209 protein-coding genes, 17 pseudogenes and 4 riboswitches (1 of these 230 running past the window's edge) are annotated in these 230,686 nt (G+C 37.4%); of the genes and pseudogenes, 177 read left to right on the forward strand and 49 right to left on the reverse strand.

Going from position 1 to position 230,686, the window contains the following annotated elements:
* Positions 1-5: 5 nt before the first annotated feature.
* Positions 6-260 (reverse strand): hypothetical protein, encoded by a 255-nt coding sequence (locus QNH29_RS14005; RefSeq protein ID WP_283865358.1) that lies wholly within the window; start codon positions 258-260, stop codon positions 6-8.
* A 257-nt stretch (positions 261-517) separates the two neighbouring features.
* Positions 518-1,522, reverse strand: a complete 1,005-nt coding sequence (locus QNH29_RS14010) for a DUF3231 family protein (protein WP_283865359.1) — start codon at positions 1,520-1,522, stop codon at positions 518-520.
* A gap of 377 nt (positions 1,523-1,899) precedes the next feature.
* On the opposite strand from QNH29_RS14010, the gene QNH29_RS14015 reads away from it, so the two are divergent.
* The 5 genes from QNH29_RS14015 (at position 1,900) to QNH29_RS14035 (ending at position 6,749) form a co-directional block, all read left to right on the forward strand.
* Positions 1,900-2,259, forward strand: a complete 360-nt coding sequence (locus QNH29_RS14015; protein ID WP_283865360.1) for a P-II family nitrogen regulator — start codon at positions 1,900-1,902, stop codon at positions 2,257-2,259.
* A gap of 5 nt (positions 2,260-2,264) precedes the next feature.
* On the forward strand, positions 2,265-3,575 hold the full coding sequence (locus QNH29_RS14020) for an ammonium transporter (protein ID WP_283865361.1): 1,311 nt from the start codon (positions 2,265-2,267) through the stop codon (positions 3,573-3,575).
* Positions 3,576-3,752: 177 nt separating this feature from the next.
* Positions 3,753-4,220: a hypothetical protein gene (locus QNH29_RS14025; RefSeq protein WP_283865362.1), complete on the forward strand. Its 468-nt coding sequence runs from the start codon at positions 3,753-3,755 to the stop codon at positions 4,218-4,220.
* Positions 4,221-4,431: 211 nt separating this feature from the next.
* Entirely contained in the window at positions 4,432-5,373 is a 942-nt protein-coding gene (locus tag QNH29_RS14030) for an SMI1/KNR4 family protein (RefSeq protein WP_283865363.1), read from the forward strand.
* A 506-nt stretch (positions 5,374-5,879) separates the two neighbouring features.
* Positions 5,880-6,749, forward strand: coding sequence for a 50S ribosomal protein L11 methyltransferase (locus tag QNH29_RS14035; protein WP_283865364.1), 870 nt, complete (start codon positions 5,880-5,882; stop codon positions 6,747-6,749).
* Positions 6,750-6,818: 69 nt separating this feature from the next.
* Here QNH29_RS14035 and QNH29_RS14040 read toward each other — a convergent pair whose 3' ends face one another.
* Both QNH29_RS14040 and QNH29_RS14045 read right to left on the reverse strand, forming a co-directional pair.
* On the reverse strand, positions 6,819-7,202 hold the full coding sequence (locus tag QNH29_RS14040; RefSeq protein ID WP_283865365.1) for a GtrA family protein: 384 nt from the start codon (positions 7,200-7,202) through the stop codon (positions 6,819-6,821).
* A 249-nt stretch (positions 7,203-7,451) separates the two neighbouring features.
* Positions 7,452-8,072, reverse strand: coding sequence for an NAD(P)-dependent oxidoreductase (locus QNH29_RS14045; protein ID WP_283865366.1), 621 nt, complete (start codon positions 8,070-8,072; stop codon positions 7,452-7,454).
* Between the two features lie 477 nt (positions 8,073-8,549).
* On the opposite strand from QNH29_RS14045, the gene QNH29_RS14050 reads away from it, so the two are divergent.
* Positions 8,550-9,476 carry a DMT family transporter gene (locus QNH29_RS14050; protein ID WP_283865367.1) on the forward strand — a complete coding sequence of 309 codons (927 nt, stop codon included), beginning with the start codon at positions 8,550-8,552 and terminating at the stop codon, positions 9,474-9,476.
* A gap of 67 nt (positions 9,477-9,543) precedes the next feature.
* Here QNH29_RS14050 and QNH29_RS14055 read toward each other — a convergent pair whose 3' ends face one another.
* A complete protein-coding gene (locus tag QNH29_RS14055; RefSeq protein ID WP_283865368.1) occupies positions 9,544-10,473 on the reverse strand; it encodes a DUF2628 domain-containing protein in 930 nt (309 codons plus the stop codon).
* A gap of 346 nt (positions 10,474-10,819) precedes the next feature.
* On the reverse strand, positions 10,820-12,229 hold the full coding sequence (locus tag QNH29_RS14060) for a phospholipase D-like domain-containing protein (RefSeq protein WP_283865369.1): 1,410 nt from the start codon (positions 12,227-12,229) through the stop codon (positions 10,820-10,822).
* Positions 12,230-12,519: 290 nt separating this feature from the next.
* On the opposite strand from QNH29_RS14060, the gene QNH29_RS14065 reads away from it, so the two are divergent.
* Entirely contained in the window at positions 12,520-12,987 is a 468-nt protein-coding gene (locus tag QNH29_RS14065; RefSeq protein ID WP_283865370.1) for a DUF3291 domain-containing protein, read from the forward strand.
* A 458-nt stretch (positions 12,988-13,445) separates the two neighbouring features.
* Here the strand turns inward: QNH29_RS14065 and QNH29_RS14070 are convergent, their stop codons facing one another.
* The 3 genes from QNH29_RS14070 to QNH29_RS14080 form a co-directional block, all read right to left on the reverse strand.
* Complete coding sequence (locus QNH29_RS14070) at positions 13,446-14,318, reverse strand: LysM peptidoglycan-binding domain-containing protein (protein WP_283865371.1); 873 nt, start codon at positions 14,316-14,318, stop codon at positions 13,446-13,448.
* A gap of 690 nt (positions 14,319-15,008) precedes the next feature.
* The gene (locus QNH29_RS14075) at positions 15,009-16,235 is read right to left on the reverse strand and encodes an NAD(P)/FAD-dependent oxidoreductase (RefSeq protein WP_283865372.1); all 1,227 of its coding nucleotides are present in this window, start codon (positions 16,233-16,235) and stop codon (positions 15,009-15,011) included.
* A 336-nt stretch (positions 16,236-16,571) separates the two neighbouring features.
* Positions 16,572-17,234 (reverse strand): DUF6944 family repetitive protein, encoded by a 663-nt coding sequence (locus tag QNH29_RS14080; protein ID WP_283865373.1) that lies wholly within the window; start codon positions 17,232-17,234, stop codon positions 16,572-16,574.
* A 285-nt stretch (positions 17,235-17,519) separates the two neighbouring features.
* On the opposite strand from QNH29_RS14080, the gene QNH29_RS14085 reads away from it, so the two are divergent.
* The 3 genes from QNH29_RS14085 (at position 17,520) to QNH29_RS14095 (ending at position 21,665) form a co-directional block, all read left to right on the forward strand.
* A complete protein-coding gene (locus tag QNH29_RS14085; RefSeq protein ID WP_283865374.1) occupies positions 17,520-18,815 on the forward strand; it encodes a hypothetical protein in 1,296 nt (431 codons plus the stop codon).
* Between the two features lie 119 nt (positions 18,816-18,934).
* Positions 18,935-20,116 (forward strand): amidohydrolase, encoded by a 1,182-nt coding sequence (locus QNH29_RS14090; RefSeq protein ID WP_283865375.1) that lies wholly within the window; start codon positions 18,935-18,937, stop codon positions 20,114-20,116.
* 22 nt (positions 20,117-20,138) lie between these two features.
* Entirely contained in the window at positions 20,139-21,665 is a 1,527-nt protein-coding gene (locus QNH29_RS14095) for an AbgT family transporter (protein WP_283865376.1), read from the forward strand.
* Positions 21,666-22,090: 425 nt separating this feature from the next.
* Here QNH29_RS14095 and purF read toward each other — a convergent pair whose 3' ends face one another.
* Entirely contained in the window at positions 22,091-23,470 is a 1,380-nt protein-coding gene (gene purF / locus QNH29_RS14100) for an amidophosphoribosyltransferase (RefSeq protein ID WP_283865377.1), read from the reverse strand.
* A gap of 191 nt (positions 23,471-23,661) precedes the next feature.
* On the opposite strand from purF, the gene purK reads away from it, so the two are divergent.
* The 8 genes from purK to purD are packed head-to-tail and all read left to right on the forward strand — an operon-like array spanning position 23,662 to position 31,665.
* Positions 23,662-24,789 (forward strand): 5-(carboxyamino)imidazole ribonucleotide synthase, encoded by a 1,128-nt coding sequence (gene purK, locus QNH29_RS14105; RefSeq protein ID WP_283865378.1) that lies wholly within the window; start codon positions 23,662-23,664, stop codon positions 24,787-24,789.
* A 47-nt stretch (positions 24,790-24,836) separates the two neighbouring features.
* Positions 24,837-25,556, forward strand: a complete 720-nt coding sequence (gene purC, locus QNH29_RS14110; RefSeq protein ID WP_283865379.1) for a phosphoribosylaminoimidazolesuccinocarboxamide synthase — start codon at positions 24,837-24,839, stop codon at positions 25,554-25,556.
* Complete coding sequence (purS, locus tag QNH29_RS14115) at positions 25,549-25,815, forward strand: phosphoribosylformylglycinamidine synthase subunit PurS (protein WP_283865380.1); 267 nt, start codon at positions 25,549-25,551, stop codon at positions 25,813-25,815. Before purC ends, purS begins: the two co-directional genes overlap by 8 nt.
* A 1-nt stretch (position 25,816) precedes the next feature.
* Positions 25,817-26,500, forward strand: a complete 684-nt coding sequence (purQ, locus tag QNH29_RS14120; protein WP_283865381.1) for a phosphoribosylformylglycinamidine synthase subunit PurQ — start codon at positions 25,817-25,819, stop codon at positions 26,498-26,500.
* Positions 26,487-28,775: a phosphoribosylformylglycinamidine synthase subunit PurL gene (gene purL, locus QNH29_RS14125; protein WP_283865382.1), complete on the forward strand. Its 2,289-nt coding sequence runs from the start codon at positions 26,487-26,489 to the stop codon at positions 28,773-28,775. The genes purQ and purL overlap by 14 nt, the downstream gene beginning before the upstream one ends.
* Positions 28,776-28,788: 13 nt before the next feature.
* A complete protein-coding gene (gene purM, locus QNH29_RS14130; RefSeq protein ID WP_283865383.1) occupies positions 28,789-29,823 on the forward strand; it encodes a phosphoribosylformylglycinamidine cyclo-ligase in 1,035 nt (344 codons plus the stop codon).
* Positions 29,824-29,825: 2 nt separating this feature from the next.
* Positions 29,826-30,437, forward strand: a complete 612-nt coding sequence (gene purN, locus QNH29_RS14135; protein ID WP_283865384.1) for a phosphoribosylglycinamide formyltransferase — start codon at positions 29,826-29,828, stop codon at positions 30,435-30,437.
* The gene (purD, locus tag QNH29_RS14140) at positions 30,403-31,665 is read left to right on the forward strand and encodes a phosphoribosylamine--glycine ligase (protein ID WP_283865385.1); all 1,263 of its coding nucleotides are present in this window, start codon (positions 30,403-30,405) and stop codon (positions 31,663-31,665) included. Before purN ends, purD begins: the two co-directional genes overlap by 35 nt.
* Positions 31,666-32,127: 462 nt before the next feature.
* Here the strand turns inward: purD and QNH29_RS14145 are convergent, their stop codons facing one another.
* A complete protein-coding gene (locus QNH29_RS14145) occupies positions 32,128-32,454 on the reverse strand; it encodes a winged helix-turn-helix transcriptional regulator (protein WP_283865386.1) in 327 nt (108 codons plus the stop codon).
* Between the two features lie 158 nt (positions 32,455-32,612).
* Between QNH29_RS14145 and QNH29_RS14150 the strand changes: the two genes are divergently transcribed.
* The 3 genes from QNH29_RS14150 to QNH29_RS14160 are packed head-to-tail and all read left to right on the forward strand — an operon-like array spanning position 32,613 to position 35,282.
* Positions 32,613-33,539: an aldo/keto reductase gene (locus QNH29_RS14150; protein ID WP_283865387.1), complete on the forward strand. Its 927-nt coding sequence runs from the start codon at positions 32,613-32,615 to the stop codon at positions 33,537-33,539.
* 14 nt (positions 33,540-33,553) lie between these two features.
* Entirely contained in the window at positions 33,554-34,402 is an 849-nt protein-coding gene (locus QNH29_RS14155) for an NAD-dependent epimerase/dehydratase family protein (RefSeq protein WP_283865388.1), read from the forward strand.
* Between the two features lie 37 nt (positions 34,403-34,439).
* A complete protein-coding gene (locus QNH29_RS14160) occupies positions 34,440-35,282 on the forward strand; it encodes an aldo/keto reductase (protein WP_481858833.1) in 843 nt (280 codons plus the stop codon).
* Between the two features lie 120 nt (positions 35,283-35,402).
* Here QNH29_RS14160 and QNH29_RS14165 read toward each other — a convergent pair whose 3' ends face one another.
* Entirely contained in the window at positions 35,403-35,546 is a 144-nt protein-coding gene (locus QNH29_RS14165) for a hypothetical protein (RefSeq protein ID WP_283865390.1), read from the reverse strand.
* A 174-nt stretch (positions 35,547-35,720) separates the two neighbouring features.
* Between QNH29_RS14165 and QNH29_RS14170 the strand changes: the two genes are divergently transcribed.
* Positions 35,721-35,906, forward strand: coding sequence for a hypothetical protein (locus QNH29_RS14170; RefSeq protein WP_283865391.1), 186 nt, complete (start codon positions 35,721-35,723; stop codon positions 35,904-35,906).
* Positions 35,907-36,303: 397 nt separating this feature from the next.
* On the opposite strand, the gene QNH29_RS14175 is transcribed toward QNH29_RS14170, so the two are convergent.
* On the reverse strand, positions 36,304-36,738 hold the full coding sequence (locus tag QNH29_RS14175; protein WP_283865392.1) for an Rrf2 family transcriptional regulator: 435 nt from the start codon (positions 36,736-36,738) through the stop codon (positions 36,304-36,306).
* Positions 36,739-36,945: 207 nt separating this feature from the next.
* Between QNH29_RS14175 and QNH29_RS14180 the strand changes: the two genes are divergently transcribed.
* The 3 genes from QNH29_RS14180 (at position 36,946) to QNH29_RS14190 (ending at position 39,946) form a co-directional block, all read left to right on the forward strand.
* Positions 36,946-37,818, forward strand: a complete 873-nt coding sequence (locus tag QNH29_RS14180; protein ID WP_283865393.1) for an SDR family oxidoreductase — start codon at positions 36,946-36,948, stop codon at positions 37,816-37,818.
* Positions 37,819-38,229: 411 nt separating this feature from the next.
* Positions 38,230-39,210, forward strand: a complete 981-nt coding sequence (locus tag QNH29_RS14185; protein ID WP_283865394.1) for a macro domain-containing protein — start codon at positions 38,230-38,232, stop codon at positions 39,208-39,210.
* Positions 39,211-39,292: 82 nt separating this feature from the next.
* On the forward strand, positions 39,293-39,946 hold the full coding sequence (locus tag QNH29_RS14190) for a vWA domain-containing protein (protein ID WP_283865395.1): 654 nt from the start codon (positions 39,293-39,295) through the stop codon (positions 39,944-39,946).
* 338 nt (positions 39,947-40,284) lie between these two features.
* Here QNH29_RS14190 and QNH29_RS14195 read toward each other — a convergent pair whose 3' ends face one another.
* Positions 40,285-40,782 carry a P-loop nucleotide/nucleoside kinase family protein gene (locus QNH29_RS14195; RefSeq protein WP_283865396.1) on the reverse strand — a complete coding sequence of 166 codons (498 nt, stop codon included), beginning with the start codon at positions 40,780-40,782 and terminating at the stop codon, positions 40,285-40,287.
* A 227-nt stretch (positions 40,783-41,009) separates the two neighbouring features.
* On the reverse strand, positions 41,010-42,317 hold the full coding sequence (locus QNH29_RS14200) for a M20/M25/M40 family metallo-hydrolase (RefSeq protein WP_283865397.1): 1,308 nt from the start codon (positions 42,315-42,317) through the stop codon (positions 41,010-41,012).
* 125 nt (positions 42,318-42,442) lie between these two features.
* Between QNH29_RS14200 and QNH29_RS14205 the strand changes: the two genes are divergently transcribed.
* The 12 genes from QNH29_RS14205 (at position 42,443) to QNH29_RS14260 (ending at position 50,940) form a co-directional block, all read left to right on the forward strand.
* Positions 42,443-43,396: a hypothetical protein gene (locus QNH29_RS14205; RefSeq protein WP_283865398.1), complete on the forward strand. Its 954-nt coding sequence runs from the start codon at positions 42,443-42,445 to the stop codon at positions 43,394-43,396.
* A 339-nt stretch (positions 43,397-43,735) separates the two neighbouring features.
* Complete coding sequence (locus QNH29_RS14210) at positions 43,736-44,668, forward strand: DnaD domain-containing protein (RefSeq protein WP_283865399.1); 933 nt, start codon at positions 43,736-43,738, stop codon at positions 44,666-44,668.
* The gene (locus QNH29_RS14215) at positions 44,668-44,907 is read left to right on the forward strand and encodes a DnaB-like helicase N-terminal domain-containing protein (protein WP_283865400.1); all 240 of its coding nucleotides are present in this window, start codon (positions 44,668-44,670) and stop codon (positions 44,905-44,907) included. The genes QNH29_RS14210 and QNH29_RS14215 overlap by 1 nt, the downstream gene beginning before the upstream one ends.
* Before the next feature lie 14 nt (positions 44,908-44,921).
* Entirely contained in the window at positions 44,922-45,905 is a 984-nt protein-coding gene (locus QNH29_RS14220) for a DnaB helicase C-terminal domain-containing protein (RefSeq protein ID WP_283865401.1), read from the forward strand.
* Between the two features lie 84 nt (positions 45,906-45,989).
* The gene (locus QNH29_RS14225; RefSeq protein WP_283865402.1) at positions 45,990-46,415 is read left to right on the forward strand and encodes a hypothetical protein; all 426 of its coding nucleotides are present in this window, start codon (positions 45,990-45,992) and stop codon (positions 46,413-46,415) included.
* Between the two features lie 19 nt (positions 46,416-46,434).
* Entirely contained in the window at positions 46,435-47,004 is a 570-nt protein-coding gene (locus tag QNH29_RS14230; protein WP_283865403.1) for a thermonuclease family protein, read from the forward strand.
* On the forward strand, positions 46,995-47,147 hold the full coding sequence (locus QNH29_RS14235; protein WP_283865404.1) for a hypothetical protein: 153 nt from the start codon (positions 46,995-46,997) through the stop codon (positions 47,145-47,147). The genes QNH29_RS14230 and QNH29_RS14235 overlap by 10 nt, the downstream gene beginning before the upstream one ends.
* A gap of 11 nt (positions 47,148-47,158) precedes the next feature.
* On the forward strand, positions 47,159-47,506 hold the full coding sequence (locus QNH29_RS14240) for a hydrolase (protein ID WP_283865405.1): 348 nt from the start codon (positions 47,159-47,161) through the stop codon (positions 47,504-47,506).
* A 226-nt stretch (positions 47,507-47,732) separates the two neighbouring features.
* Complete coding sequence (locus QNH29_RS14245; RefSeq protein ID WP_283865406.1) at positions 47,733-48,101, forward strand: hypothetical protein; 369 nt, start codon at positions 47,733-47,735, stop codon at positions 48,099-48,101.
* 289 nt (positions 48,102-48,390) lie between these two features.
* A complete protein-coding gene (locus QNH29_RS14250; protein ID WP_283865407.1) occupies positions 48,391-48,720 on the forward strand; it encodes a hydrolase in 330 nt (109 codons plus the stop codon).
* 240 nt (positions 48,721-48,960) lie between these two features.
* A complete protein-coding gene (locus QNH29_RS14255) occupies positions 48,961-50,334 on the forward strand; it encodes a dipeptidase (protein WP_283865408.1) in 1,374 nt (457 codons plus the stop codon).
* 405 nt (positions 50,335-50,739) lie between these two features.
* Positions 50,740-50,940 (forward strand): cold-shock protein, encoded by a 201-nt coding sequence (locus tag QNH29_RS14260; protein WP_027322891.1) that lies wholly within the window; start codon positions 50,740-50,742, stop codon positions 50,938-50,940.
* A 325-nt stretch (positions 50,941-51,265) separates the two neighbouring features.
* On the opposite strand, the gene QNH29_RS14265 is transcribed toward QNH29_RS14260, so the two are convergent.
* Positions 51,266-51,478 carry a hypothetical protein gene (locus tag QNH29_RS14265; protein WP_283865409.1) on the reverse strand — a complete coding sequence of 71 codons (213 nt, stop codon included), beginning with the start codon at positions 51,476-51,478 and terminating at the stop codon, positions 51,266-51,268.
* Between the two features lie 306 nt (positions 51,479-51,784).
* Here QNH29_RS14265 and QNH29_RS14270 point away from each other — a divergent pair.
* From QNH29_RS14270 to QNH29_RS14300, 7 genes and pseudogenes are all read left to right on the forward strand, one after another.
* Positions 51,785-52,066: pseudogene (locus tag QNH29_RS14270) on the forward strand (contact-dependent growth inhibition system immunity protein); the annotation flags it as partial.
* 214 nt (positions 52,067-52,280) lie between these two features.
* Entirely contained in the window at positions 52,281-53,354 is a 1,074-nt protein-coding gene (locus QNH29_RS14275) for a PrsW family intramembrane metalloprotease (protein ID WP_283865410.1), read from the forward strand.
* Between the two features lie 642 nt (positions 53,355-53,996).
* On the forward strand, positions 53,997-55,289 hold the full coding sequence (gene ltrA, locus QNH29_RS14280) for a group II intron reverse transcriptase/maturase (RefSeq protein ID WP_283865585.1): 1,293 nt from the start codon (positions 53,997-53,999) through the stop codon (positions 55,287-55,289).
* Positions 55,290-55,527: 238 nt separating this feature from the next.
* Positions 55,528-56,055, forward strand: coding sequence for an RNA polymerase sigma factor (locus QNH29_RS14285; RefSeq protein ID WP_283865411.1), 528 nt, complete (start codon positions 55,528-55,530; stop codon positions 56,053-56,055).
* Positions 56,039-56,731: a YhfM domain-containing protein gene (locus QNH29_RS14290; protein ID WP_283865412.1), complete on the forward strand. Its 693-nt coding sequence runs from the start codon at positions 56,039-56,041 to the stop codon at positions 56,729-56,731. Before QNH29_RS14285 ends, QNH29_RS14290 begins: the two co-directional genes overlap by 17 nt.
* Before the next feature lie 148 nt (positions 56,732-56,879).
* A complete protein-coding gene (locus tag QNH29_RS14295; protein WP_283865413.1) occupies positions 56,880-57,908 on the forward strand; it encodes an IS1595 family transposase in 1,029 nt (342 codons plus the stop codon).
* A gap of 47 nt (positions 57,909-57,955) precedes the next feature.
* Complete coding sequence (locus tag QNH29_RS14300; protein WP_283865414.1) at positions 57,956-58,651, forward strand: hypothetical protein; 696 nt, start codon at positions 57,956-57,958, stop codon at positions 58,649-58,651.
* Positions 58,652-58,848: 197 nt separating this feature from the next.
* Here QNH29_RS14300 and QNH29_RS14305 read toward each other — a convergent pair whose 3' ends face one another.
* Both QNH29_RS14305 and QNH29_RS14310 read right to left on the reverse strand, forming a co-directional pair.
* On the reverse strand, positions 58,849-59,247 hold the full coding sequence (locus tag QNH29_RS14305) for a YkvA family protein (protein ID WP_283865415.1): 399 nt from the start codon (positions 59,245-59,247) through the stop codon (positions 58,849-58,851).
* A gap of 122 nt (positions 59,248-59,369) precedes the next feature.
* Positions 59,370-60,012 (reverse strand): annotated as a pseudogene (locus tag QNH29_RS14310) (YczE/YyaS/YitT family protein).
* A gap of 132 nt (positions 60,013-60,144) precedes the next feature.
* On the opposite strand from QNH29_RS14310, the gene QNH29_RS14315 reads away from it, so the two are divergent.
* On the forward strand, positions 60,145-60,768 hold the full coding sequence (locus QNH29_RS14315) for an FMN-binding negative transcriptional regulator (RefSeq protein WP_283865416.1): 624 nt from the start codon (positions 60,145-60,147) through the stop codon (positions 60,766-60,768).
* 190 nt (positions 60,769-60,958) lie between these two features.
* Here QNH29_RS14315 and QNH29_RS14320 read toward each other — a convergent pair whose 3' ends face one another.
* Complete coding sequence (locus tag QNH29_RS14320) at positions 60,959-61,261, reverse strand: hypothetical protein (protein WP_283865417.1); 303 nt, start codon at positions 61,259-61,261, stop codon at positions 60,959-60,961.
* A gap of 580 nt (positions 61,262-61,841) precedes the next feature.
* On the opposite strand from QNH29_RS14320, the gene QNH29_RS14325 reads away from it, so the two are divergent.
* Together QNH29_RS14325 and QNH29_RS14330 are read left to right on the forward strand one after the other, a co-directional pair.
* Entirely contained in the window at positions 61,842-62,360 is a 519-nt protein-coding gene (locus QNH29_RS14325) for a hypothetical protein (RefSeq protein WP_283865418.1), read from the forward strand.
* Positions 62,361-62,490: 130 nt separating this feature from the next.
* The gene (locus QNH29_RS14330; RefSeq protein WP_283865419.1) at positions 62,491-62,619 is read left to right on the forward strand and encodes a hypothetical protein; all 129 of its coding nucleotides are present in this window, start codon (positions 62,491-62,493) and stop codon (positions 62,617-62,619) included.
* A 363-nt stretch (positions 62,620-62,982) separates the two neighbouring features.
* Here the strand turns inward: QNH29_RS14330 and QNH29_RS14335 are convergent, their stop codons facing one another.
* Complete coding sequence (locus tag QNH29_RS14335; protein ID WP_283865420.1) at positions 62,983-63,453, reverse strand: DinB family protein; 471 nt, start codon at positions 63,451-63,453, stop codon at positions 62,983-62,985.
* Between the two features lie 300 nt (positions 63,454-63,753).
* Here QNH29_RS14335 and QNH29_RS14340 point away from each other — a divergent pair, with 300 nt between their 5' ends.
* Positions 63,754-63,993, forward strand: a complete 240-nt coding sequence (locus QNH29_RS14340) for a hypothetical protein (protein ID WP_283865421.1) — start codon at positions 63,754-63,756, stop codon at positions 63,991-63,993.
* The gene (locus tag QNH29_RS14345) at positions 63,969-64,829 is read left to right on the forward strand and encodes a PrsW family glutamic-type intramembrane protease (RefSeq protein ID WP_283865422.1); all 861 of its coding nucleotides are present in this window, start codon (positions 63,969-63,971) and stop codon (positions 64,827-64,829) included. Before QNH29_RS14340 ends, QNH29_RS14345 begins: the two co-directional genes overlap by 25 nt.
* A 110-nt stretch (positions 64,830-64,939) precedes the next feature.
* On the opposite strand, the gene QNH29_RS14350 is transcribed toward QNH29_RS14345, so the two are convergent.
* Entirely contained in the window at positions 64,940-65,077 is a 138-nt protein-coding gene (locus tag QNH29_RS14350; protein ID WP_283865423.1) for a hypothetical protein, read from the reverse strand.
* Between the two features lie 86 nt (positions 65,078-65,163).
* Between QNH29_RS14350 and QNH29_RS14355 the strand changes: the two genes are divergently transcribed.
* Together QNH29_RS14355 and QNH29_RS14360 are read left to right on the forward strand one after the other, a co-directional pair.
* Positions 65,164-65,523, forward strand: coding sequence for a hypothetical protein (locus tag QNH29_RS14355; RefSeq protein WP_283865424.1), 360 nt, complete (start codon positions 65,164-65,166; stop codon positions 65,521-65,523).
* A 109-nt stretch (positions 65,524-65,632) separates the two neighbouring features.
* Positions 65,633-66,151, forward strand: coding sequence for a GNAT family N-acetyltransferase (locus QNH29_RS14360; RefSeq protein ID WP_283865425.1), 519 nt, complete (start codon positions 65,633-65,635; stop codon positions 66,149-66,151).
* Positions 66,152-66,574: 423 nt separating this feature from the next.
* Here QNH29_RS14360 and speB read toward each other — a convergent pair whose 3' ends face one another.
* The 4 genes from speB to QNH29_RS14380 form a co-directional block, all read right to left on the reverse strand.
* Entirely contained in the window at positions 66,575-67,573 is a 999-nt protein-coding gene (gene speB / locus QNH29_RS14365) for an agmatinase (RefSeq protein ID WP_283865426.1), read from the reverse strand.
* Between the two features lie 114 nt (positions 67,574-67,687).
* Positions 67,688-68,872: an iron-containing alcohol dehydrogenase gene (locus QNH29_RS14370; RefSeq protein ID WP_283865427.1), complete on the reverse strand. Its 1,185-nt coding sequence runs from the start codon at positions 68,870-68,872 to the stop codon at positions 67,688-67,690.
* A 55-nt stretch (positions 68,873-68,927) separates the two neighbouring features.
* On the reverse strand, positions 68,928-70,400 hold the full coding sequence (locus tag QNH29_RS14375) for an aldehyde dehydrogenase family protein (RefSeq protein WP_283865428.1): 1,473 nt from the start codon (positions 70,398-70,400) through the stop codon (positions 68,928-68,930).
* A gap of 26 nt (positions 70,401-70,426) precedes the next feature.
* Positions 70,427-71,815 (reverse strand): APC family permease, encoded by a 1,389-nt coding sequence (locus QNH29_RS14380; RefSeq protein WP_283865429.1) that lies wholly within the window; start codon positions 71,813-71,815, stop codon positions 70,427-70,429.
* Between the two features lie 121 nt (positions 71,816-71,936).
* Between QNH29_RS14380 and QNH29_RS14385 the strand changes: the two genes are divergently transcribed.
* The 12 genes and pseudogenes from QNH29_RS14385 (at position 71,937) to QNH29_RS14435 (ending at position 81,561) form a co-directional block, all read left to right on the forward strand.
* The gene (locus tag QNH29_RS14385) at positions 71,937-72,779 is read left to right on the forward strand and encodes a MerR family transcriptional regulator (protein ID WP_283865430.1); all 843 of its coding nucleotides are present in this window, start codon (positions 71,937-71,939) and stop codon (positions 72,777-72,779) included.
* A 576-nt stretch (positions 72,780-73,355) separates the two neighbouring features.
* Entirely contained in the window at positions 73,356-73,889 is a 534-nt protein-coding gene (locus QNH29_RS14390) for a hypothetical protein (protein WP_283865431.1), read from the forward strand.
* Positions 73,890-74,055: 166 nt separating this feature from the next.
* Positions 74,056-74,202, forward strand: a pseudogene (locus QNH29_RS30425) (contact-dependent growth inhibition system immunity protein); the annotation flags it as partial.
* Between the two features lie 201 nt (positions 74,203-74,403).
* A complete protein-coding gene (locus QNH29_RS14395) occupies positions 74,404-75,228 on the forward strand; it encodes a nucleotidyltransferase domain-containing protein (protein ID WP_283865432.1) in 825 nt (274 codons plus the stop codon).
* A gap of 312 nt (positions 75,229-75,540) precedes the next feature.
* Complete coding sequence (locus QNH29_RS14400) at positions 75,541-75,936, forward strand: hypothetical protein (RefSeq protein ID WP_283865433.1); 396 nt, start codon at positions 75,541-75,543, stop codon at positions 75,934-75,936.
* A gap of 129 nt (positions 75,937-76,065) precedes the next feature.
* Positions 76,066-76,386 carry a ribonuclease E inhibitor RraB gene (locus QNH29_RS14405; protein ID WP_283865434.1) on the forward strand — a complete coding sequence of 107 codons (321 nt, stop codon included), beginning with the start codon at positions 76,066-76,068 and terminating at the stop codon, positions 76,384-76,386.
* 207 nt (positions 76,387-76,593) lie between these two features.
* A pseudogene (locus QNH29_RS14410) lies at positions 76,594-77,331 on the forward strand (AAC(3) family N-acetyltransferase).
* Positions 77,332-77,579: 248 nt separating this feature from the next.
* A riboswitch (TPP riboswitch) is annotated at positions 77,580-77,688 on the forward strand.
* A gap of 108 nt (positions 77,689-77,796) precedes the next feature.
* Positions 77,797-78,429 (forward strand): thiazole tautomerase TenI, encoded by a 633-nt coding sequence (gene tenI / locus QNH29_RS14415; protein ID WP_349654903.1) that lies wholly within the window; start codon positions 77,797-77,799, stop codon positions 78,427-78,429.
* A gap of 1 nt (position 78,430) precedes the next feature.
* Positions 78,431-79,561, forward strand: a complete 1,131-nt coding sequence (gene thiO, locus QNH29_RS14420) for a glycine oxidase ThiO (protein WP_283865435.1) — start codon at positions 78,431-78,433, stop codon at positions 79,559-79,561.
* Positions 79,562-79,572: 11 nt separating this feature from the next.
* Complete coding sequence (gene thiS, locus QNH29_RS14425) at positions 79,573-79,776, forward strand: sulfur carrier protein ThiS (protein ID WP_283865436.1); 204 nt, start codon at positions 79,573-79,575, stop codon at positions 79,774-79,776.
* 1 nt (position 79,777) lies between these two features.
* Positions 79,778-80,545, forward strand: coding sequence for a thiazole synthase (locus tag QNH29_RS14430; protein ID WP_283865437.1), 768 nt, complete (start codon positions 79,778-79,780; stop codon positions 80,543-80,545).
* Complete coding sequence (locus QNH29_RS14435) at positions 80,542-81,561, forward strand: thiazole biosynthesis adenylyltransferase ThiF (RefSeq protein WP_283865438.1); 1,020 nt, start codon at positions 80,542-80,544, stop codon at positions 81,559-81,561. Before QNH29_RS14430 ends, QNH29_RS14435 begins: the two co-directional genes overlap by 4 nt.
* 228 nt (positions 81,562-81,789) lie before the next feature.
* Here the strand turns inward: QNH29_RS14435 and QNH29_RS14440 are convergent.
* Positions 81,790-82,521: pseudogene (locus tag QNH29_RS14440) on the reverse strand (IS3 family transposase); the annotation flags it as partial.
* Positions 82,522-82,800: 279 nt separating this feature from the next.
* A pseudogene (locus tag QNH29_RS30430) lies at positions 82,801-82,938 on the reverse strand (transposase); the annotation flags it as partial.
* Between the two features lie 969 nt (positions 82,939-83,907).
* Between QNH29_RS30430 and QNH29_RS14445 the strand changes: the two are divergent.
* The 5 genes and pseudogenes from QNH29_RS14445 to QNH29_RS14465 all read left to right on the forward strand — a co-directional run bounded on the left by QNH29_RS14445 (position 83,908) and on the right by QNH29_RS14465 (position 90,252).
* The gene (locus tag QNH29_RS14445; protein WP_283865439.1) at positions 83,908-86,622 is read left to right on the forward strand and encodes a DUF3289 family protein; all 2,715 of its coding nucleotides are present in this window, start codon (positions 83,908-83,910) and stop codon (positions 86,620-86,622) included.
* A gap of 1 nt (position 86,623) precedes the next feature.
* Positions 86,624-87,136, forward strand: a complete 513-nt coding sequence (locus QNH29_RS14450) for a hypothetical protein (RefSeq protein ID WP_283865440.1) — start codon at positions 86,624-86,626, stop codon at positions 87,134-87,136.
* A 448-nt stretch (positions 87,137-87,584) separates the two neighbouring features.
* Positions 87,585-87,914, forward strand: a pseudogene (locus QNH29_RS14455) (GNAT family N-acetyltransferase); the annotation flags it as partial.
* Between the two features lie 126 nt (positions 87,915-88,040).
* Positions 88,041-89,768, forward strand: coding sequence for a beta-N-acetylhexosaminidase (gene nagZ, locus QNH29_RS14460; RefSeq protein ID WP_283865441.1), 1,728 nt, complete (start codon positions 88,041-88,043; stop codon positions 89,766-89,768).
* Between the two features lie 187 nt (positions 89,769-89,955).
* Positions 89,956-90,252, forward strand: coding sequence for a hypothetical protein (locus QNH29_RS14465; protein ID WP_283865442.1), 297 nt, complete (start codon positions 89,956-89,958; stop codon positions 90,250-90,252).
* Positions 90,253-90,476: 224 nt separating this feature from the next.
* Here the strand turns inward: QNH29_RS14465 and QNH29_RS14470 are convergent, their stop codons facing one another.
* Entirely contained in the window at positions 90,477-91,049 is a 573-nt protein-coding gene (locus tag QNH29_RS14470; protein WP_283865443.1) for a nucleotidyltransferase family protein, read from the reverse strand.
* Between the two features lie 666 nt (positions 91,050-91,715).
* Positions 91,716-91,909: riboswitch (cobalamin riboswitch) on the forward strand.
* A 159-nt stretch (positions 91,910-92,068) separates the two neighbouring features.
* Between QNH29_RS14470 and QNH29_RS14475 the strand changes: the two genes are divergently transcribed.
* The 24 genes from QNH29_RS14475 to QNH29_RS14590 all read left to right on the forward strand — a co-directional run bounded on the left by QNH29_RS14475 (position 92,069) and on the right by QNH29_RS14590 (position 113,971).
* Positions 92,069-92,827 carry an energy-coupling factor ABC transporter permease gene (locus QNH29_RS14475; RefSeq protein WP_481858802.1) on the forward strand — a complete coding sequence of 253 codons (759 nt, stop codon included), beginning with the start codon at positions 92,069-92,071 and terminating at the stop codon, positions 92,825-92,827.
* A 1-nt stretch (position 92,828) separates the two neighbouring features.
* A complete protein-coding gene (locus tag QNH29_RS14480) occupies positions 92,829-93,110 on the forward strand; it encodes an energy-coupling factor ABC transporter substrate-binding protein (RefSeq protein ID WP_283865444.1) in 282 nt (93 codons plus the stop codon).
* An 18-nt stretch (positions 93,111-93,128) separates the two neighbouring features.
* A complete protein-coding gene (gene cbiQ, locus QNH29_RS14485) occupies positions 93,129-93,911 on the forward strand; it encodes a cobalt ECF transporter T component CbiQ (RefSeq protein WP_283865445.1) in 783 nt (260 codons plus the stop codon).
* A 27-nt stretch (positions 93,912-93,938) separates the two neighbouring features.
* Positions 93,939-94,763, forward strand: coding sequence for an energy-coupling factor ABC transporter ATP-binding protein (locus tag QNH29_RS14490; protein ID WP_283865446.1), 825 nt, complete (start codon positions 93,939-93,941; stop codon positions 94,761-94,763).
* Between the two features lie 95 nt (positions 94,764-94,858).
* Positions 94,859-95,036, forward strand: a riboswitch (cobalamin riboswitch).
* A 141-nt stretch (positions 95,037-95,177) separates the two neighbouring features.
* Positions 95,178-96,800 carry a precorrin-3B C(17)-methyltransferase gene (gene cobJ / locus QNH29_RS14495; protein WP_283865447.1) on the forward strand — a complete coding sequence of 541 codons (1,623 nt, stop codon included), beginning with the start codon at positions 95,178-95,180 and terminating at the stop codon, positions 96,798-96,800.
* Positions 96,801-96,809: 9 nt separating this feature from the next.
* On the forward strand, positions 96,810-97,586 hold the full coding sequence (cobK, locus tag QNH29_RS14500) for a precorrin-6A reductase (protein ID WP_283865448.1): 777 nt from the start codon (positions 96,810-96,812) through the stop codon (positions 97,584-97,586).
* Positions 97,567-98,241 (forward strand): precorrin-8X methylmutase, encoded by a 675-nt coding sequence (locus tag QNH29_RS14505; RefSeq protein WP_283865449.1) that lies wholly within the window; start codon positions 97,567-97,569, stop codon positions 98,239-98,241. The genes cobK and QNH29_RS14505 overlap by 20 nt, the downstream gene beginning before the upstream one ends.
* Complete coding sequence (locus QNH29_RS14510) at positions 98,216-99,352, forward strand: cobalt-precorrin-5B (C(1))-methyltransferase (protein WP_283865638.1); 1,137 nt, start codon at positions 98,216-98,218, stop codon at positions 99,350-99,352. The genes QNH29_RS14505 and QNH29_RS14510 overlap by 26 nt, the downstream gene beginning before the upstream one ends.
* Positions 99,327-100,520: a precorrin-6y C5,15-methyltransferase (decarboxylating) subunit CbiE gene (cbiE, locus tag QNH29_RS14515; protein WP_283865450.1), complete on the forward strand. Its 1,194-nt coding sequence runs from the start codon at positions 99,327-99,329 to the stop codon at positions 100,518-100,520. The genes QNH29_RS14510 and cbiE overlap by 26 nt, the downstream gene beginning before the upstream one ends.
* Complete coding sequence (gene cobI, locus QNH29_RS14520; RefSeq protein ID WP_283865451.1) at positions 100,520-101,224, forward strand: precorrin-2 C(20)-methyltransferase; 705 nt, start codon at positions 100,520-100,522, stop codon at positions 101,222-101,224. The genes cbiE and cobI overlap by 1 nt, the downstream gene beginning before the upstream one ends.
* Complete coding sequence (gene cobM, locus QNH29_RS14525; protein WP_283865452.1) at positions 101,224-102,006, forward strand: precorrin-4 C(11)-methyltransferase; 783 nt, start codon at positions 101,224-101,226, stop codon at positions 102,004-102,006. The genes cobI and cobM overlap by 1 nt, the downstream gene beginning before the upstream one ends.
* A complete protein-coding gene (locus QNH29_RS14530) occupies positions 101,999-103,135 on the forward strand; it encodes a cobalt-precorrin 5A hydrolase (protein ID WP_283865453.1) in 1,137 nt (378 codons plus the stop codon). The genes cobM and QNH29_RS14530 overlap by 8 nt, the downstream gene beginning before the upstream one ends.
* Complete coding sequence (locus QNH29_RS14535) at positions 103,132-104,490, forward strand: cobyrinic acid a,c-diamide synthase CobB (RefSeq protein ID WP_283865454.1); 1,359 nt, start codon at positions 103,132-103,134, stop codon at positions 104,488-104,490. Before QNH29_RS14530 ends, QNH29_RS14535 begins: the two co-directional genes overlap by 4 nt.
* Positions 104,487-105,116, forward strand: coding sequence for a precorrin-2 dehydrogenase/sirohydrochlorin ferrochelatase family protein (locus QNH29_RS14540; protein ID WP_283865455.1), 630 nt, complete (start codon positions 104,487-104,489; stop codon positions 105,114-105,116). Before QNH29_RS14535 ends, QNH29_RS14540 begins: the two co-directional genes overlap by 4 nt.
* A complete protein-coding gene (gene cobA / locus QNH29_RS14545) occupies positions 105,113-105,874 on the forward strand; it encodes a uroporphyrinogen-III C-methyltransferase (RefSeq protein WP_283865456.1) in 762 nt (253 codons plus the stop codon). Before QNH29_RS14540 ends, cobA begins: the two co-directional genes overlap by 4 nt.
* Complete coding sequence (locus QNH29_RS14550) at positions 105,868-106,422, forward strand: nitroreductase family protein (RefSeq protein WP_283865457.1); 555 nt, start codon at positions 105,868-105,870, stop codon at positions 106,420-106,422. The genes cobA and QNH29_RS14550 overlap by 7 nt, the downstream gene beginning before the upstream one ends.
* A gap of 12 nt (positions 106,423-106,434) precedes the next feature.
* Positions 106,435-106,974: a cob(I)yrinic acid a,c-diamide adenosyltransferase gene (locus tag QNH29_RS14555; protein ID WP_283865458.1), complete on the forward strand. Its 540-nt coding sequence runs from the start codon at positions 106,435-106,437 to the stop codon at positions 106,972-106,974.
* Between the two features lie 122 nt (positions 106,975-107,096).
* Positions 107,097-107,936, forward strand: a complete 840-nt coding sequence (locus QNH29_RS14560) for a methyltransferase domain-containing protein (protein WP_283865459.1) — start codon at positions 107,097-107,099, stop codon at positions 107,934-107,936.
* Positions 107,937-108,039: 103 nt separating this feature from the next.
* The gene (locus tag QNH29_RS14565; protein WP_283865460.1) at positions 108,040-109,239 is read left to right on the forward strand and encodes a CbiX/SirB N-terminal domain-containing protein; all 1,200 of its coding nucleotides are present in this window, start codon (positions 108,040-108,042) and stop codon (positions 109,237-109,239) included.
* A 97-nt stretch (positions 109,240-109,336) separates the two neighbouring features.
* Entirely contained in the window at positions 109,337-110,854 is a 1,518-nt protein-coding gene (locus QNH29_RS14570) for a cobyric acid synthase (protein WP_283865461.1), read from the forward strand.
* A gap of 64 nt (positions 110,855-110,918) precedes the next feature.
* On the forward strand, positions 110,919-111,806 hold the full coding sequence (locus QNH29_RS14575) for a GHMP family kinase ATP-binding protein (RefSeq protein WP_283865462.1): 888 nt from the start codon (positions 110,919-110,921) through the stop codon (positions 111,804-111,806).
* A gap of 442 nt (positions 111,807-112,248) precedes the next feature.
* Positions 112,249-112,467, forward strand: coding sequence for a glycoside hydrolase family protein (locus tag QNH29_RS14580; protein ID WP_283865639.1), 219 nt, complete (start codon positions 112,249-112,251; stop codon positions 112,465-112,467).
* A 441-nt stretch (positions 112,468-112,908) separates the two neighbouring features.
* Positions 112,909-113,286 carry a CidA/LrgA family protein gene (locus tag QNH29_RS14585; protein ID WP_283865463.1) on the forward strand — a complete coding sequence of 126 codons (378 nt, stop codon included), beginning with the start codon at positions 112,909-112,911 and terminating at the stop codon, positions 113,284-113,286.
* Complete coding sequence (locus QNH29_RS14590) at positions 113,267-113,971, forward strand: LrgB family protein (protein ID WP_283865464.1); 705 nt, start codon at positions 113,267-113,269, stop codon at positions 113,969-113,971. Before QNH29_RS14585 ends, QNH29_RS14590 begins: the two co-directional genes overlap by 20 nt.
* A gap of 133 nt (positions 113,972-114,104) precedes the next feature.
* Here the strand turns inward: QNH29_RS14590 and QNH29_RS14595 are convergent.
* A pseudogene (locus QNH29_RS14595) lies at positions 114,105-114,281 on the reverse strand (transposase); the annotation flags it as partial.
* A 586-nt stretch (positions 114,282-114,867) separates the two neighbouring features.
* On the opposite strand from QNH29_RS14595, the gene ltrA (QNH29_RS14600) reads away from it, so the two are divergent.
* Together ltrA (QNH29_RS14600) and QNH29_RS14605 are read left to right on the forward strand one after the other, a co-directional pair.
* Positions 114,868-116,160 carry a group II intron reverse transcriptase/maturase gene (gene ltrA, locus QNH29_RS14600; protein ID WP_283865585.1) on the forward strand — a complete coding sequence of 431 codons (1,293 nt, stop codon included), beginning with the start codon at positions 114,868-114,870 and terminating at the stop codon, positions 116,158-116,160.
* A gap of 387 nt (positions 116,161-116,547) precedes the next feature.
* Entirely contained in the window at positions 116,548-118,671 is a 2,124-nt protein-coding gene (locus QNH29_RS14605; protein WP_283865465.1) for an ATP-dependent Clp protease ATP-binding subunit, read from the forward strand.
* A 289-nt stretch (positions 118,672-118,960) separates the two neighbouring features.
* Here QNH29_RS14605 and QNH29_RS14610 read toward each other — a convergent pair.
* Positions 118,961-119,577, reverse strand: a pseudogene (locus QNH29_RS14610) (YczE/YyaS/YitT family protein).
* A gap of 616 nt (positions 119,578-120,193) precedes the next feature.
* Here QNH29_RS14610 and QNH29_RS14615 point away from each other — a divergent pair.
* From QNH29_RS14615 to QNH29_RS14630, 5 genes are all read left to right on the forward strand, one after another.
* Positions 120,194-120,688 (forward strand): GNAT family N-acetyltransferase, encoded by a 495-nt coding sequence (locus QNH29_RS14615; RefSeq protein ID WP_283865466.1) that lies wholly within the window; start codon positions 120,194-120,196, stop codon positions 120,686-120,688.
* A 191-nt stretch (positions 120,689-120,879) separates the two neighbouring features.
* On the forward strand, positions 120,880-121,809 hold the full coding sequence (locus QNH29_RS14620) for a plasmid pRiA4b ORF-3 family protein (RefSeq protein WP_481858834.1): 930 nt from the start codon (positions 120,880-120,882) through the stop codon (positions 121,807-121,809).
* 113 nt (positions 121,810-121,922) lie between these two features.
* The gene (locus QNH29_RS14625; RefSeq protein WP_283865468.1) at positions 121,923-122,855 is read left to right on the forward strand and encodes a DUF7916 family protein; all 933 of its coding nucleotides are present in this window, start codon (positions 121,923-121,925) and stop codon (positions 122,853-122,855) included.
* 93 nt (positions 122,856-122,948) lie between these two features.
* A complete protein-coding gene (locus QNH29_RS30435; RefSeq protein WP_481858835.1) occupies positions 122,949-123,029 on the forward strand; it encodes a hypothetical protein in 81 nt (26 codons plus the stop codon).
* A 762-nt stretch (positions 123,030-123,791) separates the two neighbouring features.
* Entirely contained in the window at positions 123,792-124,082 is a 291-nt protein-coding gene (locus tag QNH29_RS14630) for a hypothetical protein (protein ID WP_283865469.1), read from the forward strand.
* A gap of 196 nt (positions 124,083-124,278) precedes the next feature.
* Here the strand turns inward: QNH29_RS14630 and QNH29_RS14635 are convergent, their stop codons facing one another.
* Complete coding sequence (locus QNH29_RS14635) at positions 124,279-124,992, reverse strand: glycosyl hydrolase family 18 protein (RefSeq protein ID WP_283865640.1); 714 nt, start codon at positions 124,990-124,992, stop codon at positions 124,279-124,281.
* A gap of 125 nt (positions 124,993-125,117) precedes the next feature.
* Between QNH29_RS14635 and QNH29_RS14640 the strand changes: the two genes are divergently transcribed.
* The 22 genes and pseudogenes from QNH29_RS14640 to QNH29_RS14745 all read left to right on the forward strand — a co-directional run bounded on the left by QNH29_RS14640 (position 125,118) and on the right by QNH29_RS14745 (position 146,766).
* Positions 125,118-126,062 carry an aldo/keto reductase family protein gene (locus QNH29_RS14640; protein WP_283865470.1) on the forward strand — a complete coding sequence of 315 codons (945 nt, stop codon included), beginning with the start codon at positions 125,118-125,120 and terminating at the stop codon, positions 126,060-126,062.
* Between the two features lie 513 nt (positions 126,063-126,575).
* Positions 126,576-128,006 (forward strand): sensor histidine kinase, encoded by a 1,431-nt coding sequence (locus tag QNH29_RS14645; protein ID WP_283865471.1) that lies wholly within the window; start codon positions 126,576-126,578, stop codon positions 128,004-128,006.
* Positions 128,003-128,575, forward strand: a complete 573-nt coding sequence (locus QNH29_RS14650; RefSeq protein ID WP_283865472.1) for an ANTAR domain-containing response regulator — start codon at positions 128,003-128,005, stop codon at positions 128,573-128,575. Before QNH29_RS14645 ends, QNH29_RS14650 begins: the two co-directional genes overlap by 4 nt.
* Before the next feature lie 171 nt (positions 128,576-128,746).
* Positions 128,747-130,006, forward strand: a complete 1,260-nt coding sequence (gene eutH, locus QNH29_RS14655; RefSeq protein ID WP_283865473.1) for an ethanolamine utilization protein EutH — start codon at positions 128,747-128,749, stop codon at positions 130,004-130,006.
* A gap of 5 nt (positions 130,007-130,011) precedes the next feature.
* Complete coding sequence (eutS, locus tag QNH29_RS14660; protein WP_283865641.1) at positions 130,012-130,353, forward strand: ethanolamine utilization microcompartment protein EutS; 342 nt, start codon at positions 130,012-130,014, stop codon at positions 130,351-130,353.
* 14 nt (positions 130,354-130,367) lie between these two features.
* Positions 130,368-130,868, forward strand: a complete 501-nt coding sequence (locus tag QNH29_RS14665; RefSeq protein ID WP_283865474.1) for a EutP/PduV family microcompartment system protein — start codon at positions 130,368-130,370, stop codon at positions 130,866-130,868.
* A gap of 144 nt (positions 130,869-131,012) precedes the next feature.
* The gene (locus QNH29_RS14670; protein ID WP_283865642.1) at positions 131,013-132,458 is read left to right on the forward strand and encodes an ethanolamine ammonia-lyase reactivating factor EutA; all 1,446 of its coding nucleotides are present in this window, start codon (positions 131,013-131,015) and stop codon (positions 132,456-132,458) included.
* Between the two features lie 17 nt (positions 132,459-132,475).
* Positions 132,476-133,840 (forward strand): ethanolamine ammonia-lyase subunit EutB, encoded by a 1,365-nt coding sequence (locus QNH29_RS14675; RefSeq protein ID WP_283865475.1) that lies wholly within the window; start codon positions 132,476-132,478, stop codon positions 133,838-133,840.
* 12 nt (positions 133,841-133,852) lie between these two features.
* Positions 133,853-134,857, forward strand: coding sequence for an ethanolamine ammonia-lyase subunit EutC (eutC, locus tag QNH29_RS14680; protein WP_283865476.1), 1,005 nt, complete (start codon positions 133,853-133,855; stop codon positions 134,855-134,857).
* Positions 134,858-134,869: 12 nt separating this feature from the next.
* A complete protein-coding gene (gene eutL, locus QNH29_RS14685; protein WP_283865477.1) occupies positions 134,870-135,523 on the forward strand; it encodes an ethanolamine utilization microcompartment protein EutL in 654 nt (217 codons plus the stop codon).
* Between the two features lie 23 nt (positions 135,524-135,546).
* Positions 135,547-137,067, forward strand: a complete 1,521-nt coding sequence (locus QNH29_RS14690; protein ID WP_283865478.1) for an acetaldehyde dehydrogenase (acetylating) — start codon at positions 135,547-135,549, stop codon at positions 137,065-137,067.
* Between the two features lie 16 nt (positions 137,068-137,083).
* Entirely contained in the window at positions 137,084-137,377 is a 294-nt protein-coding gene (locus QNH29_RS14695) for a BMC domain-containing protein (protein WP_063255493.1), read from the forward strand.
* Between the two features lie 220 nt (positions 137,378-137,597).
* The gene (locus QNH29_RS14700; RefSeq protein ID WP_283865479.1) at positions 137,598-138,254 is read left to right on the forward strand and encodes a phosphate propanoyltransferase; all 657 of its coding nucleotides are present in this window, start codon (positions 137,598-137,600) and stop codon (positions 138,252-138,254) included.
* A complete protein-coding gene (locus QNH29_RS14705) occupies positions 138,251-138,907 on the forward strand; it encodes a hypothetical protein (protein WP_283865480.1) in 657 nt (218 codons plus the stop codon). Before QNH29_RS14700 ends, QNH29_RS14705 begins: the two co-directional genes overlap by 4 nt.
* Entirely contained in the window at positions 138,907-139,188 is a 282-nt protein-coding gene (locus QNH29_RS14710) for a EutN/CcmL family microcompartment protein (protein ID WP_283865481.1), read from the forward strand. The genes QNH29_RS14705 and QNH29_RS14710 overlap by 1 nt, the downstream gene beginning before the upstream one ends.
* A gap of 2 nt (positions 139,189-139,190) precedes the next feature.
* Positions 139,191-139,553: a BMC domain-containing protein gene (locus QNH29_RS14715; RefSeq protein ID WP_283865482.1), complete on the forward strand. Its 363-nt coding sequence runs from the start codon at positions 139,191-139,193 to the stop codon at positions 139,551-139,553.
* A gap of 28 nt (positions 139,554-139,581) precedes the next feature.
* Entirely contained in the window at positions 139,582-140,532 is a 951-nt protein-coding gene (gene mdh / locus QNH29_RS14720; RefSeq protein WP_283865483.1) for a malate dehydrogenase, read from the forward strand.
* A gap of 369 nt (positions 140,533-140,901) precedes the next feature.
* Positions 140,902-141,744, forward strand: coding sequence for an RNA polymerase sigma factor (locus tag QNH29_RS14725; RefSeq protein ID WP_283865484.1), 843 nt, complete (start codon positions 140,902-140,904; stop codon positions 141,742-141,744).
* Between the two features lie 909 nt (positions 141,745-142,653).
* Positions 142,654-143,984 (forward strand): annotated as a pseudogene (locus tag QNH29_RS14730) (CoA-disulfide reductase).
* A gap of 255 nt (positions 143,985-144,239) precedes the next feature.
* Positions 144,240-144,614 (forward strand): GNAT family N-acetyltransferase, encoded by a 375-nt coding sequence (locus QNH29_RS14735; protein ID WP_283865485.1) that lies wholly within the window; start codon positions 144,240-144,242, stop codon positions 144,612-144,614.
* A gap of 455 nt (positions 144,615-145,069) precedes the next feature.
* Positions 145,070-145,713: pseudogene (locus QNH29_RS14740) on the forward strand (DNA alkylation repair protein).
* 132 nt (positions 145,714-145,845) lie between these two features.
* The gene (locus QNH29_RS14745; RefSeq protein ID WP_283865486.1) at positions 145,846-146,766 is read left to right on the forward strand and encodes a 3'-5' exonuclease; all 921 of its coding nucleotides are present in this window, start codon (positions 145,846-145,848) and stop codon (positions 146,764-146,766) included.
* A gap of 65 nt (positions 146,767-146,831) precedes the next feature.
* On the opposite strand, the gene QNH29_RS14750 is transcribed toward QNH29_RS14745, so the two are convergent.
* Positions 146,832-147,668 (reverse strand): ATP-dependent DNA ligase, encoded by an 837-nt coding sequence (locus tag QNH29_RS14750; RefSeq protein ID WP_283865487.1) that lies wholly within the window; start codon positions 147,666-147,668, stop codon positions 146,832-146,834.
* 172 nt (positions 147,669-147,840) lie between these two features.
* On the opposite strand from QNH29_RS14750, the gene QNH29_RS14755 reads away from it, so the two are divergent.
* From QNH29_RS14755 to QNH29_RS14795, 9 genes are all read left to right on the forward strand, one after another.
* Positions 147,841-148,143, forward strand: coding sequence for a hypothetical protein (locus QNH29_RS14755; RefSeq protein ID WP_283865488.1), 303 nt, complete (start codon positions 147,841-147,843; stop codon positions 148,141-148,143).
* A 462-nt stretch (positions 148,144-148,605) separates the two neighbouring features.
* On the forward strand, positions 148,606-149,409 hold the full coding sequence (locus tag QNH29_RS14760) for a toll/interleukin-1 receptor domain-containing protein (protein WP_283865489.1): 804 nt from the start codon (positions 148,606-148,608) through the stop codon (positions 149,407-149,409).
* A gap of 9 nt (positions 149,410-149,418) precedes the next feature.
* A complete protein-coding gene (locus QNH29_RS14765) occupies positions 149,419-149,865 on the forward strand; it encodes a hypothetical protein (protein ID WP_283865490.1) in 447 nt (148 codons plus the stop codon).
* Positions 149,866-150,723: 858 nt separating this feature from the next.
* Positions 150,724-151,512: a TIR domain-containing protein gene (locus QNH29_RS14770; protein ID WP_283865491.1), complete on the forward strand. Its 789-nt coding sequence runs from the start codon at positions 150,724-150,726 to the stop codon at positions 151,510-151,512.
* 937 nt (positions 151,513-152,449) lie between these two features.
* Positions 152,450-155,236 carry a hypothetical protein gene (locus QNH29_RS14775; protein ID WP_283865492.1) on the forward strand — a complete coding sequence of 929 codons (2,787 nt, stop codon included), beginning with the start codon at positions 152,450-152,452 and terminating at the stop codon, positions 155,234-155,236.
* A 12-nt stretch (positions 155,237-155,248) separates the two neighbouring features.
* Positions 155,249-160,885, forward strand: a complete 5,637-nt coding sequence (locus tag QNH29_RS14780) for a DEAD/DEAH box helicase (RefSeq protein WP_283865493.1) — start codon at positions 155,249-155,251, stop codon at positions 160,883-160,885.
* A 228-nt stretch (positions 160,886-161,113) separates the two neighbouring features.
* Positions 161,114-162,250 (forward strand): DNA cytosine methyltransferase, encoded by a 1,137-nt coding sequence (locus QNH29_RS14785; RefSeq protein WP_283860167.1) that lies wholly within the window; start codon positions 161,114-161,116, stop codon positions 162,248-162,250.
* A gap of 263 nt (positions 162,251-162,513) precedes the next feature.
* The gene (locus tag QNH29_RS14790; RefSeq protein ID WP_283860168.1) at positions 162,514-163,263 is read left to right on the forward strand and encodes a PmeII family type II restriction endonuclease; all 750 of its coding nucleotides are present in this window, start codon (positions 162,514-162,516) and stop codon (positions 163,261-163,263) included.
* A gap of 473 nt (positions 163,264-163,736) precedes the next feature.
* Positions 163,737-163,895 carry a hypothetical protein gene (locus tag QNH29_RS14795; protein ID WP_283860169.1) on the forward strand — a complete coding sequence of 53 codons (159 nt, stop codon included), beginning with the start codon at positions 163,737-163,739 and terminating at the stop codon, positions 163,893-163,895.
* Between the two features lie 294 nt (positions 163,896-164,189).
* Here the strand turns inward: QNH29_RS14795 and QNH29_RS14800 are convergent, their stop codons facing one another.
* Positions 164,190-164,969 (reverse strand): DUF3427 domain-containing protein, encoded by a 780-nt coding sequence (locus QNH29_RS14800; protein ID WP_283860170.1) that lies wholly within the window; start codon positions 164,967-164,969, stop codon positions 164,190-164,192.
* Between the two features lie 617 nt (positions 164,970-165,586).
* On the opposite strand from QNH29_RS14800, the gene QNH29_RS14805 reads away from it, so the two are divergent.
* From QNH29_RS14805 to QNH29_RS30445, 7 genes and pseudogenes are all read left to right on the forward strand, one after another.
* On the forward strand, positions 165,587-166,288 hold the full coding sequence (locus QNH29_RS14805) for an RNA polymerase sigma factor (protein ID WP_283860171.1): 702 nt from the start codon (positions 165,587-165,589) through the stop codon (positions 166,286-166,288).
* The gene (locus QNH29_RS14810; RefSeq protein ID WP_283860172.1) at positions 166,289-167,845 is read left to right on the forward strand and encodes a ParB N-terminal domain-containing protein; all 1,557 of its coding nucleotides are present in this window, start codon (positions 166,289-166,291) and stop codon (positions 167,843-167,845) included. It abuts the gene before it with no gap.
* Positions 167,817-169,616 carry a DEAD/DEAH box helicase gene (locus QNH29_RS14815; RefSeq protein ID WP_283860173.1) on the forward strand — a complete coding sequence of 600 codons (1,800 nt, stop codon included), beginning with the start codon at positions 167,817-167,819 and terminating at the stop codon, positions 169,614-169,616. Before QNH29_RS14810 ends, QNH29_RS14815 begins: the two co-directional genes overlap by 29 nt.
* A gap of 102 nt (positions 169,617-169,718) precedes the next feature.
* Positions 169,719-169,970 (forward strand): annotated as a pseudogene (locus QNH29_RS14820) (DUF6884 domain-containing protein); the annotation flags it as partial.
* 49 nt (positions 169,971-170,019) lie between these two features.
* Complete coding sequence (locus QNH29_RS14825; protein ID WP_283860175.1) at positions 170,020-170,166, forward strand: hypothetical protein; 147 nt, start codon at positions 170,020-170,022, stop codon at positions 170,164-170,166.
* A 407-nt stretch (positions 170,167-170,573) separates the two neighbouring features.
* On the forward strand, positions 170,574-170,741 hold the full coding sequence (locus QNH29_RS30440; RefSeq protein WP_283860176.1) for a ribonuclease E inhibitor RraB: 168 nt from the start codon (positions 170,574-170,576) through the stop codon (positions 170,739-170,741).
* Complete coding sequence (locus QNH29_RS30445) at positions 170,732-170,893, forward strand: ribonuclease E inhibitor RraB (RefSeq protein ID WP_283860177.1); 162 nt, start codon at positions 170,732-170,734, stop codon at positions 170,891-170,893. Before QNH29_RS30440 ends, QNH29_RS30445 begins: the two co-directional genes overlap by 10 nt.
* Positions 170,894-171,081: 188 nt before the next feature.
* Here the strand turns inward: QNH29_RS30445 and QNH29_RS14840 are convergent, their stop codons facing one another.
* Entirely contained in the window at positions 171,082-171,465 is a 384-nt protein-coding gene (locus QNH29_RS14840; protein WP_283860178.1) for an ABC transporter ATP-binding protein, read from the reverse strand.
* Positions 171,466-171,700: 235 nt separating this feature from the next.
* Between QNH29_RS14840 and QNH29_RS14845 the strand changes: the two are divergent.
* Positions 171,701-173,607, forward strand: a pseudogene (locus QNH29_RS14845) (3'-5' exonuclease).
* 188 nt (positions 173,608-173,795) lie between these two features.
* Here QNH29_RS14845 and QNH29_RS14850 read toward each other — a convergent pair.
* Positions 173,796-173,999: a hypothetical protein gene (locus QNH29_RS14850; RefSeq protein WP_283860179.1), complete on the reverse strand. Its 204-nt coding sequence runs from the start codon at positions 173,997-173,999 to the stop codon at positions 173,796-173,798.
* 421 nt (positions 174,000-174,420) lie between these two features.
* Positions 174,421-174,945, reverse strand: coding sequence for a M23 family metallopeptidase (locus QNH29_RS14855; protein WP_283860180.1), 525 nt, complete (start codon positions 174,943-174,945; stop codon positions 174,421-174,423).
* Between the two features lie 804 nt (positions 174,946-175,749).
* Here QNH29_RS14855 and QNH29_RS14860 point away from each other — a divergent pair.
* The 3 genes and pseudogenes from QNH29_RS14860 to QNH29_RS14870 all read left to right on the forward strand — a co-directional run.
* Positions 175,750-176,248: pseudogene (locus QNH29_RS14860) on the forward strand (transposase); the annotation flags it as partial.
* 783 nt (positions 176,249-177,031) lie between these two features.
* Positions 177,032-177,280: a hypothetical protein gene (locus QNH29_RS14865; protein ID WP_283860181.1), complete on the forward strand. Its 249-nt coding sequence runs from the start codon at positions 177,032-177,034 to the stop codon at positions 177,278-177,280.
* A 776-nt stretch (positions 177,281-178,056) separates the two neighbouring features.
* On the forward strand, positions 178,057-178,692 hold the full coding sequence (locus tag QNH29_RS14870; RefSeq protein ID WP_283860182.1) for an NAD(P)H-binding protein: 636 nt from the start codon (positions 178,057-178,059) through the stop codon (positions 178,690-178,692).
* A 326-nt stretch (positions 178,693-179,018) separates the two neighbouring features.
* On the opposite strand, the gene QNH29_RS14875 is transcribed toward QNH29_RS14870, so the two are convergent.
* From QNH29_RS14875 to QNH29_RS14895, 5 genes are read right to left on the reverse strand one after another with little or no spacing between them, the layout of a single operon-like run.
* Complete coding sequence (locus QNH29_RS14875) at positions 179,019-180,095, reverse strand: YkvI family membrane protein (protein ID WP_283860183.1); 1,077 nt, start codon at positions 180,093-180,095, stop codon at positions 179,019-179,021.
* A gap of 14 nt (positions 180,096-180,109) precedes the next feature.
* Positions 180,110-181,216, reverse strand: a complete 1,107-nt coding sequence (gene menC, locus QNH29_RS14880) for an o-succinylbenzoate synthase (protein WP_283860184.1) — start codon at positions 181,214-181,216, stop codon at positions 180,110-180,112.
* Entirely contained in the window at positions 181,213-182,028 is an 816-nt protein-coding gene (locus tag QNH29_RS14885; protein WP_283860185.1) for a GNAT family N-acetyltransferase, read from the reverse strand. Before QNH29_RS14885 ends, menC begins: the two co-directional genes overlap by 4 nt.
* The gene (locus tag QNH29_RS14890) at positions 182,025-183,161 is read right to left on the reverse strand and encodes a M20 peptidase aminoacylase family protein (protein WP_283860186.1); all 1,137 of its coding nucleotides are present in this window, start codon (positions 183,159-183,161) and stop codon (positions 182,025-182,027) included. The genes QNH29_RS14885 and QNH29_RS14890 overlap by 4 nt, the downstream gene beginning before the upstream one ends.
* Before the next feature lie 5 nt (positions 183,162-183,166).
* Complete coding sequence (locus QNH29_RS14895; protein WP_283860187.1) at positions 183,167-184,036, reverse strand: MurR/RpiR family transcriptional regulator; 870 nt, start codon at positions 184,034-184,036, stop codon at positions 183,167-183,169.
* A 281-nt stretch (positions 184,037-184,317) separates the two neighbouring features.
* Here QNH29_RS14895 and QNH29_RS14900 point away from each other — a divergent pair, with 281 nt between their 5' ends.
* From QNH29_RS14900 to fdhD, 13 genes are all read left to right on the forward strand, one after another.
* Positions 184,318-184,893, forward strand: coding sequence for a hypothetical protein (locus tag QNH29_RS14900; RefSeq protein WP_283860188.1), 576 nt, complete (start codon positions 184,318-184,320; stop codon positions 184,891-184,893).
* Positions 184,894-185,286: 393 nt separating this feature from the next.
* Positions 185,287-186,501 (forward strand): metallophosphoesterase family protein, encoded by a 1,215-nt coding sequence (locus tag QNH29_RS14905; protein WP_283860189.1) that lies wholly within the window; start codon positions 185,287-185,289, stop codon positions 186,499-186,501.
* A 329-nt stretch (positions 186,502-186,830) separates the two neighbouring features.
* Complete coding sequence (locus QNH29_RS14910; RefSeq protein ID WP_283860190.1) at positions 186,831-187,892, forward strand: DUF1835 domain-containing protein; 1,062 nt, start codon at positions 186,831-186,833, stop codon at positions 187,890-187,892.
* A 633-nt stretch (positions 187,893-188,525) separates the two neighbouring features.
* Positions 188,526-188,666, forward strand: a complete 141-nt coding sequence (locus tag QNH29_RS14915; RefSeq protein ID WP_283860191.1) for a hypothetical protein — start codon at positions 188,526-188,528, stop codon at positions 188,664-188,666.
* 25 nt (positions 188,667-188,691) lie between these two features.
* Entirely contained in the window at positions 188,692-188,823 is a 132-nt protein-coding gene (locus QNH29_RS14920) for a hypothetical protein (RefSeq protein ID WP_283860192.1), read from the forward strand.
* 570 nt (positions 188,824-189,393) lie between these two features.
* Entirely contained in the window at positions 189,394-190,764 is a 1,371-nt protein-coding gene (locus QNH29_RS14925; RefSeq protein WP_283860193.1) for an exo-alpha-sialidase, read from the forward strand.
* A 41-nt stretch (positions 190,765-190,805) separates the two neighbouring features.
* The gene (locus tag QNH29_RS14930) at positions 190,806-190,940 is read left to right on the forward strand and encodes a hypothetical protein (protein ID WP_283860194.1); all 135 of its coding nucleotides are present in this window, start codon (positions 190,806-190,808) and stop codon (positions 190,938-190,940) included.
* Positions 190,941-191,302: 362 nt separating this feature from the next.
* Positions 191,303-192,268 (forward strand): FtsH protease activity modulator HflK, encoded by a 966-nt coding sequence (hflK, locus tag QNH29_RS14935; protein ID WP_283860195.1) that lies wholly within the window; start codon positions 191,303-191,305, stop codon positions 192,266-192,268.
* Positions 192,261-193,196 carry a protease modulator HflC gene (gene hflC, locus QNH29_RS14940; RefSeq protein ID WP_283860196.1) on the forward strand — a complete coding sequence of 312 codons (936 nt, stop codon included), beginning with the start codon at positions 192,261-192,263 and terminating at the stop codon, positions 193,194-193,196. Before hflK ends, hflC begins: the two co-directional genes overlap by 8 nt.
* A 90-nt stretch (positions 193,197-193,286) precedes the next feature.
* Positions 193,287-194,624: an NfeD family protein gene (locus QNH29_RS14945; protein ID WP_283860197.1), complete on the forward strand. Its 1,338-nt coding sequence runs from the start codon at positions 193,287-193,289 to the stop codon at positions 194,622-194,624.
* 400 nt (positions 194,625-195,024) lie between these two features.
* Positions 195,025-195,387, forward strand: coding sequence for a Na-translocating system protein MpsC family protein (locus QNH29_RS14950; RefSeq protein ID WP_283860198.1), 363 nt, complete (start codon positions 195,025-195,027; stop codon positions 195,385-195,387).
* Positions 195,388-195,537: 150 nt separating this feature from the next.
* Positions 195,538-197,895, forward strand: coding sequence for an FdhF/YdeP family oxidoreductase (locus QNH29_RS14955; protein WP_283860199.1), 2,358 nt, complete (start codon positions 195,538-195,540; stop codon positions 197,893-197,895).
* A gap of 30 nt (positions 197,896-197,925) precedes the next feature.
* Positions 197,926-198,744, forward strand: a complete 819-nt coding sequence (gene fdhD / locus QNH29_RS14960) for a formate dehydrogenase accessory sulfurtransferase FdhD (protein ID WP_283860200.1) — start codon at positions 197,926-197,928, stop codon at positions 198,742-198,744.
* Positions 198,745-198,956: 212 nt separating this feature from the next.
* Here fdhD and QNH29_RS14965 read toward each other — a convergent pair whose 3' ends face one another.
* The 3 genes from QNH29_RS14965 to QNH29_RS14975 are packed head-to-tail and all read right to left on the reverse strand — an operon-like array spanning position 198,957 to position 202,853.
* The gene (locus tag QNH29_RS14965; RefSeq protein WP_283860201.1) at positions 198,957-200,165 is read right to left on the reverse strand and encodes a Ger(x)C family spore germination protein; all 1,209 of its coding nucleotides are present in this window, start codon (positions 200,163-200,165) and stop codon (positions 198,957-198,959) included.
* Entirely contained in the window at positions 200,149-201,252 is a 1,104-nt protein-coding gene (locus tag QNH29_RS14970) for a spore germination protein (RefSeq protein WP_283865643.1), read from the reverse strand. Before QNH29_RS14970 ends, QNH29_RS14965 begins: the two co-directional genes overlap by 17 nt.
* 29 nt (positions 201,253-201,281) lie before the next feature.
* Positions 201,282-202,853 carry a spore germination protein gene (locus QNH29_RS14975; RefSeq protein ID WP_283860202.1) on the reverse strand — a complete coding sequence of 524 codons (1,572 nt, stop codon included), beginning with the start codon at positions 202,851-202,853 and terminating at the stop codon, positions 201,282-201,284.
* Between the two features lie 477 nt (positions 202,854-203,330).
* Between QNH29_RS14975 and QNH29_RS14980 the strand changes: the two genes are divergently transcribed.
* A complete protein-coding gene (locus tag QNH29_RS14980) occupies positions 203,331-203,474 on the forward strand; it encodes a hypothetical protein (protein ID WP_283860203.1) in 144 nt (47 codons plus the stop codon).
* A gap of 468 nt (positions 203,475-203,942) precedes the next feature.
* On the opposite strand, the gene QNH29_RS14985 is transcribed toward QNH29_RS14980, so the two are convergent.
* Positions 203,943-204,581, reverse strand: coding sequence for an adenine nucleotide alpha hydrolase family protein (locus QNH29_RS14985; protein WP_283860204.1), 639 nt, complete (start codon positions 204,579-204,581; stop codon positions 203,943-203,945).
* A gap of 267 nt (positions 204,582-204,848) precedes the next feature.
* Here QNH29_RS14985 and QNH29_RS14990 point away from each other — a divergent pair, with 267 nt between their 5' ends.
* The 4 genes and pseudogenes from QNH29_RS14990 (at position 204,849) to QNH29_RS15005 (ending at position 207,900) form a co-directional block, all read left to right on the forward strand.
* Positions 204,849-205,292: a cell wall hydrolase gene (locus tag QNH29_RS14990; RefSeq protein WP_283860205.1), complete on the forward strand. Its 444-nt coding sequence runs from the start codon at positions 204,849-204,851 to the stop codon at positions 205,290-205,292.
* Positions 205,293-205,447: 155 nt separating this feature from the next.
* Complete coding sequence (locus QNH29_RS14995; RefSeq protein WP_283860206.1) at positions 205,448-206,011, forward strand: hypothetical protein; 564 nt, start codon at positions 205,448-205,450, stop codon at positions 206,009-206,011.
* Positions 206,012-206,539: 528 nt separating this feature from the next.
* Complete coding sequence (locus tag QNH29_RS15000; RefSeq protein WP_283860207.1) at positions 206,540-206,932, forward strand: hypothetical protein; 393 nt, start codon at positions 206,540-206,542, stop codon at positions 206,930-206,932.
* A gap of 295 nt (positions 206,933-207,227) precedes the next feature.
* Positions 207,228-207,900, forward strand: a pseudogene (locus QNH29_RS15005) (DUF421 domain-containing protein).
* Between the two features lie 153 nt (positions 207,901-208,053).
* On the opposite strand, the pseudogene QNH29_RS15010 reads toward QNH29_RS15005, so the two are convergent.
* Positions 208,054-208,892, reverse strand: a pseudogene (locus tag QNH29_RS15010) (tyrosine-type recombinase/integrase).
* 206 nt (positions 208,893-209,098) lie between these two features.
* On the opposite strand from QNH29_RS15010, the pseudogene QNH29_RS15015 reads away from it, so the two are divergent.
* From QNH29_RS15015 to QNH29_RS15045, 7 genes and pseudogenes are all read left to right on the forward strand, one after another.
* Positions 209,099-210,389, forward strand: a pseudogene (locus QNH29_RS15015) (IS110 family RNA-guided transposase).
* A gap of 486 nt (positions 210,390-210,875) precedes the next feature.
* Positions 210,876-211,379, forward strand: coding sequence for a DUF2716 domain-containing protein (locus tag QNH29_RS15020; RefSeq protein ID WP_283865644.1), 504 nt, complete (start codon positions 210,876-210,878; stop codon positions 211,377-211,379).
* Positions 211,380-211,854: 475 nt separating this feature from the next.
* A complete protein-coding gene (locus QNH29_RS15025; protein WP_283860208.1) occupies positions 211,855-212,142 on the forward strand; it encodes a hypothetical protein in 288 nt (95 codons plus the stop codon).
* Positions 212,143-212,411: 269 nt separating this feature from the next.
* Positions 212,412-212,804: an RDD family protein gene (locus QNH29_RS15030; protein WP_283860209.1), complete on the forward strand. Its 393-nt coding sequence runs from the start codon at positions 212,412-212,414 to the stop codon at positions 212,802-212,804.
* A 274-nt stretch (positions 212,805-213,078) separates the two neighbouring features.
* The gene (locus QNH29_RS15035) at positions 213,079-213,747 is read left to right on the forward strand and encodes a DNA alkylation repair protein (protein ID WP_283860210.1); all 669 of its coding nucleotides are present in this window, start codon (positions 213,079-213,081) and stop codon (positions 213,745-213,747) included.
* 166 nt (positions 213,748-213,913) lie between these two features.
* Positions 213,914-214,111: a hypothetical protein gene (locus QNH29_RS15040; protein ID WP_283860211.1), complete on the forward strand. Its 198-nt coding sequence runs from the start codon at positions 213,914-213,916 to the stop codon at positions 214,109-214,111.
* Between the two features lie 66 nt (positions 214,112-214,177).
* Positions 214,178-214,366: a hypothetical protein gene (locus QNH29_RS15045; protein ID WP_349654910.1), complete on the forward strand. Its 189-nt coding sequence runs from the start codon at positions 214,178-214,180 to the stop codon at positions 214,364-214,366.
* A gap of 283 nt (positions 214,367-214,649) precedes the next feature.
* Here QNH29_RS15045 and QNH29_RS15050 read toward each other — a convergent pair whose 3' ends face one another.
* Positions 214,650-216,011: an MATE family efflux transporter gene (locus tag QNH29_RS15050; RefSeq protein WP_283860213.1), complete on the reverse strand. Its 1,362-nt coding sequence runs from the start codon at positions 216,009-216,011 to the stop codon at positions 214,650-214,652.
* A gap of 479 nt (positions 216,012-216,490) precedes the next feature.
* Between QNH29_RS15050 and hutP the strand changes: the two genes are divergently transcribed.
* From hutP to QNH29_RS15080, 6 genes are all read left to right on the forward strand, one after another.
* Positions 216,491-216,940 (forward strand): histidine utilization transcription antiterminator HutP, encoded by a 450-nt coding sequence (gene hutP, locus QNH29_RS15055; protein WP_283860214.1) that lies wholly within the window; start codon positions 216,491-216,493, stop codon positions 216,938-216,940.
* 109 nt (positions 216,941-217,049) lie between these two features.
* Positions 217,050-218,564, forward strand: coding sequence for a histidine ammonia-lyase (hutH, locus tag QNH29_RS15060; RefSeq protein ID WP_283860215.1), 1,515 nt, complete (start codon positions 217,050-217,052; stop codon positions 218,562-218,564).
* A gap of 159 nt (positions 218,565-218,723) precedes the next feature.
* Positions 218,724-220,199 (forward strand): alanine/glycine:cation symporter family protein, encoded by a 1,476-nt coding sequence (locus QNH29_RS15065; protein ID WP_283860216.1) that lies wholly within the window; start codon positions 218,724-218,726, stop codon positions 220,197-220,199.
* 171 nt (positions 220,200-220,370) lie between these two features.
* Positions 220,371-220,928: a PepSY-associated TM helix domain-containing protein gene (locus QNH29_RS15070; protein ID WP_283860217.1), complete on the forward strand. Its 558-nt coding sequence runs from the start codon at positions 220,371-220,373 to the stop codon at positions 220,926-220,928.
* 235 nt (positions 220,929-221,163) lie between these two features.
* Complete coding sequence (locus QNH29_RS15075; protein ID WP_283860218.1) at positions 221,164-221,610, forward strand: DinB family protein; 447 nt, start codon at positions 221,164-221,166, stop codon at positions 221,608-221,610.
* Between the two features lie 450 nt (positions 221,611-222,060).
* Positions 222,061-222,291, forward strand: coding sequence for a hypothetical protein (locus QNH29_RS15080; RefSeq protein WP_283860219.1), 231 nt, complete (start codon positions 222,061-222,063; stop codon positions 222,289-222,291).
* 87 nt (positions 222,292-222,378) lie between these two features.
* Here the strand turns inward: QNH29_RS15080 and ppsA are convergent, their stop codons facing one another.
* The gene (gene ppsA, locus QNH29_RS15085) at positions 222,379-224,979 is read right to left on the reverse strand and encodes a phosphoenolpyruvate synthase (protein WP_283860220.1); all 2,601 of its coding nucleotides are present in this window, start codon (positions 224,977-224,979) and stop codon (positions 222,379-222,381) included.
* Between the two features lie 352 nt (positions 224,980-225,331).
* Here ppsA and QNH29_RS15090 point away from each other — a divergent pair, with 352 nt between their 5' ends.
* On the forward strand, positions 225,332-226,138 hold the full coding sequence (locus tag QNH29_RS15090) for a CBS domain-containing protein (RefSeq protein ID WP_283860221.1): 807 nt from the start codon (positions 225,332-225,334) through the stop codon (positions 226,136-226,138).
* Positions 226,139-226,180: 42 nt separating this feature from the next.
* Here QNH29_RS15090 and QNH29_RS15095 read toward each other — a convergent pair whose 3' ends face one another.
* The gene (locus QNH29_RS15095) at positions 226,181-226,648 is read right to left on the reverse strand and encodes a low molecular weight protein-tyrosine-phosphatase (protein ID WP_283860222.1); all 468 of its coding nucleotides are present in this window, start codon (positions 226,646-226,648) and stop codon (positions 226,181-226,183) included.
* Positions 226,649-226,954: 306 nt separating this feature from the next.
* Between QNH29_RS15095 and QNH29_RS15100 the strand changes: the two genes are divergently transcribed.
* The 4 genes from QNH29_RS15100 to QNH29_RS15115 form a co-directional block, all read left to right on the forward strand.
* Complete coding sequence (locus tag QNH29_RS15100; protein WP_283860223.1) at positions 226,955-227,737, forward strand: alpha/beta fold hydrolase; 783 nt, start codon at positions 226,955-226,957, stop codon at positions 227,735-227,737.
* A 100-nt stretch (positions 227,738-227,837) separates the two neighbouring features.
* Positions 227,838-227,936: riboswitch (purine riboswitch) on the forward strand.
* A gap of 62 nt (positions 227,937-227,998) precedes the next feature.
* Positions 227,999-228,991 (forward strand): adenosine deaminase, encoded by a 993-nt coding sequence (gene add, locus QNH29_RS15105; protein WP_283860224.1) that lies wholly within the window; start codon positions 227,999-228,001, stop codon positions 228,989-228,991.
* 390 nt (positions 228,992-229,381) lie between these two features.
* Positions 229,382-229,747, forward strand: a complete 366-nt coding sequence (locus QNH29_RS15110; RefSeq protein WP_283860225.1) for a CDI toxin immunity protein — start codon at positions 229,382-229,384, stop codon at positions 229,745-229,747.
* 192 nt (positions 229,748-229,939) lie between these two features.
* Positions 229,940-230,686: the 5' portion of an IS110 family RNA-guided transposase gene (locus tag QNH29_RS15115; RefSeq protein WP_283860226.1), read on the forward strand. The gene runs 549 nt beyond the window's last position; only the first 747 of its 1,296 coding nucleotides appear in the window; its start codon is at positions 229,940-229,942; its stop codon lies beyond the right edge, outside the window.

Consider the following 230,686-nt stretch of genomic DNA (forward strand, 5'->3'; position numbering starts at 1 on the left):
TATTCTTAGATAGGAAAGAAGTAACTGTAAATAGAAACTTTAGCATTTTCCCATTCAATATCATTTATTATATCTTTGACTTGATTAACTCGCTCATTATGATTAATTTCTTTGAAGTCTTCATAATTATTTTCATTCCCCATATACTTTTGGGCTTCAATAGTTTGTTCCCCGTTTTCTATATCATTTGAACAACTTACAATAAACATAAAAATAATTCCAATGGGTACGGCCACCTGATTACAAATTTGGATATTCATATAAAAATTCTAATATTGAAGCGAAAGCAGTGTAGTATGAGCTTTGGATAAGCCCACATAAGGACAAAGTAGAACTGGTTATTGATGCTGAACGTAAATATGCTCAACTAGACAAAAAGAAATCGGCAATCCTATACGAACTTATTACGGAAGAAAAATTATCTGACTTAAAATAATGGATAAGACCAATTTCTTCCGTGGAAGTAGGATTTTCTGAAAAAATAGTAAGCCCGACCGATATGGAAGGGCAATTTTTGTTATTTTTGCTTTGCAATTTCTGTTCTATTAGGTGCAAGTGGAGGTTGTTCTAACCAGTTATTTTTTACCATAACATTAAACCAATTTTTTGTAACCAATAGATTTTGTATAATTGTAGCCTCATAAGTGGCCACTAGGTCTGTGCGCATAGCTGTTGCAAGACCTGCCCCGTGGTAGGTTTGTGCTGCTTGAAACATAAATCCCATGTGATACATTAATAACTTATCTGAAAATGGAGAGTCGGTTGAAATTGACACTTCCGTTTCCAATGATTTCGGCACTGGCAGGTTATCAGCCTGGAGTATTTTTGCTAATGCTTTTATTTGATCATCTGCAGTTTTTTCAGATTCACTTAAAAATTTTCTTACTTCTTTGGATTCCGCCACTTGGCTGAAGGCAATAGATAGTGTTTTAGCCATGATACTTTTTTTTAGGTTAAAAGAAATACTAATGATTTCAGTAGCAGCAAGAGTTCTCCCTTTCCCAAAGAAACCATCCTTAAAATCAGTACTTGAAATAAATTGAGGATGTTCATATGCATAAAATAATGGGTCTCTCTGAAAAAGTCCTTTATCAAGTAATAAGTCAATCGTTTGGTTATACATCTTTTTCGCATCATTATTACATGAGTCATAAAAATCTCTTAAGTCTTTTCTAACAGAAATGCTAAACGCAGTGGTATGTCCTAATAATCCATGTAAAGTCATGATGTGTAAATAATTTAGGCAGAATGCATCTGAAAATAATCTCTGTTTTCCTAAGAACAAGTCGGATTCATTAAATCCTATGGGGACAGGAAACCCTTCACTCTCAAAAAATGTGATAATTTTCTTCTTTTGATCTTCGAATGTCTTAATAGCTTCATTAAAAATCGTTTTTATTGCTTCATCTTCAATAATTGAATACATATATCTATTAACTACATCTACCGCTGTTCCGTTTACATACTCACCCCATAAAGAACCTATTTCAGAAGATGTGAGTTTTAACTTATGCTCATCCACACTATCACCTCGTGAATATTATTTCCAATTCAGTAAGTGTTAAACACCTAGCTCAATAATTCGCAGCCATTTTTTATTCCGCTAATTGGGAGGTTAGTGGAATAAGAGAATACAAATTAGGATGAGCTTTTCGATTGCTGTGCTCATTTTTCAAAATGCCGACCAGAACCAACTAATACATATATAAAATATGAAGGGCGGGAAAAAGACATCCATCCATTCGATGTCTTTTTAATTTTCATAGTCCTTTTTAGATTTTAATTCATAATATTACTATTTATAATTTTCGCAATAGTTATTGCGTGTTTTTAATACATGTAATATTATTAACCATAATGATGTTAGGAAATATAACATGAGTATGAGGTGGAGAAAAATTGAAAAAAATAGAAGCAATTATAAGACCTGAGAAGCTCACGGAGACGATTAAAGGGTTAAAGAATATAGGAGTTACAGGCTTTACTGTGTCACAGGTAGTCGGTAGAGGGAAACAGAAGGATACTCAAGGAGTTTATCGTGGTAAGAATTATAACGTGACTCTACATCCAAAAGTAAAATTGGAGATTGTCCTTTCAGACTACATGGTTGAACCTACAATTAAAATTATTATAGACTCTTCTCAAACTGGAGAAGAAGGGGATGGGAAAATTTACATCTATCCGATTCTAGAGGCTTTTAACATTCGAACAGGTACCACAGACTTTGATATTGATGATTTAGCAGATAAGGAGGACTAATCAACATGGAATTAATGTATTTAAATACTGTATGGATTGTGTTGGCAGCCGCAATGGTTCTATTTATGGAAGGTGGGTTTAGTTTGCTAGAAGCTGGCCTTGTTCGAACTAAAAATGCTGTCAACGTAACAATGAAGATATTTGTGGATTTAACTATAGGAGCCTTGGTTTTTTGGGTTATAGGTTTTGGAGTTATGTTTGGAAAAGATGTCTACGGATTTATTGGTACAAATTTATTTGGAAGTCCAGAAAAGATTGCACTTTCAATCGAATTACCAAGTGCAGCTTTTGTATTGTTTCAAATGGGTTTTGCAGTAGCTTGTATCTCAATTGTTTCTGGTGCAGTGGCTGAGCGGATGAATTTTAAAGCGTATATTTTAACAGCGGCTCTTATCTGTACGGTTATTTATCCCCTTTCAGGTCACTGGATTTGGAACAGTGCGGGTTGGTTAGCAAAATTAGGAATGAAGGATTTTGCTGGTTCGGCTGCTATTCATGGGGTTGGTGGTTTTGCGGCTTTTGCCATGGCAAAAGTATTGGGAGCAAGAAAAGGAAGATTTAATTCAGATGGAAGTGCGAATGTTTTTGCTCCAAGTAATATTCCTTTAGCATCAGCTGGTGCGTTTATTTTATGGTTTGGTTGGTTTGCTTTTAATGCAGGAAGCACATTAGACGCTTCAAATATAGCCCTTGCATCTATAGCCATTAATACAATGCTAGCTGCAGCGAGCGGTGGAACTTCTGCCCTTCTTATTACAATGAAAAAATTTGGAAAGGCAGATCCAAGTATGACAATTAACGGAGTATTATCTGGTCTTGTAGCTGTAACAGCTGGATGTGCTTTTGTTTCTCAATGGAGTGCGATTATTATTGGGGCACTCAGCGGATTAATTGTGATATATGCAACACTTTTAGTTGACCATTTAAAAGTTGATGATCCAGTGGGAGCAGTAGCTGTTCATGGCTTCAATGGTGTTTTTGGAACGATTGCAGTAGGGTTGTTTGATACCTCTCAAGGTCTTCTAACAACAGGGAATTTCTCACTTTTAAAAGTACAATTACTTGGTGCAGCAGTAGTTGCTGTATGGGGACTTCTTGGTGGTGCCTTTATGGCCAAGGTATGTGAGAAGACTGTCGGACTACGAGCCAGCGAACGTGAAGAAGAAGAAGGTTTAGATATGTCATACCACGGTATTCCAGCTTATAATGAATTAGAACGATTCACAGATTTACCTACGAGTTTATATAATTTTGAAGAAACGACAGGAATTTCGGTTGCTCCTACAAGAAAAGAGAAAATTAGAGAAGTAATTTAAATATATAAAGTAGCTGTCCTTAAGTTACATCCTTCTTAAGTAAGAACAAAATTTCTTACATTTTCCGTGGTGAATCTCTGATTCATGGTTGGCTAACGGGTGATTGTGAAAATGCATTTACCTTAGCAATAGAGGACATGTTATATATATATAGTTAATACGGAGAGGACTTATAATATGGTTAAATTGGTTATTTGGTCTTTATTTATTATTCCTTGGATTACTTTAATCTTTTTAGACCGATCAGCAATTCGGAGATATATGCCAGTCGCTTTACTAGCCACAGTGTTCAACACAATATTGGCACAAATGGCTTGGTCATATAACTGGTGGAAATTTAAAGAGACTCTTTTTAGCTGGGACAAAATAGCACCATTATTTACTGTATACAGCATATTCTTGGTCGGAACAATCTGGATATTTTATTTTACATTTCGAAAATTTTGGGTGTATATAATGGTTAATTTAATAATCGATCTTTTCTACGGGATGGGTCTTATTAAAATTTTAAACAAACTCGAGATAAGAGAATCTGGTAGTTTTACACCACTTAAAAATCTTTTGGCAATGACCATACTAGCTGTCATTTTATATCTTTATCAGTTATGGCAGGAAGATATCTTTGATAAGGAAAAAGTTAAGTAAAATTCATTCGATACCTAATAATAAAGAAGGACTTCTTCTTCAATTAACCACTGCGATGCTTCATTAACGAAGGATCGCTTTTTCCTATTCAAATAACGGGGAAGTTTATTTACTAAGAAATGATTAAATTTATTGAATAAATAGAGGGATTTTAATAATAATTATCGAAAACACTCATAGTTATTTATCCGAAAGTATCATGGAGGAAGAAATGAAGAAAGTAATATACATGATTAATCCGAGTTCAAAAGTGGCTGGTGTTTCGTTATTAGAATTGAAAAAAACAGAAAAAGCACTTGGTGCTATTTTTCCGGAGGAATATAAAGAACTTTTTTTATCAACGAATGGAGCAAAATTTGGTGATTGGACTTTGTTCCCTATTCGAACTAATGAACAATCAGCATCAACAGTTGATATTGTAAAACATAATTGGGAGAAAAGTGCGGTAAATATACCGACTGATATAATTTTTATTGGTGAAAATATCAATGGTGATAAACTTTGCTACCGTATTAGAAAAAGATTTATGCAGGAACTAATCTTTATTTGGAATAATAAAACAGGCATAAGCGATTGTAAAGCATCAACTCTAAGCCAATTTATTGATTGGTATGTGCCGAAAATGAATACTAAAACGCCTAAAACAATTGGTACTTTTACAGTAGAAAGTGGAAAGTTAATTGTTACGGATCCATGTTATCCGTCCGATGAAGAAGACCTGCAAATCATACTTTTAAATGTGAAAAATGGGAAATGGACAGCAGTCATTACCTACACAGATGAAGAAGTGGTTGAAAGTTTACTTGTATTTTATGGACAAAAGATACCAAGTGGAAAATGGCATGATTGTGATAAACCGATTGGAGTTGACTCGGCCCAAGCTGGAATCTTTGATCTTGCATTATTCGGGAGAGATGACGCTATCCAATATGAACTGAAAAATGTTCATGACATAGAGATAGATGAAGTTGGATTAAAATATTATGTTGCATGTTGTGATATGGTTGATACTAATGCACAGGGGGGTGTTGTTCCAGGTGGTGCGGTTGCCATGTCTGGTTATGGTGACGGAATGTACGAGGTGAAAATAAAATATAACATTTCTAAAGAGGTTGTTGGAGTAAGGATCGAATTTGGAGATGATGAGGATTAATATTTTAGAGACGTATAGTGAAGATAGACTTGTTCTTTTTTAACTGTCGGGGGCTTAAGTTCACATTTGGCTGCTTCGGCAGTTTTTTTGTTTGTTCCTCTAACGGTGCAGTGTCAGTTTTTTTAGTTATATCACATTGATTGAAATATGCCAATCAACTCTTCCACTAACAGAAAAAGGCATGGTCTTTAGCCTTTTTTCCTTAAAATAATTTACCAGTAATGGCTCCGCCTACTCCAATTACCATGATAGACACACATGCAATCCCACTAATAATAGAATAATTAATCATTGTTAAGAACTTGCTTTTTTGATGTTAAGGTTCTGTTAATGATTTCCCAAAAAAACGCGGTAAAGGTGGCAGTCTACGTGGATTAATCCCATTCAAATATGCTCACATTTTTGTAAAATATTCGTTTTCTTTCCGTTTGACTGGACATAATGGTAAAAAAGGTCGATGTTGGCTCTAGCGGATGTCTGGAGTCCAATAATGAGGAGAAAAAACGATGTATGAAATAACCGTAAAACTTCCAGCCAAAAAGATTGAAAGAATCATTCCCCACTTATATCAAATGGGATATCATCAAACCTTTTATGAGGTTCCATTAGATGTTGTTACAGATGCCAATGGTTATGCCTTTGTAGAGAGAAAGAATGAAAACACAGACCTTAATATCTATATCAACGATTTTATCGAAGCAAGGGAACGGCATAAGTTAGTAGAATTATTAAATATTGATGAGTCCAGTTTGGTCGTGAGGAAAGTCAATGAGTTGAATTACCAGCAATCATTTGATGATATTTTTCTTGAGAATGGCTGGGTGATCACTACACCATCTAGAATCAGCCATTACGATAGAGGAAAGCAGATTGTCCTCGACTCTCAAGGGAATTTTGGTACAGGCTATCATGAAACCACGAGGGATTGTTTACACTTTATTTTAAATCATGATTTCCAAGGATGTAGTGTTGCAGACATTGGAGCAGGATCAGGGGTATTAAGTATAGCTGCGGCAATCAAAGGAGCCACCACTATCGATACGTATGATATTCAGCCGGTTGAGCGGGAAATTCTCTATCAGTGTGAGCTGAATAATGTAAAGCCGGTGAATGTGGTTCAAAGTGATTTAATCAAAAATAAAAACAGAATCCATAAAGTATATGACTGGGTCTTTCTTAATATTGGAACACAAGAAAATATGGAAATCCTTCACGCCCAAAGACTATTAAATTGCAAGAAGACTGCCTTTATATGTTCAGGTATGCTTGAATGGAATTTTCAAATGGTAGAGTCTTTGTTTAAAGCAGAAGGGTTCAGGTTGGAGGATAAGAAACATAGTAACGAATGGGTCACATGCCTTTTTAAAGCGAATTAATTTTGTGTAAAACTTTTTCATAAGGCATAGAATAGCAGGGCCGCGTTAGATCCCTGCTTTCAATCCGTTCTATTTAAAAGTCCAATAATTATTCAAGATAAAATTGATGATAGGAATAATCAATGTAGTGACGACTTCTCCTACTGCATAATGAAGAGTAAAAACATTTACAACTAAAAACATAATGACCGTATTCAATGTGAAACCAATCGCTGATACAGCGAGAAAGCGTATCAATTTATTGTAAGAAAAGTCACTCCCAAAGGTAAACCTTCTGTTTAGTAGAAACGAAAAATAAGTCATGATGACAAAGGAAACAGCTGATCCGAGTATGGGATTTCTACCAAACAGCTCTACTAATACGAATACGGATATATAATAAATGAGTACGCTTATGCAGCCTACAGCACTGTATTTAATGAATTTATCCAATAGTTCTTTACTTACTTGCATTCTTACAGCCTCTCATTGCTAGATTGTTTACTGAAATCGGTGTGTTAACGTTTAGATTATATCTTTTCGGGTTTAGTTAATCAACTACAGGATTATTTGAACCTCTGAAAATAAGGAGAGGTCGATTCATTTTACATGAGTGCATACCGCGCTATTAAGGTTATACTCTGTTATCACTGAATATTGATTTCAAATTATAAAAATGCAAGGGTTAAACCGTGCGATTTCTATTGTTTTTAGTCTCTATTATTAGTAGGCGATACCTACACGTGATTTTATATAATCGCTTGCTTTTATCTGTTTAAAAGTAAAATCTGCTGTATCCTGTACGGATATTTTAACACCACCCTCTGGCAAAAAATTTCGTTCAATTCGATAGTTGCTTAGCCTTTCTCCATCCGGCAAGTACGTAGGACAGACAATCGTCCATTCGAGGGTTGATTGTTTGAGCATATCGTAAACTTTATGATGTTCTTTCGCTGCACGGGTTGACTTCTGCTTTGATTCACTTGATTGATAACGCAGAGAATTTGGTGTCGTTCTACTCTGCAGAATACCCGCCGTTCCAACAGTTATGATTCGTTTTATACCTTTGTTTTCCATTGCTTCTAGAATAAGTGGCATACTTTCCGATAGAGTGGTTGTGCCATCAGTATTTAGTGCACTTATAACTACATCACACCCATGCATTGCACGTACGAGATCATCTTTATTTAAAACATTTCCTTGCATAATGGTTAAATGATCATTATTTAATTGAATCTTCTCTGGAGTACGAACTAATACAGTAACATGATGTCTATCATGAAGAGCATATGTAACTATTTGACTTCCCACTCGTCCCGTTGCACCTAAAATTAAAATATTCATAAGAAATGAGGCTCCTTTTGCAAATACTTATATTTTACTATAAATGTTTTTTATTGTCCTTTTCATTAACGTCCAGCGTTTCGGTAATAACTGGTTACTTTCATTCGGGCTTTTCTAATTGTCCAATAGTTGTTAAACCTCTTCTAAACATAAGAAGGGGGTAGATTCGTTTTTGAAGAGTAGTAGTAAACTAAATAATCATTTCATATGTTAGAAGTGGAATGGTTACTGCCGTAGGGGACAGCTTGATGATATTGCTAACATAGCAGCAGAAATCGAAGAAATGGCAGTGGGGAAAGCATAGGGGCCTGAAGCCCAAGTAAGGAGCAGCACAATTTGATGTTAGGCTAGTAAAAGCAACCTAGAGGAGCTTTAGTTATAAAAAATAACTATATTATGTTAACTAGAGTAGATTATACTCACTGACTATAGAGATGGTGTACACGGCGGGAGTACCTATAACTGAAAGGAGATAACATGGCGTCAAAATCTTATTATTATTTAGGCTTGATTTTTGTAGCTATTGTTTGGGGAATCAATTTTGGGGTTTCGCGCTGGGCGATGGAAGTCTTTCCTGCAGAGGTGTTTGTATTTCTTAGATTTGGACTGGCATTGCCTGTATTATTTCTTCTGTTAAAGGTGACAGAAGGCAGCGTAAAAGTGGAAAGACGAGATTTACTAAGACTAGCCTTTATTGGGTTAATTGGCATCACTGCAATGGAAATTATGGTCATGTATTCTATCAAGTATACAACACTTACGAATGCGTCTCTGTTGAACGTAGCTCCATGGCCAATCTTTGCGGCTCTTTTTGCACCGTTATTTACGCGCGAGAAAATAACATCCAGAGTAGCAGCGGGGGGATTAATCGCATTAGTAGGAGTAACGATGATCATTCTTGGCGGGAAGGATGGTTTTGATTTAGGTTCTGAGTATATGATTGGAAACTATATTGCACTAGCCATTAGTTTAATCGGTGCCTTGTTTAATTTAGCCACCATGCCGTTGATGGAAAAATACTCTCCTCTACGGGTGACGACTTGGTTCATTCTCTTTGGTTCACTCTTTATATTTCCGATTACATTGGGTAAATGGAGTACGATCCAGTGGGAAAATCTATCGACCGCCACGTGGGGAGCCGTTGCTTACAATGTGCTAATGTGTACTGTCGTTGCCATTGTTATTTGGAATGTATCAATGAAACATGTTGGGGCAGCAAAAGCGAACTTTTTCCGTTATTTCGTTCCAGCAGCAGCTACCGTGGCGGGTGCTTTGTTCTTTAATGAACCGATTTGGGCTGCACAGGTCGTTGGGGGAGTCGTCATTATTTTTGGTTTAGTATGGATTGGAATGGAGAGAAAGCAGCATCCGCCCATGATAAATATCACTAAAACATATAGATAGATTAAAGGGATGCCAATTGTCAGTTATCTGACATTTTGGGCAGCCCTTCTTCGTTTTTCTACTTTTACTAAAGGGTCAGATCGTTATCGGCACTTGCAAATATAGCATCTATTAAACTATTGAATTCCTCGTCTGACATTTCCTCATTATTCATTTTTGCAGAATGGATTTCGAAAGAATCTTCCGTTAAGATAAAATCTACGGTTATATTCACATCATAGCCATCATACTCCGCCACACCCGTAAACCGAATAATTTCAGCTGGACTATCTGAACTCACATATTCCCATTCTGGTTCATCGAAAAAATTGTTAAATTGCTCCCCAATCGTCGTAGTGGGATATTCATAAAAATAACCATCTTTGATAGACAAGATTTTGTCTACATTGGTAGGGAATAAAAAAGCGGAAAGAAAGCCATATCCAAAGAATATGAAAAAAGTAAGCAGGACACCTAGCCAACTCGTTCCACCTTTCTTTTTGAACCATAACTTTTTTTGCTCTGCATTGATCGGAAGTAAATGAGATTTATCTATATACTTGTTTGTATGTTTTAAATAAATATAATTGCCTAATAAACTGAGGATAATCGAAAAAGGCCACACAATAGCTTGATCAATTGGACTAAAGATATACGTCTCTTCGGTGTATTCGTATTTCAACAAAAAAAGGGAAAGGTCGACGGCGAGATAGAAAGCCGCAAAAAGGAGTACTGGAATATACATTTTCCGATATCCAAACCAAAAGGGACCTAAAAAAAATGCCGCCCAATTCCAGCTGGTTTTTATTTTCTTTTCCTCAATATTGTCCCACTTACCGTTGTAGTAATCGAAATTTTTTCCTACAAATGATTCTTTTAAATCACCCTCGCTATCAGAATTGGTATTTTGATTATATATTGCCAGCTCCGTTTCACCGGTAATATCGATTGCTTTCCCGCAACTTGAACAGAAGCGGTCCTCATCATTTAGCTGATGCCCACAGTATCGACAGAACATACCCTCCCACCTTTCTTATTTTTCTAATACTATTGTATGGAAAAATAATCGTTGCTAACTATATAAATCTTATTGTTTTTATGAAAATTATATTAATAGTTTTCTTTTGAACCGTAAATCCCTAGTTTAAAAAATACATCCACCTTTTTAAAAAAACAAAAGCCACCTATCTAGTGATAGGTGACGCTTCTACAGACATTCTTTATTTGATAGGAACTTGTCATTGACATGGAAAAGTCCACCTCAATCATCAATCAATCCTTTTTTATTTCAGGCTGTATTCGAAAAGTTTGTTGTTTTTTTAGTGCAATTTAACTATACCTATCTGAGTTTATTGAGTGGAGCCTTATAATAAATGCTGGAAAAAACCCGTTATATAGGATAGTCCTTTTATACTGAATGATTTAACCCAACTTACTTTACCTGGTTTTAAGTTAGGGTCCTCTATATACGATTTATCCTTTGATACCTTTAAGCTCTTTTTAAAATACTGGTTCATTTCCTTTTCGAGACTTTCTGTAAATTCTACGCTATCGATGACGACCATAGACTCTGTATTTAAAAACGTCGATCTGGGATCCATATTAAATGCTCCAATGGCACTCAATCGATCATCAAAGATAAATGTTTTGGCATGTATGGAGTCCGCCCCTTGATATTCCCATATATTCACACCCTTTTTTACCAACCCGTTTATATATTTAATATGTCCTGAATAGGCAACAACATTGGCTGAGGATGCTAACGAGTTCGTTAAAATTGTTATCTTTTCAGGAGGTACTTGTAACGTATCCATATAAGGAATCATCGGTTTCGTTGGAATAACATAAGGGCTTTGGATGACAAAGGACTTTTTCGAATTCTTCATGAGATTTGTTAAATCATACCAAGCCCACGGTTCTTTATTAAATCTTTGTATAGGATTATGAATAAAGGTGATTTTTTTAGTAGGAAGGGACATTTTCACCCAATCATAATAATTATTGAATATTTTTTCATCTGTTTTTCTCAAATTCTCTAGTTTATGTTTTAATTGTTGATTGGCTTCTTTTGCTTTCTTTTGTTGGCGGGAGGATAGCTTATTAATAGAAACCTTTGTAATGGGATGGTCCCAGACTTGATTAAAGTAGCCTTCCATTTGATTCAAAACACTGCTTTCCTTTGTCTTGGGATCCGTATTAATGATCAGAACATCTCGGTCATTCGTAGCGGATTTTTGACCTTCTTCAATAAAATAACGATCACCGATATTTCTTCCGCCGATAACGGCATACTTATTATCGATAATAAGTAATTTATCATGTAGTCGATTATTCCATGTCCAAGGCAGTAAAGGATTTAATGGTTCATAAAATTTAATTTCGATATTTGGATGATTGATTAAGGCGTAATGTACATCTTTTAGACTAAATCTAAGACCATGGAATATTCCATCCAAAAGGATCCTTACCTTTACGCCGTGTTCGGCCGCATCCAGAATCATTCCAAATAATAGATCGGTAATATAACCTTTTTTAATCGCATAATAGGCGACATCAATGGACTCCTGTGCGTTTTGCATTAAGTTAACACGGGCATAACCGGAAAACTTTTTTTCTTCCAGTAGAATCACGCGATCCTGTGACGTCTCATTGCCATACAATCTTCCCACTTTATGTTGTTCCTTAAAGGTGCTGCTGACCTGCGGATGTTTATCTTTAAAAATTACTATGCCGAATATAGCGATATACAGTAAATAAAAAATGAGAATAATCATAGCTGCTCTCCTAACCTGTTTATCGGATTTACCTCCATACCAACACCTGTAAATCCATACTAATTGTTAATAGTTTGTTCAACATTTTATACAATATGAAATAACAAAGAAATACTATCAAAAATCGTTCCATAGTAGGAAACAAGGTCATCGATTGGGAAATCAGTACAAATGGACTTACAGGAGAAAGTACGAGCTTAAGAATAGCGATTTTACTTGGTATTAGAAGGTCATAAGATTCCTCCTTAATTGAATATACCTAGGTATAGACAATTAATGGAGGGATACATATGGCATTCGTTTCGATTTATACGGTGGGTAGACTGCATCACCATTATAATCACCCAGCCTCGCGCGAGTTTTTTGAAGCAGGTTACGAAGTTATGCGACAGGCTTCAAGAACAGGCCAGTTAATAGAAGAGTTTTCCCCTTTTGGAGTCACGATCCCGGATGAAGCAGCCAAAGGGGATGGTTTTCCTGTTCTTACACTAACAGTATGGAAAAGCCTTGAAGGTCTATATCGTTTTACCTACTCAGGTCAGCATAGACAAGCATTGAGAGACAGAAACAAATGGATGGAGTCATATCAAGAGAAACACCTTCCATATGTAGTCTGGTGGACAGAAAAGGTGAAGGATGTCTCTTGGCAGGAGGCTTTTAAAAGATATAACTATTATTTACACCATGGATCCACTTCTGTTGCGTTTGATTTCAAGCATGCATTTGATGAAAAAGGGGAGAGGTGTATAGTAAAGTAGTTGTGGTTCACAAAAACTATTTTTGAAGGAATCCAACTAAGTTGTGAAATGAACCTGATAATAGGAAAAGGGGCAGGGCTTTTTTAGCCCTACTTATTTAATTCATAGAGAGGCATTAATCTTCTGGAAGTTTATAACGATCCACATTATGAGGCGGGTATTCCATCCATCCGTTTTTAATTAATAAATTGGTACCATCTTCGGCATAATTTCCTGTTTCCCACTATGAGCCTCATAATTTTGAAGGGATTGTCTTCTTAACTAATTTTGTCCCATTAAAGTAAACAATATTATGAAGGTACCATACAAAAGGATATTTTTAGAAGCAGAGCAATACCTTAAGTATGTCGCCTGGTGGATAGAAAAACTGAACCTCTTTTGGCGGATGGAATTATTTAGTGAAAGAATCATTACAACGAATAAATATCCCTGCCTTAAAAGAAAGGCAGGGACTATTATCATTTCGTTTTTCGTAAATCTAAATACTGAACGGTTTTTCCATCTCGGTCAATCTGAACGATTAATTCGTTTTTATTAAATTTATAAACAATTTGTTCGCAAGTGGCACTTTCATAACAGCTTACAATATTAACTTCATTCGGGTTTCCATACTGATTAAGAATTTTATTTTTTTCAGTTGGGATGAAAGTGGTTTTCAGAAATTCTGGATATACTTGAAGCTGTTCAATGGAACCATTAGCAGTATTGATTACCACACGAACCCCGGCACCTTCATTATTATAATAAAGCGACTTGGTATTTTTATCGTCCTCTGTTTTGAGTGGCTGCCCGAAATTTTGAAGTAGCTGATTGTAAGAAGTCCCTACGGTGACTCCATTAATTTGAAGAGGTGTCTCCGTTAGAAAGAAAGCATCTTTTATCCCGTTATTCTTTAACTTCTTAACCATTTTCTCAGCTTTGGATTTACTTGAAAAGGCACCAGCCTGAACGCGATAATACGTTTTACCATTTATTACTTTTTTAACAACAATCGCTTCAATCTCTTTCTTTTTCAAAAAAGATACCCGCTTATCCGCATTACTCTTCTTGCTAAAAGAACCAGCAACAGCAACATACAATGGTTTGGCTCGTTCAAGATCTGGAATGATTAGCGTTTGACCAGCAATAATTTTGTTGCTTTTTAATTGGTTGTATTCCTTTAAATCTTCGATGGAAACATGGTATTTCTTTGAAAGGCTATATAATGTATCTCCTTTCTTTATCGTAATATATTGATCATCGGCAAATGCCTTCCCATTACCGAAATAAAATACAGCTCCCATCAAAACTGTACACAGAACAACTTGCATGAAACGTTTAAATTTTTTCATGTTATTTCATCACCTCATTTACTTTGACGAGGTAATATCGGTTTGGATTCGTATAAATAAGCCCAATTTTGGTTTTAAAACAAAAAAGGGCGGATTCTACTAACGGCAATATAGACTTAATGGTATATATCCTCAATTTTTCCTCTAAATAATAATTTTTTGTATCTCATGACAGACTAATAACAATTCTTATATTTAAAAGCGAACGTAAAAAGATTGGATGGGGTAATATGGATAAACCAAGACGTTCAAGAGCCTTTTTGGGTATCATGGATACTCCTATCTTACATTTGAGGAATCCTTATATTGTCGCCTTTTGGTCTGCTACGTTCCCTGGGTTCGGACACTTGCTGCTTGGCAAATATTATAGAGGGTTCTTATTATGATTAATTGGAAATACTACTATTCTATCCCAGGTTATGTGCTAAAGGCAGTTGTGGTTAAATATATACTGGAAATGATCTTATCTAGGAAATCGGAAAGCAGTTCTTACAAGAAGTATTAAAGTAACAAGAGCATCCTAAAAGATGCTCCTTTTTGTGTTCTTATTTAAAAAAACTGGACCGATAGAAAACGAAATTGGTGTTGGCCGAAATGATTGTTTTTGAATATTTATAATGGAAATTATCAATAAGGTTGGAGAAGAAGTTTATGAAATAAGAAAAAAGGGGACAAAACGATCCCCATTTTTTAACCCTTGTTTAGTAAAGGGCGTTTTTGCAAGTATAAAGCTAAATCTGGACTGTTCCCATCAACTATCTCCTTTACAATAATCTTCGACAGCACCTGGCTGTAAACCATGCCATTATCACCAAAGGCAAATAAGAAATAGCAATTAGGATATTCTTCATATTGACCGATAATCGGAAGGCCATCCGATGTACCTCCGTAAAATGCAGATAAATAATATTCTGGCTGCACTTTAATAGTAGGAAACATTTTATTGAACTCTTCAATTAGTTTATTCTTTTTGTTAATCAATTTACTATCACGATCTTCAGGGTATGTAGTATTATCGTCAAGTCCGCCTATGATAATCCGGTTATCTCTTGTTGTTCGCATAAATAAATAGGGTCGAGCGGTTTCCCAAATGAGCGTTCGGTTATACCATTTGGAGAAGTCTTCAACTGGATTGGTGGTTACTGTATAGGTACTCACAAAGGAGGCTTTTTTCTCTTTTTTGATTTCCATTCCTTCATAGCCTGCTGCAAAAATTATATGGCGTGCTTGGATAGAGACACCATTCTTTGTAGAAACAATCATTTTCCCTCGTTCTTCATCATAATGGTGACCGTTCATTTCCGTATTTTCATATATACGGATCCCTTTTCTTGAGGCATTCTCCAACAGTGCATGTGTAAATCTGAAAGGATTGATTTCTGCATCGTTGTATGAATAAATGGCGGCGTCCCGGCTAAAAGGATATTTTTCTTCAATCTGTTCCTTTGTGAAAAAAGCAACTTCACAGCCGTGTTTCCTTAAAAATTCATATTCCTTTCTCAGACTTTCAACATCTTCTGCACAGCTCGCAGAATAAAGAGTATCTCTTCTATTAAATTCACATTCAATTGTGACATTCATTGAGGCTTTTTCCATTTCATTAATGGCTTCCGTTAGTAATTGCAAATGCCTGTTAATGTAATCTTCTCCAAATGTGTTAATGAGGTCTGTAAACATTTTTTCTCCGGAATATTGAATAAGGGCAGTATTAGAACTAGTACTGCCGCTGCCAACGGTTGATTTTTCAATTAAGGCGACATCTAAATTCGTATCAGCAAGATAATAGGTGCATTGGGCCCCTGAGCTCCCGCCACCAATAATTAATACATCACAAGAAATGTCTTCTTTTAATGCAGGGTATGATGGAGCATCAGGAAAAGTTGTTGGCCAATAATAGGTTCCAGATTGTACATTCATTGATATCCCCCAGTTTTAAAATAAGTATAATGTTACTATTTCCAATTCCATTTTGGGTATGCCAACCTGTGATCTGGATATACAGAATCATTACTACAATTGTTCTAACCATTAGCTCTGTTGAAAAAAGATCTTCGAATGAAATTTGTTACCACAGGACGTTTCTCATGGTTTAAAGAAATTACACTCACAAATGTTGAATGGTCAATGTTTGTGAGTGTTTTTGTTTTGGATAATGATTAGATTAATGGAAACATAGGTATCAGGAATCAATACCTAGTATGACCTAGAAGCAAAAAACGACATCTTCTTTAGGTAACGACAGGATTTAGGAATTTAGTGAAAGGAATAATGATCATGAGAATAGAGATATACATCGCTATTTTCATTTTTTGGATTTTCCTCGTGTTTCATGTGTTCAACCTCAAGGGAAATGGCATTAATTAATATAAAGGCACCAATTACTTGAATCCAGCTTCCAACTAATAGAATCTGTTCTCCAATGACATCTTTTTCGTTTATAACATAAATGTTACCGATCGCTTCTATAAAAGCACCTAAAGAAACAAAGCTATTTCCAGTAATAGCAAGAGTCCTATAGGATGAATCCTCTTCAAGGAATGCACCTACTGCTTCAAACGCTGCACCTAAACCTTGGACTCCACTGCCAAGGGTATCTATTTTTATTCCTTCATCCTCAGCGCCATTCATGTCAAGACTTACTCCAACTGAATTTGTAGTATTACCAGACGCCTCAAGCCAATTACCGAAGATGGTATATAGTTGAGATAGCTCCATTTCTGATGTCAACAGCTTAGATCTCCCAATGGCTTGTAACGAATTTCCGAGAGCTTCAATCCCATTTCCTTTTATGATTAATTCTTTCCCCAGATTGCTTTTGGTGAAGGTTTGCTGGGTCTGCCCGATTGTATCTATAAGTGAACCAACAAATAGTATCCATGTTCCTGAAATAAGAATATCTTCTCCACGAATAGTCATTTTCCGAAACGCTCCTTAAAGGGGATGTATTTATACTATTCATAACCCAGCGTAAATTTACAGAGAGCTTAGATTGCACGTTTTTATATTGAACGAGAGCCCATCGTTTCAAATTATTAGGCATTTTTAAACAATCACGATGTCATGAATCGATGCGTAGCCAATTATAATACATGACTTCTCCCCAGATTTGTTCTTCTCACATGTAAACATTACTTGAAAAGTCTGAGAGTTTTTATGCTATGATTTGATAAAGCTTATTAAATCAGAGGCAAGGTGATCTAGGTGTATAAGGTCGGAGTAGTAGGACCAGAACTTTCGATTGAGCGTATTTTGGAAGTTGCCAGAGAGTTTGAGAAAAATATAAAATTTTTGCCATTTCCTTATAAACAGGCCATTGAAACGAAAGAGATTGTGTTACAGCATAAATTAGATGTGGATGTCTGGCTGTTTTCCGGACCCATTCCATATGCGATTGCCAAGGGTGTCCTCGGTAATGACGATAGCCTTCATGGCATCTTATCTTGGGAGACTGGATTATATAATTCGCTCATTAGTCTACTTTTACAAAAGAATGAGGGTTTTAAACAGATTAGCATTGACCTTCCTGATGCGATTAATGCCGCTGAAGTGAGACAGCTGGATGTACCGATCAAAAACCTGCTGGTTCAACAATTTCCGGCGGATGTGAATGAACAGGATATCTATATGTTTCATAACCAGCTGTGGGAAAAAGGAAAAATTGATGGTGTGCTCACTTGTTATCCAAACGTAAAGGAACAGTTAGAGCAAAAAGGAATACCGGTCTCATGGATCACCACCACAAGACTTGGAACCAAACAAACCTTAGTATCGCTTTCTGAAAAAGCAAAAGCACACTATTATCAAAATACGCAGGTTGCTATTTGTTTTATTGAAGCAGAGAAACCAGATTTAGAGCGGATAAAGGAAGAATTACTCTATGATATCCAATCCGCAGAATTGAAAATGGAAGAGGCTCTTCTTCGTGTCAGCCGCCAACTGAATGGTTCGTTTCAAAGAGCAGGAAAAGGCGATTACATGATATTTAGTTCCAGGGGAGATGTAACACATCATATCCATATCCTTCAGGAAACCATACAAAAAATGCATGATCAATGGAAACTGCCTATTGCTGCAGGAGTGGGGTTTGGAGATTCGGTTCTTAAGGCTGAATATAATGCCAGAAAGGCCGTTCAACGTTCAAGGGGTGCACATCAAAACATGATTGTGATTGTCGATGAACAGGGGATCGTGGAAGAATACAGAAGCAATCAGGAAATCGTGTCTTATACAAGTAAAAGTGATGAGCCAGAAATTGTCCAAAAGCTCAGTGAGGTTCAAATAAGCGTCCAGCTATACAATAAAATGAGAAGTTATGTGGAGCAAAAGCAGTGGGATACGTTTACTTCAAGAGATATTGCAATCGAGCTTGGCATGAGCTTTCGCAATTCCCAGCGGATTCTCCTTGGTCTCAGGAAGACAGGGCTAGTCGAGGAAGTAGGAGAAACCAAAAGCAGTGATAAGGGAAGACCTATGAAACTATATCGTTTTCATTCTTAAAAATAGCTAATTAATGGCTATTTTTTTTATTTTATTGAAAATTTTCTATAAATTTATTATAGTATAATAAAGCATTAACGCAATGACGTTAATTATTCGTTAAATAGGAGTGGGGATAAATGGAAAATAGTAATGTTTTGGACCGTATAGACGAGGTTTTTGAAGAGGTAATCGAATGGCGACGATACTTGCATAAACATCCAGAATTATCCTTTCAAGAGTATAATACAGCCCAATATGTCTATGATGTACTTGAGAGTTTTGGAAGTTTAGAATTATCAAGACCCACAAAAACGAGTGTGGCAGCTAGGTTAAAGGGATCTAAACCAGGAAAGGTTATTGCCATTCGTGCAGATATGGATGCACTGCCCATACAGGAAGCGACTGAATTGTCATTTGCGTCTGTAAATAATGGTGTCATGCATGCATGCGGACATGATGGCCATACTTCCATGCTATTGGGCGCAGCGAAAATACTAATCGAACAGAAAGAATCCTTATGCGGTGAGATCGTTTTTATTTTTCAACATGCTGAAGAATTGCCTCCTGGTGGAGCAAAAGAAATGGTAGCCGCAGGAGTTCTTGACGGTGTGGATGAGGTTGTAGGCATTCATTTGATGACGACCATTCCATACGGTACGATTGGTATCAGGAAAGGGGCCATCACATCAAATAGTGATATATTTGAAATCATTGTCCAGGGTAAAGGTGGACATTCCTCTACACCTGAATTAACCATTGATCCGCTAGCAACAGGTGCTCAAATGGTGAATGGACTCAATCATATTGTTTCACGCTCTGTCGCTCCACTCGATTCAGCGGTCGTTTCGGTTACGAAATTTCATGCTGGGGGACAAGCGCTTAATGTTATACCGGATTGTGTTGAAATCGGTGGTTCAGTAAGGGTCTTTTCTCAGACTACACGTGAATTAATCAAGAACCGAATTACTGACATCGCTGAAGGAATTGCTAAATCGAACGGTGCTGTTGCTACTGTTAATTACACCTATGGTTATAATTCTGTCGTTAATGACATCGAAGTTACTGAAAAGATAGCCAGTATGATTGAGGACCATTTTTCTGAACGTCGTCTTGATTGGGTGGACCCTATGCTTGGTGGAGAGGATTTCTCCGCTTTCAGTGACGAAAAGCCAGGCTGTTATGTCATGATCGGAGCTGGAAATATAGAAAAGGGCATCACCTATCCACATCATCATCCAAAATTTGATATTGATGAAAATGCGTTAAAGGATGGGTTAAAATTTCACGTTCTTACTGCCTTAACACTAACAAAAGACTAGTCAACTACGAGGAGGGAGTAACATGACACCACAGACAGAGAAAAGAAAAAAATCATTTTTTGACAGAATGCTAGATTCTATCGAGTACGCAGGTAATAAATTGCCTGATCCAATCGTATTGTTTTTTATTCTGTGCGGAATTACGTTACTGTCATCATTCATCGCATCATTATTTCATGTATCGGCGATTCACCCAGTTACAGGAGAAAAGGTGGTTGTTAATAATCTTCTTGACAGTGAAGGATTAGTAGAAATCCTGACAAAAATGGTTACCAATTTCAGTGCGTTCCCACCGCTTGGGATGGTGCTTGTGATGATGATTGGAATTGGCCTTGCTGAACAAAGCGGGTTCTTTGCAACCTTAATGAAGCGAGCTGTTATGACAACTCCTAAGAAGGTCATCATACCAAGTATTATCTTAATTGCTATCATCGGGAATGCTGCTGGTGATGCTGGACCTGTTGTCTTACCGCCACTTGCAGCATCGGTATTGATGGCTTTTGGATATCATCCATTAGTTGGTTTAGTAGTCGCTTACGCTTCCACCTTAGGGGCATTTGCAGCCAACCTTATTATTGGAATGTCAGATACGCTTGTAGCGGGATTCACAGGACCTGCGGCCCAAACCGTGAATCCTGAATATACAGCGAATCCTGCGATGAACTATTATTTTATCGCAGTTTCAGCTATTGTGTTATTATTTGTTTCATTATGGGTTACTCATAAGTTTACAATCCCGCGCTTCGGCACTTATTCGGGTGATATCGAGAAGATGGAATCGATCACACCTGAAGAAAACCGTGGGTTAAAATGGGCGGGGATTTCTGCACTCGTGTTCTTAATCGCCATTTTAGCATTGATTATTCCCGAGAACGGGATTCTACGAAACCCCGAAACGGGTTCCATCATTGATGGTTCACCATTAATCACGGGAATCGTACCACTGTTAACGATCTTTTTCTTCATTCCTGGTCTTTTCTATGGAATTGGCTCTAAGTCGATTAAAACATCGAAAGATTTCGGAGAAATGGTCGGTAAGGCGATGAGTACAATGGGTCCTTACATTGTGTTGGTGTTCGCTGCAGCTCAATTGCTCGCTTTCTTTGCAACGAGTAATCTAGGACCCATCATTGCAATAAAAGGAGCTAATTTCCTTAACAATATTGGATTTACAGGTGTTCCTTTAATTGTCCTGTTTATTATTTTTGTTGCTTTTGTCAATCTATTAATCGGCAGTGCTTCAGCAAAATGGGCCATCCTTGCGCCGATATTCGTACCAATGTTTATGTATTTGGATTATCACCCTGCGTTTACACAAGCCATCTATCGTGTGGGTGATTCCATTACAAATCCAATTACACCAATGCTTCCATACCTTGTATTGTTATTATCCTTCGCCAAAAAATTTGATAATAAGATTGGTTTAGGAACATTAATTTCAGCACTATTCCCATACACATTATTCTTTGGAATCTTTTGGATCATACTTGTTGTCATCTGGTACCTATTAGGAATCCCAGTTGGACCTGAGGGGCCAATCCATTTATAAGCCTTAAAAGATGTAGGTTTTTGATTCTTTTTAAGAAGACAAATAAACGATTCGAACTGTTAAATGAAACTGAAAACTGCCTTCATTATCACTTTTAACGTAATAGAAAAATCCCCAAATCCAAAGAGTGGATAAGGGGATTTTTTTTGCTCGTGCTGTTGCGCATTTGAACAGTTCATTATTAGTCACTTGCTTTCTACTCCGCGTTCCTTGGGTCGTTGTTTGGAATTTTGATTGCAGACTACTACTTTGTTCACAAACAAAATCATGACATTGCTTCACTATAAAAATACAACCCACTTCATTTGCGTTTGATTTTAAGCAAGCATTTGATGAAAAGGGAGTGATATGAGTGCGTATGGTCTTAAAATGAAAAGGAGTCCAAATGAACAGCAGTTTGGTCAAAGACCACTTCATTGCATCTTTCACTTCAAATACAAGTTAGTTGGATATGCCCCACTAAAACAGGCGATACAGCGGCTGCTGGTGTCTGCTAAATCTACATCAACCGCCTCTAATAACCCTTCCGTACTTAAAAAAGCTAAAGAATCTGCTCCGATCACTTTCCCCATTGCTTGTTCTTGTTCATGTTTATTTGCAAATAGTTCTTCTTTTGTAGGCATATCCACTCCATAAAAACAAGGGTTTTTTACCATAGGGGAGCTGATTCGTACGTGGACCTCTTTGGCACCTGCTTGACGAATCAATTGAACAATGCGTTTGCTTGTCGTTCCCCGAACAATTGAATCATCAACCAGCACAACTCTCTTATCCTCGAGAATTTCTCGTACTGCACTTAATTTTAGACGAACTGCCAGGTCGCGCAATTCCTGGGTTGGTTCAATAAAGGAACGGCCCGCATAAGGGTTTTTGATGATCCCCATTTCATACGGAATTCCTGATTGTTGTGCATACCCCATCGCTGCAGGAACACTTGATTCTGGCACGGCAACCACAACATCTGCTGGTGCCGGATGTTCTTTTGCTAGAATTTGGCCTAACTCTTTCCGGATGGTTAATACACTTCTTCCATGAATCACGCTATCCGGACGAGCAAAATAAACAAATTCAAAAGAACAAAGGGAAACCTCGCCTTTTTCAGCAAATTTTCCTGTTTGAAACCCCTTTTCATCAATGAGAAGCCATTCACCCGGTTCAACGTCTCTCCAGAACTTAGCATCTACCGCATTTAACGCACATGTTTCGGAAGCCGCGACAATAGATTCGCCAATTTTTCCGAGGCTAAGGGGGCGTAATCCATGACGATCCAGGGCAACGAGCATTTGTTTTTCCGTCATAATTAGTAAAGCGAATGATCCGTCAATCCGCTTAAGAACTTCAGGTCCAGCTTGATTAAAATATTTTTTACTTGAACGGGCTATAAGGTGGGCGATAATTTCTGTATCAGTTGTTGTCTGAAAGATGGCCCCTTGTTGCTGGAGCACTTTCCGTTCGATATTGGCATTCACAAGATTCCCGTTATGGGCAACGGCCAAATCACCCTCACTGTATTTAAAGACGAGGGGCTGAGCGTTTTGTAATAAACTTGCACCAGATGTCGAATAACGGACATGGCCAATGGCCATATTTCCGGTTAATCCATCAAGGGTCTCACGGGAAAATACCTGCGTAACTAATCCCATTCCTCTGTGATGCCTGAATGATTTCCCATCAGTAGCCACAATTCCTGCACTCTCCTGTCCGCGGTGTTGAAGTGCATGAAGTCCATAATAGGTTAAATGGGCAGCTTTGGGGTGATTAAAAACACCAAATACCCCGCATTTCTCCTGCATTTCTGAATCCATTTTGTCTGCCTCCCGTGATTTCATTTCCTTATTTTTGGCGAAAGGAGAATTTCTATCCTCTTATATTCATTTCCTAGTAATCAGTGTGCAGCGATAAAATTTTTGTTGGTTATTAAAGTAAAGAAATGTCATTCAGGATAATTTAAAAGCATTAGTAAAAAAAGTTTGTCTGAATTTAGGAGGAAAAAGCTGTGAAAGTACTCAAACCCGGCTCAACCATTGGTATTTTAGGAGGAGGACAGCTAGGAAGAATGATTGCAATTGCGGGGAGAAATATGGGATACCGCTTCAACACGTTAGACCCGACACCGGATTCTCCCTGCGGACAAGTTGCTGATCGTCAACTGAAAGCTCTGTTTTCCGACTTAAACGCCGCAAAGGAATTAGCACAATTCTCAGATGTTATTACATACGAATTTGAGAATGTTGATTCTCATGTAGCCTCAATTTTAGAAACGACATCCTACGTACCACAAGGAAGCAGGCTCCTTAAAATAACACAAAATAGAATTCGGGAAAAAACAACGTTACAGTCCTTTGATGTGCCTGTTGCTCCTTTCAAGGTCATTGAAGCAGAAAACGACATTTACTCCGCTGCTGAAAGTCTAGGACTTCCTTGTGTAATGAAAACCGCAACAGGGGGCTACGATGGGAAAGGGCAGTGGGTTATTAGAAGTAAAGATGATATAAAAATGGCGATTGAGGCTTGGAATAAAGCCGGAATTGACATGGTCATTGAACAATTTATCCCGCTGAGCAAAGAATTATCGGTGATTGTTGCCCGTAATGTACAAGGTCAAACGAAGACTTTCCCTGTAGCGGAAAATGTACATATTAATAATATCCTGCATCAGTCCATCGTTCCTGCCAGAATTACGAATGAGCAAACGAATCAAGCAGAAACGATCGCTTTGAGAATAGCTGACTCCTTACACGTAGTAGGATTAATTGCAATAGAAATGTTCCTAACGAATGATGGTAAAATCATCGTCAATGAGTTAGCACCAAGACCACATAATTCAGGACATTATTCAATGGATGCCTGTATAACGTCTCAATTTGAACAACATATTCGGGCAATATGTGGACTGCCTTTAGGAGATACTACTCTTTTGACTCCGATTATTATGGTGAATATTTTAGGTCAGCATCTAAGTAACGTGCTAGCTAAAATCGACCAACTTCCTCCAACAGCTAAAATACATTTATACGGCAAAAAGGAAAGCGTGGAAAATAGGAAAATGGGCCATATCAATTTTTTGGGTCCAACTCTCGAATACGTGAACCAGCAAATCAAAGACCTCCATATCTGGACATAAAAGAAGTCGTCTATTTGTTCGGTAAGACTGAGTAAAGGAGAAAAATAATGGAAAAATTAGAAATGCTTTATGAAGGTAAAGCGAAAAAGGTATATAAAACATCTGAGTCAGGAACGTATTGGATTGAATATAAAGATGACGCCACTGCCTTCAATGGCGAGAAAAAAGGGCAAATTGCCGGAAAAGGAACGTTAAATAACGAGATTAGTGCCATTTTTCTTAGTTTGTTGAAAGAAAAAGGGTTGGACAATCATTTTATAAAAAAATTCTCATCAACCGAACAGATTGTTCAGCAGGTAGAAATTATTCTCATTGAGGTGGTAGTTCGAAACATAGCTGCAGGATCACTGGCAAAGAGGCTGGGATGGGAGGAAGGGAAGGAACTTCCTCAAACGATAGTGGAATTCTACTATAAAAATGATGAACTAGGGGACCCTTTGATTAACCAAGATCACATCGCCATTCTTGGCTTAGCAACAGAGAAAGAATTAGCAGACATTCGAAACCAAGCTTTGAAAATCAACGAAATCTTAAACGAATATCTCTTAAACAAAGATCTAATCTTAGTTGATTTTAAATTGGAGTTTGGCAAAACTCCAGCTGGAGATATCATCTTAGCGGATGAAATCTCCCCGGATACGTGTCGTTTTTGGGATGCCCATACAAAGAAAAAATTAGATAAAGATCGGTTTAGACGGGATTTAGGAAATGTAGAGGAAGCCTATCAGGAAATCCTACGAAGAATTGGGGGTAGTGTTAATGTTTAAAGCAACGGTGTATGTAACATTAAGAGAAAGCGTGTTAGACCCACAAGGGAATGCCGTCCACGAGTCGCTGCATTCGCTTGGGTACGACGAGGTTGGGGATGTACGAATCGGGAAATACATGGAGCTTGAAATACAAAGCGATGATCAAAAGGCAGCAGAAGAACGGGTCAGGGATATGTGTGAAAAGCTGTTAGCCAATACCGTGATTGAAGACTTTAGGTTTGATCTTACCAAGCTCCGAAGGATAGGAGGGGAGTAAGTTGAACTTTGCTGTACTGGTTTTTCCTGGTTCAAACTGTGATGTAGATATGTATAAAGCTATTTTAGATACGATTGAACAGCCTGTCGAATATGTATGGCATCTAGATACGGACCTATCAAAATATGATGCGATTCTCGTTCCGGGAGGATTCTCTTATGGCGATTATTTGCGGCCGGGGGCTGTAGCGAGTCTGTCTCCTGTCATGGAGCAGGTGAAAATCGCAGCGGAGGAGGGTAAATTGATTCTAGGTGTCTGCAATGGATTTCAAATCCTGACCGAAGCAAATCTTCTACCAGGTGCTTTAAGAAGAAATCAACGGTTGAAATTTCATTGTGACACCATTGATCTAATAGTCGAAAACAACCAAACTCCGTTCACATCAGACTATCAGGAAGGCGAAACGATCCGTATCCCCATTGCCCATGGTGACGGAAATTATTATTGCGACCTAGAAACGCTGAAGTATTTGGAAAAGAACAAACAAATTGTATTCAGGTATCAGGGGACGAATCCAAATGGCTCGATCTCTGAGATTGCCGGGGTCATCAATGAGAGAGGCAATGTGTTAGGATTAATGCCCCACCCGGAACGTGCCGTTCATAAATGGCTGGGAACAGATGACGGAAAACGGATGTTTTCATCTATTTTAAGTTACTGGAGGAAACAACATGGCACAGCATAAAGAACCAACTCCTGAACAAATTGTGGAACAGAAGGTCTATCGGGAAATGGGTTTGACGGACGAAGAGTTTGAGAAAGTAATCGAGATTCTCGGGCGGAAACCGAATTATACCGAAACGGGCATCTTTAGTGTGATGTGGTCCGAGCATTGCAGCTATAAAAATTCGAAGGTAGTCCTCAAGCGTTTTCCAACTTCCGGCCCTCATGTTCTCCAAGGTCCTGGTGAAGGAGCGGGGATTGTCGATATTGGAGATCAACAAGCAGTTGTGTTTAAAATTGAAAGCCACAATCATCCATCGGCCATTGAACCTTATCAAGGGGCTGCTACAGGTGTTGGAGGGATTATTCGTGATGTTTTTTCCATGGGTGCGCGCCCGATTGCGCTATTGAACTCATTAAGATTTGGCGAACTTGATAATCCAAAAACCAAATATATATTTGAAAATGTGGTCGCCGGTATTGCTGGATATGGGAATTGTATGGGCATCCCTACGGTTGGCGGCGAGATCTACTTTGATTCTTCTTATGAAGGAAATCCCCTTGTTAACGCGATGTGTGTAGGTTTAATAGATCATAATCAAATTCAAAAAGGCGTGGCGAAAGGGATTGGTAACCCAGTTATTTATGTTGGCGCGGCTACCGGGAGAGACGGCATTCATGGAGCGACCTTCGCTTCAGAAGAGTTGAGTGAGAATTCCGAAGCAAAGCGTCCGGCTGTCCAAGTGGGCGATCCTTTTATGGAAAAATTACTTCTGGAAGCGACTTTAGAATTGATTGCTTCTGGTCATGTGGTAGGAATACAAGATATGGGGGCAGCAGGATTAACCAGCTCCAGCTCCGAAATGGCAAGTAAAGCGGGAAATGGCGTTGAATTAAATCTTGATCTCGTTCCACAGCGCGAAAGAGGAATGAGTGCCTATGAAATGATGCTCTCAGAATCACAAGAAAGAATGCTGGTGGTTGCGAAAAAAGGCAAAGAAGAAGATGTAAAAAAGATTTTTGACAAATGGGGACTCCACTCTGCTGTGATCGGACGGGTAACCGACGATAACCAACTCCGTTTACTTCACAAAGGAGAGGTGGTTGCCGAAATCCCAGCAGACAAGCTGGCAGAAGATGCGCCGGTCTATTGTAAGCCCTCTAAAGAGGCTCCTTATTACCAACAATATTCATCATTAGACCCAGCTCAAACAATAGCAGAACCAGATGACTATAATACCGTTTTGAGACAGCTTCTAGCATCCCCTACGATTGCCAGCAAAGAGTGGGTGTATCAACAATATGACTATATGGTGAGAACCAACACCGCCGTCATCCCTGGATCGGATGCTGCGGTCGTTGCTATACGTGGCACAAGGAAAGCCTTAGCGATGACAACGGATTGTAACGGAAGATATGTTTATCTTGATCCATTCGTTGGAGGAGCGATCGCTGTTGCAGAAGCAGCCCGTAATGTCGTTTGTTCCGGTGCGGAACCTTTAGCCATTACCGATAACCTAAACTTTGGCAGTCCGGAAAAACCGGAAATCTTCTGGCAGTTTGAAAAGGCTGCGGATGGCATAAGTGAAGCGTGCCGGCAGCTGAATACGCCAGTTATTGGCGGAAACGTGAGTCTCTATAACGAGACAAAAGGCGAAGCGATCTTTCCAACACCAACGATTGGAATGGTAGGGTTAATTAAAGATATCGTTCATATCACGACTCAGGAATTCAAAAAAGAGGGAGATTTGATCTTTTTAATTGGGGAAACCAAGGCTGAAATAGGCGGTACAGAATATCAAAAAATCGTGACAGGAAAGATTGAAGGACGTCCTCCACAGATCAACCTGGAATTAGAAAAGAAAGTTCAAGCTTTTACTCTAAAGATCATTCAAGAGGGATTGGTGCAATCCGCCCATGATACAGCCGAAGGCGGTATCGCAGTTGCTCTAGCGGAAAGCTGTATAGGTGGGAAGCTTGGAGCAGACATTCAATTAACGGAAGAACTTCGATTAGACTTTAGTCTTTTTAGTGAATCGCAATCTCGTATTATTATTTCGGTCTCACCGGAACATAGTGAAAGGATAAAGGAAATGGCACAACAGCTTGAAGTACCGATAAAAGAAATCGGCATCGTAAAAGGTACGGAATTAACGATTGCACACATGGGTAAGAACGTCATTTCTCAGCCGGTTGCTGAATTGGATACGGTCTGGAGAAGTGCCATTCCAGACATTATGCGTTCGGGATTATTAAAAAAATTCAGCACCCAGGAAATCTCTGCAAGTTTACCGTAAAGGAGGGAAACAGATGAGCGATGCATATCGCCAAGCAGGAGTTAACATAGATGCAGGAAATGAAGCAGTTGAAAGAATGAAAAAACATGTAAAAAAAACCTTCCGTCCCGAGGTGTTAACCGGATTGGGAGGTTTTGGAGCTCTGTTTAAACCAGACTTAACGGGAATGGAAGAGCCTGTTTTTGTTTCTGGTACAGATGGTGTTGGGACCAAGTTGAAAATCGCCTTTGTAATGGACAAACACGATACCATCGGAATTGATGCAGTTGCGATGTGTGTAAATGATGTCATCGTCCAAGGGGCAGAGCCGCTTTTTTTCCTAGACTATCTAGCCTGCGGTAAAATCATCCCAGAAAAAATTGAAGCCATCGTAAAAGGAATTGCAGATGGCTGCCTGCAGGCAGGGTGTTCACTCATTGGCGGCGAAACTGCCGAGATGCCGGGGATGTATCAAGACGAGGAATATGATATTGCTGGCTTTACAGTGGGAATCGTCGATCAAAAACATGTGATTGATGGATCAAAAGTAAAGGAAGGCCAGGTACTCATCGGTTTAGCTTCAAGCGGTGTACATAGCAATGGGTTTTCACTTGTCCGAAAAGTTCTTTTGGAAGACGCTAAGCTATCCTTAGGTGACTATGTGGATGAATTGGGAGCTGAATTGGGAGCGGTGTTACTCGAACCGACGAAAATTTATGTAAAATCGATCCTTTCAACGGTGCGGAAATATCCTGTCTCTGGTCTGGTACATGTGACAGGCGGAGGCTTTTACGATAACATTCCACGCATTTTACCCGAAGGCTTACAGGCTAAGATAAGGAATGGATCTTGGAAGATCCCACCCATTTTTTCCTTTATCCAAGCTACAGGCAAAATATCCGATTATGATATGTTCCGAACGTTTAATATGGGAATCGGGATGATTCTAGTTGTTGATTCTGCAGACTCACGTGAAATTTTGGAGTACCTGCAATCCTTAGGTGAAGATGCCTTTGAAATTGGTACAGTCCAAAAAGGAACCGAAGAAGTCGTATTCAAAAAGGAGTAAGTATGAAGATTGCGGTTTTTGCTTCTGGTACAGGTTCTAATTTTACAGCGATTTTGGAAGCCATCCAGTCTAAAAAAATTACGAACGTTCAAGTGGTTTTACTAGTCAGTGACCGCCCTCAAGCCTTAGCTGTCCAGAAAGCAAAGGATGAATCGATCCCGGTGTTTACTTTCAATGCTAAGGATTATCCGAACAAACAAGCTTATGAAGAAGAGATTCTTGAAAAGCTAACCCAAAGGCATGTGGAGTTTATCGTATTGGCTGGCTATATGCGACTGTTGGGTCATGTTTTACTCAATGCTTATGATAGAAAAATCATTAACGTACACCCATCCTTATTACCCGTTTTCGCAGGAAAAGATGCCATTGGCCAAGCCCTCGATTATCGGGTAAAGGTGACGGGTGTGACGGTCCATTATGTAGATGAAGGAATGGATACCGGTCCTATTATTGCACAGCGTGCCGTTACAATCGATTCGGGTGAGACAAGAGAAACATTAATAAAAAAGATTCAGGAACAGGAGCACAGCTTGTTACCGGAAGTGATCCAGAGTCTTGCAAATAAGGAGGAAGCAAAAAATGAAGGTGTTAGTGGTAGGGGGAGGCGGCCGTGAGCATGCTATTGTTTGGAAACTGTCTCAAAGTCCTAAAATAAAGAAATTGTATTGTGCTCCTGGCAATCCTGGAATTGCAGAATTGGCAGAATGCGTTTCGATTGAGGTTACAGAAATTGAAAAATTGGCGGATTTTGCAAAAAGAGAAAACATTGATCTTACTTTTGTTGGACCAGAAGAGCCACTTTCAAAGGGTATTGTAAATTATTTTAAAGAACAGGGATTAACGGTATATGGTCCTTCAAGGGAAGCAGCACAAATTGAGGCGAGTAAAGAATTCGCCAAAGAATTAATGGTAAAATATCAGATTCCCACTGCGAAATATGCTGCTTTTACAAACTACGGGGAAGCACTTGCCTATGTTCGCAGTGAAGGAGCACCTATTGTGATTAAAGCGGATGGACTAGCTGCAGGAAAAGGTGTGGTTGTGGCATTAAGCTTGGAAGAAGCGGAGGCTGCACTTAAAAGTATGATGCAAGATGTGACGTTTGGTACGGCGGGAGTGAGAGTGGTAATTGAGGAATTTCTCGAGGGGGAGGAGATGACGCTTCTCTCATTTGTGAATGGGTCTACTGTAAAGCCGATGGTTACATCTCAGGACCATAAGCCAGTGTATGACGGTGACAAGGGGCTAAATACCGGCGGGATGGGAACGTACGCTCCTTTGCCGCATATTGATCCCTCCGTGACTGAGCGGATTATTAAGACAATCGTCCAGCCAACCGCCGAAGCGATGGTGGCAGAAGGAGTACCTTATGAGGGTATTCTCTATACCGGTTTGATGCTGACAAAAGAAGGACCAAAAGTCATTGAATATAATGCGCGGTTTGGCGATCCGGAAACCCAGGTTGTTGTTCCTTTATTAGAAACTGATTTACTTGAAATTTTGACTGCAAGTCTCACCGGAAAGCTGGAAAATGTAGAGGTTAAATGGAAAGACAAGTCAGCAATTTGCGTAATAATGTCTTCAGCCGGTTATCCAGGCCCATACGAAAAGGGAAAAGTCATATATGGTTTAGACCAAGTCGTTAATTCAACGATTATTTTCCATGCCGGTACCGACATGAGGGATGGAGAAATTATTACAAATGGCGGTCGGGTTCTAGGAGTTACCGCGATCGCAGAAACGCTTAAAGAAGCACGTGAATTAGCTTACCAGTCAGTAGAAAAGGTATCATTTATGGGAGCACATTACCGAACAGATATTGGATCAAAAGCATTCCATTGATTAGTTTGCCGGGTTAATAAAATAGGGAGTGTTAATGATAAAAACTCGTATTGTCTTTCAAAAAGATGGAATTTAGGTTCTGCTTAAGTTCGGTCTTTTTTCAAAGGCTTTGTTAAAGATTGATGTTGATTTCCTCTTACGAAAATCTTATGAAGGACTAATCTCATTGGGAACTCTCCTGATTTGTCTTTCATCACGCTTATGAAGGACTAATCTCACTGTGGAATCTTCTGATTTGTCTTTCATCACGCTTATGAAGGACTAATCTCACTGTGGAATCTCCTGATTTGTCTTTCATCACGCTTATGAAGGACTAATCTCATTGGAAATTCTCCTGATTTGTCCTTCATCGCCTTTTATACGGCTGTACTAAAATTCAACAATGAATTTAACAAAGCTTTTTCGAAAAGGACCAAGAGAACCTTCCCCTTCGTGTTCATTCAAAATCCTGATAGAGTAATCCTACGCCCAGTAAGAACCCCAATATTTCATTTCTTTTATAATAGTATGTAAGGATTGTCCCTTTTCAGTAAGTGAATATTCAACGGTTACGGGTACTGTAGCGTAAACAGTCCGAATGAGAACACCATTCGATTCTAAATGTCTTAGCGTATCGGTTAAGGCCTTTGGACTAACATTTGAAATCGCCTTTTGTAATTCTCCAAACCGTTTTGTCCCTTCGAATAACTCTCTTAATACGAGAAATGACCATTTTCCTCCAATGACACTAAGTGCTTTTTCAATCGAACATTCAATCTTTAAGGGTTGCTTTTCTATTAATTCGCTCATAGACTACCTCTTTCTAAATTATAGAAACTATAAATTTTATAGTAAATAATATATAGGTTATTATATCAAAAATATTTCAGTGGTTGTTGTTTAAATGGTGAAAACGTATACTTTTTTTGTAAGGTTTTTATCAAGAAATAGAAAGGGAGATCAAACAAATGAAATACCGCAAGCTTGGAAAAACAGATTTAAATGTATCTGTTGTTGGAATCGGTACTTGGCAATATGGCGGCGAATGGGGAAAAGATTTCACACAAAAAGAAGTGGATGAAATCCTAGACAAAGCCAAGGAAATGGGAATTAATTTGATTGATACAGCCGAATGTTACGGTGACCACCTTTCTGAAAAATTTATCGGCAGCTACTTAAACAATCAAAACCGGGAGGATTGGATTGTCGCAACGAAATTCGGCCATCATTTTCATGAGTCCTTTACCCGTACAAATCATTGGTCCGCTGGGGATGTTGTGAAGCAGTTGGACGATTCTTTAAGAGCACTTCAAACAGACTATGTAGACATCTATCAATTTCATTCTGGCAGTGATGACGTCTTTCAAAATGAAGAATTATGGACGGTGTTGGACAAGCAGATAAAGGCAGGGAAAATCCGCCATCTAGGAATATCAATCGGTTCAAACGAAAATATATATCAAACCGACTTAGCAACGGAAGTAAATGCCAGTGTAATTCAGGTTGTCTATAACCGGTTAGACCGTAAACCGGAGGAACAAGTTTTTCCTTCCTGTGAAAGGCAAAATCTTGGAGTCCTGGCTCGGGTTCCTTTAGCAAGCGGTTATTTAAGCGGTAAATATAAGCCTGGTGCAGTATTTGATCAAAACGATGTTCGAAATAACCATTTACAAAGTGAAGTGTTAAAGCAGCTTAAACTAGTGGAAGAAATTCAACGCACTGAAGTCCCGGAAGGAGTTAACATGGCTCAATGGGCACTTGCATGGTGCCTAAAGCATTCAGCCGTTACGAGTGTAATCCCAGGATGTAAAAATATAGAACAAGTTGAATTAAATGCACGGGCTGCAGACTTAGAATTGGTATCAGATAAGCACCCACAAGCTGTGGAAGTTTAATAGGAGGTATGAAAATGCCAAAAGTGGTTGTAACTGGTGGAAGCGGTCTATTAGGTCCAGATGTGATCAAAGAATTTTTACATCATGGGTATGAAGTGGTTAATGCCGATATTAAGCATCCAAAAGAACACCTTTGTAATACAATCATTACAGACTTAACAAATCTTGGTGAAGTTTATGGCGTCTTAGCAGGAGCTGATGCGGTGGTACATCTGGCAGCTATACCCGTTGCATACTCCCATCCAAACGAAGTAACCTTCCAAAATAATGTGATGAGTACTTATAATATTTTAGAAGCAGCAGGGAATTTAGGGATTAAAAAGGCGGTGATCTCTTCGAGTGAATCGTCCTATGGTATTTGTTTTTCTAGGCAAAATTTAGCACCGAAATATGTACCAATCGATGAAGAACATCCACAGCTGCCTGAAGAAAGCTATGGTTTATCGAAAATCGTGAATGAGAAAACCGCTGATATGATCCATCAAAGAACTGGTATGCAGGTTGTATCGATGAGGTTAGGTAATGTCATCTCGCCTGAGATGTATAAAAATTTTCCTAGTTTTATACATAAGCCTGAATTAAGAAAAACGATTCTTTGGAGCTACATTGACACAAGGGATGCTGCAACCGCTTATCGGTTAGCCGTAGAAACAGACGGACTAGGTTCAGTTCCTCTTTGTATTGCTGCGGATGATTCGAGTATGGATATGGAGAGCATGCTGCTTATGGAAACATGTTTTCCAGAAGTGAAGGATTTCAGAAGTGATTTATCAGGATTTCAATCATTGTTAAGTAATGAAAAGGCGAAAAAACTATTAAATTGGACGCCTGTTCATCAATGGAGAAATTATGTAGAGCTATAATAAACCATTTTTTATAAAAAGATAAAGGAGAGAGAATATAATGACAACAGGTTTGCTAAGTACAACTACGTTAAACAATGGTGTTAAAATGCCTTGGCTTGGCTTTGGTGTTTTCAAAGTACAAGAAGGGGAGGAAGTGGTTAACTCCGTAAAGACCGCCATTGAGGCAGGATATAGAAGCATTGATACAGCTGCTATTTATCAAAACGAAGAGGGGGTAGGAAAAGCGATAGCTGAATCCAACGTACCTCGTGAAGAGTTATTTATTACAACGAAAGTCTGGAACAATGATCAAGGCTATGAATCTACCTTGGCGGCTTTTGAAACAAGCTTGAACAAATTAGGTTTAGACTACTTAGACCTATATTTAATTCACTGGCCGGTACCATCTAAAGGATTGTATGTTGAGACATGGAAAGCACTTGAGAAACTTTACAAAGATGGACGTGTCCGGGCCATTGGAGTAAGTAATTTCAATGTGAACCATCTCGAAGACCTTCTTGCAAACTGTGAAATTAAACCGATGGTCAATCAAGTGGAATATCATCCTGTCTTTAATCAACAGGAATTACATGATTTTTGTAAAAAGAATGAAATTCAGCTTGAAGCATGGTCCCCGCTTATGCAAGGCAGTCTGCTAAACGATCCGATCTTAGTTGAAATTGCTAACAAATATAATAAGTCTACAGCCCAGGTGATCCTTCGCTGGGATATTCAAACAGGTGTGGTGACGATTCCAAAATCAATCAAGCCACATCGTATTGCTGAAAATGCGGATATCTTTGATTTTGAACTTACACAAGAAGATATTCAGCAAATCAGCACTTTAAACCAGAATAAGCGTCAATATTCTGACCCTGAAGTGGTTGGTAGAGATTAATAGGAAGGACTCTATTCCTATTAAACTTGAAATAGGTGATATCTGAACGAAAAGGCTTGGAGAGAATCTTCAAGCCTTTTCGTTATGGAGTAAAAGAGTTCTAAAAGGTTGTTATTGAACTTAAGATTCATCCCAATATAAAAAAACATACTCTGGTTCATGCTCTTTTTTCAATTCATCAACACTTGCGATTATATCTGATGTTTTCTGTTTATCCGTCCGGATACTATTACGATCGCGCTGTTTTACATCTTTTTCATCCATGATATACACTCTCCTTTTTAGCATAGTTTGTGTCATGCCCCTGTTCTTATTCCTGTTTAGGTCAAATGGAGAAATTTAAACTCAGAACAAGAAGAAATCAGATGCTATACTTTTTTAACAATTTGGTGTATTATATGAATGTAAGCGCATACATTTATAGCGGGGGGTGTTACCATGAATATTTATGGTAATGATTATATCAAATTTCTAAACGATGACAGGAAAAAACCGTTAACGTATGACCAATGGAAACATAGTAACAGTCAACAAGAATCAGATAAACGTATTACATCTGAAATGGAAACAAACAGATATACAAATGGGCATTTTTCTCCAGGCGTTTTTAATAAAGTAAATTAATGATAGGGAGAACCGGTTTAAATTAGTAAATTGATGTAGGTAACAAAGTAACATGATAAGAATTAGAAGGTAAGCGGTCATGATATTTAAATGATTAAAATAGTAAGGACACTGTGATGGTTGATAGCAGTGTCTTTTTATAGTTGAAACTATTTTGGCGGATTCTACAAGTTCTATTATAACTGAATGGTTGATTTCACTGTGAATGAAAAATAACCGGAGAAATTCCGCCTATTTGGGAAAATACCCATATTTCCTTAATAATAAGTGGATTTTTTTCGGTTATTTGCTTAAAATCTTAGGGTTTTATCATATTTAGAGCAGTTAAGAGGAAAATCTCCGCCTATCATTGATCAGACCTACATTAGGAGTCTGACACCTTAAAGGAAAGCCTCTTTTAACAAATATTTTCTTTAGTAGCAATATCCTTCACGACATCTTCTAAAGTAACATTTCTTAAAACCTTTTCCATTGCCGATTGTGCTGCTGTGAATAAAGGTTCAATGGTATTCTGGATGTTCCTGCCTACGAGACAATCAGGATGTGGACTTTCATGTATATTAAACAATTCTTTCTCCTGTACAACATTCACTGCCTTATAAACATCGAATAGTGTAATCTCAGATAATTCCTTTGCGAGTTTAGCCCCTGCAATACCTGGATGTACCTCTATCAAACCAGCTTTTTTTAACATTCCCATTAGTTTTCTTATCACAGCTGGGTTCGTGTTAACACTCGAAGCTAAAAATTCGGAAGATGTTATTCCTTCTTTATTAAATTCAATAAGAGTCAATATATGAATTCCGACAGCAAATCGGCTGCTAATGGACATGTTCTTCACCACCGCTATTAAATTTTCCGGTATTTATTTTTATTTCTACACCATGTAATTAATTTGATTACAAGTTTATTATACCAAATTACGAAAAAAATAATAAATAGATTTTGTATGCATGTTGACAAATCGATTACATGTAATTAAAATTATTACATGTAATCATTAAAGTTACAGGTAAATCTGAATTTGGAGGAATACAAAATGAAAATATTAGTTACAGGAGCAACAGGGAAATTAGGTTCAAAGGTTGTAGAATCATTATTGAAATCTATACCTGCAAGCGAGTTGGCAGTAAGTGTTAGAAACCCAGAGAAAGCAGAAGGACTTCGTAGTCGTGGGGTGGAAGTTCGTCATGGAGATTTTGATCATCCAGAAACATTAGAAAATGCTTTTAATGGGATTGACCGCTTATTAATTATTTCTGCGGATGGTGACAATGAAACGAGAATTCGTCAACATACTAATGCTGTGCAAGCAGCTGAGCATGCAGGGGTAAAATTTATTGCTTACACAAGTTTAGCAAATGCAACAGAAAGCAAAAATATAATGGCTCCTCCTCATGTTGCGACAGAAGCAGCCATCATTAAGACGGGTATCCCATATTCTTTCTTGCGTAACAATTGGTATTTGGAAAATGAAATTGGAAGCATACAAGGTGTTATGGCAGGAGCTCCGTGGGTAACATCTGCTGGAGACGGTAAAGTAGGCTGGGCACTGCAACAAGATTACGCAGAGGCAGCGGCTGCAGTTCTTGTTGGAAGTGGTCACGAAAATACAGTATATGAACTATCTGGTCCACTTTTAACTCAAGAAGAATTGGCATCTGCTCTTGGTAATGTATTGGGTAAAAAAGTACCTGTACAACAAGTTAACGACGAAAAATATGCAGAGATCATGAAAGGCTTAGGTTTACCTGATTTTGTGATTCCAATCGTAGTAGGAATTCAAGAAAGCATTCGGAACGGTTCACTAGAAGTTAATAGCAATGATTTTGAGAAAGTTCTTGGTCGTCCAATTGCTACAATTAACGAATCACTGACCCAACTTGTTAATGCAATTTCACAAACAAAATAATAATTGATTTTAAGATTACTATTTATCCTTGGGTCACTGTGTTTGAAAAATAACCGGAGAAATTCCGTCTATTTTGGGAAATACCCCTATTTCCTTAATAATAAGCGGAGCTTTTCCGGTTATTTGCTTAAAATCTTATGATTTTATCATATATAGTGAAGTTAAGCGGAATTTCTCCGCTTATTTCTCCTACGTAGGCTTCCTCTATATACATTAGGCAGAAAATCTCCGCCTATTAATTTCTCAAAAAAAGCAGGGGAATAGAATATTTACAGAATACTTCATTACTGGCACCGTAAATGCTCTACAGCGGTGTCATTTAAGTTCTCAAAATTTTGTTCCACTCCTCACTTTCCCAATGTTCATTCATTCGCTATCATGAAAGAAAAGGTAAGGGAAGGGGTATCCATCATGCCACTTGAAATCGTCCGAAATGATATAACCAAAATGAAAGTAGATGCGATCGTTAACGCAGCCAATCCGCAGTTGAAAATGGGTGGAGGAGTGTGTGGCGCTATATTTAAAGCAGCAGGCAGGGATGAGCTTCAACAGGCATGTGATAAAATAGGGCATTGCCCGGTTGGCCAAGCGGTACTCACTAAAGGATTTAATCTTCCTGCCAGCTATATCATCCATACGCCAGGTCCGATTTGGGAGGGCGGGTCTCGACGGGAAGCCGAGTTGTTAAAAGATTCCTATAAAAATTCATTGGAACTTGCGAAGCAGCACGAATGTGAATCGATTGCCTTTCCACTCATTTCTACCGGAATTTATGGCTATCCAAAAGAAGAAGCATTGCAAATTGCGGTTTCCACGATCAGCCAATTTTTAATGAAAGCTGACATGCATGTGTATCTTGTCGTATTTGATAAAAAATCGTTCGGTTTAAGTCAAAAGCTCTTTACTTCCATTAATGAATACATAGATGACCATTATATCGAGGAAGCAGAAATAACCTTCAACCGAAGGATTGAAGAAAATGAAGTATTTAAATATCATTTGGAAGCCGAGCCCATACTAAATCAGTCATTAATGGAAGTAATCAATGATTTAGAAGAATCGTTTTCCGAGCGACTTCTCAGATTTATTGATGAAAAGGGAATGACCGATGTTGAGACATATAAGCGTGCCAATATTGACCGCCGGTTGTTTTCTAAGATTCGGAATGAAGAAGGCTATACTCCCAAAAAGAAAACCGTGATTGCATTTGCGATTTCCTTAAAGCTAAACGTGGATGAAACGAATAACTTGCTTTCTGCAGCTGGCTACACCCTATCCCGGAGCAACAAATTTGATGTCATCATTGAATATTTTATAAATGAAGGTAGCTTTAATATTCACGAAATTAATGAAGCATTGTTTACGTTTGACCAACCATTGTTAGGTGCTTAAAAATGTCGCTTTCCAAGTGACCAAATGAAAACTCGCTCTTGGTATCCTAAGTTTATAAATAAAATAAACGGAGGATTATGAGATGAAAAAAGATTTAACGGAGCTAGTTTTTATATTGGATAAGAGTGGTTCAATGGCAGGTCTTGAAGGAGATACAATTGGCGGTTACAATTCGATTTTGAAGAAACAGCAAGCTGGAGATGGCGAGGCGATCGTCACCACCGTATTATTTAACCACGAATATAAATTATTACATGACCGAATCAATATAAAAGGGATTACTCCGATATCCGATAAGGATTATGAAGTAGGAGGGACTACCGCATTATTGGATGCGATTGGCTTTGCTATCCAAAAAATAGGAAACGTCCAAAAGAAAACAATAGAAGAACAGCGAGCAGAGAAGGTCCTGTTTGTCATTACAACCGACGGAATGGAAAATGCAAGCCGCGAATTTACTGCCAGTAAAGTTAAACAAATGATTCTACATCAAAAAGAGCAGTATGGTTGGGAATTCATGTTTCTAGGTGCGAATATAGATGCGATTTCTACAGCAGCCAAATTTGGTATTGATGAAGATTTTGCCGTAGAATATCATGCTGACAAGGAAGGAACTCAATTAAACTACCAAGTCTTAAATGAGGCAGTCATGAACTTTCGAAAAGAAAAGAAACTCGATCGCACCTGGAAACAGGGAATTGAACAGGATTACAACCGTAGAAAAAGAAATCAGTAGAAAAAAATATGAAAGAAAAATAACTGCACCATCCACTGTCTAATATATACGTGAATAAAGTGTTTTGGGCTTCCACTGGAAGTCCATATTTTTTAAAAGAAGTTTCGACGGTGTTATAATAATTACGAAAACGAGAGGAACCATGAATACGAAGGCTTTGGGGTGTTTCTGGCATTAATTTGGTATTAGGAGCTAAATAAGTAAAGTTTAATGGAGTTAATTTGCACCCTATTTTGCGGTGCATTTCGTTTAGGGAAAATAAAATAGCCCAGCTCCGTTCGGAACTAAGCTATTCCAGAATGAATGAAAGTGTTGGTTAAACGAAAGCCCCGGTTTAGTTATTCATTTCCGCTAAACACTAAAATATTTAAACCCTCAGATTCCTCTGGTGCTTCAAAAAATTTAGTAACATGAATAAACACCGCTTCCGTGTCAAAAGCTGCTCTTTCAGGTTGTTCGTTACGCCTTTGTGCAATTTGACGTAAGCATTGCTCGTTATTTAGATTAAGGAAAATTAGTTGATGGCCTGCGTTGATCTCTGACGCCATATTTAAAAACCACTTTCGCAGTTTTTGAGTGTTCGCTGGAAAATCCATCACTACATCTGTACCGACACTTAATATGTTTTGGACATGCTTTTTCACCAACGGCTTGAGCTGCGCTGAGAATTTTAGATAGTCCTCAAAGGATGCAATCTGATTGGGATAAAGGGATGAAAGCCATTCATCCTCTGACAAAAGTACCGCATGTTTTTCTATCGCCAATTTTTTTGATTTAGTTGATTTTCCAGCTCCCATTTTTCCACAGAAAAAGTATAGCGTTCCCAATTGTTTCATATTTTTTAATCCTCCGCGTTTATTTTAGTTTAAACTTTATACATCGTTAGTTCCCATAGACATTGCCTCAAATTAATAGTAAGACGTTAATGTTTATATACAGTAATGTTTATATACAGTTTACTTATTCTACCAATTTCACTTATAATCCTTCTTTAAAAACTTCCCCGTTAACCGTAATCTCTTATTGTAAAGCAAAAAGCGCAGAAAACTGTGAATAGGAACTGCTATAAATAAGCAGGGGTATTTGGTTTGATTAATTGATGATGCAACACCGATTCTACTAACAAAACCGTTACAAATGTCGACTTGTAATCGACTGTTTCGGTTTCTTTGTGTTCATTTTGGTAACCGGCTGACAGATTGACGGAAGGGATTCCGAACTCCGCAAACACCATGGCATCACTAATCCCGCCTGGAGTGACTTTCCAATCGTCCATTCCAGCCAATTTACCTGCTTTCTCAAATAATCTGCCATATTCTTCTGGACAAAATGGTACGTAGTAACTCCACGACGTAACAATATCTCGATTTCCACGGCGATCAATCACAATGGCAGCATCAACATCTTCAAGAAAATCCTGGTCGATTGCTCGAGATCCTTGGCAACCAATTTCTTCTTCAACGGTAAAAGCTACTTTTAGGGTTCCTCTAAAATTGGTCTTTTTCACTCTAGAAAGGATTTCAAGAATAGCTGCAACTCCAGCTCGGTCATCGGCTCCAAGAATCCCTTCTGAGCTTCTAAGAATAGAGTTATCTTCTATAATTTCTCTTCCTTCCACGATTTCTTTAACGGTATCTAGATGAGCGGAGAGAAGAACAGTAGGACCGTCTCCAAGTTGTACAAACCCGAGAAGATTGCCTTTCCGGTCAATAAACGTGTGATCAAGAAGCGGGGATAATTTGTTTCGCATCCTTGAACGAAATCTACTTTCATCAGTACTTACACCTGGAATAGTCAAGCACTCTATGAGCAAACTTTTAAAATGATTTGCCTGAAGCTCATGTAGAAAACTTGGTTTTTTCCAGACTTGGTAGAGGTTTTCAGCAAAATCAAGTAACTGAGGCTGACTGTTCTTTGGATAGGAAACTCTGATAATTTTGCCTTCCATTCTTAAACGAAGACTTGGAGGTACAGCTGCTTTCAATAATTCCAGCTGTTTGCCATTCGGAAACTTCTTTAGGTAAATCCTTGCTTCTCCTCTGCCATGGCCGTCGCAGCTGCCATACGTATAAATACCCATTTCGTTCATCCAGCGGATAACGCCGCGGATATAAGGATCGAAATCGGTAATAGGCAAATCTCCGAGGACAGGGTCAATCAGCATCCCGCGTCCAGGGGAATCAATGGTTTGGGCAGTTTCTTGCAGGCAGGCAATAAAATCCTCATCCGTTAGCTGGACACCGACTGCATTAAACCATTTTCCTGTACCTATTAGTAGTTTACCAGCATTACATAAATCTCCTTGAATGAACTTCTTCATATCCTCTTTTTCCAATCCGTGTCTTGCCAATAAAATTTCTTTGTTTTTCATACCAATCAGCTCCTTTTATGTTATAAACGAAGTATATCAAGGCAGTTGTGACTGGCTGTCACAGCAAGAAAAAGCAGGAATTTGACAAGTAAAAAGGGAACTTTTCATGAAGAGGTGATAGGAAGATGAGCTATATTGCTGATGATTTCCATCCAAAAAAAGAAGAATCTAGATTAAAAGAATTACTGGACGGGGCTCGGAAAAATAGGGATAAAAGTTTTGAGAAGGAAATAACGAAGAAGTTGGTGAAATTATACGTTTCCCAAGGTGAGTACTTTAAAATGGCTGATAAGCCTGACCCGAATTTAGCCAGAAGATATTTAAGCAAGGCGCTGCAATATCAGCAAGATCATCCTGTTGCTAATTATCGTATGGGCTATCTATATAATCGAAACAAGGAATATACGAGAGCCGTTTCCTTTTTTGAACGGGCATTGGATGGCTCCATAGATGAAGAATTAACGGATACTCAAAGAGTGCTCGCGAACATGTTTCTTGTAAATTGCGGCATTAAGATAGCAAAAGAAGCGATACAGGAGATTAATTTTATCGAGGATAATGTTTATACAGAACTGGAGATTGACAGAATCGAGCGCTATAAAAATGAGATTCTTGTCCTAGAGGAAGGGATCTTTGATCGAATGTTTTACCGAAAAATTGAAAATGGAAGAGAAGAAAAGATTGGAGAATACGAATTTATTAACTTTAAACCTGATAAAAAACAAGTGCTGTTAAAAAGTTCTGATCAAGGAATGGAAATAATTTTTCAAGAATTTAAACCCATCTCGTTAAATCCTAAAGCTTTTTATACCTTATATGGAATCGTAACGGCAAAAGGTTTTAGGACTTATAGTGAGTTACAAGAAATGGCTTCGAATGGAAGTGGGCAAGAGGTAAGCGATGATTATTTCCGTCAAATTATCCGCCGCCTCTCAAGAGACGTTCCTTACTGGGAGCATATTATTGAAACGACAACCATCCTACATCCAGATACACGAAGGCATATAGCAGCGATTAAGTTGGCAGAAGCGTTTTCGACTTGTATTCTATGTCGAGTGGAGGATTATTTACCTTATTAGAAATGGTTCCTCTAAAACCATTTAGGGTTCTCACTGTTAGTGGGAGCTCTTTTTTGTATGCATTCAGGAAGATGAAAGAATTCTAAATACAAAGATAAACGATACGTACACAAATTTTCAACGATACGTGGACAAAAAGAAAAAGAAAATAAAAAAGAAAAACAAAACAACAACAAGTTCTTTCCCCCTATATAGAGTAAAACCCAAAAATAGAACTCCACAGAAATCATGTCATAAATTATTCACATTTTTATAGTAACCACCATGTCCTTTTTGTCCTTACTTCCATATATAAACGGTGAAAGCAATTTTATTAGTAGAAAGGTTTGTGATGGAAGAATGGCAAAATATCGAATGGTTCGTACTGATTTTTGGAGCAATCCGACAGCTCAAGAAGAGATGACCCCCGAGGATAAGTATTTTTACCTCTATCTGCTTACCAATACATATACCACTCAAATTGGAATCTATAAGATTACCAAAAAACAAATGGCGTTTGATTTAGGTTATTCCTTAGAAAGTGTTCACTCCATCATGGAACGCTTTATCGAACATCATGAATTAATTCGCTACAATCCTCAAACAAGAGAAATTGCCATTAGAAACTGGGGAAAGTACAACCTGCATAAAGCAGGAAAACCAGTAATCGATTGTATTCTAGCCGAAATAAAAGAAGTGGAGGACACCACATTGCTTCCCTATATTTCCATCGGCATTCAAAAACAGGAAATTCGTGTTTTGTATGAATCATTTTGTGATCAGGAAAAAGAGATGGGAGATCAAGATGAATCTACGATGGAACTGGTAATAGAAGAACTTGATGATCATACAACCGTTTCGAATTCTGTACAGGAAAAACAACCGCTATCGTTTACCACGGAGCTGGAGAATAACATAAAAAACTTGCCGAATAACCAAAAAACAAAGGACGTACAAGAAATTATTGAGTTTTGGGACGGCAATGGATTTGGCTTTAGCAATGTCAATGGTAAAGAGCAGCTTCTATCCTGGCTGGATGATTCTGACTTTTTACAGCCGAAAGAGATGATTATAAAAGCCATGAACATTGCGTGTGCCAATAACAAGCGAAGGCTAAGCTATGTGGTTGGGATCCTCAAAAACTGGGAAAATGAATCGCTGCTTACCGTAGAAGATATCGATTCGTACCAGGAGAACCATCTAGCAAACAATCGGCATGCAGCGCAAACCCCTTCAATGGGAAGATACATTCCACGTGATTTTGTTCTCGATCTAACGGATGGTGATGAGTAATGAGTATGGTGGAAAAGTCGTTCTTAGGAACGCTAATGAAGGCAGAGTACTTACTAAAGGATACCGTAATTCGGCCTGAACAGCTTGAAAGTACAAGACATAAAGCAATCATGCAAAGAATGCTGGAGTTAACCCAGAAAGGAAAGAATATCGATTTAATCACCTCACAACGCAGCCTGACCTCGAATCATTTGGCGGAATTTCATACCTTTCGGAGCTGTTATCGTATGGAAATCTAGAAAAATTCGATTCCGTGGAAAAGCTGATTCTCGATTTGTGGAAGGAACGGGAAAAAAGAAATATCTTATCATTGGCTGCGATGTATGATTGGGAGATTACGAAAGTCATGACAGAATTGGATAAGATTAACCACATAAAAATGGAGGATCACACATCCCTGCAACAGGCGTTGGCAGATATCTATGAAGCGCCCTGGGAAGATCCATTATCGTTACGTTGTACTCCAACGGGAATTAAAAAGCTTGACGAAGTAACGGGAGGCTTTCGAGGCGGGGAAGTCACGATTATAGCCGCTAGACCATCGATGGGAAAAACGGATGTGATGCTTCATTTTGCAAAAATAGCAGGTTGGGCAGGTTTTTTACCGCTCGTCTTTTCCTTAGAAATGCCCGAAAAGCTGATTACCTCGAGATTAATGGCGTCAACGGGAAACTTTAACCGGGTAAAAATGCGAGATCCGAAAAGAATGCTCAATGAAAATCAAAAGAATGTATGGTCGGATGTGATCGGGAGCCTCGGTGAAACCCATATGCAAATTTTTGATGGAGCGGGACAAACCATTGCCGAAATGAGAGCGAAAACGAGAAAGATGATGAATCAATTTCCAAAAAGAAAACCGATTCTTTTTATTGATTACTTAACCCTTATTCAATCGAGTCAATCCTTCGGGGGAAATTCTCATTCACAAGTAACAGAGATCTCCAAATCTCTTAAAACAATGGCGAAGGAATTTGATTGCCCTGTCATTTGTTTGGCACAGCTCAATCGATCAGTCGAATCAAGAGCCTGTAAACGGCCAATGATGTCTGATATTCGAGAATCTGGAAGTGTGGAACAGGACGCCGATGTCATTTTGTTCTTATACCGGGATAAGTATTATAACAAGCAAACGGACGATAATTCCCTTGAAATTATTGTCTCGAAAAATCGAAACGGTCCAGTTGGAACTGTGATTGTAAATTACACGACTAAAACGGGAAGAATTGAGGACCTATAGGAGGGTAAGTTTCCCTTTAACTAACCAACAGATACGTAAGAAAAACCCTGAGAACTAAAAAAATTTGATGAAGAGGTGTTAAAAATGTTAGTGAAAGATCTTTTCCTAGACACGATACAATATGAATATTCCTTTGTAGCCCATTACCTCTACCATTTACTAGAAGAGAAGAAACTCTCATTAAACGACGACGTTTCCAAAATACAATCAGTAACAGGAGACATTCACAAAGTAAATGAATTGGTTGTGAAAAATTTATTAGGTATTGGTGAAATGAATGTCTACTCAATGAAAATGAACACAGCGGATTTTGTGTTTATCTTTGCACCTAACCTAAAAGATGCCATCCAGTTCTATCACAGAACATTTTTTAAACCTCCATTAAACTGTCATCAATATTCACTAGATTTCGATTTTTACAGAGGGAATGAAGTCATTTCATTTCGGGATATGAGAAAAGAAATAGAGCAATTTCCTGCAATTGCGGGCTATTATACACGGGAAAGATGAATAAGTGGAGGGAGGGGATATGAGAAAACGAATGGGAAGTATAGCCATGATGGCTGCTGCTGCCTGCATAGCATTGTATTCAGTACCATCAGAGAAAGGAGAAAACGGGCAAGAGCTCCGCCTTCCGGTGAGCGAAGATCAAGGTAGTGAAGTACCCGCCACTGTAGTGGAGATTATCGATGGCGATACCATCAAAGTATGGGTTAATGGAAAAATAGAATCCGTGCGCTATTTATTAATTGATACACCAGAGTCAAAAAGTTCAAAAACATGTGTTCAACTGTATGCAAAGGAGGCATTCTTACGGAATAGCGAGCTTGTAAAAAGCGGGAAGGTAACATTGGAGTTCGAAAAAGGTAACATAAGAGATTCCTATGGACGATTATTAGCCTATGTTTATGTTGATGGAGAATCAATTCAAGAAACGCTGCTAAGAGAAGGATATGCACGGGTGGCTTATATCATCCATCCGCCCTATAAATACCTAGAAACATATAGAAAGGAGGAAAATCTAGCAAAAAGGCAAAAAATCAACATCTGGAGCAGTTTGAACTTTGTAACGAACTGGGGATTTAATGGATGTTTGTAGGAATACAAAAGAAAGATGCCAGATACCGTTCAGTGGTGCCTGGCACCTTTTTTAAAATGACGGTTCGTACCATTGTTACGGTACACAAGGAAATGAAAATGTTTAAAACATTGAATGTTGTGGTAAATAATCAACAAGAATAGGAGATGATAGAATGGACGGACAAAAACAAAGCTACTATGTCAATATTCAATCTCATGATATTTTCAGAGATCCTTACGAGGGAGAGTGGAATTTCAAAATTGAAGCGACAGAATCGCAAGTGAATGCCCTTGAACGACTTTTTGAAAACAATGATGAAACAGACTGGGAAAGTTATTTTCGCTCACATATTCCCTATCTTGAATATCATCATCAGCCTCAAAATAGGGAATATGACAAGCGAATGGAATTAATTTATACCATGCTTTTTTACTTAGGTGATGAAAAAACCCGTTCACATATTAGAAAAATGGGAATTCTAAATGAAGATCCTGCATATATAGAGCACAAAAGTTTTTAACTTCGATAAATTTGGCGGAAAAATAGTCAAGGGACTCAAAAGAAGTTCATACGAAATATTCAATCGTCCCTTTGTCATAAAAAAGACAGTATCCCTTTCTATTTAAGAAGGGGATTTTTGTCGAGCTGCATGATCAATGGTTGGAGAATTCATGTTAATCCCTTTATCGACAATCATCAACATAAATCTGCTATAATATTAACATATAAGAAAGAGGTGAGGAAATGTGGAAAAAACGCTAAATATGATTTTAGCCGAACAAAAACGACAGGGTGATTTATTGCATCAATTAATTCATGCTGTTGCAGGATCAAATGTAAAAATTACTGAAATGGACGAAAAGATTAGTAAAATGAACGGGAAAATGACCGAAATGGACGGCAGAATTGCTGAAATGGACGAAAGAATTACTCAAACAAATGAAAAAGTTACCGAATTAAACGGAAAAGTGATCTCTATTGAAAATAAACTAGATTCCGTCTTTGAGGAAGTTAAAGAAATAAAGGTTAAAATGGCATCAAAACATGACCTCGAATATTATGATCAAATGATTTCAGAGCATTCTAGAGAAATTTATAAACTAAAAAATCATTAAACCTCTCCACTGAGATTCCTCAATACTATACTAAATTCTTAACTGCCCCATAGTCTTCCTACAAACAAACACTTACAAATGTTGAATCATTTTTTAAAATGAAACCTTGTCATAAACATCATGACAAGGTTTTACTTTTTTTCTGGTGCTAATATAAATAAGCAACTAATTAGGGAATCGCAGATAAATGATTTAACGATTCTTACCATTTAGGGTAACTTTGAAGTTTGAAAAATGTTTAAACCATTAAGAGTTGTGGTAAACATCCATAAAGATAGGAGATGATCGAATGGATGGACAAAAACAAAGTTACTATATCAATATTCAATCTAATGAAATTTTTACAGGACCTTACGATGGAAAGTGGGATTATAAAATTGAAGCTACAGAATCTGAAGTAAATTTCCTTAAACGACTTATTAATCGAAATGATGAAACAGATTGGGAAAGTTATTTTCGATCGCACATTCCTTATCTTGGTTATCAACATCAAAATAGGGAAGATGACCAGCGAATGCTATGGATCTATACAATGCTTTATGACTTAGGGGATGAAAAAACCCGTTCACATATTAGAAACATGGGAATTTTAAACGAGGATATTCAGCACAAAAGTTAATCTAAAAAAATCAGGCGAAAAATAATAAATGGCTAAATGGTAATTTACAATTTACTTACAAAAAGCAGAAAACGCAGTCAGTTCCACGGCTTGGGAAACTGACTGCGTTTTTTGAATCATATAGCTTTATTTAAATTAACAATTCAAAAAAAACTCTCTCCCTTTTTTTAGGCTGTTTTTCTATTTTCTTCTTCATTTGGTGTAAAATAGAATAGAAACTAAAAAAGAATAGGTGAGAACATGAGTCAATTATCCGAATTTGTATCCAAGCAACATAATCAAAGTGTTGAGGAATTAAAAGAATTACTACGTATTCCAAGTATAAGTTCCTTGTCTGAGCATAAAGAGGACATTCAAAAAACAGCTTCTTGGATCGCCAATAAGTTAGAGAGCATTGGAATGGAACACGTTGAAATCGTACAAACAAAGGGTCATCCGATTATTTATGCAGACTGGCTTCATCAGGAAAATGCGCCGACTGTATTAGTATACGGTCATTATGACGTTCAGCCCGTTGACCCCATTAACTTATGGGAGACCCCTCCGTTTGAACCAGACATTCGCGATGAAAAGATCTACGCCAGAGGGGCTACAGACGACAAAGGGCAGACGTTCTTACATATAAAAGCTGTAGAAAGCCTCATGAATGTAGAAGGTAAATTACCGGTTAACCTTAAATTTTGCATCGAAGGTGAAGAAGAAATCGGAAGTCCTAATCTTCCACAGTTTTTATCTGAAAATAAAGAAAAACTATCTTGCGATGTGGTGATTATTTCCGATTCGGATATGTGGGATCGAGGAGTTCCTGCGATTACATATTCATTAAGAGGTCTGGCAGCTCTCGAGTTTTCACTTAAAACAGCTAATACAGATTTGCATTCCGGCATGTTCGGCGGCGGAGTTCAGAATGCGAACCATTTGTTAGTGCAGCTGCTTTCTACTCTTCATGATGCAAACGGAAAGGTAAATGTTGAAGGATTCTACGATGATGTTATAGAATTGACAGAATTTGAGAAGGAACAAATTAAAGCACTGGGCTTTGATGAAGAAAAACTAAAGAAACAGTTGGGCTTAACGGAACTAACAGGCGGGGAAAATAATTATCCATACCCTGAGAAAATCAACTCGCGGCCGACATTAGAGTTAAACGGCATATGGGGCGGATTTCAGGGGGAAGGTACAAAAACCGTCATTCCCAATGAGGCACATGCCAAAATCACCTGCCGTCTTGTCAATAATCAAAATCCAGAAAAAATCCAAGGATTAATTAAAAAGCATTTAGAAGAAAAAGCACCAAAAGGATGCACAGTAAAAGTGACCCTTCAAGATACAGGTAATCCATTCTTAACACCAATCGATGATCCGATGATTCAAAAAGCGGCTGAAGCCTATGAAAAGGTTTATGGTGCATCACCTGTTTATAAAAGAGAAGGGGGTTCCATTCCGATTGTATCGGATTTCAACCATACTCTAAATACTCCTGTTGTCTTAATGGGATTCGGCTTACCGGATGAAAATCTCCATGCCCCGAATGAACATTTTAATTTAGAAAACTTTGATAAAGGGATCTTAACGATCTGTTCGTTTTTAGAATTAATCTCAATAGATAGGTAAAAGAGGAACGCCATAGCCTAACGGGTTCCATTACCTATCACAAATATTGCAAATTAAATGAGTGACAAATTGAATGCTAATTTGTCACTCATTTTTTATTGATGTAAAGCTATTTGTGCTTAGAATCACCCTAAGATCTATAAAAATATGCACTCAAAATTGTAAGGGTGGCTTTTCTTGGATAAGAACAACATAAGAATCGAAAACCAGATTTAAAAAATCAGTAGTGGCAAAAATGGTTGTGTTTATTTCTTCTTGCAAATACTTATGAAAAATGTTAAACTTTAGAAGAATTATTTTTGTTCGGTGTAAAGGATAGTCTAAGAGTAACTTTTCGTCTTGATGATCACTGAGTGCAAGGATAGTAACACATTGTGTGCAAAGCACACAGCAGGAGGAAACAAAATGGAACAAGGTAAAGTAAAATGGTTTAACGCAGAAAAAGGTTTCGGATTTATCGAGCGTGAAGGCGGAGAAGACGTATTCGTTCATTTCTCAGCTATCCAAGGCGAAGGTTTCAAATCTTTAGACGAAGGTCAAGCAGTTACTTTTGACGTTGAGCAAGGTCAACGTGGAGCTCAAGCAGCTAACGTGCGTAAAGCTTAATAATAAAACCAAACTCAAGCAGGCTCCTTTTGGAGTCTGTTTTTTATTTATAATAAAAGCAAGGAACCCTACTCACGAATGAGTAGGGCACATGTAAACAGTAAATCAAATGGTAAACTAAGTGTATCACATAATAACGAATCCTCCTAATTTCCTTTGAATAAACATCTTAGAGTGGCTAAAATTGTCAATCTTGGGGTAATTCAATTAAGCGTGTCTTGAATTTAAAAGGATTGGCTGCTGCGGCATTCATTTTTTTTAACGAAGTTGATTGGTTTAAGAATTCGGTATCCACTTGGATTTCACCCCAATAAAAAGCACCCGATTATTCGGATGCATACTTAATTATTCCATGTAAATATACTGAGTATTCTCGCTTTACACATTCTCTTAACTTGATTTTTCCTTCACTTTCTAATTCTCCAACCCATTCTTCAATCTTTTTTTCATCTTCTTTTGTAGCCTTAGGAATCTCTGTTGAAAAAAAATTACCTCGACTGGCATTCTTTAGATTTTTTAATAAACCAACTTTATTCATTGGGTCATCCCCTTTATCTATTATTTTCGACATTAAGTAGGTTTTTTCCTTTGAATACCAATAATTTTCTCGAATTTTCTTATTCACCTAACGGTGGCGTTAATCCAAGGAGGATTAACGCTTATTTGTGTTGAACCAATGTATTGCTAGGATGGATTTCTGTTCAATAAGAGATGTTAAAACAACCATAAAAGAGGTGGTTATAAAGGTGAATTTTGATAAAAATAAATCATTAGAAGAATTAGAAGATTCAATATGGAGAGAGTCGGATTTTCAATCTAATTTAATACTTAGTATCAGGAATTAAGGAAAAAGAAATTAAAAGATTTTACGATTGAAGATTTAAGAATAATGATTAGACAAAAAGTCGGTTTAAAATATCTGGTTCCATTAGCACTTGAAACACTTGTAACAAATCCTTTTATCGAAGGGGATTTATTTATGGGAGACTTACTTGAACAGGTCTTCAAAGTCGATAAGGGCTTCTGGAATGAGAATGAAGATTTATTATTTGAACTAAATGAAATAATTTCTTTAGTAAAATCAACAATAAAAATAATTACACCCCTTATCAAAGACTACAAATAAGCAAATTACGTATAACAACATTCTTCTCTTGTTATGATGTATTTGAGAAAAAGATGAGGGAGGGAAAGGCCAAAAAGAAAAGCCCATGCTTAGTGACTCCTGTTATTAAACTAAATAATATACCTATTTTTGAGCATACTCTTTTTGAGGATATTTTTACCTATACAAATGAATGGGCGTCAAAACTTTTGATACCAAGAGGGGGTTAGTTTTTTTGAAATGCCCGCAATGTGTTTATTCCAATCCTGATGAAGTGAAGTTCTGCTTAAGCTGTGGGGAAAAGTTTATAAAAAATAATGGTCCAGAAGATGATAAAAGCTTTTTTTATGAGTTTGCCCATTATGTGGATATGGTTCCAAATGTTGAACGGTCCATTCAGCCTAAATTTCAAAATATATTTTCCCGTGTTTTCCGTAAGCATAGTGAATTGGAAGCGGAACGGCTGTTTATAGTAGGAACAGCGCTGACGACACCGAAGATTTCCGAAGTTAAAGATACATGGCCAAAACCTTGGCTTTTTGCCAGGGTGTTCATCATTGCTTTGCTTATATTTGCAGGCTTTTACATAGGTGTTAACTATTTTGGAAATTGGAACTTTATACCTGGAGTGATTATTGTTGGCGCATTTGCTGTTCCTTTTTCAACGTTAATGTTCTTCTGGGAGATGAATGCACCACAAAATATTGCTTTTTACCGAGTTATCTATTACGTATTGACCGGCGGGATTTTATCCATGTTAGCGGCCATCGTTTTTTTCGATATTCTAAAAAACAATATCAATGCGATCACGATTGGAATTGTGGAGGAGATTGCTAAAGCAATAATGGTCATTGCGTTTGTTCGCTATCGAAAATATAAATATATCCTAAACGGACTTCTTATTGGTGCTGCGGTTGGAGCAGGTTTTGCAGCGTTTGAAACCGCAGGGTATGCTTTAAGGTCATTGCTTACAGGGGATGGCGCAAATCTCTACACTACGATTATGATCCGAGGAATCTTTGCACCTGGCGGACATGTTGCCTGGGCGGCTCTGACTGGTGCAGCATTCTGTCGAGTACAAGGGGACCATCCATTTAATCTAAGCATGCTATTCCGTATTAAATTTTTACGTGTCTTTCTCTTAGTGGTTGTGCTTCATGCTTTATGGGACACTCCTATACCAGGAATGTTTCCCTATGGACATATTTTTTTAATGATAGCTTCATGGATCGTTGTTTTTCTCCTCATCCGTGCCGGTCTTAAGGAGATAGGAAAAATAAATGTTCTAAGAATATCCCAGATAGATTAGCATTTCTCGACTCATGAGAAATGCTCTTTTTGGTTTTTTGTCATATAAAACCCTATGACGAAGCGAATCGTAACAAACCATCACACATTTTTCCATTTTTGACAGAGGCATAAATCAAACAAGGATTAATGCCACTTTTTGTTGGCGTGCCCAGGCAAGCCGTTAATTGCTAACTGGTGGAAGTCCAGTCTAGGTAAGAACCAAGTCGCCTAGTAGCTGACAGGCAGCTGGTGGAGTAATCCTAAGGTTGAAGCCCTGTGCCAGCAACTTTACAGGTTGTAACATAAAGTGAATCCTGCCGCCTCGTCAAGAGCAACCTGGAAACAGGACAAGGAGAAGTCGAGCCTTGCGACAAAGGGCGAAGACCATGGAAGGTGTGTAGAACTTGGAACAACACTCAAGAATCTCTCGGGGTATGGGGAACGACATGTAAAGAAAGTAAGTTTCGGAACTGGGGAGACCCTACTTTACCCTTACGGTTAAGGAAAGAGAAAGCCTATAAGCAATTGCGAAATGGTGGACTGTAAAGAGGGAGTCGGAGGAGGTCATAGTACCAATGATTATCATGACAACACAACATGATGTAGGGAAGGACCTCTACTTTGTTCATGTGTTTAAAGGAGGTAAGAGTAAGTGAATGCTATGAAATTAGCTAACTACACCGATGTAAAAGCTCAAGAACTTTGGAAAACACTATATCTATGTGCCAAGGAGAATCCGAAACGTAAGTTTCATGCTTTATATGATAAAGTTTATCGACCTGATATATTACTAGAAGCCTGGAAGCGTGTAAAAAGAAAGAGAGGTAGTGGAGGAGTAGACGGACAAACGATTGAAGAAATCGTTACTAACTACGGGGAAAGAAAATTCTTAAATGAGCTGTATACTCAGCTAAAAGAGAATAAATATAATCCAAGCCCTGTACTAAGAACGTATATTCCAAAAGAAAATGGAAAGAAGAGACCATTAGGGATTCCGACTATAAAAGATAGAGTGGTACAAATGGCAACAAAGTTGGTTATTGAACCGATATTTGAAGCTGATTTTCAAGAATGTTCTTTTGGTTTTCGCCCAAAAAGAAATGCACACCAAGCAATGGCTAGCATAAGAGAGGCAAGCAAAAGAAGTTCATGGGTAGTGGACGTTGATATTCAAGGGTATTTTGACAACATAAACCAAGAAAAGTTGTTAAAATTAATAGAACAGAAAATCAATGACCGCAGAATCCTAAAGTTAATTCGAAAATGGCTACGTGCTGGGATAATGGAGGAAGGTAATGTTAGAAATCCCCTAACGGGGACACCACAAGGAGGAGTGATTTCTCCTTTACTAGCGAATATTTATCTAAATACATTGGACAAGCTCTGGTTAAAGAAATTCCATCACCTAGGAGAACTAGTTCGTTATGCAGATGATCTTGTAATATTAACAAGAACAAAACAACAAGCGATTGAGAGTATACAAGTATTACAGGCTATTATGAAAAAGCTAGACTTGACTATTAATCGGGACAAATCAAGACTAGTCCACTTGTTTGATAATAAAGAGGGGTTCGATTTCCTAGGTTTCCACAATCGTAAATTCGAAGTACATAATAAAGGGGGAAGACCCTTTTACGCTATGGCTCATATTCCGAAGAAGAATGCCATGAAAAAGATGAGAGCAAAGATAAAGGCATTTACAGAGCCAAGAACCAAGTTATATTTAGACATTAAGGAATTGGTAAAAGGATTAAATAGAATACTGCAAGGGTATAAGAACTATTACAAGATTTCACCAATCGCATTTAAGTGGCTAAATCAGATTGACTGGTATGTGCTTGAAAGGCTCACACTCTTTTACAATAAGAAAAAGAACAACAGAAGAAAACATGGTAACTTAAAGACTATTCAGGATGAAGTAAATTATTTAATCGTAAAGCTAGCACGGAATTAACCGTAAAGCACAAGAAAGAAGAACATCGGAAAGCCGTATGAGGGAAAACTTCACGTACGGTTTGATGAGGGGGAGCTGAAATTAAATGAGGATAGCGTAAGCTATCTCATTGAAATCAGTTCTCTACTCTACAACTGTATAGGAATTCAAAAGAAGAACTAATAAAAACAAATATAAAAGTAAAACTTTTAACTGATTTAAACGTCTAAACATCAAGTTAAATAATGGGGGGAAGAATTTGTCTGATATAAGAGATAAAGAAGTTTTAGAGTGGTACGAACAGTTCCACGAATCAATATTTAAATATATCTATATGATGATTCAAGATTATCAATCAGCTGAGGATTTAAGACACGAAACCTTTTTGAAAGCTTACGTTAATTATGATTCATTTAGGGGAAATTCAAATCCTAAAACTTGGTTGTTCAGTATCGCTCACAATATAACTGTTGACTACATTAGGAAACGAAGGCCATTAACCATTTTACAAGATCTCCTTCTGTTTAAAAAAGACCTTAAGCCATTGCCAGAAGAAATAGTAGAAATTAAAGAAAGTTCTAAGGAACTGTATAATGCAATAGCTAAACTTAAGGGTTCTTACCGAGAAGTAATAATACTTAGAAAGATCAAAGAGTTCTCTATCGAGGAAACCTCAACCATTTTAGGATGGTCTGAAAGTAAAGTAAAGTCAACACTTTTTAGAGCAATCCAAGCTCTAGAAAAAAAGTTATTGAAGGAGGGTGATCTAAGTGAAAAAATTGTCTGAGGATAGCATAATAGATATTGAGTTATATAAATTGGAATCAAATATTATTTGGAAAAAGGCCAATAGCAATGAATTAAAGCAACAACTCATTACTGATTTAAGTAAGCTATCATATAGGGCTAAATTTAAAAGATTTATTGGGCACTCAGTTAGATTTGGGTCATTAGCTGCGGTATTATTTATTGGTTTTATATTTATTAGCCAGAAGGTTAGCATTGAGTCTTTAACTAATGCGGGGAATAATAAAGAAATATATCAACATGAGTTACCTAAACAGAATAAGGATGAAACAATTGTTTATACCGCAGAAGAACAGAATTTAATTGAAAGTTATAATGTAAAATTGGGTGGACGAACCGTTATAAGTGCAACTGTTTCAAGAGTTGGCGAAAGTATGTTAGATGTCAAGAAACCACACATTTCTTATAATCAGGAATACCCAAATGAACTTCAAACTTTAGTGGATGCTATCCAAAGAGCAGAAAAAAGAGTTGGTGTTTTTGATATGATATCTCCTAATTATCTTTTTATATTGACATTTGAAGACAAAGTAACATCAAAATACTTACTATGGGTTGGAAATGATGGTGGGTCTTTTATGAACGAAAATGATACTCATACACTATATAGACTACCAAAAGAATTAATCGATGATATAAACACAATCGTTAAATAAACCAGTAAATAGACATTCGGTAATGATCTTTTACCGATTGTTTTTATTTAGAAAATGGCTCTGTTAAAGGTAAATGTTGATAATTGAAACCTCCCTGATTCCCTTATATAATTAATATAAGAACAAGTATTCGGGGGAGGGTGTTAGGATGGACAAGGCGTTTAGCAATTTATTAAAACACATTGATAAATTAACATCTATAAAAAAAGAACAAGTCTATCAATGGGTAAAACGCTATGTTGAGCCTACCTCCTCCGTTGGCGGTCGTTTAATCAATGAAATGAGGGAGACTCGCTTTAAAGACGGGTTCGAGTGCCCTCACTGTAATTCTGAGCACGTTGTTCGTTTCGGTAAGTACAATGGTCGTCAACGCTATCGTTGTAAGAGTTGCAGTAAGACATTTACAGACACAACTAATACCGTTTTGTTCCGCACTCGCAAAGGAAACGAATGGATTACATTTGTTGACTGTATGTTTAAAGGCTATTCCCTTCGGAAATCGGCTGAAATCGTAGGGGTTACTTGGGTTACGCTTTTTTATTGGAGACACAAGCTGTTGAACGCACTTAAACAAATCGATTTTGAACAGTTTGAAGGTATCGTTGAAGTTGACGAGACCTATTTCCTATACTCTCAAAAAGGTCAACGTGGCATTACGGAACGTAAACCTCGTAAGCGTGGCGGCAGCTCCAAACACAGAGGGATCAGCCACGAACAAGTTTGCGTACTTGTTGCCAGGGATCGTACAAAAGCAACTGTTTCAAAAGTTGCCTGTATGGGGCGTATTGTTAAAATCAAAGTTGAAAAAATGATTGGTTCAAAGTTAACACCTGAAAATGTGCTTGTAACAGATGCTTGGAGAGCCTATAAGACATACGCAAAAGAAAAAAGTATTGAGCATTACAGAATTAAATCAAACGATGGTAAATATGTTATTAAGGGTTTATATCACATTCAAAATGTTAATGGGCTCCATTCTCGTTTGAAACAATGGATAGACCGATTTAAAGGCGTTGCAACGAAGTATCTTGACAACTACCTTGCCTGGTTTTTGTTTGTTGATAGCCGCAGTAATGAAAACACAAAGCACAATATTAAAGATTTCCTTTTATCATCATTTGTTTTTGAAATGACTGATACTTATGAAAGCTTACGTTTATCAAAATTTAACATATAGTAAATTCTTTATGTACGACTAATTTGAAACGAAATGGGAGGTGCAAAATGGAAAATATTATAACCAATGTCTTGAAAAATGATAGATTGGATGAATATCCATTATTCAAAAAGTTTTGTGTCCTCAAAGAAAAAGGATTACGCAAGGATTCCTTTAAAGTATTATCTATATTTATCGATGAAGCAAAGAAATGGAGTAATGATAAACAACAGGATTTTGCTTGTTGGCTATTTGCTTTATTTGAAGTATCAGATAGTATTCACAATTTACTTGTTCATCCTTTAGAAGAAAATTTATTAAAGCCTATACTCGAAGATTGGATGAAGAACAATCCCATAGATCCAAGACCACATAGGTGGTATGGTGTGTTTTTACATACAGAAAAACGTCTCGAATACTTAAACAAGGCACTTGAACTTGGTGGAAGTAGCGAACAATTATCCTTATTAAAACTAATTGATATTAATTTGTACTCTCTTTGGTATTCATTTCATCATATATCTGAAGATTTGTATCTTGGCGATATTGAAGAAGATTCTAGACTTATTACTGAGACTCAGCAGTTAAACAACAAGGTTGAATGTCAACAAACCAGAAAAAATAATGAAGGCGAACTCAACTATTATAGAGAGCTGCTGAATGATTGGAAGATGTTTAAAAACGAACAAACCAAGGACTTTGTTAATTGGTGTAAAAAAAGGGGTAAAGATTACCATTGGACCAATTCTTATTATTACGAATAATAAAGGACTTTTTACAGTCCTTTTAATTTTCGTGTATATCAACATTAAAATTTAACAGAGCCTAGAAAATAAAAAGTCTAAAGCAAAGATAATGGGTTTAACTGCTTTCTACCTTGTTATGGGACTTGGATGATATTTTTAATATAGGCTTCAGATAGCAAATTCTAAATTAATGGATAACTTTTGAAGGACTTTTTTCAATAAAAAATACCGTATAATAATTTACCAACCCAAAACGCCAGTGAAATCCAAATTATGATGAATAGTACAGCAACAAACCAGTTTTTGGGTTTACCACTTTTTCTAATTTCCTCTGCCTTTTCTCTGTTTTCTTCAATAATGTAAGGTGGTATTAATTTTAATGCCAGTGAAATACCCAGGGGAACAATAAGTAGGTCGTCTAGATAACCCAATACAGGAATGAAGTCAGGAATCAAATCGATTGGACTAAAAGCATAAGCAACAACACAAATAGCAACCAATTTAGCGAACCAAGGTACTCTATTATCTTTGTATGATAAATAAAGAACAAATAAATTTTGTTTTAGTTTTCTTGCGTAGCTTTTTAATTTTGTTAAAGTATTTTCTTGTTCCATCTAACTCCCCCTTGGTAGTAATAATTATAAAGTAAAATAAGAGAGAGTTGAAACCATTTATTGGGTTAGTGCTTATTCAACCATCGGAGCAGCATAGTGGAATAAGAACAACAAAAACCATCCTATATTGAATGGTTTTTATCTTTATCATAATGTGGTGATGTACTTGTGTGTTAATACGCGGTCTAATACTTTTTCAGTAACTGGCATAAAGTAATTCAATATTAGCCCCCCTAAACAAACGGTTAATAAAGTGCCAACGCCGATTGGTCCATTTAAAATCAATGCCAGTATCAAGAAAACAACGTAAATCAATGTTCTTGAAAAAAATATATTGGTTCTAGTTAATTCTTGTATGATCAACGTTAAACGGTCAATTGGAATGGGTGCAAAGTTGGTGTGTAAATAGGTTGCCGTTCCTAATCCTATAAAAACTAAGCCGATTCCAAAACAAACAATTTTGCTGTACCATAGTTCAGGTGTTATCAAATCGTTCAAAAGGAACAGCCACATATCAATACCAATACCAGTTATAAAGGCTGTTAACAACCCAAAAACTTCAGGTCTTTGTCTGTTTAACAATGAATTACAACCGATTAATATAAAAGCTAGAATGATTTCCCAACTACCTACCGTTAGCCCCACATTTTTGGACAGTCCTACCAAAACTGCATCAAAAGGTGAAGTTCCAAGGTCTGATTCTATTGTGAGAGAAATACCAAGGGTTAATATTAAAATTCCTACTACATAAAAAACATATTTCACTTTACTCACCCTCTTCGTTATTTTGTTGCAAATGCAATAAAATTAAGTTAAATTTACTATATAGATTTTTTATTGTATTTGCAACAAATTTGTTTTTCCTGCCCCGGTTGGAGCAACGAAAGGAGGCTTATTATGTATATTCCAAAATATTTTAAGGTTAAAAATGTTGATGAAATCTGGGATTTTGTTCAAAAAAACTCTTTTGCCACGATTGTTACAACAGAAAAAGGGAAACCAATTGCCACTCATTTGCCTTTGCGATTAAATAAAAAAGGTGATGAATACTATATTACTGGGCATTTGGCTTATGGAAATCCTCAGTGGAGAACATTTGAAACCTGTGAAGAAGTTCTAGTTATGTTTCAGGGACCGCACGCTTACATTTCTTCATCTTGGTATGGTCATGAAGAAGTCCCAACATGGAATTATCAAGCTGTCCATATATATGGTAAAGCAAGCATTTTGGAGAAAGATGAATTAATAGGAGAATTAACAATAATGCTTGAAAAATATGAAAAAAATCGTGAAAATCCTGTTTTATGGAATAAACTTTCTCCTGATCTCTTAGAAAGTGAACTAAAAGGTATAGTTGGATTTAAGATTAAGGTGGGAGATATACAGGCTGCATATAAATTAAGTCAGAACCGAAATGAAACTGATTATATGAACATAATTGATAAATTAAAAAGTGAAGGAAATCCAAATTCGATACAAATGGCAGAATTGATGAAAAAGAGATTAAAAAATCAAAGATAAGCAACATTTATTCAACTCTCAGATGGAAGAATAAAGAACGGAAGGAAGCTGTCATATCGGGCAGCTCCCTTACAGGATTGTGAAGGAATGTACTTACACTAACGGGTAGCGTGTGTGAAAAAACCGTAATAGATAAACGAATGAGTTTAAACGAATTGATATTTATTTTTTATTGAATGGGGAGGGGGAGTTACTTTACTACTTTTTCATCCTTCTTTTTTTTCGGAAGAAATATCGCTGCGATTAAAGTGATTAAGAGACTAAGAGCTAAAGGAACGGTGATAACCCCAGGACCTTGTTCTGTAACAGTGGTACTTTTCATTTCCCCGCCAATCTCCGTCATTTCTTTATAATGTCCTTTAATATAAAAGACTCCTTCGCCTAATTTTGTTCCTAATTTAAGATCTACCATTGCAAGTGTTACAAGCATAATAATTGTAAAAATAATCGAGCTCACAATAAAAATATTTGCGTCAATCACTCGCTTTTTCATTTTAAAATCGCTCCTCTCATCATTTTTTTATATTATCTCTAATATTTTTACCATCTGTTGAAAAAAGAGTAAAAAGATTAGACATCCATATGATGCCTATAACCTGGATTAATTCATTTTGAGAGAAAGTAAATACTAAATAACCGAATAGAAAGGGAATCAGCGGTCCCATCAATGAAACAAAGATATCTTTCTTCGGGTCTAATCGTTTCCTGAAAACTCCCATATTCGCAATAAAAGAATATTTAAAATATTCATTTACTATCACAAAATGACTATATCAGACTTTGGAAAATAGTAGAAAGGACAAATTTCCTATTTTTTGTAAATAAATGTATTGACGCTTTTTTCTATGGAAGGAGCAGGTGGATGGACATTCTAACAGTCTTTCTAAAGTACGCTGCTGCCCCTTGATAAGCACCGATACCATCAACAATTCATACCCCGTCAGTTTCTTTAACTACCATGCGACCTCTGTTAAATTTTCTGCTTTGTACCTACAACGCCCAAGATTTCATAATTAAATATTTAATCAACTACAGATAGATAATAAAATAAACACCTTAGGAGGCAACCAATCATGAAATTATTTGGATTTGGACTAGTTCTTGTATTAGCACTTACAGGATGTAATGATAGTGGAACAACACAGCAAATCACAGATAACAACGTAGCTATTAACCAAATGAACGTAACTGATGGATCGAAAAAAACAAATAAAGGAAAAGCTATTGGTAGAGAATATGGGGGTAAAGGGACAGGGTATGGACAAGTTAAAAAGAGCCCGCCAGACAATGCGGTTCCAACTTTAATGGACATTAAAGAAGGCCTATCCAACTACTTAGTGAGTAAAGGTGGATATGCTTTAACAGATAGCAATTCACAAATGAAATGGCTGGATGAATATTCCCTAAATATGATATTATGGGATGTTGATGCTGACTTTTATAATCCTGCTAATGTTAACTATTTAATTATCATCAACAATCCTCAAGAAGCGGCAAAAGCAGTATCTGACGTTACTGGGAAAAATTTTATGTTAAGTGCTAACGGTACGGATGTTGGTGGATATTCAGTGGGATTTTATGAATTACATTAATTTGATAATAATGTAAAACTAAACAGGTATGCCAAACATTCTAGCCTGTTTTCCAAACTAATATTGATTCGGGTTTAAAATCTCTCAGGGTTCCGTTACCGGCGGTTACTAGCATACTAGGGGTGAAATCATGAGCAAAATAGAGGAATTAAAAAAGGAATTGCAGATCTTGACCAGCCGGCGTGATCGGATGCAACAGAACCTTTATGAGGTAGAAAAACGCATTAACGAAATTGTTAACGAAATGAAAAAACAATAAAAGAATGGGAGCGCCTCCGATGGTGTCTTGGCTATTTTATTTGTAAATTTTCTAACTAGGTTGCTACGGCAGCCTTTTTTTTAACCCACGAAGCAGGTTTGTTCGAGCATTTTCTTGAAATTGACGGTCTCTTTTTTGCTTTTTGTGCTAACGGGTACCGTTAGTAGAACAAGCGGAATCAAAATCCCTTTCTTTTTACGTCCATTTCAACCAAATTGCGACGATAGTAAAATAGTTATTACTCGAGGGCTTAACCCGATTGGGGATTAAAAACAAAAATGGGGAAAACATGAAAGGTGATTCAGAACTAGTCTGTGAAATAAATAAGGTGCATCACTATTGTGGTAGCACCATTGGAGTGAATTAATCCCAGATACGGACTCTTGGAACACCTGCCGTTCTTAAATAATCCAATAACTGACCCGTATGAATAGATTCATGATAGCCAACACGTAATAACATGTCGCCTAAATCTCTTATGTAACCTGAATCAGAGCGGTCAATCTTTATAATTTCTAAGTCTTCTTCAGAAAATGACTTGATTGTATCTATGAACGCTTTTCTATAAGGTTCAGCATATTTCAATTCGGCATTTACAGAGGTAAATGGACGATTTTCAAAAGGAGAATTGAAAACGGACAAACTCCCTCTATTTTCAATTGCTAAGTGATAGTAATGTTCACTTTCTAGTACGTGTCTAATCATTTCTAGGCAATTCATTGCTTCATCATCTGGCTTCCAATGGAGTTTCTCATCAGGAATAGAGGTCCAGACTTTAATGCTTCTTCTCCTAATTTCATTAAAGTTTAAAATAATTAAATCAATAGAATTCATTAAAATTCCTCCTTTTATTAGAATATCTTAATTATACACGAATGAATGTTCGTGCCAATGAAAAAGGAGAAATATTTAGTTAATTTTTTCACAGATACATTTATGTCGCATTTAGGAAGTATTGTGAAGAATTGTAGTTAAGCTAAAGAGCTGGGTACTTTAATAAAACATTTGGGAAGTACCTCCTTTTATCAAACTAATTAATATACCTATTTATGAGCATACTCTTTTTGAGGATATTTTTACCTGTACGAATGAATGGTCGTCAAAACTTCTGTTATTATGAGGGGGTAAGTTTTTTTGAAATGCCCGCAATGTGTGTATTCCAATCCTGATGAAGTGAAGTTCTGCTTAAGCTGCGGCGAAATATTTTTAAAAAACAATGGGTCACAAAATGATGAAAACATCTTTTTTTATGAATTTGCCCATTATGTGGATATGGTTCCAAATGTTGAACGGTCGATTGAGCCTAAATTTCAAAATATATTTCGCGTGTTTTCCGTAAGCATAGTGAATTGGAAGCGGAAAGGCTGTTTATAGTAGGAACAGCGCTTACGACACCGAAGATTTCGGAAGTTAGAGATACATGGCCAAAACCTTGGCTTTTTGCCAGGGTGTTCATCATTGCTCTGCTTATCTTTGCAGGCTTTTACATAGGTGTTAACTATTTTGGTAATTTGAACTTTATACCTGGAGTGATTATTGTTGGTGCATTTGCTGTTCCTTTTTCAACGTTGATGTTCTTCTGGGAGATGAATGCACCACAAAATATTGCTTTTTACCGGGTTATCTATTACGTGTTGACCGGCGGGATTCTATCCATGCTAGCAGCCATCGTTTTTTTCGATATTCTCAAAAACAATATAAATCCAATTACGATTGGAATCGTTGAGGAGCTTGCTAAAGCAATGATGGTCATTGCATTTGTTCGATACAGAAAATATAAATATATACTAAACGGACTTCTTATCGGTGCTGCGGTTGGAGCAGGTTTTGCAGCGTTTGAAACCGCGGGGTATGCTCTAAGGTCATTGCTTACAGGGGATGGAGCAAATCTCTACACGACGATTATGATCCGAGGTATCTTTGCACCTGGCGGACATGTTGCCTGGGCGGCTCTGACTGGTGCAGCATTCTGCAGAGTACAAGGGGACCATCCATTTAACCTAAGAATGCTATTCCGTATTAAATTTTTACGTGTCTTTATATTAGTGGTTGTGCTACATGCTTTATGGGATACTCCTATACAAGGAATGTTCCCCTATGGACATATTTTTCTAATGATAGCTTCATGGATCGTTGTTTTTCTTCTCATCCGTTCAGGTCTTAAGGAGATAGGAAAAATAAATGATCTAAGAATATCCCATATAGAGTAGCATTTCTTCGCTCCTGAGAAATGCTCTTTTTGTATTTAAATATAAAACCCTATAACGAAGGGAATCGTAACACACCTTCACACATTTTTCCATTTTACCAATGGTATAAATCAAACAAGCATTAATGCCACTTTTTCATGGCTTTCTTGAACTAGCGGGCAGGTTAGCTTAACAATAACTTCATAGGGAGCTTGATAAAGGCTCGCTTCTACTTGACTAGCGGAATAGGGATTTCTCAGAAATTTCACAACCACTTTATAGTTGTTATATATTGTGTGGTATCCTAAACTTATCCATATATTGTACGGGGGAGAAAGAAATAAAAAATATCATAATGTTACTTTTAATTAATTCCTTGTTGTTTGGAACTTCAGCTTGTTCAGGTAAAGACGTTACCTCCCCAAAAACCAATGCATCAAAACCGAAATCTGAAGAAGTAATAAAGAAAGATGTCAGGGAAAGCGTTTGGAATCAACTTAATGGTGCAGATAAGGAAAGTATAAGAGGTTCCTGGAAAGATGCAAGAGTAAGTAAGCTAACCTTAAAACCAGGTATGGGTATAATTGATAAAGGCGAATATATGGGTCGGGAAGTGTATATTGTTGATTTTCCAATTACTGATAGCATTAACAGTATTTTAGTATACGCAAGCATAGAAACCCAGGAGATTATTGGTAGAGGATATTCTGATTAAAACTCAAGCATTAATCCTTTGGGTTAACGCCTATTTATTAAGCTAACAAAGCAGGTTAGTGAAACAAGAGTGTTATAATAATGTCATTGGATTACTTAGAGGTGATTGTGTGAAGATTAAAAAAGCAAGTGAAGAAGATATAAAATCAATAGCTAGAGTTTATGTTGATGGTTGGAAGACTACTTATCCAGGTTTAGTATCAGACGATTATTTAGACAGATTATCGTATGAAGAGGCAGAACAAAAATGGCTTAATTTTTTAAATCACGAAAATGAACCCTTTATTTATATTGCAATGAATGATGTAGGTGAAATTATTGGTTTTGCATCAGGTAAAAGCATTAATGAAGAAAATTTTGATGGAGAATTATACTCACTTTATCTATTACAGGAATGTAGAGGATTAGGTGTAGGAAAACAACTGTTTTCAGCTATTGCCAAGCATTTTAAAGAAAATGGCATTGCTTCTATGTTGGTGTGGGTAATGGAACGAAATAAATCAGGTCTTGGTTTTTATGAACGTATGGGAGGAAAGGAATATCTTCATAGGAAGAGTGAGTTTGGAGGAATGGTAGTAGATGATGTTGCTTATGGATGGAAAGATGTCTCTGTATTATGTACGGAATAAAAATAAAAATATGCCTTGTTGAACTAGAAGGGCTTGAGTTAAAGAATAGTAGGTGATGTGGCACCTCTTTTTTTCTTATTCCATAGTTTGTTTGTGAAGTTCTGTACTTAAAGTAACGGGTGCTTTACTTCAATAAGGAGTAAGGCTTTTTTCTTCTTCAACTAAAGTGCAGTTTACTTCAAGAAGGAAAAATCTCTCATAATGAAAGAAACATAGTAATCTACGGCTGAATAATGGGAGCAGGATGAGCTGAGAGGTTCAAGTCCGGTTCTGAGAGGGGCTACTGGGGAAGTTCCAGTGGTCTAAACTCCTTGCCCAATCTAACTCGGCGAATGCCTAGAGTCTATATAAATAAGGAGAGGAACGCTTTTTGCGTACCTCTCTTTTAATTAACATTTATTCCTCCCGTAGGAACCAATCCCGTTAAAATTGCATTTCTTCTTTTTCTTTCTCGTATTTTTTATTCACTTTTTTCTCTTTTTCTTTTAATACATAGCTTAGTAAGTCTAGTACAATACGGGCTGCTACTTGTCCTGTCATGCCCGTTGGATCATATGGAGGGGCAACTTCTACTAAATCAAACCCGATTACTTCTCCTCTTTTGGAAATCCCTTTAAGCAATTCATTAACCTCATCGTAGAGGAGGCCGCCTGGAGAAGGTGTACCTGTTCCAGGGGCAATTGACGGATCGATTCCATCAATATCAATCGTTACATAATATTTTTCGCCGGCAGGAATTAGCTCCAGCACTTCCTTAAGCCCCATCTTTCTCATCTGACGCGGTGATAGGATCACGCTGCCATATGTTCTTGCTGCCTCGACGTCTTCTTTTTTGCTGCTGCTGATCCCGCGAATGCCAAACTGAAATATTTTCTGAACATGATCCAGCTCAGATAAGCGGCGAATGCAATTTCCGTGACCATACCGCATTCCTGAGCGATGATCCGCCCAGTCTAAATGGGCATCAATTTGAATCACATGAAACGGACCTATGTCTTTAAGACCTTTTCCAACTGCTGCTGTGATGGAATGATCGCCGCCTAATACAACTGGCATAGCACCTTTGGAAATAATTTTTCGGATTGCTTCTTCTGTATTCTCATGGCTCTGCATAATATCCCCGTGTACCATGTCTACATCCCCACAGTCGACAACTTTCCATTCAGGCCCAAGGTACATAATATCGTTTTCAATATCATAAGCCCCATCAAGACCGAAACTATATAATGTAGATCCTTCGCGGATTCCTCTAGGGCCCATTCTTGCTCCTGATTTCCATTGTGTACCCATGTCATTTGGCACCCCAATGACCGCCACATCTGCGTCAAGCTGGTTCAGGTTCGCACATATTGGGTATTTTCCAAAAGTACAAATGCCTGTAAAAGGTAAATTTAAAAACTGTTTTTCATCACGATTAGACATTCATGCTGCCTCCTTCTAGATTATCATCCTCGCTTTTCCTACTGCAAGGTTTTCTGCCGGTGGGCAAGTTCTTAACCAAGGATTTTAAATTTTGCTTCTATACTTTTTAAACTATTAATTTTCAATTAAAGTTGTGGTTTTCACCTCATAAGTCTTTTGAAATAAGTTCAGATAGTCTTCTTTTGTCAGATCTCTTGAATTCGCCTGAGTACACAAATGTTTAAAGGCTCCTTCGGCTAGGAAAGGGAAGTCTTCGGTATTTACATTGCCTAAATCCCGGAAGCTAGGAATGCCGATTTTATTTGCCAGCTCTTTTAACAGCACAACACCTTCGTACGCCGTTTCTTCAATAGTTTTTCCTTCAGGATTTGCCCCAAGCTTGATAGCTACCATGGCGTGCTTTTCTGGATTTGAAGGAATATTAAATTCAAATACATGTGGAAGAAAAATAGAATTCGCCACTCCATGTGGAGTATCATAGAGTCCTCCAAGTGGTTCGGCCATCGCATGTACAGCCCCAAGATCCGTGTTATCAAAGGCGATACCTGCAACTAAACTACCCAAAAGCATATTTTTCCTAGCCTCTAAATCATGACCATTTTCTACTGCTAATGGAAGGTATTTGGCTATTAATTCAATAGCATATAGTCCCAAAGCATCAGAAAGAGGTTGAGCAACTTTGCAGGTATAAGCTTCAATTGCATGTGTGAGTGCATCCATTCCTGTAGCTGCTGTAATCGATTTAGGCAATGTTAACGTCAATTCAGGATCAACAAGTGCCAGTTTAGGAGCGATTTTCAAATCTAGTATCGCCTCCTTCTGTTTCGTCAAGGTATCCGTAATGACAGAACCTCTTGTAACTTCACTACCGGTACCTGAAGTTGTCGGAATACAAATTAGTGGTGGGATATCCCGTTCTAGTAAATTTACGCCGTAACGTTCTCTTAGCTCTCCTCCATGTGTAAAAAGTGTCCCAATTGCTTTGGCTGTATCCATTGAACTTCCGCCGCCAAGACCAATTAAGAGATCGATGTTCTCGTTTTTAAACTGTTGATAAGCACTCTCGCAATCTACATCTTTTGGATTAGGTGATATTTCATCATAAACAATATAATTGACACCTTCTTGATCTAATGACTGTGTGATTTTTTCTAAAATTCCTGTTTGTGCAAGTCCTTTATCTGTAATAATAAGGGCTTTATTTCCACCTAATTCTTTTGCCCTTTTCCCAATATTCTTTACTTTCCCATTCCCAAACTCTATAGAAGTAGGCAGATTAAAATGAAAATCCCATAACATAATAAATTCCTCCTTTATTTTTTTAATATTTTGAATTTAAAAGTTGTATTTTTAATTAATTACTAAACCATTCAGTTGGCTTAACATCTAAATTAATATTGATTTGTTTTACCTCAGTAAACGTATCCAAGCCAAAGGTTCCTAACCCGCGGCCAATCCCGCTCTGCTTGTAACCTCCCCACGGTGCCTCATTATAGGCGAGGTTATAAGCATTAACATAAGTAATTCCGGCTCTTACTTTTTTAATAACCCTCAAAGCTTTGGCGCCATCTTGTGAAAAAACACCTGCTGCAAGCCCGTATGAAGTATCATTTGCCAGCTGGATTGCTTCCGCCTCATCTTTAAACTTTTGAACGACAAGAACTGGACCAAAGATTTCTTCCTGAACAATTCTCATGTCTGGTTTGGTGTCAACAAATATTGTTGGCTCAAAAAAATAACCATTTTCAAGCCCGTTACTTGTAATACGGTTGCCGCCGCAAGCTAACGTAGCCCCTTCGGCTAAGCCAATTTGAATATATTCAAGGATATTCTTCATATGGTCTTCACTTACAAGCGGACCCATCTCTGTAGACGAATCAATCCCAGGGCCAACCTGAATCTTTTTCGCTCTTTCTACCAATCTAGCAATGAACTTATCATGAATGCTCGCTTCTAACAGTAAACGGGATCCCGCATTACATACTTGGCCGGCATTGGTAAAGATCCCATTCAAAGCATAATCGATGGCTGTCTCAAAATCTGCGTCAGCGAAAACAATATTTGGCGACTTGCCGCCTAGTTCGAGTGAAAGGTTTTTAATATTTCCTGTTGCTGAATTCATGATGCTTCTACCCGTTGCTGTACTACCTGTAAAAGAAATCAAGTCCACCTTTTGGCTTTCCGCTATCTCATTTCCTACTGTTGAACCACCTCCTAAAACTAGATTTGCAACACCAGCCGGTATCCCCACTTCTTCCATGATCTCAAATAATTTGTAAGTGGTGACCGGGGTGATTTCAGCAGGTTTAAATACAAGCGTATTTCCCGCAGCAAGCGCAGGGGCTATTTTCCAGGCGCCCGTCAACAATGGAAAATTCCATGGAGCGATAAGTCCACATACACCGACAGGTTCCCGAATAACCATGGCTTGCACAGGATCGGCAACAGAATACGTTTGACCATTTGGCTTTGTCACTAACCCAGCATAGTATCGAAAGCAATTCACGGTATCAGCAATATCAAACTCTGATTCTTTAAGGGGTTTTCCCGTATTCTCAGTTTCAAGTTTGCTAAGCTCGTCTGCCTTTTCTTCAATCTTATCCGCTATTTTAAATAAGTAGGCTGCACGTTCAGATGCCGGTAAGTCTGACCAAATTCCGGAGTCAAAAGCTATTCGTGCAGTATTAATCGCCATTTGGGCTTCTTCTCTACTTCCTTGCTCAGCCTCAGCCATAATTTTACCGTTTGCAGGATTCACAACATGACTCTTATTTCCACTTAATGACTCCATCCATTCACCATTAATAAACATTTTCAACTTCAACATTTTTACAAACCTCCAGTATGTTATTTTTACCTTACCTGTTGAGGGATAACCTCTCGATCAATGTCTTGGACATTTTGTGGAATCATTTCTTTATCAAAATGAAACTCAGGAAGTGGTTTGCGGAACCATTTCGTCAAATAGACAAGATAAATCAAGCCGCATGCCATCCAGATGCCCCCGAGAATCAACGCCTCCATTTCTAAATGTGACCATAACCATATCGTAAACGCTGCGCCAATGAGTGGTAATAATAGGTACCGAATGCAATCCATAAAAGAACGCTTATGATTTCTTATAAAATAATGGGCTATAACAGACAGATTTACAGATGTAAAGGCAATTAACGCTCCAAAATTGATAAACTTGATAACTTGTTCTAGGGTTAAAGGAATAGCGAGTAAAGAAACTACGCCAATCACAATGATGCCAAGTGACGGTGTTTTAAATTTAGGATGAATGTATCCAAATATATTTTTGGGTAATACGGAATCTCGTCCCATCGCATATAACACTCGCGATGCGCTTGTGATTGAAGCGATTCCTGAAGAGAAATTACCAATAATCACTGCTGTAATAAAAATGGACTTAAATAAATTTCCTCCGACAAGCACCGCAATTTCAAGGGCTGCAGAATCAGCATGTTTGAATGAAATGCCCGGATGCACCAATTGTGCTAAGTAAGAAGAGCCAATATACAAAACTCCGATAAACAATAGCATGATAATAATGGCTCTTGGAATTGTTTTTTCGGGATCGATTGTTTCCTCTGATAAAGTGGTGAGTGAGTCAAAACCAAGAAAGCTAAAGCAAAGAATGGTAGCACCTGCCAAGATAACGGACAAGGAAACATCTGCATCAAACAATGGCTTAATTGAGAAAAGACTACCCGTCCCTACTCCTTCTGATAAACTTTTGAAGGTTAATATCCAGAAAAGGCAAACAAAAATGACTTGAGCAATAACAAAAATTTTACTCGTTATTGCTGATATCTCCACACCTAGTATGCTCGGAGATACGATGCTTGCAGTCAAAACAATTACCCACACATAATGCGGGATTCCAGGAAATACAGCATTTAAAAAGACAGTGGACATCAAGCAGGTAACCATAGGCGTTAACATATAATCAAGCATAATCGTCCAACCAACAATGAACCCAACCTCAGAATTAATAGATTTTTGCGTAAAGGAATAGGCTGAACCTGAGATCGGGTAGGCTTTTGCCATCTTGCCATAGCTGAGAGCTGTAAAAAGTATTGCTAGAAAAGCAATAATGTATGCAGTCGTAATAACACCTCTTGAGGTAACGGCAGCAATTCCATAGGTATTAAAAAACACCATGGGGTTATTCCATGCAATCCCTAAAAAAACAACCTGTGACAAAGTAAGTGTTCTTGCAAGCGCTTTCTTATTCATAACTCAACTCCCTCTGTGTTAATAAATTTAATTCTTAGATGATTTAGAAGATTTCGTATTTTTATTGTAAACCTTGTTGTTACACAAAGGTCAATAGGTGTATAATATTTTTTTTAGGGGGGTGATTTCACTGAAAATAAAGGAAAAATTAACCATTGGTGAAATGGCGAGGTTAAGAGGGGTAACAACGGAGGCTTTACGCCACTATGATCGGATTGACCTATTCAAACCTCAATATGTTGATCCCGATTCGGGGTATCGCTACTATTCTATTTTTCAATATGAAGTTTTAGGGACCATTAAAGAGTTGAGGCAACTTGGGATGAGTACGGACGAAATAAAGGATTATTTTAATGAACGTAATTTTAATAAGTCTTTGGATATTCTGAAAACCAAGCATTCGGAACTTGTTTCAAAACTGAACGAGTTACATGACTTGGAGGAAAATATTCGGGGGAAAATTGGATACTTGGAGCATGTAGCGAAAGAAAAAGAACTTCAATCGGTGTTTTTCCGCGAAATAGGAAGAAGGAAATTAATTACCTTAAATGAAAAAATAAATAATAATTTGGAACTCAGTTATGGTGTTATAAGGTTAGAGAATATGCTCACCGAGAAGACACCAATTCTGGCTAGTAATAGACTAGGCATTATCATCCAGGAAGCGGATCTTAGAGAGAAACGATTTGAAGAACCTTCCATTATTTTTGTAGTGGCAAAAAATAAAGAAAAAATACCAAAACAGTGTCAAATGACGGTTCCTGCAGGGTTATTCGCGTGTATTCGTTATAACGGGGAATTATTATGGAATCGAAGTGAAAGTTTGAGTAAGATATTGGAATATATTGATGAAACTGGATATCGCATAACCGGCGATGCGCTGCAAATTATGCACGTCGATATTACAATCACAGATAAACCAAATGAGATTACATTCGAAATTCAAGTTCCAGTTCAAATTTAGGTGCGGGAATATAATGATTGAACGAGAACGGGTTATAGAAAACTATTTTCAGTCTTGGATAAATAAAAACAATTTATTACTAAGAAAAACCTTCGACCCAACGTAGTCTAAACTGAATGTTACGGACCTGAGTATCACGGATTAGACACAATAGAAAGCTGGTTTGACGATTGGAATAAGCGAGGAACAGTTTTCGTTTGGAATATAAAGAAATTTCTTCATCAAGGCAAATTAAATGCTGTTGAATGGTACTTTAAATGTGAATATGAGGCAGAGGGTGGGGGATTTGATGGTGTATCATTAATTTAATAATGATAACTTCATAGTGAATTTAAAAGAGTTTCAATCTAAAATACCACACTATTATCCATACAAGTAAAATCAGGCCATTATGGTTCCTTATCTAAAAGTGGAGACAAGATTGTGAAAAAAATGTACTTAAGTTAACGGGTGCAAGAGTTAAATATTGGGATGGCTGCGGCGATCTCTTTTTTCTTATTGCACTAATGGAGCAGAATACTTCAATAAGAAATATGGGAGTTTATGGTATAATTTGATGCATAAGGGGGGGTGTATGTGTATAGAAAAAAAGCAAAAAACTATTTAACTTTTATACTGCTAATACTATTATTCGCACTAACAGCTTGCACTCAAAGTCCTGACTTTGAGTTGTATGGAGGAAAACCTTTAAAAATAGCGGTGGTTGGAGAAGCTCCAGAAGTAAATGAGGAACAAGTGATATTTACAGAAATCTCATTTGATGGAATGACAAGTGAAGTACTGAAGTCATATGACGCAGTATTTATCAGGGAAAATAATCTTTCAGAGGCTGCTGAAAGCCAATATGCAGACGTATACCTAAATTCATCAATTCCATTCTTTTTTATTTCAGCTAATAATCATATTCCTTTTACCGTAAAAGAAACAGCATATAATGAGTCTTGGAATTGGACTGCTGGTCAAAGCTATGCTGTTGGGATTCTTACTTTAACTGAAGATGATTCGTTAAAAAGTTGGAAATACGGTTTGTATAATGATAAAAAAACAGATGAACACATAAAAGAAGTATATTCAAGAATATTCAAGACGATAGATGAACTTAATCAATAGAATGTAAAGGCTCTTAGATTATCGACAGATACAAAATGGAAAGAGTCGGATATTCAATCTAATTTAATACATAAGTGTCAGGAAATTAGAAAAGAAATTAAAAGATTTTACAGTTGAAGATTTAAGAATAATGATTGGACAAAAAATCGGTTAGAAATATCTTGTTCTATTAGCCCTTGAAACACTTGTAACAAATCCTTTGGTTGAAGGGGATTTAGTTAAGGGAGACTTACTTGAACAAGTCTTAAAAGTCGATAATGGCACCTGGAATGAGCATGAAGGCATCTTTGGAGGAAAACGTAAATATATATAGAATAATATGGATGAAGTAACTCGAAAATTTGAAGGCAATGATACCAAAAAAAAGGTACAACCTAGGACTTAATAAAGGTTGTACCTTTTTTTATTTTTACCATGGGGGATTGGATAAATGCATATATATTAGAAGGAAAAATTGAAGGATGAATAGGGTAAAAAAGAAATAGTAATTAAACTGAAAGAGGGTATGAGGTCAATGTTTAAAGAGAACGCAATATTAAATGCTATTGTAAACGAATTTTCAAAATTACAGGAGGTAGAAGCCATACTGCTTGCAGGTTCTCACACAATAGACACTCAAGATGAAAACTCCGATTATGATTTATATATCTATTCAAATAAGGAAATTACAGTAACAAAAAGAGAAGAAATCATGAATGGTTTTTGTGATTACGTAGAGATAAATAATCAATTTTGGGAGACAGAAGATGATGGTATTATTAGAGACGTAAATACCCCAATCGAAATTATTTATCGGGATCTTGATTGGATCGATGCACAACTTGAGAGAACATTAATTAAATGTCAAGCAGATGTCGGATATACAACTTGTTTTTGGAGTAATTTCATAACGTCAGTAATTCTGTATGATAAACACAATAAGGCTGGAAACCTTCAACAAAAATACAATATTAACTATCCTGAAGCATTAAAGTTAGATATTGTAAGAAAAAATTATCCGTTGTTAAGGGACCAGATGCCTGCCTATTATTTTCAAATAGAAAAAGCCATTAAGAGAAATGATTACGTAAGCATTAACCATAGGGTGGCAGCTTTATTGGCCAGTTACTTTGACATTTTGTTTGCGATTAATGAAATGCCACATCCAGGAGAAAAGAAATTAGTAAAAATATTAAAAGAAAAAGGAGCTAAATTGCCTTTAGATATGGAAGAAAATTTAAATGAATTATTGAGCAGCATTTGCGGTTTTGACGACAGAATTTTAATCCAAGTAAATAAGCTGGCTGATAACTTAGACAATCTTTTAACTGCAGAGGGGCTTTTAACGTCAAAGCCATAATAAAAACAATACCGAGACTGAGGAAGGACGACTAGAATATCTCCGATTGTTACTAGTTATATCTATAATTATAAAAAGAAACCTTGTCAATCTTCACAAGACAAGGTTTCTTCTTTTTTCTTGAGAAAAGGTGTCAGTCCCCTTTAGTAGCCGGGAACCGAACCGTGGGAACGTCAAGTGACATGCTTTTTGGTTATTACTAACAAAGTGATAGAGTTCTATTATTGAAACTTTTTCCAATTTTAATCGTATAAATAAATGGATGATGCAAAGGAATAAACAAAAAAATTATATTGGTTGAGCAGGAAGTTTATGATTAAGGAATTCTTAAGCAGAGAAAAAGTAGAGTGCATTGGCGGTTTTACTGCAGTATATGCTGATCCAATTATGGCCCATATCAATCCAACCGAAATACATAAAAAAGATCTTTTCATTATAATAAAAAACGATTACACCATCTGGGCCACGATTGTGAAACCTGAAGGCACAGAACAACAAAATCATCAGTGGATAGAAATCCATCGGGATGACCTTAAGAGAAGAGTAAGTCCAATTATGCCAAGGACCTATTACTTTGAAATAAAAAAGGGAGATTTATTTGGAACCTATGTAATTTCGGATGATATCATTTCAAATGAGTCCTTTTCCGACAGGAAATCCTATCTTAGTGCTTTAATAGATATCAATTGGCATCATACCAGATGCTGATCCAAGAAAATGAGGTAAATACACATAGATTTATATCTTTTTGAATAAAAAAAATTAATGGTTAGTCGAAAAGATATAAGTGAATTATAATGTAAACAATAAATGTACCAAAATACGGAGGAAAAACGAATGAAATTTCCAAATGACGCGGATGGAGAGGCTTTACATAGTCTATATAAAGATGGAGTAAATTTTAAAAAACAACAATCAGTGGACTTTTTTGTTGCCGTGCCTGATAAAGCAACAGGTGAAAAATTATCGCAAGTACTAAAGAAAGAAGGATTCAATTGTTTCTTGGAGCAAGACGACGAAACGGAAGAGTGGGCATGTTGCTGCTCTAAAAGAATGTTATTAAACTATAATGAATTAATAAAAATACAGAATAAATTAAATGATGTAAGTAAACCACATGGTGGTTACTCTGACGGTTGGGGCGTTTTTGTAGATTAAAATTATTAAGGAATCAAAAAGATGCTTGTACTTGTATAGTCCTTTGATGCTTTATACGCAAGAAAGTGCCAGATATCACCCGAGAAATTGGGCGGTACCTGGCATCTTTTTTGTATGATTAAAGATAGTTGTTAACTCATTAACATAGACAAATATTCCTAATATGGTATTCTTTTGGTGTATTTAATGATTGAAAGGTTGATTGCAATGTACAATAAACAAGATTTGTTAAAGCACCTTAAAGAATTGGGAATCAACGGAAATGGAACATTACTAGTCCATTCATCCATGAAAAGTATTGGGCAAGTAGAGGGTGGGGCGGATACTGTCCTTGATGCCCTTTCAGAATATATGAAAAATGGTCTTTTGGTATTTCCTACTCATACATGATCGTATATTAAGGCGGAGAATCCTCGATTTGATGTCAATGACTCACCATCTTGTGTTGGAATATTAACAGAACTGTTTCGAAAACGTCCGGGTGTTGTTCGCTCATGGCATCCAACACATTCGGTAGCTGCTCTGGGAAAAGGAGCACATGAGTTTATCGCGGGAAATGAACAATTCGACACACCTTGTGCACGTGGATCGAGTTGGGGGAAATTACTCGATCAGAAGGCAACGATTTTGTTAATCGGAGTCGATTTACGAAGATGTACCTATATTCATGGAGTCGAGGAATGGCTTGACATACCAGGTAGATTGACAGATGAGCACGAAATGCTTTACACCATATTACCGGATAAAACGGAAATTTCTATTCCGCAAAGAAGACATATTGGTCATACCTCTGAAAAATATGAGCGAGTTGAAGATATTTTTCTAAAAAATCAAGTTATGTAAAAAGGTCAATTTGGCGATGCAACCGTAAGAGTATGTGATACAGTAAAAATGACAGATTTGCTAATTCACTTACTAAAAGAAAAACCAGATTTGTTTTCTTGATTTATAGGGTCTTTCTCCATCTATTAATCCAGCACTGCAGTATTTCAAATTGTAAAAATGGTTTGTTGTTTTAATAATAGAAAACAAAATTAGCGACGGTTTTACAGGAAAAGGGGAATCCCCTTGATGGTCCCTTGCAGCTTTTTTCTCTTGTTATTCCCGCCAATAAACAAATCAGAAAATTGACATTTCTAATCAACGTGCTAATATTAACCATGTAGGGTAATTTTTCAAATGAATAGATGAATCAAATCCGCTAGAGGTGCCTTTTTAAAAGGCTGAGATTGAAGTGCTACTTCGGGACTCTATGAACCTGATCTGGGTTATACCAGCGTAGGGAAGTGGGAAATTCGATATTTGAAGAGCAAATGCGCAATTTCAGATTTTTCGGCCACTTTCTTACTATAGGAAGTGGTTTTTTGTTGTTTACTTGATTTCATAGATAAGTAGCATTTCCAATAGGAGGTGACTTGTATTTTAACGAGTGTTAAAGAGAAAGAGCTACATATCATATCCAACGGAAAAATGGCAATCGAACAGTTAGCGGAAATTGTAAGTGATATTCATCCATATATAACTGCCATTCATATACGAGAAAAACAAAAAAGTGCTAGGGAACTATTTCAAACAGTCGAATTTTTAACAAAAAATAACATACCACTATCAAAGATCATGATTAATGACAGGGCAGATGTTGCACTAGTATCAGGGGCTAGAGGCGTTCAATTAGCCTATCATAGTTTAGATGTAGACAGTGTAAAAGAAAACTTTCCTCAGCTTAGGATAGGGAGTTCTATCCATTCCTATCATGAGGCTCTAAAAGCAAAAGAGAAGGGTGCAGATTACGTTCTATACGGACATGTTTTCCAGTCTCAATCAAAACCAGGTAAGAGTCCAAAGGGTCTTGAGGAATTAAAAAAGCTATCAAAACTAGATATTGATGTGATTACCATTGGAGGGATCACACCTGATAATACGGAGCAGGTTCTACAGGAAGGGGCAAACGGGATTGCTGTCATGTCAGGTGTTTTAGAAGCGCGTGACCCATTATTGGCAGTAAATGCTTATAATAAGGCATTAAAAAATGGAGGTGGATAAATTGGAAAATTCTTTTGATGTTGCCGTAATCGGAGGAGGAATTAACGGAGCCTCGATTGCCTATCAGCTATCAAAAACAGGAAGAAAAGTAATCATGATTGAGAAGAATCAATTGGCATGCCAAGCTTCAAGTGCTGCTGCGGGAATGCTGGCAGCACAAGCGGAGCTGGAACATGACGGTCCGTTATTCCAGATGGCTTTAAAAAGTCAGAAGATGTTTTCTAATCTCTCTAGTGAGTTATTTGAATACAGCGGAGTGGATATTGAGTATGTGAATAAAGGAATGTTAAAAATTGCAGAATCTGAAGAAATCGCATTAGAAGTAAAAAAACAGGTCACCTTTCAAAGAAAGTGGGATCCAGCAATAAAATGGCTGGATCCAAAGGAATTAAGAGAAATGGAGCCGTCCCTGTCACCTAGTCTACCTGGTGCGATGTATCTCCCGAATGATGGGCATGTGCAGCCAGCAAAGTTAACACAAGCTTTTGCTAAAGCAGCTGTCAATTTTGGTGCAGTAATACGCCAAAATACGGAGGTCCTATCTTTTAAATTTGAAAACAGTCAGGTAAAAGGCGTGATAACCACCAATGGCACCGTAAACTGTGATCAAGTTGTCGTTGCCACTGGCGCTTGGTCTGCAAAATTAATGCGTGAATCAGGAATGGAGATTAGTGTGTATCCCGTGAAAGGCGAATGCTTTTCTGTTAGGTCGGAAAAGCCGATCATTAACACAACGATTTTTTCAGACAAACGATGTTATCTCGTACCAAAACGGAATGGCGAAATTTATATCGGTGCGACCATGATAGAAAAAACATATGATAACTCCGTTTCACCAAAGGGTATCGCAAGATTAATAGAAAGAGCCACTCAACTGGTTCCGCAGATTAAGGATGCTGCATGGGAGCGAGTGTGGTCGGGAATTCGACCTCAGACAGGAGATGGCCTTCCTTATATTGGTGAGCATCCAAGATGGAAGGGGCTATTTGTTGCTGCCGGGCATTTTAGAAATGGGATTTTATTAAGTCCTATTACAGGGAAATTAGTAGCTGATTTAGTAGCAGGCAGTTTGCGAAATGATGATCTACTCTCAGCTTTTCAGTTAGAAAGACACAAAGAAACTGTACGATAGGAGGTAATAACATGACGGTAGTATTAAATGGGGAGTTAATCCAATTACCAGAACATGTAGTATTTATTTCCGATGTTCTGAAACATTATGAAGTCCATGATAGGGTCGTTATTGTGGAAGTAAACGGTGAAATTGTAAATAAGGTAGAACATCAAAGTACTAGGTTATCAGATAAAGATCGAATTGAAATAGTCCATTTTGTAGGAGGCGGTTGATATGTTAAAAATAGGTTCATTATCCTTTCAATCTCGTTTGTTACTTGGAACGGGAAAGTATCCAAGCTTTGACATCCAAAAGGAAGCGGTGGAAGTTTCCGAAGCAGAAATTCTCACATTTGCGGTGCGACGAATGAATATTTTTGAAGCAAGCCAGCCGAATTTTTTAGAACAGCTAGATACTAATAAATATAGTTTGCTGCCAAATACCGCAGGAGCGAAAACAGCAGCAGAGGCTGTCCGGATCGCAAAACTAGCAAAAGCTTCAGGCCTATGCGATATGATTAAAGTGGAAGTGATCGGCTGTGATAAAACCTTGCTTCCTGACCCGATTGAAACCCTAAAGGCAACGGAAGAATTGGTGAAGGAAGGCTTTATTGTCCTTCCCTATACCTCCGACGATGTAGTATTAGCCAGGAAACTTCAAGAAACTGGCTGTCATGCGATCATGCCAGGAGCTTCCCCGATAGGTTCTGGTCAAGGTATTATCAATCCTGTCAACCTTAGCTTTATTATCGAACAAGCGGTTGTTCCCGTTATCGTTGATGCTGGTATTGGCTCACCAGCTGATGCTGCATTGGCTATGGAAATAGGAGCCGATGGTGTGTTATTAAATACGGCTGTATCAGCAGCGAAGGATCCGGTAAAAATGGCAAAAGCAATGAAATTAGCAATTGAAGCTGGACGATTAGGCTATGAAGCCGGTCGAATCGAGAAAAAGAGATATGCTTCAGCAAGCAGTCCAAAGGAAGGAATGAGTATCGGGTGAATAATCGGTACTCACGACAAGAATTATTTTCACCTATTGGAAAAGAGGGACAACAACGAATTTACAATAAGCATGTGCTCATAATAGGAGCGGGGGCACTTGGAACAGCAAGTGCCGAAGCACTCGTCCGTGCTGGAATTGGGAAACTAACGATTGTGGATCGTGATTATGTAGAATGGTCGAATTTACAGCGGCAGCAATTATATACAGAGAATGATGCCCATAATCGAATTCCAAAGGTAATCGCTGCTAAAAATCGTTTAACAGACATTAACTCTACCGTGGACATTGAGGCAATCATTGAGGATGCCTCAGTCTTAGAACTTGAAACCTGGGCTGAAAAAGCGAATCTTATCATTGATGCAACTGATAATTTCGAAACAAGAATGATCATTAACGATGTATCACAAAAGGTTGGAGTCCCATGGATCTACGGTGCTTGCGTTGGAAGCTACGGAATATCCTACACCATTATTCCAGAAAAAACTCCTTGCCTTTCTTGTATACTAGAAACAGTTCCGCTAGGAGGATTAACGTGTGATACAGCAGGAATTATTAATCCAGCGGTTAACATGGTTGTTTCTCATCAAATAAGTGAAGCATTAAAAATTTTGGTCGGTGATTGGGATTCATTAAGGAACAAACTGGTTTCTTTTGATGTATGGAAAAACCAGTATACCAGCATAAATGTAGATAAACTGAAAAATGAGGATTGCCCCACTTGTGGTATAAAACGCTCTTATCCATTTTTATCCTTTGAAAATCAAACAAAGTCAGCTGTACTTTGTGGAAGAGATTCTGTCCAGATACGACCTTCCGTTCCTGTTGTACGTAATTTGGAAGCTTTAGAAAACCTATTAATAAATCAAGGAGGAATCGTACAGCGAAATCCTTACCTATTATCTTATTCAGTGGATACTCACCGATTAGTCATTTTTAAAGACGGAAGGGTTTTAGTGCACGGAACGAAGGATATTACTGAAGCAAAGTCGCTATACCATAAATACTTGGGTTAATTAGAATGAATAACCGTTGCCTTTGGATTCGTAGTCAGTATTCTATAGTTTGATATGTGCAGCAATGATTGAAATTCTACTCTCGGCCAAAATGAAAGAGCAGAATATCATACGAAATCATGAGCTGGAGCCGGTCATTAGGCTATGCGTTGGCAAAGCTTGCTGATTTCCTTAATAAAGGTGCCTGTGGTCAAGCCCCCGAAAAATAGACATTGGAAAATTCGACATTTATGATGCATTTTGGTAATTAAAACAATACATTTTAGGAGAAACGAATCCCATTCTTTTTTGGATTCGTTTTTCATTGTAATAACGAATATATTTCTTTAAATTATGTTGAAAAGAATCAATTGGGCTGTTGGGATAAAAACAAGGGAATTCCGTTTTTAACTGCGAAAAAAAGCTTTCAATAACAGCGATATCCCAACAGTTTGCCTTTCGTGACATTCTTGGTATGAATTGTAGCTCCTTACTTAGATTGCGGTACATGTGGGATCTGTAAACACTTCCTTGGTCGATATGGATCAGAATGCCCTCCAATGTATCCAATTTTCTCTTTTCCTGTGCTGCCTTGATGGTGGTATTTATCAATTCCTTATTAGGGCTTGAACTCATTTCAAAGGCAATCACTTCACGATTAAATAAATCCATTACTGCAGAAATATACATCTTTTCCTGTCCCATCATAACCTCAGTCATATCCGTTACCCATTTTTGATTGGGATGAACGGAGTCAAAATCCCGATCCAACAGATTTTTATAGACATAGCCTGCAGATTGTTCCTTCGTTTCATGAGTAGTTTTTGGTTGCCTCACCTTTACTTTCAAATTGTCCTCATTCATGAGTCGCGCTACTTTTTTATGGTTTATTATGATGCCTTCGGCTTTTAAAGCTCGTGATATTCTTTTGGCTCCATACGTACCCTTGTGAAGGAAATATATCCTTTTTATCTGTTTTAAATCTTGGCGTTCTTCTCCAGATGCTTGGGCTTAGGACGTTTAAGAAATGCAAAATAACCACTTGAGGAAACCCAGAGTATACGGCATAAAAGGTTGACTGGATAATCCTTTCTCAAATAAGTAATAGCTTTGAATTTCTTGCTTATTCGTTCCCTTTGAGAAAGGCCTGGAACTTTTTTAGGATTTCTATCTCCATCTCTTTTTCTTTTAATATCTTCTCCAACCCCCGGATTTGCTTTATGTCTTTTGACTGAGAAGGCTGCAAACTAGAGCGTGCATTCACAAAAGTCCCTTCTCACCTTTATCTTTAAAAGAGATTACCCAGCGATTCACTGTATCTCGGTGTAAATCTAGTTCATTTGCAACTTCAGCCACGGGCCTTTTATTTTCCAGCACTTGACACACTGCTTCCAACTTAGTTTCGACACTATTATGTGATAATTGTTTTTTCCCATGTTAATTGTCCCCCCAAGAAACTCAGATATGACGTATCTTCATCATACTCTATATGTCTATTATAAGGGGGTCCAACCACTGGTACTTGTCGGAGGTGACTAAATTCGACTGGTGACACAGGTGCCTTTTTAAATGGCGGATACTTATTTTTCTATGATAATTTTCATAGAAAAGGGTAATCTGAAGTTCTATATAAAAATATACAATATAGGAAATCTTTACCTTATAATCCTAAAAAAAACAAATTAATATTAAAACAAGTTAATTATTGGCTATGATTAATCCTATGAACGAAAAAAATCAAAGGAGCTAGACGATAATTTACCAATTAAACATGACCGAATAGCTCGTCTTATTAAAGATGGACGATTCAGCTACGCCATCACCCTTTTAAGAAGCAGTAAGACAATAGGATGACACGGAGAAGCTTGCGCTATTTTCACCATCCGAGCTAGAGTTCCTAAAAGAGCAACGCTAACCTTTGCTTTATGACCAGACCGAACTAAGGAATGTAGGCCAAGCGACATGGGAGGGTACATCACCATAAGCTGCACAGAGATCTATTGTGCATCACACACTGATCCACCCACACAAACCAAGTTTATCCGATGGCATTGGCGTAGCGAACATAGCTACTGTAACAGTTTCACAGATTTATAAAATACTGTTGATCATGTGTCGAAAAATATTATTTTAATACCATTCCAACGTGGAAAACCGTTGATAGATTAATATTTATAGAGGGAGGTGATTTAATGTCATAATATCAAGGATTTTAACAGTTTTTTTCGGATGGGAAGCACTATACCGTATGCTTAGATTATTAAACCAATTAAGTTTTATATGTACCCACCATAGTAAATGCATGCAGTTTCTCTCAATATAGTTATTTTTTTTGTGTTAAATGAATATTTTTATAAAGGAGATTACATGTTGAAAAATAAAGGAAAAAGTATGTTGAGTTATTTATTGAGTTCTGCCATTGTTATCGGCGGTATTGGGCAAACAGTGGCGGCCGAGGGTACTAACGATGCTAATCAAGGACAACAAAAGATATCTAGTGAGGAAAATGTAAAACAGTGGTTAAGTGAATATGAATTCTATGAGGATACCAGAGATGGATTAATCTATGACAAGGTTGCAATAAATGAATTAAAGCGTTTCGTAACAGTCATAAAAGAAAAGAATGCTAAGTTAGATGCAAATACACTAGATAATCTGAAGGTGGAATTGGTTAAGAACGGTGACTTAAAGCAAACAGAGATGAATGAACTTGAAATGTTTGAACAATTGATTAATCAATATGAACAAGCCGTTCAAGGAGAGTATATAAAAGAGGTGGCTCTTAAAAGTGACCTGCTCTTGGATATCAAACATAAGTTAACCATCTATCTATGGGGCTATGCAACAAATAACGATTTTAATGAACCAACGGAAGTATTACTAGCTGATATACTCTTTAATTTTTATTTATCGGGTAAAATTGTCAATAAAAATGCGATCGGTATCTTAAAAGATATCTCAGATCAATTGAATCAGAATGGAAATAAAATAAATGCTCATTTGAATAACGCTGTGAAAATGACTGAAAAAGCTAATGAGTTTCTTGATAAAGATCTAGGTATCCCTGCAGCAAAGTCCTATGAAAATGCATACAAACAAGTATTACACGGACTTGAAAAAGCAGGCTATACATTAAACACAGAATTCTTTGAATCTACTACTGACACGGACGGTGACACGATAACAGATGGAATAGAATTCCAAGAGGGAATGAATCCATATAAAAAGGATACAGATGGAGATGGATTAGAGGACAATATTGAATATGAGATAAAATCAACTATTTCCCCAACAAAATCTGATACTGATCAAAATGGCATCAGTGATGCAGATGAAGATAGTGATGGAGACGGTCTGAAAAATATAGATGAGCAGGTTCATAAAACAACTTTGATTAAGAAAGATTCCGACCAAGATGGTTTAACAGACGGGTTTGAAGTACAACAGTTTGATTCAGTACCTATTAAGGATGATTCAGATAGCGATGGATTAAGTGATGGAGATGAATTGGCTTTAAAGACCAATCCGAATGCTGCAGACAGTGATAATGACGGGGTCACGGATTCACAAGAACTCCACAAACAAACGATTCGTCAATCCTTTCATCAGCCGGAAATATCAGAGATTACTAGTGTAGAAGTTAGTTTTAATGCAACGAATAATGTGAATAAAACGACTAGAATTACAACAAACAAAGGCAATATGAAAACAGCTAATTTATACGGTCTCATTGGTGCTCCTGTAAGGATCAATACTCAATCAGAATTTGATAAAGCAAGCATTATCTTTACTTATGATGAAGCACAGCTTGGGGACACATCGGAACAAGATTTAGGCGTCATTTGGTATAATGATGAGAAGGTAATGTTTGAAAGCCTTACCTCTGTGTTAGATACGAGTAAGAATACAATCAGTATAGAAACTACTCAGCTTAGTGAATATATGATTGTTGATAAGAAAAAATGGCTGGAGCTTTGGAATAAGGAAACCGTCTCCTCCAATAAGCTTGATGTTAATAGAGATGATCCAGGTGATGGAGAGCTAGATTCAGATGGGGATGGCTTATCCGATACTTATGAAATAGAAGGAATGAAAACACCATACGGAATCATCTACACGAATCCTGGCATGAAAGATACTGACGGAGATGGTTTATCCGATGGGCAAGAAATGGGTCCACTCAGAACATTCACGTTTGAATTTTTTGGCATTACGATTCATTTTGAAGGATTCTTTCCAACCAGTTTACCTGACCAAAAAGATAGTGATGGAGATGGAATTTTTGATAATGAGGATCCAAGACCATTGACCTCTGATTTATCCAATTTAGTTATATTTCAATCAGATAGACCCGAAGGTTATGATGAAAATGGAAATGTAGCGAATGATATGAAAACAGATGATTTTACAGGAGATGAAATGACGGACATTAGCTGGATGTTCCATCTTCAATTACTTGAATCACATTTCCCAGGTATACTATTTGATGAGTTCGAGATGATGTCAACAGACTTATTTTCTACGGGTGAAATGGAAGATGTGATCTTAGATATGATTGATCATTTTGAGGAGGGAACGGGTTCAGATTATAGTAATCAGACTTTAACAAAAAAAGCTAGTGAGCATGAAACAACAAAAGCCTATGTTGAATTTGTTAAAAATGCTTTAGTTGATGAGCTAAAGAAAAATGGAGGCAATTTGGCAACACTTCGGTTTGATAAAAGTACAAAAGCAACGAATAATTTTTATCAAAATATACAGGATAATGCTTCTTACCCAACGTTTAGCAGCTGGGATGATAGAATAGGCGGACTTACCATTACTGTAAATGATACGTGGGGGAATACGATATCGGTAAAAGATTTTTCAGTAGAGAACAATCACTTTAAAGGTGTCATGCATGTTCGTTTATATGATCACTTTGGGTTAGACAAGCCAGATGTGGAGAAAATGTATGTTAACTTAGCAGGATTTCGTGCTTGGTTTGTCTTACAGCATTATAATGAATATGATGGAGAATATAAACCCTTTGTTAGTTTAATGGAAATGGATATACCATTCGAGGGGGAATTGAGCAATTAAAGTGAAATTAAAAATACTAGTTTTGATGATTGGTACATTCTTCATTTCATTCTACATAATTGGATGTACAAAGAATGAGGAATCAAGCGGGGAAACAAAGATTTTCGAAATTGCCAATACAGAACAGGTCGTTGGTAATAAGGATGAAGAAGTGGTGACTCTTAGAAAGCATTACATGATTCTGAATCCACCAAAAGATTTAAAAGAATTGAAAGAATTAGTTGAAAAATACAATAAGAATCATCCAGTTGAAGGTGATATGAACGTAATAGAAGGAAAAAATAGGATTTTTTATATGTCCTTCTATAGGGAAAGTGACGATTTGCCAAGAGACTGGCAGCCTGATGAAAGTTACATGAATACGGATCGGATGGAACATCATAAACATGATCTCATTGCATCGATCATTTGGTCAGATGTTGAACCACAAAAAGAATACAATGTTTATGATAAAAGTAAGGAAGGTAAGGTCCTGAAGCGGATGCATTTTATTGAGGATAAGCTTGTTGAATGATACACTATCCATAGACTAACATATAAAACAGAGGTGCTAAACACAGACCACCGGTACATTTGTACGTTATATAGGACATACAATAAAATGAGAATATGCCATAATAACAAGTGTTTTCTACTTCGGTAGAAGGCGCTTTTTTTTCATTAATAATTCGTTATCGTACCAGAAGGCGCTGCTGTTTTATATACGTTGTTTGAATACGGGATAACCGTTACCGTTTACATAGCCCCTGAAATAATCGGTAAGTTCTATCGGTTGAATAATAAGAGTGTGTTTCGGTTACACAAATTAGAATGACTTTATCAATTTTAAGATAAATTAATAATTATCATTATACAGGCTTCAGATAAAAAGTAACCCCGAATGCCCTCATTATATTAATGTTGTTATTCGGGGTAAATACATTTTCAGAGTTAAATTAGGAGGCTAAACCAAATGGGGAAAACGTTACGCAAAGTATTGGGTTGCGGTGAATGAACAAGATGAAGTGGTAGGTGGTGTGGGTATTGCACCATTTGGTCAGAAGACTGGGATTTGCGAGTTGCAAAAGCTATATATTACTCCCAAAGCCCAAGGTATGGGGTTGTCAAAGGAATTGATGAAAGCAGCACTCGACTTCGCCAAGGAACACTATACATACTGTTACCTAGAAACAATGAAGAAACTCCAAAAAGCAAATCTCCTGTACAGTAAATTAGGTTTCCAACAACTTGATAAACCGATAGAGGGTTCAGAACATAATGTTATGGATGCCTGGTATTTAAAGAAATTATGATAAAGGCATGCTATCAAGAAATATGACTATTAGTAAAAGGCAGCGGAGTATCAAAATAGGTGATTTTATTTTGGAATAGCAGGGTTATTATGGCGTAATGATAAAGGTAGAAAGGGGAATTGGAATATGAATAGAAAGAGAGCTTCTCGAAATAAGCTACGAATTTTTACGATTCTACTTTTAATGTTAGCCGTAATCATTGGAGTTTATTATGCAATCAAAGAAAATGATAGCGAACAGACGCCAGTTAAAGAAAGCCCAAATATAACAAAGCCATCCGATAGCATAGTGGATTCAAATCTTGAGAAATTAGTAGAAGAAACATTTACCTTATCGAAGGTAGGTAAGGTTCCGAACATTCCCTTTGTTTCCGGTAAAACAGAATGGAAGGAAGTAACCAAAGAATGGGGAAAAGCAGACCATATTTCGGAAACTGCTAAAGGCAGGTATGAGGAATATGAAAGTCATCATTCTACAATCGGCTATGTGGATCAGACTGTAAATGATATACGATCTAATGATTCTGAACTTCAAAATATTTCTTTAAATGATATTCAGAAAACGGGTGGAGAACCCGATGACATTCGATACTATAAAGATTCAACGCATGACCAAATGATACTTGTTTATCATGGAACCACTTCTACTGAATTATTATGGGTTTTACCAGTAAAAACAGAACAAGAGCCCAATCCTAAAGTTGACCATATTTCACTCTATACACCGCTTGAAAAAATACCAAATCAACAAGAAAACCCAACCATTTCAGAAGTACTTTCTAATATGAGCTTAGAAGATAAAATAGGGCAGATGATTCTTGCTGGAATTTCCGGGACCACTTTGGATACAAACGCAAAAAATTTAATAAGCCAATTCCATGTTGGGGGAATTATTTTTTACAAAAATAATTTTGAAACTCCGGAACAAACCGTTCAACTTGTGAATCAACTGAAGGCTGGAAATAGCTCGAACCTACCGCTTTTTTTAAGCGTTGACCAAGAAGGAGGAAAAGTAACAAGATTGCCAGGAGGTCTTGTAAACTTTCCTCCAAATAATCAGATTGGAGAGGTAAATGATTCTGAGTTTTCTTATAAAGTCGGATCACTTTTAGGCTATGAATTAAAAGAATTTGGATTAAATCTCAATTTTGCACCAGTACTTGATATTAACAGCAATCCAAATAACCCTGTTATTGGGGTTCGATCATTTGGGAACCATTCGGAAATTGTAAGTACACTTGGCATTCAAACGATGAAAGGGATTCAGTCGCAAAATATCATCCCTACAATCAAGCATTTTCCTGGACATGGAGATACATCGGTTGATTCTCATCTGGAACTCCCAATTGTAAATAAAAGCCTTAAGGAACTGAAAGAACTAGAGTTAATTCCGTTTAAACGTGCGATTGATGACGGAGCAGATGTTGTGATGGTCGCACATATCTTATTGCCTGAATTAGATAAAATCAATCCAGCGTCCATGTCAAAAGCTGTTATGACGGACATTCTTAGAAAACAACTTAATTTCACAGGAGTAATCATAACGGACGATATGACAATGGGAGCCATAATAGAACATTTTGATATTGGCAAAGCAGCGGTAGAATCAGTAAAGGCAGGAAGCGATATTATTTTAATAGGACATGACTATAATAATGTTGTAAAGATTACTTCCTATTTAAAAACGGCTGTTGAAAATGGTGAAATTTCCGAACAAAGATTAAATGAAAGTGTAGAAAGAATTATTCAACTAAAAAGGAAATATAGCTTGAACGATAATAAAGTAGAAAATCCTAACATCAATGAAATCAATCAATCCATCAATAGTCTTCTGAATCATTATTTACATGAATGATTCAAATATCTTTGTTGTAGGTTAAAAGTTTAAATGTAAAGCCTAGTTTATTTGGACTAGGCTATTTTTTATTATGGAAAAATCAAAACATACAACAATCTATATTAAAAGAAGTAAAAAAAAAGCCATTTCAAAGATGAAACGGCTTAATGGAGTTGATGGACTTTAATCTTATGCTAAATAGACTATGCAATTACATTTAGCAAAGCTGGAAAATGGAAAAAGAGAAAAAGAAAGAAGAAGTTATAGTATAAACGGAATTATTATCTGTAAAGACTATCTTCATAAACTTATGAAGGGGTTTTTGAACATGCTTAAATGGGATTTATTAAACGAAATAATTGAAAGAATACCAACAATGTCTGATGAAGAATTAATTGCGTGGAGTGAAGATTGTTCCAAAGAATTAGAAAGAAGAAAAATGGTAAAGAAGCAAAAACTCATTAAAGCAAAAAAGGAAAACAGAATCAAACGAATTAAATAAAAATACCGAATACCGCAGGTACCAATACCGGAGGGACGGTTCTCATGGTTCAAAAGTAGAACACAAGGACAAAAGGTCGGTTTTTAGGGCTCAAAAGGAAATAATAGCCGAACCGTCCCATCGTCTTCTTACAAAAAACACTCACAAAATGTTGAATGGCAATGTTTGTGAGTGTGAACTTTCAACTAAGTAATAAACAAAGAGTCCGGTAATAAAATATAAAATCAGTGTGTCAAAAGATGGACTTTAATCTTTGGCCAAATAGTTTTCCAATTCTTTTTTATTATTCGCTCGTTGTAAATGGCAGCTAGTTCTTTTGTTTCAGTAAAATAGGGAGTCGGTTTTACCTCTAAATGGATGACATCCTCTAATCCCAAAGGAGCAGTAAGAACTAAATGATTCTCCTTGTCGAGTTTCACTCCTAGAGCTGTCGCAGTTTCTGGAAACCTTGAAATAGCATCCTTAGAAGAAGTATAGGGAGGAAGATTATTAATAATGTGCATTCTCGCTTGATTTTTCACGGACCAAGGGATATTTGGCATCATGCTATCGAGCTTATTCTCTAGTTCTTTTTCAAAATGCTCATCCATGTTATTGGGATCAAAATAGATGACATCGACATCTGGGGTCGCCGTTCTTTCATTAAATCCGTGCAGGGTGTCCCAGATTTTTGAACGCACAAATCCTGCACAAATCCACCAGTCAGGTAAATTCAGTGTGCTTGCAACCTTAATAATCTCCATCATTTTTTCATCGCTTCGGATTAGTTTTATTACATCTTCTGAATTCTTTAACATCTAATTTACCCCCTTGCTCCAGAACGTATATTCCTATCCTAACACGTTCTAGTTTTTAAAAGGGGAATATTCCACTAAAAATTCCTATCATTCTATGAATTACATATCCCAAAAATCATTGCTTTTTACTTCAGGTTTCTAATTCCCTTAATGCCTTTAAAATTTCACTATGCTTCAGGTTGTAGATGCTCTATGGTGAATTTAATAAAATTAAAAAAATTCCTTATGGAAACCAGTTGCTATCATTTTTATTGGCTATAAGGTGCCATGCTCGATGCCCAAATTTTTTAAATAGACTAATTACAAGAAAACACTAGGTAGTAAGAAACCTTGATTTATCAATACTTGAGTGTAAATCAAGATACTAGAAAAACAGGTGACAGCAAACTTCAAAACTGCTTGAGACCTGCGTGCAAGGTCTGATGGGTTCGATTCCCACGCAGTCCCCGCCAGCCTTGATATTTAAGGGTTATTGAGGATTTTTAATGAAATTAGAAAAGGAGAAAATTGTTCGCGAAAAAGTGGAAATTTCTTCTTTGGTCACGCTTTGGTCACATTGATTTTTTGTCACTTCAATCTATTTAACGAGCTGCTTCTTTTTGTGAATTTGGTGACAAGAAAATATGGTAGACAGCAAGAGTCTGTTAATGTAATATAAAGAAAATTATATACATATTTTAAACAGGTGTTATGCATGTAACAATGTATAGCTTAATAGGGAAGTTCGGTGAAAGTCCGACACGGTACCCGCCACTGTAATCCGGAGCGACTTGCACAATGTCACTGCTTTATTTTAAAGCGGGAAGACGCAAGGAGCATCGATGGTAAGTCAGGAGACCTGCCTGTTTAGAAAGTACGACGTGACCTACGGGATATAGGGATGTGTTTACGGAGACGGAAGTATGCTTTTTTATTAATAAAGCAGAACATACCAGTGTTTTTTGTGAGCATTTAAACCCACCAGGTTTAAATGCTCTTTTTAGTTTGGTCACTATTTATACGATGGAGGTAAGTTTAAAGTGAAAAAAAGATCATTATGGTTTTCATTTGTTGTACTGTTAGGTTTAACAAGCTATTTTTGGACGAATTCTTATCGTCCAGCCTATGCGATGCATATTATGGAAGGATTTCTACCATTGGGTTGGGCTGTTTTTTGGTGGGGGATCACCATTCCATTTGTTGCCGTTGGAATACGATCGATAACGAAGAAATTAAAAGAAAATCCTGAATTGAAATCAATGTTAGGTCTGTCTGGTGCATTTGCATTCGTATTATCTGCGTTGAAAATTCCTTCAGTGACAGGTAGTTGTTCCCATCCAACGGGTGTAGGATTGGGGACAATTTTATTTGGTCCAACGGCGATGAGTGTTTTAGGTACAATAGTCCTTTTATTTCAATCACTTTTGTTAGCACATGGTGGAATTACTACGTTAGGAGCAAATGCCTTTTCGATGGCTGTCGTCGGACCTTTACTTTCTTATGGTATATACAAGTTTGGAAGAAAAATGAATTTTTCTCTCGCCGTTTCAGTTTTTTTAGCTGCAATGTTAGGGGATTTAGGGACATATTTAGTGACATCGGTTCAATTAGCTTTAGCTTTCCCTGCTGAAGTAGGTGGATTTGTGGCTTCATTTGTTAAGTTTGCTAGTATCTTTGGTTTTACACAAGTACCTTTAGCGATTAGTGAAGGCTTACTTACGGTTATTGTGATGAACTTACTTCAAAAATATAATATGACAGAAATAAATCAATTACCTGCGATGAAGGAGGCACGTTAACATGAGAAATGGAGTATTATTTTTACTCGTGATTCTATTAGCTATTATCCCTTTAATATTTTTGAAAAATGCTGAATTTGGTGGGGCTGACGGGAAAGCGGAGGAAGCGATTATCGAAGTGGCTCCTGACTATGAGCCTTGGTTTAATGCGATATGGGAACCACCAAGTGGAGAAATTGAAAGTTTACTATTCTCGTTACAAGCGGCTCTTGGTGCCATCATTATTGGCTATGTTATTGGATATGGAAAAGCTAAAAAAAAGTATTCCTCATCCAAACAATAGCAGAATGAAGGGAATGCTATGATAAAAATTGATGATTATGCTTATTCCAGCGGTTTAAAAGATGTTCATCCCGTTGAGAAGGTCAGCTTTGCGCTGATCTTTCTCTTTTTTACCATTCTTTCAAAAAATATTTCGGTGGCTTGTTTTACCTTTACTGTAATGAGTATCGTGGTGATATTCAGGGCGAAAATCCCGTTTATAGTTTATTTGAAACTTCTTTTCGTCCCTTTTGTTTTCTTAATGACAAGCATAGTTGCCATTATATTTTCCATTGCACCAATTTATCAAGAAGATCTAGATGTGCTTTGGAAGGCTGAAATAGGTTTATGGCAAATCTATATTAGTTCACCGGGTATCCAACAATCATACAAACTAGCTACAACGATTTTAGCAAGTGTGAGCTGTTTATATTTTCTTGTTTTATCAACTCCTCTTAATCAAATGATGTGGGTATTAAAAAAAGTAAAACTCCCCACCGTTTTTATAGAATTAATGGGGATTACATATCGATTTATCTTTGTTTTATTGGAAAAGATGAATGAAATTTATATTGCACAAACTAGCAGGCTTGGCTATCAAAATTATAAAAGCGGATTTTCCAGCGTTGCACAGCTTATTGTCAGCCTTTTCGTTAAATCGATGCGCTCAGCAAAAGAACTTCAAATCGCAATTGATAGCCGAGGTGGAGATGAACATTTGTATGATGTGGATCTATCATTGAGCTACAATCGTGGGCATTTTGTCTTTATTTTTATTTCGTTAGTAACACTTTTCATGATAAATGTTATGACAAAATCATGAAAGATCAATGAAAAGGAAGTATGCAGAGTGAGTGAACAAATTTTAACGTTTGAACAAGTTTCTTATCAATATGCAGATGGAACGATGGCATTGAATCAAATAAATCTTTCAATTGAAAAAGGGAAGAAGATAGCCTTATTAGGGAACAATGGAGCTGGGAAATCGACACTATTTCTGCTTATGAACGGTATTTTAAAGCCAACAAGTGGAAGCATTTTTTACAGTGGAAAGAAGTTGACCTATAAACGGAAAGAGATTCAGCAATTAAGGCAAAAAGTCGGTATTGTATTCCAAAATTCTGAAACCCAACTTTTTTCATCGAGTGTCTATGACGATATTAAGTTCGGTCCAAAAAATTTAAATTTACCCACCGAAGAAATAGAGAGGCTTGTTAAGGAAGTCATCACATTAACAGAAACGGAATCTCTTAAAGATAAACCTCCTCACTTTTTAAGTATCGGACAAAAAAAACGGGTAGCAATCGCTGGAATTGTTGCGATTGATCCAGAATTAATGGTTTTAGATGAACCAACAGATGGACTCGATCCTTATTATTCAAATAGAATAATGGAAATTATGGATAAAATGAATCACCGAAATCGGACGATTTTATTGTCAACGCATAATGTAGATTTAGCTTATGAGTGGGCAGATGAGATCATTATCTTAAACAATGGGCACTTATTAGCTCAAGGAACACCCATTGAGGTTTTTAATAAAAAAGAAATTCTCGAAAAAAGTCATTTACAAAAACCTTGGATCATGGAGGTGTTTGAAAAATTTCATAGAACGGATTTTTCCAATAAAAAGTATCCCAGGTCGAAAGCAGAACTGTTTGAAATGATGGAATGATTGTGTTTATGGGGCTGTTCTACAAAGCTTTTATAAATTTACAAAAAAAATAGTTTGTTAAATTTTGAGATTATATGATATATTAGTAAAAAATTTAATAATAAATTTAAATAAGTGCTCACTATTGTGAGGTAAAAGGGAAACTAGTGAAAGTCTAGTACAGCCCCCGCTACTGTAAGAGCTGATGAAATTACAATGCCACTGAGAAATTGGGAAGGTGTAAGAGTAAAAAGAAGCTTAAGTCAGGAAACCTGCTTATTTAAACGACACTTGCTTTTCGGAGGGAGAAGTATAGGCGGGACAATTATACCTATTGTTTTTTGTGTTTCAGTATGCTTTTTTTTATACTGCCATTTCACATGCCTGTATTCCTTTTAAAAGGAGTGCAGGCATTTTTTATTTGGAGGTAAGTTTATGAAAAAGGGAAAAATTTTTGTTGTTGGCTTCGGTCCCGGTGATCGTGAGCATATTACAAATCGAGCTGTAGTTGCCTTGCAGCAAAGTGATTGTATTATTGGCTATAAAACATACGTGGAGCTAATTGAATCTTTCGTATCAGCAAAGTCCATTGTCAGTACGGGTATGACAGAAGAAGTGTCGCGTGCACAGGATGCAGTAAAGAAAGCTGAAGCAGGCCATATTGTCTCAGTCATTTCCAGCGGAGATTCAGGCGTTTACGGTATGGCTGGATTGGTGTATGAAGTGCTGATTGAAAAGGGCTGGACTGAAAAAGATGGAATTGCGGTTGAAATTGTTCCAGGTATTTCAGCCATTAATTCTTGTGCGAGTTTATTGGGTGCACCAGTCATGCATGATTCCTGCACGATCAGCTTAAGTGATCATTTGACGCCTTGGACTGTAATAGAAAAGCGCATTGAAGCAGCTGCGATGGCGGACTTCGTTATAGCTTTATATAATCCGAAAAGCGGTCGACGGACACGCCAAATTGTTGAAGCGCAAAATATTCTATTAAAATATCGATCTCCAGAAACACCGGTGGGACTTGTGAAAAGTGCTTATCGTGAAAATCAAAATGTAGTGCTGACAACACTGGCTGAAATGCTTGAACATGATATCGGAATGCTGACAACGGTTATGATCGGAAATTCTTCTACATTCTTTTATGACAATAAAATCATTACCCCTCGAGGTTATCAGCGTAAATATACGTTAGGTGAAGAAAAGCAAAGCTTAAAACCGCATCAGCGTTTGAAAAAGGAAGCCGAACCATGGGCATTAAATCAAGAAACAGGGGAAGCACAAGCTGGTTATGAGCAAATTGAACGAAAAAAACAAGAAGTTAGCTCATTAGATTTGGCCTTAAAGGCTTTATCCATGGTGACTAAATTGGAAATAGACCATCCGCATTTAGTTCAGCAGCCAATCGAAGATATATTTGAATTTGCTGTTTCACCTGGTGTTGCCAATAAATTTATTACGCCTGAACAAATGCGCGTATTAGCAGAAACCATTGGCGAGACAGGCACCATGGAATATACACCGGATCATCGTTTTTTACTAAAGATTCCAACAGATCAGCCTGAATCGATTGTTGAAAAGCTTGAACAAAATCATTTAATCGTCATGCCTGTGGGAGATGTTTTAAATGTAAAAGCTTGTGATTTTTGCTACGGGGAAAAAGCAGAATCAATTCCATATGCAGAAGAAATAGGAGCAAAATTGGGGGGCTTAAAGCTTCCAAAAGAATTACATATTGGTTTCAACGGCTGCGGTATGGCCTGTTATCGGGCAGTATTCGATGATATTGGGATCGTTTACCGCAAGAAAAAATTTGATTTATTTATTGGCGCAAAGCCGGTTGGCCGTACAGCCCATGCTGCACAGCCAGTAGCAGAAGGAATTGAACCAGATCAACTGCTGCCGTTATTAACGAAAATTATAGAAGAGTACAAACAAAATGCCCATCCAAATGAACGCCTTTTTAAATATTTTAAACGGGTGAAAAGAATTCAGTATTTTAACTATCAGGATATGAGCTCCAAAATTGAAGTCGAGCCGGCACCATGTGGAGATTAGGAGGAACACATGATTTTATTTTTAGCAGGCACAAGTGATGCGAGAGCACTAGCCATTCAATTGCAAAATCAAGGGTATCCTTTATTAGCAACAGTAGTCACAGAATCTGCAGCCGAAAGTTTAAAAGCCCACCATATTCCTTATCAAGTGGGTCGGTTATCAGTGGATGACATGATGGCGATTATTCAGAAGCAAATGATGACCAGTGTCATCGATGCCAGCCATCCATATGCGGAAGAAGCGTCGAAAACTGCAATGGCAGCAGCAAAAGCATGTGATATTCCTTATATTCGTTATGAAAGGCCAGAAGAACAGTTTATTTCTCCATTAATTACAGAGGTTGAAAGCTATGAAGAGGCAGCCAAATTAGCTCAATTTCATAAAGGAACGATCATGTTAACAACAGGCAGCAAAACGTTAGAAATATTTACGAAATATTTAATGCGTGATGAAATTCGGCTTATTTGCAGAATGCTTCCAAATATAGGGAACATGGAAAAGTGCCATAGGTTAGGCATAAAACAAAAGGATATTATTGCGATGCAGGGTCCATTTTCGGAATCATTAAATAAAGCACTATGTGAGCAGTATAATGTGACTTTAATGATTACGAAAGAAAGCGGCAAAGTGGGATCTGTAGATGAAAAAATGACAGCTGCTCTGCAATTAGGGATTCCTGTAATTTTAATAAAGCGGCCAGCGATTGAATATGAAAATTTTTGTACTTCTTTCGAAGAAGTAACTCAGGCTTTGGGAGGTTTTATTCATGGCAAACATGAACTTTAATACAACATTTATTCCTGTAACGGTCGATCCAGACAAGATTTATGATCACAGTTTCGCCATCATCAAAGAAGAGATGGGCGAACATTCATTTACAGATGAGCAATGGTTAGTGGTTCGGCGGGTGATTCACGCTTCAGCAGATTTTGAATTAGGCCGCAGCATGATTTTTACGCCTGATGCCATTGAGGCAGGGATTCAATCCATTTTAGCGGGCCGTCATGTAGTGGCGGATGTACAAATGATTGAAAGTGGGTCTGGTCGCAAGCGATTCCAAAAGCATGGCGGGGACTTGCATTGTTATATTGCAGATGAAGATGTTTCAAAGGAAGCAAAGGCTCAAGGCACAACCCGGGCTATTATTTCCATGCAAAAAGCAACGCGTTTACAAGAAGGAGGAATTTATGCCATTGGCAATGCTCCAACCGCGCTGCTTGAGTTAATTCGATTAATTAAAGAAGGTGAGGCAAAACCGGATTTAATTATTGGTATGCCAGTTGGCTTCGTATCAGCAGCTGAGTCGAAGGCGGAGTTAGCAGTGCTGGAAGGAATTCCATTTATTACGAATGCAGGGAGAAAGGGTGGCAGTACAGTGACAGTCGCTGCACTTAATGCCATTTCGATTATGGCGGATGAACGAGCAAAAGAAACGAAATAAAAAAGACCCTTCACAAATGCGCCACGGCTATACGACAGGAGCCTGTGCAACAGCGATGACAAAGGCAGCATTGCAAGCTCTTGTCGTAGGAAAGGTACCAGATGAAGTCACAATTTATTTACCGGTTGGCCAGTATGCAACATTTAAAGTAGCGGCATTTGAAGTATTAGATGACCGGGTTATGTGTGAAACGATCAAAGATGCCGGGGACGATCCTGATGCTACGCATCAAGCACGAATTCAGAGTACCGTTCGTTATTCAAAAGAAAAAGGCATTCATTTAGATGGCGGGGTTGGTGTAGGGCGAGTGACAAAAGCGGGACTACCTGTACCAGTTGGTCAAGCAGCAATAAACCCCGTACCACGAAAAATGATATTTGGCGTTGTACAAGAAGCGATTGAAAAATATAAATTGGATTGCGGAATTGAAGTAATCATTTCTGTACCAGATGGTGAAGAAATTGCTGAAAAAACGTTGAATGGGCGTTTAGGTATTATTGGCGGAATTTCGATATTAGGTACACGGGGAACAGTGGTTCCATTTTCAAGTTCTGCTTATATGGCAAGTATCGTGCAAGCGATCAATGTAGCGAAAGAATCAGGATGTGAGCATTTAGTCATTACAACGGGTGGACGCAGTGAAAAATATGCTATGCAGCAGTATCCTCATTTACCAGAAGAAGCATTTATCGAAATGGGCGATTTTGTTGGTTTTACGTTAAAAAATATTGCACGGAAGAAGATTCCGAGAGTCTCGCTAGTAGGGATGATGGGGAAGTTCTCAAAAGTTGCCCAAGGCGTGATGATGGTTCACTCAAAAAGTGCACCGATTAGTTTTGAGTTTTTAGCAGGTATTGCCAATAAAGTGGGTGTTGATGGAGAGACGCAGCGAGAAATTTTACAGGCGAATACGGCTTCTCAGGTTGGAGATATGCTTCAGGGAAACGAGTCATTCTTTGCAGCACTGTGCAAAAACTGCTGCTACTATGCACTAAATCATATGAATACTGACATCAAAGTGTCGACAACCTTGTATGCCATGAATGGAAACTGTTTAGGAAAGGCTGAGAATATTGACAAATTGGATGAAGATGATTGGTATAGGGGATAATGGCGCGGAAGGATTGCTCCCCCAATATGCAGAGTGGATCAATGAATGTGATGTACTTGTAGGCGGGGAGCGTCATTTGCAATTTTTCCCGGAATTTAAACAAGAAAAAAAAGTAATCAAAGGCGGTTTGTCAGCATTAACAGCTGAATTACAGCAAGAAACACGAAATGTCGTTATTTTAGTGTCCGGTGATCCACTGTTTTATGGACTTGGCACTGTGCTTGCGAAGAAGCTCCCGTTAGAGATTTATCCTTATACCAGCTCGGTGCAGCTCGCTTTTTCTAAAATGCAGGAAAGCTGGCAGGATGCGTATATTGTTAGCTTGCACGGCCGTTCCATAAAAGGGTTTGCACAAAGAATTGATGGGCGTAAAAAAATTGCTGTTTTAACAGATGAAACGAATTCTCCGCAGGCCATTGCAAAATATTTAAAGCGTTTCGGCATGACAGAATATGATGCCTTTGTTGCTGAAAATCTACAAGGCGAAAAGGAGCGGTGCCGCAACTTCACATTGGACGAAATGGAGCAAACCTCCTTTTTTCCATTGAATGTTGTGATTTTAAAACAGCGTGAAGTAGTGGAACGTTCTTCTCTTGGAATTTCGGATGATGCATTTATTCAGCGAAAGCCAGATAAAGGATTAATTACGAAAAGAGAAATTCGAACTCTATCTCTCCAGGAGTTAGAGCTTAAAGAAAATAGCATTGTTTGGGATATTGGAACCTGCACAGGTTCAGTTGCAATAGAAGCAGCGAAAATTGCCAGGGAAGGTGCCGTGTATGCCATTGAAAAAAATGAGGGTGACCTTGAAAATTGCCTGGAAAATCAATTAAAACATCGAACAGATTTTGTTGCAGTGCTGGGGAAGGCCCCTGATCGTCTGGATGAATTTCCAGATCCGCAAGCGATTTTTATTGGCGGCAACGGTGGAAATATGCTGCATTTATTGCAAACATGTATTTCACGATTACAGCCAAATGGACGCCTTGTTATGAATATTGCAACAATTGAAAATCTGGCAGAAGCGCTGCAGCATCTAAAAGCATTAGGCTGTGAAGTATCGATATTACAGACACAAATTTCAAAGAGTAAACCAATCTTAAATTTAACGCGTTTTGAACCGTTAAATCCAATCTATATTGTGACAGCAAAGAAAGGAAAAGAATAATGAGAATTGGAACGTTATTTGGATTAGGTGTTGGGCCGGGAGATCCAGAATTAATCACTGTAAAAGCATTTCGCAGATTACAGGAAAGCCCGGTCATTGCTTATCCAAAAAAATTAAAGGGCAGTAAATCTTATGCCCATCGTATTGTTGAAGTGTATATTAACCCAGCAGAAAAAGAGATGCTTGGTTTGGTATTCCCGATGACAAAGGATGAAGATACACTAAGAACTGAGTGGACAAAATCAGTGGAAGCGATTTATAGCTTTTTAGTTCAAGGAAAAGATGTAGCTTTTGTGACTGAAGGGGATCCAATGCTGTTCAGCACATTTATTCATTTAATGAACTTAATGAAATCGATGTACCCTGATGTCCCGATTGAAACGGTAGCGGGTATTTCTTCGTTTAATGGTTCTGTTAATCGCTTAGGGATTGCTTTGGCTGATGGTGATGACCATGTCGCCATGATTCCTGCTACGGAGGATATGGAAGAAATGCACCGAGTAATTGAAAACCACGATGCGATCGTCTTTATCAAAGTAGCAAAAGTTATAGACGCAATGCTCGACCTACTGGAGGAAATGAATTTATTAGAAAAAGCACATGTCGTTACAAAAGTGACATCTGAGGAAGAGGTCATTTGGAAGATCAATGAACTTCGAGGTGCAGAATTAAATTACTTGTCATGTATGGTGGTGCGCAAATAATGAAGAAAATTTGGATTATCGGTGCAGGTCCGGGAGATCCGGATTTAATCACGGTGAAAGGTTTAAAGCTATTAAAAGAAGCGGATGTTGTGATGTATACTGATTCACTCGTAAGTGAATCGTTAGTAGCGGAAGCGAAGGAGTCGGCCGAAATTATCCGAACAGCAGGGATGCATCTGCAGGAAATGGTGGATTGTATTGTCGAGCGTGTCAATGCAGGCAAAACGGTTGTACGTTTACATACAGGCGACCCGGCGATGTACGGGGCAACGATGGAGCAGGTGGCACTGTTGAAGCAGCATGAGATTAGCTATGAAGTTGTTCCAGGTGTAAGTTCTGTTTTTGCATCTGCAGCAGCAGTTGGGGCAGAATTGACGATTCCTGATTTAACCCAAACGCTTATCTTAACACGTGCTGAAGGACGAACACCAGTGCCTGAGCGTGAAAAATTACAGGCACTGGCAAGCCATCACTGTACGATTGCCATGTTTTTAAGTGCGACATTAACAAAGAAAATTACCAAAGAATTGCAGGAAGCAGGCTGGGCAGACGATACACCAGTTGCGGTTGTGCAGCGTGCTTCGTGGCCTGACCAAAAAATTGTGCGGACAACACTGGCTGAATTAGATGAAGCAATGCGTGTCAATGGTATTCGCAAGCATGCGATGATTCTTGCAGGCTGGGCATTAGACCCGCATATCCATGAAAAAAATTATCGATCGAAGCTCTATGATAAGACCTTTACTCATGGCTTCCGCAAGGGTGTGAATGCAAATGATTAGTTTACGTGAAGGTGAAATTCCTGTAATCGAAAAACGCAAACCATATGCCCTTGTTGCCATTACAAAACATGGTGTGACACATGCAAGAAGCTACGCGGAAAAATTTCCTTATGCGGATCTATATTATATGAAGAAATTCGAACAGGGCGACGAAGAGGCGCGCCAAATTCAGTTATTTGATGGTACCGTTCGCCTATTATTGCCCGCTTTGTTCCAGCAGTATAAAGGAATCATTTGCATCATTTCCCTTGGTGCTGTTGTTCGCATGATTGCCCCACTTTTGATTGATAAAAAGAAAGATCCTGCAGTGTTAGTAGTGGATGATAAAGGCCAGTATGTCATCAGCGTTTTATCAGGTCATATTGGCGGTGCCAATGCCTTAACCCATGAGTTTGCCAATGCGATTGGTGCTGCACCCGTTGTTACAACCGCGTCTGATGTTCAAAAAACGATTCCCGTGGATTTATTTGGCGCCCAATTTGGGTGGATGTGGGATAGTGAAGAGAAATTAACACCTGTTAGTGCATCGGTTGTCAATGAAGAGCATGTTGCGATCGTGCAGGAAACGGGTGAAAAAAATTGGTGGATGTACGATCGTTCAATGCCTGACAATTTAAAAATTTATCCAACGATAGAGGAAGCAATCATGGCAAAGCCACAAGCAGCACTGCTTATTACAGATCGTTTAATTGAGGCACATGAAGAGGTCCTGCTCGAGAACGGAGTTATGTATCGCCCAAAATCAATTGTACTTGGCATTGGGTGTAATCGTGGTACGTCAATGGCAGAGATCGAAGCAGTCATAGATGAAACATTAGCGGAGCTGTATTTAAGTAAAAAAAGTGTCAAAGCAGTTGCGACCATCGATTTAAAGAAAAACGAAACTGGCTTGCTTGAATTAACTGCTAAATATAACTGGCCTTTTGTAACGTACACACCTGACCAGCTAAATGAAATACCGATGCAAAACCCATCGGAAACAGTCTTTAAATATACAGGTGCATATGGGGTCAGTGAGCCGGCCGCATTGCGTTATGCGAATGCGAAAGAGTTACTGCGGGAGAAAAAGAAAAGCGGAAATGTGACGATATCCATTGCACGTGTCAATTTTGAGGAGGAAGTACGATGAATCGATTTGTTTTAGCCGGCACAGGAAGTGGTGTTGGAAAAACAACATTCACGATCGGCATTATGCGTACGCTAATGAAGCGTGGATTAACAGTCCAGGGATTTAAATGCGGTCCTGACTATATTGACCCAACGTATCATACAGCTGTCACAAAACGCCCTTCTCGTAATATTGATAGTTTCATGATGTCTCATGAAACCGTTCGTGCCATTGTTGCAAGAGCGAGCCAAGATGCAGATGCAGCTATTATTGAAGGGGTGATGGGCTTTTATGATGGCAAGTCGCCATTATCAAATGAAGGATCTGCTGCTCATATTAGTGAGATTACAAAAAGTCCTGTCATTTTAATTGTCAATGCAGCAAGTATGGCAAGGAGTGCGGCTGCGATTGTCAAAGGATTTCAACTGTTAGATGTAAGCTCCAATATTGTTGGTGTAATTGCCAATCAATTAGGAAGTAAAAGCCATTTTGAAATTGTCAAAGCAGCAATTGAACAAGGATGTGGAATTCCTGTCATTGGCTATCTGCCAAAAGGAGCAGTACCTTTGATGCCAAGCCGTCATCTGGGTTTAGTGCCAGCCATTGAACGAGGTGATTTAGATTCCTATTTTGATAGTCTTGCAGGAGCAATCGAAGAAACAGTGGATATTGAACAACTACTGGAAATTACAAAAACACAATCATTGGACGTAACTGAATCTATCTTTGATGTACAGCCGCAAAGACAAGAAGTACATATTGCAGTTGCAAAGGACGCCGCTTTTAACTTCTATTATGAAGAAAATTTAGAATTACTCCGTGCATATGGTGCCACATTGCATTTCTTTTCTCCATTACAAAATGAGGAAGTTCCAGAAAAAGCGCAGGGGCTGTATATCGGCGGCGGTTTCCCGGAAGAATTTGCTGAAGAATTGGCGAAAAATGAAGAAACGAAGCAATCAATAAAAGCCGCACTTGAGCGAGGGATGCCAACATTAGCGGAATGCGGCGGTTTTATGTATTTAACAGAGGAAATTGTGAATCGTCAAGGACAGGTATTCCCAATGCTCGGGATCATTCCAGGACGTGTGCGGATGCAGGATAAATTAGCGGCACTTGGATACCGGGAAATTACAGGTGTTCCAGGCAATTTTCTAATCAATGAAGTGGAGCAGGCAAAAGGGCATGAGTTCCATTACTCAACGTATGAGGGGGAGCATACATCACCAGCTTATTTTAGTAAAGGCCGTTTTCGTGCTCAGCAGGAAGGTTATCTACATAAAAATATTGTTGCTGGTTATACACACTTTCATTTTGCTTCGAATCCACAGCTTGTGAAAAATTGGCTGACAGCATGTTTGGAGGATAAACAATGAATTATTTCCCACTATTAATGAATATTGACTATAAAAAGGTTGTTATTGTTGGCGGCGGACATGTAGCTCGTCAAAAGGTAGAAGCGCTGCTGCCAACAAAGGCACTAGTGACAGTGATAAGCCCAGCTGTAACCGAAAAATTGCAGCACTACATCAATGAAGGGCTTGTGACATGGAAAGAAAAAGCATTTGTACCTGCTGATTTAGATGATGCAGCACTGATTTTCGCCGTTACAAATGACGAAGACGTAAATAATGCAGTGGAAGAAGCGGCACAGCATTGGCAATTACTCAGCCGTGCGGATGCAAACGGACGTGTTGATTTCATCAATCCAGCAGTCGTTCGTCGTGGTGATTTCGTATTGACTGTATCGACGTCTGGAGCAAGTCCAGGTCTGACACGCCAAGTAAAGACGGATTTAGAAGAGCAATTTGGAGTACATTACGCGCAGTATGTTTCATTTTTAAAGGAAGCGCGTCAGCGAATTATACAAGTATTTACGGGCGATGTGAAAAAACAGCTATTAGCAGAGCTCCTGGATCCACAGTTATTAAACTGGATGGAGCAAGGTGAAAAACAAAAATGTGAAGCGTGGCTGCAGCAGCTTATAGGAGAAAAACAGTGAGCGGATTTGTATATATTGTAGGAGCTGGTCCTGGTGACCCCAAACTATTGACGATTCGTGGATTAGAGTGCATTCAGCAAGCAGATGTGATTTTATATGACCGTCTGGTGAATGCTGAATTATTAAAACATGCGAAAGCAGACACCGAGCTGATTTATTGTGGAAAAGAACCAGGCAGGCATGGACTGATTCAGGATGAAATTCATCGTGTCCTAGTGGAACAAGCCAATCTTGGCAAGCAGGTTCTCCGCTTAAAAGGCGGTGACCCATTTGTCTTTGGACGTGGTGCTGAGGAAGCCGTGATTTTACGGCAAGCCGATATTCCATTTGAAATCGTACCTGGTATTACAGCGGGGATTGCTGTGCCTGCTTATGCAGGGATTCCTGTAACACATCGTGATCATGCTGCAAGCTTTGCGATTGTTACAGGTCATGGCCGCCAAGAAAAGGAGCAGGACTTTTTAAATTGGTCCGCGCTTGCTCAAATTGATACGGTGGCCTTTTATATGAGCATAGGCAATATCGCGCATATTACGAAAAGCTTAATAACCTATGGCAAAAGTGAAACAACCCCTGTTGCCGTTATCGAATGGGGCACAACTGAAAACCAACGAACGATTACAGGCAATCTCTTAACCATTGCACAAGATATTCAAATCCATCGTATCTCTAATCCATCCATGATTTTAGTTGGAGAGGTAGTTAGTGTACGGGATCAAATTGCCTGGTTTATAGAAAAGGAGCATGAATTATGTTAGATGCATTAAAAAAACGCCGTGCGATTCGCCAATTTGTAACGCGCGAAGTGGAACGTGACAAAATTGAGACATTATTAGAAGCAGCAACGTATGCACCAAATGACCGTATGCGTGAGCCATGGCATTTCTATGTATTACAGGGAGACAGCTTAAAACGTTATGAGCAGGTGGCGCTTGATTATTTACAAAAACGCTTCCCAACAAAACCACATTTGGTGGAAAGCTCAATGGAAGCCATCACAAAGACACCGCTTATCATTGTGGTGACATCTGCCATTGTCGATGGAGATGAAGGTGCAACCAAAGATAATACCTTTGCAGTCAGCAGTGCGATTATGTCGATGTGGTTAATGGCCGAACAGCTGGGTTTAGGCATGGTATGGCGTACACGCGGTGTAGGCTTAGTACATGATACAGCATTACATGATTTTATTGGCGCATCGGATCGGGAGCAATTAGTAGGGACGTTATGCATTGGTTACCCTGCAGAAGAATTCACTTCCGCGAAAAAGCGTACACCATTTGCAGAAAAAACAACTTGGCTATAAGGAGGTTTGCACATGGCTCGACAGGGGATGCTGTTAGTTTATACAGGTGAAGGCAAAGGAAAAACAACCGCTTCACTTGGTGTCGTATTACGTGCAATTGGCCGCGGCATGAAGGTGAAATACTATCAATTTATTAAATCACCTGAACGTACATATGGTGAACAAATTGCCCTCGGAAAACTTGGTGTTGAAACAGTGCAATTAGGTATTGGTTTTACTTGGACGAAAACACCGGAGGAGCATCGCGAGGCACTTGCGAAAGCCTGGCAGATTGTAAAAGAAGAGCTAAATGATGAAACAACAGACCTATTAGTGCTGGATGAACTGAATAATGCGTTAGCCATCACACGTTTTCCTATCGACGATGTATTGCCACTACCAGAGGTGTTAGAGGCCATACAAAACCGACCCCAAACGATGCATCTGGTCATCACAGGTCGCTCGGCACATCCATCTCTTCTCGCTTTAGCCGATTTAGTGTCAACGATTGATGCAACAAAACATTATTATGCTGATCAGGATGTCAAAGCGATGAAGGGGCTTGAGTTTTAAGCACCAAGTCGCCCTGAAGTACAGACCAAACAGCATAAAAAAGTTATGAATGAAGTAAGGGCAGCTGTTGCTATTCAGCAAGGATTGTCCATTTATGTTGTCGAGATTGAGGAGAAAATTCAATGATAAAATGCCCCCCTTTACAATTTGATTTTGAAAAGCTGTGGAAAGAAGGCATGTTAGACTGGCATGGCAAGATGCCAGAACGAATGGTCGATGATGTGCTGGAAGAAGCATATTGGGCTCAGTCCATGAAGAAAAAAACATACAAGCAAACAGATAACTATGCAAAAAAAATTTACGAAAAAATGAAACAACATATCCCCAAAAATTCAACTTGTATTGAAATGGGGCCGGGATGGGGCAACTATACCTTCCAACTCCGTCAAGATGTCAAAAGTCTAACGTTAGTGGATGGTTCTGAAAGTGTGCTTGCTTATTTATTACAATACTTTGAAAACGATGCAAATCTACAGTTCGTTCATAGTAAATGGGAAGAAGCGCAAATTGAGCAGCATGATGTTGTTATTGGGGTGAACTGCTTTTATCGTATGTATGAAATGAATACGGCGCTGAAAAAAATGAACAGGCTTGCTAAAAAGCGCGCCATCATTGGTTTAACAACAGGACCTATTCAGCCGCATTACGTTATTTTAGATGAGCAGTTTGGCTATGACATTAAACATCCTCGTCGTGATTATATTACCATCGTCAATATGCTGTATCAGTTAGGAATTTATGCAAATTGTGAAATGCTCAAGCTGGAGCGTGAGTATCGTTATGATACATTGCAGCAATTATATGAAGCACAAAGCAAAAAAATCTTATCACCTCAGTTTGATATGGCACATGTGAAAGCATCACTCGAACGCTTTATAGCAATGGAGGATGGCCAGTATGTATACCGTTACCCATTCTATGCTGCGATCATTAGTTGGGAGCCTGTGAAGTTACATGACTAAGTTTCGTTATGACATTACTAATAGGGGCTTTAATCGGGGGCACTGTTGATGTAACAAATAGACATAATGGTTACAAGATGATGGGAGAGGGGGAGGTCACTTTATGACAACATGGAATTTAACGCAAATGCAGCGCCACTTACTCATTTGCAATGGGGCAACCTGTATGGGAGCAGGTGCTGAGGAGGTCACGCAGCAAATTCGAGACGAAATCCGGAAAAACCGTTTAGATGAGCATATTCATACATCGCGTACACGTTGTAACGGCCGCTGTAAAGATAAATGCGTCGTAATTGATTACCCAAAAGGGACATGGTATTCGGTTCAACATAAAGAAACCGCACGTGATATTGTTCACGAAGCAGTTGAACAAGATGCGATCATTTATTCAATGGAGCACGGTGTGCGGAAACGCAGCGAAGATCGCATAAAAGGAATTGAAAAATACAAGAAAGGTAATGGACCGATGAAAAAAGCTGTATTATTTGTTGGACATGGCAGCAGGCTCGAGGCAGGGAATATAGAAGTTCGCAAATTTGTCGGGCAAATGAAAGAATACATTGATCCAGCCCTTTTAGTAGAAACATGTTTTTTAGAATTTGCATCACCAAATATTGAAGATGGGATTCAGCTGTGTGTTGAACAAGGTGCGGATGAAATCCATGTAATTCCTATCATATTATTACATGCAGGACACTCGAAACTGCACATTCCTGCAGAAATTGAACATGCTAAAGAGCATTTCCCAGATGTTCAATTTACCTATGGCCAAACGATAGGTGTTCATGAGGAAGTTTTTGAAATTTTAAAAACAAGACTTACTGAAGCAGGTTTTGATGTGGATCAAAGGCATGAGGATACGGCCATATTATTAATTGGACGAGGCGGCAGCGATCCATATGCTAATGGTGATTTTTATAAAATCAGCAGATTATTGTGGGAGAAATTAAATGTACCTATTGTTGAAAGTGCCTTTATGGGAGTAACGACGCCAACTGTGCAGGATGGGATGGAACGCTGCATTAAATTAGGCGCCAAAAAAATCATCATGCTGCCGTATTTTTTATTTACGGGAATTTTAATGGAAAGAATGAATAAAATGGCCGAACAGTTTAAAGAGTCTTATCCGCACATATCAATTGATATTGCTCAGTATTTTGGCTATCATCCAAAGTTAAGAACGGTACTCTTAGAACGAATGAATCAGGCCATAAACGGTACTTCGACTGGAATGCAAGATTTAGAGAATTTCCGTAAATATGCGGAAGAACATGGGTATGAACATCATCATCACCATAATTAGTGGTTAGACAACCGGTATTGTTATACTCATTTTCATTTTGGCTCGTGGCCTGTGACAGTCGAAAATTAAATCAAGAAATGTTAGGAGTTCAAAGAAAATGGCGAAGGCTCTTAAACTGATGTTTCAAGGTACCAATTCGGATGTCGGCAAAAGTGTCATCGTGACGGCCTTTTGCCGTATATTCGCCCAGGACGGATATAAAACGGTTCCTTTTAAGTCACAAAATATGGCGTTAAACTCTTATATCACAGTGGATGGAAAAGAGATTGGAAGAGCACAGGGGGTCCAGGCCGAAGCGGCAGGGATTCAGGCGACAACTGATATGAATCCGATTCTGCTGAAGCCGAATCGGGATAACCAATCCCAAATTGTGGTCCATGGAAAACCGTATAAAAATATGGAAGCAAGTGCGTATCGCAAGGAATTCTTTCAAACCGGTATTGAGCTTATTAAAGAATCGCTTGCTGTTCTGTCAGAAAAGTATGAACGGATTGTCATTGAAGGGGCGGGCAGTCCTGCCGAGATTAATCTGAATGACAGGGAAATGGTCAATATGCGGGTCGCAAGAATGGCTGACGCGCCTGTGATTTTGATTGGGGATATCGAAAAAGGCGGAGTTTTTGCCAGTTTAGTAGGAACCCTTCAGCTCATGGACCCTAATGACCGTGACCGAGTCATCGGCGTCATCATCAATAAATTCCGCGGTGATATACGGCTTTTGGAATCTGGATTAACATGGTTTGAGGAATATACAGGAAAACAGGTTCTGGGAGTGATTCCTTATTTGGAGAATTTAAACATTGATGCCGAGGATTCCGTGATATTAAATCAATATACATCGGTCCGAAATACCGAAAAAGAACTCGATATTGCGGTGATTCAGTATCCGAAAATCTCCAATTTCACCGATGTCGATCCTTTTTTTGCCGAACCTGATTGCCATGTCCGGTTTATTACAAGAGCAGACCAATTACACAGCCCAGATATAGTGATTCTTCCTGGAAGCAAGAATACGATCGAGGATTTGCTGTTTTTAAGAAAAAGTGGTATCGCCGAGAAAATCGTGGAATTGCAGGAAAAGCACGAAACCCTTCTATTTGGGATCTGCGGTGGCTATCAAATGCTCGGTGAAAAAATCGAGGATCCGTTTGCCATTGAATCACTTCACCAAGAAATCGAAGGTCTGCACTTACTTCCCATCAGGACGACCATTACAAAAGACAAGACGACACTGTCATCAAACGGACTCTTACACCTTAACGACAAATATTTCAATGTGTCAGGTTATGAGATTCATATGGGAGAAACGTGGACGACCCGAGAATCCCGGGGACTAATTAATACACAAGGCCGAACAGATGGCTGTAAAACCGCAGATGAAAGAATCATTGGGACTTACTTTCATGGGATTTTTCATAATGATGGATTTCGTAAGGAGCTGCTGAATCAGATTCGCCAAGGAAAAGGATTGGAGCCGATTCATCAGCGTGTATCCTTCAACCAATTGCGTGAAGAAGCATTTGATCTGTTAGCGGATCATGTAAGGTCGCACGTAAAGCTTGATTTGATTGAACAAAAAATGGAGGAATTCGAAAAAAGGGGGATTACCCAATGAAGGGTGTCCAAACAGTTATCACTTCTTTGTTGGTTGAACTGTGGATGAAATAGGAGCTTTCACAATGAAAATAGGTAAGGGAAGTTGTAATGGAACATTTGGAGAACTTGTGCAAGGGATAATAGACGAACGGCCATTTTTAATAACTTTTCCAATCAAAAGTTTGAGAAGTGAGGCAAGCTTTATCCCAGATCCAACTTCACCAGAATTAACAGGTGTGAATTCAAAGGGGAAGGGAATTAAAGCTGGAAAATTGTTATTAAATCAGTTTGGTTTGAATGGTGGCGGCAAACTTGACATTCGGTCAAATATTCCAATGGGCAAAGGGATGGCGAGTAGTTCTGCAGATATTGTAGCATCTATGAAAGCAATAGCTCATAGTTACTCGCTCCCCCTAACGCAAGAAATAATTTCTGAAATAGCCGCTAAGATTGAGCCAACAGATGGTGTTATGTATGATGAGGTTGTGGCTTATGATTATATACACGGTGATCTTATTGAAAGCTTTGGAGTTTTACCGCCATTCATCCTCGTTGGGATAGACCTCGGAGGAGCCATAAATACAATTGAATTTAATCAATTCACAAAAGCATATGATCGATATGATCAACATCAATTTTCAGAAGCATATCATTGGGTCAGAGAAGGATTCAGTAAAAACGAGTTTTCTCTTATTTGTAAGGCAACAACGATTAGTGCACGAGTGAATCAAAAAATATTAAGAAAACCTTATTATGCTGAATTGGAAAAATTAGCTCATACATTTCAAGGCGGAATTGTTGTTGCTCACAGTGGAACAGTGGTGGGAATTTTAATAGACAAAAATAGACTGAATAGTAACGAGATTGGTTTCCACTTATCAAAGCATTTGTCACTTCTTTTCAAGAACCTAAAACAAAAACCTTTCTATTATTCCTTCGAAGGAAATCTGAATGTCAAAAAAATCAATTAGAGAGATTCAATTCATTTACGCGGTCAGTCCCATTCCTTGGGAAACTGGCTGCGTTTTTTTGATTAGTAAGGTCATTCATGGTTAACTTTGCAGCAAAGAGAAGGGCTCAAGGGTAAATTAACAGAGTGATCAGGCTACTTTATTGTAGAAACATATGAAATGGTTTGAACGGTTTTAACAGAGACATCAATCGTTCATTTCCTGTACTCCCAGGAGCGAGAATTTGTAGTCTGGTACTGCAATAAATGCAAATATAGTAAAGTTGATATAGTTACTTAAAAGACGAAAGTCAATATATATGGAATCGATTGCATTAAAGTGCAACTCGTAAAAAAAAAATCATTTTACTAGCGTCAATTAACTAGCTCTACTTGTACTGTGATCTTGGTCCATTTCCATCACTACTCATAGCAACTCGTTTTATCGTTAATTTTTCGTAAATATTGAATTAGGATATTTTAGTGGCAAGCTTACCGAAACAGGTACTTTTGAACATGGGGATTTTCAAGAACTAGATGCGGGGTTTGATTTCTATACTCCTCAAACAACCTATCACCGGACATGGAACACGAGTCCTTGTTGTCTGGAAGGATTACCCGAAATTGAACCTCCAACTGATTCCAAAGGATGGGCCCATTATCTAACCCTACCAAGAGAGTAATGGATTCATGAGGGAACGATTATACAAAAACCAGTAGTTGAACTTGAATTGCTGCGTGGTGAAAAGGTAGAAGCTACTAAAATATTGAATAATGAATCTACAAGTTCAAAGGCAGCGCGGGAGATATTTACGAACTTTTAGCAGAATTCTCTGCAAGTACTGCTGAGGAATTCGCATCATAATTCGTACGATATTTAACAAGAAAAAAAAGGGTTCCCCAAAAGTATAACTTCTAGGGGAACCCCTTTTTTGTACGGTTCTGTTAAACTTGTCTGTTAATTTCCTCTAAAAAAGCTCGCTTTCCGCAATGAAAATTCTCTGTTAGAAATCCTTCTAAAAGAAAAGAAATTTGATGATCAGTATGACATACTAAAACACATCGAAGAGTTAAATTTAAATAAACAAGATTAAATACTTATTATTATAGTGAGGTGGAATAGGATGGTTCGGTATCTTGCTCAATTTATCACAATCCTTTTGATATATACACTCGGGAATAAAATCGCAACTTTGCTACACATCCCTGTTCCTGGAAGCATGATTGGCATGGGAATATTATTTTTAGGACTGTATAGTGGGGCTATTAAACTATCATGGATTGAAGATATTGCCCAATGGCATATTAAACACATTTCCCTTCTTTTTATTCCTTTTTCGGTGGGAATTATACATTACACCGGTATCTTTCGAATAGAGGGAATAAAACTGGTGATAACTTTAGCCCTCAGCAGTTTAACTGTTTTACTTGTTACAGCCTTTATTGCAGAGGCTTTCGATAAAAACAAAAGGGGGAATAAAAATGGATATCATGATTTATAAGCTTGTCTTCTGTACTGTCACGACTTCATTGAGTTATGCTGTGGGTTTGAGGATATTTAAGAGATTTAAGAAGACGTGGCTGAATCCTTTATATACCTCTACTGTAATAATTATTTGTTTCATTAACGTTTTCCACCTAAATATAAGTTATTATACAGATGGGGACGGGATTTTTTCATTCCTTTTAGGTACCGCAACGGTATCACTTGCTATTCCGTTATACAAGCATTTGGTGATTATAAAAAAACATTTCTTTATTATTTTCTTAGCTGTTTTACCGGGGACGTTAATGGGGGTCATTTCTGTTATACTGTTAACAAAATTACTGCACCTGAATAAGGAAATGATGTTTTCACTGATTCCAAAATCGGTAACAGCGCCAATAGCCATATCGATTTCCCAATCAATGGGGGGGATTCCGTCATTGACCATCTTGTTTGTTGTCGTATCTGCAATTTTTTCGTTAGTCACTGGTCCTTTTTTGCTGAAATTGACTCGAATCCAGAGCAAAATAGCTAGGGGGCTTGCATTAGGGACTTCTGCCCAGGCGATTGGCGCAAGCCGTGCATTTCAATGGGGGGAGCTTGAGGGAACAATGGGAAGCATTGCCATGATTTCATCCGCGCTATTTCTTTCTATTATTACTCCGCTGTTACTTAATCTTTATTTTCTTTATAATTATTAAAATGATAGTTGTTTAACGCAGTTTAAGAATTACTTCAATACTTTTCGGATAGAGTGCCCAAAAATAAAATGACTGAATCCTTATGAACCAACAAATACAAGCAGTCCAATTGATATGCGAATTGGACTGCTAATTTATTGCGGGGTATGATTTCATTAGTTGTTTTCTTTTTACGACAATCACAAATGGCACAACGAACAGCCATATACAAGGCGTGTATAAGTCTACTAGATCCTCTTTTAGTGATAGCGTTTTTGGTGGCAGAAAACTTACCAGATTTAAAGACACTAGGATCTACTCCAGCGAATGATTGAGGTTATTTCTAAAAATAAAGAATACTATTCTTGCTAAGCAAACGGAAGCATTTCTTAAAGAGGGAGAAATGCTCTTTTTTGTTGGCGTGCCCAGGCAAGCCGTTAATTGCTAACTGGTGGAAGTCCAGTCTAGGTAAGAACCAAGTCGCCTAGTAGCTGACAGGCAGCTGGTGGAGTAATCCTAAGGTTGAAGCCCTGTGCCAGCAACTTTACAGGTTGTAACATAAAGTGAATCCTGCCGCCTCGTCAAGAGCAACCTGGAAACAGGACAAGGAGAAGTCGAGCCTTGCGACAAAGGGCGAAGACCATGGAAGGTGTGTAGAACTTGGAACAACACTCAAGAATCTCTCGGGGTATGGGGAACGACATGTAAAGAAAGTAAGTTTCGGAACTGGGGAGACCCTACTTTACCCTTACGGTTAAGGAAAGAGAAAGCCTATAAGCAATTGCGAAATGGTGGACTGTAAAGAGGGAGTCGGAGGAGGTCATAGTACCAATGATTATCATGACAACACAACATGATGTAGGGAAGGACCTCTACTTTGTTCATGTGTTTAAAGGAGGTAAGAGTAAGTGAATGCTATGAAATTAGCTAACTACACCGATGTAAAAGCTCAAGAACTTTGGAAAACACTATATCTATGTGCCAAGGAGAATCCGAAACGTAAGTTTCATGCTTTATATGATAAAGTTTATCGACCTGATATATTACTAGAAGCCTGGAAGCGTGTAAAAAGAAAGAGAGGTAGTGGAGGAGTAGACGGACAAACGATTGAAGAAATCGTTACTAACTACGGGGAAAGAAAATTCTTAAATGAGCTGTATACTCAGCTAAAAGAGAATAAATATAATCCAAGCCCTGTACTAAGAACGTATATTCCAAAAGAAAATGGAAAGAAGAGACCATTAGGGATTCCGACTATAAAAGATAGAGTGGTACAAATGGCAACAAAGTTGGTTATTGAACCGATATTTGAAGCTGATTTTCAAGAATGTTCTTTTGGTTTTCGCCCAAAAAGAAATGCACACCAAGCAATGGCTAGCATAAGAGAGGCAAGCAAAAGAAGTTCATGGGTAGTGGACGTTGATATTCAAGGGTATTTTGACAACATAAACCAAGAAAAGTTGTTAAAATTAATAGAACAGAAAATCAATGACCGCAGAATCCTAAAGTTAATTCGAAAATGGCTACGTGCTGGGATAATGGAGGAAGGTAATGTTAGAAATCCCCTAACGGGGACACCACAAGGAGGAGTGATTTCTCCTTTACTAGCGAATATTTATCTAAATACATTGGACAAGCTCTGGTTAAAGAAATTCCATCACCTAGGAGAACTAGTTCGTTATGCAGATGATCTTGTAATATTAACAAGAACAAAACAACAAGCGATTGAGAGTATACAAGTATTACAGGCTATTATGAAAAAGCTAGACTTGACTATTAATCGGGACAAATCAAGACTAGTCCACTTGTTTGATAATAAAGAGGGGTTCGATTTCCTAGGTTTCCACAATCGTAAATTCGAAGTACATAATAAAGGGGGAAGACCCTTTTACGCTATGGCTCATATTCCGAAGAAGAATGCCATGAAAAAGATGAGAGCAAAGATAAAGGCATTTACAGAGCCAAGAACCAAGTTATATTTAGACATTAAGGAATTGGTAAAAGGATTAAATAGAATACTGCAAGGGTATAAGAACTATTACAAGATTTCACCAATCGCATTTAAGTGGCTAAATCAGATTGACTGGTATGTGCTTGAAAGGCTCACACTCTTTTACAATAAGAAAAAGAACAACAGAAGAAAACATGGTAACTTAAAGACTATTCAGGATGAAGTAAATTATTTAATCGTAAAGCTAGCACGGAATTAACCGTAAAGCACAAGAAAGAAGAACATCGGAAAGCCGTATGAGGGAAAACTTCACGTACGGTTTGATGAGGGGGAGCTGAAATTAAATGAGGATAGCGTAAGCTATCTCATTGAAATCAGTTCTCTACTCTACAATAAAGGCTCAGTAAAAGAGAGACCTGGGCAAAATAGACTGACAATTACATTATTCTTATGGTTACAACAGTATGGTGGAGTAAACGTTTACTAGGTTGGGTATATACCCAACCATTACCTGTAGAAATGTTAAAAGAAGTAAAATATAATAGAAGAAACTTAATAAAAAGTTCACCGGGCCTACAGGTAGAAGTGGCTCCTTTTTCATATATTCATAGTCAAAGATAGTCAAAGTAAAAAGGAGGGTGGAATTATGATTTGTCAAAACTGTCAAACATCGTCAGCGAGTTATCAGTTAAACTTCTCATTTAATCACGGTCAAAGCCAAATAAGTTTGTGTGCGGAATGCTATGATATCGCAAAACAAAAATTGGAAAACGGCTCCATTCAACTTGACAACCAAATGTTCAATCTGTTGGACACAGATGGCAGCCAGCCTGAGCAAAACAAAAATGTCCATTTAACCAAGCCAAAGAAACGAAAAAAAAATAGCTTTCTTGATCAACATGGACGGAACTTGACGAATGAAGCAAAAGAAGGGCGAATTGATGGCGTGATCGGTAGGGATCAAGAAATTGAACGTATCCTTCAAATATTAAACCGTCGTACAAAAAATAATCCGGTCTTAATCGGTGAGGCTGGTGTTGGGAAAACAGCGATCGTTGAAGGCCTTGCCCTTCAAATCGTAAAAGGCAAAGTACCGGCGAAACTAAAAACGAAAGAAGTATATTTGCTAGACATCAGTTCACTTGTAGCAGGTACATCCTACAGAGGACAATTTGAAGAAAAAATGAAAAAACTTATTGCTGAATTACAACAACGTAAAAACGTCATTTTGTTTATTGATGAACTGCACATGATGGTTGGTGCTGGAGGTACGTCTGACGGTTCAATGGATGCAGGGAATATATTAAAACCAGCGTTAGCTCGCGGTGATATTCAAATTGTTGGCGCAACAACGATGAAAGAATATCGCATGATTGAAAAAGATCCTGCACTTGAGCGTCGCTTCCAATCGGTGATGGTTAAAGAGCCGTCTGTGAATGAGGCGTTTGAAATTTTAAAAGGAATTCGGCCAGCATATGAAAAATATCACGATGTAACATATTCAGATGATGTCCTAAAAGCATGTGTGACACTATCAAAACGCTATATTCAAAATAGATTCTTACCAGATAAGGCCATCGATTTAATGGATGAGGCCGGTGCAATAGTAAACCTTGCTCATGGAGAGCTAGATGTTAACTATTTAAAACAGCGCTTAAAAGAAATTGCTGAAGAAAAACAACAAGCCACGAAATTAGAGCACTACGAAAAAGCGGTGATTCTTCGTGATGAAGAGAGAGAAATAAAGCAATTATTATCAGAAAACTCAGATAATGTAACAAGAGATATTACCGTAGAAATGGTCCAAGAGATTATTGAAAAAAGTACTGGAATCCCTGTACAAAAGCTACAAAAAGCAGAGCAACAAAAAATGAAAGACTTGAAAGAGAGACTAGCAAGTAAAATTATTGGTCAGGATGAAGCTATTGAAAAAGTAGCCAATGCAATCTTAAGGGCAAGTGTTGGGTTAAAACCGAAAACACGTCCAACCGCTTCATTTTTATTCTTAGGTCCAACAGGTACAGGTAAAACCGAATTGACGAAAACTCTTGCCGCCGAATTATTCGGCAGTAAAGATGCGATGATTCGCCTAGATATGAGTGAATTTATGGAAAAACATTCTGTCTCTAAGCTCATTGGTTCACCTCCTGGCTATGTCGGACATGAAGACGCAGGTCAGTTAACGGAACAAGTTCGCCGAAACCCTTATTCCATAATTCTGCTGGATGAAATCGAAAAAGCACACCCAGATGTGATGAATGTATTCCTTCAAATCATGGAAGATGGCAGGTTAACAGATAGCCAAGGAAGAGTTGTAAGCTTTACGGAAACGATTATCATCATGACTTCAAACGCAGGTGTTGGAAACAAAACTTTAGGGCCAATTGGTTTTGGCAGCGATGAACAGCAAGGAGCAGAGTCAAATATTGTCGATAAAATCGGAAATCACTTTAAGCTTGAATTCTTAAACCGTATTGATTCGATTATTGAGTTTAACCACCTACAAAAAGAGAACCTTGTGGAAATTATCGAGATTATGATGGCGGAGCTTAAAGAAACATTAGAGGAACAAGGGATTTCCATTGAAATCGATAAGGAAGCAAAAGAAAAGATTGCCGAATTAGGATATAGCAATGTGTTTGGTGCTCGTCCACTTCGACGCGTCATTCAAGAGAAAATTGAAGATAAAATCACTTCTTTTATTATTAATAGCGAAAACGTAACTACGATCACTGTCTCAGTAGAAAATAATAATATTAACGTAGCATAAGGATAGATGATCATCATCTATCCTTTTCAGCTTGTCGAGAAACCCCACTTTTCAAATCAATGGGGTTCCTCTTATAAATAGATCATTCAATGTTGGAACAAAAAACGTTTTCTATAGGCTTCAATATGGTAATTTGAATAAATTAACGAAGTGTTTTGATAAGTTTTGTGAAGGATTACACTTAAAGTAACGGGTGCTTTTGTTAAGGATGATGTGATCGCTGCGGCGGTCATTTTTTCTGGTTAAACTAAACTGGCAGTTAGTGGAATCAGAACAACAAAAAACCATCCTATATTGAATGGTTTTTATCTTTATCATAATGTGGTGATGTACTTGAGTGTGTTAATACCTTATCTAATACTTTTTCAGTAACTGGCATAAAGTAATTCAATATTAGCCCCCTAAACAAACGGTTAATAAAGTGCCAACGCCGATGGGGCCATTTAAAATCAATGCCAGTATCAAGAATACAACGTAAATCAATGTTCTTGAAAAAAATATATTGGTTCTAGTTAATTTTTGTATGATCAACGTTAAGCGGTCAATTGGCATCGGTGCAAAGTTGGTGTGTAAATAGGTTGCTGTTCCTAATCCTATAAAAACAGAACCGATTCCAAAACAAACCATTTTACTGTACCATAGTTCAGGTGTTATCAAATAGTTCAAAAAGAACAGCCACATATCAATACCAATACCAGTTATAAAGGCAGTTAACAACCCCAAAACTTTAGGTCTTTGTCTGTTTAACAATGAATTACAACCGATCAATATAAAAGCTAGAATGATTTCCCAACTACCTACCGTTAGCCCCACATTTTTGGACAGCCCTACCAAAACTGCATCAAAAGGTGACGTTCCAAGGTCTGATAGTATTGTGAAAGAAATACCAAGAGTTAATATTAAAATTCCTAATACATAAAAAACATATCCACAATCTCACTAACAAGATACACCTATGATTATTCAAAATGGACAAAAATGCCATCGATTTAAGATCACTGGATATTCTATGGTCCCTTTAGGTACAATAATTTGTTTACTATCAATGAAGAGAATGGTCTTTGGACAAGTGAGCCACTAGAAAAATCACAAAAAAGATATTGGGGAATACAAAAAGTAGTTTCAAGAGAAATTCCGTTAATGGAAATTACGAATCCTGAAACAATCAGAACAAAGATATTTCAGGGACTAGACCTGTTGCCAATATAAATAACCCATATCTTAAATTCTTGCCGGGTTCGGATTATGAGTACAAAAAGTTAATTAGCGTATCAATTTTAGGTTCAAGTCGCATATGATTTGGACCTTTTACTTTTGTGACATAAAAATTAGTAAACAAATTAGCACATGAATTAGTAGAATGACAATAGCTGATGTCATACTTTCTATAAGTACGCTAAAATTGGTTTCAAAAATATTGCTAAAATAAATGTCAATATTGAGTAAAACAATTATTTTCCGTTAATTTCCTTTGGAATATAGAAAGATATAGTAAAATTTTTAAAGAAAGGGGAAGAGAAAAATGATAATAAGACCTATTGAAGTTAGAGATGCCGAAAAATTTTTGGAACTGAGCAAGAGAATTGATGAGTCTGGATTTATGCTGTTTGAACCTGGAGAACGCCAAACAACTGTTGAACAACAAAGAATATCAATTGAAAGAATTTTGTCCGAACCAAACTCAATCTTCTTTGTTGCAGAAATTGAAAACAACCTTGTCGGATTTATTGCAGTAATAGGAAGCAATTTAACTAGAAATCGACATTCCGCAAATATTGTTTTGGGAGTTCTCGAAGACTATCGAGGACAAGACATTTCGACTAAGATATTCAACAAAGTCTCTGAATGGGCAAAGGAAGTTGGAATTTCAAGATTAGGGCTTACAGTTATTAAAAATAATAATAAGGCATTCAACCTATATAGGAAGATGGGGTTCGTTTTAGAAGGAGAAAGAATCCAATCGTTAAAAATTAATGGGGAATTTGTAAATGAATATTACCTTTATAAATTGTTATAAAGCCAATAAATAAACAAACAAAGCACCTTTCGAAAAGGCGCTCTTTAATAATGTCTAAATTACTGCTTAATTCATTGCAAATTTCACACCAAGTTAGTGATAGAAAAAGATTGTTTTGATGAATAACGAAACAAGGTATTCGATTGTGATTTACAGACCAAGTAAAAGGGATCTTTCCAATATATAAATTAATTCGTGAGGCCATCATTACTGCTTTACGAATGGAAGGTGTTCGTAAAGAAATCATAGAAGTATATATAGAAAAAGCGGGTGAAATTACATTTTCAAAAACGGCTAGTAGAAGCATCGTTGGAAAGATGAATAATGCGTTACGTGAAATTGAAATCATGCAAGAATATTTAGATGAAAAGACAAGAATTCAGCGATATATTAGCGTTATAACCGGTAGATTTAAACAATTATCTGGACACGATCCAGGGTTTTATCCAATTGAAAAAACGCTCAAATGCCTCAGCCTAATTTTTGATCAGGAAGGTCATGAAGTTGTAGAGGATGTTCTCGATATTGACCTGTATCAACTGAAAATAAAAATCAATCTAGAGGGTCATGAAATTGGGCGGCGGGTTCTAGTGCCTTCTACTTTTTCCTTCAGACATCTACATAATATTATTCAAACCGTTTTTGATTGGCATAACGGTCATTTATATGAATTTGTTGTAGAAAGATCGGAAAGGAAGAACCTTAAAATGGTCATGGATGACGACCCCGAGACGATGGAATATTTGGATTTTGATGCATTTGACATTCTTCAGGATCGATTTGTTGCCCTTGAAGAAATTTTTCCAACCAATAGTGAAGTACTATATGAATACGATTTTGGAGATTCCTGGGAACATACGATCACATTGGAAAAAGTGGTAAAATCAAATGAGTTTCGTGCCATATTTGTTGAGGGAATCGGAGAGAGACCTCCTGAAGATGTAGGAGGAGAAGGGGGCTATAAGGAATATCTGCGGATTATGGAAGATGTAAACGATCCAGAACATGAGGACATAAAAGCATTGTCCAATCATCAAAAGGAAAGAAACATAAGCAAGGAAAAGATTAATCATAGACTTAAACAAGTATTAAAAGGCTATCAATATTCATCTTATTTGTGAAAAGGTAGTATCTCACTCACCAAGCCAATACATCTTTAACCGCACAGTAAGTTTTTTTCATAAACTTTTGGAAGACTAGCAGAATGAAGAAATAAATAAAAGAGGTGAATGTGATGAAAAGGATATTAGATTGTAGAGCTTCTGATTTTCGGCAAATGGACAGGAAAGATTTAAAGCAGGCAATTCGCGCTGCAGAAGGAAGAACAATCATGGCTGAAACGGTGGTAACATCACAACCCTTACTTCCAGAGGTATCCAACCCGGAAGTGATGAAGGCGTTCGGAGCGGATATGATTTTACTAAACCTGTTTGATGTTTTTAACCCTGTAGTAAATGGGATTGAGTCATACAGCATATTTCAGCCAAATGTTATAGGCAGTGAAGTGGATGAAAAAATTATTCAAAAAATAAAAGAACTAACGGGCCTGCCGGTAGGCATTAATCTTGAACCTGTTGATCCAAATGCCCATGCTTTAGAAAAATTGCATACAATGCCGGAAGGACGTACAGCTACTGAAAATTCACTAGCGATGGCAAAGCAATTGGGGTGTGATTTTATTTGTTTAACGGGAAACCCAAAATCAGGGGTAACCAATGAGAAGATTGAACATGCTATTACATTGGCGAATAAACATTTTGGAGGGCTCATCATAGCGGGCAAAATGCATAATGCTGGAACGGCAGGAAGCGTATTTGATTTACATGCATTTTCTCGCTTTGCAGAAGCAGGAGCAGATGTCATTCTTTTCCCCGCACCAGGAACAGTCCCTGGTGTCCGTGAGGAAACTCTTGCGAATGCAGTAGAAAACGTTAAAAACAAAGGGGCATTAACCCTTGCAGCTATTGGCACTAGCCAAGAAGGAGCAGATGAAGAAACCATCCGCGCCATCGCTTTAAGCTCCAAAAGAGCAGGAGTAGATATTTTTCATATCGGGGATGCTGGGTATTCTGGTATGGCACTACCTGAAAATATTCAAACCCTTTCGGTTACGGTAAGAGGGAAAAGACATACATATATAAGAATGGCGGCATCTGCCATGAGATGATAACCAGATAGTATCCCTTTCTATTTAAGAAGGGGATTTTTTGTCATTTGAACAATGACCAGTATAACCTCTTTAATGTCAGAATTTAATAAAATGTGGGTTAAATCTGGTGGTTGGGCAATTGATCTTTTTATTGGTAAAGTAACTAGGGAACACAATAAAACAATTATTTAAATGTAGAAAACTAGTAAAAAGGTGCGATGTGGTGATTATTTCCGATTCGGATATGTGGGATTGAGGAGTTCCTACGATTACATATTCTTTAAGAGGTCTGGCTGCTCTCGAGTTTTCCCTAAAAACGGCCAATACCGATTTGCATTCCGGCATGTTCGGCGGCGGCGTTCAGAACGCTAACCATTTGTTAGTGTAGCTGCTTTCTACTCTTCATGATATAAACGGAAAGGTAAATGTTGAAGGGATTTACGATGATGTTTTAGAATTGACAGTTTTGAGAAGGAACAAATTAAAGCACTGGGCTTTGATGAAGAAAAACTAAAAAAACAGTTGGGCTTAACGGAACTAACAGGAGGGGAAAATAATTATCCATATCCTGAAAAAATCAAGCCAACATTAGAATTAAACGGCAATGAGGCGGATTTCAGGGGGAAGGGACAAAAACGTTATCACACCTTATTTTATTTTTTCAATTAAGCCTAATCCTTCCAATAAATCTACTGGTAATAGCATTTTCATACTGAATCCCACCGCCGGTTGAACCAAACCCTGGAGCAATATCACTTTTTTGGATTTTTAGATCATCATAATAAAGGTCATAAGCTTCCATGTAATTGAGTTTTTGTATTTTAAAACCGAACGGCTAAACCAACTTGTGTAGGTCTTTTTTTAAGAGCCTTTTATGTTGGAAAGTCAATTCGTGAATAAGTTACAACATTTCTTATCAACTTAAGAAATATACAATTTAGAAGAAGGTGTAATATGGCGAAAAATGGTTATCGGTCATTCACCATCATTGCTTTAAGCATGGCAATATTACTAATTTCATCTTGTAGTCAGTTACAAAGAAAAGAGGAATACATTAAGAATAAAACTCCTCGAGAAGTTTTAGGTTTCTACACAGAAAAGGAAGGAACGTATCCAGGGTCTCAACCTACAGTTGACTCGCAGTACAACAGTTTAACCATCATTGCACCTTTTTGGTATAAGCTTGATGATAAGAGTCCAGGGAGTCTTATAGATTCCGAATCTGGTTTTTCTTTTAGTAAATAATATAGCAAGTCTGTCATTTTTACTGTGTCACATACTCTTCTTTAGGTTTCTATAAATTCGTATAGAAATCGGTACTCCTGCATTTCTATCTTGTTCTCCAGTGATTATGAATGTCTTTGGGGAATATTCTTAAGACGTTGATTTAAGAAAAGGGGATCGTCGCAGCAATCCCAATAGGATTTAGAAGACCATACCTTCACTTTTTTACTTTTATTTTCTCGGGTATAATCTTCCAGTACTTTGAGTCTTCCAAACCGAGTCGCCAAATACCGATTCCCCGTAAGTTATATTTTTCTACAAGGTTTAGCTTAAACCCCAGACTATGGCTATTCTCAAACCATACTCGGTGGCTATGTTGATTTTTATCTACGTAGCTGAAATGAGGTGTTTGCGAACGGGAGTCCCATACAACTTTAGCTTTATATTTATTTTTTTGATCCATTACCTGTGCATAGGAGCTATATACGGCTTTGTTTGCTGTACTATCCCAGTCCCATCCATAACCTGCGATACCCAGTAAAATTTTTGAAGGTGGTACTTCCTGTTTCAAAGCATACTGAATCGTTGCTTCTGTCCAATCGACTGATGCTGTTGACCCGGGTTTTGTTCTGGGATTGTGTTCATCGTATGTCATAATCATTAACCCATCTGAATATTGACCTAGCTTTTTGTAATCAAACCACGGTGACCAGGGATTAGCACGGGAATCACCTGTGTTTGCCGGGACTGAAACCGTAACTAATTTTCCATCCTGGTGCAAAGCATCAGATAATTTTTTTATCATCAGACTAAAGGAATCCCGGTCAGTCAATTTCAAATTTTCCATGTCAATATTAATACCATCATATTTAAACTGATTTATTTCATTGCGTAAGTTCTGAATGAAAGCAGTGCGGTTACTATCGTTAATGAGTACGTTACTCGCTACCTACGTCAAATCAAATCCTGCAGTAATTTATAATTGTAAAAATAGTCCGAATTTTATATAGTGTTATCTGAAGGTCGTTTTCTAATTTTTCTGGGAGGTTGATGTCGATGAAATACAGACGTTTAGGGAATAGTGGGTTAAAGGTAAGTGAAATAAGTTTAGGAAGCTGGTTAACCTACGGAAAAACGGTTGAAGATAACACGGCTGAGAAAACCATACATAAAGCATATGAGCTGGGGATTAACTTTTTTGATTCTGCCAATGTTTACGAGCGTGGTGAAGGTGAACGCGTTATGGCTGGGGCTTTAAAGGAATATCCACGTGAATCTTATGTCATTACGACAAAAGCGTTCTGGCCAATGGGGGAAGGACCGAATGACCGCGGATTATCGAGGAAGCATGTGATTGAACAAGCCAATGCGAGCTTGAAGCGAATGAACTTAGATTATGTTGATATTTTTTACTGTCACCGCTATGATCAAGAAACGCCAGTAGAAGAAACGTTGAGAGCCATCGATGATTTAATTCGTCAAGGGAAGATTCTTTATGCTGGTGTAAGTGAATGGAGTGCAGCTCAGATTGAAGAGGCAGTCCGTGTGGCGGATAAATTCCTTTTAGATCGAATTGTCGTAAACCAGCCTGTATATAACATGTTAAACCGCTATATTGAAAAGGAAGTTATTCCGGTGAGTTCAAAACATGGGATTGGACAGGTGGTCTTTTCTCCTCTCGCTCAAGGAATTTTAACAGGAAAATATAAAGGAAATACCATTCCAGAGGATAGCCGTGCATCAAATGAAGAAATCAACAACTTCATGAAGGGGATGTTGAACGAGAATACCTTTACGAAGGTAGAGCAGTTAGAGAAGATTGCCAAAGAATTAGAAATCACGCTGCCTAGCCTTGCATTAGCATGGATTTTACGTCAGCCAAATGTTTCAAGCGCACTAATTGGTGCAAGTAGACCAAGCCAAGTAGAAGAAAATGTCAAAGCCGTTGAAATGGAACTTACGAGTGAAGTTATTGAAAAAATTGAGGGGATTTTGGCATAGAAACACTTTTTGACCGGAAAGTTCAATTTTTGAGAATAAAATAATAGTAAAAATAGAGTGCTAAAGCTTCAAAGGCTTTAACGCTCTATTTTTGTTGTTTTATTAATATTAAAAATATATAAACCTTAGCAAAATCCTATATAGACTGTAATCAACAGTGTAATAGTATATGCTGTCACTTTGTTAATTGTTAGGCTTAATTGGGTGGTAATTTTTTGCTACTATATCACTAGTGACATAATAGTGGAATATACCAATGTAACGGAATGCTCTTGTAGTGATCTTGATTGTCTCCATGACGGGAAGTGTTTCATATAAGGTTAATATATAAAAGAACTTACAAATCTGGTTTGGAGGATATTTTATTGAGGAAATTTTAAAGCATAAGGTAAGCGGCGTCAAATTTGTCCAATTAAAGTAAGAGATTGAAAGTTTTCGGAATATTGACAAAAACCTCTTATAAACACTATAATAATGTTATATATTCTTCTCATTTATTAGGAGATTCGACATATGAAAAACAACATGTTGGAAGAATTATGCTACCTACATACAAATCTATCGAAGGAAGACGTTTTACTGTTACAGGAGTTAGTTGGAAATTTATCATTAATCGCTGACTTGAATAAAGCAAATATTTTTGTTGATTGTTTAACAAAAGAAGGAAAGCATGCGATTGTCGTCGCCGAGGCTGCACCGACAACGGCTAAACCCGTTTATAAAAAATCTGTTGTGGGAAAATTTGCTTATGAAGCGTTCGAGCCTTCCGTTCTCTATACATTAAGGACTGGGAAGCCAATGTTTCAAAACCGTGCATTAACCCAAGAGGGAAAAACGGTAGATCAAAGTGTTGTTCCAATTAATGGCGCTAATGACCGGGTAATTGGTGCGCTCATAATGGAAAAGGATGGTAGTGAACAGCTTCAAAATCAACAAAAAATGGAAGCGTTGTCAGAAGCGACTGAAACATTGAGTGAAATTCTTATCGGTATGACTGAAAATCGTCCAATTATACCTGAGATGATTGAAGAATCTCTCTTCTTTATCGATCAAGAGGGGAAAATACTCTATTGTAATCCTTCAGCAATTAATCTAATTCAGGAAATGGGCGAAAATGATAGATCGATAGGACAGCCATTAGTTTCTTTTTTTCCTAGAATTCAAGCGATCCTCAATGAACCTGAAGAACTCATGTTTCAGGAAGTGGAGATGTTAAATAAGATTTTTCAGGTAAAAAAAATAAAGCTTGGTCAGTATGACAGAGCAAAAGGCATGTTTGTTATTTTTAAAAATATTACTGAACTAAGAGAGAAAGAAAAAGAATTGATTGTTAAATCAGTGGCAATACGTGAAATTCATCACCGTGTTAAAAATAATTTGCAAACGGTTGCCAGTCTTTTGCGGCTTCAAATGAGAAGAGGCCTGCCCGAGGAAAGCAAAGTCCATTTTGTGGAAAGCTTAAATCGCATTACAAGTATAGCCTCGGTTTATGAAGTCATATTGTCCAATTCAAGTGTGGATGATGTTGATATTTATAAGTTGCTTGAAAAAATCGGCAACATGCTTGTTTGGGAATCTGAGCATGAAAATAAAAAAATAATAATTTCCTATACGGGCAAGCACCTGCAGATTAAATCAAATAAAGCAGTATCAGTTGCCTTGGTGGTAAATGAATTAATCCAAAATTGTGTAAAACATGCTTTTAAAACGATGGATGAAGGTAAAATTGATGTCCTATTTGAGCAAAAAGGCAATGATATTGAGGTTCAAGTGATCGACAATGGGGAAGGATATTCGCCAAAGTCAAAACCTTCATTTGGATTAGATATTGTCAGAATGATGGTTGAGAATGATTTATCTGGACATTTTTCGATTCAACGAACCGATCTGGGGACGTTGGCAACTGTTACATTCCCCGTAGAATGGGAGATGAGTCTATCGTGAAAAAAAGAATTATCGTGGTGGAGGATGAATCCATTGTCCGCCTTGATGTGACAATAATGCTCGAGGATGCAGGATATGAGGTAATTGCTCAAGCAGGTGATGGTGAAAAAGCAGTAGAACTTGCTTTTGCATTAAAGCCAGATTTAATTATAATGGATATTAAAATGCCAAAATTAAATGGTTTAAAAGCAAGTGAAATCATTTCGAAAAAAATGAATACACCAATCCTTATCTTAACCGCTTATAGCCAAAGAGAGTATATTGATAAGGCGAAGCAGGCGAATATTATGGGTTACCTTGTCAAACCGATCACAGAAGCCAATTTGATTCCAGCAGTAGAAATAGCGCTAAGACAAGCAGAGAATACCCAGGTTTATCGGGAGCAAGTAGAAAACATGAACAAACAGCTGTTGGACAGAAAAATGGTTGAAAAAGCAAAAGGGATCCTCATGGAGAAATATAATCTTCCAGAAGATGACGCCTTTCGAAAAATGCGAAAAATTAGTATGAACAAGCAGGTTCCAATGGAAAATGTGGCGAAGCAAATTATTTTGGTAAACAATGCTTAAAATCTTTTACAAGTGAATAAACATGGGCAAGGGTGCTCTGCGGTTTTGACTTTTGGAACCGTACGGCACCTTTTTGTCTTTTTCTGCAAAATGTGGAAGCGTATTCACTGTGGAGATTGTCTCATTTACCATTTACTATATATTTTTTTTTACAATCAAGGGGGGTTAAACATGGAGATGGTAGGAAAAATAGTCATTTACATCATCATGACTTGTGCAGTAATGGGGGCAGTTGCCGCTATCCGTAATAGTGATGACGGATTAGGTAAACAATTTATGGAAGGGTTACATGCGGTTGGGCATATTTTCGTGCCTGCAGCGGGGATCATGGCTTCAATTCCATATCTATCATGGTTTATTGACAAGGTTTGTGGTCCGTTTTTTGCGGCAATAGGTGCGGATCCAGCAATTGCGGCGACAGCCATACTCGCCACAGATATGGGTGGATACCAATTAGCTGAAGTGTTAAAACAAACGCAAGAAGGATGGATCATGGCGATGGTCGTTGGCTTTATGGCTGGTGCGACAATCGTTTTCTCGATTCCAATGGGGCTTGCAATGCTTGATAAGCGAGACCATAAATATATGGCCCTTGGTGTAATGGCAGGGGTATTAACGATTCCAATTGGAGCACTTATTTCTAGTACAATTATTGCTCTATCAAATTCAAAAGTCCGTGATTTTATTTCGACTTCCGGAGAGGCGAAATTCCAATTTGCATTAGGGTATGGACAAATATTGTTGAATTTAAGCCCGTTATTACTATTTGTTGTTGTGATTGCAGTAGGCTTGTATTTCCTTCCGGATGTAATGATTAATGCATTTATGTGGTTTGGAAGAATTTTAGATGCAGGTATCAAGCTTGTTCTTGTTTTCTCCATCGTGGAAATTTTCACAGGCCTTTTTTCCAACGTATTAGGTGGTTGGGGCTTCCACCCAATCATGGCGGATAAAGCAGATCAATTCCGCGCATTAGAAACCGCTGGGTATATTGGTATCATGCTTGCTGGTGCCTTTCCAATGGTTTACTTATTGCAAAAGTATGCGGGGGGCCCTCTAGAAGCTCTTGGTCGTAGGCTAGGGTTAAGTAAAGAAGGCAGCGCCGGATTGGTTGCAACGATTGCCAATATCCTTGCGATGTTTAAATTGGTTAAAACGATGCCGCCGAAGGATAAAGTGATCAATATTTCTTTTGCCGTCTGTGCAGCGTTTTTATTAGGGGACCATTTATCCTTTACTGCAAACTTTCAACCGACTTTAATCCTGCCAATCATGATTGGAAAAATTTCTGCTGGGGTCATCGGTATCGGTCTTGCTTATTGGTTGTCAGTACCTAAAGCACTTGAGCTAGAGAAAAAGGACCGTGAAGCTGGTATCATTGGTAAGGATGAGTATTTACCAGCACTTGAAAATGAAAAGAAAGTAGTGTAATGGAAATGAGTGAAGAGAAAAAACGATTTATACAGGAATTTGTACCAGGAAAACAGGTGACATTGAGTCATGTAATTGCCAACCCTGATCCGGATATGTTTGATAAACTAGGAATTGCGCAGGGGGGAGCAATGGGAATCTTAACGTTGACGCCTAGTGAGACGGTTATTATCGCTGGGGATTTAGCAACGAAAGCGGCCGACGTGCAAATTGGCTTTTTAGACCGTTTCACAGGCAGTCTGGTCATTGTTGGCAGCGTTTCCTCGGTACAAATGGCAATGGAAGAAATTAACCGGTTTCTATCTGATGTTTTACGTTACACACCTGCAGAAATTACTAAATCATAATGGGGGTAAGGGCGATGACGAAGAAAAATCGGGCGATGCTGATTGGCTCCATTGGTGCTGGGAAATCAACCTTAACGAATGCTCTCCTTGGAAGTAAAGTTCCGGCGGTTAAGACCCAAGCACTTGTCTATCTTGACTGGCTTGTCGATACACCAGGTGAGTATACGGAAAATCCGTTTTTCTACAAAAATATTATGGCAACGGCACTGGAAGTTACTCACGTTTTATACATGCAGGATGCGACAAAGCTAAAAACAATCTTTCCTCCAGGATTTAGTACAGGTATTTCGAAGTTACCAATCGGGGTTGTAACGAAATGTGATTCAGAAAAGGCAGATATCAAGGAAGCGGTTCGTCAATTAAAAAGGGTGATACCAAGTGGACCGATTGTCAAGTCATCGGCATTTACTGGACAAGGAATGCAAGAAATAAAAGATCTAGTGAAATGTAACACTATGGAGGAAATGAAGAATTACACAAAGACCATCCCTGAAGAAATAGCTATTTTTTTATGAAACCCTTTACAAAAAAGGATTACTAGACTAAAATACTAATATAACAAGTGAATATAGTAGGCAAAGGCGCCTTATACAATCTGTCATTTTTCCGATGGATTGTATAGGGCGCCTTTTTGGTTTTTAAAAGATGAGGTGATCTCCATTAAACGATACGAGCCTCAACATGAGGAAATTCTTAGCGCGGGTATTGATATTGGGACTAGTACGACAAAGCTTGTAATTAGCAAGTTTTCGCTCATGAATGTGGCAGGCGGGATGCATATGCCGCGAATTGAGATTATTAACAAGGAAGTATTATATCGCAGCCCAATCTATCGGACACCATTATTGTATTCGACGTCCATTAATAGTAGTGAGGTAGAATCTTTGGTTCAGAGAGAATATTTAAAGGCTGGGATAAAGCCAAAGACAATAAAAACAGGAGCTGTCATTATCACTGGTGAGACAGCAACAAAACAAAATGCCCAGGAAATGGTCCATCATTTGTCCAATCATGCAGGAGACTTTCTCGTCGCGACTGCCGGACCCGATCTTGAGGGTATTATAGCGGCTAAAGGTTCGGGTGCCTTTGAATATTCAAAGAAGTCAGGGAAGGTGATTGCCAATATCGATATTGGCGGGGGAACCGCCAATGTTGCTGTTTATAAATCAGGAAAACTACTCGGGACCTGTACCTTGCATATTGGCGGAAGGCTGATAGAATTCGCGGGTTCAAAGATTACTAGTATCTCGCCGCCGGTAAGGGAATTGTTTCAACAGTGGCGGGTACAAGTGAAAGAAGGCAATCAGCGAAAAGATTCAATCATAAAAGGCCTGACTGAATATATGTCAGCTGTTATTGCAAGGATGTTAAATAGGCAACTGCTCAAAACGGATAAACCGTTACTTTTAGGTCACGCACCGAATTGGCGGGAAAATATTGATGAAATTATGTTTTCTGGCGGAGTTAGTGAATGCCTTTATAGATATGAAAATGGTTCCCCTGTAACCGCGCAATATGATGATATCGGGGAAATTCTTGCGGCATCTCTTAGGGAAAGCAAGGAATTGTCTCAGTGGACATGGGTCAAACCAGATGAAACCGTACGTGCTACCGTACTTGGAGCAGGCACACAAACAACGGAAATCAGCGGGGCAACCATACAAGTGGATAGCAGTCAATTACCTCTACGCAATTTACCTGTTTATCAGGTTCCTTTTGGTCATGATTTGCAGGAGGGCTTAAAGAAACTCCCTGCAGCCGTACAACACGCCGTAGACGTATATGACTCACAGCGGGAAGGACAAAACTTTGCCTTGTTTTTAACCGAAATCCCGTATTTAGGTTTTCGTGATATTCAACAATTAGCCGCAGCAATCTTGGAATCTGTGAAAGTAAAACCGAATGGCGAACAGCCGTTAGTGATTGTTTTGGAGAGCGATCATGCAAAGGTTCTTGGTCAAACCATTAAAGTCCAAAATCCGAAGCAAAACATTATCTGCATCGATCAAATTCGGGTGGAAAATGGAGATTATATCGATATTGGACACCTGCTGCAAACAAGTGTGGTGCCAGTTGTTATTAAAACATTAACGTTTCATCATTAGGAAAGGAGGATTTTTCCTTGAAGCTGCAAACGAATTACTTAGGAACCGTTTATCAATTTGCTTCCTTAAAGGATCTATTTGCGAAAGCAAACGAAGAAAAATCTGGAGACCGTTTAGCGGGTTTAGCAGCTGAAACCGTACAAGAACGGATTGCTGCTAAATTAGTGCTTAGTCATTTAACGCTTTCGGATATACGTGAAAACCCATTACTTTCTCCCGAAGAGGATGAAGTATCACGGATTATTGAAGGTCAAATCAACGAACCTGTCTATCAATCTATCAAAAATTGGTCCGTAGCCGAGCTGCGTGAATATATTTTGAACGATTTGACAACAGGTGAGGAACTAAAAAGACTTAGCCGTGGACTAAGCAGTGAAATAATCGCGGCAGTGGCTAAACTGATGTCAAACCTTGACCTCATTCACGCTGCAAGTAAAATCGAAATTTTAACAAAATGTAATATTACCATTGGTTATAAAGGAACACTCGCCTCACGTTTACAGCCTAACCACCCGACGGACAATGTCGAAGGAATGATCGCTTCCCTAAAGGAGGGATTGTCGTATGGTATCGGTGATGCAGTGATTGGAATTAACCCAGTCGACGATTCAGTTGAAAGTGTTAAGCGTTTGCTCCATGCCACCCATAATTTTATAAAGGAGTGGGAAATTCCTACTCAAAACTGTGTCCTTGCCCACGTTACCACACAAATGAGGGCTATTGAGCAAGGGGCGCCAGCAGACATGATTTTCCAAAGTATTGCTGGAACAGAAGCAGCGAATCATTCGTTTGGTATTTCGGCCACTTTACTAGAGGAAGCCAATCATATGGCAAAGACCTTAGGGACAGGAACTGGGCCACAGGGTTTGTATTTTGAGACAGGCCAAGGTTCCGAGTTATCAGCAGAAGCTCATTATGGGATTGATCAAATGACATTGGAATCAAGAAATTACGGCTTTGCCCGCTATTATGATCCATACATCGTTAATACCGTTGTTGGATTTATTGGACCTGAGTACTTGTATAACAGCAAGCAGGTTATTCGGGCTGGCTTAGAGGATCATTTCATGGGGAAAATGCATGGTATTCCGATGGGTGTTGATATTTGTTATACGAACCATATTAAAGCAGACCAAAACGACATTGAAGATTTGGGTGTACTACTAACGGCTGCTGGTGTTAATTTCATCATCGCAACGCCAATGGGTGATGACTGCATGTTAAATTACCAATCGATGAGCTATCATGATGTCGCTACCTTAAGACAAACATTGAATAAGCGTCCATCACCAATTTTTAGTGAATGGCTCGAGAAAATGGGAATCCTTGAAAATGGCAAACTGAGTAAGATTGCTGGGGATCCAACCATTTTTTCCCGATAGGAGTTGAAGAAGATGAATCCTGAGCTTATAGAAAAAGTAACAAAGCTAATTGTTGAAAAATTACAATCTGGAAATGAATCTGAAACACACGTGACAGGAAGCGACGTACCTAGTTCGGTCGTTAAATTTTGGGATCATACGTCAAATGGAAATCCCAAAAATACGAATCATTCACCAATAACTGAATCTAACGTGAAAGAAAAGGATACCGCGGGACTGATACATTTTGGTGATTATCGGACAGCCAATTCAAAGCATGACTTCACTGAAAGTGTTGTGCTGACTTCTTCACAAATTGAAAATCCAGCTAATCCTGAAGAGCTGCAAGAGCTTATTGCGAAAACACCGTCACGGATTGGGGTCGGGAGAGCGGGTCTGCGTCCGAAAACCGACACATGGTTAAAATTCCGTTTTGACCATGCGGCTGCAGTAGACGCAGTATATGGAGATGTAAAGGAAGAACTTTTAAATCGTCTTGGTCTCTTTAAAGTAAGCACGAGGGTGAGCGATAAAGAAGTATACATTAGGCGCCCAGATTATGGACGAAAGCTGTCAGATGAGACAAAGCAATTAATCAGTGAAAAGTGCCGTAAAGAACCAACTGTACAAATTATTATTTCCGATGGGCTGAGCTCCAGTGCGATCGAAGAGAATGCAGAGGATGTCTATTTATCTCTCCAGCAATCACTGCAAAGCCTAGGTATCGATGTCGGAACGCCATTTTATATTGAAAAAGGCCGTGTTGCCGTCATGGATGATGTCGGTGAATTGCTTCAGCCGAAGGTAGTAGTTTTGTTAATTGGTGAACGACCGGGTCTTGTTAGTGCTGAATCCCTTAGTGCCTATTTATGCTATATGCCAAGAAGAGGGACGATTGAAGCAGACCGAATGGTCATTTCGAATATCCATAAAGGCGGGATTCCTCCTGTTGAGGCTGGTGCGTATATTGGGACTGTCATTCAAAAAATATTAAAATATAAAGCTAGCGGAGTTTCGCTTGTTCAAAAGGAAAGCTAGGGGGTAATAAGTTTGGCTTTAGAACGTATTTACGCTGATATATTAGCAGTTCGCGTGATTCCAAATGTTGACCCTGATTTGGCAAAACAGTTTAACCTAAAGCCGTATCATCGAAGTCTGGCCATCTTTACCTCAACCGTTGATGATATTGGCTACACAGCCCTTGATGAAGCAACGAAACGGTCAGATGTTGAAGTGGTGTATGCGAAGTCCTTTTACTCTGGTTCAGGAAACGCCTCCGGTCCATTATCGGGAGAAATGATTGGAATTATTGCTGGACCATCACCAGATGAAGTTCAAAGCGGGATGGATGCTGTTCAACAAACAGCTGAATCAGCTGCCTATTTCGAAGCACTAAATAATGAAAAAACACATGCATTATATGCGCATGTCGTTTCAAGCACTGGTTCCTATTTATCTTCTGAGGCAGGAATTAGAATAGGCGAACCATTGGCATATTTAATAGCTCCTCCATTAGAAGCTGTATATGGCTTAGATGCGGCTTTAAAAGCCGCAGATGTAAAATTAGTCAAATTTTTCGGTCCGCCATCTGAAACCAACTTTGGCGGTGGTCTTTTGACAGGAAGTCAATCTGCGTGCCAAGCGGCAGCAGATGCATTCCGGGAGGCGATCCTAGATATCGCTGATAAACCAATTAAATATTGATTCACTGAATGAGGGAGTGTGTAATGGTGCAATTTGATCAGGATCTCCAATCCATCCAAGAAATGCGTGACGCTGTCAAGCTCGCAAAGGAGGCGCAATTGAAATACTTGACCTACACACAGGAACAAGTAGATGAAATTGTTAAGCGCGCCGCACATGCGGCATATGCTAAATCTCTTGAACTTGCCAAAATGGCAGTAGAAGAAACAGGCATGGGTATTGTGGAGCATAAAAAAATAAAAAATGACGTCGGTTCCATGGCTGTTTATGAATCCATTATGAATGAAAAGACAGTTGGGATTATTCATGAGGATCGTGTTAATAAGGTAACCGAGGTTGCCTATCCCTATGGAGTGGTTGCGGGGATCATCCCAACAACAAACCCAACATCAACAGCTATTTTTAAAACATTAATTTCTTTAAAAACAAGAAATGCCATCGTCGTCAGCCCGCATCCACGCGCTGCCAAATGTACGATAGAAGCACTAAAAATCTGTGAACAGGCTGCGATTGAAGCGGGCGCGCCGGAAGGTCTCATCGGCTGGATTTCCAAGCCGTCGATGGCTGCAACAAACGAATTAATGAAGCACCGTGATGTGAATCTTATTTTAGCAACCGGCGGAGGCGCCTTAGTCCGTGCAGCCTATAGCTCTGGTAAACCGGCATTTGGTGTAGGACCGGGGAATGTCCCTTGCTATATAGAAAAAAGTGCCAATATTGCTAAGTCAGTATCGATGATTATTGATAGTAAATCATTTGATAATGGGACAATTTGTGCAACAGAGCAATCACTTGTTGTCGATCGTAATATCTTACAAGTTACCATCCGGGAACTAAAGAATAACGGGGCGTACATTTTAAATGCTGAAGAGAAGAAAATCCTTGAAAAAGTTATCTCTCCTGCACCTGGTAAATTAAACCCGGATATTGTGGGCCAAAGTGCCCTTAAGATTGCGGCAATGGCAGGAATTACTGTTCCATCCGATACGAGGGTATTAATCGCAGAGGAATCAAGAGTAGGGAAAGAGGTTCCATTTTCGATTGAAAAACTCTCGCCAATCTTTGCTTTATATACAGCGGATAGTTATGAGGAGGCAAAGGATTACTGTCTAAAGCTTCTCAATCTTGGTGGAAGAGGACATAGTCTGTCGCTTCATACGAATGATGAAAAAGTTGCAAAAGACTTTGCGCTTGAAATGCCTGTATCAAGACTCATGGTCAATACCCTTTCGTCGATTGGAGCAGTTGGAGCAACAACAGGATTAAAGCCATCGCTGACACTGGGCTGTGGTTCATTTGGAGGAAATATAACATCAGATAATGTGACAGCCCGTCATCTCATCAATACTAAGAGAATGGCCTATGGAATTAGAGAGGCCTCAATCCCGAAACCATCACTTGAAAATAGTCAAACAAATGATGCGAAAGACGTTGAGTTTATCGTTGACCAAGTATTAAAACAAGTTAATCCTAAAGGCGAAGTTGACGCAAATGTAATCGCACAAATGGTAAATCAAGTTATTAAACAATATCAAACTAACTAATTAGGGGGAAAATAAAATGAGTAGAGAATTAACAGCGTTAGGTATGATTGAAACTAAAGGATTAGTGGCATCTGTAGAAGCGGCAGACGCAATGGTTAAGGCAGCAAATGTTCATTTAGTTGGGAAAGTTCATGTGGGCGGCGGGATTGTTACCGTTCTTGTCCGTGGTGATGTAGGTGCTGTTAAAGCTGCAACAGAAGCAGGTGCAGCAGCAGCAACACGTGTTGGTGAGCTTATGTCTGTTCACGTAATCCCACGCCCACACAATGAATTAGAAAGCATTTTACCAAAATTAGAGGTTCAACTATAATTAAGGCTGTTTTCTAAAAGATTGTTGTTAAAATCTTAAAGCCGATTTTAACGTGGAAATATCTATTTTGTACTTTAGAATTTAGTTTGCAGGCTCTTTTCTTATTAAATTTTGATTATTTCAGCGGATATTTTGCACAATCATTAATTTTTGTTCCAAAAAGTAACAAAGTTTAAGAAAAGAGCCTTAATAAAAGTTTAATAGGTTAGGAGCATGAAACATGGAACAACAGGCCATACAATCGATTGTGAATGAAGTAGTTTCGCGGTTAAAGGGAATTTCCGTCAATCCTTTATCGATACCTATGGCTGTTTCTGCTCGGCATTGTCATTTAAGTAAAAGCGACTTGGAAGCCCTTTTTGGTGAGGGTTATGAATTAACAAAAAAAGCGGATTTATCACAGCCAGGTCAATTCGCTGCGAATGAAACCATTACGATTGTAGGACCAAGAGGGAGCCTTGAAAAAGTGCGCATTCTTGGTCCTGCGCGTAATATGACCCAAGTGGAAGTGAGTCAAACAGATTCCGTTAAACTAGGTTTGAAGCCGCCGTTAAGAGAATCTGGAGATATCAAGGGTTCTGCTCCGATTACATTGGTTGGACCAAAGGGGAGTCTCTATAAAAAAGAGGGGCTGATCATTGCCCAGGCTCATATTCACATGACGCCGGAAGATGCCGACCACTTTACTGTTGAGAATGGGGAATATGTTAAGGTGGAGGTTGATGGGGAACGCCCTGTCATACTTAGCAAGGTTTTAATTCGCGTTTCTCCAAGGTACAAGCTTGAAATGCATGTCGATACAGATGAAGCCAATACCGGTTTTATTACCGGGAAAACAATGGGAAGACTCATAAAATACGAGGAAGGATCATTATGATTGATCGCAAAATGGTTGAGCAAATCGTACATGAAGTAATGAAGCAACTTTCCATACCAGTAAGCAAACCAAAACCAAATCTTCTTTTAGTCGGGGAACCCATATATATTGAACCAACACTAGTAGAGAAAATGGAGGATCATTGGAATGTATTAAAAGCTGAATCCTTTACAGGAAAAGAATTACACATGCTCGACCAAGTGCTTTTCCTCCATGTAACACAGGATTTGCTGGTAAAGGGAGCACTTGGTTTTTTCGATACGGACGATAGTAAATTGCTTTCACGCTGTATGATGGAATCGATACCCGTTTCTCTCATTCCAACCGCATTTTTACAGGAACAGTTGTTGGAGAAAAATTCAAAGAACAAGGCTTATGTACAACACTTGCTTGGATATAAGGAGAATTTGGAGAAATTTGGAGTTAAATTTGAGGCATTTGAGAGCTTTATGAGCAATGGTACCGAAGTCAAGCTGGATCCAGTATCAAATTCCCGTAAGAAAAAGCTGTTAACACAGAGAGATGTAGAGGAAAGTAAAGAAGACCAAATTGTGATTGAGAAAAGTACCATTATTACTCCTTTAGCGCGTGATACGGCACGGGCGATGGGAAAAAGCATCAAGGTAATTGAATCAAAAGGGGCGAAAGCTTAATGCAAAAGGGGACAGTGATTGGTAACGTATGGGCTACTAGGAAAGAGGATGATTTGCAGGGGTTGAAATTTTTGTTTATCCAGCCGGAATACCCTGACCGAACCCCAGCTGGAGCACCGTTTATTGCGGTGGACCGAATCGGGGCAGGCTTCGGCGACCAAGTCATCGTCACTAGAGGGAGTGCTGCTGCCAATATGTCCGGTGATACAAAATTGCCAATTGATGCACTGATTATTGGTATTATTGATTCCGTTGATATAGATACGAAACGAGGTGAATAATCATGGGAAGAGCAATAGGTATGATTGAAACAAGAGGATTGATTGGATCGATAGAAGCTGCAGATGCCATGTTAAAATCGGCAGATGTCACTTTGGTTAAGCAAGAGAAAATAGACGCAGCCCTTGTAACAGTATTAGTTCAAGGTGATGTCAGCGCTGTTCAAGCAGCTGTCGATGCAGGTAAAGCAGCAGCAGCACGAGTGGGAGAACTCGTTTCCGCCCATGTCATTCCACATCCAGATGAATCCATCAGAAATGTGTTATTAAAAAAGGATGATAAGAGCAAAGAAGCTGCCAAAGTTCCATCCGAGGCCAAAAGTTCCAGCAAGAAGAAAATAGCAAATAAATCCGAAGAGAATCAATAATCCTAAATTTTTTGAACGGGGGAGAAACATGGCCTTTACACGTAGAAAAATAGCGGTTATCGGAGCTGGATTCACAGGTGCAACCGCTGCTTTGTTGCTGGCACAAAAAGAGCTGGGAGATGTTGTAATCGTTGACATTCCAGCACAGTGCAATCCAACAAAAGGGAAAGCACTCGATATGCTTGAAGCCGGACCAGTTCAAGGCTTTAATTCAAATATTACTGGAACTTCCAACTATGAAGATATTCAAGCTGCTGATCTTGTGTTAATTACTGCGGGTCTTCCAAGAAAGCCGGGGATGAGCCGCGATGATTTAGTTGCAACAAATGAAATGATTATTAGAGATGTTTCGGAGAATGTTAAAAAATATGCCCCAAACAGCTACATCATTGTCCTAAGTAATCCAGTCGATGCCATGACATATGTATGTTATAAAACGACTGGCTTTCCGAAAAACCGCGTTATTGGTCAATCCGGTGTATTAGATACAGCACGCTTTAATACTTTTGTTGCGCAGGAATTAAATGTTTCTGTTGAAGATATTTCCGGTTTTGTCCTTGGCGGCCATGGCGATGATATGGTGCCATTAGTACGTTATTCCTATGCCGGCGGAATTCCGCTTGAAAAAATTCTTCCGCCAGATAGAATTGAAGCGATTGTGGAGCGAACACGTAAAGGCGGCGGCGAAATCGTGAACCTGCTTGGACAAGGCAGCGCCTATTATGCTCCCGCAGCTTCCATGGTTCAAATGGCAGAAGCAATTTTAAAGGATAAAAAACGGATTCTTCCATCTATTGCCTATCTGGAAGGGGAATATGGATACAACGATATTTACCTAGGCGTCCCTACAATACTAGGTGGAAACGGAATCGAAAGTATCATCGAAATACCATTAACCGATGATGAAAAAGCGGCACTCAACCAGTCTGCCCAATCGGTTAAAAATGTAATGAACATATTAGAAACAGCAAAAGCTTAACTAAAAAGGATGTCCTTAATTTTGGGGACCACTGAAAAAGTAACGAAAAGGTAGAAAGCTCATATTATTGAGAGCTTCTACCTTTTTAATTTTATTATTAAGGTATCAATTTTAAGTTGCGCTTGAATTTCGTCAAAAGCAATGTAAACAAAATCAATTGAAAATCCACTCAAAATGCAAAAAACGCCTTCAAAAATCATTTTTGAAGGCGTTTTTGACGTTTCGTCCTAAAATTGCCCTCAAAAGTAGAATAGGGCAGTTCGATTTACTCAGCCAATCTCGTTACTGTAGAAGTACCGCCGTGAGCTTTCACGTAAAGTTCTCACGAAGGAAAACTTAAAACTTGGTGATGAGAGGGTGTTATTGAACATGAGTATAAAATCGGGTAATACGGATGAATTTAAGCAGTTTTCACAATTTAGTTCCCTTCAGGAATTTAATCAACATACGGAAATGTGGTTAGTAGAACACAAGCATGATTTTACCAAAGGAGAGCTGGTCGGATTAAAAAGGCTCGTGCGATTTGCTGCCAAAGTTCCCGGCGTTTGCAATGCCAAAATCGGAACCATCTTAAAATCCATTCACGCACAATACCATGATAACGGCATATCAAGATCTACCTTTAAACGAATGATCTTGAAAGCAATGGAATTTGGGATCATTACGGTCTTTGAAACAGAAAGGAAAAACGGTTCTCAGTCTAGTAATTTATATCAGTTTAATCGTTTTCCATCGAATGAACCACCCAAAGAGGAAAAAATGAACCACCAATATAAAACTAGTAATCTTATTAAAACTAATAATCAAAAGATAAATAAACGTTACGAAGAACCGTCAACATTAGACTATTCCTATGTAAGCAGCACAGTACCACAACCTTTTGTCCAATTGGTAAGATGCTTTTTCAGCGATGCAAAAACCATTGAAGAATATTGGCATATGGTGCAAATTACTGCTTTTCGCTTTGAGTGTACGAATGACACAGAGGATATACTAGACTTAACCATCCATGCCTTTAGACAACTGATTCGAAAAATAAAAAGAATCAATCTTGTGAAAAATCCGATCGCCTACTTTTATGGAATCTTAAACAACAAATTCATGACATTCTATTTGGAAAAGGTATCTGCAATGGGGACTACAACGCCTATATCCCACTCTTTTATAGATGGCATAGATCCAGACTGGGATTGGTTGCAGCCAAATGAATAAAGAATTTTATTGCCCTAATGGAACCAATTCGTAAAAAATGTCGGATCTTTGTCAAAATTCACAAGAATTATGACGGATACTGTTTACTATAGTCTGCAGTAAAAGGTCCTCATTAGCGTTTAATAGATTTGTGGGGTAACCGCCTAGATCGCTTTAATTAAGGAGTGGAGTACGATTATAATTAATATTTCTATTTTGATAAGAAAGTGATCCTTGTGATGGGTGAATATGACCAAAATGGGAAGCTGTATTCTTGGATCATGGTAGAAAAAACGACTTTACTGGTGGACAGAGCGCCACTACATTTATTAGACGATACATTAAAATACATAGGCTTTGATTTACGGGAGCGATAGCTGGGTAAATGCAATCAATTCCATATTATTATATAGGAAAAATGTAATTGTTGGGAGATTTATTCATTTTTTCATATCTTTTACCATTTTTATTTAGGAGCCAGAAATCTCTATTCGGTGGTTTTAATTCCTATTGTAATGTCATATGTGCGTTTGTTAAACGAGATCATGATTCCAACCAGCCTGAAACATGTTTATACAAGTAGGGGTGAATAGTTTAGTTGACGGAATCGATTCCCACGGGTCCGACGTTTTAGCCCGACTACTGTAATAATAAAAGCAATCATAAACAAAAGGTCAACCAGAAAAATAAAGTGTACCCGTTGTAAAGGACACTTTAAAATCTAGCTAACCTTATATTACGAACTGGTGCTTCAGTTTAACAAAGAAAATTGTAAATGTCGGTTCCTTTACAGGAATTCTACTTTTATATTTTGAATTTACTAAGCGTTGTAAAACCGCATTTTCCTGACTCTACCCCTTTAAGGGAATAAATCCTTCTTCATGATTAAAAATCAGTAATAAATGGAAAATAAAGAAAGGGAGGGATAGTATGAAAGTACTTATTATTGGTGGAGATGCAGCAGGTATGAGTGCTGCAATGCAAATTGTACGAAACAGTTCTGGACATGAAATCACTGTTTTAGAAAAGGGTGGAGTGTATTCGTACGGACAATGTGGCCTACCTTATGTGATCAGTGGGAAGATTGAGTCAACAGATAAGTTAATAGCACGTACACAGTCTACTTTTAAAGAGAAATATGGCATTGATGCACGAGTATATCATGAAGTCCAAAAGGTAGACACGGAAAATAAAATGGTAAGTGGAATAAACCATAGTAATGGTGAAACGTTTAGCTTTCCGTATGACCGCCTTCTTATTGCAACCGGCGTAGGCCCGGTCATTCCAAAGTGGGAGGGTGTTAAACTTCCAGGTGTTTTCACATTAAAGGCAATTCCTGATGCAAAGACAATCATGGATTATCTGGAGAAAGATATAAAAAATGTGACAGTTATTGGTGGTGGATACATTGGACTCGAAATGGCTGAAAGTTTTGCGGAGCTCGGCAAGAAGGTAACGATCATTGAAAGAAATGAGCAATTAGCAAAAATATTTGATAAAGAAATGGCAGAACTTATCCATGAAGAAGCAGTGAAGCAAAGCATTGAGTTAAAAATGGGTGAATCTGTTGAAGCATTCCTTGGTAGTGAGCATGTTGAATATGTGAAAACCGATAAAGGGAAGTATGAAACAGATTTAGTATTAGTCGCTGTAGGTGTGAAGCCAAATATTTTATTTTTAGAAGGGACTGGAATCAAAACAAGTGTTAATGGTTCTATTCAAGTAAATGCGTATATGCAAACAAGTATTAAAGATATCTATGCTGCAGGAGATTGTGCTACACAATATCATCGAGTAAAAGAAATGGATGATCATGTCCCATTGGGAACACATGCTAATAAGCAAGGTCAAATTGCCGGATTAAACATCGTTAATATACATAAAACATTTAAAGGTGTTGTAGGCACTTCAATCATAAAATTTTTCGATTTAACTTTAGGGAGAACAGGAATAACAGAAACAGAGGCAAAAATGCTGAACATCCCATGTGGTTCTGTAACAATTACATCAACAGATATCGCTGGTTATTATCCCAATAATAAAAAATGAATTTGAAACTTGTCTATCATAAAGAAACTTATAAAGTTCTTGGTGGGCAAATTATTGGGGAAAATGGGATCGACAAACGAATCGATGTTCTAGCAACTGCAATATTCCATTCGATGACAACCGATGAGCTGCTTGATTTAGATCTTGCGTACGCACCTCCATATAATGGTGTATGGAATCCTATTCAGCAAGCAGCTAGAAGAGTAAAGTAGCTTTAATACTAATTATTGACTGTATTAAAGTACTATCGGAATGCTTTTCCTTAATAACAATCTTCAGCAATCAGGCGCATGTCCTAATAAGGAATGTGTCTCTTTTTTAGAGTTAGAGGATATTAAGTAGTCTAGGGAGAATACGACTAGAATTATGTGAAATATTAAACTAAAAGTACGGGCAGGTTACTTGAAGAAGGAATTTCGTTTCGATTAGGAGAATAAAGTAAGGAATTGTTGCAATGGAGGGAACAGATGGATATTAGAGAAGCTAAAATCAATGATGTTCCTGATTTGGTGTTATTAATAGAACAACTTGGTTATCCAACCTCAGTCGATAATTTTAAAAGTAGATTTAATGCTATTGTTGACAATCCAAACTATCATACATTAGTGGCTGAATTGGATGGGAAAATCGTTGGAATGGCAGGATTGTGTACGGGGTTGTCCTATGAATATGATGGTTCTTACGTTCGGATTGTAGCCTTCGTTGTGGATTTAAATTATCGGAGGAATGGAATAGGTGAAAAACTAATACAACAGTCAGAAAGTTGGGCAAGAGAACAAGGAGCTAATGCAATAGCATTAAACAGCTTGAAGAAAGAAAAGGTGCACATCAATTCTATTTAAATATGGGATATGAAACCAAAAGTATTGGATTCAGTAAAAGTCTCATTTAACTAAAGGGTTCTTATCTTTGAAAACGAATCTTAGAGGATTTGGAAACACTCCAAGTTCTTTTGAGTTTCAACTACAGGATGATAATAACCGAGCTGGGGAAAAATGAATAAGGTTTTTGGAGTTAACCCCTTCTTGTTAACTAATGGGTGCGTTTCTTTAAAAGGAATGCTCTTTTCGTATCCAATTAAAAGGAAGTAATGTTACTTTTATATTAAAGATGGTTGCTCTTCTATTATATGTGGAGAAAGCTTTACGATATATACTACAATATTAACTTTGAAGGCACACCACTGCAATAAAATTCATAGCTAAATTAAGTTCTTGATATATCCCGTCAAGGACTTATAATGAAACAGTGCATTAATAGAGGAGTTGTATAAAATGGATGAAAAAAAGATACAGAAATAAAACGCTCTTCAAAAGCAGAAAATATTCTACATCAGATTAATAGTAAAACTAAGCTAGGAGACTTGCGAAAAATCGCGAAGGACATTAAAAAAGATCATGAACTAGCAATGGAACTTTGGTCAACCGAAGAGTTTTTGCCCAGACTATTAGCAATCTTAATTATGGACAAAAACTACTTTCACAAGATGTGCTAAATAAGCTTGATCAGGATATGCAGATTCACACTTTTAATGAGCGAAATAACTTAATGGATTGGTTAATGGCTAATCAGCTCACCAAAGACAAGAAGAAAATTGCATTGATGGAGTCATGGGAAAATAGTCCTTCTGCTCTTCAAAGGCGAGCTTTCTGGTATTATCAAGGGCGCTTGAGATGGACTGGACAAACACCGCCTGATAACACCGCATACTTACTATCTGCATTAGAAGCTAATATTACGCAGGAAGAACCGGAAGTTCAATGGGCTATGAATTTCACTGCAGGCTGGATAGGCGTTTATGATGAAAAGAATCGTGCACGTTGTATTAATCTTGGTCAGAAAACGGGTCTTTACAAAGATGAAAAAGTAGCAAAAGGATGTACTCCCAGCTATTTACCGGAGTTCATTACAATTGAAGTTAACAAACGACATAATAATTAGTTACCCTCAATATTGGTAATTTGAGGTCAGTCCCCGGTGAAGTAAAGCTTTACTTCGCCGGGGACTGACCCCATTTTTGGCTCTGACCTCAACCTGTTTACCAACTTCCGGAGATATTTTGATCATAGTGAAATGCTGAAGATAGAAAGTACCTACCGAAATTCTCAACAACTAATTGACTATGCCGGAAAATTCGTAATGAAAAACAATAAACAAATCGTTAAAAACCTATCTTCTTTCAAGAGAAAAGAGGCCCCAATTAAGCTCTATGGTTTTGTAGGCCAAGAAGTGTATAGGACATTAAAACACATCATTGAAGAAATTGTACAAGAGTATGGAGAAAAGGCAGAAATTATGTTGCTGGGGAGAAATAACTTTGATATAAACGTCTTCGGAAATGATCCTGAGTTTAATATTATAAATAATAAAGAGGGAGTTAAAGTTAGGTATAAAAGATATCCTACCTTAAATATGTTCTTTCTGACGGCCCATAAGTCTAAAGGCTTAGAAGCGGAAAATGTCATTATTATAAATGCTTCCAATAGCAATAATGGCTTCCCGAATCGTATGGCTGATGACCCAATATTGTCGTTGGTATTAACGGCATCAGACGAATATTTGTTTGCTGAAGAACGCCGGCTGTTTTATGTGGCTTTGACTAGGACTAAAAACAACACCTACATTTTGGTACCGGATATGAATATGTCTACATTTATTAAAGAGTTAAAAGAAGACTTCAGTATAATCTATACGATAATTGAAGGAAACACCATCATATCAAATAATCCAAGATGCCCCCATTGTATGGATGGTTCTTTAGTACCGAGGGAAAACCAAAGCACCAAAGAACGGTTTCTTGGATGCACCAATTACCCTCTGTGTGATCACACAATTAATGATATATCGATATTAAAGACCCCCATTAAATGCACAGATTGTGGTGGGTATATGGTTCGGAGGAGGGGTTCAAGAGGAGAGTTTTTTGGATGCACGAATTTTAAAAAAGGGTGTAGGAATACCAAAGGTATCGATAGAATAGCATTTATTTATTAAACTCGCACAAGAGGGAGTTTTAAAAAAAGTAGGCAATAAAAGCCCTTCAAAAAAAAAGAAGGGCTTTATGCATTGTTTGAAACGTAGGAAGGGAGCCTGAGAAGGCCAGCCTTGGTAATATTTCTGTATTTTATTTTATATGGTACAGGTTCAATAAAGATAAATTTATCATTCTCTTCTATTTTTGGTCTCTGGTAGATCCTTCTTCTTTCTTCTATTGGAACTCCTAGTTCCATGACACCTGCATACCTACCATCCTCATATGATAAAAGCCAACCAAATTCATCTTTTCTATACCCTTTAACGAACACATTGGTATATTGGTAATTAATGACCTTAAGCCAGGAATGTGACCTTTTACCAATTTCATAAATGCTGTCCTTCTTCTTCAGGATGATTCCTTCGAGGTTTTGCTCTTTGATAAGTTCAAAAAGAGCAGTACCGCTGCCTTCAATGCTCATCACTTTAGACAGTATGGGGGTATTAACTGGTATGACACCATCAAGGATTTCTTTTCGTTTATAAAGTGGCAGGTGAATAACCTTCTCACCTTTATGGTACAGTACGTCAAATACTACGAATGATACCGGCTCATGCTTAGCAAGATATGTCACCTTGTCTGAATTAAAAACTGAAAATCTACTCATAACTGCTTCGAAATCTGGTTTTCCAGATGAATCTGTAATTACAACTTCGCCGTCCAGAACGGTTCCTTTAGGAATGTTTAAATTCAAAAGTTCAGGAAAGCGGGTGGTAATATCAGTATGATGGCGGGTATAAAGCTTTTTATCTTCTATATGGGAATAAATGAGTCGGAAACCATCCATTTTCAGTTCCGACACGTAATCATCATGATCGAACGGTTCATCTGTTTTATGGAGCAACATTGGGCTAATAAACATTTTTATCACCTCTATCCAATGATACTACGAAAATACAAGACTGAAATTAGGGGAAAAATGGAATTATTTCCTCCGGGTATACGAGAGCTCTATATAATTCATATTAAATTCATAATTTTTCCATCCATCTTAAATTACAAACCTCATACTAAAGGTAAAAGGAGTGTTTGCATTGAGTCGATTTGTTATGATGGAATTACAAATGAAAGAAGACTTACCTATGTTATACGACATTTATTTTGGGGGACAGGTTCTACTTCATTATGAAGAGGAGATTCCTTTTATTGTTGTGGGTACTACCTCAAAAATGGAACGAGAGGCTGCGATTGAACTTTTAAGAGGTTGCGAAGCATTTAAAGCATACTACAAGCATTTATTTGGAACTGAAGTAAAAGCATTTGTGACGGATGATAAACAATTCAAAAAAGTGGATAATTGGATGCACTATTTTCATCCTAATGGAATTTATAGATAATTTTGGATGTTCAACTAAAATTAGATTTATTTAATTCGGTAAATGGTACCGGTAGTCTGGATAATGGAAGGTTGATGGTTCCCAATGTATAACCGGGCTACATATTTAACATGGGCTTGTTTGATTAATATTGGTCCCTGGACAATACATCTGTTCCTGAATATAAAGCCCTTCCGTATTGGAGGGGCATTATTCTTGTCAGGATAAATGAAAAAGCTATTCATTCCAGTGGGCTTTCTCCAGGTTCTTCACAGGCTATGTAATATCTTCTTCATCTACTTCCAAAATTCATAAGCTACCTTTTCAGGTTTCCTTGTCTCTATTGGTTGAAAATTAATGCAGTTAATATTATTATTGGAATTAAGGTCAAATATAGTCAAAGTAAAAGAAATATTGAATTTATTATTTAAGAAACCTACATCTAACATGCAGTCTATAACTTTTAAAAATGGGGGAATATAAATGTTTGCAGGATTTAACTTAGTAACGGCTAATGCTTTAGCACCAGATTTTATCGAAAGAGGAAAGATTATTTATAATGAAAATAAGAAACAAGTTCAAAAAGAATTACATAAGTTTCTTCAAGATGATAATAGTTTAGATGGGACAGCTATGCGTGATAACTGGTTTCCTCAAATTAAAGCTGATGTTTTTATATCGCATTCTCATAATGATCAAAATATTGCATTAGGATTGGCTGGTTGGCTTAAAGAACATTTTAGACTTACTGCATTTATTGATTCTTCTGTTTGGGGATATGCAGGTGATTTATTGAAGGAAATCGATGACAAATATTGTTTACAGAATGGTGGTAATTATAATTATCAAAAAAGAAATCACTCTACAAGTCATGTTCATATGATGTTATCGACAGCTCTTACTATGATGATGGATAATGCAGAATGTTTAATATTTATTAACTCTCAAAATTCGATTGAAACTAAAGGTGCAATTGAACAAACAAAATCTCCTTGGATCTACCTTGAGATTGCTATGTCAAAATTAATAAGAAAAAACGAACCTGAAAGAAATTCAATAATAATAAAAAAAGCATTTGAAATTTCAGAACAACTAACAATTAAATATAATCTTGATTTAAATCATCTTGCTAACATAAATTATAATCACTTGGATAAGTGGTATAGCATGTTTAATAAAACAGTTACAATTAGTAAAGGGGAAGTACACCCATTAGATGTACTATATAAGCAGCATGGTTTTATTGAGAATTTAGATATTTTAAATGAATTTATGAAGGTAAGATAGGAGGATAAAATGGAAAGAAAACTAAAACATCTTGAAATGCTTCAAAATATTATATGCCGAATGGCAAATAACTCCTTTTTACTAAAAGGGTGGACAGTTACCCTGGTTGTTGGGTTATTTGCATTTGCAAATGTTAAAGAAATGGAACCAAAATTTATGATATTAGCATTACTTCCTACTATTTCTTTTTGGATATTGGATGGCTTTTTTCTACATCAAGAATGGTTATTTCGTGCATTGTATAACTATACAACAACTTTAGATGAAGATAATATTGATTTTTTGATGGACCCTACTTCATTTAATACAAAAGAACGTAGTTGGAAAAAAGCTATTATTTCAAAAACCTTAAGGCTATTCTATTTACCTATTTTATTGGTAGTGATTATCGCAATTGCTATTAGTTTAATGGATGGCGATAAATGTATCTTACTAACAAAATTAGTAAATTTGTAAAGTTGCAAGGAAAAAGCTCATTTATTGGGCTCTTTTTTTGTTTGTTAATAATATTATTACAGGGGAAAACACAATTAGTACCCTCACTATTTGTCCCAAGTTGCACTGAAAAATGGCAGAAGTGGCACTTTGCATGGCTGTATACTCAGTATAAGAAAACTCGCCTACTTTAAATTTGAGGCGAGTTTTGCTTTTTTATGTACTTTTACAATGTCTTTAGCGTCTGTTCACTTTAACTTTTTTTATTCTCCCTTAATATCCCCCTAAACCTCCACCAAAAGGCTGGTGGGGAATACTAACTAAAACTATGCAGAATAAAAAAACTAGAAACTGCGTTATATCAACGCTTCTAGGGTTATTATGATTGCTGTTTAATAAGCAGATCAATTAACGTGAGAAGTACTCACCTGAAGAAATATCCAAGTAATGTTTTCTCCAATAAGAGGTAAGCTGAATTTAAATGATTTTTCATTTACGGCAAAGAAAGATTTGATAAAAATAAAAAACCATGCCGCATACCTGAGGAAGGTTGATTTGGCAAGGTTTCTCGTACGTCCCGAAGAGGATTCGAACCTCCGACCTACAGTTTAGGAAACTGTTCGTTATTGTCCGGTGAGTTAATCGTTATATAAATCGCTTAAGTCATCGAATTGTCAGCGGATTGATTGACCGATAGCTTAATCGTAAGTATGGCTTTCTATTTTGTAACCTACATACGCAATTTTGCCGATATTCAGCGAAATGTCAAGTCGTGTCATCAGAAACATGGATTTACTTTCTTTGCATGTAATAATTTGGAGGAAATTAAGGTTTTCTATCGAATATTAGTTTATTAATATTATCAAAGGAGTGACATTTTTGGAAAATGGCCAAAAAACATTAGAAGATTTGCTAAATACTGGTGAGAGCTTTAACTATTTAAATTTTGCTTCTCGCGGTGAATATGGTTATCCAAAAGCATATCTTCCCGATTATAACTCATGGATAGCAAAGGTAGAATCTGTAATAATATATGTTTTTGGAAAAAGTAGTCCTATTCATGAAATGTTTAAGAGGAATGAAAGTTTTAGACCTCTCGGTAACGATTCAGACCAATTCGAAAATCAACACAATGCTATTATGGGTGCTTTAAAGGCAGGTATTGGTTTAGTGTCATTTGTACCGCAAGAAGAAGCTGAGGATAAGTTTAAAGGAAATAATAAGGTATTTATTGTCCATGGGCACGACGAACGACTAAAAGATCAAACATCTATATTTTTAAGTGAATTAGGACTTGAACCCATTGTTCTACACAGGCAGGCAGATGAGGGTTTAACAATAATAGAAAAGTTTGAGAAATATAGTGATGTGGGGTTTGCGTTTATCCTGTTAACCCCTGACGATATTGGTTATCCTGTAAAGGAAGAGGAAAAAAGTGAAGCAGATCGTTTAAAAGAACATCGGGCTAGACAAAATGTAATATTTGAATTTGGATATTTTATTGGAAAACTTGGACGTCGTCGTGTTTGTTGTTTATACAAAGAAGGCGTTACTCTTCCTAATGATGTTTCGGGCTATCTATATAAAAAAGTTAATAACAATATTGAAGAAGTTGCGTACACAATTGTTAAAGATTTAAAGGCAGTTGGTGTTGAAGTTAGTATATAAAATTTAAGAACCTCGTATAACAAACGAGGTTTTTTATTTTTTATACAATGCAGCCGCAAGTGTCATACCTTACTGTTTGATTGCAAATTTGTATATTACTTAATGGGCTAGTAGGTGCCATGCTTGGTGCCCTAATTTTTAAAATTACAAATCACAAGAAAACATTAGTAACCAAGAAAGCTTGATTCATCAGTACTTGAGGGTACATCAATATACTAGAAAAACAGATGCCAGCAAACTTCAAAACTGATTGAGACTATGTTCTAGTGCTTGTATTTGTATCTCTGGTTTGTCTCTCCAACTGCGCTATAAAAGGTTTTTGATTATTAGAGGAGTAAGTAAGAGTGGTTTTAATCTTTTACTAAAGGTATGATTGGTCACATTATGGTCACATAATTTAATTTACAAACTTTGACGGAGTGAATGAATGATGTTTCCATATGCTCCTCTTCTGCCGTAGGATCAATTTTGGATAACAGCATATACAAAAATATTAACTAATGTTGGAAATAGGCTTGTAATGGTGACTTGATAGGAATAAAATTTAAATATAGTATTTTTTCCCTATTAAGGAAGATAAAATTTTAAATTTTATGGGTTATTTCAATAGCTGAAAAGAGGCTAGGGTTTTCCAATTGGCAATGTACATGAAAACCGCGATATTTTTGTTTATAAAAACATTAATGCAAGCGATTTCAAAAGACTAGGCGAAGGACAAACTGTCGAATGGGCCTTGTTATACAATATAGCATTTTTTGGAGAGTTCTTTTGTGGAATAAAATGGGAAATACTTTCAAGAATTGGATTTGTTTCTTAAACATATAATAATTTACTTATCAATTTTGAATGAGTAAGAGTTGAAAAAAAGATGACTTTTCTTCATATATTATTTTAAAACAATTAATTACCACATTTTTGGGGAAGGGAAGGGATAGGATTGAAAACTAAAATCACTTCAAAAGAAATATCCCTTATCAACTATGATAGCTGGAATAAAATTTTATGTGAACATTTCTTTAATAAAAAGAATGAGAAAAAAATAGTTTACCTATATGTAAACGAGAATCTCATTAAAAAATTGGGTGCAAAATTAGGAATAAGTGGAGATGATGCTATGTCATCATTTTGTAAAAGTGTCCGATCATTTGGTAGAAATGAACCTGACCTGGTATTTGAAAAGGCGTATATATGGGGCAGAAAATGGTTTAACCAAGGGATTATTGGGTACCCTCCGTTTATTGCTGTTTTGGCATTAACGGTTTTAGCTGCAACTAAGATGAAAGGAAATAGAGAAAAAGGAATAGGTGCGGGAAATTATTATCTAAGATTAAGAGGTTTACTGGAACTTAAGGGAGAGGGTAGGCCTTTTTACTTTGAGAAAACAAAAATATTATGGAGTTACCTTACTTCTTGGCAAAAGGAAAATAAGGGGAGATTTGGGTACACTAACGTATTTAGATATGGCCAACCATATGTAGGCTATCCTATGTCACAGTGTTTAGTTAAAGATGCTGATAGACAACTACTTTACGAGTTTTTCTATTGGGCAGGACTTCGACCAGGATTAAAAGTTAATGCCAATTCAATGAGGGAGCAATTTGAATTGTTTCTTTCAACAAAAATTTGTAGGCTTTCTAGATTATTTTTTAATAAAAGCAAAGGTATACAAGAGGGGATAATTCAGGCAGTCCTATTTGAATATCAAAACTGGAATGGTACTAATAATCTAGATCCTCGGGAGAGTGCAATAGATATACAAGAAAAAAATAAGCCAAAGAAATATAATTTATTTTTGCGTATTGATGAAGACAAACAGACTAATTTTTTTAATCCAAAAATAAAATTGGGTTTATTTTCGATTGTAGATGAAGATACAATTTTTAAAGAAAATATGGAGAATGAAGAACTTGAAGGCTTTCGTTATAATAACAACACTTTTTATAAAGAAGTTATTTTAAATCAAGATACATTGATTAATAATAAACATTCCTATTCGCTTCTTAATAACCAACTTGAATTAGTGTTTGAAGGAGGGAATCTGTTTTTTCTTCACCGTGGAACTGATTTAGGAATTAACGGTTGGATAAATAGGGATAGCATTGTACAGGGGAAGGATCACATTGCATTATTTAGTTCGGAGGCTGAAAAGATTGTAAGAACTTGGATTGATCTCAATAAATTCTTATATAAGGAAATTACAATTTCAAACCTATCTTCGTCGTGGAAATGTTTATTAGTTAAAGTGCATGAAAAAGAAATTTTAGGTTCGGAAGAATTGGAAAAACAATTCTTATTTACTCAAGCACAAGATAAAATTACATTTCAAGAAGGACTCAAAGTAGGTAATATGGAATGGCTATTAGATGCACCACCTGAGGTATCTATTATTACAACCCCCAAAACCACAATCTTTATTAATGATGTCCCAGTACTTAGTTTAATTAATGGAGAGGATACAATTAATCTCAAAAATATTCATTTAAAGGAATCCCAAATTTATAGAATTCGGTTCAATGATATCCAGAAAACAATTCTATTAAAGAATAACCATGAAAACCTGATTACATTTTCTGAATTTAAACCTAAGGAATTTTCAGATGGGAAACTTAAAATTGCAGGCACCTACATTTATGATGTATTGGAGACCTATCCTAGACCATATAAGCAAAAAGGATTTAAAGCTTTTTTAAGTTCTAAAAATACACATACAAGCAAAATAATACCCAAGTTTATTAATGCTATGCCTTTTAATTTAAATCGTGACTATTTGAATATGGGTGTTCGTTTTAGTGCCGATGATCCTACTAAAGTAAGACCGATAGATTTATTCTTTGAATATTTAACAATTAGAAAAGAGGGAAACTGGGATTCGTTTTTAAAAGGAATAAAATGGTGTTTCGGTTCAGAGGATATAGGTTTAACCGCGTATAAAGTAAGGCAAAAACTTTCTCAATTAGGGTTTGTTGAATTTATAAGAGACGGTGATTCCAATAAATATTTTTGGAATGTAATCCCGATGTCTATTGCGGTTCTTCCTTCTAAAGACCCTATTGTCTACCTAACCGGCGGACGTACAAGAGAATCAACTAAACAACTAAAGGGGTTTGCAGAAAGAAAGATAAAGATTATCCAATCAATTCCTAATTCACATTATGAACCTTTATCAATATATTTATTGGGAAATACCTTAGATAGTTTAGAAGAATTTTTAAACACTTTAAGTATTAAATTCAACTGGGGATTGGATTATTTTAGCTACGATTTATTAAGGTGTTTACCTATATTAAATGAATATATAAATAACGCTTCGGAATATCAAGAACCAAGAAGTAATAACACCTATTGGGTAGTTAAAGGCTGGGATCTTTTTAGCCATAAATGGATTAAAGATAAAGATTCCCCATTAAAGATATATTTAAATGGTTTTGGCCAATACATTTGTTTATATAAAACATCTAACAATAAAACTTTAAAGTTAAGCAGAGAAATAGGAAAACTATATTATGCACAACTACAAGGGGTTTCACTTTTACAATATAAAAATTATGAATTAAAGGTTAAACAAGGATATGAGTTACCAGAGCTCTATGAAAGAGTATTAACTTCATGTGTAGGACAATGTCCAGTAGAAGGAAATGGATATAGGGTTTATAGAAATGTTCCGCATGAAATTGCTATTTCCTTAGCGTATAAATTAGGTTTCCAGTTAAATTTTAATTTTTAGAGGTGTATCAACATGAATGATGTACTTGGTGTTTTCAATAGAATGAAAGATATGTATATAAGATATATGGATAGCCCTTTTGCCTTAGGTCATGAGAAGTTAATGGAAGAGCGGGAAGCCATTTTGAGTGAGGAAGGTAATATATATCAATATCCTTATATTGAAGCATTACCACCTTTTAAAAGCTCTAATAAAAATGTTGTAAATTCTTGTAAAGAAATTGGGTGGGCAACTGATTTTGGGGAATTTGCATCGAAAGGCCTTTTTGGTAGAAACCATAATTTACATTTACATCAATTCCAAGCTTTTAAGGAAGTTCTAAAAAATAAGAAAAATGTAGTTGTTACTTCTGGAACGGGTTCAGGGAAAACAGAGAGTTTTCTACTTCCTTTGATTGCAAATATTTTAAATGAAGCAAAAGGTTGGGAAAAACCAGGCGAAAAGACAAATCCTTGGTGGCAATTAGGGGATAAGTGGAAACCCATGAGAAGTAATGAAACACGTTTACCAGCTATAAGAGGCTTGATTTTATATCCATTAAATGCTTTAGTTGAGGATCAGTTAGTAAGATTAAGAAAAGCATTAGATAGCAAAGATGCAAAGACGTGGCTTGACCAAAATCGAAATGGAAATAGGATCCATTTCGGTAGGTATACAGGTAAAACCCCAGTTCCCGGGGAACCCTCCAATATGAATAAAGTAAAAAAATTAAAAGAAATAAGTAAACAGATGTCCAGAAAGCAAGATCAATTAGAAAAACATTTTATGGATTTAATTCAAAGTATTAAAAGTGAACCTTCTCAAGAAATGAAACAAAAAGTAAAACTTGAATTACAAAGTGAAATTAGTGGTGACCTACTGAACTCAGATACATGGAGCAATGATGAAATACTTTTGATAAGAACTAAGCTAAAACAAAAATACCAAGAGAAATTAACTTTTATTAATCAAGTTGGCGGCTCTGAAATGATTTCGAGATGGGATATGCAAGAATATCCGCCAGATATTTTAATCACGAACTTTAGTATGTTGAATATCATACTTACAAGGTCAATTGAACAGAAAATGTTTGAAAAGACAAAACAGTGGTTGGAAGAAGACCCTAATAATATATTTTATTTAGTCCTAGACGAATTACATACTTATAGGGGTACAGCAGGCACTGAGGTCGCTTATGTTATTAGAGCACTATTAAGTCGCCTAGGATTATCACCTGAAAGTCCTCAACTAAGAGTAATTGCTACTAGTGCTTCACTAGATGAAAGTGGAAAAGAGTTTTTAGAACAATTTTTTGGTCTACCTGTTGATAAATTCCAAATCATATCAGGAGCTAGAGAAGGTGTAAACTTTTTTGAACAAAATGAATCTAATAGAAAAAATTCTAAAGCTTTCATGGATTATTACAATTTGTGTAATAAGAATTTCGTGAAAGCCGTAGAAGGTCTATGTAAAGAATTTAACCAGCCTTTTAATAGCTATAACGTTGAGGAATCCTTATATATAGTACTTAATAAATCTGGATTTTTAAATAAATTTATTAAAGTCTGTGAAAAGCCAACATCCTTAAAAAAGCTTAATAACAAGATATTTGGATCAAATTGTGAATCAATAAACGCAATTGGTGGACTTCTGCATGCAATAATCAATGCAAGGACAGATGGTGATGTAGTAATACCTATAAGAGCACATTTGTTTTTTAGAAATTTTCAAGGCTTGTGGGCTTGTTCGAATTCCGAGTGTTCTGCGGTAAATGAAAAATTTAAATATGATGGTAGAAAGATAGGGAAGCTATATAATCAACCAAGAGTTCAATGCAGTTGTGGTTCAAGGGTTTTGGATTTTTATTATTGTCAAAATTGTGGTGATTCATTTTTAGGGGGATATAAGAGTAAGGGAGAAGGGGAGGATGTTTATTACTTATCTGCAGATTACCCTGATCTGGACTCATTACCAGATAAAATTCCCTTACAAAAGAAATACGGTGATTATGCTCTATTTTGGCCATCAATAAATATCGATGAAGATATTAAAACTTGGCAGAGAACCCCTGATAATGGTAAGGGTAAATTAAAATTCACGTGGGTAAAGGGTAACTATGAAAACAAAATTGGTAAAATTAAGAGGGATATTAGTTTTGATGAACATAACGCCTATTTATTTTTAATAGAAGGGGATGACAATAGCAGAAATCGAATGCCTGCATTCCCGATAAAATGCCCTCACTGTGCTGATGACTGGGAATCAAAAAGTCCCAAAATTAAAAATGAACCGTTAGAGAGTACAAAGAGAACTAGATCTCCAATAAGAGGTCAAAAAACAGGTTTTGATATGATTGCGCAAATTATGCTAGATTCCCTTATTAGAGAATTGCCTGATAATGAAGCACCTAAAGCAGTATTATTTTCTGATAGCCGCCAAGATGCAGCTAAACTTTCAGCTAAAATTGAGTTGAATCATTACTATCATATTTTAAGGTATATTGTTGTTTCTGTAATGGGGAATGAGCAAAACCCTCTAAAGTCATTTATAAAACAAGTCCAAGGTCAAGAGTTAAATACTATGGAGAAATTAGAAGCTGAAGAATACTTATATAACCATGAAACCCAGGCAATGCTTTTACAATCATATTATCATGGTGGACTACTGGCACCCCAACGGAGAGAACAAATAAAAAGACTACTTGATTCAATTGATAAACCTGTAAAACTTATGGAATTATGGAAACCTATTGAACTAAGTCTAATTAAATTGGGCATAAACCCTGGGGGAACCGACCATTCATTAAATGAACTTGGTGGGTACAAATGGGTACAGCTTTACGATTGGAGTAACTTGGAAAGACCAGTTCCTAGGCTGGAAACACTCCCAATAGAACTAGATAAATTAGGTGAGGAAATTAGGGGGAGTTTAAAAGATAACGTACTCGCAAATGTACTGTTTTCACAAAGAAAAAGAGACCTTGAATCATTATGTTTAGCAAGGCTTACAACTGATTTTGATATGCTATTGACTGAAAATATGGGAAAAAATCCTGAATTTTGGAGGCAGCTTGTAGATAGTTCCATAAGGATACTAGGTGGATTGAGAAGATATGACTTAAACAGAACACAATCAGATAATCCACCAAGTTTGTTGAAAAATTATTGGAAGGCTGTTGCAAAAGCTAATAATTTAAATGAGGAAGACTTAATTTTTAATGCCAAAAGAATTTTTGAAAATCTTAAAGGAGTAAAAGATTATTTAATAAATTCTGATGAAATATATATTGTCCCGGCAGAACAAAATGTATATGAATGCCAAAAATGTGGAAGAAACCATTTACATGCATCGTGTAATGTTTGTACAGATTGTTTTTCGCCATTAGAAGAAAACACATTGGAAGATATTAAAATTAATGATTACTATAGGTTCTTATCAAAGGACAAGAAAACGTATAGAAGATTTCACTCCGAAGAAATGACAGGGCAAACGGATTCTGGACTTGCTTCAAGAAGGCAACAGCTGTTTCAATCAATATACGATTTTGATGATATACCATTAGTTGATGAAATTGATATTCTTAGTGTTACCACAACAATGGAGGCCGGTGTAGATATAGGTTCTCTTCAATTAGTAGCAATGTCTAATATGCCACCACAACGATTTAATTATCAACAACGTGTTGGTCGTTGTGGGCGGCGAGGCTCTGCACTTTCAATTAGTCTTACTTTGTGTAGAGGGAGAAGTCATGACGACTGGTATTTTGATAATTTAGATAGTATGACTGGTGATCCTCCTCCCCAGCCATATATAGATTTAAAATCCCAAAAGATTTTTTCAAGGGTGTTATTTAAAGAAATATTATTCCACGCATTTAATGAAACTGGTTTGATCGAAGAAATTGATGGTGGGGAAAGTGTACATGGTGAATTTGGACATAAAGACGATTGGGAATTATATAAAGATAGGATTCAATCATACTTTCAGTCAAACGAGGGTATTGAACGGTTAAATCAGATAATTATGGGGCTATCTTACCAATCTAAAGTAAAAGAAGATGAAAAACAAAAACTTAAAACTTTTATTATTAAAGGTGAACTTACCAAGAAAATTACTGGAATTTCGAAGGACTCCCGATATTCTTCAAACTCATTAAGTGAAAACCTAGCTGCTGCTGGTCTGCTTCCAATGTTTGGATTTCCTACAAGGGTAAGGTTATTTCATCATGAAAGAAGAACTAAAACTTTGCCCCCGCAATTTTTAGAAAATGGAACAGTTGATAGAGATCTTGAAATAGCAATTAGTGAGTACTCACCTGGTTCAGAAATAATAAAAGATAAAGTGAAACACAAAGCAGTAGGCATAGCTCATTATTGGGTTAGAGGTAGACAAATTGTTGCTGAAGAAAATCCTTTAGGAATGATTAGAAATATCGCAATATGTACAAATTGCCATATACTGTTTGACAAGGAATCAATATTCCCTAAGAATTGTCCTTCATGTGGTTCTCCAATGGGTGAAGATAATAGTTTTATTTTTAGAAAAATACCTATCTCAGAACCACAAGGATTTCGAAGTGAGTGGATAAAGAGGGATTATAATGAAGAATTTGAATGGAGTTCTCGTAGTTCTGTTCCAAGGTTGGCTGATGATGCGTTAATAAAACAAAATATTAATCAACTGTACAATATTAAATACTCATCACAAGAGGGAAATGTTTATTCAATCAATGACAATTATGGCCAATTATTCACATTCCAAAAAGCTAAAAATACGTATGACGGTTGGATAGATACAACCACTGTAAATAAAGATGGATTTAGGCCGTATCTTTCAGAAGATGTGACAGAGACAGTTGCATTAGCTTCAATTAAAAATACGGAGGTATTGGTAGTTGGTCCAGACGATATAATGCCTGGGATTACCTTTGATCCTACAAATTTGGGAGTTAAATCAGGTCTTATTTCTTTTGGATATTTATTTAGAAGAGTGGCAACCTCAATACTCGATGTTGATGCAGATGAACTTCAAGTTGGCATTAGGTCAAAAGTAGACTCTATCCAAAATCGTACGATAGGTGAGATTTTTATAGCGGATAGGCTAATTAATGGTGCAGGATATTCCAAACATTTGTCAAATAAAAAAATCTTAGATGAAGTAATTACAGATTTAACAGAAAAGTTTATTCATATTCCTACTATTAAAGAACACAATTGCGATACATCATGCTATGATTGCTTAAGAACATATGAAAATATGGGATACCATCCTATTTTGGATTGGAGACTTGCGTTAGATGTAGCGTCGATTTTTAGAGATAGTAAATTTATACCTAGTATAGATTATAAATGGAAAGGCACAGTTAATAATGCAATTAACAGTATTTTAGCTAATTATGGGGGAACGTCTGTTGAATGGCGAAGTGGCATGCCTATTTTAACCTTACCTTTCCCTGAAAAGTCAGTTTCGATAATTTTCGTTCATCCTTTTTGGGAAAAAAGAGAGCGAAAGGAATTTAGTAATAGCTTACTAGAGATAACTGAAAGTTTAGAAAAAAAGGGTCACATGACAATCAATTACGATATTTTTGATTTAATTAGAAGGCCTAACTGGGTAATAATGAATACAATAGAAAGGAAGAATCAGGAAGGGGATTTATTTATCTGGTAATTATAATATCATTTTAATAATAGTAAACTCAGTCTTTCTGAGATTGATTCCAATGATCCCCCCTTTGATAAATTTCAAGGGGAGATTTTTTATACAATTGGAGGTTACATTTCTAATCTACAATTTTTAAATTTGGAAAAATAAAATTGTGGACCAATGAGTAGATAAATGTTATAATACTTTTATAAAATATCGTCTAAGGACAAGCATGTAGTAGGTGTAAATAAAATGAAGAAAAAAGCCGTATCCTTATTTGCTGGTGCAGGCGGACTAGATATTGGGATTAAGAAAGCTGGTTTTGATGTGAAACTCGCCGTTGAAATCGAACCAATTTATTGCGAAACATTGCAAACAAATTTTCCTGACCTTACCGTTAAACAAGGAAATGTAATGGAATATTCCCGTAATCGTATTTACGAAGAAGCGGGTCTAGCTGAAGAAGAGGAACTGGATTTATTCATTGGGGGTAGCCCCTGCCAATCCTTCTCAACTGCTGGAAAGAGACAAGCCTTTGATGATCCAAGAGGACAGGCGATGTTAAAATTTGCTGACCTAGTGCAGGAAATCCAGCCAAAAGTGTTTTTACTTGAAAATGTAAGAGGTCTTCTATCCTCTTCCTTAAAACATGTTCCCATAAATCAACGTGAAAAAGATGTCATACTTGAGCCTGAACAAGAGCAAGGCAGTGCCTTCCGTCATTTACTCGAACATTTTGGAAACTATGAAGTGAGTGTTGAATTATTGAATGCAGCTGATTACGGAGTAGCTCAGACGCGTGAACGGGTGTTTATTATTGGAGTTCGAAATGATTTAAATACTAAGTTCGAATTTCCTAAAGCAACTCACAATAAAAAAGGTACCAACGGAAAGAAACCTTGGAGAACTGTTGGCGATGTATTGAAAGTATTACAGGTTGAAAAACATCATCATGTGAATTATTCCGCTGACCGTTTAAAATGGATGAGAATGATTCCTAAAGGTGGAGGAAACTGGAGAGATCTTCGCCAATATGGTGAGGATTTTGTAAGAGAAGCTATGGGTGGGGCATATAATTCCGGTGGAGGAAAAGTTGGATTTTTTAGACGTGTGGATATTAATAAACCTGCCCCTACTCTGCTTACCTCCCCTAGTCAAAAGAGCACAAATATTGGTCATCCGTTTGAAGACAGACCATTAAGTATAGAAGAGTACCTAGCTATTCAAGAGTTCCCAGAAGGATATTATGTGGCTGGAACACTTACCCAGCAGTATACGCAAATTGGAAATGCAGTTCCAACACGCTTGGCTCAAGCATTAGGGGAATCTATCTACGAAATGCTAAATAAAATTGAACAAGCAGCACACGAACCTGTTCAAAGTAGGTGATATAGGATGTGGGGGAATTTCCCCATATCCTTTGGAGGAAAAGGTTATGGAAGATGATCGTAATCTAAAAATAGACGGTACAGATATTAAATTGAAAGACAAATTGAAATACTGGAAATCATAACTCATTGGCTAATTATTAGGAGAATCCATTATGAAATGTTAAATAAAATTATACAGGTAGCACACGACCTGTCCAAGATATGGTAATATAGGATGTGGGGAAATTTTCCCATATCCCATTTTTTTTGGAGGAAGATGTTTTGGTAGATGATCGCATTCGAAAAATAGACGGCACAGATATTACACTCGAAATACAAGAAATCATGATCAGGTATTTAAAGAATGTGTTTAAAAATTTACGTAATTTACACCTGGACGACTTAACACCGAATCCCCTTTTGATGAAATTGGTTGGGACGGCGGCTGAATTAAATTCCGCACACCAATTGGTAGAATATATGCTAAATGCACGAATTGAACGCTCCACTAGTACCGGGTTTGGCATGACCATTCAAAAAATTGCTACTGCCTTTTGCGAAAAAACGGGAGTGGGAGGAGCAGATATTTCAATTGTAAAAGAAAATGATTTCGGTGTGCCCGTCCGATGGTACATACAGATGAAATCGGGGCCAAATACAGTAAACAAAGATATCTGTATTCAAATCAGCAGTGATCTCCAATCAGCAGTAAGACGTGCTCCGGGTTCGGCTGGACTTTTGGGCATTACATATGGGAAAGCTGACCGTGTAAGCGGAATCACCCAGCAATATTTAAGCTTTGATTTTGAAGCAGGTCGTGACTTTTGGGAGTTTATTTCCAATGATCCTGAATGTTACAGGAAGTTATGGTATCTTACAATTTCCATTGCTGAAAATTTTGAAGACAGAGGTGGGCTTACATTAAAGGAATTAATAGAATTGAAACGTGAAGAACTCACTGCAGAATTTTTATCAAAATATGGTGAATCTGGGAATCAAATGTGGAATAACTTTTTGGAAGAAAATATGTAAAGGCTCTTTGTGTTGAGGCTGTAAAATAAAACTAAAAAGGAAGTGTATTTATGGCTAAGGGTCAAATGTATGACATTAATGGGAATTTGGTTACAAATGACGATTTGCAAAATAAAGGTGCATGGTGTCAGCATGGATTAAGAAAATAATATGTTTTTGTAGAAAAATACAGTAAAAAATTAGGGTTAATCATAAATCCTGATAAGGAAATAAATGAATATGCTCCTGACCTCTCTCATTTTTTAGGTGACGAATTATCTGATTTAAAAACTCAAAATACCCCGTTTTTCACGGCTAAAAAATATAAGTATGATCCACAAAATACAGTTACTTTTAACAAGAAAGATGCAGATAGATATAGAACTAATTACCCTGATCTAGATATTTATTTTTGGGTTGATTGGGTAGCAGTCAGATACTTTAAAAAAAGTACCGATATAAGATATCGCGATACAGATATACGAATTAAACCCTTGTATGGAGTTTGGAAAGTCTCGTTTAAAGATTTAGATGAAATTATTAAGAATGCTCTACTTCATGATTATATTGAGAGAATCAATGACGATCAAGGGAATGCAAAAGAAAGTTATTTAATAGATTTAAAAGATGATCGAATAGAGCAAGTAATTTAATATATTACTTGAGAGAAAAGAAGAACTTTCCCCCAACTGGGATAGGTTTTTTTAATAAAAAGTAACAGCTTTCATGGTGAGCCCACTTACGAGCAATTTGGGTACGAATGAATGCTTTACCACAACTTTATGAGCAAATTATTTAGTTAAAAGGGAGCCTTTGACATTCAAGCGGTTTACAATGTAGGCAGCGATTAGTTGCACCGTTAAATCCAAACCCATGTTGTGTGAGCTTTAGTGTGAAGACCCCTTTGTAAATTTGACTTATATTAATGCCCAAGTAGATGTTTCATATTAATATATTAATTTAGCATTTTTTTCATATATTATTTCTTTTAATTGTTCAATTGAGTATGCTGGTTGTCTTTTATGTAGCATTGCATGACAATTTGGGCATACGGGACGCAAGTCTTTAATAGGGTTAATTACATATTCTTTGCCAATTTTGCTAATTTCTTGTAAATGATGAACGTGTATAAAGTTTTTCCCTATGTCCCCATACCTCTCCTCAAAGTTAAATTTACAGACACTGCAATTAAATCCATAATGGTCTAAACACTTTTTCCTTGCAACTGGATTACGTTCATATGCATTAACGATTATTTGCTTTGTACCGCCTTCAAAAAGAGGAATATCCTCTGGAATTTCTTCCGCCAGTATTTCTGAATGATTCTCATTTGAGTCAAAAAATTTCCAAAGAATCCTTACCGGTGTTTCATCGTACGCCTTGAATACTTGACCATTACCAACATAAATAAAGTTCGGGTCATTACTATTTTCCCTTACAAATATAAAATTTTTACCTTCAGGATTAATCATTTGTTGTATGGAATTATGGGTTAACTTTGAACCGTTTTTTGCATACCATTCTAAGTTATTACCAATGAATCTATTTTTATAGTCATGACCAGTTCTTCCGGTAGTATTTATATTTGCAAATATATATAAATCATTATTATAACGATTGTAACCTGTATCCCAGTTTCCGCCCTGACGTTCTTTAGGAACATTTACTATGCGGTACACATCTTTTCTTGAATAAGTATTTCCGACTTCAAAATAAATCCGTGTCATTTTTGCACCTTCTTAATTAATTATTAACTCCAAATTTCTTCAATTGTCCCATTCAAATACAGAATTTGCTTAGTTAAATAGTACCATACTCTCCGTCTTTTTGTTCAAAACAACAAAGATTAAAAAAAGAATTATCATTTCTTTGATTATCCGGGGTGTAACGGCGGCTACTATAAAAATAAAGGAGAAAATCCAGGCTGTGAACCGGGAGCTGCAATAACAGTAGAGGGGAAATCCAGGAAGGTGTAACGGTTGCTACTTTCAGAATAGAGAGGAAATATCTAGGAGGGTGTAACGGCGGCTATTATAAAAATAAATGGAAAAATCAGGGCTGTGAACCAGGAGCAGCAATCACAGTAGAAGAGAAAATCCAGGAAGGTGTAACGGTTGCTACTTTCAAAATAGGGGGGGAAAATCCAGGAAGGTGTAACGGCGGCTACTATAAAGATAAATGGAAAAATTAGGGCTGTGAATCAGGAGCAGCAATCACAGTAGAAGAGAAAATCCAGGAAGGTGTAACGGTTGCTACTTTCAAAATAGAGAGGAAAAATCTAGGAAGGTGTAACGGAGCCTTCTTAAAAGAAAAGAAAAAAAATTACAACGTTGCTCTAACGGTCATGAATAAGGGAAAACGAAAATTGGAGGTGAGATTAGTGGATGATCTTTGGACTAATGTTCGTAAAGCTGCCGTTTCCAAAAACCCGAAAGAAATGGTTGGAATTCTCTACCAGAGTGGTTTTCTGGAAGGCCTTGAAAATCAAATGAGGAATAAATGGCGACAAATCCCTCCGGAAGTACTTGATAGCATAGTTATAGGTTCAGCTGTCGATATATTATATGAAAAGATTTCCAATGGAGGAGTTATTTCCAACCCAGGTGGATATCTTTATAAAGTGGCTGACTATAAAGCTGTAGCTTTCATACAAGAGCAAAAACAAATGACTACCACACTTATTAAGGAAATGAAGTTATCTGATAATTTTGTTGATCCTTTTGATGATTCTCCGATTGAGCTAGATCGAGAATACTGCTTGAAAAGGGCCCTAATTGAGGCCAGGAGACTTTTAAAAAAACTTGGTCAAGAGAATGTGCAAAATGTGATGGCATATGTTTTTGATTGTATCGAGGCTCAGAGGTATGATGTTAAGCCAGCAGAAATTGCAAAAGCATTAGGGCTTTCATCCGGTACTGTTCGAACAAGTTTAACCAGGGGTTTTGATAGACTAAAAAGAATTGCTTTGGAGGACGATTTGGCTAATCAAATTTTAAATGAGGCTAAATCAATTACTGATATAAATGACGAAGAGGAGGTTGTCTAAATGGCCATAATACCGGGGAAATGGTCCAGAATTGTGGAACTTATAGAATTAGCACGAACAATAACGTCAGATATTGATGAAAAGGAAATAGTTGAATTAATTAAATCAGGACAAGAAGAACCTCTAAGCAATGCGGAAACAATTAGGCTTCTAACATCAACAATCGAGTCTTTAAGAAAAGGCACTTTAGTAAGGGGAGATAAATCTGGTTCCGATAGTCTTTGTGGTGATATTAATGAAATTGTAAAAGAAATGATTAGTATTCGTCAAAATTTAACATTTGGGAGGATAAATATGACAAACAACGCAGATGAAAAAATGATTACACTTCAAGAAAGGAACGGAATACACGTGCAGCCAGTTTTTCCGAGCCCCTGGTTTCATGAAAAGGAAGTACCAATGTTTGGAGGGTTTGTAAGAACAAGGGATATAAAGCTTTGGGAAAATAATGATCGACTAGATATCCATATTCACCAGTTTAAAAATTTGAACGGGCGTGAACCCGATGACCAGGAGCTGCTTGACATTATGTTAAGCAAAATGCCATTGCCAGGTGTTACAGAGAAAGACGAATTTAAAATAATGGATCTGGCTAGGAGTATCGCAAACAATGGTGTTCGTCGGCCGCCTATCATTGACCTTGATGGAACACTTTTGGATGGAAATCGCCGTGTTACATCATGTTATTATATTCTTAATAGTAAGGAATTTACCTCCGAACAAAAATCAAGGGTAGAATATATTTATGTATGGCAATTGACTCCTCATGCAACTGATGACGATAGACGCCGGGTTGTGGTTTCAATGAATTTTGAAAAGGATCATAAGATAGATTGGCCGGAGTATGTTAAAGCCAGTAAAATTTATGAGGATTGGCAGGCTATGTTAGCGTTAGAACCATATGCTGGTTCCAGACGTCAAAATGAAATAAAACGAGAACTTTCTCTTCAATATGCTTTAGGACCAGATGCAAGATACGTTTCTCGATATATTCGAATGTTTGAAGAGGCAGAAGAGTTTGAAATTTTTCATATAGAAGACCGTGAAAGAGATGAATATGAGGTTAAACACAAGTCCTCTGAGTACTTCCAATACTTTGATGAATTAACAAAAGGTTCGGTTAGATCCACTCTAGATCAGGATGAAGTGTTCCGCAATTTGGTTTACGATTTACTGTTTCAGGACAAATTTACTAATTGGAAGCAAATTAGGGATTTACCTAAAATTGCAAATAATGAGGATGCGCGTAAATTGTTGAGGGAAGCTCGTGCGGAGGGGGATGTTGAAGAAGCGCAAGACAAAGTTGTTTCAGCATGTTCTGTTGTTCAGGTGGCTGGAAAAGAAGCACGTACAGTTGGTGCAAATGAAAGAATAAAGAATTTTACTGATTTTTTATTACAGTTACCTATTGGTGCATTCACTGATGGAACAATTAAAAGAGAATCATTAAATAATTTAAAAGAAGCTCTCCAACATGTAAATGTAATTATCCAGGATATAGAAGGAAGAAAGGAACAGATCTTTATGGATGAAGAGGATGATGAACTTGCAGTATAGCAATTCAAAATCCAACATATTATCCGCGGATGTTCATGTTTCTGAAGGAATAAATAACGTTGTTATTATACCAAGGGAAAAATCTGATAGGTATTCATTACGTTCAGCATTACGTACTGCTTTTCCTAAGGTTACCTTTTTCATGTCCAATGGAGGTATATCTTTAAACTCTCAAGATGCACTTTTATTAATGGAAAACCCGCCAGGCATTAATTTACAATGGTCGTTGGGGGCAAAGCAATTTGTTGAAAAACGAGCCGAAATTCGGAGCGTTTATGCTGAGGTAAAGAAAACCGTAGACGATTTGATAGAAAAAGGTAAATCTTTAGCTGAGGGTATGTTAAATGGTATTGATATTTCATCTCTAGACAGTCATCAAGTGGTTAATGTTGCTGCCATGACGGTATCAAATGGATTTGGCCTTTGTGTATTTGACGAGCAAGGGGCTGGAAAAACAGTTACAACCATATTCGCATATGATGTTCTAGTGGAAAGGGATCAAATTGACATTGCTCTTATCATTGCTCCAAAAAGTATGGTGGGAGAATGGCCAAAGGATATTAAACGTTTTAAAGGGGATCTATATAAAGTTACAACAATTAATGGAACGTCAGCCCAAAAACGTGCAGCCCTTTCTTCCGGTGCTGATATTTTCATTACAAATTATGAAACTACAGTTAATATGGAAGCAGAGCTGACTACTCTCCTACGTCGCTATCGAGGAAGAGCTGTTCTCGTTGTAGACGAATCTTATTTTATTAAGAATCGCGATTCAAAAAGAACACAATCTCTTCGAAGACTTCGTGAATGGTCTGGTCGTGCTTTTGTCCTTTGTGGCACGCCCGCCCCGAATTCTCCTGTAGATTTAGTTGAACAGTTTAATTTAGTTGATATGGGTGTAACATTTGAAAATGTTAAACTACCGGATGATCGTGCAGAGGCACTCCCGATTGTTCGAAGAGCAATAAATGAACGTGGGCTCTATGTTCGCCATTTAAAGCAAGATGTACTCCCAGACTTACCTGAGAAAAGATTTCATACTGTATACGTACCATTAGCTGAGAAGCAAAGGGAAATATATCTAAAAGTGTTGCAAGGTTATGTTAAAGATCTCAGTTCGACTAATGATGAGTCATTTAAGAAACAGCTTGGACATTTTCTAGCACAAAGGAGTGCATTATTACAGATATGTTCTAACCCTACTTCTGTGGTATCAGATTACCAAGAAACACCAGCTAAATTACTAGTATTAGACGATATACTTGATGATTTAATACGAGTAAAGGGAGAAAAGGTTGTTTTATGGTCATATTACAGAACTTCCCTTGATGCATTAGTAAAAAGATATAAAAAATATCATCTTGTTCGTTACGATGGTACTGTTTCTTCTGTTGAGGAGAGACAACAAGCAGTAAATATGTTTCAGGATGATCCTTCGGTAAGCTTGTTTATAGGGAATGCGGCAGCAGCAGGGGCTGGACTAACACTTCATCGAGCCAGATTTACTATATATGAATCGTTTTCGGATCAAGCTGCGCATTATTTACAGAGTCTGGATAGAACCCATCGGAGAGGCCAAGACAGGGATGTAGAGTATATCATTTTACTAGCCGATGAGACAATAGAGATAAAACAATATCAAACATTACAGTCAAAACAAAATGCTGCCAGGGATTTACTTGGTGATAATGTAAAGGAATCACCTACAAGGGATCTGCTTCTTAACGAAGCAATCGAAGCGGCAAAAGTACTAAATTTAGATATTATATAACACAATAAAACTGCTCAAACATTAAAATAAATTCTATCGAAAAGTACTCAAATGAGTACTTTTTTTTAATTTATGGATATCTACTGAAAACTAACCAAAAATACAATAATTGAACCCTATGATTTAACCTTAAATGATATGAATTCTAAAGAACGAAAAGAATGGGCAAACGTGGTATATGAACAATTGATAAAAATAAATCCACATCAAATCGATTTTTATGCCGGTAAGAAATATCGAGAATACCTTATCCCACTAATGGGAGAAAAGGGGATAATATGTCATGTTCCGCTTGAAGGAAAAGGAATTGGAGAGCAACTGAGATTTTACAAAGAGCAGCAAGTGAATAGATGAAGTCGGATAAAACGACATTTCTTGAAGAAAAATAGAATGGAGTGCAATTATGTATTCAGGTAAATATGAAAGATTATATCAAAATCTTACTAGAAAGGAGAAAGACGTTTCAAGGCTTACATTATCCATGAATGAAATTGAAGAAATACTTGAGTTTAAATTACCTGCTTCTGCCTATAAATTTCCGGCTTGGTAGGCGAATGAATTTGAAGGAAGCCACACACATGCTCAATCCTGGTTAACCGCTGGCTGGAAAACTACAGAAGTAAAACCTGGATCTCAGGTAACGTTTATAAAAAAAGCTAGCAGCTATATCATAAGAAAATACTAAGGCAGATATCTATTTCCGAAAGTGGAAAAAGTGATAATCATCCCGTATTACAGTTGGATGCCGCACCACCCGTTTACCTCATTGGCCATATTCATTATCACCAATAGCCACCTAGGTACCATCCGATTTTAGCGTGGCTATTTTTTTGTTAATAATGGGGTAACCATAGAATTTATACCTTTTTGTACAATAAAAAATTTATGATTAGTGGAATAAATATAAGTGAATTATAATGTAAACAATGAAAGTACTAGAATATGGAGGAAAAACAAATGAAATTTCCAAATGATGCTGATGGGGATGCTTTACATAGTTTATATAAAGAAGGATTAGATTTTAAAAAACAACAATCAGTAGACTTTTTTGTTGCTGTACCTGATAAAGCAACAGGTGAAAAATTATCAAAAGTACTAAAAGCAGAAGGATTCAATTGTTCTTAGAACTAGACGATGAAACTGAAGAGTGGGCATGTTGTTGCTCTAAAAGAATTTTATTATATTATAATGAATTAATTAAAATACAGAATGAATTAAATAACTTAAGTAAACCACATAGTGGTTATTCAGACGGTTGGGGCGTTTTTGTAGAATAAAAGGATTGATGATGGATTCAAAAAGATGATTTCGACTTCTCTACGGAGAATGTAGTAACAATCGATCAAGCACTAGAACCCTTTGAACAATAGAAGGAGAAGTAGCTTAGGTACGGTACTGCACTAATTCTGGCAATTTATTAAAAATCCTCGAGCCCTAAATAGGAGTCGAGGATTTTTTATTTGATTTATATCCTTTTAAGAACACCCTTTTTCACAAGATTAATAAGAGTACCCTTATTCTTATAACGATTATAGGCAATTAATCTATTTAAATCTTTAGTGGTTAGTTTGGATGGATCAATTGCCAGTTCAAATTCCTCTTTTACTTTTTCAATCAACGAAAGCGCATATTCGATCTGCTTTGCTGATAACGTATAATCTTCATCCTGGTTGGAAACTTGATTTCCCTTTTCAGCGAGTGTAGTTTCTAATGCAGCAGCATGTTCCTTTAACTTTGATTCGACTAATGCCTCCACGTCCGCTTTACTTATTGATTGATTTTGAGGAGTACTAGTATGTTGATTTGATTTAAAAAACTTCTCTATTATACCTTTTAACAATTCATTCACTCCATTTTCTGCGAGTCGTAACTATTTTTATCTGGTCTTATTTTCCTATAATACTATTAATAAAGTAATATAATGTAGAACACAATACTTTTGGGAGACTTTTGTTATTTTTGGTAGAAGATAGTCAAAGAATATCGATTATTTCTTAAGTAAATAGAAGTATTTTGTAATATTATGGGTGAAATGGCCTAATTGTAGTATAATGGAGAAAATTGCAATTTTTGGAGCGGTTGTTATGGCTATTACGATTCCTGAGACAATTCGATCATCTGCGACAACAGGAGAGAGGCTGTTTTTTCGAACGCTTAAGACCTTTTTACCAGACGATTACATAGTTTATTTTGAACCTGATATACAAGGAAGAAGACCTGATTTTGTCATTATTGGGCCTGACCTTGGAATAGTCGTATTAGAAGTTAAGGATTATACGAAGAATACCCTTTTTCAAATTAATCATGATGAATGGCATATTGTTACTACTTCAGGAGATCAAGCGGTTATTAAAAGTCCGATGAAGCAGGCAAGGGACAATATGTTTCATGTTGTTGATACATTAAAGAAAGATAAAAGTCTAATTCAATTAGAGGGTAAATAAAAATTTCAATTAAAGTCCCCATATGGACATGGGGTTGTTTTTACAAGGTTGTATTCTAAGGATTTTGTTCAAGAGGGCTTTACTCAGTCATTGAGCCGAATCTTTGTTTTACTAGGGATGAAATTGATCCAGATAAAGATGGGTTTTCAGAAGAAATATTAATGGAAAAGATTCTCAATATGTTTGTGGTTCCATTCCGATTAAAAGAATCACTATCCATAGAGGACATCAATGCAATTCGTTATCACTTATTTCCGGAGGTACGGATTAGTGCAGAATACAAACCTCCTGTACCTTATCAGGACCAGCTTCTGTTATCGTTGCATGATATTAAAACCATGGATCTTCATCAGGAGAATTTAGCTAAACAGATAGGGGATAAGAATCGGTTAATTCGGGGAGTTGCGGGAAGTGGTAAAACGATTATATTAGCAAGTCGAGCAAAGATGTTATCTAAACAGAATCCAGATTGGAAAATTCTAATCCTCTGTTACAATATTTCTCTTTCAAATGCGATCCAACAAATGATCCTTTACATGCTCAATGAGCCGGAGGATTTATTCGATTTTGATCCAAATGCAAAGTCTGTGCAAAATGAGAATATTATTGTCAGGAATTTTCACTCCTGGTTAAAGAATGATTTAAGAATAAGAGAGCAGCAGCTCCCAGATATCATAGAAAAACTTGAAAGAAATGAAGCGATTCTACCTACATATGACGCCGTTTTGATTGATGAAGGGCAAGACTTTGAAGCTGACTGGCTCCGCCTGGTTAGTTTATTAATTAATGCAGATACACAGTCTCTCTTATTAGTAGAAGACCGCGCACAGACTATTTATCAGCGAAAGCGTTCCTATCTTGAAGATACAGGTCTAAGTTTTCGTGGAAGATCAAAGGTTCTTTCTATTAACTATCGGAACACCAAGCAGATTGTAAAATTTGCTTGGGAATTTTACCGCAAACATTCGATGTTTAAGAATAAAGTAGTCAATCGTGACCTAGAAGGTGACATTATTGCACCACAGAGCACTAAGCGGAGAGGGCCAGAACCTGGTATAGTAAAGGCAGCTAATTTTTTTGAGGAAATGAGAATTGTTGCTCGCTCCATCAAGAAACTTCATATGGAGAAAAAAGTCCCCCTTGAGGACATGCTCATTCTATACCGTGTTAAAAGGACTCATAAAATCCCTGTTATTGATATAATCCAGCGTTCTTTGAAAGATGAAGGATTACCTTACTTTTGGATCACGGAGAACGACGTTTCAAAACGATCATATGCAAAAGATGATGGGAAGGTTAAAATCAGTACCATTGATAGCAGTAAAGGATTAGATTTCAGAGCTGTTTTTATCGTCAATGTTGATTCCATGCCATTTCCACTCGAAGAGAATAAGGAAAGGGAAGTTTCATTGCTATATATTGGGATGACTAGGGCAAAGGAATATTTATGTCTATCTTATTCAGGAGAATCAGAGTTTACACATTATTTGGATAGCATTAACCAAATGAGAAAAGAAATAAAGCCTGGAATAAATAAAGTAAATTAATAAATATAAATAAGCCTATACATATTTTATAGGCTTGTTTTGAGATTACGAAAAAGTTTATTAGATTCGATCAAGCCAATTTAAAAATTTTGTTCTGCTTCGATCATACCAATCATTACAAATTAAGTATCTCGCACCATTAATTTTATAAATTCGACTCCAGTATCGACTACATCCATTAACCATTCTTAATTCAAAAGGGGATTGATCCGAATTAACTTTTTTAGAATGGGATAGTTAACATCAAAGGTTAATTTGGCGTACTTCTCGTCTAACAAATGCTGAATCATTTCGGCAGATAACAAATTATTGCTAATTAGTCTATCAAATTCATTTCGGACCAATGCCCCAATTTTTAGTTGGTATATATCTTTTTCAAGTTGTTTTGTCACGTTGCGCCCTTTAAAGAAGCTTCTATAAACTGGTTTAGTTCAAGAGTTCCAAATGTTTTTTTCCAACGTTTCATTTTCTAAAATACTCATTTCCCACTGGTTCCAATATTCTATCCATTTTTTCCTGTATCCATTAATAATCCTCTTTTATAAAACAGACTTTTTCATAACAAGTAATTGCTGTAGCTTTGAAATAATGTTTGAGCAAAAATAACTTGCAAACCTTTATTTTACGATAAATAAAAAGAATCCATTTTGAAAAAAGATTGTTCAATATGGATTCTTTTTCATTAGATTTTAGTTTATAAAATAGATTAATCATTTTTTACCTATGTTGTTCAACATTGGCTCCCCTAAAGTTGAAAAAGAAACAATAACCTTATATCGAATACAAAAATATCTTTTATACAACAGGGTGATTCTATGGTCTTAGTATAGGAGATCGATGACAATCTCTAGAAAGAGTTAATGTATCGACACCATATATATTCCAGTCACAAATTGGTCTTTCAAAATAAAGGGCATCATCATCGTTGGGAGCGAAACGTGCAATATGAACATGAGCTCCTGACGTAATGCCTGAATCATCCACCCAACCTACCTGTTGCCCTGCTTTGACCTTTGTCCCTGGAGCAAAATTGATTGGTGTAACGTGAGCGTATTCGGTGTAGTACCCATCATTACCTTTGACTATAACGTTATTAGCCCCCTGTGGGCAGTTGTTCCTATCAGAACAATGGGGACAATTGTTCTTGCTAGATACTACTGTGCCCGATTCCATGAAATAAACAGGTGTTCCAGAGGAAGTTCCAGTAGTACCCCATTTAATGCCCTGAAATCCAACATCTTTCGCGAGATGACCAGGTTCACATTTTTGCCAGATTTCATAATTGACACCCATATGGGCACCCGGTTTAAAGGGGGGATTACAATATATTTTTCCCAAATGTATATCGCTCCTTTAACAAATTAATGTTCTCTTTTTCCTGACTGTATCACAAACATTACCTTTTACATGGAGATACACATGGTAATTTTATCGTGGAGCAAAAATAAAGGAACTATTGTTGAGAATTAAAAGTGGGATTACACCTTCTACAAGGCATAAGTTCGTAAATTAACTTCCACATCATATTCCTTAACGTTAACCTTCCCATATCTCCCTAGACCTACTCCCTCACTACCTTAGGAAAAAACTAATTTTACAGAAGTGTTTTCCATCCATATTTCACAAATCTTGGTTTTGGATTTTAAAAACAGCAACCTACATTTTTAAATTACCCTGACGGCGAAACAAGAAATTTGTTTTCACTTCATAATACATTTTGAAAAAGGAAATCTTATTAATAGTAGATATATATATAAAGGACCGGACAATATTTGGGTACAACCGAAATACGTGTAATTTTAAGTCATAGGCTAACTTTTTATTTCCAAAGCCGTATTTAAGTAGTTCTATAAACGTATAGTACAGTTTGTAACGGTTCGTTGTTTTTGATACTGAGTTTTAGAACCGGAAAACAATAAGTTTTGATTGCTTTTATAGGGTGCCTAACCTGGTACTGTAAACGTGGGTTTGGAACAATTCGATTATATCAACGTTTGGTAAATAATGTAACGCTATAACCCATTTTTACACGTACCTCGGCTGAACCCCATGCCCATCAAGCTAGGTTAAAACGATTCCTTCAAAAATGAAAAAACGCTATGCTTTTCGTAAGAAGTTTACGAGAAATGATGGTGTTTTTTTATGAATCCTATCATCTCTAGTGAACTAACACTTTTCGCACAAGAATTACAACGCTTTTTATCTCCAATAGTCCTTCAAGAAATCGCAAAACAAGTTGGTTTTGTACAGTGATCTAGTAAGTATCAAGCAGATGAACTCATCGCTCTTTGCGTTTGGCTCAGCCAAGAAGTCGCTAGTACATCACTTACGCAACTATGTAGTCGTTTAGAGGCTTCGACGGGTGTACTAATGAGCCAAGAGGGACTAAATCAGCGCTTTAATCCTGCAGCTGTCACATTCCTCCGAGAAATCTTTACTTCACTCCTAACACAAAAACTCTGTTTAAATCAATCGCTTTCTTCAGACATGAATTGTGCTTTCGAATGTATTCGGATTTTAGATGCGACTGTGTTTAAGCTACCTGATTCCTTCGCTACTGATTATCAAGGCTCTGAAGGGAGTAGTAATACTGCAGGGGTGAAAATCCAATTGGAATACGATTTATTTAAGTGGTCAATTTAAACGATTTATTTTATTAAAGATTACTTTCCGTTACTGTTTCAAGCTATAGCAGTTGGAACAGAAGAACTTTTGAAAATTCTGCATCGTTTATATCAACTGCTCAAAAAGAACGGTCGTAAATGTCATCGGTATAAGGAGAAGACCGTCTTTGATATTCTAGGAGTTGTGTATGAAACGACGGTGAACCATAGATAAGCTGCCTAGAAAAACAACCTTGTTTTAAAAGGCTTTTTTGGTATTCCAACTTTTCCATCACTGGCTAGTGTTGAAACAAGGATCATTTCGTATCTAGAAATTTATGTTGTTAGCTTGATGGGTATGCGGCTGAACCCCTATATGGCCCTTTTTCATGCAAAATAACCGCAGATCCTTATTCTGGAAATGCACCGATTGGTTAATTACTGGTCGATACTCTTTTGTTTAAAATAATTTCAGAAATCCTATTACCTACAATGACTAATCTAAAGCAGCAATAGCACCTCCTACACCTGATTGGATTGACAAATCCTCTAATCTTTTAACCGAACAACACCTAAATCACATTCTTTATATTAATGAGAAAATGTCAAGAACAAGATAGGCTAATTCTCCTTTCCAGTAGATAATCCTACAAACAAAATAATACTATATAATAAATCAAGCCAAAAATGGTTTGTTGATATAATCAATTCATTCGCATAAAGAGACATTTTAAATACATTTTATAAAGGAAGGCTTATATTTTATGAAAGGACAGACAGTCTATGGAGGTGGAAAGTCTTTATTAAAGGAGGGAAATTTTATGGCGTATCTATGCTGTTTTTACAAAAGTAATCACGGAAGGCCTGGAATTACCAAATGCACGACACAAGATTTTTGTCCTACTCAGGATGATTATACTCTAACACATCATCATGAGACTGATCGGTGTGAAGAATGTCCGCCTGGAGGTGGAGTTATGAAAGCTTCGGGGTGTGATGAATGTTATCAAGGTGTTATGTATGACACTGATCCTACTTTATACGATGATGATTTAAATAATAATCCGTAAAATGTAAAGATTTCCTCGAATAATAAAAGATTTATTATTCGGGGTTGTTCTTTAAAGCTTATCACTATTTAATGACAAGAGCTTATGGACCTACTAATGCTAGAAGTTGAACTAGATATCTTTTCAGGAAGACCCAATCCTGTATGGATTTTTCTGAGGTAGAATTGAAGGAACTGCTTAATATATTATTATCTGTTCCTACATAAATTTCACCAGTGAATACGCCTGACGAACAGTTTAGCCTTGGTTTCCGTAGATTGATTGATATTCTTCGGAATATCTTCAATTAGTTCCTTCACATTTTGCCCCTCCATTTTTAATTGAATTGTATAGTAACATAATGAATATATTCTTTTCCAATATGTATCTTTCCTCTCATTATTCAATTAAACTGACCTTAACTAATACCAATCGTTTTCAAATCAATCAAATTTACACAATACCTTATTCAATAATCTGGCCCTTTAATTAAACAAAAAAGGGAAGGTGCCGTCTATTGCCTTGATTGTACATATTTCGACCATGTTGCTGCGCTACCCTATCTATGATAGAGTAAGCGGTAATTGGTAATTTCTACAAGGTGAATCGTCATTTGTTATGAGGTACTCATTACTCTTTCTGAAGATAGTGATTTTAGCTGGTGAAATTATTGAACCGGAGTAGGCCTGAAAATTTACGTATGTAATTGTCTATCATATAAAATTTGAAACTAATATAATATCTTAACGTATATCATCTTATAAAGTCATTGTTATATTTTCAATGGGGGAATATTAATGGAAAAATCTCTTAGAATTGCAATTCTTGGGGGAACAGGCAAAGTAGGTCGTTACATTGCAGAAAAAGCGTTAGAAAGTGGCTTCCAAGTTCGTATGCTTATTAGGAACCTAGATAAGTTAGCATATTTTGATAACAGAATTGAGATTATTAAAGGGGATGCTCAAAACATAGATTCTATTCGTTGTCTACTCAAAGATTGTAATATTGTCATAAATACCTTGGGACAACCTGTAAAGGATTTACCGATATATAGCAGTGTAACTAATAATGTTCTATCTATAATGAATGAATTTGCAATTAGAAGATATATTGGGGTTACAGGAGCATCTCTTAATATAGAAGGTGACAACAAGAAATTGATAAATAGAATTGGAGCAAAAATATTTGAAATCTTATTTTCTAAGATGATGATAGATAAGAAAAAAGAACTAAGCATTCTTATAAATAGTAATATGGATTGGACACTTGTACGTTTACCATTTGTTATTGAAGGTTCAGAAACTGGTAATATAAAGGTAAATTTATCGGATATGGAAGGTACAAGAATTACTAATGCAGATATAGCAAAATTTATCATTAATCAGGTTAGTGAAACGAAATATATAAGGAAAACTCCCTTTATTTCAAACTGATTAGCGAAAGACAAAAAAAGGATAAGTAACAATAGAAAGAGAAATCAATTGGTTTAAGCACCTTTCTTTTGATAAAAAACAATATTAATCTTTATCAGAGCCCAAAAGTTAATGATGTTGCAGTCTCTTTGGCTATAGCATTTTAAATAGAATTTAAGTTTCCTAAAAAGTAACGCCTACGCGCATCATATTAGCAATGCTGCAATCATTTATCTCTAACCGAAGCACATTATTTTACCTTGTTACATTATTTAATCTTTATGTAAGACTAGAAATACAAAAAAATGCTTAGTTCCTAGTGTAAGAGAACCAAGCATTTTTTGTATTTAAATAGTTTTCGCAGCAACAGCTACTTTTTGTCTCTTATCTTTCCGCGCCCATGCAATTACAATCGCGATAATCAAAGCAAATCCTAAGTATCCCATGGTGGAGTAAACTTTCCCAACAAGTGTTGTAAATCCTACTAAACTTGCACCAAAACCGAGTAAGCCCGTAACAACGACTGCTGGCTTAAACGATTTATTTTCTGGCTTAATGAAACGAACGGTAAAGGAATAGAACATCCCGACCGCTGTGTTATACATCATACCAAGAAGGGCAATCGCCATTAGCACGCCGACAGCCGGGTGAATCTGGTTAGCCAGTTCAAGTGTTGGCATGGCAATACCGGCAACAACATCAATTTTCACTAGCATGGCAATATGAATTAAAATAATTAAGGCACCCAGCATGATTCCTCCAAAGATCCCCCCCATGCCTGCTACTTTACGGTCTTTCAATGTTCCACCCATCACAATCAATAATGCTGCGCCGGCTGCAATATTATAAGAAACATAGAGTAGGGCACCTACCAACCAGCTGGATGCTCCTGAAGCTTGTTCCTTTGCTAGTGCATCTGCTTCAGCGAGAGAAATGTCCATTGTAAAGATGGAATAAAGTAAAATGGCAAAGATGATCACCATTAAATACGGTGTCACCAAGGCAATTAAGTTGATAATATTTTGTACATTTAATAATAAGGTTAGGATAGTGGCAACTACCATAATGATGCTGCCAATCATGGGACTTATGCCAAACATTTGCTCAAATGTTGAACCAGCGCCTGCAAACATGACTACTGCAACACCAAATAAGAAGAAGGTAATCAGTACGTCAAAAATGAATCCGATATAACGGCCGCCTAAATAATAAATAACCCCTTTATGAGAAGCTGTCTGTAAATCTGTTCCCAGCTGTGCAAGTGTATACCCTAAAAACATAAAGAATAGGGTAGCAAGGACTCCGCCAACCGTTCCCCAAATGCCAAAGCTAGTAAAATACTGCATGATTTCTTGTCCTGAAGCAAAGCCGGCCCCAACGATCAGACCGACGAATGCTCCACCGATTTGTAAGCTTCTCTTCATCGAAACCAACTCCATTATTTGTAATTTTTCTTCGCGACTGTAAATGATTCCACTGCTTCCCGGTCGACTTCGTAGCCAATTCCTGCTGTTTGAGGCACTTCGATATAACCGTTTGCTGCTACCACTTCAGGCAGGATAATATCTTTTTCCCAATAACGATTAGAGCTGGCTGTGTCTCCAGGTAAAATAAAGTTGGATAACGTTGTTAGTGCAACATTATGAGCTCGTCCAATACCTGATTCGAGCATCCCGCCGCACCATACTGGAATGCCATTGGCTTCACAGTAATCATGGATTTTTTTCGCTTCTGTTAATCCGCCGACACGGCCGATTTTAATATTAATAATTTTTGTACTGCCAAGTTCTACCGCTTTGCGCGCGTCCTCTAAAGAGTGAATACTTTCATCTAAGCAAATAGGGGTTTTAAGCACCTTTTGCAAATGTGAATGATCGATAATATCATCGGATGCTAAAGGCTGTTCAATCATGGTTAATTCAAATTCATCCAGCTGTTTTAAAAGCTCTGCATCGTCTAAACGGTAGGCGGAGTTTGCGTCAGCCATGATCGCCACGTTCGGAAAGTTTTCTCGTAATGTACGCATGACATCCACGTCCCAGCCTGGCTTAATTTTTACTTTAATCCTTTTGTAGCCTTCCTTTACATACTCATCGACTAATGCAACTAAGTCATCAATGGACTTTTGAATACCAATCGAGATGCCGACTTCAATTTTGTCCTTTTTCCCGCCAAGTGCGGAAGCGAGAGATTGATTGGTTTGCTGCGCGTAAATATCCCAAATCGCACCTTCAATCGTTGATTTCGCCATGTTATTTTTCCGAATAGGGGAGAATATTTCACTTACTTCATCGGGATGGTTGATTTCTTTGTTTAAAATTAATGGAATTAAAAAATCCTCCAGCATATGCCAGTTTGTTTGTAAGGTTTCTTCGTTATACCAAGGGGAGTGGAATGCTACGGATTCACCCCAGCCAATCGTGCCGTCTTGATCTTTGGCTTCCAGTAATAAAAAGTCTTTATTGGTAAATGTCCCAAAGCTGGTTGTAAACGGTGCTTTTAATTTCATTTGTAAATGACGGATGGTAATATCGGTAATTTTCATTGTGGTTCTCCTCCAAGTGCTAACGTTTCTATTTTTACAAAAATGTATTCATTATAGGTTTCATATGGCTGTAATCGAACCGCCGCGTATCCCGCTTTAAATAAACGTTGGAATAGGGTACGTGTCTGCAAACGCCAGTCCATTGAAAGTTCTTGGCTAGATGCTTTAACGGACTGGAAATCCTTCGGCACTGCCAGGGAATAAGCAGGCTGTGTTAGTTCTTGTTCCTTGCCTGAAACGAATACTGGTAGGTTTTCTTCATTAAATGTAAGAGAGTTTAAGGCAGCAGCGCCTTCGATCGTTGGTATATGGTTTTCAACCACATAAGGACTGGTTATATGCCAGTGCAGTTCAAAGCGGTCTGATGGCAATCCTTGATTAAAGCCGTCTTGCATTTCACCATAGCAATTTTCAACATAGGTATCACAAATACCATTCAATTTTGTTAAGTTTAAGTAACCGTTTCGGGTTTCGAGCGGATCGTACGTCCAGTGCATCCTGTCATAGCCTTTTACAATCGCAATTTCGCGCTGGGTACGTTTGAGTTTTTCACCAATCCCTTGTGACCGGTAGTTTTTGTCAATCCCAAGCATATGGGAGCATAAATAGGGTTTTCCATCGCGAAAGCCTGCAAATCCATAGCTAAAGCCGATTAATTGCTCGCCGTCATAGGCACCCACCATAATGCCACCGTTTTTTACTGCGGTTAACGTTTGGTGAGTCGGAATGGATTCTGTTCCCCAGACTTTCCATTCAAGCTCTTGAACTTGTTCCATTTCAGCAATTGTTTTTAATTCTCGAATTTCAATCATTTCTTTTCGCTTCTTTCTACTTGTTGTAACGCTAGCACCAATGCTCTTGTAATAATTTCAGCACCCGTTGGAAGGCGGTCCGTGTTAAATGTCATTTGTGGATGATGAAGTCCAGGTGTGACACCGCAGCCAAGTCCAAGCATGGTGGTTTGTAATTGTGGGTTAGAATAAGCATAAAAGTGGAAATCTTCGCCGCCAGGTGTGACCACTTCTGGTGTGCAGTTTTCTATCCCTGCTACATCGATAATCGCTTGCTTCATAATCGCCTTTGCTGTGTCATTTACTTGAGCTGCCGCAATATGAGCATCTACTTGGTAATCAATTTTTGCGCCGTACATTAAACTCACTGCCTCAATTACTTTCTCAAAGCCAATCGTTAAGGCTTCCATCGTTTCATTTTCTTGAGCACGTGCGTCAATACTAAAGGTTGCTGTCCCAGGAATAATATTTGTTGACGTGCCGCCTGCTTGTAGCTGGGTCATTTTAATAGAGGCTGACTGGGATGGACGAATCCAAAGACGTTTGAGCCCGTCAACTAATGCCGCAGCCACCTCGATGGCGTTCACCCCTTGCTCAGGCCGGGCCCCATGTGCTTCAACCCCATGAATCGTTCCTGTAAAAAGCTTTGCTGCCCCGTGATGCAATGCTGGCGCGTAAGTTCCATCCTGCAATTCAACAAGAGGGCGGACATGCGTCCCGAATAAAAATTGCAGAGAATCGACCACCCCTTGTTCCATAAGCGCCTTTGCTCCTTGTGCCTTTTCCTCTGCGGGTTGGAAAATAATGCGGACAGCACCAGGTAAAGTGGGTGCCAGTTCTTTCAGTAAAAAGATGGTGCCAAGTGCCATCGTCATATGTCCGTCATGCCCGCATGAATGATTGGCATGGAATTGACCATCTACTTCCTGCCAGAGGGCATCCATATCGGTTCGGAACCCTACTTTAGGTGTTCCTTTCCCAATGTCTACATATAAGCCAGTCATATGTTCAAATGTATGGGGTTCGAATCCTTCTTGTCGAAGGAGATTCGCGAGATAGGATGTGGTTTTAACCTCGTTCCAGCTTACTTCGGGATTCTCATGCAAATGCTTGAAAATTTGTTGTAACCGTTCTGCTAATTGTTGATCTGTCATCTTTTTCAACTCCATCGATCTGCTATAAAACTGTTTTGAAAGTCATCGTACTTCACCCGTTGCGTGTTGTAGTATTCTGGATCGAATGTCATCATTCCAGTTACCAAAATATTTAAGAAGGAAACTAATGCTGGCATGAGGTCAATGGTCGACAGCTCAGCTTGTTCGAGAAAAAAGGCATAGTCACAATGCTTGTGAATAGGGGCCAGCCTTGAATCCGTAATCGCCAGTACGGGTATACCCCGTTCATGAAGTGCTGCAGCGATTTGAATGGGTTCCTTATAGTACCGATGCAAGGAAATAACTACGACAACGGAATGTTCATCAATTTCTTGCAAGGTACGAATTAGTTCTGCTGTTTCAGTTTGAAAGAGCTTCACATTCGGTCGAAGAATATTCATCGTAAAATGAAGCCACTGTGCCGCCAACAATGATGCACCCGCACCAACGATATAAATATTTTTCGCCTCATGTAATTTACGCGTTGCTTCAGAAAATAATTGCTTATCAATTTGTTTGGCAATTCCGACAATTTTAGAGCTATCTTGGCTCATTCCATTTTCAATGAGACACTGGTCATCGAAAAGCTCTTTTTTCGAGGAAATATAATTTCCAAGGGTGGAGGTGGGTGTATGTTTAAAAACAAATAAGGTAATTTCTTTTTGCAGCTGCGCATATCCTTCAAGTCCCAGCGCATAGCAGAACCGAATCACCGTCGTTTCGCTTGTCCCAGCTTTATCACCGACTTCGGCGGCAGAATGCACTCCGATAAATGTCGGATTACTTAATACAAAATTAGCCACTTTCTGCTGTGCCTTGGATAGTTCATGAAAACGCAGTTCAATTTTATCTTTGATGGTTTGTGTAACCTCCAAAAGAAGCCTCTCCTTTTATTGGCAATATAATGAAGTCTAAACTTCATTTTTAATGTTTTTAACCTTATCATAATTTTCAGACAAATACAATAAATATTCTGAAATTTCTTATTTGCTGAATATAAAAATTTTAGTTTGACACCGAATTGTATGTATTCCTTCACTAATAAAGGAAAAATAATGGGTGTTGTCGAAATAGTAATTGGAAACAAAAACAAGAACAGGTGTATCATAAGAATGAAGTTTTTACATCATCATGATTTATTTAGGGGAGAAGAATTTTGTCAAAAGAATTGTTAAACAAATATACAGCAGAGGTTTTGGGTGTTGTAATTAACCAGCCCCATTGGAAAAAGGACGAGCTTACCAACAGACTTAAACAAGTATTAGATGAAATGAGACAAAATGCAGGATCACAGGAAGTATACTTAGAGTCGATCTTAAGAAACGTAACATTCCTATTCGAAAATACAAGACGTGCAATTTCTTTATTAAAGTTATGTATTGAAGAAGAAAAGTTTATGACCCAAGAAAGCTTTCAACAAGCCATGGTAGAGTTTCCTAAACTAGTAAACGAGTCTAATTTTTTCGTTGAAAATATGCCTCGTTTTAAGGAGCTTGTTTATAAAGGTTCAACGATAGAAGAGCAAGTAGCCCATGCTGAATCGGTTTACTGTAATAGTAAGCTGGTTAACGACATGGCGGTTGATTTTATTGGAACATTCTTGCATCCGAATAACAGAGAATTTATGACCAACTTTATGGAGTATGCTTCAGATGTCATCGTGGATATAGTCATGCAATTTTGTAGAAATTATTCCCGTCTCATGATAGAAGAAATGCACTTAAAGAACTGAGTTAGATAAAAAGAGACTAAAGTAATCTTTAAATAAAAATTAAGTGTAAGAGCTCATTCGAATGAGCTCTTTTTGTTATAGACATAAATGGAAGTTCTAAAGGTTGTTTTCTTAATATTTCACCAATCTCAGGTCAGATTGTGGAACAAAAAATGTAAAGGTAAATGCAAATGATTGCGTGACCTAGTTGAGTTTTTGACGTTCTCTAAGCCTATTAGGATTAAAAAAACAAAAAGTTCAAGCCCTCTTTATCAAAATTTAGAAATATGCAATCTTTACCAAATTTACATTAATAATTTACAAAGCATAAACACAGAATTAAAACTTCCTTGTTACTCTTTTTATAGATTTACTTTCTATATATATTTCTATAAAGGGATGGGGAGATTTATTATGAGTAATTATGATTTGCAAAAGGGATTGGACAGGCGGCGCTTTATCAAAATCGGCGGGTTGAGTACATTGGCATTAACACTAGGGTCAGCGGGCATTCCGGCTAATATGTTCACGGGTAACGTACATGCCGCAGCAAATGAGGAAATCAAGCTTCAATTTAAACCAGACGGAAAATTCAAGATTGTTCAGTTTAACGATACCCAAGATGATGAAAACATTGACCGTCGTACGATCGAATTGATGGAAAAAGTTCTTGATACTGAAAAACCAGATTTTGTTGTCCTTAACGGCGACAACATTACAGGTGGCTGTGATACACCTCTTGAGATGAAACAAGCGATAAATAATGTAGCACAACCGATGGAGCAGCGAGGGATAAAGTGGGCGATTACATATGGAAACCATGATGAGGACTCCACTCCAAAAAGTGGCCTAAATGAAGAGGATATGCTCGAAATTTACATGTCTTACAAATACAATTTAAACAAGCCGAGTGTAAAAGATATTAATGGAACAGGAAATATGAATCTCCTTATCAAAAATTCCAAAGGTACGGATGCTGCTTTTAATCTTTGGCTGCTTGACAGTGGGAGATATGCTCCTAATACCATTGCTGGTCAAGACTTTAAGGGATATCCAACCTGGGACTGGCTGCGTTTTAACCAAGTAAGCTGGTATTACGAAACCTCTAAAAAATTAGAGAAACAATGGGGGCACAAGGTTCCTTCGCTTGTATTTATTCATATTCCACTTTGGGAACATCGATATATGTGGTTTGCGAGTGTAGATAGCAGAACGGACGAAAACCACGCTAAAGCTGTGAACAAACATCATATTGTCGGAGAACGAAATGAAGAGGAATGCCCTGGCCCGGTCAATAGCGGCATGTTCTCAGCTATGCTTGAGAGGGGAGATGTCAAAGGTGTTTTCTGCGGCCATGATCATATAAACACCTACATGGGTAACTACTATGGCATCCTGCTTGGCTATGCTGGAAATACCGGTTTTGGTACATATGGTCTTCCGGGTGCAGAGCGAAATAGGCTACGCGGTGCAAGGGTGTTTAATTTGGATGAAAATACTGCAGATGTGCTGGTAGAAACACATATGGTGTTTGCAAAAGACTATGGTATCGATCTGACTGCCAATGACCAGAGCATTTCTCCGGGTCCTATCGATGAAAGCAAGAAGAAAGAAAAAGTAGTTAAATAGATTGGCTAAAACGGGTGGTAACAGTTACTACCCGTTTTATTTTTTGAGGTGGCATAATACTGGATGGGGATAAAAACCTACCTACAGAAAATTTGAAAGTTCCGAATTAATTAGGAAAAAGTTCTACCGCTGTTTTTAACCAGCTCATTGGATAAAGGATGAGCTTACAAAGTGAATGATCCAACTATTAAAAGAGATAATAACAAGGGTTGGATTCGCATGAAGCTTATAAGGACGGTAAGTTTTAGAATATATGGGAAAAATAACTTCATAAAGATACATTTTTTATTATGAATAATACATTTATCGATTATAGAAGGAGTTTTTAGGTGGATATTCTCGATATAAAGAATATAGTAAAGGACTTGCCAGAAAAGGAAGTAAGGTCATACTTGCAATTTATTCTTTATAGAATTGCATTATTAGAGGATAAAGAAAATTCTTTAGTTGAGTTAGCAAATGATCTTAAAGAAATTTTTAATGAAATTCTCTATCCAGAAGTTACAGAGTTAGATCCATTTGGAAAGAGTGATTATAAAAAAGTTAATATACAATTTGGCTACCCATATTTAAGACAACCATTAAAAGAATTAAACTTACTAAAAGAAGAGCTTAGTCTGGCTTTCCACGACAATTTTTCTATTGCTCCTCTATATAGTTTAGATAGCGAAAAGGGACAAACAGATAGATTTTATTGGTTAAAAAACAACCTATCTAATGAATATGAAGTTGAATTTTATAAAAAAAGTTTTCCAAAAATAATTTCTCAATTATTATCAATTCCTGAAAAAGTTCCAATTTACATTTGGGTATCAGAAAATGCAAATGAACAAACAGCTCTTCTTTTTACAATGTTTTTGTTGCGTGAACGAAAAAACAGTATTTATATCATTGATACTGCAACATTGTATAGAAAATTGTTTGAAAAAAAGGCTAAGAAGTATGTACCCTTTTTTTCGGGTGAAATAATTTTAGAAGAATTACAAACCATATATACATATAGTCAAGAAAACAAACACATTTTATCAGACATTGAGCGTGAGCATTATGAAAAAAAGTGGTTAGCCCTTTCAAACAATCCTAGTACATTAAGAATATGGGAAAACGGAGAAATAAAAGTTGTAGCTGAAGACTATTACGATGACTTTATAATTGAAAAAGCTAAGAAGCTGATTGGGAAGAAAAAGGGATTTATTATGTGTGCAAGATTAGTGGGTGAAGTTTATGGACATATTCTTCAATATATCGGAGACGGTTTTTTGGAATATAGGGTTAGAAAATTAATCGAAAAGGGAATTTTTGAATATGAAGGTAGCCTAGAAGCAATGCGTTATTACGGGATTAAATTAAGTAAATCATTTATGGAAAATCACAGTGAAAAGATACATTGAGGGAAGCTTGGAATAAGCTTCTCTTTTTTTTCAGTTCCCCCCACATTCTACAACAACCATACATAAATAATAATGTAGAGGGATCTTACCAACTCCTCATGTGTTGCTAAATACAATTTGGAAGCGTAGAAAAAGATAGATGCTGAAATTACAAGATAGAGTTTATTCGTAGGAACTCTTTTTGTTAAAGACAAAAATTCAGTATTTTGACATTTTTCTCCTTACATTGTTAAATGAATTAATGATAAATTTATTATTGAATCGAAAATAACCAAAGTAATATCAGTAATAGTAAAAGGGGGGGATAAGCTAGGAAACACGTATTTGGTTTCGCATTTGGCATCTTTGAACGTTTATTTTGTTAATAAATCCTCACGAACTTTTATGTTAAACTCTTCAAGTTATTTCCATACTTTTATCACAAAGATATTCCTCCCTCTTGATTTTAATATCATTTCCTATTATTTACTTTCAGTTTCCTACTATTGCATTCCAAGCTTCTAAAATGGTTTTCCAAGGAAGTTTTCAATGGCATAATCTTTCTTCCAGTTAGTCGAGGGAATTCGTATTTTTCTGAGCTAATTTAATAGATCCAAGTAATTTTTTCGAATTCATAAAAATGGAGGTTTTGTTATGGAGGAAACACTTAATAGTATTCTTTCAGAACTACAGCATCTTAATAAGGACCAACAAGAAGTAATGAAAGGGCAGAAGGAACTTATAGGGCGTATAGAAAGTTTAGAAAAAGGTCATAAAAAGTTAATGACAAACTGAATTAATTAAACAAACAACCACACTTATGACTGAAAACTTCACGGATATTCGGAAAGATATGAAAGCATTAGCATTGGATGTTAACTCTGATGTTGAGCTTTTATTCAAAGAAATGGCTGATGTAAAGAGAAAAGTCAATAAACTTGAAAAGAAATAAATACAAGACATTTGGCAACTAAGTGAAATTTCTTAAATTAAGCGGATCACTTGATGGGTATTGTTTAATAAGGCATAACATATGAAAAATGGTCAAATCTATGAGATTATTTTCGATGCGGTGGGCAATACATCTTACAGAATGTAAAGGATCTCTCACGCAAAAAGGTGTCTACCTTTCCACGGTATTTTCATTATCCATTCTTTTTATAAAATAATTACGGAAAAGAGCTCATTATTGTGAGCTCTTTTTGTTATAGATTTGCCTGCCTCCCTCACAATATTAAGTTGCCAACTATTCTATCATTTTCTATCTATCTAAAAACCTATCTACCTTCACCAAAATCCGAGAATTACTGGCACCGAATGTAAAAATGTGCTGATACCATCGGACAGAGGCCTTGTCCCTTTTTTTGAAAATTCATACGTTACATTACGTGCCTTGAGGCTTATAAAAGATCTTCGGTACAAATGAATGTTTAAAAGGGAGAGGTTATGTTTGGGTATAAGAAGATGTTGTTGTGAATGCCCTGATTGTAGAGGTAGTTCATGTTTTGAATTCGAAAGAAGGGTGAATAATACAGATTTTGATGTTCAAAATTTCCCACGTATCACTCAAAGTGAGACAAGCATTGGACGTTTTGGAGATTTCATTCTTTATGGATTTAATGATAGCAATGATGCAAATCTTAATAGGTTTTCAGGATTTGCCTTTTCAAACAACCTTGGGTTAACTTGGACGGATGGAGGTTCTCTGCCGGTAAATCCAAACGGATTGAATGGAGGAGATCCAGTCATTGCAGTTGATCGAAATGGAGTTTTTTATTATGGCCAAATTGGAATAGAAGTGGTGAATGGTAACCGACAAGGAGTTATCAGTGTCTCAACCGGCACGTTTACCCCACAGGGAACCATCACTTTGAATCCCCCTCAAGTAGTGGGTCGAGGGCAAAATATTGAAAATGATATTTCACAGGATAAGGAATGGATTACAGTAGGTCCTGATGCTGCTAGACCAGGACAAGAAGCTCTGTATATAACATGGACAGACTTTTCTGTTAACCCGCAAACGATCCGTTTTTCAAAATATGCCACAGGTGTCAATTTAACTCCTCTTATTACAGACCAAGTAATTGTACCTGGAGGGGGTGTACAAGGCTCATTTCCTGTAGTGGATGCTGCGGGCAATATTTATGTTTTTTATTTAGAGAACAATGGCTTTAATGTTTTGGGCCAGCCTAATCGTACCATTCGCATGGTCAGATCAACAAATGGCGGGGTAACTTTTCCAACGAACGTAGCAGTTTCGGCTCCTTTTGCTGCCGCCGCTACTGATACAGTCGCTTGTGCTCGACCGTCGATTGGGCTAGATAATACAAGGCGGATTCGAATGAATGAGTTTCCTCATGCTGCTATTGGGCCAGATGGCACCCTTTATGTTGTGTGGAGTCAAGGCAGTGTCGTGAACGGAACTACCATCATTGATGTGATGTTAGCGTACAGCAATAACCAGGGTAATACGTGGACCACCGTGAATATGACGTCTGATAGAAATACTTTTGCGTTCTTCCCTTCTGTTGCGGTCAATCAAAACGGAGCCCACGTTCAGTATAATCGTTTCAATGACCAGGGAGGCACGCTTCAGGGTATCGGGAATGGTAGCTTTGCTATATTTGTGAGAAGCTTTTCTATTGCAGGTGGCATAAGAAATGAAAGAATGGTAAGTACCGAATTTTCCCCAATTCCAGTCACAAACCCTAACCCAGGTAATGATGTAGCAAGATGCTATATGGGCGATTACAATCAAATTATTACTGGCCCTGGAAATTGCTTGCTCCACTCCTGGGGAGATAATCGAAATGAAATTACTGTCAATAACATCACTCGTATTAACCCTGATGTTTTCTTTAGTAGAACCATCTCGTGCATTAATGAATTATGAGAACTTATTCCTATTAAAAAGTAGCAAAGGAGGGCAAGAAAATGGATTGCAATCCATGCCAAAATAATCATTCATTGAGTAATGCCAATCAAATGTCAAACATGATGCCAGCAAATTATGATCAGCAAACTCCTGTTAAGAAGTCACAAGTATCGAAGAAACGTAATCGTAAATGATAGGGCTATCCCTTCTGTCATTTTAACCTAAACTATAATCCACCCTTGGATTCTACCTAATAGACCAACCCTTTAAGGCACAGCCTATTGCCAATCTGGACATGTTACCAGCATGTCTAGTCTTTTTAAAATTATTCAAAACTTAGTATCGTTATGGCTTGAAAAGATGAGTAATCCCTGAAGGATTTTTGTAATGTTTATCCTACTAGACCAGTCATTGATATTGACTGGTCTTTTTGAATTTACGATCTATAAAAATCCTATACTAGCAAAGGAAATTTAACTATTTTTTAAAAATTGAAACTTTATTGTAAAATGGCCGTATTAAAAGTTATAGCCTTATAGAAAGAGGGGGAGACAGCATGGGAAATATAAATAAAATCTATAAAACTGTCGGACTTATAATTTTAGGCGCCATCCTCGTTATTGTTGGATTAACCACTTGGTATACGGTCGATGAAAGTGAGCAAGCCGTTATCATTACCTTTGGAAAGGTTGAAGAAGGCGTAACCGAACCTGGGTTACATTTTAAGCTGCCATGGCCTATTCAATCCGTTGAAACGCTATCAAAGGAAACCTTTAGTCTGCAATTTGGTTATGAAGAGAAAGATGGAAAAGTAAAAGAGTTTCCTGAAGAAACAAAAATGATTACGGGTGATGAAAATATCGTGTTAGCGGACTTAGTTGTCCAATGGAAAATAACTGATCCAGCAAAATATTTGTTTAATGCGGAGCATCCAGAAGAAATATTGTACAATTCTACCTCTGCCTCTTTAAGAAGTATTATCGGCAGTTCCAAAATTGACGATGCTTTAACCTCTGGAAAGGCAGAAATCGAAGCCGATGTCCGGGATTTGTTATCAACATTGGTAGAAAAATACGATATCGGCATTTCGATATTGGCCGTTAAGCTTCAGGATGTGGAACTGCCTAATGAAGAGGTCAGAAAAGCCTTTACAAATGTAACAGATGCCCGTGAAACGATGAATACCAAGATTAATGAGGCAGGGAAATATCGAAACAAACGAACCAATGAAGCCAAAGGGGAAGAGGCTGCTCTTAAGTCCAAAGCCCAAGGTGATAAAGCAGCAAGGATTGAAACAGCAAGAGGGGATGTTTCTGTTTTCAATAAGCTATATGATGAATACCGGACAAATCCTGACATCACGCGTGAGCGGTTAATGTTAGAAACACTTGAACAAGTTCTTCCTAACGCTGAAATCTATATTATGAACGATAATGGAGATACGTTAAAATATTTCCCAATCAGACCTTTGGAAAACGCACAGCCAAAGACAAATGGGGAAGGAAGTGAAAAAAATGAGTAATGATAATGTAGTTAGCTTAGAAGGTCGCGGCCCAAAAGGATTCAATTGGAAAAATTATACCAAAATAGGCACCTTTTTCGTCATCGTCATCATCCTCTTAGCCATATTCCTTTCAAGTCTCATTGTTGTAAAAGAAGGCGAATATAAAGTGATTCGGCAGTTTGGAGAAGTGGTACGGATTGTGAAAACCCCAGGTCTAACCTATAAAATTCCATTCATTCAAAGTGTCACGACGCTGCCAAAATATCAAATGACGTATGATGTTACCGAAGCTGAGATTAACACGAAAGATAAGAAACGGATGCTCATCGATAACTATGCCATTTGGAGAATTGAAGATCCGAAAAAGATGATCACCAATGCAAGAACCGTTGAAAAAGCGGAATCCCGAATGGAGGAATTTATTTACTCCGTGGTACGTTCAGAGCTCGGGCAGTTAAACTATGATGAAATCATTAATGATGAAAAATCTTCACGTGGTTCTTTAAATGATCGAATTACAGAAAAGGTGAATGAACTTCTCGGAAATGATCATTATGGAATTGTGGTTACGGATGTCAGGATGAAACGGACGGATCTACCTTCAGAGAATGAACAGTCCGTATTCACAAGAATGATTTCTGAACGAGAATCGAAAGCACAGGAATATTTGTCTATGGGTGATGCAGAAAAGAATAGAATTGAGGCTGATACGGATCGAGAAGTGCAGGAATTGCTCTCAAAAGCGAAAGCGGAGGCAGAATCCATTCGTGCTGAAGGGGAAGCGGAAGCAGCTAGAATCTATAATCAAGCTTTCTCTAAAGATCCAGAATTTTATTCCATGTTCCGTACGTTAGAATCCTATAAAAAGACCATCAATGATCAGACGGTTATCGTCCTTCCTTCTGATTCTCCTTACGCACGTTTACTGATGGGATATATCGATTAATGGTATCACCAAATTAAATAAAATAGAAGTGCCCTGCTATTTCCATTGGAGTAGCAGGGTTTGTGGTTTAAATGAAGGGAGGGAAAAGGAATGAATCGTATACGGATCGTTTCCATTTTATCTTTGTTATTCGGCTTATTGTTTATGCTGGTTCCTGTGGACAGCTCTGCAAAAGGGGAAGTTGTCTATGTGGTGCCGATTGAAGAAACGGTTGAAAAGGGATTGTACGCTTTTTTGAAAAGAGCTGTTGAAACGGCTGAAAATGAACAGGCCGACGCTATTATTTTTGAAATTAATACGCCTGGAGGAGCAGTGGATGCTGCGGCTGATATCGGAAAGCTGCTTACTTCCACGGATATCAGAACGGTAGCTTTTATTAATAACCAAGCGTTATCCGCTGGTGCCTATATTTCATTAAATATGGATGAAATCTACATGGTAAAAGGAGGGACGATGGGAGCGGCTGCGATCATTGATCAGCAGGGGAATACGGCTGGAAAGAAAGCGGAATCCTATTGGTTTGCCGAAATGAAAAACGCGGCAAAGCACGCCGACCGGGATCCCATTTATGCCCTGGCAATGGCAGATGAAAATGTTGATTTACCAGAATACGGAGCTGAAAAAGGAAAATTATTAACCTTAACCTCCGAACAGGCTGTAGAGGTTGGATACGCTGAAGGAATGGCTAACAATCTTGATGAACTCCTTGAACTACTCGGATATACAGAAGCAGATGTACGAACACTTGAAGTAAGCTTTGCAGAAAAAATTGCCCGCTTTATTACGAATCCATTTGTTTATTCGATTTTGCTAACCATTGGCAGCCTTGGTCTTGTATTAGAACTGTACTCACCTGGTTTCGGTGTTCCCGGGTTTATGGGCTTATCAGCATTGCTGCTGTTTTTCTATGGACATCTCGTCGCAGGTCTTGCCGGATTTGAAAGCCTTATTTTATTTATTATCGGGATTGGTCTTATCCTACTAGAGTTTTTTATATCGGGTGGTATTGCCGGGGTCCTCGGTTTAGGGGCCATTATTACGAGTATATTTTTGGCAGCAGATAACGTCGTTCATTTGGGAATATCCTTGCTTATTGCCATTGTTACTGCCAGCTTGGTATCTATTTTTTTGATAAAGGTATTAGGTAAAAAATTGAACCTGTTTAATAAGATCATTTTAACCGATTCCACCAATACACAAAGCGGTTATATATCAAACAAAAACCGTTTAGAATTAATCGGAATGGAAGGCTATGCAGTAACAGTGCTGCGGCCATCTGGCACCATACTCATTGAAGACGAACGGATAGATGCTGTAAGTGAAGGTGTATTTATTAATAAAGGAGCCAAGATAAGGGTGGTGAGAGTAGAAGGGGCACGAATTATTGTAAGAGAAATTCCAAGTTTGGATAAGGAGCATTCTTTTTAGAAGGATTTATGAGTACTTAAATAAAAAGATGCCCCTCGAACAGATAGAAAAATAATTTGCCAGTGAAAATATTAGATAAAATATTGTTAAAAAGTTGGTCCTTGTGATAAGGGACCAACTTTTTCCTTTGCCAAGGTAAAAAATTCTCTATTGAAATGAATGAGTTCCCCGTGTTAATATGTTAAGTGAATTAAAAGAAAATTTCAAAAAATTCAACTCTCTTAATACGAAACAGCGATCCTGTTCATCGGTTAAAGAGTTAAATTTCTTTTTAATGGAAAAACATATGGGGAAACAAGCAAGTTAGTAATCTATCCAATAATATTGTATACTTTTTTATATTAACAACATTGGCATAGTGAATATAAGAAGAAAAGGTTGCGAAATGGGATGGATTTAAGTGAATAAATATGAAGCAGAATTTAGTAATCTTGTTCGCGCGTATCGAAAACGGCATATGGGGAAAGGCCCAAGTCAAGTGAGAACCACTTTTTGTAAGTGCTGGGCCATTTGTGAATTAGAAGGAAATTTATCGCCGATCGAAAAATTTATTGCAACTAAAGATGGTGGAAAACAAATGCTCCGTGCTGCTCGAACAGAAATGGTCAAAGAGATTTATAAGGAAAACCATCCTACTGAAATGGAGGAATTGTTGGGAGCTAACTTCCTTCATGTATTTGTCGATATTGATATTGAAGAGGACAGAGGGATGTCGATTTTCGTTTTTGATCAGGATATTGAAAAAAAGTTTAATGAAGTGTAACAAGTATATAAAAACAAAACAACTACATATTGTTGGCACTTGACAGCGAACCTGTTAAAGACTAACCACCTCGGAGAATTACCCTCTATAAGAGAGGGTCTCCTTGGTGGTTTTTTTATTTACATTAACAACACAAAAGGAGGAACTTAAATGGGAAAAACACTTCATCCAGGACCACAAAAAAAAGCAAAATTACCTGCTCCTGAACATTGGGTAAGTCCAATTCCGTTCGGATTAGGAAAAATAAAGCCAAAGCATATTCGTGATACGATGAAAATCGCCTGGGATAATCGAGATAATTTAGGATACGCAGCGAACATTCTTACAAAAGGTGTTTGTGACGGCTGTGCGCTTGGTGTGTCTGGTTTATATGATCAGACATTGGAAGGACCTCATGTTTGTACAACACGTTTGAATGTCCTTAGGCTCAATACCATGCCTGCGATTAAACCGGATATTCTTCATGCCGATATTGATGAATTAAGAAAATATGATAGTACGGAGCTTCGTAGGCTCGGTCGTATTCCTTATCCGCTCATTCGTAGAAAAGGAGAAAGAAAATTCTCCAGAATCAATTGGGATGAAACGATGGATTTAATTGCTGACAAAATGAAAAAGTTGAATCCAAAGCAATATTCGTTTTATTTAACAGCTCGTGGCATTACCAATGAAAGTTATTATGTTGCTGGAAAGGTAGCTCGTTTCCTAGGGACCAATCATATCGATAACGCTTCTCGGATTTGTCACGCTCCAAGTAAGACAGCGTTAAAACGCTCGATTGGTGTAGGTGCTTCTACCTCTAATTACTTGGATTGGATCGGAACGGATGTTTTATTGTTTTGGGGAAGTGTCGCTTCAAACTCTTCACCTGTTTCATCAAAATACATGCTGGAAGCGAAAAAGAAAGGAACCAAAATCATTGTAGTCAACCCATACCGTGAGCCGGCCATGGATCAATATTGGATTCCCTCTAGCCCTGAGTCTGCCTTATTTGGTACGAAAATTGCCGATGATTTCTATCAAGTGAATATTGGCGGGGACATTGCTTTTATGCATGGAATTATGAAGCATTGGTTTGCCATGGAAGAAAAAGCATATGGTTCAGCAATCAATCACGAGTTTGTTCAAGAACATGTGAACGGATATGAAGAACTAAAGAACAAGGTCCAGGCGCAAAGCTGGGACGATATTATCGAATCATCAGGTGTCCCAAAAGATCGAATTATTAACTTAGCTGAACTTCTAGCAAACAGTAAAAATGCCGTTTACGCATGGGCACTTGGACTAACCATGCATTCTTTTGCAACAGACAATATTTCTCAAGTAGCGAATTTAGCATTGTTACGAGGCCACCTTGGGCGTAAACATGCAGGTCTCATGCCATTTCGTGGACATTCCAGTGTTCAGGGGAGCGGTGAAATGGGAGCCGATCCATTCGTGCTGCCTGGTGGCGGCTGGGATGCCAAGAATATGGAAAGAATCGAGAAACTATGGGGATTTGAGCTTCCAAAATGGCAGGGGGATATCGTCGGTGTGACATTAGAAAACATCGTGCTGCCAGAAGACCATGAACGGAAAGTGAAGCTTTATTATTTGTCTGGCGGTAACTTTTTAGAGACGATGCCGGATCCGGACTTCATTAAATATGCCTTATCAGAGCTAGAAGTTCGGGTCCATCAAGATATTATTCTAAATACTTCTACATTAGTTGATGCAAAGGAAGCCGTTATCGTCCTTCCGGCAAAAACACGTTATGAACAAGAAGATGGAGGTACGAGCACCTCAACGGAACGGATGGTGTACTTCTCACCTGAAATTCCAGGTAATAAAAATAGAATCGAAGAAGCGCGTGCGGAATGGAAAATTTATATTGATCTTGCAAAACGTGTAAAACCTGAAACCGCACACTTAGTTGATTTTGCCGATGGTTTTGCGATTCGAGAGGAGATTGCAAAAGCAAATCCAGATTATGATGGAATTCAGCACTTGAAAAAGCAAGGGGACGTATTCCAATGGGGCGGGGCTTGGTTATGTGAAGATGGAATTTGTCCCACACCAGATGGCAGGGGAACCTTGATTCCAGTTGAAATTCCAGATTTAAATAAAAAGCCAGAACAATTTATTATTACTTCTCGTCGCGGCAAACAGTTTAATTCGATGGTTTATAAAGAAGTAGACCCTTTAAACGGTGCCGGACGCTATGACGTGTTAATGAGTCCCGTTGATGGTCATAAATTAAGTATCGCTGAGGGAGAAGGTATTGTAGTATACAACGGCTTTGGTGTCTTCCAAGGGACGGCGAAGTTCGTTGATATTGCACCGGGGAATTTAGAAGTACACTTCCCAGAGGGGAACTTCTTGCTGCCGCGGGGCAGGTACGAGAAGTTTGCTGGAATCCCAGATTACAATATTACCGTAAATGTTGAAAAAGCCGAGCGCTATAACGCTCGTAAAGACACGCAATATCTGGAAAAGCCAATTGAAGATCTTGAAACTGAAGTTAGTTAATGGAAATAAACATGGAGAGGGGGGACACCATTGTTAAAGGAAATTACAACTTCTCAAAACATTGTTAGATATAATGGACAATGCTTTTTCGAGGAAGAAGATGACATTGCTGTCGAAACGGCGTTAACAATTATTTTAGATGGCAAGGAGTTTGCCACCATGGTTTGTACTCCTTCAGATTGGAACGAATTGGTTGTCGGATTCCTCGCATCCGAAGGTGTTATTCGCTTTTATCACGATATCGAATCTCTTCATATTGATCAAGAAAAGGGATTTGCCTATGTTGAACTTGTAAATAAACACTGTATTCAAAAAGACTTCCATTCAAAGCGATTTATTGGCTCTTGCTGTGGAAAAGGAAGGCAATTTTATTTTCATAATGATGTGAAGACTGCCAAGACGGTGATGACGAAATTGACCATTACACCGGATCAATGCCGTGAGCTAATGAAGAAAATGCAGGAAAGCTCCTCACATTTCCAGCAAACAGGCGGTGTACATAATGCTGCCTTATGCACACGTGAAGGAATCGTTGTATCAAGAACCGATATCGGCCGGCATAACGCGTTAGATAAGCTTTATGGGTATTGTATGATTAACCGAATACCATTAAAGGATAAAATAATTGTTTTCAGTGGCCGAATTTCCTCAGAGGTTTTGTTAAAGGCTGCTAAGATTGGTGTCGGGATTATTCTCTCTAAATCTGCTCCTACTAACCTAGCATTAGATTTAGCAGAGGAACTGGGACTTACAACAGTTGGTTTTATTCGGGGGAACGGGTTTAATGTATATACGCATCAGGAACGGATTCAAGGAATTAAGTCTGCTCGATCGTCTTCGGTGTTATAAGTAAATTAATGTATTATAACCATACCAAAAATAGTACACATAATTGAAAAATAACGAAAAAAACCCAAGGATGCTGTGTCATCAACATTCTTGGGTTTTTTTCATTATGGACTATTAGACAACCACTTATTACTTACGATCGTAATAGAAAAAAGCCTATATCAAAATTAGGATCAGGCTTTTTTTTCTAACTATTGCTACTCTCTACAATCTCAATTTTTGAAGCTTGACGACCCATAATCCCTAATAGTTAATTTTACGTTGTATTCGATTGGGACTTCACTAAATGTTTGGTCCCAATCTTTTTTGACTTTTTCCCATACTTTAGGATGTTCAATTCTCAATCGGGTTCCGAACCCGGCAACGTCGACTTGGTAATCCTTTTGTATTTTTTCTCCTACATTACTTACCAATCGTTTTACTTCTTCTTCAGCGGCTTCTTCAGCTCTTTTTAAAAATTTATTTTCTGAACTTTCCCCCGAAACCTTCCAATTTTCAGAAAGGCGTCCTTCTGATTCGATTTTTACATCAAAAGAGATGTTGTTCCCATTAACATGAGGTATAATTTTACTTTTCATTGTCTTTACCTCGTAAATGATTGGCTGATTTTTAGCATCAAAGGTTTTGACCAAACCGCCTTTTCCCTTTCCGGTTATCCATGTTATGCCTTCCAGTTCCTCTTCATTCAAAAAACCAAGTAGCTTTTTTGTCTTTCCTGATATCACAGCAGCTCCTGAAAAATTAACTTCTCCGTTCGTTGGAATAACATTTTGCAAAAGAAAACTAGATCCTGAATCCATCTTGCCTCCTAATTTAGCGAGTGACATAGGGGGCAAAATCCTTGTTGTTCGATATTCATTATCTGAAATCCCAATCAAACGGAACGCAGGAATTTTTCCTGGTTCTTTTGATTCTAGTGCCTCGTTTGCCAGCCCCTTGCTAATAAACACAAGACAGCTTGGTCTAATCTCATTATCACGAAGATGTTCATCAACTAATTGTTCCAATCTATACTTACGTACAAGATCCTCACTAATAACAATTACTTTAAGGTGGGGGCTGAATATGGGGCGATCACTTCTCAGTGAAAATTCGCGAATCATTTGATGGATGGAATCACCGGTTTCAGAAATATTCAAGTAAGGTTTTTGTTGCGAGCCCCCGCCCTTACTCTCTGAACCTGTTCCTTGTGGGGTAACTATTTGATAAGTCATGGTTATTTTTTCTGTTTGGTTATATCCTCCTCCTTGTTGCTTTAATTCTGTGTCAATAGTTGACTCTTTTCCTTCATCCAGTGCCAAACCTACACTTAAACCTATTTCTTCAATTTCGTGACTGCTCCAGCAACCTGTAAGAAACAGGAGTGCTAGAATGGGAAGTATATCCTTGAGGGACCGTACATTGTTATGGCTTTGCTTCATACTTTCCCACCTTCCATCTTGAAACAATGAGAAGCAGCAACGGTAGTAAACCAAATAAATAAATTGCGACGTTGCCTATCATATCGCCGAGTTTAAATAGGTCATTAATATTTTTCGGCATTATCGTAATGATGTAAATAACCGGAAGTAATCCATACAAAAATGAATGAATATTCTTTTTGAAGAGTTGAGCCAGACCCAAAGCAGCCGCATAGTAGGCGATGGTAAATGTAGCAAATATTTGCATGATCCATATTACGAGTAACATAGACTCAAATCTTTCAAAGATTAAGCCAGGGATTTCAAAACTTCTTATTAAATCAAGGGACGGCCACGTTCTTGTGACCACTCCATCGACGGATAATGCCCCGATAACCATTATGACGGTTATTACATAAAAAGTTAAGGGTATAGCTATTCCGACTACTACAGCTTTTACTGCTTTATCAGGATGTATCATAAATGCCGGAAGGAACAACATGATTTCTAAACCTGTATATGCAAGAGCCGTTGTATTGACCCCTTTTAGTACAGGTATGACTCCCAATCCTAATACTGGACGGAGATTATCCATCTCAAAAATTCCGAAACTCATAAAGGCAACCAGCAAAAAAAGGATAACCGTTATAGGGAAAATAATTTCAAACAGCCGGGCAATTGGGTTGATGCCTCCAATGGTCAAATAGAGACCTACCCAAATAAATGACATAGTGGTTGCCCAAATGGGAGTGCCTTCGAGTAAATAGAATCCTGTTACTTCCACCATGGCACGGACTTGAAAACCGGCAGTTAATAAAAAATAACATACAATAAGAATACTTAGAATCCCGCCTATCCATTTACCTACGATTATACGGCTATATTGATAAAAGGTTTTTTCGGGAAACTGTTGGCTTAATTTTACAATCATAACCCCAGCTAACATCGCGATTAGTCCGCCTATAATAACAGTTATCCAAACATCCGGTGTTTTTACCTTTTCTACAGATGCCCTGGGCAGTGTGAGGATCCCTGTTCCAAGGATAAAATTGATGACGACAACAGCTGCTTGGGGAGTGGTTATTCGGTCTTTGGGACTAAAAATCATCTCGGGTTCACTTCCTTCGAAGTAGGCTATCATTTACGATATTGATCTTTCGTATGCATCATCTTCGGACGACGTTTCATCATCTGAAGTGGCATGCGGACCATTAAATCTTTCAAGTCACTTAATCGATAAGGCACAGCAGGACTGGCATAAGGTACGCCAAAACTCTTGAGTTTCACCAAATGACTGCAAAGCAAGAGGAAAAACAGAATGACTCCGTACAATCCAAACAATGCAGCAGCAAACATGGCTACAAAGCGAAGGATACGCAAGGGGATTCCTGCACTATAACTAGGAATGGCAAAGGAAGAAATGGCGGTTATCGCTACTACAATAACCATAATATTACTAACAATCCCTGCTTGGACGGCTGCTTCACCGATGATTAGTCCGCCAACAATCCCCATCGCCGGGCCAATGGGTTTAGGTAAGCGCAGCCCAGCTTCCCGTAAAATTTCGATGGCTATTTCCATAAGCAGTGCTTCTATTAGTGAGGGGAACGGAACACCTTCCCTAGTTCCAGTAATTGAAATGGCTAACTTGCTTGGGATCAATCCCGGATGAAACGAGATAAAAGAAATATAAAGTGAAGGTGCAAACAACGTAACAAGGGCTGCTCCAAAACGTAAAAGACGGAGGAGGGAGCCGGGAATCCATCGTTCATAATAATCTTCCGGCGATTGCAATAACATGCTAAACGTAACCGGTGCGATCAAAGCGAAAGGTGTTCCATCTAACAAGATTGCCACTCGTCCTTCCATCAATGCGCTGATTACACGGTCAGGACGCTCTGTATTTTGTACTTGAGGAAAGGGACTAAGGTAATTATCTTCGATCAGTTGCTCTACATAGCCTGATTCCGGTACATGATCAATATTAATTTTCTGAATTCTTTTCTTTACTTCTTCTACTAATTGCGGGTCAGCAATCTCTTTCATATAGGCTATAGCTATTTCTTTTTTTGCTCGTTTTCCGATTTGGAATTTTATTAATGATAAGTTCACGTTTTCACCATGGCGTCGCAAAAGGGCAGTATTATCGGTTAAAATTTCAGTAAAACCAACTCGTGGACCTCTGACCAGTCCTTCTGATACCGGCTCTTCAATATTCCGTTTGTTTGCTTTGGTTGTACCAAGAATGAACACATCTGGTAGTCCATCAATCAAAAGGGCTGTCATACCTGTTAATATTTTTGCTATCAACTCTTTAATATGATTGACTTCTTTTACTTCACTAATAGAAAGAATTTGATTTTTAATAAACTCTTTTGAAATGGTTCCTTTTTCATAAGATGGTTCCAGTTTAAATTCGTTGAAAAAATCAACCATCAATGATTTCATAATATGTTTGTCGATGAGATCTTTATCGGACAGTCCTTCAACAAAAATGATGGCCGACCGAATGCCTGTACGCCCGATACTAAATTCACGAATGTGCACATCCGAGTTATGAATGATTTCTTGCCTGATAAGTTCCAAATCCAAGGTAAAATCGCCCGTAAAATCACCTGTTGGATATTCATAAGGCTTATTATCTTCCTTTTTTTTACTTACATTTGTATGATTTCTTGTTTTTCTGATCTTTGATTTCCAGATTCTCATCACTCTTCCTCTAATGTAATGATCCAACTAAAAAATTTCGAGATAGAATAGGGGATGAAAAACACAATAAAAGCTTGCATAAAAGCATACCAATCTGGAAGATAGGAAACGATTGTTGTCCACATATTGATCACCTAATAAATATCCCATGCCTGTATCTGACATAAGGAGCGTCTTCTGTAAAATGTTGTCGTTTATAAAAAATCATTTCTGACTAGTAATATTACCTTTATTTAGGGAATATATGTGTCGAGTCTTAATGCTGTTCTGATTATTCTTCATTGAAAGACGATGATCATTGGATTTTGTTAATGACTAATATAACACTAATATGTTTTGAAACTTTTAAGTTGTTTTGTATTCTTCTGTAGTATTGTGTAGGTCATATTATAAATTAAAGCTACTGTTTTAGAAATTTATCTATCAGTCAGCCAATGAGAAAAGAGGAACAGTAATCTTTTATTGGGGGAATTTTTAATGTGGGTAATCACTCTCTATTCAAACGAAAAAATGTCGATGTTCGAATTTGAAACAGAAAAAGAGGCAAGGGAGGCTTTCAAGAATATTAAAGGATGCAAGATTCTTTCCGAGATTATTTATTTTAATCAAAAAAATAAGTAAATATTGACCATGGTACTAGATTTATAGCGCAAGGATTATTCAAGACTTGGATAATCCTTGCGCTTTTTATATTTTATTAGGCTCGAATACCATCAACAATGTTCCAGAAATTTGGAGGTTGTATTTGATTTTCACATCTAAGTTAACTAATAATTTTATCACAAAAAGACATGCAGAAATATTACACAAATAATACTTGTTATGTTAGAGTGGCACCAAGTGAATGTCAGCAAGGTTATGGTTATTTATGGTAAAATATCCAATATAAAGTTCTAGAATATTTTTTATAGTTGGCCGATAATAGTGATGTACCTTGCTATTCTCCTTAGCAAAGTGCTAGTAATATTTCGTTAGAGCTGTCCTTTTTAGGACAGCTCTTTTATTAAGTAATACCCATGACGATTGAAAAACCACTTACTAACAAACCCATCGTTTCTTGTTCCATCGGCATTGTATTTTTCACTCCTGTTAACTATTGATTTGATCAATGTCCTCTTTCTTAACCTTTCCATGCATGACTTTAATTACTTGATGCTCTTTTCCATTTTTCATAACAAAAAAACCGTTAGAGAAGTCAGAAGCCCTCATTTTATAAAAGATTCCTTTTTTTCCTTCGTTTTCATAATCGCTTTTCAAAGAAATTTCAAATCCATCTGCAACTTTTATTAATTCCGCAGGTATTCCTCTGTCATATTCTTCACTGTCTTTTACTTCACGACTGACTTCAACAATGTGTAAATCGACACCTTCAAGTTTTTCGAAAAGATTGTTTATTAATGAGTCTTGCAACATCAATTCCAGTTTGGAAAGAGTCACTTGCCCAATGACAATTTGAGTGGCCTTCTGTTCTTCAGCAAACTGAGCAATGTGATAGGAGATTTTTTTAAACTTAGAAGGCTCAGATATAAGCTGTACATGATATTTATCGGCCAAGCCTTCAAACATTAACTTTGTTTGTAATTGATTGAAATCCAGTTCGTCAAAAGGTGCTTTTAACACATTTAGTACAACACACTCCCCTTTAAACGCATCAGCCAAAACTTTTCCTCTCTGAATTAGCTTTTCAGCGTAATAAGGATTACTAATACAAACTACAATCTTTTCCATAATAGTAATCACCATCCTTTATTGATAAATTATAGAATATTGATCCTAAAAATTCATTCCCAATTTTAAACCAAAACATCCCAACAACCAAAAGAAAAAACATAGACCATCAGCGAAGTCTTTTATTAAAGAGGCTTTCCTTAAAGACCTGGTTGCAAAAAAGCAGCCTTTTTCTTATTCGAATAACAGGTAACCAGAGTTAATAAAGAGCGAACAATGACATGAATGTAGGATTTTTTTCATACTATATTTTGGGGAGGTGATGTAATGCCAAGAGTAAGGGCTAGAAGTCATGAAATAGATGAAATGGCAAGAATGATGAGAGCAGAAGCAGAAGGCGAAGGAAAGCAAGGAATGTTATATGTTGGAAATGTAATAATAAATCGTGTTGCAGTAGATTGCTTGGATTTCAAAGATGTAAACAATATTCATGATGTAATATTTCACATACAAGGAGGAAATTATTCTTTTGAAGCAGTGCAAAAAGGAAATGTATTTTATCAAAGATCAAGAACTTCTGAAAGAAGATTAGCACAACAAAATATAAATGGGTGGAGAAATCATCCTGCGAAATTCGCTCTTTGGTATTTTAATCCAACGGCGCCAGGTTGTCCTCCAACATGGTACGATCAACCTCATACTGGTGCATTTAAAGAACATTGTTTTTATGAACCAAAACCTGGAACATGTGAAAGTGTCTATAGAGGTTAAGCTTACTCTTTGAGTAAGCTTTTTTACATAATTGGAATATTTACACTAAAGAAGCAGGTTAGTTGAATAACCAATCTTCAATTTCACACCAATTAATATCCAATATATGTTGATATTTAATATAATGGAGCGAGATTTTTTATTTATATTGTGAGGTGGAATATAGTGTAAGGACCGTAAAAGCTAAAAAAGTCTTACTAATTTTAGTTTGTTTATTAGTTATTGCAGTAGCTTCAATTTTTTTCATAAGTGATGACAAGAAACAAATAACCAGAGAAATTGAAAATAAATTGAACTATAAAAACATTACCCACGTTGAAGTATTTGATGATAAGAAATCTATTGTTTTTATCAAAAATGACGATGGTACAGAGAGGGAAATATATCTTGAAAAATCTTTGATTTCTTGGGACTTCAAACAAGACTACTCCTTTATTCGAGAGGGAGTTGTTGACCCTATCCATATTTCATTTTTCCAGTCTCCTTTTAACAATGAACAAAAATCTAATGCACTATTACTTAGGGTATTTGATGGTGAAATAAGTAGCGTAAAAATCAAAAAAGGCAAAGACGTTATTCATAATTTTGAATTACTAAAAAAAGGTTCTGGTGAGAGGTTTGGGCTTTTTAGAACAAAAAGTAATGATGTCTTTGATGCGAAATTTATTGCTTACAATAAAAGGGGTGAAGTAGTATTTACTAATAAAATCTCTAAATAGGACATCAATCCTTATTAAAGTAACGGGTGCTTGAATTAAATAAAGTTAGGTTGCTGCGGCAGCCTTTTTTAATTGAGATAAAGGGTCAGGTTAGTTTAATGCAAATGGAAAATATTTGTATTAAACGGAGGAATCTCGTGTTATAATTAGTGTAAATTTACACTATATAGTTCAATTTAGAAAATATAAAAAAGAGGTTGAAATATGAGAAAAAAGCAATATAACATCTGGAATAATTTCATATTATTTCATCACCAGGATGACGGGTATCGGAAATTTTTATTTTTATTTTAAGCCATTTCCTCCTTCTATGTTATTAGTATTGGTTAGTGTTTTAATATTGATTCCCCAGTTCCTAGCTATGAAGTTACCAAATAGATATTAAAAAAAATACGGTTAAAGATTAGTTTGATTTAGGAGAGTAACTTCTCTAAGTAGAAGTTTCTTATATTAAGGTGAATCGATTCACTTAAACTAACTGGTACAAGAGTTGAAGTTCAGAGCTACCATTGTGGCTGTTTTCTTATTGTGCTTACGGAGCAAGCTGTAACAATTGCTTATTATCGTAAATTGTTTTTACCGAAAGGATTGATGTTAATGAAGAAAATACTCTCAACCATTTTACCAAGTTTGGTGATATTCGCATTTATATGGTTCGATTCTTTGTTTCCTGAAAGTAAATATATTTTATTAGGAATCTATTTGCTGTTCCCAATCATTTTTATTATTCAAGGTATTATTTGTCCAAACTCAAAGAAATATATGATAATTGGGTTTTTGTTATCTTCTTTTGCCGTTATTATACCTATTTCAGTTTGGTACAATATGGGCAGTATGATTACCCCAGTAATAATCTATCTATTATTAGGAATCGTATCCTTCTTTTTATCAAATAAAATTAGAAAAATATCTATATCTTAACAACTTTAAAATAATATCAGTGTTAATATTATTTTTAAGCTAACGGGTGCGATACCTTAAAAAGGTATCGCCTTTTTGTTTGATTAACATAGAAGATTGTGAAGTGTTGTACTTAAAGTAACGGGTGCTAGAGTTGAAGATCAGAGCTGTCGTTGCGGCAGCTTTTTCTTATTGTGCTAACGAAGCAGGATAGTTTAATAAGAAATTGATAAAATAATTTTATAAATAGTGATTTAAGAGGTTAATTTATAAAAATAATCCTTGGCTTGGGGATATATTAGGGGTTTGTAAACAAATGAAAATCATTAACTTAACAGTTGAACTCATAGTTGGATTTTTTTTCTGTTTCTAATCGTTAAGTTTGTAGGGAAAAAATCATTAATCAAATTTCTCCTTTTACTTTTATTGCAGCTATTGTAATGGGAGAATTACTAGGCAATGCCGTATACGATCATAAGGTAGGGATACTTTATATTATTTATTCTATGACCATTTGGGGAGGATTACTTTTTACAGTTGAATATCTAAGTCAAAAATTCCTTACATTTAGAGGAGCTGTTGAAGGTAAACCCTCTGCACTTATCAAAAATGGAATTGTAGATCGAGAAGCATTAAAGAAGAATAGGATGAATATTAACCAGTTGCAAAGTTTACTTAGACAGAGTGAAACTTTTTCTATTCGTGAGGTTGCATTTTGCTATTTAGAATCGAACGGATTCCTTAGTATTTTTAAAAAATCAAAGTATCAAAAAACCACTCAGGAAGATTTTAATATGCCTTTAAAACCAGTCATAGCTCCAGTTACCGTAATAAGGGATGGTGAGGTTTTATGGGATGAAATTGCTGAATTGGGCTTTAACGAATCTTGGTTAAAATCTGAATTAAATTCTAAAAATATTACAGACTACAAAGATGTTTTTATAGCTGAATGGCTTGAAGGCGATGGTCTTTTTATACAGCCTTTTTAAAATTAATTTATAAGTAAAAGGATTCCTCTTAACCTGGAAATTAATATCTTATAATTATTTATCTTGAATATAATTGTGAACAGATGCACTTAAACTAAAGGGTGCAAGAGTGAATTAAAGCAACGCAATTCGAAATGCGTTGCTTATTTATTTTTAAAAATACTTCCTATATAATTGCTGCCTTATACTTCCACTTAACTGGGCATATATCCGGGTGGTTTCACTTTTTCATGACCTAGTAGGCTTTGAATTACATCCAGAGGTGCTCCATTATTCAATAAGTGGGTTGCATAGCTGGACCTTAGTTGGTGCGGATGAATGTCTTTGTTAATACTGGCTCGGCTTGAAATCCGCTTAATAATGTATCGCATCTGGGCAATACTCATTCGATGAGGATCGCGTTCTGTGACAAAGATAGCAGGATCCCTGTCTACGCGATTATCCAGATATCGTTTTAACCAAATTTCGCAGCGAATATTAAAATAGACTTCCCTTTCCTTATCTCCTTTACCTCTTATAACAGCTGACCGGTTCGACCAATTAATTCTACCCCTATCTAAGGTAACTACTTCTCCTATTCGGCATCCAGTTGAGAACATGAATTCAAACAGAGCCTTTTCCATTGGGGTGCAGCAGGCTTCTCGTAAATGTTCAATTTCCATTTCGGTCAAAAATTTAGGAATTCGTTTACCGGTTTTAGGTTCTTTTATTTTAGCTGCTGGGTTTTTGGGAATATGTCCTTCTTCATGAGACCATCGAAATAATGATTTCATAAAGCGAATTCGATGAGCCAAACTTGCAGGCTTAAGGCTTTCACTTGATTTTGCTAAATAAGCCTTTAATTGATTCGTAGTGATCGTATCAAGTTTAACATCATTAAAAAACCGTATAAGTAAGCCGGACTGTAGTTTATATGCTTTTAATGTTTGCGGCGAAAAGCCTTCAATACGTTTATCAGATTCATACGTTTCCCATGCTTGAGATAATAACAATTTGATCTCTCCCCAAAAAATTCTTTTTTCAGGAATTATTGACCTGTTTCACGAAATTGAAACGGCGATTCTTATTAAGTTAAAGAAGCAGCATTCCTGTAATGAATGAAAATGGGGTTTGAACAAAAAGAACCTCTTGGTAGAATGAGAGAGTCCTAAAGCTGGCCAGCAAAAAGGACAATCCCCAAATACCAGGAGGTCTTAACATGAATTATAACCAAAATGAAAAGATTGCTCAAATTACTTCTAGGACATTAATTATAGGTGTTGATATTGCGAAATTCAAGCATGTCGCACGTGCACAGGACTACAGAGGAATGGAGTTTGGTTCCCCTTGTTATTTTGATAATACCAAGGAAGGATTTCAACTGTTTCTTAATTGGATCAATCAATTAAAACTGGAACAACACATGGAAAAAGCGATCGTAGGGATGGAACCTACTGGCCACTATTGGCTAAACCTAGCTCATATTCTAAAAGAAAATCAAATAAAGTTTGTCGCTGTGAACCCATTACATGTAAAGAAGAGTAAGGAACTTGACGATAATTCACCGACTAAAAACGATGTGAAAGACGCTAGAGTCATCGCTCAGTTGGTCAAGGACGGGAGATATGCTGAACCGACGATACCACAAGGTGTTTATGCAGAACTTCGTGTGGCGAAAAAATACGTGATCTCCTAACTGATGACCTTCAAACGGTACAAGGCCAGATTCACAACTGGCTAGATCGCTATTTACCTGAGTTTCTAACCGTCTTTAAGAGTTGGGAAGGAAAAGCAGCGTTGCAATTTTTAAGGTTAGGAGCATTACCAAATGAACTGATCAATTTCTCTGATCAGTACTTATTAGACCATCTACGGAAAGCAGTTAGCCGTAGTGTAGGAATAAACAAAATACAAGAGTTAAAAAAGCAGCTAAAGAGTCCATCGGACTTTGCCAAGGTTCAACTATGGCCAAATTAGAACTGGCCACTCTGCTTGATAAATATGACTTGATACAAGAGAAGTTCGAAGAACTAGATCAGAAGATAGATAACTTGATTGAACATATACCTGGTGTCCAGCAAATGTTAGCCATCAAGGGCGTGGGGAGAGATACGGTTGCCGGCTTCTTTGCAGAAGTGGGAGATCTACAAGAGTATTCGCACCCGAGACAAATCATAAAGTTAGCTGGATTAAGCTTGAAAGAGAATACTTCTGGCAAGCATAAAGGGCAAACAAGGATCACTAAAAGGGGAGGAAGAAGTTAAGGGCTCTCCTCTTCAGAGTGAGTATGATTATGGTCGCGAAGAACTCGGCCTTTAAAGCGCTGCATGTCTATTACACGCAGCGTCCGGACAATCCTCTAAAGAAAATGCAGTCTCTGATTGCATTGTGTAATAAGCTAATACGTATATTTTTTGCCATTGGAAAGAAACAATTTGAGTTTAGTGAAGAGAGTGTTACAGGATATCCCTCATATGAGAGCAAACATAGAAGTTGAAAAAGCAGCGTAATTCAGTAAGAGCAGTAGGTAGAAAAGGATTTTAGATGTTATAAGTCTCGGACATTTGAAGCACGGATTAGTCAGCAAAGCAACTAAACTTCGGGCAAGGATCCTGTGGAGCAGCATGACTGACATCCACCTCATGGAAAGGTTGGACGAAGGAATTTGAGAGCGAAGACTCTGTGAGGCATGGGAGGGTTGACCTCCATGAGAAATGTGGACATCCACCAGTGCGATCATATTTTTACTCATCCACCATTTTTGTAAGTGTGTGGCTAATGTGATATCAGTCTTTTTGCTTCAAAGACCCAAATTTATCCTGACGAGATAAATCCAACCAAAGTAGCGAGCTGTAAACTCTAAAATAACAATCTATAAAATACTGAGAATACTGGAGAAAACGTGAGTTTTCACTTTGTTTATTGAGGGAGGTTAGTTGAATAAGAAATGGTATAATTATCCTTATAAAGGAACAGCGTTTTTGGGAGGGATTAATATTAATAATTGGATTGAACTTTCTGAATCTGAAGAGGATGCTGTATGGAAAAAGGTAATAAAAGACTTCCAATTCAAACCAAGTATTTCTAAATTCCCGTCATTTTTTGTGCCAAGTCCATTCATTACATATGATATTTCACCTTATTTAAATTGGTCAGGTAATTTAGAGAAATATGAAGAGGTTTATAAAGACCTTGAAGAGAAATCATTGTTTGCCTTTCAAGAAGTAACAAATGATAAAGAATATTTTTATGCTTTGGACTGGCAACATTCTTGTTATTGGGTTAATCCCTTTTTAGACTTTCCAAGAGACAAATTTAATGAGTGGGTAATCCCTATTGTCCCTGATGGGGATTATTACTTCTTTATACAAAAGGAATTGAACTGGGGATTTTTAGGTCATCCCTGGGAAGAGACGGTTACTGTATTCGGTAAGGAACTAATCCAAGCATTTGAAAAGAACAAGCCAAGAATGTTTAACACTATTTTACGGATTGGTTAATCATTTGCTTATTGAACGGGTGCAAGAGTTAAAGAATGGATCGCTGCGGCGATCTTTTTTGCTTGTTGTGCAAACGGGCAGGTTAATTTAATAAGGATTATTTTTAAAAATAAAATTATAAATGATAACGGGGTGGTAGAATGCTTGAAAAAGAAATACCTGAACATCTGAAAAGCACATACAGTCTACTAACAAGAGCTTTTCCTTATGGTGTAACTGAAAGTCAGTATTAGCATATATTAGGGATTTTGTATGAGCATATGTCAGATAGAAATTTATCTGAAATTGTTTCTTTGTTTATAAATAAAAGTTCTAGCGTAGTGATGAATGATATCGTCCGATAACAAAAGAAGAAGAAAGTAAGTATGAAGTCTATTCCACTTGGGGCTACACAGTTATCAAGAATTTAGCAGAAAATTCCTTTGTAATGAAAAAATGAGTTCTGTAACTATTCTATATACTAATCCGATAGTTCTTGTCTGGTCAATTTTGGGCTATCCCATTATCATCTGGTAACTATGCCTGTGGTAGGGTGATTGAAATTCCGTCTAAAAAAGGAATTGGAAGCAGAACGATGTTTTTAGCTGGTTTAATGGATTGGCAAGGTTCTTTACCTCCAGTTGCAGAAGATTTAATAGGATGCCGAACACTCTATCAAGGTGCAGCAGGTATTATCACTATCCATAAAACAGGATTGGAAGGTAAAATTAGCGGTTACAGACCTTTGGAGTTAGATGGGATTAGTCCTGACCTGCTTCGTTAGTTGAACACCAAGCGGCTATCATTTTAATCAATCTTCGTTTATCCAATCCATAAAACCATATACTTTTAAAATATCTTCTGTCTTACCTTTATTCATTAATAAATTTTTATTGGCTTTGACTTTGTAGCGTTTGCTCAATAATGATTTAGCTGCTTCGGCAGCTTTTTTTTCTTTGTTCCACTAACGGTGCAGGTTAGTATAAGAATAAATTCCCAAAAACAAAGCTATTAGTTTAGAATAGTGATATAAAAAGGAAGGGGAGTTTCTTATTGTCTAGTGATAATACAACAACAAAGAGAATAATTGCTTTTGTAATTGATTACTTTTTAATCACATTATTAACTTTACTTGGGATTTTACTTTTTCTACACTATGCAGGAGATGACGAATACAGGGTTACAAAACAAATTGGGAATTTTATTAATACAATTGTTTTTACACTTCCTCTTTTTAAAGATTCCTTTATAAAGAGAAGTATTGGAAAAAGGATTTTTGGACTCAAAATTTATAATAGTAATGGTACGGAACCTCACTACTGGCAAATTCTATTAAGAAATATTACGTTAATTATTTCTATAATTGAATTGGTTGTTTTCTTAAGCAGAAGCGATAAAAAGAGATTAGGTGACCTAATAGCAAAAACATATGTAGGTCCAAAATAGGTTATGGATAGCTATAGGCTTATTCAGCTAACGGGTGCGTTTCTTTAAAAAGGAATGCTCTTTTCGTATCCAATTAAAAGGAAGTAAATGTTATTATTATATTAAAGATGGTTGCTCTTCTATTATTGGTAGAGAAAACTTTAATACGATATATACTACAATATTAACTTTGTAGGCACACCACTGCAATAAGACTTATAACGAAATTAAGTTTTTGATATATCCCGTCTAGGACATATCATGAAACAGTGCTTTAATAAAGGAGTTGTAGAAAATGAATGAAAATAAAGGTACAGAAATAAAACGCTTTTCAAAAGCAGAAAACATTCTGACTCAGATTAATAGTAAAACTAAGCTAGGAGACTTACGAAAAATCGCGAAGGACATTAAAAAAGATCACGAACTAGCTATGGAACTTTGGTCAACCGAAGAGTTTTTGCCCAGACTATTAGCAATCTTAATTATGGACAAAAAACTTCTTTCACAAGAGGTGCTAAATAAGCTTGATAAGGAAATGCAGACCCACACTTTTAAAGAGCGTAATAACTTAATGGATTGGTTAATGGCTAATCAGCTTACCAAAGACAAGAAGAAAATTGCATTGATGGAGTCATGGGAAAATAGTCCTTCTGTTCTTCAAAGGCGAGCATTTTGGTATTATCAAGGGCGATTGAGATGGACTGGACAAACACCCCCTGATAACACCGCATACTTGCTATCTGCAATAGAAGCTAATATTACGCAGGAAGAACCGGAAGTTCAATGGGCTATGAATTTCACCGCAGGCTGGATAGGCGTTTATGATGAAAAGAATCGTGCACGTTGTATTATACTTGGTGAGAAAACGGGTCTTTACAAAGATGAAATAGTAGCAAAAGGATGTACTCCCAGCTATTTGCCGGAGTTCATTACTATTGAAGTTAACAAACGACATAATAATTAGTTACCTCTTAAAAATTTATTAGGGTTTGAGGCAAAAAATAAAGGAATTCAAAGACTCAATATGAAAATTGTAATAGGCTTGGACCCAAAAATAAAAACAACGCGTTATAGCAGCTAGTTAGTGAAATATGTAAGGAAGATGTAAAGGATTAACCCACTATCTCTTTTTGGTCGGTAGGGCGCTTATCTTTAAGAAGAACAACTTTCCAGCTGCACAGTACAACGATGCTGTTCAGCAGGAAATAAAAAAGGACGATTTCCACATAAATGGTGATCGTCCTTCTTCAACTAATGGGGGCGATAGTGAAAAAACGGGTATCGCTGCGGCGAGCCTTCTTTGTTATAGAACTAACGGTGCAGGATAATACAAAGAAGAATATTTCTTATGTCTTATCAGACGAATATTATTCATTAAGAAAGGGATGATTACGATGACAAAATTATCTTATAGTGGTTTAAAATATGGGGAAAGTGATGTGGAAGTAAAATTACTGGTGGATATACAAAATGATTGGTTTGAGATAACGCATACGAAGGAAGTATCTCAAGTAATGAATAAATCAACTGGTGAATATATCATAGTAAAACGATATACCCTGAAATTTGAGGTTGTTTCATAGTACTCTGAGATTGTAAAGTATTGCACATAAAGTAACGGGTGCGGGTGCGGGTGCGGCCGAGCATAGGTCGTGTCATATAGCGGGTGGGATCCCGGCGAGTAAGAACTAGCCATTCGCTCGTAGGGAGTCTTGGAGGACTATAGGTAACTTTAGTCTTTAAGTGTAGACAGTTAGGTGGCGGGCCGAGTAAAAAATACGTACTTCAAGTGTGTGGTAAAAGCAAAAAAAGGCCAATTCATAATCAAATTGGCCCTAACCCAAAAATCATCTAGATCGTTTCTATTTAAACATGAACCGAAGTTACCTTGGATATCGGGACATTTTTACTTTGAGCTGAGTTCCATTTGTAAAAAATATACCTTAAAGCATTGGTTAACCCCTGTAGAACAATTATGCTAGAAAAAGCGATCCACGCACCTGTCTGTCCTAAATCAAACACCTGTGTTAATAGAATGGTACAAGGTATGAAGAAAGCCCAGTTTAGCACCAGTGCTGCTCGAGAAAGGAAGGTGGTATCACCGACACCCCTTAGTCCTCCGGCAAAAATGATGTTAGCCCCACTAAACAGTTGAATAAAGGAAGCTAGATGAATCAGAGAAACGGCTGCCACTACTACCGCTGATTCAGGCGTGTATATTTTCGCGACAGGCTCGGCAAACAAGAATAAAAATACGGAAAATAACGCCATGAATCCTAATCCAAGATAAACCGTCACCAACCCGAACTTCTTCGCTTCCAGCGGTTTGCCTTTTCCAATCGCTTGTCCAATTCCAACAGTAGATGCAGCTCCGAATCCATTTGCAGGCATAAAACCGAAGGATAGGATATTCAAAGCAATTTCATTGGCAGCAATGGCCACTGTGCCAAGACGGGTAATACAGGCAGTAAACACCAGCATACCTATACTATTAGACAATTCAGTAATCCCCAGTTTCGAACCTTCAAACAGTATTAACCGAATTTGTGCTAGCTCCATTCGGACCCAAGAACGAGTAAAATATTTTTCATTGTAATAACGGAAATACACGAGAAGATTTAAAAGCAAGGTAATCCCCTCGGCTATCACCATACTCCAGCCAGCGCCCTGTAAACCTAAATTAGGAAAACCAAACTTCCCATAGGCAAGAACATAGGTGAAGAATACCACCAAAACACTGTTAATGATGGAGATATTCATAGGTGTACGTGTATCTCCCGTGGCTCTCATGTAAGCATAGAAAATAATATTAAAAACAGTAAACATCATAGCGTACATTCGTACTTGAACATAAGGAGCCCCTAATTCAAGAATGGTTGCGTTTGAGCCCATTACTTCCAGAATAAAATACGGAAACACAAAGCTTACGCCAAATAAGAGAATGGCTTGTAAGGCTGCTAGAATGATGGCAATCTGCATTCGTTGATTGCCAAGTTTCATATTCTTAGAGCCGTAATTTTGAGCGACCAAGTAGTTGATAGCTCCTTGGTTTCCAGAAAAAATGGCCCATAAATTATACATCAATATGTTGGTGATTCCGACAACTGCAATGGCTGCGGCCCCTAATTTCCCAACAATCATCAAGACCAGTAACCCGGTAACCGTCATCGACGAAAAGGTTGCAATTGATGGTATGGCTAAACGAAGAATTTCTTTAATGAGTTTCATAATTGTGCCACCGGTCCCTTTAATAATAATATACGTAACACTGCTATTTAATTATGTAATTGTATATCTAGTTGAATTCTGCCTCCCCCTCGCTCCTCTATGAAAACGGTTTAATCATCTGATAAATTCTATTTTATTTCTAAATAGTAGTAAATCGGCAAATTGCACAAATATGCAAGAGGGTTTTTCATGCAATGTTTCTTTTCCTTACATCATAAACATAGGCAAATCCCTTTTCTTAACATTGAGTGATTTTAAAAAGATGGAATTAATATGCATTTTACATTCAAAAAATGACTATTATAAATAACATTTTTTATTACGCATATAGGAGGAACTTAATCCATTGGCAGTATGTTAAATGTCAAGAAAGGAGATAGCTCCAAAAAAAATGGTTGACCGAACTATTTGATAACGTTTACAATGAGGAATAGTTATTAGTGAATTTAGAAAATTAGAAATTGTAGAAGAGGGACAGCATGAAGAAAGAGTTCGATAGAAAAATCGGGCAACAAGCAATAATGTACGCGTTTGCGGAAGAAGAGGAAGAAGCCTCCATAACTAGTGAGCTAACGCGGAAGAATTGGCTATATGCAAAAGGAAAAGTCGGATCCATGGAGCTACAAAAAATCGTAGCAGCTATAGAGACGTCAGCTAAAAGACAGTGGGTTGTCAATCCTGAACTTTATCGTGAAATGCATGCATTATATCATGCCATTATTGAAGCGATGCACGGGGTGACACGCGGTCAAGTAGAGCTTGGTGGTATGTTGAGAACAGCAGGACTTCGATTTGCGATTGTTCGCGGCACGCCGTTTGAAAATGTGGAAGAAGGCGAATGGATTGCAGTTGCCGTGTATGGAACGATAGGAGCACCGGTGCGTGGATTTGAACATGAAGCAATCGGATTGGGAATTAACCATATTTAAATAATTAGCCTATAGTTATTAGTGAACATAGGGGGCTATATTAACGACGGGATACGTCTGTTAATATAGCCTCCTTTTTGTTTGTAAAAAAGAATGAGGAGTGTTGGAAATGATTATGTTAACGGGTCAGTCTTTAACCATTGAAGAGGCAAAGAAAGTATTATACGAAAAAGCGTTTGTCACAGCTTCAACTAAAAGCATTGATAAAGTGGAAAAAAGCCGGGCAGCAGTTGAAAAAATCGTAGAGCAGAAGAAAGTCGTCTATGGTATAACCACCGGGTTTGGAAAGTTCAGTGATGTGTTGATCGATGCAGAGGACGTAGAGCAGCTGCAGTGGAATTTGATTCATTCCCATGCTTGCGGCGTAGGAGATCCGTTTCCTGAAGTGGTTTCAAGAGCGATGCTTCTTCTCCGTGCCAACGCACTATTAAAAGGATTTTCCGGAGTCCGTCCTGTTGTGATTGAGCGTTTGCTTGAACTTTTAAATGCACATGTCCATCCGGTCATCCCTCAACAAGGTTCTCTTGGGGCAAGTGGGGATTTGGCACCACTTTCTCATTTGGCACTTGTGCTAATGGGAGAAGGTGAAGTGTTTTATAAAGGGGAGAAAACAGAGGCCATCACAGCTTTATCAAAAGAAGGCATTGTTCCATTAACGTTAAAAGCAAAAGAGGGCTTGGCATTAATTAACGGTACACAAGCGATGACAGCAATGGGGCTGGTCAATTATATAGAAGCCGAACAGTTAGCTTATCAAACGGAGGCAATTGCTTCATTGACATTAGAAGGGTTACGAGGGATTGAAGATGCCTTTGATCCAGATGTTCACCTCGTACGTGGTTATCGCCAGCAAACAGAAGTGGCAGAACGTATCCGCCAAATGATCAAGGGCAGCAAGCTTATCACGAAGCAAGGAGAACTGCGGGTACAGGATGCGTATTCTCTCCGCTGCATTCCGCAAGTGCATGGGGCGTCATGGCAGGCACTTGAATATGTGAAAGAGAAGCTTGAGATAGAAATGAACGCAGCGACCGATAATCCACTTATTTTCGATGACGGTGAAAAGGTCATTTCTGGGGGCAATTTCCATGGACAGCCGATTGCCTTTGCGATGGATTTTATGAAAATAGCCGTGGCAGAGCTTGCGAATATTTCTGAGCGGCGAATTGAGCGCCTTGTAAATCCACAACTGAATGATTTACCGCCATTTTTAAGTTCGGAGCCAGGCTTGCAATCAGGGGCAATGATCATGCAATATTGTGCCGCCTCACTTGTCTCTGAAAACAAAACACTCGCTCATCCAGCAAGTGTTGATTCCATCCCATCTTCAGCGAACCAGGAAGACCATGTAAGCATGGGGACAATCGGTTCGCGACATGCCCATCAAATCATCCAAAATGTCCGTCGTGTAGTAGCGATTGAACTCATTTGTGCTTTGCAGGCCATTGAATATCGAGGAGTAGAAAAGATGGCTCCATTTACAAAAGAGTTTTATATGGAAGCGAGAAAGATTATTCCAAGCATTACACAAGATCGTATTTTCTCAAAGGATATTGAAGCAGCAGCCAGCTGGTTATATCAAGTTGACTGGAATTCATTCATTCGTAGAAACCTACCAGCCTAATGACAAATTAAGGATAGTCCTTCCGGAGCGTTAATACTCCGGGGACTATTTGCAAGACATTAATGGGATGGCTTTAAATAATTATGAAAACGTTTACTATTTTAATTTCCGATATGATTCCGTTTCTTAGCATTTAAAAATATATAAGAGGTGATTTATTTGGAAGGATTTGTTAATGGGTTGAATGGATTATTATGGAGTACTCCTGTTATTTATGGGTTATTGCTTGTCGGATTATTGTTTTCGATTTCTACACGTTTTGTACAGGTAAGACAAATTAAGGAAATGGTTAGGCTCATGTTTCAAGGAAAAAGTTCAAAAGCAGGAGTGTCATCTTTCCAAGCTTTATCCATAGCGCTTTCAGGCCGAGTGGGGACCGGGAATATTGCAGGTGTCGCTACAGCGATTTTTTACGGCGGTCCAGGCGCCGTTTTTTGGATGTGGGTCATTGCTTTTGTTGGGGCATCTAGTGCATATATTGAATCCACGCTTGCACAGATCTATAAAGTAAAACAAGATGGGCAATATCGCGGAGGCCCGGCTTATTATATCGAAAAGGGAATTGGTTGGAAGTGGTTTGCGGTTACATTTGCTATTGCGATGTTTGTCGCGCTTGCCATTCTTATGCCGGGAGTTCAGTCGAATTCAATTGCTTTGGGAATCGATACTGCCTTTGGGATTAATAAGAATGTAACTGGAATCATTATTGGTCTTTTATTAGCTTTCATTATCTTTGGCGGTGTCAAAAGAATTGCTACTGTAGCTACCATTATTGTCCCTTTTATGGCTTTAGGGTATATTTTGTTAGCTATCGTGATCATGGCTATGAATATTACAGCAGTCCCAGAGGTTTTCTCTCTTATTTTTAGAAGTGCGTTTGCCATGGATTCTGTATTCGGCGGATTGATTGGAACGGCGATATTATGGGGAGTAAAACGTGGACTTTACTCAAATGAGGCTGGCCAAGGAACAGGGGCGCATCCGGCAGCAGCTGCTGAAGTATCACACCCGGCAAAACAAGGATTAGTTCAAGCCTTTTCTGTTTATATTGATACATTATTTGTGTGTTCTGCGACTGCATTTATGATTCTATTTACAGGAATGTATAATACAGAAACAGAAGATGGGACTCGACTGGTCAATAATATACCAGCAGTAGAGGTGGGCCCTGGGTTTACTCAAGCTGCTATTGACAGTGTGTTCCCTGGATTTGGTTCAGGATTTGTGGCGATCGCTTTATTCTTTTTTGCTTTTACAACCATTATGGCTTATTACTATATCGCTGAAACCAATGTCGCATATTTAACCAGAGGCAGAGATAGTAAGTGGGCGATGTTCCTATTAAAACTTGCTGTGATTGCCGCAACCATTTACGGAGCAAGTAATGAAGCCACCCTAGCCTGGGCATTAGGAGATGCTGGTTTAGGAATTACGGTATGGCTAAATATGATTGCGATTTTAATCCTTGCCAAACCGGCATTAACTACGTTGAAGGACTATGAAAATCAAAGAAAACAAGGGATTCTTGACCCAGTTTTTGATCCTAAAGCTTTAGGAATTAAGAATGCCGATTTCTGGGAGGAAGAGATTAAGAGAAATGAAGAGTCCGTTTCATTAGAGAGAAAAGTTGAATAAAAGTTCAATGTTGTTGTGCTGAAAAGAGAATCGCTTAGCAAATCAAATTGTAATCGATCAATGGTCATTCCGGAGCGTTGCTGCTCCGGAGACTATTTCTAAAATGATAAAATTCCACAGACTAAAAACAGGCAGGTAGAAAAATAAATAAAATACGGAGTGTGATGGGACATGTCAAAAGCATTAGGTTTATACCAATTTAGTAAAAAGGTGCATAAATGGGCCGGACTACTCTTATCAATTGTTTTTATGTTCCTAGCTGTAACAGGCCTCTTACTAGTTTATATGATACCACTCGGAATTTCTGATGAGTTAAAAGTGGGGCAGGCGGCGAGTCCAAGTCAATCGATCCCTATGGAAAAGGTCGTGTCCATTGCCACGTCTCAAGGGCTTCCAGATGTAACATCGGTTGAAGATATCTTTCGAATCGAATATAGACCAGGTTTAAATATTTACCAGGTTCGCTTCAATAACAGTCAAGGTGTTCAAATCGATGCGAGTACGGGTAAAGTCTTATCTACCAACCCAGATTACTCCACATTTCTCATTACGTTACATGACGGATCCTACTTTGGAAATTGGTATCGATACACTGCGCTCACATTCGCTGGTTTATCTCTCATTCTGTTATCATTTTCAGGATATTATATGGTTGGCTTTCCGCTTTATAAGCGTATAATGGCAAGAAAAAAAGCTAAAACGTTGGAGAATATTGCTTCAGGGAAATAATCATGCAAATATGTAACCACATTACAGAATATAGATATATAAAGCTCTAAAATTATGGTTAAGATGAATTCGAAATGGATAAGAGAGTTCTATTCGACTTTGAAATAAAAGTTGGACTTTAAGTTTAGGCTGCCCAAATGAGGTGGCTTTTTTTGAAAAGCGGTACAGGTTTCTATATGTGCTGTATTTGATGATGAATAAAGATAATTTTTAATCGTTAAAGGATGGTGCTTTCTTGGAAACAATTCGTTCTATGTATAAGCATTTACATTGGTCTAACCAACGAATTCTAGAAACCTTACAAAAAGGTGAAGAGAACGTGCAGGTGAATAATCTCTTCTCCCATATTTTGCATGCGGAAAGGGTTTGGTACACTAGATTAAAAGGTGAAGATAGTTCACATTTGCCGATTTGGAGTGAAGTTAGATTAGAATCCTGTGCGGATATGGTGAATCATAACCATCATAACTATGCTGAATTACTTTCAACGTTATCCAGCACTGACCTAGATCGGCTAGTTTCATATAAAAATAGTAAAGGTACAGAGTTTCATAACTCCATAAGGGATATCTTAACCCATGTTGCCCTTCATGGTCAGTATCATCGAGGACAGATTAATCAACTTCTAAGAGCAGCAGACCTTGAACCAATAAGTGTTGACTATATAATATATAAAAGATGATGTAGAGATGGGTTGTTATTTATAATACATGGCAATACTTCTTAGCTAAGTATCGTAGCATGATTTTAAAGAAATTGGGATAGCAAATTGAATAAAAAAGTAAACGAAGAAGTAGTTACTTTTTCTGCAAATAAAAAATGGCTTTCCATTCCAGCGGAAATAGGCAGCAAGCTCGAACGAAATGTTTAGTGTGGTAGTTGTTCTGATGCTGTTCAAATTGTAAACTACGCTGTCAAAGAATCACCTCATGGAATTGTACTGGAAGGGAACTGTAAAAATTGCGAAAAAATGTCGCAAGAGTGATTGACTAAAAAGAGTGCCTGGCACCATTTCATCTAATGGTGCCAGGCACTCTTTTTTCTTTTGTTATCATGTCTTGATCTGGTGAATATAATTTAATCAAATTGAACTATCTCAGGTGCTCATAATGACAGAGGGAGGGAATGAAATTTGGATAAGTTACGATTTCAACAAATGAAGGCATTTGTTGAATTGGATTACAATGGCAGGCATGATCATATTCCTCAATTCCATTTCCACACAAAAGACTTAAAATGGTTAATCGAGCAAGCCGAAAAAGCTGCGTATTATGAGCAATCGTTAAGAGCGATTGCCGAAGATATGTCTGATAAAGAATCCAGTGAACTCATTGAAGCCGCAAGTAAGGCACTAAGAGATTAGTGTATTGTGATACTAAGTAATCTTAGTGGAACACCGCTCTGTTAAAAAAAGGAGCGGTGTCTTATTATTTCTAAAAGTATCCCGTCATTACAGTATTTCGACATACCCCTCTGACCCATGCACTCGAATTCGCTGACCGTCTTTAATCCGTTTGGTAGCATTTTCAACGCCGACAACAGCGGGTAAGCCATATTCACGTGCAATCACGGCTCCATGGGTCATCAGTCCACCAACCTCGGTGACTAGGCCCTTTATAGATACAAATAATGGTGTCCAGCCAGGGTCTGTGAAAGAGGTGACTAAGATGTCTCCTTCCTCTATATCGGCTTCTTCCATATTCAAAATAACACGTGCACGGCCCTCTACAACTCCGGAAGACACAGGCAGACCTAAAATCGCGTCGACCGGGAGATTTTCTTGATGGTACCTACCTCTAATGATTTCACCATCAGACGTAATCACACGCGGGGGAGTGAGTTTTTCATAAAATTTGTATTCCTCTTTACGGTTGCTGATGATCTCGTAATCCAGTTTGTTTGTCCGTACAGCTTCATGAAGCTCTTCAAAACTAAGATAGTAGATATCTTCTTTTTCATGTATAAGCTGGGCTAGGACAAGCTGTTGTGCCTCTTTCAGTAAAGCCTGTTTGTAAACGAAGTAGCGACTAATCATGCCGTATTTTGGATATTCACGATAACCGATGAAATTCCGCAGCAGGCTAATCATTCGTTTTGTTTCAGTGGCTTTTTGTTTCCCGTCTGGTAGTTGATCTAATCGAGCTATTAAATCTTGTTCTTTTTTCAACGCTTCTTTTAGTCCTTGTTCAAACTTCCGTTTACTGGCATTGGGCTCTTCGTTTTTTATGTTACTGAGAATCAATGGGACAAGTGTCGATGGTTTTTCACTCCAGCGCGGTTTCGTCATATCGATTTCTCCCGCACATCGCATTCCGTATTTGTTTAGATAAGCGATTAGCGCATTTCGTGTTACCCTCCCGCCATCAAACCTAACCAGTTCATCCAAAAAGTGATCATCTCTAACATTCTGCAAATAATGAATAACTTCTGGATAAGGACGAATCACATCTGCAACATCCAGTAGCTCAAGACCCATTTCTGACGTAATATTGTTCGGTACAGATAGAGAAAGTGTATCTGCTGCGTTTTTTTCACCTAACCACTTGTTCATGTGTTCATTGATCCATGATGCTGCATTCATAGCAGCCATAAATACAGCCGAACTTTGCGGGTCAAATAAAATCTTCTTTAATTCCTGAAGATCTTCTAGTATAAAATCAAATAAATCCAACCCTGATTTCGTTTGTATGTTTTCTTTTAACTCTTCTATGGATGTTTGACTTCGCTTAATCAAATCGGAAACAATTGTTGGATTGTTTTCGATTTTTGACAGTATATCTATATTGTCTCTACGGGGACTCGGTGCTTTTTTATCCTCCGGTAACGAAACGATAAAATCTCCTCGCTCAATGATGTTCATAAGTGCGTCTTTCATGAGCGGATCGTGTTGTCCCATGGCATTTAATAAAATGTTTCTACTGAGTGGCGAAGCTAGTTGATGTGTGACATCCACAAACAACCTTCCACCTGCTTTCCGCATTGGTGCAGGAGTCGTTAATAGGTAAAACGAAAGTCCCAAGGGTTTTATTGCGTCGGTCATCATTTGTTGATGGCCAACAGAAACATAGACGTGATTTTCTTGATCATTGGCTTCGGGAATGGGGAATAAAGTAGTGATTGGACGGCTCTGGACGATATAAAAGGTATCATTAACTAAACACCATTCGATATCCTGTGGGCAGCCGAAATAAGCTTCTATCTGTCTTCCAATCACCGCGAGTTGTAAAATTTGTGGATCTGTGAGTGTTTGCGTGTTTTGCTGATTAGGATCAATCTGCTTTGTCTCTGTACCGCCTTTTTTCACTCCGTATACTGCCAATTTTTTGGCTGCGATCCTCTTATCGATGATTTTATTTTCCTGTACTTTATAACAATCGGGGGAGACCAAGCCAGAGACCAATGCTTCTCCAAGTCCAAAACTGGCGTCTATGGATAGCAACTTTCGGTTAGACGTAATCGGGTCAGCGGTAAATAAAATTCCTGAAGCCTGTGGGAAAACCATTTTTTGAATGATCACAGATAGATACACCTGACTGTGGTCAAATCCGTTTTGCATACGGTAGATGACCGCGCGATCCGTAAAGAGGGAAGCCCAGCATTTACGAATATGCTCCAAGATGGCTTCTTTTCCGATGATATTTAGAAAGGTATCTTGCTGTCCCGCAAAAGAAGCATGTGGTAAATCTTCAGCGGTTGCACTGGAACGCACGGCATAAGCTTGTTCTTCGCCAAACTGGGTGAGATAGTGGGTAATGGCTTTTACAACATCTAAAGGAATTTCTACTTCTAAAAGAAGTTGTTGAATCTTCCTGTTGATGACACTAATTAGATTGCGATCCTCAACTCTTAGTTTATTTAGTTGTTCTAAGAGTGCCAGGAACGTTTCGTTATGTTCGATGGCTTTCTGATATCCTATGGTTGTTACACAGAATCCTTCCGGTACGTGTATACCTTGAATTTTTGATAACACTCCTAAATTTAAACCTTTGCCGCCAACAAGCGAAAGCTGTGTTTTTTCCATTTCCTGAAAACTGAGAACCAAAGAATTCATCCGACATCTCTCCTAATGGATCATTTAACGTAACAAGGAACGGTCATGCCTCCACAAATCACATGTAAAGTTCTATTGAATTTTAGCAGGGTAATTTGAGAATAAACAGTCTATATTGCCCTTTTTTTATGTGCTATAATTAAATTAGGGAGAGTTCAACCTTCAACCCACTTGACCGAAACCAAGGATGAACGATGATTTGGGTAAAGTAGACCAAAATGGGCTCGATCTTACATAGATTCCACGGTTCATACCCGCAAAAGAAGTTCGCCCCAATATGTTTTATATTTCATCTGTGAAAATATGAACAGATACTAATAATTATTTCATGTAACAGTAGAAGGGAGTTCCTATGCCATTCAACCCAGTACAACAGCGAGATCATGTCAGTACTTACAAAAGTCTTCGTTCATTATTTGAAAAAAATATAACCGTGAACAGTATCTCAGAGGTTTTAGCTACCTGCAATGTGGGGGATCCAGCTCCTCAGATAAAAGACCAAATGGCCTCAAAAGACTATGACGTCATTGGAGTCGAAGAGAATGGCATAGTGATTGGATATGTACTCAGAGACGATTTGAGGGAGGGAAGCTGTAAGGAATATACTCGCAGCTTTAGCCCATCTGATCTTGTTTCAGATTCCACACCACTGCTTCAAACGCTTTTTATTTTTAAAAACACCGAAAGACTATTCGTTATTGAAGGTAACCGGATTACCAAAGTCGTCACACTAGCAGACCTCCAAAAACCACCAGTTCGAATGCTTTTGTTTGGCGTCATTTCGATAGTTGAAATGCATTTTTATCAAATCATTCGTGATTATTTTAAAGAGGATAGCTGGAAAAAGCACCTAAGTGAAAAAAGAATTCAACAGGCTGAGGAGTTATTTTTACAAAGAAAAGCTCGAAATGAAGGCATTGAACTAAGTGACTGCCTGCAGCTTTGTGATAAAAGGGACATCGTATTAAATGAACAGGCTTTACGTGAGCTTTTAGGGATTGAATCCAAAAGCAAAGGGAAGGATTTCTTCAAGAAATTAGAAAACCTCCGTAACAATCTCGCTCATTCACAAGATCTTAATACGCAAAATTCCTGGAATGAAATGTTTTCGTTAATTGAACAGACAGAGTCTTTGTTAGAGAAATGTGAAAATATTTAAGGAACGATGCTAAAAAAATATCCCTTTGGGGGGATATTTTTTTTAGGTTAAGCGATGTTCTTTGAGTATTTTTTCAAGCAATGCCTGACAGCCCTCTGTCACCAGCTGATAAGTTTCCTCAAAGTCCCCCGTGTAATAAGGATCAGGAACATCTTTGTTATGGTCCGTTAAATCGAGCAGACGGATAATTTTCGGCTGTTGCGGTTTACCGGTGATTTCAAAAATATTTTTTACGTTGCTTTCATCCATGCCAATGATATAGTCGAATTTTTCAAAGTCTTCCTTGGTTAATTGGCGTCCAACAAGACCTTCTGCGGAAATGTTGTATTTTTTTAAGATGGAAAGCGTTCCTTTATGGGGAGGCGAACCTATGTGCCAAGAACTGGTTGCAGCAGAATCCACGCTAACTCTGCTCGACAAATTTTCTTGTTTCAATACGTTGCGAAACACTCCCTCGGCCATAGGGGAACGGCAAATATTACCCAAACAGACAAACAATACATGAATCATTGTATAAACTCCTTTTAATCTATTAAACATGTTTCGTATCCTTTAACGACCATTCTAAGGATTTTATTAAAGATTGTAAATGAAAAAGCAAAGTGCTCTGGCGTTTATTGATGTATGTTTTAGCAGTATGTTAAATGATCTTCCGATTCTAAAGAGATACCGTTTTTTGAAGTTACAGAGCAGTATAGTACAACAAGCACCGTCCCTTATAACCGACGACAGTGCATACGAATCAATAATAGATATTCACCTATGTTTGCCTTAATCAATATCTTATTGGTAAAGCCATTTTTAGGGGGAATCGCTGTGGGATACTATGTTACCGTAGATTCAGGCGTAAAATTGTTTGTGGAAGATCTAAATCCGGAAGGCAGTAAGACGATCGTGTTTTTACATGGATGGCCGTTAAGCCATAAACAGTTTGAGTATCAATTTGATCATCTTCCCTTTATGGGTTACCGCTGTATTGGAATTGACTGGAGAGGATTTGGTCAGTCGGATAAGCCAATAAGCGGGTACAATTTTGACCGATTGGCGGATGATATACGTACAGTAGTGGATGTACTTCAATTAAACAATTTCACTCTTGTAGGCCACTCTACAGGTGGAGCAATCGCGATTCGGTATATGTCACGACATAATGGTTATGGAGTATCCAACCTTGTTCTAGTAGACGCTGCAGCTCCTAAAGGTTTTACGACAGAAACTGCGACTAGATTCCTTACTCTAGCGTTAAATGACCGTCCTAAAATGATGCGTGAAGTGACAGAAAACTTTTTCTTTCAATATATAACAAGTTCATTTTCTGAGTGGTTTATTCAATTGGGCTTACAAGCAGCAGGATGGTCAACGGCAGCGATCATCATTACACTAAGAGATGAGACGCTATATACAGATTTGCAAAAAATACTGGTCCCTACCTTAATCGTTCATGGTGTTCACGACAAAGTTATTCCATTTGCACAAGGTCATGAATTAAATCAAAAAATAAAAAATTCACAACTTGTCCCGTTTCATTACAGCGGCCATGGTCCTTTCTGGGAAGAACGTGACAAGTTTAACCAGCTATTAAGACAATTTATCGGCTGACGCTTATTGTAGGATGTGCTTTTACAATAAACAAAATTTTTTTCGGTGTTAGGGACCATGTTGACAATCTAAACTTTTTTTATTATCCTTTAAAAAACATTAATGAATTCAATAAAAATTTCGTATAACTCCAATAATATGGTTTGGAGGTCTCTACCAGGAACCGAAATTCCTGATTACGAAGAAAGTACAAGATTTGTATTTTCTTCGTAGTCAGGAATTTTTTTATTTTCTGTATTTTAATATTCTAGGAGGTCAAAAATGAACTTTTTAACATTGCCAAAAATTGAACTTCACTGTCATCTAGATGGTAGCCTTAGAATTGAAACGATTATCGATATTGCCCAGAAGGAAGGCATTCAGTTACCCTCTTTTGATAAGAATGAACTGCAAAAGGAACTGATTGCTCCGTTAGAATGTGAATCCCTTGATGAGTATTTGAAAAGATTTTCTCTTCCAAATTTGGTCATGCAGTCCAAGGAAAACTTAAGAAGAATTACTTTTGAGCTATTTGAGAATGCAACAAAGGAAAATGTGAAATATATGGAAGTCAGATTTGCCCCGTTACTTCACACATTAAAAGGGCTTGATGTTGAAGAAGTTATCCAATCTGTTGTAGAGGGGATGAGGGAAGCAGAAAGCTGTTACGAAATAAAAGGAAATATAATCTTGTCTTGCATGAGGACAATGTCTGTAGAAAGTGCATTTGAGGTGGTTGAAAAGGGGAAAAAGTTTCTAGGAAAAGGTGTAGTGGCCATTGACCTATGTGCATCAGAAGAAGAAGGTTTTTGTGAAAGATTCGTAGATCCAATTCTCTTAGCCAAAGAATATGGCTACAGAGTCACTATTCATGCCGGCGAAACAGGAATTGGTAAAAACGTTCTAGAGGCTGTTGAACTGCTGGGTGCTGAAAGAGTAGGACATGGAGTATTTATTAAAGAATGTGCTGAGGCTTATAAGATTGTGAAAGAAAGACAGGTAGTGCTTGAAATGTGTCCGACAAGTAATGTTCAAACGAAAGCTGTTCATCATTATTCTGAACATCCGATTTATAAGTTTCATAAAGATGGGATAAAAGTGACAATTAATACGGATAACAGAACAGTATCTGATACTACAATGGCAAAAGAAATCCATCTAGTTAACAACGAATTTAATCTAAGCGAAGAAGATTACCGGCAAATTTATTTTAATAGTGTAGAAGCATCCTTTGCTGACCAAGAAACGAAAAAATGGTGCTTGGCAAAATATTAAAAGAAAATTAGACTTAGTGACAAAAAAAGTCCCCGAAACCGAACAAATCTATTAACTAAAAAAAACAAACAATTTATAATTGTTCTTCTACCTAAAGAAATAAAGGAGATCAATCTAACACGTTCTCACTTAAAGAACTACAACAGTTGGATTTTTCTATAGTAACACTGCTCATTCAATGGTTCGAGACATGGTTAAAGGAATTATATTAACTACTTTTAATTTGAAGTTTGTGAAGTTTTGTACTTACGGTGACGGGTGATTTTTTTAAAGATCATTATGCCAAAAATGCAGCCTTTTCTTATTTGAGTTAATGGGCAGGATAATTGAACATGAGAATAGAAACTTCATTTACAAATTACTGAAATTTTAGATCTGTTCCCCGAAAAAGTGAAAGTTGATATATTAGCTGACAGAGAAAGCGGTGCGATTACAAGAAATATGACAGGTTGTTTTCCGATTGCATCTTGGGGAAGAATTGATTGGGACAAGGTGCACAACAAAATTGGTCTTACTTCAGATGACATTTTCACTATTCCTGCTGTCCTTTCTTATCATTCATTTGACATATCAGTTCCTGTTTACCTTTTAGCCGATGAATATAATACCCCAGTAGTAAAAACTTCTTTATTCACAATACTTGAAAAAGTTGAGGATGTTATGTGTATGAGTCCAGACCAATGGATTTTTAGTCCACATTTAAAATACGTAATTGAATTTTGTCATGATGGGGAAATAACTATAGGATGGATATGATGAGTTAATTAAGACATGTGATTGAGTAATCAGAGCCCGCCAATGGCGTTTTTTCTTGTTCAACTAACGGGGCAGCATTCCTGTAATGAATGAAAATGAGATTTGAACAAAAAAATAACCTCTTGGTAGAATGAGAGAGTCCTAAGCCGGCAAGCAAAAAGGATAAACTCAATAAAACCAGGAGGATATGAAATGAATTATAACCAAAATGAAAAGATTGCTCAAATTACTTCTCAAACTCTAATTATAGGCGTTGATATCGCGAAATTCAAACATGTGGCACGGGCACAGGACTACAGAGGAATAGAATTCGGATCACCTTGTTATTTTGAGAATACTAAGCAAGGATTTGAAGTGTTTCTCGAGTGGATCTTTCATTTAAAGGAAGATCAGGCCATGGAAAAAGTGATAGTAGGTATGGAACCTACTGGCCACTATTGGCTAAATCTAGCTCATATACTAAAAGAAAATAATATAAAGTTTGTCGCAGTGAACCCGTTACATGTAAAGAAAAGTAAGGAACTTGATGACAACTCACCGACTAAGAACGATGTGAAAGATGCTAAAGTCATCGCACAGCTGGTCAAGGATGGGAGATACGCTGAACCAACGATTCCACAAGGTGTTTATGCAGAACTCCGCGTGGCGAAAAAAATACGTGATCTCTTAACTGACGACCTTCAAACGGTACAAGGTCAGATTCACAACTGGCTAGATCGCTATTTTCCTGAGTTTTTAACAGTCTTTAAGAGTTGGGAAGGGAAAGCAGCCTTGCAATTTTTAAGGCTAGGAGCCCTACCGTATGAACTAATTCATTTCACGGATCAGTACTTATTGGTTCATTTACGAAAAGCAGTTAGTCGGAGTGTAGGACTAAACAAAATACTAGAGTTAAAACAAGCAGCTAGAGAGTCCATCGGACTATGCCAAGGTTCTAAT

The organism is Neobacillus sp. DY30 (assembly GCF_030123065.1).
Classification (GTDB): domain Bacteria; phylum Bacillota; class Bacilli; order Bacillales; family Cytobacillaceae; genus Neobacillus.

What these genes read in the sequence shown, in the direction of transcription:
- QNH29_RS14745 (WP_283865486.1), top strand. Translation starts at nt 145,846, where the DNA reads ATGCTGAAGATAGAAAGTACCTACCGAAATTCTCAACAACTAATTGAC.
- QNH29_RS14930 (WP_283860194.1), top strand. Translation starts at nt 190,806, where the DNA reads ATGGATTGCAATCCATGCCAAAATAATCATTCATTGAGTAATGCCAAT.
- QNH29_RS14040 (WP_283865365.1), bottom strand. Translation starts at nt 7,202, where the DNA reads ATGCAAGTAAGTAAAGAACTATTGGATAAATTCATTAAATACAGTGCT.
- mdh (WP_283865483.1), top strand. Translation starts at nt 139,582, where the DNA reads ATGGCCTTTACACGTAGAAAAATAGCGGTTATCGGAGCTGGATTCACA.
- cbiE (WP_283865450.1), top strand. Translation starts at nt 99,327, where the DNA reads ATGAAGATGATTGGTATAGGGGATAATGGCGCGGAAGGATTGCTCCCC.
- QNH29_RS14625 (WP_283865468.1), top strand. Translation starts at nt 121,923, where the DNA reads ATGAAAAGGATATTAGATTGTAGAGCTTCTGATTTTCGGCAAATGGAC.
- QNH29_RS14980 (WP_283860203.1), top strand. Translation starts at nt 203,331, where the DNA reads ATGTGGGTAATCACTCTCTATTCAAACGAAAAAATGTCGATGTTCGAA.
- QNH29_RS14095 (WP_283865376.1), top strand. Translation starts at nt 20,139, where the DNA reads ATGACACCACAGACAGAGAAAAGAAAAAAATCATTTTTTGACAGAATG.
- QNH29_RS14155 (WP_283865388.1), top strand. Translation starts at nt 33,554, where the DNA reads ATGCCAAAAGTGGTTGTAACTGGTGGAAGCGGTCTATTAGGTCCAGAT.
- QNH29_RS14915 (WP_283860191.1), top strand. Translation starts at nt 188,526, where the DNA reads ATGGAGGAAACACTTAATAGTATTCTTTCAGAACTACAGCATCTTAAT.
- eutC (WP_283865476.1), top strand. Translation starts at nt 133,853, where the DNA reads ATGAATCCTGAGCTTATAGAAAAAGTAACAAAGCTAATTGTTGAAAAA.
- QNH29_RS14020 (WP_283865361.1), top strand. Translation starts at nt 2,265, where the DNA reads ATGGAATTAATGTATTTAAATACTGTATGGATTGTGTTGGCAGCCGCA.
- QNH29_RS14695 (WP_063255493.1), top strand. Translation starts at nt 137,084, where the DNA reads ATGAGTAGAGAATTAACAGCGTTAGGTATGATTGAAACTAAAGGATTA.
- QNH29_RS14870 (WP_283860182.1), top strand. Translation starts at nt 178,057, where the DNA reads ATGGAAAAATCTCTTAGAATTGCAATTCTTGGGGGAACAGGCAAAGTA.
- QNH29_RS15095 (WP_283860222.1), bottom strand. Translation starts at nt 226,648, where the DNA reads ATGATTCATGTATTGTTTGTCTGTTTGGGTAATATTTGCCGTTCCCCT.
- QNH29_RS14300 (WP_283865414.1), top strand. Translation starts at nt 57,956, where the DNA reads ATGGAAAATATTATAACCAATGTCTTGAAAAATGATAGATTGGATGAA.
- QNH29_RS14555 (WP_283865458.1), top strand. Translation starts at nt 106,435, where the DNA reads ATGGCTCGACAGGGGATGCTGTTAGTTTATACAGGTGAAGGCAAAGGA.
- QNH29_RS14370 (WP_283865427.1), bottom strand. Translation starts at nt 68,872, where the DNA reads ATGTTATGGGATTTTCATTTTAATCTGCCTACTTCTATAGAGTTTGGG.
- QNH29_RS14060 (WP_283865369.1), bottom strand. Translation starts at nt 12,229, where the DNA reads ATGATTATTCTCATTTTTTATTTACTGTATATCGCTATATTCGGCATA.
- QNH29_RS14305 (WP_283865415.1), bottom strand. Translation starts at nt 59,247, where the DNA reads ATGGAACAAGAAAATACTTTAACAAAATTAAAAAGCTACGCAAGAAAA.
- eutH (WP_283865473.1), top strand. Translation starts at nt 128,747, where the DNA reads ATGGAGATGGTAGGAAAAATAGTCATTTACATCATCATGACTTGTGCA.
- QNH29_RS14530 (WP_283865453.1), top strand. Translation starts at nt 101,999, where the DNA reads ATGATTAGTTTACGTGAAGGTGAAATTCCTGTAATCGAAAAACGCAAA.
- QNH29_RS14230 (WP_283865403.1), top strand. Translation starts at nt 46,435, where the DNA reads ATGAGAAAACGAATGGGAAGTATAGCCATGATGGCTGCTGCTGCCTGC.
- QNH29_RS14320 (WP_283865417.1), bottom strand. Translation starts at nt 61,261, where the DNA reads ATGAAAAAGCGAGTGATTGACGCAAATATTTTTATTGTGAGCTCGATT.
- QNH29_RS14575 (WP_283865462.1), top strand. Translation starts at nt 110,919, where the DNA reads ATGAAAATAGGTAAGGGAAGTTGTAATGGAACATTTGGAGAACTTGTG.
- QNH29_RS14750 (WP_283865487.1), bottom strand. Translation starts at nt 147,668, where the DNA reads ATGTTTATTAGCCCAATGTTGCTCCATAAAACAGATGAACCGTTCGAT.
- purS (WP_283865380.1), top strand. Translation starts at nt 25,549, where the DNA reads ATGTTTAAAGCAACGGTGTATGTAACATTAAGAGAAAGCGTGTTAGAC.
- QNH29_RS14175 (WP_283865392.1), bottom strand. Translation starts at nt 36,738, where the DNA reads ATGTCCATTAGCAGCCGATTTGCTGTCGGAATTCATATATTGACTCTT.
- thiS (WP_283865436.1), top strand. Translation starts at nt 79,573, where the DNA reads ATGACGGTAGTATTAAATGGGGAGTTAATCCAATTACCAGAACATGTA.
- QNH29_RS14560 (WP_283865459.1), top strand. Translation starts at nt 107,097, where the DNA reads ATGATAAAATGCCCCCCTTTACAATTTGATTTTGAAAAGCTGTGGAAA.
- QNH29_RS14585 (WP_283865463.1), top strand. Translation starts at nt 112,909, where the DNA reads ATGGTTCGGTATCTTGCTCAATTTATCACAATCCTTTTGATATATACA.
- QNH29_RS14550 (WP_283865457.1), top strand. Translation starts at nt 105,868, where the DNA reads ATGTTAGATGCATTAAAAAAACGCCGTGCGATTCGCCAATTTGTAACG.
- QNH29_RS14400 (WP_283865433.1), top strand. Translation starts at nt 75,541, where the DNA reads ATGATTAAGGAATTCTTAAGCAGAGAAAAAGTAGAGTGCATTGGCGGT.
- cobI (WP_283865451.1), top strand. Translation starts at nt 100,520, where the DNA reads ATGAGAATTGGAACGTTATTTGGATTAGGTGTTGGGCCGGGAGATCCA.
- QNH29_RS15050 (WP_283860213.1), bottom strand. Translation starts at nt 216,011, where the DNA reads ATGAAACTCATTAAAGAAATTCTTCGTTTAGCCATACCATCAATTGCA.
- QNH29_RS14090 (WP_283865375.1), top strand. Translation starts at nt 18,935, where the DNA reads ATGGAAAATAGTAATGTTTTGGACCGTATAGACGAGGTTTTTGAAGAG.
- QNH29_RS14705 (WP_283865480.1), top strand. Translation starts at nt 138,251, where the DNA reads ATGATTGATCGCAAAATGGTTGAGCAAATCGTACATGAAGTAATGAAG.
- QNH29_RS14905 (WP_283860189.1), top strand. Translation starts at nt 185,287, where the DNA reads ATGAGTAATTATGATTTGCAAAAGGGATTGGACAGGCGGCGCTTTATC.
- QNH29_RS14180 (WP_283865393.1), top strand. Translation starts at nt 36,946, where the DNA reads ATGAAAATATTAGTTACAGGAGCAACAGGGAAATTAGGTTCAAAGGTT.
- QNH29_RS14470 (WP_283865443.1), bottom strand. Translation starts at nt 91,049, where the DNA reads ATGTTAAAGAATTCAGAAGATGTAATAAAACTAATCCGAAGCGATGAA.
- QNH29_RS14190 (WP_283865395.1), top strand. Translation starts at nt 39,293, where the DNA reads ATGAAAAAAGATTTAACGGAGCTAGTTTTTATATTGGATAAGAGTGGT.
- QNH29_RS14240 (WP_283865405.1), top strand. Translation starts at nt 47,159, where the DNA reads ATGGACGGACAAAAACAAAGCTACTATGTCAATATTCAATCTCATGAT.
- QNH29_RS14920 (WP_283860192.1), top strand. Translation starts at nt 188,692, where the DNA reads ATGACTGAAAACTTCACGGATATTCGGAAAGATATGAAAGCATTAGCA.
- QNH29_RS14150 (WP_283865387.1), top strand. Translation starts at nt 32,613, where the DNA reads ATGAAATACCGCAAGCTTGGAAAAACAGATTTAAATGTATCTGTTGTT.
- QNH29_RS14080 (WP_283865373.1), bottom strand. Translation starts at nt 17,234, where the DNA reads ATGACTATTCGTGGAGAAGATATTCTTATTTCAGGAACATGGATACTA.
- QNH29_RS14965 (WP_283860201.1), bottom strand. Translation starts at nt 200,165, where the DNA reads ATGAAGCAAAGCCATAACAATGTACGGTCCCTCAAGGATATACTTCCC.
- QNH29_RS14615 (WP_283865466.1), top strand. Translation starts at nt 120,194, where the DNA reads ATGATAATAAGACCTATTGAAGTTAGAGATGCCGAAAAATTTTTGGAA.
- QNH29_RS14885 (WP_283860185.1), bottom strand. Translation starts at nt 182,028, where the DNA reads ATGATTGAAATTCGAGAATTAAAAACAATTGCTGAAATGGAACAAGTT.
- QNH29_RS14765 (WP_283865490.1), top strand. Translation starts at nt 149,419, where the DNA reads ATGGAAAGAAAACTAAAACATCTTGAAATGCTTCAAAATATTATATGC.
- QNH29_RS14875 (WP_283860183.1), bottom strand. Translation starts at nt 180,095, where the DNA reads ATGAAGAGAAGCTTACAAATCGGTGGAGCATTCGTCGGTCTGATCGTT.
- QNH29_RS14990 (WP_283860205.1), top strand. Translation starts at nt 204,849, where the DNA reads ATGCCAAGAGTAAGGGCTAGAAGTCATGAAATAGATGAAATGGCAAGA.
- QNH29_RS14315 (WP_283865416.1), top strand. Translation starts at nt 60,145, where the DNA reads ATGTATATTCCAAAATATTTTAAGGTTAAAAATGTTGATGAAATCTGG.
- cobK (WP_283865448.1), top strand. Translation starts at nt 96,810, where the DNA reads ATGATTTTATTTTTAGCAGGCACAAGTGATGCGAGAGCACTAGCCATT.
- QNH29_RS14725 (WP_283865484.1), top strand. Translation starts at nt 140,902, where the DNA reads ATGAGTATAAAATCGGGTAATACGGATGAATTTAAGCAGTTTTCACAA.
- QNH29_RS14405 (WP_283865434.1), top strand. Translation starts at nt 76,066, where the DNA reads ATGAAATTTCCAAATGACGCGGATGGAGAGGCTTTACATAGTCTATAT.
- QNH29_RS14205 (WP_283865398.1), top strand. Translation starts at nt 42,443, where the DNA reads ATGAGCTATATTGCTGATGATTTCCATCCAAAAAAAGAAGAATCTAGA.
- QNH29_RS14005 (WP_283865358.1), bottom strand. Translation starts at nt 260, where the DNA reads ATGAATATCCAAATTTGTAATCAGGTGGCCGTACCCATTGGAATTATT.
- QNH29_RS14030 (WP_283865363.1), top strand. Translation starts at nt 4,432, where the DNA reads ATGAAGAAAGTAATATACATGATTAATCCGAGTTCAAAAGTGGCTGGT.
- QNH29_RS14165 (WP_283865390.1), bottom strand. Translation starts at nt 35,546, where the DNA reads ATGGATGAAAAAGATGTAAAACAGCGCGATCGTAATAGTATCCGGACG.
- QNH29_RS15045 (WP_349654910.1), top strand. Translation starts at nt 214,178, where the DNA reads ATGACAAAATTATCTTATAGTGGTTTAAAATATGGGGAAAGTGATGTG.
- QNH29_RS30435 (WP_481858835.1), top strand. Translation starts at nt 122,949, where the DNA reads ATGTGGGTTAAATCTGGTGGTTGGGCAATTGATCTTTTTATTGGTAAA.
- QNH29_RS15070 (WP_283860217.1), top strand. Translation starts at nt 220,371, where the DNA reads ATGTCAAAAGCATTAGGTTTATACCAATTTAGTAAAAAGGTGCATAAA.
- purN (WP_283865384.1), top strand. Translation starts at nt 29,826, where the DNA reads ATGAAGATTGCGGTTTTTGCTTCTGGTACAGGTTCTAATTTTACAGCG.
- QNH29_RS14250 (WP_283865407.1), top strand. Translation starts at nt 48,391, where the DNA reads ATGGATGGACAAAAACAAAGTTACTATATCAATATTCAATCTAATGAA.
- QNH29_RS14225 (WP_283865402.1), top strand. Translation starts at nt 45,990, where the DNA reads ATGTTAGTGAAAGATCTTTTCCTAGACACGATACAATATGAATATTCC.
- QNH29_RS14045 (WP_283865366.1), bottom strand. Translation starts at nt 8,072, where the DNA reads ATGAATATTTTAATTTTAGGTGCAACGGGACGAGTGGGAAGTCAAATA.
- QNH29_RS14260 (WP_027322891.1), top strand. Translation starts at nt 50,740, where the DNA reads ATGGAACAAGGTAAAGTAAAATGGTTTAACGCAGAAAAAGGTTTCGGA.
- nagZ (WP_283865441.1), top strand. Translation starts at nt 88,041, where the DNA reads ATGAATAGAAAGAGAGCTTCTCGAAATAAGCTACGAATTTTTACGATT.
- QNH29_RS14325 (WP_283865418.1), top strand. Translation starts at nt 61,842, where the DNA reads ATGAAATTATTTGGATTTGGACTAGTTCTTGTATTAGCACTTACAGGA.
- cobM (WP_283865452.1), top strand. Translation starts at nt 101,224, where the DNA reads ATGAAGAAAATTTGGATTATCGGTGCAGGTCCGGGAGATCCGGATTTA.
- QNH29_RS14975 (WP_283860202.1), bottom strand. Translation starts at nt 202,853, where the DNA reads ATGAGAATCTGGAAATCAAAGATCAGAAAAACAAGAAATCATACAAAT.
- QNH29_RS14510 (WP_283865638.1), top strand. Translation starts at nt 98,216, where the DNA reads ATGAACGAGCAAAAGAAACGAAATAAAAAAGACCCTTCACAAATGCGC.
- QNH29_RS14985 (WP_283860204.1), bottom strand. Translation starts at nt 204,581, where the DNA reads ATGGAAAAGATTGTAGTTTGTATTAGTAATCCTTATTACGCTGAAAAG.
- QNH29_RS14065 (WP_283865370.1), top strand. Translation starts at nt 12,520, where the DNA reads ATGGCATTCGTTTCGATTTATACGGTGGGTAGACTGCATCACCATTAT.
- QNH29_RS14075 (WP_283865372.1), bottom strand. Translation starts at nt 16,235, where the DNA reads ATGAATGTACAATCTGGAACCTATTATTGGCCAACAACTTTTCCTGAT.
- ltrA (WP_283865585.1), top strand. Translation starts at nt 53,997, where the DNA reads ATGAAATTAGCTAACTACACCGATGTAAAAGCTCAAGAACTTTGGAAA.
- QNH29_RS14825 (WP_283860175.1), top strand. Translation starts at nt 170,020, where the DNA reads ATGTATTCAGGTAAATATGAAAGATTATATCAAAATCTTACTAGAAAG.
- QNH29_RS14465 (WP_283865442.1), top strand. Translation starts at nt 89,956, where the DNA reads ATGCAATTACATTTAGCAAAGCTGGAAAATGGAAAAAGAGAAAAAGAA.
- hflK (WP_283860195.1), top strand. Translation starts at nt 191,303, where the DNA reads ATGGGAAATATAAATAAAATCTATAAAACTGTCGGACTTATAATTTTA.
- QNH29_RS14380 (WP_283865429.1), bottom strand. Translation starts at nt 71,815, where the DNA reads ATGAATAAGAAAGCGCTTGCAAGAACACTTACTTTGTCACAGGTTGTT.
- QNH29_RS14185 (WP_283865394.1), top strand. Translation starts at nt 38,230, where the DNA reads ATGCCACTTGAAATCGTCCGAAATGATATAACCAAAATGAAAGTAGAT.
- purF (WP_283865377.1), bottom strand. Translation starts at nt 23,470, where the DNA reads ATGGATTCAGAAATGCAGGAGAAATGCGGGGTATTTGGTGTTTTTAAT.
- QNH29_RS14640 (WP_283865470.1), top strand. Translation starts at nt 125,118, where the DNA reads ATGAAATACAGACGTTTAGGGAATAGTGGGTTAAAGGTAAGTGAAATA.
- QNH29_RS14355 (WP_283865424.1), top strand. Translation starts at nt 65,164, where the DNA reads ATGTTACTTTTAATTAATTCCTTGTTGTTTGGAACTTCAGCTTGTTCA.
- QNH29_RS30440 (WP_283860176.1), top strand. Translation starts at nt 170,574, where the DNA reads ATGAAATTTCCAAATGATGCTGATGGGGATGCTTTACATAGTTTATAT.
- QNH29_RS14330 (WP_283865419.1), top strand. Translation starts at nt 62,491, where the DNA reads ATGAGCAAAATAGAGGAATTAAAAAAGGAATTGCAGATCTTGACCAGC.
- QNH29_RS14050 (WP_283865367.1), top strand. Translation starts at nt 8,550, where the DNA reads ATGGCGTCAAAATCTTATTATTATTTAGGCTTGATTTTTGTAGCTATT.
- QNH29_RS14215 (WP_283865400.1), top strand. Translation starts at nt 44,668, where the DNA reads ATGAGTATGGTGGAAAAGTCGTTCTTAGGAACGCTAATGAAGGCAGAG.
- QNH29_RS14055 (WP_283865368.1), bottom strand. Translation starts at nt 10,473, where the DNA reads ATGTTCTGTCGATACTGTGGGCATCAGCTAAATGATGAGGACCGCTTC.
- QNH29_RS14735 (WP_283865485.1), top strand. Translation starts at nt 144,240, where the DNA reads ATGGATATTAGAGAAGCTAAAATCAATGATGTTCCTGATTTGGTGTTA.
- QNH29_RS14590 (WP_283865464.1), top strand. Translation starts at nt 113,267, where the DNA reads ATGGATATCATGATTTATAAGCTTGTCTTCTGTACTGTCACGACTTCA.
- QNH29_RS14805 (WP_283860171.1), top strand. Translation starts at nt 165,587, where the DNA reads ATGAATAAGGGAAAACGAAAATTGGAGGTGAGATTAGTGGATGATCTT.
- ltrA (WP_283865585.1), top strand. Translation starts at nt 114,868, where the DNA reads ATGAAATTAGCTAACTACACCGATGTAAAAGCTCAAGAACTTTGGAAA.
- QNH29_RS14815 (WP_283860173.1), top strand. Translation starts at nt 167,817, where the DNA reads ATGAAGAGGATGATGAACTTGCAGTATAGCAATTCAAAATCCAACATA.
- eutS (WP_283865641.1), top strand. Translation starts at nt 130,012, where the DNA reads ATGAGTGAAGAGAAAAAACGATTTATACAGGAATTTGTACCAGGAAAA.
- QNH29_RS14430 (WP_283865437.1), top strand. Translation starts at nt 79,778, where the DNA reads ATGTTAAAAATAGGTTCATTATCCTTTCAATCTCGTTTGTTACTTGGA.
- add (WP_283860224.1), top strand. Translation starts at nt 227,999, where the DNA reads ATGAACTTTTTAACATTGCCAAAAATTGAACTTCACTGTCATCTAGAT.
- QNH29_RS14690 (WP_283865478.1), top strand. Translation starts at nt 135,547, where the DNA reads ATGGTGCAATTTGATCAGGATCTCCAATCCATCCAAGAAATGCGTGAC.
- QNH29_RS14785 (WP_283860167.1), top strand. Translation starts at nt 161,114, where the DNA reads ATGAAGAAAAAAGCCGTATCCTTATTTGCTGGTGCAGGCGGACTAGAT.
- QNH29_RS14565 (WP_283865460.1), top strand. Translation starts at nt 108,040, where the DNA reads ATGACAACATGGAATTTAACGCAAATGCAGCGCCACTTACTCATTTGC.
- QNH29_RS14375 (WP_283865428.1), bottom strand. Translation starts at nt 70,400, where the DNA reads ATGTTGAAGTTGAAAATGTTTATTAATGGTGAATGGATGGAGTCATTA.
- QNH29_RS14505 (WP_283865449.1), top strand. Translation starts at nt 97,567, where the DNA reads ATGGCAAACATGAACTTTAATACAACATTTATTCCTGTAACGGTCGAT.
- hflC (WP_283860196.1), top strand. Translation starts at nt 192,261, where the DNA reads ATGAGTAATGATAATGTAGTTAGCTTAGAAGGTCGCGGCCCAAAAGGA.
- QNH29_RS14335 (WP_283865420.1), bottom strand. Translation starts at nt 63,453, where the DNA reads ATGAATTCTATTGATTTAATTATTTTAAACTTTAATGAAATTAGGAGA.
- QNH29_RS14035 (WP_283865364.1), top strand. Translation starts at nt 5,880, where the DNA reads ATGTATGAAATAACCGTAAAACTTCCAGCCAAAAAGATTGAAAGAATC.
- QNH29_RS15090 (WP_283860221.1), top strand. Translation starts at nt 225,332, where the DNA reads ATGCCATTCAACCCAGTACAACAGCGAGATCATGTCAGTACTTACAAA.
- QNH29_RS14200 (WP_283865397.1), bottom strand. Translation starts at nt 42,317, where the DNA reads ATGAAAAACAAAGAAATTTTATTGGCAAGACACGGATTGGAAAAAGAG.
- QNH29_RS14025 (WP_283865362.1), top strand. Translation starts at nt 3,753, where the DNA reads ATGGTTAAATTGGTTATTTGGTCTTTATTTATTATTCCTTGGATTACT.
- purL (WP_283865382.1), top strand. Translation starts at nt 26,487, where the DNA reads ATGGCACAGCATAAAGAACCAACTCCTGAACAAATTGTGGAACAGAAG.
- purD (WP_283865385.1), top strand. Translation starts at nt 30,403, where the DNA reads ATGAAGGTGTTAGTGGTAGGGGGAGGCGGCCGTGAGCATGCTATTGTT.
- cobJ (WP_283865447.1), top strand. Translation starts at nt 95,178, where the DNA reads ATGAAAAAGGGAAAAATTTTTGTTGTTGGCTTCGGTCCCGGTGATCGT.
- QNH29_RS14255 (WP_283865408.1), top strand. Translation starts at nt 48,961, where the DNA reads ATGAGTCAATTATCCGAATTTGTATCCAAGCAACATAATCAAAGTGTT.
- QNH29_RS14865 (WP_283860181.1), top strand. Translation starts at nt 177,032, where the DNA reads ATGGCGTATCTATGCTGTTTTTACAAAAGTAATCACGGAAGGCCTGGA.
- QNH29_RS14945 (WP_283860197.1), top strand. Translation starts at nt 193,287, where the DNA reads ATGAATCGTATACGGATCGTTTCCATTTTATCTTTGTTATTCGGCTTA.
- QNH29_RS14605 (WP_283865465.1), top strand. Translation starts at nt 116,548, where the DNA reads ATGATTTGTCAAAACTGTCAAACATCGTCAGCGAGTTATCAGTTAAAC.
- QNH29_RS14955 (WP_283860199.1), top strand. Translation starts at nt 195,538, where the DNA reads ATGGGAAAAACACTTCATCCAGGACCACAAAAAAAAGCAAAATTACCT.
- hutP (WP_283860214.1), top strand. Translation starts at nt 216,491, where the DNA reads ATGAAGAAAGAGTTCGATAGAAAAATCGGGCAACAAGCAATAATGTAC.
- QNH29_RS14630 (WP_283865469.1), top strand. Translation starts at nt 123,792, where the DNA reads ATGGCGAAAAATGGTTATCGGTCATTCACCATCATTGCTTTAAGCATG.
- QNH29_RS14395 (WP_283865432.1), top strand. Translation starts at nt 74,404, where the DNA reads ATGTTTAAAGAGAACGCAATATTAAATGCTATTGTAAACGAATTTTCA.
- QNH29_RS14145 (WP_283865386.1), bottom strand. Translation starts at nt 32,454, where the DNA reads ATGAGCGAATTAATAGAAAAGCAACCCTTAAAGATTGAATGTTCGATT.
- QNH29_RS14570 (WP_283865461.1), top strand. Translation starts at nt 109,337, where the DNA reads ATGGCGAAGGCTCTTAAACTGATGTTTCAAGGTACCAATTCGGATGTC.
- QNH29_RS14800 (WP_283860170.1), bottom strand. Translation starts at nt 164,969, where the DNA reads ATGACACGGATTTATTTTGAAGTCGGAAATACTTATTCAAGAAAAGAT.
- QNH29_RS14700 (WP_283865479.1), top strand. Translation starts at nt 137,598, where the DNA reads ATGGAACAACAGGCCATACAATCGATTGTGAATGAAGTAGTTTCGCGG.
- QNH29_RS14210 (WP_283865399.1), top strand. Translation starts at nt 43,736, where the DNA reads ATGGCAAAATATCGAATGGTTCGTACTGATTTTTGGAGCAATCCGACA.
- QNH29_RS14170 (WP_283865391.1), top strand. Translation starts at nt 35,721, where the DNA reads ATGAATATTTATGGTAATGATTATATCAAATTTCTAAACGATGACAGG.
- QNH29_RS14810 (WP_283860172.1), top strand. Translation starts at nt 166,289, where the DNA reads ATGGCCATAATACCGGGGAAATGGTCCAGAATTGTGGAACTTATAGAA.
- QNH29_RS14235 (WP_283865404.1), top strand. Translation starts at nt 46,995, where the DNA reads ATGTTTGTAGGAATACAAAAGAAAGATGCCAGATACCGTTCAGTGGTG.
- QNH29_RS14295 (WP_283865413.1), top strand. Translation starts at nt 56,880, where the DNA reads ATGGACAAGGCGTTTAGCAATTTATTAAAACACATTGATAAATTAACA.
- QNH29_RS14645 (WP_283865471.1), top strand. Translation starts at nt 126,576, where the DNA reads ATGAAAAACAACATGTTGGAAGAATTATGCTACCTACATACAAATCTA.
- QNH29_RS14480 (WP_283865444.1), top strand. Translation starts at nt 92,829, where the DNA reads ATGAGAAATGGAGTATTATTTTTACTCGTGATTCTATTAGCTATTATC.
- QNH29_RS14070 (WP_283865371.1), bottom strand. Translation starts at nt 14,318, where the DNA reads ATGAAAAAATTTAAACGTTTCATGCAAGTTGTTCTGTGTACAGTTTTG.
- hutH (WP_283860215.1), top strand. Translation starts at nt 217,050, where the DNA reads ATGATTATGTTAACGGGTCAGTCTTTAACCATTGAAGAGGCAAAGAAA.
- QNH29_RS14265 (WP_283865409.1), bottom strand. Translation starts at nt 51,478, where the DNA reads ATGAATAAAGTTGGTTTATTAAAAAATCTAAAGAATGCCAGTCGAGGT.
- purC (WP_283865379.1), top strand. Translation starts at nt 24,837, where the DNA reads ATGGAAAAATTAGAAATGCTTTATGAAGGTAAAGCGAAAAAGGTATAT.
- QNH29_RS14760 (WP_283865489.1), top strand. Translation starts at nt 148,606, where the DNA reads ATGTTTGCAGGATTTAACTTAGTAACGGCTAATGCTTTAGCACCAGAT.
- QNH29_RS14540 (WP_283865455.1), top strand. Translation starts at nt 104,487, where the DNA reads ATGAATTATTTCCCACTATTAATGAATATTGACTATAAAAAGGTTGTT.
- QNH29_RS14445 (WP_283865439.1), top strand. Translation starts at nt 83,908, where the DNA reads ATGTTGAAAAATAAAGGAAAAAGTATGTTGAGTTATTTATTGAGTTCT.
- QNH29_RS14715 (WP_283865482.1), top strand. Translation starts at nt 139,191, where the DNA reads ATGGGAAGAGCAATAGGTATGATTGAAACAAGAGGATTGATTGGATCG.
- QNH29_RS14535 (WP_283865454.1), top strand. Translation starts at nt 103,132, where the DNA reads ATGAATCGATTTGTTTTAGCCGGCACAGGAAGTGGTGTTGGAAAAACA.
- cbiQ (WP_283865445.1), top strand. Translation starts at nt 93,129, where the DNA reads ATGATAAAAATTGATGATTATGCTTATTCCAGCGGTTTAAAAGATGTT.
- speB (WP_283865426.1), bottom strand. Translation starts at nt 67,573, where the DNA reads ATGTCTAATCGTGATGAAAAACAGTTTTTAAATTTACCTTTTACAGGC.
- QNH29_RS14665 (WP_283865474.1), top strand. Translation starts at nt 130,368, where the DNA reads ATGACGAAGAAAAATCGGGCGATGCTGATTGGCTCCATTGGTGCTGGG.
- QNH29_RS14890 (WP_283860186.1), bottom strand. Translation starts at nt 183,161, where the DNA reads ATGACAGATCAACAATTAGCAGAACGGTTACAACAAATTTTCAAGCAT.
- purM (WP_283865383.1), top strand. Translation starts at nt 28,789, where the DNA reads ATGAGCGATGCATATCGCCAAGCAGGAGTTAACATAGATGCAGGAAAT.
- menC (WP_283860184.1), bottom strand. Translation starts at nt 181,216, where the DNA reads ATGAAAATTACCGATATTACCATCCGTCATTTACAAATGAAATTAAAA.
- ppsA (WP_283860220.1), bottom strand. Translation starts at nt 224,979, where the DNA reads ATGAATTCTTTGGTTCTCAGTTTTCAGGAAATGGAAAAAACACAGCTT.
- QNH29_RS14780 (WP_283865493.1), top strand. Translation starts at nt 155,249, where the DNA reads ATGAATGATGTACTTGGTGTTTTCAATAGAATGAAAGATATGTATATA.
- QNH29_RS14195 (WP_283865396.1), bottom strand. Translation starts at nt 40,782, where the DNA reads ATGAAACAATTGGGAACGCTATACTTTTTCTGTGGAAAAATGGGAGCT.
- QNH29_RS14970 (WP_283865643.1), bottom strand. Translation starts at nt 201,252, where the DNA reads ATGATTTTTAGTCCCAAAGACCGAATAACCACTCCCCAAGCAGCTGTT.
- QNH29_RS14710 (WP_283865481.1), top strand. Translation starts at nt 138,907, where the DNA reads ATGCAAAAGGGGACAGTGATTGGTAACGTATGGGCTACTAGGAAAGAG.
- QNH29_RS15035 (WP_283860210.1), top strand. Translation starts at nt 213,079, where the DNA reads ATGAATGAAAATAAAGGTACAGAAATAAAACGCTTTTCAAAAGCAGAA.